Origin of the sequence: Delftia sp. WSY_10 (assembly GCF_043104705.1) — a bacterium.
GTDB classification, from domain to species: Bacteria; Pseudomonadota; Gammaproteobacteria; order Burkholderiales; family Burkholderiaceae_C; genus Comamonas; species Comamonas tsuruhatensis.
This window is the reverse complement of record NZ_JBICKY010000057.1, coordinates 110,374-333,651: the sequence shown is the minus strand read 5'-3', so window position 1 is coordinate 333,651 and position 223,278 is coordinate 110,374. Positions and strand designations below refer to the sequence as shown.

At 66.4% G+C, this 223,278-nt stretch carries 201 protein-coding genes and 1 riboswitch (2 of these 202 cut by a window edge); of the genes, 97 read left to right on the top strand and 104 right to left on the bottom strand.

The genetic code is table 11. The annotated features are described in order from the left end of the window. The 3 genes from ACF8ML_RS27380 to ACF8ML_RS27370 form a co-directional block, all read left to right on the top strand. Nucleotides 1-1,691, top strand: the 3' portion of a protein-coding gene (locus ACF8ML_RS27380; protein WP_392408514.1) for an MdtB/MuxB family multidrug efflux RND transporter permease subunit. 1,441 nt of this gene lie to the left of the window's left edge; 1,691 of the gene's 3,132 nt are visible here — the last part of the coding sequence; the start codon falls outside the window, past its left edge; its stop codon occupies nt 1,689-1,691. Nucleotides 1,692-2,039: 348 nt separating this feature from the next. Beyond that, nucleotides 2,040-5,201, top strand: coding sequence for a multidrug efflux RND transporter permease subunit (locus tag ACF8ML_RS27375; protein ID WP_392408513.1), 3,162 nt, complete (start codon nt 2,040-2,042; stop codon nt 5,199-5,201). 23 nt (nt 5,202-5,224) lie between these two features. After that, nucleotides 5,225-6,724: an efflux transporter outer membrane subunit gene (locus tag ACF8ML_RS27370; RefSeq protein WP_279495492.1), complete on the top strand. Its 1,500-nt coding sequence runs from the start codon at nt 5,225-5,227 to the stop codon at nt 6,722-6,724. A 3-nt stretch (nt 6,725-6,727) separates the two neighbouring features. Here ACF8ML_RS27370 and ACF8ML_RS27365 read toward each other — a convergent pair whose 3' ends face one another. Further along, the gene (locus tag ACF8ML_RS27365) at nt 6,728-7,093 is read right to left on the bottom strand and encodes a hypothetical protein (RefSeq protein ID WP_016454686.1); all 366 of its coding nucleotides are present in this window, start codon (nt 7,091-7,093) and stop codon (nt 6,728-6,730) included. A 13-nt stretch (nt 7,094-7,106) separates the two neighbouring features. Here ACF8ML_RS27365 and ACF8ML_RS27360 point away from each other — a divergent pair, with 13 nt between their 5' ends. Further along, nucleotides 7,107-7,880, top strand: a complete 774-nt coding sequence (locus ACF8ML_RS27360; protein ID WP_392408512.1) for an ATP-binding cassette domain-containing protein — start codon at nt 7,107-7,109, stop codon at nt 7,878-7,880. Between the two features lie 24 nt (nt 7,881-7,904). Here the strand turns inward: ACF8ML_RS27360 and ACF8ML_RS27355 are convergent, their stop codons facing one another. The 4 genes from ACF8ML_RS27355 to ACF8ML_RS27340 all read right to left on the bottom strand — a co-directional run bounded on the left by ACF8ML_RS27355 (nt 7,905) and on the right by ACF8ML_RS27340 (nt 10,769). Further along, the gene (locus tag ACF8ML_RS27355; RefSeq protein ID WP_392408511.1) at nt 7,905-8,711 is read right to left on the bottom strand and encodes a LytR/AlgR family response regulator transcription factor; all 807 of its coding nucleotides are present in this window, start codon (nt 8,709-8,711) and stop codon (nt 7,905-7,907) included. 159 nt (nt 8,712-8,870) lie between these two features. Beyond that, complete coding sequence (locus ACF8ML_RS27350) at nt 8,871-9,959, bottom strand: sensor histidine kinase (protein WP_043792493.1); 1,089 nt, start codon at nt 9,957-9,959, stop codon at nt 8,871-8,873. A 29-nt stretch (nt 9,960-9,988) separates the two neighbouring features. Continuing rightward, a complete protein-coding gene (locus tag ACF8ML_RS27345) occupies nt 9,989-10,324 on the bottom strand; it encodes a 2TM domain-containing protein (RefSeq protein ID WP_392408510.1) in 336 nt (111 codons plus the stop codon). Between the two features lie 34 nt (nt 10,325-10,358). After that, nucleotides 10,359-10,769 (bottom strand): DUF2306 domain-containing protein, encoded by a 411-nt coding sequence (locus ACF8ML_RS27340; protein WP_016454691.1) that lies wholly within the window; start codon nt 10,767-10,769, stop codon nt 10,359-10,361. 336 nt (nt 10,770-11,105) lie between these two features. Between ACF8ML_RS27340 and ACF8ML_RS27335 the strand changes: the two genes are divergently transcribed. Continuing rightward, a complete protein-coding gene (locus ACF8ML_RS27335) occupies nt 11,106-13,271 on the top strand; it encodes a TonB-dependent receptor (RefSeq protein ID WP_392408509.1) in 2,166 nt (721 codons plus the stop codon). Nucleotides 13,272-13,289: 18 nt separating this feature from the next. Continuing rightward, complete coding sequence (locus tag ACF8ML_RS27330; protein ID WP_203399813.1) at nt 13,290-14,519, top strand: PepSY domain-containing protein; 1,230 nt, start codon at nt 13,290-13,292, stop codon at nt 14,517-14,519. Between the two features lie 364 nt (nt 14,520-14,883). Here the strand turns inward: ACF8ML_RS27330 and ACF8ML_RS27325 are convergent, their stop codons facing one another. After that, nucleotides 14,884-15,162: a PsiF family protein gene (locus ACF8ML_RS27325; RefSeq protein WP_016454694.1), complete on the bottom strand. Its 279-nt coding sequence runs from the start codon at nt 15,160-15,162 to the stop codon at nt 14,884-14,886. 193 nt (nt 15,163-15,355) lie between these two features. On the opposite strand from ACF8ML_RS27325, the gene ACF8ML_RS27320 reads away from it, so the two are divergent. From ACF8ML_RS27320 to ACF8ML_RS27310, 3 genes are all read left to right on the top strand, one after another. Then, the gene (locus tag ACF8ML_RS27320; protein WP_034368307.1) at nt 15,356-16,183 is read left to right on the top strand and encodes an undecaprenyl-diphosphate phosphatase; all 828 of its coding nucleotides are present in this window, start codon (nt 15,356-15,358) and stop codon (nt 16,181-16,183) included. Between the two features lie 182 nt (nt 16,184-16,365). Next, a complete protein-coding gene (locus ACF8ML_RS27315) occupies nt 16,366-18,354 on the top strand; it encodes an acetoacetate--CoA ligase (RefSeq protein ID WP_392408508.1) in 1,989 nt (662 codons plus the stop codon). A 128-nt stretch (nt 18,355-18,482) separates the two neighbouring features. Then, nucleotides 18,483-18,923 carry a MarR family winged helix-turn-helix transcriptional regulator gene (locus ACF8ML_RS27310; protein WP_012204194.1) on the top strand — a complete coding sequence of 147 codons (441 nt, stop codon included), beginning with the start codon at nt 18,483-18,485 and terminating at the stop codon, nt 18,921-18,923. Nucleotides 18,924-19,063: 140 nt separating this feature from the next. Here ACF8ML_RS27310 and ACF8ML_RS27305 read toward each other — a convergent pair whose 3' ends face one another. Genes ACF8ML_RS27305 through mutS form a run of 3 tightly spaced genes read right to left on the bottom strand, consistent with a single transcriptional unit; the run spans nt 19,064 to nt 23,668 of the window. Next, nucleotides 19,064-19,951 (bottom strand): alpha/beta hydrolase, encoded by an 888-nt coding sequence (locus ACF8ML_RS27305; protein ID WP_392408507.1) that lies wholly within the window; start codon nt 19,949-19,951, stop codon nt 19,064-19,066. After that, entirely contained in the window at nt 19,948-21,024 is a 1,077-nt protein-coding gene (locus ACF8ML_RS27300; RefSeq protein ID WP_392408506.1) for a proteasome-type protease, read from the bottom strand. Before ACF8ML_RS27300 ends, ACF8ML_RS27305 begins: the two co-directional genes overlap by 4 nt. A gap of 55 nt (nt 21,025-21,079) precedes the next feature. Beyond that, nucleotides 21,080-23,668, bottom strand: coding sequence for a DNA mismatch repair protein MutS (gene mutS / locus ACF8ML_RS27295; protein WP_034391340.1), 2,589 nt, complete (start codon nt 23,666-23,668; stop codon nt 21,080-21,082). A gap of 241 nt (nt 23,669-23,909) precedes the next feature. Here mutS and ACF8ML_RS27290 point away from each other — a divergent pair, with 241 nt between their 5' ends. Further along, nucleotides 23,910-25,214, top strand: a complete 1,305-nt coding sequence (locus ACF8ML_RS27290) for a tyrosine-type recombinase/integrase (protein ID WP_392408505.1) — start codon at nt 23,910-23,912, stop codon at nt 25,212-25,214. Here the strand turns inward: ACF8ML_RS27290 and ACF8ML_RS27285 are convergent. The 11 genes from ACF8ML_RS27285 to ACF8ML_RS27235 all read right to left on the bottom strand — a co-directional run bounded on the left by ACF8ML_RS27285 (nt 25,156) and on the right by ACF8ML_RS27235 (nt 30,702). Further along, nucleotides 25,156-25,473, bottom strand: coding sequence for a helix-turn-helix transcriptional regulator (locus tag ACF8ML_RS27285; protein WP_392408504.1), 318 nt, complete (start codon nt 25,471-25,473; stop codon nt 25,156-25,158). The two genes, ACF8ML_RS27290 and ACF8ML_RS27285, sit on opposite strands and share 59 nt — an antisense overlap. After that, nucleotides 25,470-25,706 (bottom strand): hypothetical protein, encoded by a 237-nt coding sequence (locus tag ACF8ML_RS27280; RefSeq protein WP_392408503.1) that lies wholly within the window; start codon nt 25,704-25,706, stop codon nt 25,470-25,472. The genes ACF8ML_RS27285 and ACF8ML_RS27280 overlap by 4 nt, the downstream gene beginning before the upstream one ends. A 3-nt stretch (nt 25,707-25,709) precedes the next feature. Beyond that, nucleotides 25,710-25,916 (bottom strand): hypothetical protein, encoded by a 207-nt coding sequence (locus tag ACF8ML_RS27275; protein ID WP_392408502.1) that lies wholly within the window; start codon nt 25,914-25,916, stop codon nt 25,710-25,712. Nucleotides 25,917-25,946: 30 nt separating this feature from the next. Continuing rightward, nucleotides 25,947-26,177 carry a hypothetical protein gene (locus ACF8ML_RS27270; RefSeq protein WP_392408501.1) on the bottom strand — a complete coding sequence of 77 codons (231 nt, stop codon included), beginning with the start codon at nt 26,175-26,177 and terminating at the stop codon, nt 25,947-25,949. Nucleotides 26,178-26,192: 15 nt separating this feature from the next. Beyond that, a complete protein-coding gene (locus ACF8ML_RS27265) occupies nt 26,193-28,235 on the bottom strand; it encodes a replication endonuclease (protein WP_392408500.1) in 2,043 nt (680 codons plus the stop codon). A 6-nt stretch (nt 28,236-28,241) separates the two neighbouring features. Beyond that, nucleotides 28,242-28,751 carry a hypothetical protein gene (locus ACF8ML_RS27260; RefSeq protein ID WP_392408499.1) on the bottom strand — a complete coding sequence of 170 codons (510 nt, stop codon included), beginning with the start codon at nt 28,749-28,751 and terminating at the stop codon, nt 28,242-28,244. Nucleotides 28,752-28,758: 7 nt separating this feature from the next. Further along, nucleotides 28,759-28,902, bottom strand: coding sequence for a hypothetical protein (locus tag ACF8ML_RS27255; RefSeq protein ID WP_392408498.1), 144 nt, complete (start codon nt 28,900-28,902; stop codon nt 28,759-28,761). Beyond that, nucleotides 28,899-29,294, bottom strand: coding sequence for a hypothetical protein (locus tag ACF8ML_RS27250; protein ID WP_392408497.1), 396 nt, complete (start codon nt 29,292-29,294; stop codon nt 28,899-28,901). Before ACF8ML_RS27250 ends, ACF8ML_RS27255 begins: the two co-directional genes overlap by 4 nt. A gap of 103 nt (nt 29,295-29,397) precedes the next feature. Continuing rightward, complete coding sequence (locus tag ACF8ML_RS27245) at nt 29,398-29,808, bottom strand: ogr/Delta-like zinc finger family protein (RefSeq protein WP_392408496.1); 411 nt, start codon at nt 29,806-29,808, stop codon at nt 29,398-29,400. A gap of 14 nt (nt 29,809-29,822) precedes the next feature. Further along, complete coding sequence (locus ACF8ML_RS27240) at nt 29,823-30,125, bottom strand: hypothetical protein (protein ID WP_013803579.1); 303 nt, start codon at nt 30,123-30,125, stop codon at nt 29,823-29,825. Nucleotides 30,126-30,234: 109 nt separating this feature from the next. Next, complete coding sequence (locus ACF8ML_RS27235) at nt 30,235-30,702, bottom strand: hypothetical protein (RefSeq protein ID WP_392408495.1); 468 nt, start codon at nt 30,700-30,702, stop codon at nt 30,235-30,237. A gap of 61 nt (nt 30,703-30,763) precedes the next feature. Between ACF8ML_RS27235 and ACF8ML_RS27230 the strand changes: the two genes are divergently transcribed. From ACF8ML_RS27230 to ACF8ML_RS27210, 5 genes are all read left to right on the top strand, one after another. Continuing rightward, the gene (locus ACF8ML_RS27230; protein ID WP_392408494.1) at nt 30,764-30,967 is read left to right on the top strand and encodes a hypothetical protein; all 204 of its coding nucleotides are present in this window, start codon (nt 30,764-30,766) and stop codon (nt 30,965-30,967) included. Between the two features lie 91 nt (nt 30,968-31,058). Then, nucleotides 31,059-31,778: an XRE family transcriptional regulator gene (locus ACF8ML_RS27225; protein WP_392408493.1), complete on the top strand. Its 720-nt coding sequence runs from the start codon at nt 31,059-31,061 to the stop codon at nt 31,776-31,778. A gap of 36 nt (nt 31,779-31,814) precedes the next feature. After that, nucleotides 31,815-32,750: a hypothetical protein gene (locus ACF8ML_RS27220; protein WP_392408492.1), complete on the top strand. Its 936-nt coding sequence runs from the start codon at nt 31,815-31,817 to the stop codon at nt 32,748-32,750. 18 nt (nt 32,751-32,768) lie between these two features. After that, complete coding sequence (locus tag ACF8ML_RS27215) at nt 32,769-33,155, top strand: hypothetical protein (protein WP_392408491.1); 387 nt, start codon at nt 32,769-32,771, stop codon at nt 33,153-33,155. Between the two features lie 5 nt (nt 33,156-33,160). Continuing rightward, nucleotides 33,161-34,243 carry a hypothetical protein gene (locus ACF8ML_RS27210; RefSeq protein WP_392408490.1) on the top strand — a complete coding sequence of 361 codons (1,083 nt, stop codon included), beginning with the start codon at nt 33,161-33,163 and terminating at the stop codon, nt 34,241-34,243. Between the two features lie 3 nt (nt 34,244-34,246). Here ACF8ML_RS27210 and ACF8ML_RS27205 read toward each other — a convergent pair whose 3' ends face one another. The 28 genes from ACF8ML_RS27205 to ACF8ML_RS27070 form a co-directional block, all read right to left on the bottom strand. Continuing rightward, on the bottom strand, nt 34,247-34,903 hold the full coding sequence (locus tag ACF8ML_RS27205) for a sce7726 family protein (protein WP_392408489.1): 657 nt from the start codon (nt 34,901-34,903) through the stop codon (nt 34,247-34,249). A gap of 505 nt (nt 34,904-35,408) precedes the next feature. Then, on the bottom strand, nt 35,409-36,461 hold the full coding sequence (locus ACF8ML_RS27200; protein ID WP_392408488.1) for a contractile injection system protein, VgrG/Pvc8 family: 1,053 nt from the start codon (nt 36,459-36,461) through the stop codon (nt 35,409-35,411). Nucleotides 36,462-36,470: 9 nt separating this feature from the next. Beyond that, a complete protein-coding gene (locus tag ACF8ML_RS27195) occupies nt 36,471-36,929 on the bottom strand; it encodes a phage tail protein (RefSeq protein ID WP_392408487.1) in 459 nt (152 codons plus the stop codon). Nucleotides 36,930-36,940: 11 nt separating this feature from the next. Next, a complete protein-coding gene (locus ACF8ML_RS27190) occupies nt 36,941-39,610 on the bottom strand; it encodes a hypothetical protein (RefSeq protein WP_392408486.1) in 2,670 nt (889 codons plus the stop codon). Between the two features lie 15 nt (nt 39,611-39,625). Further along, entirely contained in the window at nt 39,626-39,757 is a 132-nt protein-coding gene (locus ACF8ML_RS27185) for a GpE family phage tail protein (protein ID WP_133073189.1), read from the bottom strand. Between the two features lie 8 nt (nt 39,758-39,765). Beyond that, nucleotides 39,766-40,116 (bottom strand): phage tail assembly protein, encoded by a 351-nt coding sequence (locus ACF8ML_RS27180; protein WP_392408484.1) that lies wholly within the window; start codon nt 40,114-40,116, stop codon nt 39,766-39,768. Nucleotides 40,117-40,201: 85 nt separating this feature from the next. After that, complete coding sequence (locus ACF8ML_RS27175) at nt 40,202-40,711, bottom strand: phage major tail tube protein (RefSeq protein ID WP_392408483.1); 510 nt, start codon at nt 40,709-40,711, stop codon at nt 40,202-40,204. Nucleotides 40,712-40,734: 23 nt separating this feature from the next. Then, a complete protein-coding gene (locus ACF8ML_RS27170) occupies nt 40,735-41,931 on the bottom strand; it encodes a phage tail sheath protein (protein ID WP_392408482.1) in 1,197 nt (398 codons plus the stop codon). 170 nt (nt 41,932-42,101) lie between these two features. After that, nucleotides 42,102-42,527, bottom strand: coding sequence for a hypothetical protein (locus ACF8ML_RS27165; RefSeq protein WP_392408481.1), 426 nt, complete (start codon nt 42,525-42,527; stop codon nt 42,102-42,104). Further along, the gene (locus ACF8ML_RS27160) at nt 42,527-43,405 is read right to left on the bottom strand and encodes a hypothetical protein (protein WP_392408480.1); all 879 of its coding nucleotides are present in this window, start codon (nt 43,403-43,405) and stop codon (nt 42,527-42,529) included. Before ACF8ML_RS27160 ends, ACF8ML_RS27165 begins: the two co-directional genes overlap by 1 nt. A 41-nt stretch (nt 43,406-43,446) precedes the next feature. Continuing rightward, a complete protein-coding gene (locus tag ACF8ML_RS27155; protein ID WP_392408479.1) occupies nt 43,447-44,151 on the bottom strand; it encodes a hypothetical protein in 705 nt (234 codons plus the stop codon). An 8-nt stretch (nt 44,152-44,159) separates the two neighbouring features. Then, nucleotides 44,160-45,197 carry a virulence-associated protein gene (locus tag ACF8ML_RS27150; protein WP_392408478.1) on the bottom strand — a complete coding sequence of 346 codons (1,038 nt, stop codon included), beginning with the start codon at nt 45,195-45,197 and terminating at the stop codon, nt 44,160-44,162. Continuing rightward, entirely contained in the window at nt 45,187-47,346 is a 2,160-nt protein-coding gene (locus ACF8ML_RS27145; protein WP_392408477.1) for a DUF4815 domain-containing protein, read from the bottom strand. The genes ACF8ML_RS27150 and ACF8ML_RS27145 overlap by 11 nt, the downstream gene beginning before the upstream one ends. A 7-nt stretch (nt 47,347-47,353) precedes the next feature. Continuing rightward, a complete protein-coding gene (locus ACF8ML_RS27140) occupies nt 47,354-47,842 on the bottom strand; it encodes a hypothetical protein (RefSeq protein WP_392408476.1) in 489 nt (162 codons plus the stop codon). A gap of 3 nt (nt 47,843-47,845) precedes the next feature. Further along, the gene (locus ACF8ML_RS27135; protein ID WP_392408475.1) at nt 47,846-48,793 is read right to left on the bottom strand and encodes a phage tail protein; all 948 of its coding nucleotides are present in this window, start codon (nt 48,791-48,793) and stop codon (nt 47,846-47,848) included. Beyond that, complete coding sequence (locus tag ACF8ML_RS27130; RefSeq protein WP_392408474.1) at nt 48,793-49,632, bottom strand: baseplate J/gp47 family protein; 840 nt, start codon at nt 49,630-49,632, stop codon at nt 48,793-48,795. Before ACF8ML_RS27130 ends, ACF8ML_RS27135 begins: the two co-directional genes overlap by 1 nt. After that, nucleotides 49,629-49,988: a GPW/gp25 family protein gene (locus tag ACF8ML_RS27125; RefSeq protein WP_392408473.1), complete on the bottom strand. Its 360-nt coding sequence runs from the start codon at nt 49,986-49,988 to the stop codon at nt 49,629-49,631. Before ACF8ML_RS27125 ends, ACF8ML_RS27130 begins: the two co-directional genes overlap by 4 nt. Further along, nucleotides 49,988-50,542 (bottom strand): phage baseplate assembly protein V, encoded by a 555-nt coding sequence (locus ACF8ML_RS27120; RefSeq protein WP_392408472.1) that lies wholly within the window; start codon nt 50,540-50,542, stop codon nt 49,988-49,990. The genes ACF8ML_RS27125 and ACF8ML_RS27120 overlap by 1 nt, the downstream gene beginning before the upstream one ends. A 69-nt stretch (nt 50,543-50,611) precedes the next feature. After that, nucleotides 50,612-51,085: a phage virion morphogenesis protein gene (locus tag ACF8ML_RS27115; RefSeq protein ID WP_392408471.1), complete on the bottom strand. Its 474-nt coding sequence runs from the start codon at nt 51,083-51,085 to the stop codon at nt 50,612-50,614. A 2-nt stretch (nt 51,086-51,087) separates the two neighbouring features. Continuing rightward, complete coding sequence (locus ACF8ML_RS27110; RefSeq protein ID WP_392408470.1) at nt 51,088-51,603, bottom strand: phage tail protein; 516 nt, start codon at nt 51,601-51,603, stop codon at nt 51,088-51,090. Further along, nucleotides 51,587-52,168 (bottom strand): DUF2514 family protein, encoded by a 582-nt coding sequence (locus tag ACF8ML_RS27105; RefSeq protein ID WP_392408469.1) that lies wholly within the window; start codon nt 52,166-52,168, stop codon nt 51,587-51,589. Before ACF8ML_RS27105 ends, ACF8ML_RS27110 begins: the two co-directional genes overlap by 17 nt. Next, complete coding sequence (locus tag ACF8ML_RS27100; protein WP_392408467.1) at nt 52,165-52,695, bottom strand: lysozyme; 531 nt, start codon at nt 52,693-52,695, stop codon at nt 52,165-52,167. Before ACF8ML_RS27100 ends, ACF8ML_RS27105 begins: the two co-directional genes overlap by 4 nt. Next, complete coding sequence (locus tag ACF8ML_RS27095) at nt 52,692-52,931, bottom strand: hypothetical protein (RefSeq protein ID WP_392408465.1); 240 nt, start codon at nt 52,929-52,931, stop codon at nt 52,692-52,694. Before ACF8ML_RS27095 ends, ACF8ML_RS27100 begins: the two co-directional genes overlap by 4 nt. 15 nt (nt 52,932-52,946) lie before the next feature. After that, nucleotides 52,947-53,177, bottom strand: a complete 231-nt coding sequence (locus tag ACF8ML_RS27090; RefSeq protein WP_392408464.1) for a tail protein X — start codon at nt 53,175-53,177, stop codon at nt 52,947-52,949. Between the two features lies 1 nt (nt 53,178). After that, entirely contained in the window at nt 53,179-53,658 is a 480-nt protein-coding gene (locus ACF8ML_RS27085; RefSeq protein ID WP_392408463.1) for a head completion/stabilization protein, read from the bottom strand. Between the two features lie 116 nt (nt 53,659-53,774). Continuing rightward, nucleotides 53,775-54,479: a phage terminase small subunit gene (gpM, locus tag ACF8ML_RS27080; RefSeq protein WP_392408462.1), complete on the bottom strand. Its 705-nt coding sequence runs from the start codon at nt 54,477-54,479 to the stop codon at nt 53,775-53,777. 54 nt (nt 54,480-54,533) lie between these two features. Beyond that, nucleotides 54,534-55,556, bottom strand: a complete 1,023-nt coding sequence (locus ACF8ML_RS27075; RefSeq protein ID WP_392408461.1) for a phage major capsid protein, P2 family — start codon at nt 55,554-55,556, stop codon at nt 54,534-54,536. A gap of 40 nt (nt 55,557-55,596) precedes the next feature. Next, complete coding sequence (locus tag ACF8ML_RS27070; protein ID WP_392408460.1) at nt 55,597-56,382, bottom strand: GPO family capsid scaffolding protein; 786 nt, start codon at nt 56,380-56,382, stop codon at nt 55,597-55,599. 142 nt (nt 56,383-56,524) lie between these two features. Between ACF8ML_RS27070 and ACF8ML_RS27065 the strand changes: the two genes are divergently transcribed. Both ACF8ML_RS27065 and ACF8ML_RS27060 read left to right on the top strand, forming a co-directional pair. Beyond that, entirely contained in the window at nt 56,525-58,453 is a 1,929-nt protein-coding gene (locus ACF8ML_RS27065) for a terminase large subunit domain-containing protein (protein WP_392408459.1), read from the top strand. Next, nucleotides 58,450-59,508, top strand: a complete 1,059-nt coding sequence (locus ACF8ML_RS27060; protein WP_392408458.1) for a phage portal protein — start codon at nt 58,450-58,452, stop codon at nt 59,506-59,508. Before ACF8ML_RS27065 ends, ACF8ML_RS27060 begins: the two co-directional genes overlap by 4 nt. Before the next feature lie 107 nt (nt 59,509-59,615). Here ACF8ML_RS27060 and ACF8ML_RS27055 read toward each other — a convergent pair whose 3' ends face one another. Then, complete coding sequence (locus tag ACF8ML_RS27055) at nt 59,616-60,782, bottom strand: hypothetical protein (RefSeq protein WP_392408457.1); 1,167 nt, start codon at nt 60,780-60,782, stop codon at nt 59,616-59,618. Between the two features lie 648 nt (nt 60,783-61,430). Continuing rightward, nucleotides 61,431-62,252 (bottom strand): hypothetical protein, encoded by an 822-nt coding sequence (locus tag ACF8ML_RS27050; RefSeq protein WP_392408455.1) that lies wholly within the window; start codon nt 62,250-62,252, stop codon nt 61,431-61,433. A 170-nt stretch (nt 62,253-62,422) separates the two neighbouring features. Between ACF8ML_RS27050 and ACF8ML_RS27045 the strand changes: the two genes are divergently transcribed. The 4 genes from ACF8ML_RS27045 to ACF8ML_RS27030 all read left to right on the top strand — a co-directional run bounded on the left by ACF8ML_RS27045 (nt 62,423) and on the right by ACF8ML_RS27030 (nt 66,791). Beyond that, nucleotides 62,423-62,899 carry a toxin-antitoxin system HicB family antitoxin gene (locus ACF8ML_RS27045; protein WP_197942778.1) on the top strand — a complete coding sequence of 159 codons (477 nt, stop codon included), beginning with the start codon at nt 62,423-62,425 and terminating at the stop codon, nt 62,897-62,899. A gap of 179 nt (nt 62,900-63,078) precedes the next feature. Beyond that, nucleotides 63,079-65,070: an ATP-binding protein gene (locus tag ACF8ML_RS27040; RefSeq protein ID WP_392408453.1), complete on the top strand. Its 1,992-nt coding sequence runs from the start codon at nt 63,079-63,081 to the stop codon at nt 65,068-65,070. A 157-nt stretch (nt 65,071-65,227) separates the two neighbouring features. Further along, on the top strand, nt 65,228-65,854 hold the full coding sequence (locus ACF8ML_RS27035; protein ID WP_392408452.1) for a hypothetical protein: 627 nt from the start codon (nt 65,228-65,230) through the stop codon (nt 65,852-65,854). Continuing rightward, nucleotides 65,847-66,791 carry a nucleotidyl transferase AbiEii/AbiGii toxin family protein gene (locus ACF8ML_RS27030; RefSeq protein WP_016454701.1) on the top strand — a complete coding sequence of 315 codons (945 nt, stop codon included), beginning with the start codon at nt 65,847-65,849 and terminating at the stop codon, nt 66,789-66,791. Before ACF8ML_RS27035 ends, ACF8ML_RS27030 begins: the two co-directional genes overlap by 8 nt. A gap of 95 nt (nt 66,792-66,886) precedes the next feature. On the opposite strand, the gene ACF8ML_RS27025 is transcribed toward ACF8ML_RS27030, so the two are convergent. Next, nucleotides 66,887-67,600 carry a GntR family transcriptional regulator gene (locus ACF8ML_RS27025; protein WP_392408451.1) on the bottom strand — a complete coding sequence of 238 codons (714 nt, stop codon included), beginning with the start codon at nt 67,598-67,600 and terminating at the stop codon, nt 66,887-66,889. A gap of 147 nt (nt 67,601-67,747) precedes the next feature. Here ACF8ML_RS27025 and ACF8ML_RS27020 point away from each other — a divergent pair, with 147 nt between their 5' ends. The 4 genes from ACF8ML_RS27020 to ACF8ML_RS27005 all read left to right on the top strand — a co-directional run bounded on the left by ACF8ML_RS27020 (nt 67,748) and on the right by ACF8ML_RS27005 (nt 72,482). Next, nucleotides 67,748-68,704: an SMP-30/gluconolactonase/LRE family protein gene (locus ACF8ML_RS27020; RefSeq protein WP_392408450.1), complete on the top strand. Its 957-nt coding sequence runs from the start codon at nt 67,748-67,750 to the stop codon at nt 68,702-68,704. A gap of 90 nt (nt 68,705-68,794) precedes the next feature. Beyond that, the gene (locus ACF8ML_RS27015) at nt 68,795-70,522 is read left to right on the top strand and encodes an acetolactate synthase catalytic subunit (protein ID WP_392408448.1); all 1,728 of its coding nucleotides are present in this window, start codon (nt 68,795-68,797) and stop codon (nt 70,520-70,522) included. After that, nucleotides 70,522-71,289 carry an SDR family oxidoreductase gene (locus tag ACF8ML_RS27010; protein ID WP_312840175.1) on the top strand — a complete coding sequence of 256 codons (768 nt, stop codon included), beginning with the start codon at nt 70,522-70,524 and terminating at the stop codon, nt 71,287-71,289. The genes ACF8ML_RS27015 and ACF8ML_RS27010 overlap by 1 nt, the downstream gene beginning before the upstream one ends. A gap of 200 nt (nt 71,290-71,489) precedes the next feature. Then, nucleotides 71,490-72,482: a tripartite tricarboxylate transporter substrate binding protein gene (locus tag ACF8ML_RS27005; RefSeq protein ID WP_047325824.1), complete on the top strand. Its 993-nt coding sequence runs from the start codon at nt 71,490-71,492 to the stop codon at nt 72,480-72,482. A gap of 256 nt (nt 72,483-72,738) precedes the next feature. Here the strand turns inward: ACF8ML_RS27005 and ACF8ML_RS27000 are convergent, their stop codons facing one another. The 3 genes from ACF8ML_RS27000 to ACF8ML_RS26990 form a co-directional block, all read right to left on the bottom strand. Continuing rightward, nucleotides 72,739-73,836 carry a DNA glycosylase AlkZ-like family protein gene (locus ACF8ML_RS27000; RefSeq protein WP_392408447.1) on the bottom strand — a complete coding sequence of 366 codons (1,098 nt, stop codon included), beginning with the start codon at nt 73,834-73,836 and terminating at the stop codon, nt 72,739-72,741. A gap of 77 nt (nt 73,837-73,913) precedes the next feature. Then, complete coding sequence (locus ACF8ML_RS26995; RefSeq protein ID WP_392408446.1) at nt 73,914-74,810, bottom strand: DUF4349 domain-containing protein; 897 nt, start codon at nt 74,808-74,810, stop codon at nt 73,914-73,916. Nucleotides 74,811-74,897: 87 nt separating this feature from the next. After that, nucleotides 74,898-75,725, bottom strand: coding sequence for a hypothetical protein (locus ACF8ML_RS26990; RefSeq protein ID WP_392408445.1), 828 nt, complete (start codon nt 75,723-75,725; stop codon nt 74,898-74,900). 357 nt (nt 75,726-76,082) lie between these two features. Between ACF8ML_RS26990 and ACF8ML_RS26985 the strand changes: the two genes are divergently transcribed. The 3 genes from ACF8ML_RS26985 to ACF8ML_RS26975 all read left to right on the top strand — a co-directional run bounded on the left by ACF8ML_RS26985 (nt 76,083) and on the right by ACF8ML_RS26975 (nt 79,538). Continuing rightward, nucleotides 76,083-77,327 carry a class I SAM-dependent methyltransferase gene (locus ACF8ML_RS26985; protein WP_392408444.1) on the top strand — a complete coding sequence of 415 codons (1,245 nt, stop codon included), beginning with the start codon at nt 76,083-76,085 and terminating at the stop codon, nt 77,325-77,327. Between the two features lie 473 nt (nt 77,328-77,800). Further along, a complete protein-coding gene (locus ACF8ML_RS26980; RefSeq protein ID WP_012204216.1) occupies nt 77,801-78,574 on the top strand; it encodes an SDR family oxidoreductase in 774 nt (257 codons plus the stop codon). A 31-nt stretch (nt 78,575-78,605) separates the two neighbouring features. Continuing rightward, nucleotides 78,606-79,538 carry a LysR substrate-binding domain-containing protein gene (locus ACF8ML_RS26975; RefSeq protein WP_392408443.1) on the top strand — a complete coding sequence of 311 codons (933 nt, stop codon included), beginning with the start codon at nt 78,606-78,608 and terminating at the stop codon, nt 79,536-79,538. On the opposite strand, the gene ACF8ML_RS26970 is transcribed toward ACF8ML_RS26975, so the two are convergent. Further along, on the bottom strand, nt 79,492-80,616 hold the full coding sequence (locus tag ACF8ML_RS26970) for a sterol desaturase family protein (RefSeq protein WP_392408442.1): 1,125 nt from the start codon (nt 80,614-80,616) through the stop codon (nt 79,492-79,494). The genes ACF8ML_RS26975 and ACF8ML_RS26970 overlap by 47 nt on opposite strands. Nucleotides 80,617-80,990: 374 nt before the next feature. On the opposite strand from ACF8ML_RS26970, the gene ACF8ML_RS26965 reads away from it, so the two are divergent. The 3 genes from ACF8ML_RS26965 to ACF8ML_RS26955 are packed head-to-tail and all read left to right on the top strand — an operon-like array spanning nt 80,991 to nt 87,964. Beyond that, nucleotides 80,991-83,315, top strand: coding sequence for an N-6 DNA methylase (locus tag ACF8ML_RS26965; RefSeq protein ID WP_392408441.1), 2,325 nt, complete (start codon nt 80,991-80,993; stop codon nt 83,313-83,315). A gap of 56 nt (nt 83,316-83,371) precedes the next feature. Continuing rightward, nucleotides 83,372-84,643, top strand: a complete 1,272-nt coding sequence (locus ACF8ML_RS26960; RefSeq protein ID WP_392408440.1) for a restriction endonuclease subunit S — start codon at nt 83,372-83,374, stop codon at nt 84,641-84,643. A 36-nt stretch (nt 84,644-84,679) separates the two neighbouring features. After that, nucleotides 84,680-87,964, top strand: coding sequence for a type I restriction endonuclease subunit R (locus tag ACF8ML_RS26955; RefSeq protein ID WP_392408439.1), 3,285 nt, complete (start codon nt 84,680-84,682; stop codon nt 87,962-87,964). Between the two features lie 622 nt (nt 87,965-88,586). Here ACF8ML_RS26955 and ACF8ML_RS26950 read toward each other — a convergent pair. Further along, entirely contained in the window at nt 88,587-88,898 is a 312-nt protein-coding gene (locus ACF8ML_RS26950) for a helix-turn-helix domain-containing protein (RefSeq protein ID WP_392408438.1), read from the bottom strand. Between the two features lie 141 nt (nt 88,899-89,039). Here ACF8ML_RS26950 and ACF8ML_RS26945 point away from each other — a divergent pair, with 141 nt between their 5' ends. Next, on the top strand, nt 89,040-89,423 hold the full coding sequence (locus ACF8ML_RS26945) for a hypothetical protein (RefSeq protein ID WP_392408437.1): 384 nt from the start codon (nt 89,040-89,042) through the stop codon (nt 89,421-89,423). Between the two features lie 37 nt (nt 89,424-89,460). Here the strand turns inward: ACF8ML_RS26945 and ACF8ML_RS26940 are convergent, their stop codons facing one another. Continuing rightward, on the bottom strand, nt 89,461-89,811 hold the full coding sequence (locus ACF8ML_RS26940) for a helix-turn-helix transcriptional regulator (protein ID WP_012204227.1): 351 nt from the start codon (nt 89,809-89,811) through the stop codon (nt 89,461-89,463). A gap of 345 nt (nt 89,812-90,156) precedes the next feature. Between ACF8ML_RS26940 and fusA the strand changes: the two genes are divergently transcribed. Beyond that, nucleotides 90,157-92,259 (top strand): elongation factor G, encoded by a 2,103-nt coding sequence (fusA, locus tag ACF8ML_RS26935; protein ID WP_392408436.1) that lies wholly within the window; start codon nt 90,157-90,159, stop codon nt 92,257-92,259. A gap of 422 nt (nt 92,260-92,681) precedes the next feature. Here fusA and ACF8ML_RS26930 read toward each other — a convergent pair whose 3' ends face one another. After that, entirely contained in the window at nt 92,682-93,596 is a 915-nt protein-coding gene (locus tag ACF8ML_RS26930; RefSeq protein WP_016453855.1) for an inositol monophosphatase family protein, read from the bottom strand. 216 nt (nt 93,597-93,812) lie between these two features. On the opposite strand from ACF8ML_RS26930, the gene ACF8ML_RS26925 reads away from it, so the two are divergent. The 4 genes from ACF8ML_RS26925 (at nt 93,813) to thiC (ending at nt 98,623) form a co-directional block, all read left to right on the top strand. Beyond that, nucleotides 93,813-94,640: an RNA methyltransferase gene (locus tag ACF8ML_RS26925; RefSeq protein ID WP_088166809.1), complete on the top strand. Its 828-nt coding sequence runs from the start codon at nt 93,813-93,815 to the stop codon at nt 94,638-94,640. 35 nt (nt 94,641-94,675) lie between these two features. After that, nucleotides 94,676-95,500, top strand: coding sequence for a serine O-acetyltransferase (gene cysE / locus ACF8ML_RS26920; RefSeq protein WP_016449662.1), 825 nt, complete (start codon nt 94,676-94,678; stop codon nt 95,498-95,500). Between the two features lie 63 nt (nt 95,501-95,563). Next, nucleotides 95,564-96,226, top strand: coding sequence for a nitroreductase (locus tag ACF8ML_RS26915; RefSeq protein WP_160855142.1), 663 nt, complete (start codon nt 95,564-95,566; stop codon nt 96,224-96,226). A gap of 62 nt (nt 96,227-96,288) precedes the next feature. Continuing rightward, nucleotides 96,289-96,414: riboswitch (TPP riboswitch) on the top strand. Nucleotides 96,415-96,679: 265 nt separating this feature from the next. Then, nucleotides 96,680-98,623, top strand: coding sequence for a phosphomethylpyrimidine synthase ThiC (thiC, locus tag ACF8ML_RS26910; RefSeq protein WP_012204233.1), 1,944 nt, complete (start codon nt 96,680-96,682; stop codon nt 98,621-98,623). Between the two features lie 25 nt (nt 98,624-98,648). On the opposite strand, the gene ACF8ML_RS26905 is transcribed toward thiC, so the two are convergent. Further along, complete coding sequence (locus ACF8ML_RS26905; RefSeq protein WP_392408435.1) at nt 98,649-99,449, bottom strand: IclR family transcriptional regulator; 801 nt, start codon at nt 99,447-99,449, stop codon at nt 98,649-98,651. Between the two features lie 271 nt (nt 99,450-99,720). Here ACF8ML_RS26905 and ACF8ML_RS26900 point away from each other — a divergent pair, with 271 nt between their 5' ends. The 10 genes from ACF8ML_RS26900 (at nt 99,721) to ACF8ML_RS26855 (ending at nt 109,749) form a co-directional block, all read left to right on the top strand. Next, nucleotides 99,721-100,743 (top strand): sugar ABC transporter substrate-binding protein, encoded by a 1,023-nt coding sequence (locus ACF8ML_RS26900; protein ID WP_392408573.1) that lies wholly within the window; start codon nt 99,721-99,723, stop codon nt 100,741-100,743. Between the two features lie 17 nt (nt 100,744-100,760). Continuing rightward, nucleotides 100,761-102,290 carry a sugar ABC transporter ATP-binding protein gene (locus ACF8ML_RS26895; RefSeq protein ID WP_392408434.1) on the top strand — a complete coding sequence of 510 codons (1,530 nt, stop codon included), beginning with the start codon at nt 100,761-100,763 and terminating at the stop codon, nt 102,288-102,290. Continuing rightward, nucleotides 102,280-103,296, top strand: a complete 1,017-nt coding sequence (locus ACF8ML_RS26890) for an ABC transporter permease (RefSeq protein ID WP_392408433.1) — start codon at nt 102,280-102,282, stop codon at nt 103,294-103,296. Before ACF8ML_RS26895 ends, ACF8ML_RS26890 begins: the two co-directional genes overlap by 11 nt. A gap of 58 nt (nt 103,297-103,354) precedes the next feature. After that, the gene (locus ACF8ML_RS26885; protein WP_392408432.1) at nt 103,355-104,104 is read left to right on the top strand and encodes an SDR family oxidoreductase; all 750 of its coding nucleotides are present in this window, start codon (nt 103,355-103,357) and stop codon (nt 104,102-104,104) included. Nucleotides 104,105-104,122: 18 nt separating this feature from the next. After that, complete coding sequence (locus ACF8ML_RS26880) at nt 104,123-105,013, top strand: fumarylacetoacetate hydrolase family protein (protein WP_392408431.1); 891 nt, start codon at nt 104,123-104,125, stop codon at nt 105,011-105,013. 7 nt (nt 105,014-105,020) lie between these two features. Continuing rightward, on the top strand, nt 105,021-106,298 hold the full coding sequence (locus ACF8ML_RS26875; RefSeq protein ID WP_313283645.1) for an L-fuconate dehydratase: 1,278 nt from the start codon (nt 105,021-105,023) through the stop codon (nt 106,296-106,298). Nucleotides 106,299-106,301: 3 nt separating this feature from the next. Further along, the gene (locus ACF8ML_RS26870) at nt 106,302-107,213 is read left to right on the top strand and encodes an amidohydrolase family protein (RefSeq protein ID WP_392408430.1); all 912 of its coding nucleotides are present in this window, start codon (nt 106,302-106,304) and stop codon (nt 107,211-107,213) included. A gap of 16 nt (nt 107,214-107,229) precedes the next feature. Then, nucleotides 107,230-108,006 carry an SDR family oxidoreductase gene (locus ACF8ML_RS26865; protein WP_046986695.1) on the top strand — a complete coding sequence of 259 codons (777 nt, stop codon included), beginning with the start codon at nt 107,230-107,232 and terminating at the stop codon, nt 108,004-108,006. Nucleotides 108,007-108,022: 16 nt separating this feature from the next. Continuing rightward, entirely contained in the window at nt 108,023-108,370 is a 348-nt protein-coding gene (locus ACF8ML_RS26860; protein ID WP_017405715.1) for an L-rhamnose mutarotase, read from the top strand. Between the two features lie 323 nt (nt 108,371-108,693). After that, nucleotides 108,694-109,749: a porin gene (locus ACF8ML_RS26855; protein ID WP_209670698.1), complete on the top strand. Its 1,056-nt coding sequence runs from the start codon at nt 108,694-108,696 to the stop codon at nt 109,747-109,749. A gap of 39 nt (nt 109,750-109,788) precedes the next feature. Here ACF8ML_RS26855 and ACF8ML_RS26850 read toward each other — a convergent pair whose 3' ends face one another. From ACF8ML_RS26850 to ACF8ML_RS26835, 4 genes are all read right to left on the bottom strand, one after another. Beyond that, complete coding sequence (locus tag ACF8ML_RS26850) at nt 109,789-111,162, bottom strand: efflux transporter outer membrane subunit (RefSeq protein WP_392408428.1); 1,374 nt, start codon at nt 111,160-111,162, stop codon at nt 109,789-109,791. A gap of 1 nt (nt 111,163) precedes the next feature. Next, entirely contained in the window at nt 111,164-113,110 is a 1,947-nt protein-coding gene (locus tag ACF8ML_RS26845; protein ID WP_392408427.1) for a MacB family efflux pump subunit, read from the bottom strand. Nucleotides 113,111-113,112: 2 nt separating this feature from the next. Then, entirely contained in the window at nt 113,113-114,246 is a 1,134-nt protein-coding gene (locus tag ACF8ML_RS26840) for an efflux RND transporter periplasmic adaptor subunit (protein ID WP_392408425.1), read from the bottom strand. A gap of 238 nt (nt 114,247-114,484) precedes the next feature. Further along, entirely contained in the window at nt 114,485-115,696 is a 1,212-nt protein-coding gene (locus tag ACF8ML_RS26835; RefSeq protein WP_016449656.1) for an ABC transporter substrate-binding protein, read from the bottom strand. A gap of 321 nt (nt 115,697-116,017) precedes the next feature. Between ACF8ML_RS26835 and ACF8ML_RS26830 the strand changes: the two genes are divergently transcribed. Both ACF8ML_RS26830 and ACF8ML_RS26825 read left to right on the top strand, forming a co-directional pair. Beyond that, nucleotides 116,018-116,704 (top strand): helix-turn-helix transcriptional regulator, encoded by a 687-nt coding sequence (locus ACF8ML_RS26830; RefSeq protein ID WP_392408424.1) that lies wholly within the window; start codon nt 116,018-116,020, stop codon nt 116,702-116,704. Beyond that, a complete protein-coding gene (locus ACF8ML_RS26825) occupies nt 116,685-117,221 on the top strand; it encodes a DUF6036 family nucleotidyltransferase (RefSeq protein WP_012204240.1) in 537 nt (178 codons plus the stop codon). Before ACF8ML_RS26830 ends, ACF8ML_RS26825 begins: the two co-directional genes overlap by 20 nt. Nucleotides 117,222-117,264: 43 nt before the next feature. Here ACF8ML_RS26825 and mog read toward each other — a convergent pair whose 3' ends face one another. Both mog and yjgA read right to left on the bottom strand, forming a co-directional pair. Beyond that, nucleotides 117,265-117,870, bottom strand: a complete 606-nt coding sequence (gene mog / locus ACF8ML_RS26820; protein WP_016449653.1) for a molybdopterin adenylyltransferase — start codon at nt 117,868-117,870, stop codon at nt 117,265-117,267. Continuing rightward, nucleotides 117,863-118,540 (bottom strand): ribosome biogenesis factor YjgA, encoded by a 678-nt coding sequence (gene yjgA / locus ACF8ML_RS26815; protein WP_123692395.1) that lies wholly within the window; start codon nt 118,538-118,540, stop codon nt 117,863-117,865. Before yjgA ends, mog begins: the two co-directional genes overlap by 8 nt. A gap of 66 nt (nt 118,541-118,606) precedes the next feature. Here yjgA and pmbA point away from each other — a divergent pair, with 66 nt between their 5' ends. Continuing rightward, nucleotides 118,607-120,016 carry a metalloprotease PmbA gene (gene pmbA, locus ACF8ML_RS26810; protein ID WP_016453829.1) on the top strand — a complete coding sequence of 470 codons (1,410 nt, stop codon included), beginning with the start codon at nt 118,607-118,609 and terminating at the stop codon, nt 120,014-120,016. 53 nt (nt 120,017-120,069) lie between these two features. On the opposite strand, the gene ACF8ML_RS26805 is transcribed toward pmbA, so the two are convergent. Further along, nucleotides 120,070-120,909: a fumarylacetoacetate hydrolase family protein gene (locus ACF8ML_RS26805; RefSeq protein ID WP_099751635.1), complete on the bottom strand. Its 840-nt coding sequence runs from the start codon at nt 120,907-120,909 to the stop codon at nt 120,070-120,072. Between the two features lie 358 nt (nt 120,910-121,267). Here ACF8ML_RS26805 and ACF8ML_RS26800 point away from each other — a divergent pair, with 358 nt between their 5' ends. Then, a complete protein-coding gene (locus tag ACF8ML_RS26800) occupies nt 121,268-123,016 on the top strand; it encodes a methyl-accepting chemotaxis protein (RefSeq protein WP_392408422.1) in 1,749 nt (582 codons plus the stop codon). Nucleotides 123,017-123,024: 8 nt separating this feature from the next. Here the strand turns inward: ACF8ML_RS26800 and ACF8ML_RS26795 are convergent, their stop codons facing one another. From ACF8ML_RS26795 to ACF8ML_RS26785, 3 genes are all read right to left on the bottom strand, one after another. Beyond that, nucleotides 123,025-123,570, bottom strand: coding sequence for a hypothetical protein (locus ACF8ML_RS26795; RefSeq protein ID WP_016453827.1), 546 nt, complete (start codon nt 123,568-123,570; stop codon nt 123,025-123,027). Next, nucleotides 123,533-124,114, bottom strand: a complete 582-nt coding sequence (locus ACF8ML_RS26790; protein WP_392408420.1) for a hypothetical protein — start codon at nt 124,112-124,114, stop codon at nt 123,533-123,535. Before ACF8ML_RS26790 ends, ACF8ML_RS26795 begins: the two co-directional genes overlap by 38 nt. A 208-nt stretch (nt 124,115-124,322) precedes the next feature. Beyond that, on the bottom strand, nt 124,323-127,664 hold the full coding sequence (locus tag ACF8ML_RS26785; protein ID WP_392408419.1) for a mechanosensitive ion channel domain-containing protein: 3,342 nt from the start codon (nt 127,662-127,664) through the stop codon (nt 124,323-124,325). Between the two features lie 372 nt (nt 127,665-128,036). Between ACF8ML_RS26785 and ACF8ML_RS26780 the strand changes: the two genes are divergently transcribed. The 3 genes from ACF8ML_RS26780 to ACF8ML_RS26770 are packed head-to-tail and all read left to right on the top strand — an operon-like array spanning nt 128,037 to nt 132,899. Continuing rightward, the gene (locus tag ACF8ML_RS26780; RefSeq protein WP_016449756.1) at nt 128,037-129,959 is read left to right on the top strand and encodes a PrkA family serine protein kinase; all 1,923 of its coding nucleotides are present in this window, start codon (nt 128,037-128,039) and stop codon (nt 129,957-129,959) included. A 46-nt stretch (nt 129,960-130,005) separates the two neighbouring features. After that, nucleotides 130,006-131,274 carry a YeaH/YhbH family protein gene (locus tag ACF8ML_RS26775; RefSeq protein ID WP_016449755.1) on the top strand — a complete coding sequence of 423 codons (1,269 nt, stop codon included), beginning with the start codon at nt 130,006-130,008 and terminating at the stop codon, nt 131,272-131,274. Further along, nucleotides 131,271-132,899, top strand: a complete 1,629-nt coding sequence (locus ACF8ML_RS26770) for a SpoVR family protein (protein WP_016449754.1) — start codon at nt 131,271-131,273, stop codon at nt 132,897-132,899. Before ACF8ML_RS26775 ends, ACF8ML_RS26770 begins: the two co-directional genes overlap by 4 nt. A 25-nt stretch (nt 132,900-132,924) precedes the next feature. Here ACF8ML_RS26770 and ACF8ML_RS26765 read toward each other — a convergent pair whose 3' ends face one another. Continuing rightward, on the bottom strand, nt 132,925-133,233 hold the full coding sequence (locus ACF8ML_RS26765) for a hypothetical protein (protein WP_016449753.1): 309 nt from the start codon (nt 133,231-133,233) through the stop codon (nt 132,925-132,927). Nucleotides 133,234-133,302: 69 nt separating this feature from the next. Further along, nucleotides 133,303-134,643: an ammonium transporter gene (locus ACF8ML_RS26760; protein WP_392408418.1), complete on the bottom strand. Its 1,341-nt coding sequence runs from the start codon at nt 134,641-134,643 to the stop codon at nt 133,303-133,305. A gap of 229 nt (nt 134,644-134,872) precedes the next feature. On the opposite strand from ACF8ML_RS26760, the gene blaOXA reads away from it, so the two are divergent. Continuing rightward, a complete protein-coding gene (blaOXA, locus tag ACF8ML_RS26755) occupies nt 134,873-135,673 on the top strand; it encodes a class D beta-lactamase (protein WP_392408417.1) in 801 nt (266 codons plus the stop codon). A 46-nt stretch (nt 135,674-135,719) separates the two neighbouring features. Here the strand turns inward: blaOXA and ACF8ML_RS26750 are convergent, their stop codons facing one another. Then, nucleotides 135,720-136,460 carry an SOS response-associated peptidase gene (locus tag ACF8ML_RS26750; RefSeq protein ID WP_034391396.1) on the bottom strand — a complete coding sequence of 247 codons (741 nt, stop codon included), beginning with the start codon at nt 136,458-136,460 and terminating at the stop codon, nt 135,720-135,722. A 204-nt stretch (nt 136,461-136,664) separates the two neighbouring features. On the opposite strand from ACF8ML_RS26750, the gene ACF8ML_RS26745 reads away from it, so the two are divergent. Continuing rightward, a complete protein-coding gene (locus tag ACF8ML_RS26745; protein WP_392408416.1) occupies nt 136,665-137,000 on the top strand; it encodes a hypothetical protein in 336 nt (111 codons plus the stop codon). A gap of 39 nt (nt 137,001-137,039) precedes the next feature. Here the strand turns inward: ACF8ML_RS26745 and ACF8ML_RS26740 are convergent, their stop codons facing one another. Then, complete coding sequence (locus ACF8ML_RS26740) at nt 137,040-137,843, bottom strand: PhzF family phenazine biosynthesis protein (RefSeq protein WP_392408415.1); 804 nt, start codon at nt 137,841-137,843, stop codon at nt 137,040-137,042. 201 nt (nt 137,844-138,044) lie between these two features. Beyond that, nucleotides 138,045-139,709 (bottom strand): hypothetical protein, encoded by a 1,665-nt coding sequence (locus tag ACF8ML_RS26735; protein WP_026062782.1) that lies wholly within the window; start codon nt 139,707-139,709, stop codon nt 138,045-138,047. A 176-nt stretch (nt 139,710-139,885) separates the two neighbouring features. On the opposite strand from ACF8ML_RS26735, the gene ACF8ML_RS26730 reads away from it, so the two are divergent. The 8 genes from ACF8ML_RS26730 to ACF8ML_RS26695 all read left to right on the top strand — a co-directional run bounded on the left by ACF8ML_RS26730 (nt 139,886) and on the right by ACF8ML_RS26695 (nt 146,930). Beyond that, complete coding sequence (locus tag ACF8ML_RS26730; protein ID WP_016449747.1) at nt 139,886-140,854, top strand: LuxR C-terminal-related transcriptional regulator; 969 nt, start codon at nt 139,886-139,888, stop codon at nt 140,852-140,854. A gap of 82 nt (nt 140,855-140,936) precedes the next feature. Next, entirely contained in the window at nt 140,937-141,536 is a 600-nt protein-coding gene (locus ACF8ML_RS26725; RefSeq protein ID WP_012204257.1) for a TetR/AcrR family transcriptional regulator, read from the top strand. A gap of 78 nt (nt 141,537-141,614) precedes the next feature. After that, entirely contained in the window at nt 141,615-142,805 is a 1,191-nt protein-coding gene (locus ACF8ML_RS26720; protein WP_392408413.1) for an FAD/NAD(P)-binding oxidoreductase, read from the top strand. Nucleotides 142,806-142,856: 51 nt separating this feature from the next. Next, nucleotides 142,857-143,285: a DUF1641 domain-containing protein gene (locus tag ACF8ML_RS26715; protein WP_012204259.1), complete on the top strand. Its 429-nt coding sequence runs from the start codon at nt 142,857-142,859 to the stop codon at nt 143,283-143,285. Nucleotides 143,286-143,469: 184 nt separating this feature from the next. Continuing rightward, nucleotides 143,470-144,381: an O-acetylserine/cysteine exporter gene (locus ACF8ML_RS26710; RefSeq protein ID WP_012204260.1), complete on the top strand. Its 912-nt coding sequence runs from the start codon at nt 143,470-143,472 to the stop codon at nt 144,379-144,381. A 244-nt stretch (nt 144,382-144,625) separates the two neighbouring features. After that, a complete protein-coding gene (locus tag ACF8ML_RS26705) occupies nt 144,626-144,952 on the top strand; it encodes a DUF3649 domain-containing protein (protein WP_012204261.1) in 327 nt (108 codons plus the stop codon). Further along, the gene (locus ACF8ML_RS26700) at nt 144,949-146,601 is read left to right on the top strand and encodes a PepSY-associated TM helix domain-containing protein (RefSeq protein WP_392408411.1); all 1,653 of its coding nucleotides are present in this window, start codon (nt 144,949-144,951) and stop codon (nt 146,599-146,601) included. Before ACF8ML_RS26705 ends, ACF8ML_RS26700 begins: the two co-directional genes overlap by 4 nt. Beyond that, nucleotides 146,598-146,930, top strand: coding sequence for a DUF3325 domain-containing protein (locus tag ACF8ML_RS26695; RefSeq protein WP_026062781.1), 333 nt, complete (start codon nt 146,598-146,600; stop codon nt 146,928-146,930). The genes ACF8ML_RS26700 and ACF8ML_RS26695 overlap by 4 nt, the downstream gene beginning before the upstream one ends. 1 nt (nt 146,931) lies before the next feature. On the opposite strand, the gene hpaI is transcribed toward ACF8ML_RS26695, so the two are convergent. From hpaI to ACF8ML_RS26675, 4 genes are read right to left on the bottom strand one after another with little or no spacing between them, the layout of a single operon-like run. Further along, the gene (gene hpaI, locus ACF8ML_RS26690) at nt 146,932-147,738 is read right to left on the bottom strand and encodes a 4-hydroxy-2-oxoheptanedioate aldolase (RefSeq protein WP_392408410.1); all 807 of its coding nucleotides are present in this window, start codon (nt 147,736-147,738) and stop codon (nt 146,932-146,934) included. Between the two features lie 30 nt (nt 147,739-147,768). Then, nucleotides 147,769-149,268, bottom strand: a complete 1,500-nt coding sequence (locus ACF8ML_RS26685) for an NAD-dependent succinate-semialdehyde dehydrogenase (protein WP_392408409.1) — start codon at nt 149,266-149,268, stop codon at nt 147,769-147,771. 34 nt (nt 149,269-149,302) lie between these two features. Then, the gene (locus tag ACF8ML_RS26680; protein ID WP_016453813.1) at nt 149,303-150,832 is read right to left on the bottom strand and encodes a UxaA family hydrolase; all 1,530 of its coding nucleotides are present in this window, start codon (nt 150,830-150,832) and stop codon (nt 149,303-149,305) included. Between the two features lie 42 nt (nt 150,833-150,874). Continuing rightward, the gene (locus ACF8ML_RS26675; protein ID WP_392408408.1) at nt 150,875-151,870 is read right to left on the bottom strand and encodes a Bug family tripartite tricarboxylate transporter substrate binding protein; all 996 of its coding nucleotides are present in this window, start codon (nt 151,868-151,870) and stop codon (nt 150,875-150,877) included. 137 nt (nt 151,871-152,007) lie between these two features. Between ACF8ML_RS26675 and ACF8ML_RS26670 the strand changes: the two genes are divergently transcribed. Next, complete coding sequence (locus ACF8ML_RS26670) at nt 152,008-152,946, top strand: LysR substrate-binding domain-containing protein (RefSeq protein WP_392408407.1); 939 nt, start codon at nt 152,008-152,010, stop codon at nt 152,944-152,946. A 123-nt stretch (nt 152,947-153,069) separates the two neighbouring features. Here the strand turns inward: ACF8ML_RS26670 and ACF8ML_RS26665 are convergent, their stop codons facing one another. The 4 genes from ACF8ML_RS26665 to gorA form a co-directional block, all read right to left on the bottom strand. Then, nucleotides 153,070-154,305 (bottom strand): NAD(P)/FAD-dependent oxidoreductase, encoded by a 1,236-nt coding sequence (locus ACF8ML_RS26665; protein ID WP_392408406.1) that lies wholly within the window; start codon nt 154,303-154,305, stop codon nt 153,070-153,072. Continuing rightward, nucleotides 154,302-155,354 (bottom strand): xylose isomerase, encoded by a 1,053-nt coding sequence (locus ACF8ML_RS26660; RefSeq protein WP_392408405.1) that lies wholly within the window; start codon nt 155,352-155,354, stop codon nt 154,302-154,304. Before ACF8ML_RS26660 ends, ACF8ML_RS26665 begins: the two co-directional genes overlap by 4 nt. Before the next feature lie 114 nt (nt 155,355-155,468). Beyond that, on the bottom strand, nt 155,469-155,723 hold the full coding sequence (locus tag ACF8ML_RS26655; protein ID WP_392408404.1) for a hypothetical protein: 255 nt from the start codon (nt 155,721-155,723) through the stop codon (nt 155,469-155,471). Between the two features lie 622 nt (nt 155,724-156,345). Then, complete coding sequence (gene gorA / locus ACF8ML_RS26650) at nt 156,346-157,695, bottom strand: glutathione-disulfide reductase (RefSeq protein ID WP_016449732.1); 1,350 nt, start codon at nt 157,693-157,695, stop codon at nt 156,346-156,348. A 391-nt stretch (nt 157,696-158,086) separates the two neighbouring features. Here gorA and ACF8ML_RS26645 point away from each other — a divergent pair, with 391 nt between their 5' ends. Beyond that, nucleotides 158,087-160,120, top strand: a complete 2,034-nt coding sequence (locus tag ACF8ML_RS26645; protein WP_392408572.1) for an Ig-like domain-containing protein — start codon at nt 158,087-158,089, stop codon at nt 160,118-160,120. A gap of 38 nt (nt 160,121-160,158) precedes the next feature. On the opposite strand, the gene ACF8ML_RS26640 is transcribed toward ACF8ML_RS26645, so the two are convergent. Next, the gene (locus ACF8ML_RS26640; RefSeq protein WP_392408403.1) at nt 160,159-161,247 is read right to left on the bottom strand and encodes a tartrate dehydrogenase; all 1,089 of its coding nucleotides are present in this window, start codon (nt 161,245-161,247) and stop codon (nt 160,159-160,161) included. A gap of 130 nt (nt 161,248-161,377) precedes the next feature. On the opposite strand from ACF8ML_RS26640, the gene ACF8ML_RS26635 reads away from it, so the two are divergent. After that, nucleotides 161,378-162,292 (top strand): LysR substrate-binding domain-containing protein, encoded by a 915-nt coding sequence (locus ACF8ML_RS26635; protein ID WP_017406911.1) that lies wholly within the window; start codon nt 161,378-161,380, stop codon nt 162,290-162,292. A 33-nt stretch (nt 162,293-162,325) separates the two neighbouring features. Here the strand turns inward: ACF8ML_RS26635 and ACF8ML_RS26630 are convergent, their stop codons facing one another. The 3 genes from ACF8ML_RS26630 to ACF8ML_RS26620 form a co-directional block, all read right to left on the bottom strand. Beyond that, nucleotides 162,326-162,772: a GatB/YqeY domain-containing protein gene (locus ACF8ML_RS26630; protein WP_016449728.1), complete on the bottom strand. Its 447-nt coding sequence runs from the start codon at nt 162,770-162,772 to the stop codon at nt 162,326-162,328. Nucleotides 162,773-162,889: 117 nt separating this feature from the next. Beyond that, on the bottom strand, nt 162,890-163,102 hold the full coding sequence (gene rpsU, locus ACF8ML_RS26625) for a 30S ribosomal protein S21 (RefSeq protein ID WP_003052999.1): 213 nt from the start codon (nt 163,100-163,102) through the stop codon (nt 162,890-162,892). 165 nt (nt 163,103-163,267) lie between these two features. Continuing rightward, nucleotides 163,268-164,488 (bottom strand): NAD(P)/FAD-dependent oxidoreductase, encoded by a 1,221-nt coding sequence (locus tag ACF8ML_RS26620; protein ID WP_392408402.1) that lies wholly within the window; start codon nt 164,486-164,488, stop codon nt 163,268-163,270. A 186-nt stretch (nt 164,489-164,674) separates the two neighbouring features. On the opposite strand from ACF8ML_RS26620, the gene ACF8ML_RS26615 reads away from it, so the two are divergent. Then, on the top strand, nt 164,675-165,178 hold the full coding sequence (locus tag ACF8ML_RS26615) for an acyl-CoA thioesterase (RefSeq protein ID WP_017406259.1): 504 nt from the start codon (nt 164,675-164,677) through the stop codon (nt 165,176-165,178). Here the strand turns inward: ACF8ML_RS26615 and ACF8ML_RS26610 are convergent. The 5 genes from ACF8ML_RS26610 to ACF8ML_RS26590 form a co-directional block, all read right to left on the bottom strand. Next, nucleotides 165,165-168,122, bottom strand: a complete 2,958-nt coding sequence (locus tag ACF8ML_RS26610) for an ATP-binding protein (RefSeq protein ID WP_392408401.1) — start codon at nt 168,120-168,122, stop codon at nt 165,165-165,167. The two genes, ACF8ML_RS26615 and ACF8ML_RS26610, sit on opposite strands and share 14 nt — an antisense overlap. A gap of 252 nt (nt 168,123-168,374) precedes the next feature. Then, entirely contained in the window at nt 168,375-169,187 is an 813-nt protein-coding gene (cobA, locus tag ACF8ML_RS26605) for a uroporphyrinogen-III C-methyltransferase (protein WP_016453800.1), read from the bottom strand. 26 nt (nt 169,188-169,213) lie between these two features. Then, nucleotides 169,214-170,128: a DNA-binding protein YbiB gene (gene ybiB / locus ACF8ML_RS26600; protein ID WP_034367674.1), complete on the bottom strand. Its 915-nt coding sequence runs from the start codon at nt 170,126-170,128 to the stop codon at nt 169,214-169,216. 98 nt (nt 170,129-170,226) lie between these two features. Next, on the bottom strand, nt 170,227-173,064 hold the full coding sequence (locus tag ACF8ML_RS26595; protein ID WP_392408399.1) for a molybdopterin-dependent oxidoreductase: 2,838 nt from the start codon (nt 173,062-173,064) through the stop codon (nt 170,227-170,229). 50 nt (nt 173,065-173,114) lie between these two features. Further along, complete coding sequence (locus ACF8ML_RS26590) at nt 173,115-174,386, bottom strand: NAD(P)/FAD-dependent oxidoreductase (protein WP_392408398.1); 1,272 nt, start codon at nt 174,384-174,386, stop codon at nt 173,115-173,117. 414 nt (nt 174,387-174,800) lie between these two features. Between ACF8ML_RS26590 and ACF8ML_RS26585 the strand changes: the two genes are divergently transcribed. From ACF8ML_RS26585 to ACF8ML_RS26575, 3 genes are all read left to right on the top strand, one after another. Then, a complete protein-coding gene (locus ACF8ML_RS26585; RefSeq protein ID WP_016449720.1) occupies nt 174,801-176,489 on the top strand; it encodes a PAS domain-containing methyl-accepting chemotaxis protein in 1,689 nt (562 codons plus the stop codon). A gap of 122 nt (nt 176,490-176,611) precedes the next feature. Further along, nucleotides 176,612-177,262, top strand: a complete 651-nt coding sequence (locus ACF8ML_RS26580; RefSeq protein ID WP_016449719.1) for a DUF937 domain-containing protein — start codon at nt 176,612-176,614, stop codon at nt 177,260-177,262. 122 nt (nt 177,263-177,384) lie between these two features. Beyond that, a complete protein-coding gene (locus ACF8ML_RS26575; protein WP_016449718.1) occupies nt 177,385-177,825 on the top strand; it encodes a CBS domain-containing protein in 441 nt (146 codons plus the stop codon). A 60-nt stretch (nt 177,826-177,885) separates the two neighbouring features. Here the strand turns inward: ACF8ML_RS26575 and ACF8ML_RS26570 are convergent, their stop codons facing one another. From ACF8ML_RS26570 to ACF8ML_RS26555, 4 genes are all read right to left on the bottom strand, one after another. Then, nucleotides 177,886-178,692, bottom strand: coding sequence for an ABC transporter ATP-binding protein (locus ACF8ML_RS26570; protein WP_017407363.1), 807 nt, complete (start codon nt 178,690-178,692; stop codon nt 177,886-177,888). Beyond that, a complete protein-coding gene (ntrB, locus tag ACF8ML_RS26565) occupies nt 178,689-179,624 on the bottom strand; it encodes a nitrate ABC transporter permease (RefSeq protein WP_151020788.1) in 936 nt (311 codons plus the stop codon). The genes ACF8ML_RS26570 and ntrB overlap by 4 nt, the downstream gene beginning before the upstream one ends. 40 nt (nt 179,625-179,664) lie before the next feature. After that, nucleotides 179,665-180,945, bottom strand: coding sequence for a CmpA/NrtA family ABC transporter substrate-binding protein (locus tag ACF8ML_RS26560; RefSeq protein WP_392408397.1), 1,281 nt, complete (start codon nt 180,943-180,945; stop codon nt 179,665-179,667). Between the two features lie 317 nt (nt 180,946-181,262). Next, nucleotides 181,263-182,528: a nitrate regulatory protein gene (locus tag ACF8ML_RS26555; protein WP_017407366.1), complete on the bottom strand. Its 1,266-nt coding sequence runs from the start codon at nt 182,526-182,528 to the stop codon at nt 181,263-181,265. Between the two features lie 295 nt (nt 182,529-182,823). On the opposite strand from ACF8ML_RS26555, the gene ACF8ML_RS26550 reads away from it, so the two are divergent. Both ACF8ML_RS26550 and tsaD read left to right on the top strand, forming a co-directional pair. Next, entirely contained in the window at nt 182,824-184,518 is a 1,695-nt protein-coding gene (locus tag ACF8ML_RS26550; RefSeq protein WP_374005725.1) for a putative bifunctional diguanylate cyclase/phosphodiesterase, read from the top strand. A 90-nt stretch (nt 184,519-184,608) separates the two neighbouring features. Continuing rightward, complete coding sequence (gene tsaD, locus ACF8ML_RS26545) at nt 184,609-185,649, top strand: tRNA (adenosine(37)-N6)-threonylcarbamoyltransferase complex transferase subunit TsaD (RefSeq protein WP_016449712.1); 1,041 nt, start codon at nt 184,609-184,611, stop codon at nt 185,647-185,649. A gap of 151 nt (nt 185,650-185,800) precedes the next feature. Here the strand turns inward: tsaD and ACF8ML_RS26540 are convergent, their stop codons facing one another. Further along, the gene (locus ACF8ML_RS26540) at nt 185,801-186,181 is read right to left on the bottom strand and encodes an Hsp20/alpha crystallin family protein (RefSeq protein WP_016449711.1); all 381 of its coding nucleotides are present in this window, start codon (nt 186,179-186,181) and stop codon (nt 185,801-185,803) included. Nucleotides 186,182-186,278: 97 nt separating this feature from the next. On the opposite strand from ACF8ML_RS26540, the gene ACF8ML_RS26535 reads away from it, so the two are divergent. Beyond that, on the top strand, nt 186,279-187,589 hold the full coding sequence (locus ACF8ML_RS26535) for a branched-chain amino acid ABC transporter substrate-binding protein (RefSeq protein ID WP_392408396.1): 1,311 nt from the start codon (nt 186,279-186,281) through the stop codon (nt 187,587-187,589). Between the two features lie 27 nt (nt 187,590-187,616). Here ACF8ML_RS26535 and mltB read toward each other — a convergent pair whose 3' ends face one another. The 4 genes from mltB to ACF8ML_RS26515 are packed head-to-tail and all read right to left on the bottom strand — an operon-like array spanning nt 187,617 to nt 192,911. Further along, nucleotides 187,617-188,813: a lytic murein transglycosylase B gene (gene mltB / locus ACF8ML_RS26530; protein ID WP_392408395.1), complete on the bottom strand. Its 1,197-nt coding sequence runs from the start codon at nt 188,811-188,813 to the stop codon at nt 187,617-187,619. After that, nucleotides 188,810-190,960 carry a transglutaminaseTgpA domain-containing protein gene (locus ACF8ML_RS26525; protein WP_392408394.1) on the bottom strand — a complete coding sequence of 717 codons (2,151 nt, stop codon included), beginning with the start codon at nt 190,958-190,960 and terminating at the stop codon, nt 188,810-188,812. The genes mltB and ACF8ML_RS26525 overlap by 4 nt, the downstream gene beginning before the upstream one ends. Next, on the bottom strand, nt 190,957-191,991 hold the full coding sequence (locus ACF8ML_RS26520) for a DUF58 domain-containing protein (RefSeq protein ID WP_392408393.1): 1,035 nt from the start codon (nt 191,989-191,991) through the stop codon (nt 190,957-190,959). The genes ACF8ML_RS26525 and ACF8ML_RS26520 overlap by 4 nt, the downstream gene beginning before the upstream one ends. Then, nucleotides 191,991-192,911: a MoxR family ATPase gene (locus ACF8ML_RS26515; RefSeq protein ID WP_016449706.1), complete on the bottom strand. Its 921-nt coding sequence runs from the start codon at nt 192,909-192,911 to the stop codon at nt 191,991-191,993. Before ACF8ML_RS26515 ends, ACF8ML_RS26520 begins: the two co-directional genes overlap by 1 nt. 90 nt (nt 192,912-193,001) lie before the next feature. On the opposite strand from ACF8ML_RS26515, the gene ACF8ML_RS26510 reads away from it, so the two are divergent. From ACF8ML_RS26510 to cydX, 13 genes are all read left to right on the top strand, one after another. Next, nucleotides 193,002-193,907, top strand: a complete 906-nt coding sequence (locus ACF8ML_RS26510; protein ID WP_017406772.1) for a histone deacetylase family protein — start codon at nt 193,002-193,004, stop codon at nt 193,905-193,907. Between the two features lie 17 nt (nt 193,908-193,924). Continuing rightward, nucleotides 193,925-194,734 carry an enoyl-CoA hydratase gene (locus tag ACF8ML_RS26505; protein ID WP_392408392.1) on the top strand — a complete coding sequence of 270 codons (810 nt, stop codon included), beginning with the start codon at nt 193,925-193,927 and terminating at the stop codon, nt 194,732-194,734. Nucleotides 194,735-194,826: 92 nt separating this feature from the next. Beyond that, a complete protein-coding gene (locus ACF8ML_RS26500) occupies nt 194,827-196,116 on the top strand; it encodes a mechanosensitive ion channel family protein (protein ID WP_016449703.1) in 1,290 nt (429 codons plus the stop codon). A gap of 209 nt (nt 196,117-196,325) precedes the next feature. Then, a complete protein-coding gene (locus tag ACF8ML_RS26495; RefSeq protein ID WP_046239651.1) occupies nt 196,326-197,075 on the top strand; it encodes an electron transfer flavoprotein subunit beta/FixA family protein in 750 nt (249 codons plus the stop codon). Between the two features lie 14 nt (nt 197,076-197,089). Then, complete coding sequence (locus ACF8ML_RS26490) at nt 197,090-198,022, top strand: electron transfer flavoprotein subunit alpha/FixB family protein (protein ID WP_070080554.1); 933 nt, start codon at nt 197,090-197,092, stop codon at nt 198,020-198,022. Between the two features lie 155 nt (nt 198,023-198,177). After that, nucleotides 198,178-199,320: an ABC transporter substrate-binding protein gene (locus tag ACF8ML_RS26485; RefSeq protein WP_016450177.1), complete on the top strand. Its 1,143-nt coding sequence runs from the start codon at nt 198,178-198,180 to the stop codon at nt 199,318-199,320. 97 nt (nt 199,321-199,417) lie between these two features. Then, a complete protein-coding gene (locus ACF8ML_RS26480) occupies nt 199,418-201,208 on the top strand; it encodes an acyl-CoA dehydrogenase (protein ID WP_047325760.1) in 1,791 nt (596 codons plus the stop codon). A gap of 60 nt (nt 201,209-201,268) precedes the next feature. Beyond that, the gene (locus ACF8ML_RS26475; RefSeq protein ID WP_012204314.1) at nt 201,269-202,228 is read left to right on the top strand and encodes a nitronate monooxygenase family protein; all 960 of its coding nucleotides are present in this window, start codon (nt 201,269-201,271) and stop codon (nt 202,226-202,228) included. 292 nt (nt 202,229-202,520) lie between these two features. Next, nucleotides 202,521-204,161 carry a thiol reductant ABC exporter subunit CydD gene (gene cydD, locus ACF8ML_RS26470; protein ID WP_392408571.1) on the top strand — a complete coding sequence of 547 codons (1,641 nt, stop codon included), beginning with the start codon at nt 202,521-202,523 and terminating at the stop codon, nt 204,159-204,161. Continuing rightward, the gene (locus tag ACF8ML_RS26465) at nt 204,158-205,843 is read left to right on the top strand and encodes an amino acid ABC transporter ATP-binding/permease protein (protein WP_154834933.1); all 1,686 of its coding nucleotides are present in this window, start codon (nt 204,158-204,160) and stop codon (nt 205,841-205,843) included. The genes cydD and ACF8ML_RS26465 overlap by 4 nt, the downstream gene beginning before the upstream one ends. A gap of 41 nt (nt 205,844-205,884) precedes the next feature. Then, a complete protein-coding gene (locus ACF8ML_RS26460; protein WP_016450181.1) occupies nt 205,885-207,471 on the top strand; it encodes a cytochrome ubiquinol oxidase subunit I in 1,587 nt (528 codons plus the stop codon). Nucleotides 207,472-207,489: 18 nt separating this feature from the next. Continuing rightward, complete coding sequence (gene cydB, locus ACF8ML_RS26455; RefSeq protein WP_017406272.1) at nt 207,490-208,641, top strand: cytochrome d ubiquinol oxidase subunit II; 1,152 nt, start codon at nt 207,490-207,492, stop codon at nt 208,639-208,641. 49 nt (nt 208,642-208,690) lie between these two features. Next, nucleotides 208,691-208,816, top strand: coding sequence for a cytochrome bd-I oxidase subunit CydX (gene cydX / locus ACF8ML_RS26450; RefSeq protein WP_012204319.1), 126 nt, complete (start codon nt 208,691-208,693; stop codon nt 208,814-208,816). 199 nt (nt 208,817-209,015) lie between these two features. Here cydX and ACF8ML_RS26445 read toward each other — a convergent pair whose 3' ends face one another. After that, the gene (locus ACF8ML_RS26445) at nt 209,016-209,612 is read right to left on the bottom strand and encodes a GbsR/MarR family transcriptional regulator (protein WP_026062606.1); all 597 of its coding nucleotides are present in this window, start codon (nt 209,610-209,612) and stop codon (nt 209,016-209,018) included. Nucleotides 209,613-209,787: 175 nt separating this feature from the next. Between ACF8ML_RS26445 and ACF8ML_RS26440 the strand changes: the two genes are divergently transcribed. Continuing rightward, nucleotides 209,788-210,945: an acyltransferase family protein gene (locus ACF8ML_RS26440; protein WP_392408391.1), complete on the top strand. Its 1,158-nt coding sequence runs from the start codon at nt 209,788-209,790 to the stop codon at nt 210,943-210,945. Nucleotides 210,946-211,018: 73 nt separating this feature from the next. Here the strand turns inward: ACF8ML_RS26440 and rnk are convergent, their stop codons facing one another. Next, on the bottom strand, nt 211,019-211,423 hold the full coding sequence (gene rnk / locus ACF8ML_RS26435; protein WP_026062607.1) for a nucleoside diphosphate kinase regulator: 405 nt from the start codon (nt 211,421-211,423) through the stop codon (nt 211,019-211,021). Between the two features lie 294 nt (nt 211,424-211,717). On the opposite strand from rnk, the gene ACF8ML_RS26430 reads away from it, so the two are divergent. Further along, nucleotides 211,718-212,860 (top strand): PA0069 family radical SAM protein, encoded by a 1,143-nt coding sequence (locus ACF8ML_RS26430; RefSeq protein WP_392408390.1) that lies wholly within the window; start codon nt 211,718-211,720, stop codon nt 212,858-212,860. Between the two features lie 60 nt (nt 212,861-212,920). On the opposite strand, the gene ACF8ML_RS26425 is transcribed toward ACF8ML_RS26430, so the two are convergent. Further along, nucleotides 212,921-213,853 (bottom strand): LysR family transcriptional regulator, encoded by a 933-nt coding sequence (locus ACF8ML_RS26425; RefSeq protein ID WP_047325755.1) that lies wholly within the window; start codon nt 213,851-213,853, stop codon nt 212,921-212,923. 301 nt (nt 213,854-214,154) lie between these two features. Here ACF8ML_RS26425 and ACF8ML_RS26420 point away from each other — a divergent pair, with 301 nt between their 5' ends. From ACF8ML_RS26420 to ACF8ML_RS26390, 7 genes are read left to right on the top strand one after another with little or no spacing between them, the layout of a single operon-like run. Then, a complete protein-coding gene (locus ACF8ML_RS26420; protein WP_392408570.1) occupies nt 214,155-215,201 on the top strand; it encodes a porin in 1,047 nt (348 codons plus the stop codon). 43 nt (nt 215,202-215,244) lie between these two features. Next, on the top strand, nt 215,245-216,759 hold the full coding sequence (locus ACF8ML_RS26415) for an FAD-dependent monooxygenase (RefSeq protein WP_074923093.1): 1,515 nt from the start codon (nt 215,245-215,247) through the stop codon (nt 216,757-216,759). After that, nucleotides 216,756-218,102 (top strand): amidohydrolase family protein, encoded by a 1,347-nt coding sequence (locus tag ACF8ML_RS26410; protein WP_047325752.1) that lies wholly within the window; start codon nt 216,756-216,758, stop codon nt 218,100-218,102. The genes ACF8ML_RS26415 and ACF8ML_RS26410 overlap by 4 nt, the downstream gene beginning before the upstream one ends. 10 nt (nt 218,103-218,112) lie before the next feature. After that, complete coding sequence (locus ACF8ML_RS26405; protein WP_143044620.1) at nt 218,113-219,120, top strand: alpha/beta hydrolase; 1,008 nt, start codon at nt 218,113-218,115, stop codon at nt 219,118-219,120. A 17-nt stretch (nt 219,121-219,137) separates the two neighbouring features. Continuing rightward, on the top strand, nt 219,138-220,142 hold the full coding sequence (locus tag ACF8ML_RS26400) for a tripartite tricarboxylate transporter substrate binding protein (RefSeq protein WP_047325751.1): 1,005 nt from the start codon (nt 219,138-219,140) through the stop codon (nt 220,140-220,142). Nucleotides 220,143-220,168: 26 nt separating this feature from the next. Continuing rightward, nucleotides 220,169-221,104 (top strand): VOC family protein, encoded by a 936-nt coding sequence (locus tag ACF8ML_RS26395; RefSeq protein WP_392408389.1) that lies wholly within the window; start codon nt 220,169-220,171, stop codon nt 221,102-221,104. A 21-nt stretch (nt 221,105-221,125) separates the two neighbouring features. Then, nucleotides 221,126-221,992, top strand: coding sequence for a fumarylacetoacetate hydrolase family protein (locus ACF8ML_RS26390; RefSeq protein WP_392408388.1), 867 nt, complete (start codon nt 221,126-221,128; stop codon nt 221,990-221,992). A gap of 48 nt (nt 221,993-222,040) precedes the next feature. On the opposite strand, the gene ACF8ML_RS26385 is transcribed toward ACF8ML_RS26390, so the two are convergent. Then, nucleotides 222,041-222,895: a LysR substrate-binding domain-containing protein gene (locus tag ACF8ML_RS26385; protein WP_047325748.1), complete on the bottom strand. Its 855-nt coding sequence runs from the start codon at nt 222,893-222,895 to the stop codon at nt 222,041-222,043. A 181-nt stretch (nt 222,896-223,076) separates the two neighbouring features. Here ACF8ML_RS26385 and phnD point away from each other — a divergent pair, with 181 nt between their 5' ends. After that, on the top strand, nt 223,077-223,278 hold the start of the coding sequence (gene phnD / locus ACF8ML_RS26380) for a phosphonate ABC transporter substrate-binding protein (protein ID WP_392408386.1). It continues 695 nt past the right edge of the window; 202 of the gene's 897 nt are visible here — the first part of the coding sequence; it begins with the start codon at nt 223,077-223,079; its stop codon lies off the right edge, out of view.

The window sequence follows — 223,278 nt, the reverse complement described above, 5'->3', positions numbered from 1 at the left end:
TGGTCTCGCTGACGCTCACGCCCATGCTGTGCGCGCGGCTGCTGCGCCACCAGCCCGAAGGGGCCCAGGAAGAACGGCATGGCCGCCTGTACCACGCCACGGGCCGTTTCTTCGACCGCACCATCGCCGGCTACGGCCGCATCCTCACCTGGGTGCTGGACCGCCGGGGCCTGACATGGATCGTCTTCCTGGCCACGCTGGCCGTGACCGTGCTGCTGTACTTTGCCGTGCCCAAGGGCTTCTTCCCGGACCAGGACACGGGCACCATCCAGGCCACGACCGAGGCCGACCAGTCCATCTCGTTTGCCGCCATGGCCGAGCGCCAGCAGGCCCTGGCCGAGCTGCTGCTCAAGGACCCGGCCGTGCAGAGCATCTCGTCCTTCATCGGCGTCGATGGCAGCAACACCACGCTGAACACGGGCCGGCTGCTGATCGACCTCAAGCCCCATGGCCAGCGCGATGGCGTGCCCGCCGTGCTGCGCCGCCTGTCCGACGATGCGCTGCAGATCCCGGGCATACGCCTGTACGCCCAGCCCGTGCAGGACCTGACCATCGAGGACCGCGTGGCGCGCACCCAGTACCAGCTGCTGATGTCCTCGCCCGACATGGCGCAGCTGACCACCAGCACCCAGGCCCTGGTCGAGCGCATGCACGACCTGCCCGAGCTGGTGGACGTGGGCAGCGACCTGCAGAACCAGGGCCTGCAGGCCTTCGTGCAGATCGACCGGGCCCAGGCCAGCCGGCTGGGCGTGACGGTCGCGGCCATCGACACGGCGCTGTACAACGCCTTCGGCCAGCGGCTGATCTCCACCATCTTCACGCAGTCCAACCAGTACCGCGTGGTGCTGGAGGTGGCGCCGCAGTTCAAGATCGGGCCCGAGTCGCTGCAGGCCATCTATGTGGCCTCCAGCGCGGGCGCGCCCGTGCCGCTGTCCTCGGTGGCCACGGTCAGCGAGCGGCCCATGGCCCTGGCCGTGAACCATGTGGGCCAGCTGCCGGCCGCCACCATCTCGTTCAACACTGCGCCCGGCGTGTCGCTGGGCCATGCCGTCAAGGCCGTGCAGGACCTGATGGCCCAGCTGCGCACGGAGGGCCATATGCCGCTGTCGGTGGACGCTGCCTTCCAGGGCGCGGCCCTGGCCTTCCAGGCCTCGCTGTCCAACACGCTGCTGCTGGTGCTGGCGGCGGTGATCACCATGTACATCGTGCTGGGCGTGCTCTATGAGAGCACCATCCACCCGGTGACCATCCTGTCCACGCTGCCCTCGGCCGGCGTGGGCGCGCTGCTGGCCCTGCTGCTGGCGGGGCTGGACCTGGACATCATCGCCATCATCGGCATCGTGCTGCTGATCGGCATCGTCAAGAAGAACGCGATCATGATGATCGACTTCGCGCTGGAGGCGCAGCGCGAGGAGGGGCATACGCCGCGCGAGGCCATCTACCAGGCCTGCCTGCTGCGGTTCCGGCCTATCCTGATGACGACCTTGGCGGCTTTGCTGGGGGCCTTGCCGTTGATGCTGGGGACGGGGGTGGGCAGTGAGTTGCGGCATCCGTTGGGGGTGACGTTGGTGGGGGGCTTGCTGGTGAGTCAGTTGTTGACTCTGTTCACTACGCCTGTGATTTATTTGACGTTTGAGGGGTGGGCGCAGAGGTGGCGGGATCGTTCCTCTCGGGAGAGCGTTCATGCCTGAGCTTGTGCTCTTGTCTTGGCTGGCGCCGCTGGCCGGGTCTCGGCCCGGCGGCCGACCTACTTTCTTGCCTCGCAGCAAGAAAGTAGGCAAAGAAATGCGCCCCCACTGCCCACGACCCTTCGCTTCGCTGCGGGCAACCTGCGTTGGGCACGATGCGGGGTGTGCCGCAGAACTCGCTTTGCGCTTCGCGCGCCGCTCAGACAACTGCGGCAAGTCAGATGACGAAGCAAGCCTGTCCTTCGGCAGGCTTGCCACCCCGCATCGCGCCCAACGCAGGCGTGGGCAGAGGGGGGGAGGCGGGGGGATGGGCCATCGCTTCGCTCGGCCTGGGGTTTTTGGGGCTGGATCATGAGCCAGCTGTCCAATCTCTCGGCGCCGTTCATCTTCCGGCCCATTGCCACCATGCTGATGACCATCGGCCTGGCGCTGGCGGGGGCGGTGTCGTATTTCCTGCTGCCGGTGGCGCCGCTGCCGCAGGTGGACTATCCGACGATTTCGGTGTCGGCCAGCCTGCCGGGTGCAAGCCCCGACACGATGGCGGCGACGGTGGCGACGCCGCTGGAGCGGGCGCTGGGGGCGATTGCGGGGGTCAATGAGATCACGTCCAGCTCCAGCCTGGGCAGTACGCGCATCACGCTGCAGTTCGATCTGTCGCGCACGGTGGACAGCGCGGCGCGCGATGTGCAGGCCGCCATCAATGCAGCGCGCACGCTGCTGCCTTCGGGCATGCCGGGCAATCCTACGTATCGCAAGGTGAATCCGGCCGATGCGCCGATCATGATCCTGGCGCTGACGTCCAGCGCGCTGACGCGCGGGCAGATGTATGACGCGGCGTCCACCGTGCTGGCGCAGAAGCTCTCGCAGGTGGAGGGCGTGGGCCAGGCGTCCATCAGCGGCGGGGCGCTGCCGGCCGTGCGCGTGGAGCTGGACCCGGTGAAGCTGGCGGCCAATGGCGTGTCGCTGGACCAGGTGCGTACCGCCATTTCGGCCACGAATGCCAACCGCCCGCTGGGCGCGGTGGAGCGCGAGGACCATTACTGGCAGGTGACCGCCAATGACCAGGCCCGCGTGGCGGCCGACTATGCGCCGCTGGTGCTGCGCTGGAGCAATGGCAATGCGATCCGGCTGCAGGACGTGGCCGATGTCACGGATTCGGTGCAGGACGTGCGCAACTACGGCGTGGCCAATGGCAAGCCCGCCATCCTGCTGCAGATCTTCAAGCAGCCCGATGCCAACATCCTGGAGGCCGTGGCGCGCGTACGTTCTTTGCTGCCGCAGCTCAAGGCGTCCATTCCCGAGGCCATCGATCTGACCATCGTGTCCGACCGCACGCCTACGCTGCGTGCCTCGGTGGTGGAGGTGGAACGGGCGCTGTTGATCGCCGTGGCGCTGGTGATCCTGGTGGTGTTCCTGTTCCTGCGCAATGGCCGGGCCACGCTGATTCCGGCCGTGGCCGTGCCGGTGTCGCTGGCGGGCACGTTCGGCGTGATGTACCTGGCCGGCTATACGCTGGACAACCTGTCGCTGATGGCGCTGACCGTGGCCACAGGCTTTGTGGTGGACGATGCCATCGTGGTGCTGGAGAACGTGATGCGCCACATGGAGCGCGGCAAGACCGCGCTGCGCGCGGCGCTGGACGGGGCGCGCGAGATCGGGTTCACCGTGGTGTCCATGAGCCTGTCGCTGATCGCGGTATTCGTGCCCATCCTGTTCATGGGCGGCATCGTGGGGCGGTTCTTCCGCGAGTTCGCGGTGGTGATGTCGGCGGCGATTCTGATCTCGATGGTGGTATCGCTGACCACCACGCCCATGATGTGCGCGGCGCTGCTGCGGCCGCAGCGGCCTGCTGCACAGGCGCGTCCGCGCGGGCCAATGGGCCGCGCCTGGGACCGCTTCGGCGCCTGGGTGGGCCGGGCCGAGCGGCGTGCCATGTCCGGCTACCGCGCAAGCCTGGCCTGGTGCCTGCGCCACCAGCCGCTGGTGCTGCTGGTGCTGGCCGGCGTGGTGGCGCTGAACGTGCACCTGTACATGGCCATCGACAAGGGCTTCATGCCCAGCCAGGACACGGGCCGCGTGATGGGCTTCATCCGGGCCGACCAGTCCACCTCCTACCAGGCCATGGAGCAGCGGCTCAAGCGCTTCCTGTCCATCGTGCAGGAAGACCCGGCCGTGGAGTACGTGACGGGCTTCACGGGCGGGGGCCAGCGCAATGCGGCCAACATGTTCATGTCGCTCAAGCCGCTGGCCGAGCGCAAGGTATCGTCCGACGAGGTGATCAACCGCCTGCGCGACAAGCTCAAGAACGAGCCCGGCGCGCGGCTGTTCATGGTCACGCAAAGCGATATCCGCATCGGCGGGCGGCAAAGCTCGGGCTCGTACGACTACACGCTGCAGGCCGACGACATCCAGGACCTGCGCACCTGGGAGCCGCGCATCCGCCAGGTGCTGTCGCAGCTGCCCCAGCTCACGGACGTCAACAGCGATGTCTCCGACTTCGGCCTGCAGACCTCGCTGGTGATCGACCGCGACGCGGCCACGCGCCTGGGGCTGACGGTGGCGCAGATCGACGGCACGCTCAACAACGCCTTCGGCCAGCGCCAGGTGGGCGTGATCTACAACCCGCTCAACCAGTACCGCGTGGTGATGGAGGCCGCGCCGCGCTACCTGCAAAGCCCCGAGACGCTGCGCGGCTTCTTCTTCGTGAACAACCAGGGCGAGCAGGTGCCGCTGACCTCGTTTGCGCGCATCACCACCACCAACACGCCGCTGGCCGTGAACCACGACCGGGGCACGCCGGCCAGCACCATCAGCTTCAGCCTGGCCGAAGGCGTGGCGCTGTCGGATGCCAGCGACGCCATCCGCGCGGCCGTGGCCGAGCTGGGCGTGCCCGTGTCGGTGCGCGGCAGCTTCAGCGGCACGGCCGGGGCCTTCCAGCAGGCGCTGTCGGGGCAGCCGCTGCTGATCCTGGCGGCCATCATCACCATCTACCTGGTGCTGGGCGTGCTCTATGAGAGCCTGGTGCATCCGCTGACCATCCTGTCCACGCTGCCTTCGGCCGGCGTGGGCGCGCTGATGGCGCTGATGCTGTTCAAGACGGAGTTCTCGCTGATCGCGCTGATCGGGGTGATATTGCTGATCGGCATCGTCAAGAAGAACGCCATCATGATGATCGACTTCGCGCTGGAGCGGCAGCGCGGCGGCCATGCGACGGCCGCCCAGGCCATCTACCGCGCCTGCGAGCTGCGGCTGCGCCCCATCCTCATGACCAGCCTGGCGGCCATCTGCGGCGCGCTGCCGCTGGCCCTGGGCCGGGGCGATGGCGCCGAGCTGCGCCAGCCGCTGGGCATTGCCATCGTGGGCGGCCTGATGCTGAGCCAGCTGCTCACGCTCTACACCACGCCCGTGGTCTATGTGCTGCTGGACAGGCTGCGCCAGCGTGCCTTGGGCCTGCGTGGCCGCGTGCAGGGCAAGGACCGCGGCACCCCTGTGCCCGCCGCATCACCCCAGTGAACCGAATCCGAAAGCCCAAGGCCATGCAGCTGAAGACACTCCAAACCCCGGCGATCTGGCTGGCCGCCGCGCTGCTGGCCGGCTGCTCCACGCAGAGCGCCTACCAGCGCCCCGCACTCGAGGTGCCGGCCCAGTTCAAGGAAGCCACGCCCGAGGCGGCCGAGGCCGGCATCTGGCGGCCCGCGGACCCGTCGCGTGCGCAAGTGCCCGACAACTGGTGGGAGCTGTTCGGCGACGAGCAGCTCAACCGCCTGCAGCAGCAGGCCGCCACCGGCAACCAGAGCATTGCCCAGGCCGCCGCGCGCCTGCGTGCCGCGCAGGCGGCCGTGGCCAGCAGCCAGGCCGGGCTGTTCCCCACGCTGGGCAGCACGGCCGGCGCCACGCGCTCGCGCAGCGGCGGGGCATCGGGTGCATCGGGTGCATCAGGCACGGGCGGCAACACCGGCAGTAGCGGCAACATCTCGACCAACTACTCGCTGGGCCTGAACGCCAGCTGGGAGCTGGACCTGTGGGGCCGCGTGTCGGGCACGGTCAGCGCCAGCCAGGCCAGCGCCCAGGCCAGCAGCGACGACCTGGCCGCCGCGCGCCTGTCGGCCCAGGCATCGATCACGCAGACCTATTTCTCGCTGCGCGCGGCCGATGCCAGCGTGCGGCTGCTGCAGGAAACGCTGCAGAGCTACGAGCAGAGCCTGAAGCTCACCAACAACCGCTACCGCGCGGGCGTGGCCTCGTCGGCCGACGTGGCCCAGGCCGAGGCGCAGTACAAAAGCACCCAGGCCCAGCTCATCGAGGCGCAGACCAGCCGCGCCCAGCTGGAGCACGCCCTGGCCGCGCTGCTGGGCCTGCCGCCGGCCGCCTTCAGCCTGGAGGCCGGCGCCGAGCTGCCGCCGCCGCCCGAGGTGCCGGCCATGCTCTCGTCCCAACTGCTGGAGCAGCGCCCCGACATTGCTGCGGCCGAGCGCCGCGTGGCCGCCGCCAATGCCCAGGTGGGCGTGGCGCGCGCGGCCTTCTTCCCGGCGCTCACGCTGTCGGCCACGGCCGGCTACCGGGGTGCATCGCTGTCCAACCTGGTGAGTGCGCCCAACCTGTTCTGGTCGCTGGGCCCGTCGCTGGCGCTGGCGCTGTTCGACGGCGGCGCGCGCACGGCGGCCGTGGAGTCGGCGCGTGCCTCGCTGGACCTGGCCGCCGCCACTTACCGCCAGACCGTGCTGACGGCGTTGCAGGAAGTGGAGGACAACCTGGTCACCGCATCCGCCCTGGCGCGCGAGCAGCAAGTGCAGATCGAGGCCGTGGCCGCCGCGCAGAAGGCGCTGGATGTCGTCAACAACCAGTACCGCGCGGGTACGGTGGCCTATCTGAATGTGCTCAGCGCTCAGACCACGGTGCTGTCGGCGCGGCGCAGCCTGATCGATGTGCGCAACCGGCGCCTTGCCGCCGTCAACACCTTGCTCAAGAACGTGGCCGGGCGCTGGGAGCCGCTGGGGCCGGTGTCCGCGCAGGGGCCGCAGGCTGTCGCGCGCTGATGTTCAGTCCTGCAGCTCGAAGGCCTGGCGCAATGCTTCGCCGAAGGCCGCGCTGCCGCTGATCGACAGGTTCACCGTGGTGCGGCCATCCCCGGCCGCCACGGACTGCAGGCGCGCCGTGGCTGCGTCAAAGCGCCAGTCCAGCGGCTGGCCGCCGTCGTCCTGGGCCTGCAGCTCGTAGTCCCAGTCGCCGCCTTCCTCGATGGGGCCGCGCCGGCCCTTGAAGCGGCGGTGCGCCCAGGCCAGCAATTGCTCCACCTCGGCCGCCAGGGCCGGCACGCGCGTGGCGGGCACGCTGGCCATGGCGTCCCAGCAGCCCGTGCCTTCGTCGTCTTCGCTGTAGTCGAAATCCAGGTAGTCGAGGGTCATGGTGGCGGTCCGCATGCGTAGTGCGTGGTTGGAAAAGGGAAAGCCCGGCATTGTGCCGCGTGCACAATCGCCCGCATCGCAGAACCGGAAAGACATTCAGATGGACACCGCACAGCAATCGATGGCGCCGCCGATGGTGAGCGCGCAGGCCCTGCGCTTCGGGCAGCCGGGCCTGCTGCTGTGGGATGGCGCCTCGCACGACTGGCCCGTGGGCCTGTGCCTGGTGCGCGGCGGCGAGGGCTGCGGCAAGACCAGCCTGCTGCAGGCGCTGGCCGGCCATTTGCCCTTGCAGGGCGGGCGCCTGGTATATCCGCAGCAGCCGGACCCGTCGCAGCGCCCTGCATTGTTCTGGCGCGACCCGCGCGCCGAGCTGTCCAATGCCGAGCGCGCCCGGCCCGCGCAGGAATGGGTGCAGGACCAGCGGCAATTGCATCCGGCGTGGAGCGAGGCGGCATGGCAGGCCCATGCCGACGGCCTGGGCCTGGAGCCCCATCTGCACAAGCCCCTGCTGGCCCTGTCCACGGGCAGCCTGCGCAAGCTGTGGATGGCGGCGGGCTGGTCCAGCGGCGTGCCGCTGCTGCTGATCGACGAGCCGCTGGCCGCGCTGGACCGGGGATCGATCGACCATGTGCAGCGCACGCTGGCAGGGCTCAACCGTGCTGGCCAGCAATCGGCCCCCGTGGCCGGGCATGGCCCCCGCTGCGTGATCGTCGCCCACTGGGACGAGATGCAGGGCGTGGCCTGGGACGACGTGCTGGACCTGCCCGATCAGCCGCCGCTGCGCTGACGGAGCCGGCGTCTACATCGCCACCTACATCGCCTTGAACCGCTGCGCGTAGAGGCGGCTGACGGCCAGTTTCTCCGCTCGCTCGCGCAGCTGCAGCCACAGCCGGCCGGCCTCGTCGCGCTGGGCGCTGGCAATGGCGGCTGCGCGCACCACGGTGCCACGGTGCACCTGCCAGAATTCCTCGGCGTCCAGCCGGGGCAGCAGTTCCTTGAGCGGCGTGCGCACCAGGTACTCATGTGATGCCGTGAGCACGCGCACGTACTTGTCGGCGGCCTCGAAGTAGACGACGTCGTGCACGGGCACCATCTGGATCTGCGTGCCCACGCCGGCCTGGATCATCTGCAGCGGCGGCTCGGTGGCGGCGGGGGCCGTGGCACCGGCCAGGTGCCGCAATTGCTCCAGCGCCTGCGCCAGCGCAGCGCCGGCCGGGGCCGCCGTGCGCTGGGCCAGCAGCTCGCGCAGGCGCTGCACGCTGCGCGCCAGCCGCTCGGGCTGCACGGGCTTGAGCAGGTAGTCCACGGCCTGGGCCTCGAAGGCGTCCATGGCGTACTGGTCATAGGCGGTCACGAAGACCAGGATGGGAAACGGCTGCGCCTCTGGCCAGGCGTCGGCCAGTTCGGCAGCGGCCTCCAGGCCGCTCTGGCCCGGCATGCGGATGTCGAAGAACAGCACATCGGGCTGCAGCGCCAGCGCCTGCCGGCTGGCGCTCAGGCCGTCGCCCACCATGGCGGCAATCTGCAGCTCGGGCCAGGCGCGGGCCAGGGCCTGGCGCAGGTCCTCGGCCAGCAGGGGTTCGTCTTCGGCGATCAGGGCGCGGGGGGAGTGGGTCATTTCAGTCTTCTATTTCACTTGCGCATTGCCGACAGCGTATGAAACTGGCGCGGCCCAACTCAGGGGCACCGAGGAAGGGCCGCCCCGCACCGAGGGTGTCGTTCCCCTCCCGCGAAGCGAGAGAGGGCGCCGTGCACACGGGGGAAGGCGCGAAGCGACTCAGGGGGTGCATTTGAGGGTGATTCTGGCCAGAGTGCCGCCTTCGGGCAGGGCGGCCAGTTCGAAGTGCGCGGCGTCGCCATAGCGGCTGGCCAGGCGCTCGCGCAGCTGGGCCGTGCCGAAGCGGCTGCCGGGCAGGGCGGGCGCACCGGTGTCCAGGCCCATGCCGTTGTCGGCCACGGTCAACTCCAACGGGCCGCCGTCCATGCGGCGCGCGCGCACGGCGATATGCCCGCCTTCCAGCTTGGGCTCCAGTCCGTGGCGTATGCAGTTTTCCACCAGGGGCTGCAGCAGCAGCGGCGGCACGGGCACCTGGCCCAGGTCCTCGGGCAGGTCCAGCGTGTATTGCAGGCGCGGGCCCATGCGGATGGACATCAGCGCCAGGTAGTCGCGCAGGCGCGCGAATTCCTCGGCCAGCGCATGCTCGGTGCTGCGCGAGCCGCCCAGCGTGGCGCGCAGGTAGGCGATCAGATGGTCCAGCATGGCCTGGGCGCGCTGCGGGTCGCTGGCCACCAGCACGCGCAGGTTGGCCAGGGTGTTGAACAGCATGTGCGGCTCCAGCTGGGCCTGCAGCAGGGTCAGTCGCGCCTCGGCCGCCTGGCGGCGGGCCTGCTCGGCCTGCATCTGCAGGTGGCGCGAGTAGCCCAGCAGGAAGAAGGCCAGCGACATCACCGTGCTGGCGACGATGGTGACGGCCAGCGGTATCCACAGCCGGTGCATCAGGGCCGTGCTGGCATCGGGATCGGCCCACTGCCTGTAGGCCGTGCCGATCAGCGACCCGATCACGAACCCCGTCACGATGCCAGCCACCACCAGCGCGGCGCCGCGCCAGCCGCCGGGCCAGGGAATGTCCTGGCCCCGCGTCAGGCGCCAGCGGCCCAGTTCGATGGTGAGCCAGCTGGTCAGGCCGATCGACAGCGAGTAGATGAGGTTCACGTCCCAGCGGCCATGGTTGCTCAGGCTGAATGCGGCGGCAATCAGGGCGCAGGCCGAGGTCGTCGCGATGCCGTGGCGCAGCAGCGTGGTCCGTTCCACGATGTGGCCAGGGGCGGCCGGCTGGCGTGTGGCGTTGGATGCGGGGTCGGGCATGGAGGGCAATGGTAGTCCCATGGCGTGTTTCAGCGGGCGCGGCCCTGGCGTGACTGCAGCGCCTGCCGCTCGCGCTCCACCATGCGCCCGTGCCAGCCGTTGCCCGGCAGGGCCAGCCAGACCACGGCCCCGTGGATGGCCAGTCCCAGGCCCCAGCCCAGGGCCGGGAAGATGGCCCAGTGCCTGCCCTGGGACAGCGACAGCGCCGCCAGCCCGAGGTTGACCAGCACATAGACGCTGGCGTGGATCATCCAGCCCATCTTGGCGCCTGCGCGGCGGCGCGCCATGCGCTCCAGGGCATCGTCGTCGTGGCGGGCAGAGGGATCGCGGGGATGAAGGGAATCAAGGGGATCGAGGGTGCGCATGGGAAGTTCTCCATCAGGGGGAAGGAAAGCGGCGTCAGGCCAGGCCCAGCTGCTGCCACAGCAGGTCGCCCAGATAGCGACCGGGCAGCAGGGTGAACAGGCCCGCCACGACGCAGGCGCCGATGTAGACGCTGCGCATGATCTTGCGGTGGCCGGCGATGTTGCCGTGGTACAGGTGCCAGAACGAGCGGCCCAGGCCGGCAAAGGTCAGCGGCACCAGCAGGTGGACGGGCGTGTAGCCGCCCCAGTTGGGCAGGCGGTAGTCGCGGATGAAGCAGGCGGACACCGCCGCGCAGACCATGAGCGTGACGAAGGCATGGCCGGCCGCGCGGTGCAGGCGGGGATGGGCGGCGGCCTGGCGGCGTGCCAGCAGGGCGATGGCACCCGTGGCCGTGGCCCCGAGGGCGGCACTCATGTGGATGGCGATCAGCGGTGTCATTTGCATGGCGGTGTCCTGGCGTGCGGCCCGGGTTGGCGGGCCTGTATGGGACAGGACTGTCGCTGCCGGGCGCCGCCGGGGCCAGCGCCATGCGACGGACGGACGAGGGCAGGGTGCCAGCTGCATCCTGGCGCCGCGAACGGCAGGCACGTCCACGGCATCTGGAGGACGCAGTCCGCAGGGTTGAGGCCAGGGTGAGTGCGCACGGACTATCGATCACGGCCTTTGAAACCAATCACCCCCAGGATTGCTTCGATGCAACAGATTGAGAAAACTCATAGTTGCGTGCCCAGGTGGTTGGTAAGCTAACGGGTTCTGCAAATCATTCTCAATCCCATCCCCATGCCTTCCATTCGCCCCATATCCCTGGCCGTTCTTTGCCTGTGCAGCCATCAGGCGCTGATTGCCCAGACCCGGGGCGGTGACACCGTGCTGGAGGCCGTGACGGTGGAGGCCAGCGCCGACGCATCGGCCCAGGGCCTGTCCAAGCCCTTCGCAGGCGGCCAGGTGGCCACGGGGGCGCGCAACGGCGTGCTGGGCACGCTGGACTGGAAGAACTCCTCGTTCTCCACTACCAGCTACACCCAGCAACTGATCGAGGACACCCAGTCCAAGAGCGTGGGCGACGTGCTGCTCAACGACCCGGGCGTGCGCCAGGCGCGCGGCTTCGGCAACTTCCAGGAGCTGTATGTGCTTCGCGGCTTCCCGGTCTATTCGGACGACATCGCCTACAACGGCCTGTACGGCCTGCTGCCGCGCCAGTACATCGCCTCGGAATTCTTCGAGCGCGTGGAGGTGCTGCGCGGCGCCAATGCCTTCCTCAATGGCGCAGCACCCGGCGGCAGCGGCATTGGCGGCACCATCAGCCTGCTGCCCAAGCGCGCCGGCAAGGATGCACTGACGCGCGTGGGCGCCGGCATACAGACGGGCGGCCAGGCCTTTGTCTCCACCGACATCTCGCGCCGCTTCGGCCCTGACCGGAGCACCGGCATCCGCCTGAACGCCGTGCGCCGCGATGGCGGCACGGGCGTGGATGGCGAAGACCGCTCGCTCACCGCCCTGGGCCTGGGCCTGGACTGGCGCAGCCGCAACGTGCGCCTGTCGGGCGACGTGGGCTACCAGCGCAACAGCTACAACGGCGGCCGCCCCAGCGTGACGCCCGGCAACTTCATCCCGGCCGTGCCCGACAACAAGACCAACTACGGCCAGAACTGGTCGTACTCCACCGAGCGCGACCTGTTCGCCACGCTGCGCGCCGAATGGGACATCAACGACACCACCACGGCCTGGGCCGCAGGCGGCCTGCGCCGCGGCAAGGAAGACAACTCCCTGAGCGGCGTGACCGTCACGAATGCGGCCGGCGACACCACGGGCACGCGCTTCGACAACAAGCGCAAGGACAGCGTGGGCACGGGCGAGGTCGGCATCCGCACGCGCCTGGCCACGGGCAGCGTGGGCCATGAGCTGGTGGCCACGGCCAGCACCTACTCGGCCACCGAGCGCAATGCCTGGGGCATGGGCTTTGGCGTGGTCAACAACATCTACAACCCCTGGAGCAGCGCGCGCCCGGAGATGACGCTGTTCGGCGGCAACCTGGCCGATCCCACGCGCGTGGGTGAAACCCGGCTCAACAGCTTTGCCATCGGCGACACGCTGACGATGCTGGACGAGCGCCTGCGCCTGACCGTGGGCGTGCGCCGCCAGAGCATCGAGCAAAGCAGCTACGACTACAACACGGGAGCGCAGACCGACCACTACAAGAAGTCGGCCACCACGCCCATGCTGGGCCTGGTGTTCAAGACCAGCGAGAACACCTCGGTCTACGCCAACTACATCGAAGGCCTGACCAAGGGCGCCGTGGCGCCGCAGACGGCCAACGACCTGCCCGTGTCCAACGGTGGCCAGGTGTTCGCGCCCTACAAGTCGCGCCAGAAGGAAATCGGCTTCAAGTGGCAGGGCCGGCAGCTGGGCGCCACGGTGGCGCTGTACACCACGGACATGCCTTCGGCCTATGTGGCCAACCAGGTCTTCGGCCAGTACGGCAAGCAGCGCAACAGCGGCCTGGAGGCCACGGTCTTCGGCGAGCCCGTCAAGGGCCTGCGCGTGCTGGGCGGCGTGACCTTCAGCGAGGCCAAGATCCGCGAGGCCGCCGATGCCGCCACCATCGGCAACTACGCCATCGGCGTGCCCAAGCGCCTGCTCAACCTGGGCGTGGACTGGGATGTGCCCGGCGTCTCGGGCCTGGCCCTCAATGCGCGCGTGATGCACACCTCCAGCCAGTACGCCAACGGCGCCAACACGCTGAAGGTGGCCTCGTGGACGCGCACCGACATCGGCGCGCGTTATCTCATGGACATCGGCAACAACCGCCTGCTGACCCTGCGCGCGCGCATCGACAACCTGTTCGACAAGGGCTACTGGTCGTCCGTGGGCGGCTACCCGGGCGCCAACTACCTGGTGCAGTCCATGCCGCGCACCTTCTCGCTGAGCGCATCGGTGGACTTCTGAGCCGGAGCGATCTGAAGCATGCGCGCGTTGTGGACGGTGGTGCACCGCTGGATCGGCCTGCTGCTGGCCGGCTTCCTCACCATGGCCGGCCTCACGGGGGCCGTGCTGTCCTGGGACCATGAAATCGACGAATGGCTCAACGCCGACATGCTGGAGACCCCGGCACGCGGCCCGCTGAAGACCCCGCTGGAGCTGGCCGCCGTGGTGCAGGCCAGCGAGCCGCGCGCCGAGATCAGCTACATGACCCTGGGCCTGGTCGAGGGCGAGGCCGCCATGTTCATGGTGCGCCCCCGGCCCGACCCGGCCACGGGCCAGGCGCCTGCGCTGGGATATGACACGGTCTTCGTCGACCCGGTCAGCGGCCACATCACGGGCCAGCGCAACGGGCGCAGCTTCGCGCTCAGCCAGCGCAACCTCATGCCCTGGCTGCGCCACCTGCACGAAAGCCTGCTGGCCCCGCGCTTTTGGGGCACGGACCGCTGGGGCTACTGGTTCATGGGCAGCCTGGCCCTGCTGTGGGTGGCCGACAGCTTTGTCGCGCTGCTGCTGACCTTTCCCGTCAAGCTCAGGAAAAGCGCCCCGCGCCTGACGGCGGCCATGGGATCGTGGTGGCGGCGCTGGCTGCCCTCATGGCGCGTGCGCTGGGGCGGCGGCGCCTACAAGCTCAATTTCGACCTGCACCGCGCGGGCGGCCTGTGGGTCTGGGCCGTCATCGTCATCGTGGCCTTCACCTCGTTCTCGCTGAACCTGTACCGCGAAGTCTTCTACCCGGTGATGAGCACCGTCTCCACCACCACGCCCGGCCCCTACGAAACCCTCAAGCCTGCGCCCCAGGGCACGCTCCTCGTGCCCAAGGTCTCGTTCGCCCAGGCCATCGCCATCGCCCAGAGCGAGGCCAAGCGCCTGGGCTTCGCCCAGCCCGCCGGCGGCATCTGGTGGGGCGGCGACTTCCCGTTCTACAACATCTCCTTCTTCGACCCGCACGACGAAACCGGCGCCATGGGCATGGGCCTGTCCAACATCTACGTCAGCTCGGACAACGGCGAAGTCCTGGGCACCTACCGCCCCTGGCACGGCACGGCCGCCGACGTCTTCGTCCAGCTGCAGCTGCCCCTGCACAGCGGCCGCATCCTCGGCACCCCCGGCCGCGTGCTCATGTCCTTCGTCGGCGTGCTCGTCGCCGTCCTGTCGATCACCGGCGTCATCATCTGGTGGCGCAAGCGCAGAGCCAGGAAGATGACCCCCTGAGCGGCTGCGCCGCTTCCCCCTTCTCGCTTCGCGGAGGGGGACGCAGCCCTCACTGCGGGGCGGCGCGGCCGGCGTAGGCCCTTGCTCGGCTGCCCGCGCTTGAGCCCTGCGAGTTTGAACGGCTGTCGGTAGTGCACGGCTCCATTGATAGCCAAATCAGAAAACTATCCGCCCAAACAGCAAAGCCACCGAAAACGGTGGCTTCAATGAAGGCTTGCTGCAGAAATAGGGCGCAGCCTCCAAATCTGGCGCGGCCCGACACCAGAGACGCCGAGCAAGAGCCGCCTCGCGGCGAGGGCGTCGTCCCCCTCCCCCGCGAAGCGGGTAGAGAGGGGGAAGCGGCGTCAGCCGCTCAGGGGGAGCTTCAATCCTTCTTCAAGCATTCACTCATGAACGCCTTGCGCTCGTCGCCCTTCTTGCCGGTGGCGTCGGCATTGCAGGTCTTCATGCGTTCCTGCTGGCGCTTCTTGCCGTCGGACAGGCAGGACTTCATGAACTCCTTGCGCTCGTCGCCCTTCTTGCCGGCGGCTTCGGTGTTGCAGGTGCCCATCAGCTTTTGCTGGGCCGTGGGGGCCTTGTCTCCGGCGGCCATGCCGATGCTGCAGGCCAGGGAGACAACTGCCAGAACAACGATTTTTTTCATGATGGAATGGTTTTGAAGGCGCGCCGAAATCCAGCGCCCCCACATTGCAGCACAGCGCCGGGCGCACAGCAACGTCGCGCGCCGGCCGTTGTAAAAGTTTGCGATTGCCGCCGGCGGGCCGGCAGGCGTCCATCGTCAGGCCATGGCCAGCGCAGATAATGGCGCACTTTTGCATTGCGACAGGACGCTTGCCGTGGACATTCTTTTGCTGGTCAAGGCCGCCATCATGGGCATCGTGGAAGGGCTGACGGAGTTCCTTCCCATCTCCTCCACCGGCCACCTCATCCTGGCCGGTTCGCTGCTGGGCTTCGACGATGCCAAGGCCAAGGTCTTCGACATCGCCATCCAGACCGGCGCCATCTTCGCCGTGGTGCTGGTGTACTGGCAGAAGATCCGCTCCACCGTGGTCGACCTGCCCACCAGCCGCCACGCGCAGCGGCTCACGCTGAACGTCATCATCGGCTTCCTGCCGGCCGTGGTGCTGGCGCTGATCTTCGGCAAGTTCATCAAGGCGCACCTGTTCACGCCCACCGTGGTGGCCACCACCTTCATCCTGGGCGGCTTCGTCATCCTGTGGGCCGAGCGCCGGCCCGCCTCGGCCATGCGCGTGCAGACCGTGGACGAGATGACGCCGCTCGATGCCCTCAAGGTCGGCCTGGTGCAGTGCCTGGCCATGATCCCCGGCACCAGCCGCAGCGGCGCCACCATCATCGGCGGCATGCTCATGGGCCTGTCGCGCAAGGCGGCGACCGACTTTTCGTTCTTCCTGGCCATTCCCACGCTGATCGGCGCCGGCGTCTACAGCCTCTACAAGGAGCGCGCCCTGCTGTCGGTGGACGACATCCCCATGTTCGCCGTGGGCCTGGTGTTCTCCTTCATCAGCGCCTGGCTGTGCGTGCGCTGGCTGCTGCGCTACATCTCCACCAACAGCTTCGTGCCGTTTGCCTGGTACCGCATCGCCTTCGGCATCATCGTGCTGGTCACGGCCTTCACGGGCCTGGTCAACTGGAGCGGCGGCTGACCAGGGCCGGGCCATCGATGGGACAAGCCACCTTCGGGTGGCTTTTTTGCGTCATGTGCCCGGGGGAGCAACCGCATGAAGAGCGCGTGGTTGCCCCATGAAAACCCCTGTACTCCTGAAAATGATGATGTTCTATGGTTATAAAAAATATGTTTTTTTTATAACTTTTTCCGAGGGTTGCCATGGCCATCGAACAAGGGCAGTTGATGTGGCGTCCCAGCCCGCAGCAGGTCGCGCAAAGCGGCCTGGCGCGCTACATGGATTGGCTGGCTGCGGCAAGGGATAGGCGCTTCGATGGCTACCAGGCGCTGTGGCAGTGGTCGGTCACGGATCTCGATGGCTTCTGGCGCTCGATCTGGGACTACTTCCAGGTCATGGCCGACGGTGACCCGACGCGCGTGCTCGGTGAGCGCGGCATGCCGGGCGCGCAGTGGTTTCCCGACACGCACCTGAACTATGCCGAGCATGTGTTCCGCAGCGCCAGCGCCGAGCACCCGGCCATCATCGCGCGCTGCGAAGGCGCCGAGCCGGTGGAGCTGTCATGGCGGCAGCTGGAGCGTGACGTGGCGGCGCTCGCGGCCCGGATGCGCGAGCTCGGCCTGGGCCGCGGCGATCGCGTCGTGGCCTACCTGCCCAATGTGCCCCAGGCGGTCGTGGCCTTCCTGGCCTGCGCCAGCATAGGCGCCATCTGGTCCAGCTGCGCGCCCGAGATGGGTGTTTCCGTGGTGCTGGACCGCTTCCAGCAGATCGGTCCCAAGCTGATTTTCGCCACCGATAGCTATGTCTACGGGGGACGGTGTTTCGATCGCCGCGCCGTACTCGGCGAGGTGCTGCGGGGATTGCCCGAGATAGGCCATGTGATCCACGTGCCCGGCCCCCTGTTCAGGCCCGGGGACCCCGCGTGCGAGCTGCCCTGGCGCGATGTCATGGCCTGGGCCGACGCGCTGGCCAGGCCCGCAGAGCCGGTCTTCGAGCGCTTGCCGTTCTCGCACCCGCTGTGGGTGGTCTATTCCTCGGGCACCACGGGACTGCCCAAGGCCATGGTGCACAGCCATGGCGGCATCGTGCTCACCCACCTCAAGACCCATGGGCTGCAGCACGACGTGCGGCCTGGCGACCGCTTCATGTTCCTGGGCAGCACGGGCTGGATCGTCTGGAATCTCATGGTGGGCAGCCTGCTGGCTGGCGCCACCGTGGTGCTGTCCGATGGCAACCCGACCTCGCCCGACGATTGCGCATTGTGGGACTTCATCGATCGCCAGCAGGTCACCCTGTTCGGTTGCGGCGCGGCCTTTCTGGCCAAGACCATGAAGGATGGCGTGGTGCCCGCCCGGGGCCGCCGCTTCGAGAAACTGCGCGCCATCAATTCCACGGGGTCGGCGCTGCCGCTGGAGGCCTACGGCTGGGTCTACGAAAACATCAAGCGCGATCTGTGGCTGGCCTCGGTCAGCGGTGGAACGGATATCGCCTCGGGCTTCGTGGCCTGCGCGCCCCTGCTGCCCGTGCGTGCGGGCGAGATCCAGTGCCGTGAGCTGGGCGTCGCCGCGCACGCCTTTGACGAGCAAGGGCGCAGCGTGACCGGCGAGGTGGGCGAACTGGTGATCACCGAACCCATGCCTTCCATGCCCTTGTATTTCTGGAACGACGCCGATGGCCTGCGCTACCGTGAAAGCTACTTCGACGTCTTTCCCGGCTACTGGCGCCATGGCGACTGGATCTCGTTCAGCGAGCATGGGTCGGCCGTGATCTACGGCCGCTCGGACACCACGATCAACCGTTTCGGCATCCGCATGGGAACGGCCGAGATCTACCATGTCGTCGAGGAAGTTGACGAGGTCTTGGACAGCCTCGTCGTGGACCTGGAGTTCCTGGGGCGCCCCTCTTTCATGCCCTTGTTCGTGGTGCTGGCCCCGGGCCTGGTGCTGACGGATGCGCTGGTGGCCCGGATCAAGGATGCCATCAGGGCCCAGGCCTCTGCGCGCCACGTGCCCGATGCGGTCATCCAGGTCGCCGAGATTCCGCGCACCCTCACGGGCAAGAAGATGGAACTGCCCGTGCGCAAGCTGCTGCTGGGTGCAGAGCCCGCCAAGGTGGCCAGCCCCGACGCCATGGCCAATCCGCGCAGCATCGATTTCTTCGTGCAATACCGGGCACGGGTCCCGCTGGCCTGAGGTGCGGCGACCCTGGCCGATTTCATCCATGACGCAGGAGACAAACCCATGACCGTCTCTATCGAAAGGTCCGCCAGGCCCCGTTTGATGCGCCTGGCCCCACCTTGGACCGAGCCACCCCATCGCCCATGAAGTCAGCACTCCAGCAGAATTTTCTGATGCAGCAGTTGGGCCACTGCACGCGCCTGGCCCATGCCACCGTAAGGCCTCACTATGCGAAGCACATGCTGGCGCTGGATCTCAAGCCGTCGGAGTTTGCCGTGCTGTCGCTGATCTCGGCCAATCCCGGCGCGTCCCAGCGCCAGATCGCCGAGACCGTGATGATTTCCCAGCCCAACATGGCGGCGCTGATGGAAAGACTGCAGGTGCGCGGCCTGCTCAGGCGCGAGGCCGATCCTGCGGACAGGCGCCTGTCGCTGCTGTATCTGACGGCCGAGGGCGAACGCCTGCACGAGGAGGCGGCGGCGCAGGTGGAAATTCTGGAGCAAGAGGCCAGCCGCATGCTGAGCGCTGAGGACAAGCAGCAGCTGCTGCGCCTGCTTCACAAGATGATCGATTGCGCCGGGTAGCCGGCCCGCCATCGCCAAGACCCTCGCCCGCTGCCGTGAACGCCGATGGGGCCCGATCCTTGAGGAAGGCGCCAAGGGGTTCACGCTCCATCCCATGGTCCAGGGTTGCCATCCGGATCTCGGCCTGAGCCGGACGCCGCTCAGGTTTGCATGTTCAGCAGCGCGGCCTCGATGGCGGCGGCCGTGGCGTGGGGCCGCTCCATGGGGAACAGGTGGCTGCCGTCCAGCATCATCACGCGCCCGCGCGTGATGCGGTGCGTCAGGTCCATGCCCACCTGGCGCATCTCCACCGAGGCACGCCCGCCGATGAAGGCCGCCGGGCAGCGCAGCGGATGGTGGTGCAGCAGCGAGGCCAGGTTGTGCGGCAAGGTGTTGTAGATGGCGGTCTCCACCTCGCGCGTGAAGTGCAGCGTGCGCCGGCCGTCCAGGTCGGCCAGGCCGCCCTGCACATAGTCCTGGAGCACCTGCGGATGCCATTGCGCAAACACCTTCTTGGCGCGGAAATAGGCCAGCGCCTCGTCATCGCTGTCCCAGGCATTGCGGCGGCGCGCGCTGATCTTGCCTGGCGAGACCGAGCCCACCAGCTGCGTGCGCTTGGCCACCCCCACGGCATTGGCACGCCAGCCGCTGAGCAATGGCGAGTCGATCAGCAGCACGCCGCGCGCCAGCTCGGGATGGCGCGCGGCCGTCATCACGCTCAGGAAACCGCCCAGCGAATGCCCGACCAGGAAGACCGGACCGCCCACGCGCTCGACCTCGGCGCGCGTGAACTCGGCCAGTTGCTCGACCAGGTGCGGCCAGTTGTTGGTGACGGGAAAGCGCGGGTCATGGCCGAAGCGCTCCACGCCCTGCGCCGCGATGCCGCGCTCGGCCAGCAGCGAGAGCAGCAGCCGGTAGGTGGGCAGCGGAAAACTGTTGGCATGCGAGAACACCACGGGCAGCGGCGCCGATGCAGTGCCCGCGCCCGTACCCGTGCCGGCAACCGCCGCATCGCTCTCGGCCCGCTGTGCGGACCGGGCCGCGTTCACGGCCGAGGCTCCTGGCCGGCCTGTGCGGCGCCATCGGGCACGCCTTGCTGGTGGCCCGAGGGCTGGCCTGCATCGGGCCGCACGGGCGATGCCGGGCCCGGCTGCTGGGGCGTCATGGGCGTCATGGGCGTCATGGGGGATATCGCAAGACCGTCTGCCGTGGAGGTGCCCAGGCCCGCGCCCGTGCCGCTGTGATAGGGCTGGCGCAGCGCCGCAGGCGGCAGCCGGCCCATGCTGCGCGCCGACGAGCGCAGGGCGCCTGCCGGCGCGTTGACCTTGGTCAGCGGCTGGGCCTGGCGGCTGTGCACGCGGATGGGCACCTCGGAGGCGCCGCCGTCCCAGGCCGGGTCCTCGATGCTGTCGAAGACATGGCGCAGGCGCTCGCCCCAGCTGTCGTGCAGCATGCGGAAATACGGATTGCTCTCGTCGATGCTGACGATCTTGTCGGAGGCGAAGCGGTCCTTCTCGTACACGATCAGGTCCAGCGGCAGGCCCACCGACAGGTTGGATTTGAGCGTGCTGTCCATGGACACCAGGGCGCACTTGGCGGCCTCGTCCAGCGGCGTGCGCGGCGTGATCACGCGGTCCAGCACGGGCTTGCCGTACTTGGATTCGCCGATCTGGAAGTAGGGCGTCTCGCTCGTGGCCTCGATGAAGTTGCCGGCCGAATACACCTGGAATAGCCGCATGGTCTCGCCCTGGATCTGGCCGCCCAGCACCAGCGAGATATTGAAATCCACGCCCGACCGGGACAGCGCCACGCCGTCGCGCTCGTACACATGGCGCACGGCCGCGCCCAGCACGCGGGCCGCATCGAACATGCTGCGCACGTTCCAGATGGTCAGCATGTCGCCCGTGGCCTCGTCGCGCAGCTGCTGGCTCTCCAGCAGCTCGCGAACGGACTGGGTGATGGACAGGTTGCCGGCCGACAGCAGCACCATGAAGCGGTCGCCGGGGTTCTCGTAGACCATGAGCTTGCGGAAAGAGCTGATCTGGTCCAGGCCGGCATTGGTGCGCGAGTCGGCCAGGAAAACCAGGCCGGCGTTGAGCTTGATGGCAACGCAATAAGTCATGGAAGCGTCCGAATCTGCGGAAATGGCAAGTTTAGTGCGAGGCGATTGACCGCGTTCAGGCGGCGATCTTCTTGAGCTGGTAGAGGGCCTCCAGCGCCTCGCGCGGGCTCAGCGCGTCGGGATTGATGGCGGCCAGCGCCTGGGCCAGCGGGTCGTGGCGGCTTTCGGGCTCGGGCATGTCGGGCGCATCGAACAGGTCCACCTGCAGGCGGCCCTCGTCGGCATGGGCCTCCAGTGCCTCCAGCGCATGGCGCGCGTGGTGCAGCACGCCGGCCGGCATGCCCGCCAGCTTGGCCACCTGGATACCGTAGCTGCGGCTGGCCGGGCCGGGCTGGATCTCGTGCAGGAAGACGATGTCCTGGCCCGACTCCGCCGCACTCACATGCATGTTCACGGCCGCGCGTGCCTTGGCCGGCAGCTCGGTCAGCTCGAAGTAGTGCGTGGCAAACAGCGTGAAGGCGCGCGTCCTGTCGTGCAGCTGGGTGGCGATGCCGCTGGCCAGCGCCAGGCCGTCGAAGGTGCTGGTGCCCCGGCCGATCTCGTCCATCAGCACCAGGCTGTGCGGCGTGGCCGAATGCAGGATCTGCGCGGCCTCGGTCATCTCCATCATGAAGGTGGACTGGGCATTGGCCAGGTCGTCGGCCGCGCCGATGCGCGTGTGGATGGCGTCGATGGGCCCCAGCCGGCAGCTGGACGCCGGCACATGCGAGCCCATGCTGGCCAGCAGCACGATCAGCGCCACCTGGCGCATATAGGTCGATTTGCCGCCCATGTTGGGGCCGGTGATGATCTGCATGCGCGTGTTGGCGTTCATGCGCGTGTGGTTGGCGATGAAGCTGCCGCTGGAGGTCTCGGCCATGCGGGCTTCCACCACCGGGTGGCGGCCGGCCTCGATCTCGATGCAGGGATGGTTCACGAACTCGGGCGCGCACCAGTTCAGCGTCAGCGAGCGCTCGGCCAGCGTGCACAGCACGTCGATGGCGGCAATGGCACCGGCCACGCGCGTGAGCGCCGGCACATGGGGCTGCAGTTGGTCCAGCAACTGCTCGTAGAGGAACTTTTCGCGCTGCAGCGCGCGCTCCTGCGCGGACAGGGCCTTGTCCTCGAAGGCCTTGAGCTCGGGCGTGATGTAGCGCTCGGCGTTCTTCAGCGTCTGGCGGCGGCGGTAGCGCTCGGGCACCGCGTCCTTGTAGCTGTTGGTGATCTCTATATAGAAGCCGTGCACCTTGTTGAACTGCACGCGCAGGTTGGGAATGCCGGTGAGCAGCTTTTCCTTGGCCTCCAGCTCCAGCAGGAAGTCGTCGCAGTTGTTCTGGATGGCGCGCAGCTCGTCCAGCTCGGCGTCGTAGCCCGTGGCAAACACGCCGCCGTCGCGCACCAGGGCGGCCGGCTCTTCCATGATGGCGCGCACCAGCAGCTCGGCGCAGCCCTCGGGCGGCTGCAGGTCGGCAAACAGCTGGGTCAGGTGGGCCGAAGGTGTCTGCCCGGCCTGGGCCAGCACGGCGGCCTTGTGCAGCGTGCGGCCCAGCCCCACCAGCTCGCGCGGGCGCACCTGGCGCAGCGCCGTGCGCGCGGTGATGCGCTCCACATCGCTCACGCCCTTGAGCTGCTCGCGCAACTGCTGCCAGGGCGCGGCCATGCCGCCTGCGCTGGCGCCCTGCAGCGCCCGCGTGGCCTCCAGCCGCGCCATGGCCTGCGTGCGGTCGCGGCGCGGCTCCAGCAGCCAGGCCTTGAGCAGGCGGCTGCCCATGCCCGTCATGCAGGTGTCCAGCAGAGAGAACAATGTGGGCGAATCCTCGCCGCGCAGCGTCTTGACCAGCTCCAGGTTGCGGCGCGTGGCCAGCGGCAGCGCAATCAGCTCATCGTCGCGCTGCACCTGCAGAGCATGGATGTGCGACAGGCTGCGGCCCTGCGTGTGCTCGGCATACGACAGCAGCGCGGCGCTGGCGCCATGGGCCAGCGGCAGGTCCTCGGCCTCCCAGGCCTTGAGGCTGGCGGCGCCCAGCAGCTCCAGCAGCTTGCGCTCGCCCAGGCCGCCGTCGAACTGCCAGTCAGGGCGCGGCGACAGCGGGCAGGCAATGGAGCCGCCATGGCGCAGCGCGAACAGGCTCTGCTCGAAGCGCTCGGTCACGCCCGCGCTGTAGATCAGCTCGCTGGGCGCAATGCGCGAAATCCAGGCGCCCAGCTCATCGTGGGAACACTCGGCCAGATGGATGCGCCCCTGCGTCACCGCCATCCAGGCCAGGCCGCAGCGCTGGCGCCCGGCCGTGTGCAGGGACAGCAAGATCGCCTCGCTCTTGTCCGACAGCAGTTCGCTGTCGGTCAGCGTGCCCGGCGTTACCACGCGCACCACCTTGCGCTCCACCGGGCCCTTGGCGGCGCCCACTTCGCCCACCTGCTCGCAGATCGCCACCGACTCGCCCAGCTTGATCAACCGGCCCAGGTAGTTCTCCAGCGCATGGAAGGGCACGCCCGCCATCGGAATCGGCTGCCCCGCCGTCTGCCCGCGCGTGGTCAGCGTAATATCCAGCAGCCGCGCCACCTTCTCCGCATCCCCGAAGAACAGCTCGTAGAAATCCCCCATGCGGTAGAAAACCAGCGTGTCGGGGTAGTTGATCTTGATGCCCAGGTACTGCTGCATCATTGGCGTATGTGACGCCAAAGGTATTTCGCTAAGTGCCTGATTCACTTCAATATCTTTGCTCATTACTTTTGAAATCAATCACTTAGGTTTGTTGACTGTTTTTATATACAGTCCAACTGTGTCCCGCTCAAACCCATCTACACTGCGCACCTTGGCGTAGGTTTTTCGGCGTACTTTTGAGGAAGTTACGCCGAACGGGTTGGGGCCGATTTGGGAAACCTGCGCCGCATACGGAGGCGCCATGAGTTTCAACGCACGCCGGGCCAAGTCGCTGGAGCCGGGGGAGCACATTATTGTCGATCACGCCCCGGGCCTTCGCCTGGTGGCCACCGCCACGAGGCGCACATGGACATATCGGTACAAGAGCCCCGTGGACGGCGGCATGCGCCAGATTGCCATGGGCCAATGGCCCGAGATGAGCTACCCCAGCGCGCTCGCTGTGTGGGAGCAGCTCAAGCGAAGACGAGATGCTGGTGAGGATCTGGCCAGGGAGAAGCGGCGTGCAGCTGCTGTCGCCCAGGCCCGGTCTGATGTTCGGGGCCGCGACGGAATCTATACCGTTCGGCAGCTGATTGAGGACTACCTGCAGGGGCACGTTGAGCGGCACCGCAAGCCCAAGGGCAGCGCCGAAGCGCGGCGCCTGTTGGTCAACTACACCACCAAGATTCACGCGCTGGAGCCGGCAGACGTTGGGCGCAGCATGGCGTTCTCGCTGCTGGAAGGCGTGGCTGTCAAAACGCCCGTGCTGGCCAACAGCCTGCGCTCAGAGCTTGGCGCGGCCTGGGACTATGCGCTTGACGCGGGCAGGGTGCCCGAAGAGACGCCGAACTGGTGGCGCCAGGTGCTGCGCGGCAAGTTGCGCAGCCGGGGGAAGATCGTGGACGGCAAGCACCAGGGCGTGAAGCTCAGAACGCTGCAGGGCCGTGAGGTCGCGCAGCTGATCGCCCATCTGCCCAGGTTCTCGGCCATGGTGGCGGACCTGCTCACGCTGTATCTGTGGACGGGCGCCCGTGGCGCCGAAATCATCGCCATGACCGGCGATGAGGTGGGGCAGGAGGCAGATGGTTGGTGGTGGACCGTGCCGCGCGAAAAGCAAAAGATGGCGCGCAATGAGAATTTGACCGACCTGCGTGTGCCGCTGGTGGGCCGCGCTTTGGACGTTGTCAGGCGCCGGCGCAGTGCTTATGGAGCCGGGTATCTATTCCCGTCCCGGCCCGGCTCCAAGATGATGCATGTGGAGCAGAAGCTGATTGGGGTGGCGGTCTGGACCAGCCGGCCCGATGTGGTGAAACGCTACAACTACGCGCCCGAGCGGGTTCTGGATATGGACCCCTGGGCGCCCCACGATTTGCGGCGCACGGTACGCACGCAACTGGCGGCTCTGGGCTGCCAGGATGGCGTGGCCGAGGCAGTGCTCGGCCACTTGCCCGCCGGCATCGTGGGCACCTACAACCGGCACTCCTACGACGCGGAGCGGCGCGCCTGGCTCACAAGGCTTTCCGAACACTGGGAGCAACTTGCTCGGCAATCACCTGGGCCTTTGTGAGGCGCGAGCGCCTCACGCCGCAGTTCTCTGGTGGCAGCTGCGTGGAGATTGGCAGGCCCTGCAGCCAGGCGTCCAGATCCGACCGCAGCCAAACGACTCGGCGCCGGCCCGGGATCTGGCGTGGCTTCGGCGCGATGCCCTTTTGTACGCAGTCTTCAAAGGTGGTGAGGCCAAGCGACACGTACTCGGCGGCCAGTTCGCGGCTCAGGCCAGCGGGTGGGTAGTTGAGGATCATCTGATTGGATTCGTTCCTGGTCACTTCGGTTCTCCTGTCTCTGGCGTGGAAGCAAATGCGCCTTGGTCGCTGGCCAGGTCGCGCAGCACCATCAGCGCAGTGAGCAATTCCTGTTCGTGGTTGCGCAGTTCACGGACGGGTTGCGCTCCCCACTCGCGCGCGGGCGTGTTCTCCAATTCGCGGGTCATGCGCTGGCGCACGGCCTTGATGCGCTCCATCACCTGGCTCAGAGTCAGTTCGGGCAGTGGCTGTGCCATGGTTCAGGCCTCCACGCGCTCGACGCGCAGCACTGGCCGGCCGCTGGCGGCGCAGGCGCTGGTGGTGGCGTGGGATGCGCTGGCAGCTTTCAGCTGCAGCACAGGTAGCAGCATGGCGTCGGCCAGCTGCTCCAGTTCTTCGGGGCAAGCGTCCTGGGGGATCAGGATTGCGCGGTACCTGTGCGCGGTGGTGATGTTGTGCAAATGCATGGCGGTCCTCGGTAGTGGCGGTGGTGGTGATCAGGCGACCAGCGACAGCTGGGCGGGGTGGGGGATTGGCGGTGCTGGGCGGACAGCGCGCCGGCGGCGCGGTTTGGCCAGGGCGGCAAGGCGCTCGCGCTCGGCGGCGAACACGCGTGCCAGGTGCTCGGGCGTCGTGCCTACGGCGTTGACGTAGCCGCCGTGCAGCGGCCGGGCCCAGCAGTGCACGGTGGGGTCCGTTCGGCGGGCGTGGGGGATGAATGCGGACACGGGTAGACCTCCTTTTCAGGAACAACGAGAAGAAGCGGGGGATGCGGTGGCGGTAGCTGGCCTGTAGAGCACTGAATCCGGGCTCGAAGGGCTGTTCCAGTCCTCGGCCTCATGGCGTCCACGGCCAAAAAGGTCTCGGACGCTCTGGCTTTGAAGCCTGGCCGTGAAGTTATTGAAACCAGTCCAAGCGGCGCCCAAAGGGCGCCGTGTCTGCGCCTCTTGGCCCACGCTGTGGATGACTCCATCGGCGTCAGCGGCCACGCCTGCGGCGTGGACTGCCGGCGTTGCATCGGTGCAGTGCGCCCAGGCAATGCGGCGGCTAACGAGCCAGTGGCCGCGCCCGCGGCCACGCTGCACTTGCACGCCGCGCACGGGGCCTGCCGTGATGGGGTCGCCATACATGTTGGTGGCGCCTTCCTTGGGTGCGCGGCGGGCGGGGCACAGCAGCCAGTCCTGGCGCTTGCAGCCGTGGCCGCCCATGGATTCCATGAAGGTGCGCCAATCCGCGCGGAGGTCGCCGTGGCGGTGGCAGGCCTGATAGGCGCGTTGGATGTTGCGCTTGGCCTCACGGTCGAACAGTTCGACCTGCTCGGGCTGGTCTTTGCTGACGCGGCGCAGCTCGCGCCAGACCGTGACGCTGGGCATGCCGAAGGCCTGAAACTGGCGGATGTTCCACGTCGCGGCCCACGCGTCCACGCGGCGCTGGGCGGCCAGGCCATTGGACTCCAGGGCTTCGGGGCTGGCTGGCTGGTTGGGACTGTCCAGCCCCAGAACCATCTGGATTTCCTGGCCCTGCACCACATCCTGGTGCTCGGCCAGTGCGTGGTGGCCCACGTTTTTGGCGATGTACTTCGCCACGTAGCCGGCTGCGCCACCGGCGTTCATGCGCTTGACATCTACGCGGTTTTCTTTGGCGCCGCGTTCGTTGCCGTCTTCGCTGAGCCAGTATTTGCGGATGGTGTCCACCAGGGTGCGCGCCTGGGCTTCGCCTTCGACCCAGACCAGCATGTGCCAGTGCGGTGTGCCGTCATGGTGCGGCTCAACCACGCGCAGGCCGTAGCGTTTGACTTGCTGGCGGTCCAGCTTGGCCAGCACGCGCTTCCACTGCGCGAGCATCCATTGCTGTCCGTCGCGCGGCGTCGCGCCGTTGTGCTTGGGGTTTCGCGCGGCCCAGCGGTTTGCGCCGCTGCCCATCAGGCGCATGGCGTGGTATTTGCTGGGCAAAGTCAGCGTGAGGAACAGGCCCAGATGCCCATGCGCATCGGCATATTCCTCGGCGCCGCGAATGCGTGTCATCAGCTCGCCGCCGCGCACGCTGGGGTTGGAGGTGCTCAGCGCGGCCAGCTCGGCCAGGCTGTAGACCTGCCCGGCCTCGTTCTTGTAGAGCGTGCGGCCCAGGGCATCTGCATTGCGCGCCAGCTGGCCCTTGCGGCGCTTGAGGCCGCTGTGGCTGACGTAGCCGCCGCTGTTCAGGTGGACCAGGCCCATGCTGATGGCCCCTGCCTCCACTACGCGGGCGATATGGCGGCGCAGGCGGCGGCGCCACCAGCGCGCGCACTTGGCGCGGGCGATGGCCGGTTCGCCATCCAGCGGCTTGCCCTCATCCACGCCAATCAGGTGGACGATGCCGCGCACCAGCGCCAGGCGCTCGGGCAGGCCGCCACCCAGGGCAATGCAGCGGTTTTCCAACTCTTCCACATCGTCGGCCAGCTTGGCCGCCCAGGCGCAGATTTCGCCGTCGCCCATGTTCAAGCGCAGTGCGTCGCCGTAGCGGTCCTCATAGTCGGCCAGTTCCTGCAGATCCATCCACGCCTGTTCGCTTTCGCTGGGCAGGCCCAGATACCAGCGTGCATAGGCGTCGGAGTCCAAAGCTACGCCGGCAGGCGGCAGGGGGGCCGATTTCAGGAAGCGGGAGCGGATAGCTCCCTGCCACTCGCGCGGCGCGGATTCGACGATGCGCTGCAGGTGGTACTGCACATGCCCCGGCTTCGGGCGGCTGTTGAGCCACGCCGAAAAGCTGGACGTGACACGCTTGCGGGGGATGGGAGATACAGCCATGGCGAATCACCACAGGCTGGCGAGCGCCACCAGGCGCCCGGCGTGCCGCTTCACAGAGCGGGCCACGGTTTTGATGGCTGCGCGTTCAGGCGGTGGCGTCTCGCGCCAATCCCGGTCTGCCAGCGCTCGAAGGTCGCCGCCCACGTTGGCCAGCAGCAGGATGGCCATGCGTAGGTCTTGCGGCAGGCCGAACCATTCCTGGTTTTCGGCGTCGATGTAGCCCGCGCCCGATTGCCTGCGGTACTGCTCGCGCAACGCGGCCAGCTGCTTGCGCACGTCTGCCGGCATGGGCACAGCATCGTGCTGGTGCAGCGGCGTCCAGGCGTCCGTGGTGATGCGCAGCAGCTGCAGCGCCGCGCTGGGCAGCACATCGGCTTGCACGGGCGCCAGCGTTGCAGCCGGCTCGGGCATGTGCACCAGGCCGCACAGCGGGCACATGTCCGGCTCATCGGCAGAGGGCATGGGCGTGCGGTGCTGGGGCAGCATCACCAGGCCATTGCGCAAAGGGGCGTTCATCGGAGGCTCAGGCCCTCTTGCAGGACATGAACCACGCCGAGCCATACAGGCGTTCGGCGCACTCCCAGGCCATGGCGCGATTGGCTGCCCCGATCACCAGGTGGCGGCGCACGCGCTGGGCGTCAACATGGGTGATTGCGTAGCGGCTCATGCTTGCGAGCCCTCCGCATCACCGTCCCAGCTCAGGCGCGGCACGGGGTCAAGGTGCTCTTTCTTGCAGCGGCCTTTGAGCTTCCATGCATGGGCCATGTGCTCAAAGCGCATGCCGAAGTCCGTGCGGCCATACATCTGGTTCAGCCACTGGTGCACCTCCATTTGGGGGCGCGCATCGAACTGCAGCAGCGTCAGCGCGAGCTGCAGGTTCTCGGCGTCGAGGCAGCGCAGGTCCGTTAGATCGAATGGGAAGCGCGTGCCGTTGTAAAGGCCCAGCAGCAGGTGCGCCGCCACGCGGGCGCCGCTGTGGCTATGGCAGGTGGCCAGAATGAAAAACTCTGTCAGCGCGCGCAACGCGTCGTTGCCTTTGCTCTGTTGGATGGCGTCCATGGGGCTTCCTTTCAAATTTCAGGCGTGAGAAGGGCCGCAGCGCCCGGAAATCGGGCTCTGTCAGCAGGTGGAGGAAGAGGGGCGGCGCTATGCGCCTATGGCGTCAATCGGGCTCTGGCGGCGGCCCAGCGAACAGATCGCCCGTGGTGGGCAGGGTGTAGCGCGGCTTGTGCTCGGACTCTGCGGCGTTGTCCAGCACCACGCGCATGCCGTCGCGGCGCACATGGCTGGACAGGGGCAGTTGCACGCTGGGGTCCGGCGTGGCGCTGGGGCTGAGCGTGCGCACTATCTCGGTCATGGCCACAAAGGTGTGACCACATTCAGGGTTGGTGCATGCGTAGGTGAGCTCGCGCATCAGGCGGGACATGAGCCAACTGGTTCGGATCGTGCATTGCGCGCTGCAATGGGGGCAGGCCATGCGTGTGCCCTCGCTGCGCACCTTGCGCCCGCTCTTTCGGCCCTCTTGGGCCTGCGCCGCGAGCATGGCGCCCTGGTTGATCGCTGCCGCTTGCATGCTGGGCTCCCTGTTCATTCGCCGCGGATGCGCCCGCATTCACCGCCGCCGGCCCTGGCGCAGTGGCAGTACATGCCGACCTCGCCCAGCGTGCCGATGGCGTCCAGGTACTTGCGGCTGACCAGCACATAGCCAGCTGCGCTGACCACGGCGTCAATCTTGCCGATGGGCACACCTTGCTGCCCGGAGAGGAAGCGGCTGACGGCCGGGCTGTCCCAGCCTGCTGCCTCCTGCACTTCGCCGCCGGGCTGGCTCAGGCTGTGGCGCAGCACGCGCTCGATGGTGCCGGTGCCGTGCGATATGCGAGTGGTGTTCATTTTTTGTGCTTTTGCTCAGGGGTGGAGGGCGGTACCGAACCGCGCAGCGCCGCACAACATGAATTGCGTGTGCTTGTGCGGCTGCGTGGGCAACATGCAAGGCATGGACTCAAGCACTCGCAGCAACCCGCGCCAGGTCGGCCTTGTAGGCCTCCAGCCCGCGCAGGTACATCAGGCGCTGGAAGCTGGCGAAGGAGCGGCATTCCCTCTCAGCGAACCTCTTGCCCTCTTCAACGGATGCCTTGGGCATGCGCGTGTAGCAGATGACATCGGCCTTGTCGGCTTTGGCGGGGGTGGGTTGCGTTGCGGTGTTCATGTACGATCCATAACGTTTGTTAACGAGGGAGGTGATATGGAAATCAATTGGCAGGTTTTTCAGGCGGCTGCTGCTTTGGTGGGATCCAAAACGCGCGCCGAAGGCATCGCAATGGATCAAGTCATCAACTCTGATTTCCTTGATACCTACCTGGCACTTCTTCGGGTTGCTAAACAGATTGAGAAGACGCCGCCGTTTGGCCTTGAGCCGGGTGATCCCCGTTTGAAAAGCCGCATTGAGATGGGCTGACTGCTGCGCCAAGCTTGTCCATCTCGCTACTCAGTGCGCTCATGAATAAGGCAGCTGTCCAGGTATGTGATGCGTGACGCTGGTCCAGGTCGTCCCTGGTTTCAATGCGCAGCCTGGCTTCCGGGAATTGTTCTCTCATGGCGCATCGCACCGCGAGGGCGACAAGGGCAGCGCGGCGGGCCAGTTCGCCGTGGCCGAGATCGGCGACATGTGCGGCCGTCAGGCCGATGCTGAAGTCGAGGACGCCGACGATTTCGGGAGCAGATGGCGGGCCTAACGGCTTGAGTGACATGGTCGTTCGTCGGTTTTGTTAAGGGTTGGCTGTATTTTTATGGTCATTTGTACGTTTGTCAACTGATTCTGTACGTATGTCAGTTTTTTCGGATCGCTTGCGTGAAGAGCGCAAACGCCTGGGCATGACCCAGACAGAGTTCGCTGCGCTCGGCAACGTCACGGTGGATTCCCAAGGCAACTACGAGCGAGGGGCGCGAAAGCCCGATTCCGACTACCTTGCAGCGGTCCTCGCTGAAGGCATTGATGTCGGGTACTTGTTCACCGGGGTTCGTTCTGGTGAGGGTTCCGCACTCTCCACTGACGTGGCGCAGCCACGTACTCCAAAGCGCCAGCTCTCTGGCCCAGCACCTGCGCCTGCCGATGAAGCGGACGTGGTGCTGGTGCCGCTGATTGCCGCTGCCGGCAGCATGGGGCCGGGCAACGATCTGCAGACCGGGGATGTGATCCTGGGCAATGTGCCTGTGTCTCGGAACTGGGTAGCACTCAACCTGCCGCGTTCACGGCCAGAGGCGCTGCGCCTGGTGCATGCCTACGGCGATTCGATGGGCGAAACGCTGCATTCCGGCGACTTCGCGCTGGTCGATACGGATTGCACGGCGGCGGATGTGGATGGTGTCTATGTGCTGGTTGCCAATGAGCAGCTTTTCATCAAGCGCGTGACGCGGCGCATTGATGGGCAGTTGGAGGTGACGAGCGACAACCCGAATGTGCGCACTGTGGAGGTGCTCAACGGATCGCATCAGGTGCGGATCTGTGGGCGGGTTGTTTATGGGTGGAATGGGCGGCGGTTTTAAATCTCATTCTACGGTCTTTTATATAAATCGTGAGTTATGGACACCAAAAAAGATACACCCATAAATGCGACTGTTGAGAATTCTGATGACGAATGGGGTGATGATGACCATGCCATTGGAGAGCAGTATTTAAAACAAGAGTTGGAAAGAATAAAAGGCCAGCGAAAGCAGCGGTGGGTAGGCTCGTTCACGATGTTTGCCGGTTTCTTTATGGCTACTGCCGGCTTGTTGAACAGTACTAATAATCTGGAAGCATTTAGAGATTTTTTCCTTAATAATCTATTTTTGATTTTAGGTGCTATTTTTGCCGGTTTTGGAGCTGTATTTTATTTGGGCGGTTTGAATAGAATCGCTGATGTGGATTTTTTACGTCGTGCATCACGTAGGCGTGCGAGGTTAGCTCCTCAGGCTGCTTGGCCGTTTCCTACTCAAGTAAAAGAAAAACACCAGAATGATTTCAAGTCCACGATCAAGGGTATGACGGAACTGCTACGGCAACAAGCTGAAACTTATGATGTGAAGGCCTCAAAGTTGCTTGATAAAGGCGTTGTGTATGCTGGAGTAGGTTTGCTTTTCTTTTTTATATCTATAGTTGCTTGGCAGTTGATTTTTCATTTTTTCGGTTTTAGTACTGCTCATATTTACGGAATCGCCTCTTGTGCATCTTTGTTTGTTGCAATTGAAGTAATTAGCGCATGGTTTCTGCGGCAGTATCGTAATTTTATAGATAGTTCAACCGAGTTATTGAAAATAAAGGCGATTTTCGACAAAATAATTTTGTTAAAGCTTGCAAGTGATGAGTCTCTTTCTTCTGAATCCTTGGAAGCTCAGTTAGGCGAGGCTTTAGCCCGAGATTTCACTTGGCCAGAGCGTCCAGTTGTTCCGAATAAGGGGGGTGTAGATGTTAAAAACTTAAATGAAATTCTTTCTTTGGCCCAAAAGCTTCTCAAAGACTCAAAAAGCAGCTCTTGATTTTAATAGGAGGACGGTTTGACTGATCGAACTATGGCGCACCTGTATGGTGGAGCCTCTATTGTTCTCGCTGTTGTAAGTATTATTCTCGGGTGGCAAGCTGCCGCAGACTGGAGGGAAATCGGTCTGTATACCTCTGGATGGCTATCCGCGTTCCTGTCTGCCTTTTTACTAGCAAGGGTGTTGCGTTCTGGAGAATCTCAATCATTAGAATTAAATGAGGTTAAGCAAGATATTGGGGTGCTAAAGGGATTGTTGGAGATTAAGAATGAAAAAATATTTTCTTTAAAGAAAGAGCTTGCGCATAGAAATAGTACTCTCGATCTTATTGCAGCCTTCCATAGTCTGCAACCCGCTAAGGTCAGAGAGGTAGTTGATGCCAATGCACCTCGTGCTACGGAGTGAATGTAATGTCTATCAAATTCTCGGAATACGGCTATTATCCTGCACTAAGAATTCGAGCTGCTGAGCTTGAGGGGCTTGAGAATATAGATTCTGTGCGTCGTGACAAGATTGTTCCTCTCCTGACTCTGGGGCAATGGCGCGGTAGTAGTGATCTATCGACCGGGATGGATAAGTGCGTTGCCGCTAATCGGAATAAGCCTTTTCTTTTGGACTTGACGACCGATTCTAGAAAAATAGAAGATCAGTGGAACAGTCTGCGCAGTCCGACAGATAATTTTAAGAACTGGCTTGATTTTTCTCGTACATACAAGAGTAAAGGGGCAATTCCTGTTGTTTTATTGCCGCCAGGTGCGAGGGTGCGTGAAGTAGTTCAGCAGGCTTGTGCGATAGAGGAAGAATATGGCTCTGTGGCGTTTAGAGTTCAGGATTTTGCGGGTCAGACGCCTTTAGTTATCAGTGCCATTAGCTCTTTGAAAGATCCAAATTCCGCTATCGTTTTTATTGACTGCCAGTATATTAGAGATGCCATGGCAGCTTATGTGGCGGCAGCAATATCCACAATTAATAGATTGCGTACTGAATTTCCCAGGCTGTTGATTAGCGTATTGTCAACAAGTTTTCCTAGTAGTACGTTGCAGTTTGCTGATGCACTGAGAATGCGTGGGACGATTGGTATGTTGGAGCGTGATTTCCATAGCCGTATAGGTGGAGATCGTGTAGCCATCTACGGCGATCACGGGTCGATTCATGCTGTTGTTTATGATGACGTGCCGGCAGTCATGAAATGGAGTCCGCGAATCGACTTTCCAGAATACACGTCTTGGTATTTTGAGAGAAGACAATCAACGTCTAACGCTCAGGCCTACTCTGAGTGTGCCCGGGCAATTCTTGGAATTTATGGCGTAGCTTACGACATGGAGAATTCGAATATATGGGGTGAGCAGAAGATTGTTGAGGCTGCGCATGGAGACCCATATGGTAAGAGTCCCGCAAAATGGATATCTGTTCGCGTTAATATCCATATTTCACGCCAAATCGACTACAAATCAAGAATTGATCTTCAGATGGATGAAGAGTATGAAGAGTGACGACTAGTTGATCTGCCGAGGAATTGCTTTGATATCTATGGATGGCTCATAAAGATCACTGGAAAAGAAAGCATCAATTTTTCCAACTGAATTGACTTGCTTTCTTTTGTTCACTCTCTGCTCAATGCGCGATTCACGTTTGTATTTCAGGAAATTCAATGTGAATTCGCGCACATCTTTTGTTGATATTAATTTTGCTCTTTCCAGCAGCAAATCTTTTGTTCCATATTTTGGCATGTTATGGATGGAGAGCAAAATTCTGATCTCATCAACCGGCAGAAAACTTAACCAAATGCTTTGAATTTTCTGTCGAACGTACTTGGCGTGACGAATTATTTTAAAACTGTTGGTTTGAGTGAGCGTCCATATGCCTACTTCTTCTGGCACTTTATCCTGAACACCTGAGATATGTTTAGGGGCGCACACAACCGTGACTTGTTCAAAAAGTCTTACATAGCTTTTTATTTGGCCGTCGAGTCGATCCAAACTATCGAATTCACTTTTTATCTCAAACGCCGCCAACTTCCCGTTCGCCATAACCAGGTCAGCCCGCCTTGAGAAATCATCGATGAACATTTCAGAGATGAACGCAGCCTCCTTGCCATGCGGCGATGCTGCCAGCTTGGCTTGCAAAAGTGTCTTGATCGCTTGTTCGTTCATGTTGTTGGAGGCCCTGGTGCTCGGTCGCGGAATCTCGAAGGCGTTGAGCGACTGCGCAAATTTTAGGGTGGTTAGGCAGCGCCCGCTCGTTACACGCTGGGCTGCGGGATTTGTTTCAGCCTATCTGAGGTGCCTGCAACGCACCCATTTTCCCGGGGTCTGTGCCCCCTGGGCAGCAGTGCGCTAGGCCCGTGTATGCCCATCCTGCGCGCTTGAGGGGTGCCTCTGTGGCTAGGCACAGGGCGTGTATGCGGCCATGCCCTCCATGTTCCCCCTCGGCGCGCGGTTGAGTCCCCGCCGCACCTGCGCGCTAAACATGTGGCTTTCGTCGGGGGTGTCGGCACGCTGGCGCGCAAGGCGTGGTGGCGCTTTGAGGCCGAATCGCTGGACCGTTTCGGCGTCGAGAATCGTCGGAAAAAGCGCGGTTTTGTCATATGGCGAAATGTGGGCGCGGCAGACAAGAAAAATCCCGCGCTGGGCGGGATCGGTGGCGGGTCGCTGGCGTTCATCGGCTCCAGCGTTTGCCTGGTTGCCGCGTCTTTTCGCCGCCGGCACGCTCCATCTCCAGGCGTGTGGTCAGGCCGTTGTCATCCAGGGTGTGTTCCACGGTTTTGCACAGCCACTGCTCGCCGTCGATGTCTTCCTTGAAGCCGCTGACGGTAACGGGCGATTGCACCATTACCGATGGATCGCCGATGGCCAGGGTGATCTCCAGCGTAGCGGCACCACGCTGCAGGCGCCCGCGTTCGGCCCGCGCCGCAGCCATAGCGTCATCTTCTGTGGCGTAGCTGTCCTTGAGGGTCTTGAGGTTTTCTTCCTCGCCATCGATGGCGGCCTGGCGGGATGCGCGGCCGTTGTCGTGCCAGTAGGCCCGCACGCCCGTGTATGCATCACGCGCGGCGGTGTGATAGCGGTGGCGGTCGCCATCCTGGCGGCGGATCTGCACGGCGGCCAGCTGCTTGCCGCTGGCATTGCGCGTGCTGCCGATGGGCAAAAACACCAGGCGCCCCTTCTTGACCGTGGCCACGGCGTCGTGCTGTCGGCCGAGGCGTGTTAGGAAGTGCATATCGCTTTCGTTGGTCTGGTCGATGTGCTGCACGGGCAGGCCGGCCAGGGCGTCGTCCACATTGGCCTGCATGCCGTTGCGCTTGGCGATGTCCCGCACCACGTTGCCCAGCGTGGCGCCGTGCCAGCTGTTGCTGGCCCGCTGCCGCAAGGTCTGGCGCATCTCTGCACTGCGGGCGCGCAGCATGATGGTGTCGGGGGCGCCGCTGTGCTCGATCTCATCAATGATGAATTCGCCTTTGTCCCACCAGCCGCCGCCGCGCGTATAGCCGAGCTGCAGCGCCAGGCGGGCACCCACAGGCGGGAGCGCCAGGCTGTCGCGGGAATCGTCCAGCTCGATGTCCAGCTGGTCGGCTTTTTCGCCGCGGCTTTCGCGCAATGACAGGCGGATGAGCCGGCCGCGCAGGTTCTGGGTGATGTTGCGGCCGTCCAGCAGCAGCTGGTAATCGGGCTTTTGGTAGACGCCATCAGGTTCTTGCAGGTCAATCTCCATGGCTATACCTCATTCCATCCACCAATCCCAATCGTCCCATTCCTCGTCTGGCGCGCCATCGCCGCCTGCGCCGCCTGATGGATCAGCCTGGCGGTCATCGACGCGCGCCAGCTGCAGCGTGAATTCGATGCGGCGCGGCAGGCCCTCGCGGATAAACAGGGTGCCGGTTTCCTCCACGGATTCAATGACCCACGCGCCGAACACTTCGCCCGCGCCATTGACCAGGGCATAGGCGGCGCCGGTATTGCCCATCTGCCGCAGCTTGTCGATGGTGCGGCGATTGCCGAAGTGCTCGGGCGCCTGCAGGCCTGAGAGGGTGATGGTCTCGTCACCGGGGCCGAGGAATTGCCGCGCTGGCCTGGCGCCCACGCGGCTATTGCTGGGGTGGCGCCAGGCTGTGCTGCGGCGCAGTTCCTGGTACGCGAGTGTGTCGAGGGCAAAAACGAATTGCCCCAGGGCGGCCATCATGGGCGGTTCTCCTAGTCGATGTCGGCCAGCTGGCTGTAGCGGCTCGATGCGCGGTCACGCTCGCGCCTGTCCAGTTCTGCGGACACGGCGCGGGCGATGACCTGCGCGTCCTGGCCCGGGGCGGCGTTGATGGTGATGCTGATGGGGCCGCCGGCCGCAGCCTGCGCGGCACCGCTGGCCATGGCCATGGGGGTGGATGCCGCAGCTCCCATGGGCGCCATGGTGATGCCAGCCAGGCCCACGGCCGCCACGCGCGCCAGCGCCTGGCCACGCTCGATGCCCAGGGCCGCGCCCTCGCTGATGTGCTCGCCGTAGCGCATGAACACGCGCGACGGAGATTGGATCTGCATGGGCTCGGTGAACCAGAGCTTCACGCTCTCGGCCATGCCGCCCATCACTTCCTTGACCATGGCCACCTTGGCGCGCACTCCGTCCACCAGCCCGTCTACCAGGTTGCCGCCAGCGGTGAAGAGGTGGTCCTTCCATCCGCCAATTTTTTGGACGAGCGCTTCATACCCCTCTTCAATTCCTCGCCACCACTGCCTGCCCGCGTCGGCCAGCACGTCGCAAATGGCCAGGAAATTGGTTTTCAGCCAGTCCCAATTGCGCCAGATGAGATAGGCCGCGCCGGCAATCAGCGATATTGCGATACCCAGTGGTGATGTCAGCAAGAACCGGCCCACGATCAAGGCCGCCTGTCCAATCCACAGCAACGCACGGCCGGCCGCTCCAGCGGCCCAGACCAATGCCGTGCGGATGATGCCGGCGACCCATGCCAGACCACGCCCCACCGCAGAAACCCAGGGCGCCATCCTGGCAATGGCGCCGGTCATCATTGACCAGATCCGAGCCAGCAGCCTGCCACCGACTGCAGCGGCCGTAGCTCCGCCGAACATGCGGGCAAACAGAAAGCGCACCAGGGCGCCTTTGGCCAGCAGCAGGCCCAGGGGGATGAGCAGGGCCGTCAGGACAGCACCCATGCCCAGAAATGCGGCGCCCGTGTACATCACTGCCTTGGTCAGGCCCGGGTGCGCCTGGGCGAAGTTGGATACCGCCTCGGTTACAGCCGTGACCTTTTCCAGCAGCTGAACGTACAGGGGAAGGGCGGCCTCGCCCATTCGCAGGTAGAGGTCGTCGCGGCGTTTTTCGAGGTCGATTTCCTTGCCGCGCGGCCCTTCCTTGACCATGCCGTGCAGCGTGTCCACGTTGGCCGCGCGCTCGTTCAGCGCATAGCTCTTGTTGATCATGGACCGCTGCTGGAACATCGTGGCGAACAGGCCGGCCGCATTGCGGTTGGAAAAGATGCCGCCGATGGCGTCCAGCACTTCTTTCTCGCTCTTGATGCCCTTGGCATTGAGCGCAGGCACCAGCACGGTTTCCAGCCACTCGAATTGACTGCGCTGGAACACATCGGAGCCCTTGAGCGCCCCAACGCCGAGCTGGGCAATCTGGCCCACCTTGTCGTGCTTGACCTTGGACGGGTCGGCGATCAATCCCAGCGTATCCAGCATGTTGGCCGCCCGCTTGGTGGTGCGGCCCTGGTACAGATTCTGGTAGGCAGACATCATGCCCGTGCCTACGCGGTCGCCGCCCATTTCCTGCACCAGCGGCTCCAGGCGGTAGAAGAATTCCTTCTCGCTGATGCCCTTGGCGGCCACGCCGCCAGTCTTGATGAGGTTGAGCCAGTCTTCGGCGCCCACCCGGCCGCCTGTGGCTGTCAGCACCTGCTGCACCAGGTTGCCGTTGCGCTCGAAGTCCTCGCGGTTGTTTGCGCCGTTGCGCATTTCGATGACTTTGAGCATGTCCATGAACTTGCGCTCGTTGTCAGCGGCATGCTCCCCCCCGAAGGCGGCCTCGTTCGCAAACTTCATCTTGGCCAGGAAGGGAAGCGCATCCTTGGCGTGGTCGAAGTCGTTGAAGACGGTCACGGCATCGCGCATCAGGGCCATGTTGTCCGTGGTGCTGGTGCCGTAGCTCTTGAAGTTGCGCGCGTAGTCGATGGCCTTGCCGGCGTCTTCGCCTTCCAGGCCGAGGGCGCGGATGCGGATGGCCTCGCCGGCTGCTGTGCGGCTTTGCCCCATCAGGCCGGTGGCTGCATGGGCTGCGCGGCTGGTGGCGTAGTAGCTGCCCATGCCGGCCGCCGTCATGCCGGCGCCCCGGGCGGCCATGCGGCCAGCGCGTTGCCGGGCATCGGTCAGCGCCTGCAGGCGCGTCTTCTGCGCAGCCATGGCGGCCGTGGTGCGCTCCATGTCCGCGCGCAGGCTGCGTTCCTTGGCGGCCAGGCCCGTGGTGGACATTCCTGCCTGGCCCATCCGGTCGCGCAGCCCCTGCAATGCAGCCTGCTGCTGGGCGAATCGGTCTTTCAGTTCGCGCGCCTTGGCCTGGGCCTGGGCCATCTGGCGCGACATCGCCGCCGTCACGTTGCCGGCCGCCGCATGCTCTGCCGCGAGTGCCCGAACCTTGGCGCGCTGCGCGGCCAGTTCGCCGGTCAGAGTGGCGGATGCCTTGTGTGCGTTGCGAAAATTCTTGATGAGGCCCTGCTGGGCTTCCAGCTGCTTGTAGTTGTCGCGCAGGGTCTTGAGCGCGCGCGACGTGGCCGAGCTGCCAGATACCACGCGCCGCAGCGGCCCGGTCACGCGGTCCACCGCGCTCATGATGACTTCGAGGCGGAGCCTGTCCACGGCGTTCTCCTGCTGCTATTTCTTTGGGGGCGCGTGCACTTCGTTCCAACGCTTGACGGCGCGCTCTCGCCAGTCGATCAGTTCATCCATCTCCATGGCGTACATGGCAGACGGCGGCCAGTGGAACACCATGGCCAGGTCGGTCATGTAGTCCTCTACACGCCCGCTTGATCCCTGGCCGATGCAGGCAGCAAAAAATTCACCAGCTCCGTTCCGACCTGCAGGACATCGGAAATGTCCATGTCCGTGATTTCATGGGGAACGATGCTGGGATGCGTCACGCGGGGCAGCACCTTGACGATGGCATCGGTGTTCATCTGCATGAGTTCCACCAGAGAGACGCCGCGCAGGTCGCCGGTCTGCGGCTTAATGATCTGGATTTTTGCCAGGTCGCCGCCCTCGCGCTTGATGGGGGTTTCCAGCGTCACGGTGACGCAAGGGCGTCCGCCCACGGTGTTTTGTGTCGCAGCTTGCGGCTTGTCGGTAGCTTCGGTCTTGCCTGTCATGTTGTGTTCCCCGCGTGAATTTCAAAAAGGAGCGGGCGGGCCGGGTTGGGCGGCGCCGCCCGCAGGTGGTTTCCTGGTTGTGTGTTCAGATGCCCAGGTCGGCGCGCACGTTGGCCAGGATGTCCTCGCCGTCAACGATGCAGATCATGTTCACCAAGTCGATCTCGAAGTGCACGCGGCCGCCGACGCTCAGCTTGTAGTAGCTCAGTGCATAGGTGTAGTTCTGCTCGGTCATGTCGCCGGCCTTCTGGCTGCCGGCGTCCAGCTTGGCCAGCCGGCCGCGCATGATGGCCTCGCAGGCCTGCGAGCCGCTTTCATCGTCACGCGCAAGCGAGCCGGCAAAGCGCAGCATCACCGCATCGTGGCGGCGCGAACCCCATTTGGCGGACAGGCCATCGAGGTAGCCGGCGCCCTTGATCTCGGCTTCCATCTTTTCCTGGCCCATGTCCAGGGCGATCTCGCCGTCCATGCCGCCGGCTCGGTAGTCCTCCAGCTTGCGGGACAGCTCGGGCAGCTTCACTTCGGGGACTTCGCCGCGATAGCTCACGCCGTCCACGAACAGCGCGAAGTTGATCAGTTTGCGTGGCAGTGCCATGTGTTGCTCCTGTGCTTACGTGCTTACAACCCGCTGGAAACGCGGTTGGCAAAGTCGAGAAAGAAACGGTCGGTGATGCGCTGGCGGAAACCCAGGTCTTCCAGCGGCGGGACGGGTGTGTAGTCGTAGTCGATGAGCAGCTTGCCGGTCTTGAGCGTTTCCGTGCTGTTGACGGTTTCGTCGTACCAGCATTCGCCGCCCAGGATGTAGCCCTGGGAGCGCAGTGTGCGAAAGCGCGAATTGATGCCCTCGATGATGTCCTTCACGATGGACGGATGCAGGGGCTTGTCCACGAATTCGAAGTGCCCCTCCACCATGGTGTCGGCCAGGATGTGGGCCGTGCGCGTGGCGGTTTCAAACGCAAAGTTCTGCTCGGTGCTGCAGGTTCGGTTGCCCCAGAAGCGGAAGCCCTGGTGATTGATGAGCGTCGTGACCTTGCCCTCATTGAGCAGATCGGCGTCGGAGTCCGTGCCCTGCAGATCCCAGTACACGCTGCGGCTGATGCCGGTAGGGCCGTTCAGGGGCACATTGGACAGGCTCTTGTGCCATCCCTGCTCCGCGTCGATGCGAGCGCGCAGGCCCAGGGCGTAGGCTGTTGCCGGTGCGACGATGCTCTTGTTCTGCACCGTGCTCCAGCGCGTGAACTCTGGCCAGATCAGCATGGTTTCGCGCTTGCCGAAATCGTTCTGGTACAGCAGGGCCGCGCTCACGTCCTCGCACTCCCAGGCAGAGGCATAGACCATCCCGCGCAGCTTTTCGCCAATGGCTGTCAGCGCATCGGCCACGGGCTTGGCGTCCAGACCGGGCGCGCCCAGGATTCGCGGCTTCACGCCCAGGGTGGCCTGTGCATCCAGCAGGGCCTGCGCGCCGGTTCGTTTGCCGTTGCGGTAGTCGCCCACGGCCTTGCTGATCTGGTCCGCCTTGCGCTCCTCTTCCGTGGCGCCTTCGCCATCAGCAACACGCACGATGACCAGGGCGGGGCGGCATTGCTGTTCGATGGCTTCCAGCGATGGGGCCAGCGTTCCCAGGGTGCCGGCCTTCTCCAGCGCGCGGCGAATGTCTGTGACGAGCACGGGAGTATCCAGCGGGAAGAACGCGGCGTCCGCATCGCTTGCCGTGGCCACCATGCCGATTATTGCGGTGGAGACGATGCGCAGCGCGGTGGTGCCTGCGTTGAGTTCCGTGACGCGCACGCCATGGTGAAAGCTTGCTGTGGCCATTGTTTGAGCCCCTGGGTTTGTTGCTGGTGCGCGGCTCGCGCGAGATGAGCCTATGGTGCTCGGCACCAGCCGCAATAGCCAGAAATGGCCGCTGTCGCTGGACGTGCGACACAAAGACAAAGCCCGCCGAGTGGCGGGCTAGAGTTGGTGGTGCGGGTGGCGCGGCCAGGTCAGGCCGGCAGTTCGTCCGGGCGCGGCGGCGTGTCCGTGATCTGCAGCGCGCGGCCCTCGGCGATGAGGCCGAAGGCCTCCAGCAGCTGCACGCCGGCCGCGACGTCGGGGTCATCGAGGTCGATGAAGCTGGCCAGCTCCTGGTCCTTCAGGTTGCTGCGCAGCTGCGCGGCCTGCTGGCGTTCGCCGCTGGTGGCGTCGGCGCGGTCCACTGCGGCCCATTCGATGGCGGCGCGCTCGGCGCCGGTGAAGCGGCGGCGAAATGCCAGCGGGGTGATGTGGCGGTGCTGCTCGTGCGGCGGCGCGGGCTGCTCCTGCTGCTCGGCCAGGCGCCAGCGGCCGGGGTAGTGCTGCTGGGCGAATTCTGGCGTGGCCAGGATGGTGTCCACCACGGCGCTGCCCTGCGTGATTTCGATTACTTGCATCAGATTCCCTTGTCCACGAAGAATTTCAGGTAGGCATAGCCTGCGCCGCCTGTTCCGCCACTGCGGCCGGCGCCGCCGCCGCCGCCCAGGCCACCATCCCCACCTGTTCCGGTGCTGCCCGCACCACCACCGCCGCCGCCGCCATTGCCACCACCGCCTGCGGCCCCCGAATTCCCCCCACCGCCGCCGCCGCCATTGCCACCACGGAATCCGTTCGTCCCATTGGTGTTGCCGCCGCCGCCGCCGTAAAAACTGATGCCCCACTCTCCATCTGATGCATCAATGATGTTGCCGTTGGTGGAGCCGATGACTCCCGCAATGTCGGCGCCGCCAGGGGCCGCTCCACCGCCTATTGCGCCAGGTCCCGGGCCGGCCGTCCCCGCGCCGCCGCCGCCGTTGACGGCTGCCGAGGCCGTGGCATCGTTGCCTTTGGCCATGATGTCCACGCCAGCGCCCCCCGAGGCGCCACCGACGACGCGCCCTGGCCGCGCACTTGTTGCGCCCATGTCCCATCCGGCGCTCGGTGCGGGGCCTTCCGGCAGCGTGATGGCGCCCGCGCTGGCCAGTGCCCAGCGTCCGCCGAACCCGCCTGGCGCGACATAGCTGGTGCCCCCCACGGTGATGGTGGTGTTGCCTCCTGCGCCGCCGTTTTGTCCGGCTGCTGCAACTGCTCCCGGCGCGCCCACGGCCACGCTGACCACATCCCCGGCACGCACGCGCAGGCGCTTTGCGCCCCAGCTGCCGCTGTAGCCGCCCGTCACGGTGTCCGTGGTGTTGTTGCGGGCAGCCCCTGCGCCGCCGCCGCCCATGGCGCGCAGCTCCAGGATGCCGTTTGCCGGTACGGTCCACGTCGTGGACACCAGACAGACTACCGACACGGATGGCCCCAGGCCCCGTGTCCCCGCCAGTGCACTTGCCCTCATGGATTGCCCCCTGTGTCTTGCCCCATGGACAGCAGCCACAGGTTTTCGCCGGCATACACGAGCCTGATGTGCCAGCAGTTGTAATCAAGGATCAGGTCTTCCTTGCGGCGGTTGATTTCGTGCAGCGCGTTGGCGCGCGTGATGGTGATCAACCCCAGGCGCCACAGGCCCCAGGGGTCCAGCAGCACGATGGTGTCACCCCGCTCGGGGGCGGCTGGCAGCGCGCGGCTATAGGCGGCGTCGGCCTTGAGCAGGTAGGCCACGCCGGCCTGCAAGGCCTGGCCATTGGTCGCGCTGTCCACGTAGGTGTGGCGCAGCCGCTCCAGCAGCGTTTGCCCGGCCCGCGCCTGCTCCGCGTTGGTGGCCTGCATGACGGATTGCAGGTCCACGGACTTGTCGTCGATCTCCTGGGCCAGCTGGTCCAGCCGTTGGCCCTGTTGCTCCAGGGCCAGTTCCGTTTGCTGCTGCAGCTGGTCGATGGCTTGCCCGGTGGCCTGCGCCAGGGAGTGCAGAGCCTCCTGGCTTGCGCTGGCCTCGATGGCCTGGCCCATGTCGTGGGCCACCTGGTCAAGCATGCCCAGCGCCTCGCGCAGCCGGGGGTTGTCCACTTCCAGCGTGTTGTCGGGATGGGGCAGGGGCAGGCCCAGGTGGGGCGTGTCCTCGAAGACGGGGGGGCGGTCTTGCACGGTGTCGTCAGCCATGAGCCCTCCTACAGCACGACGGCGCGCAGGTTGTCCACGAAGGGCCGCGCGTTGGTGTTGCCCGTGAGCGTGAGCCGCAGTCGCACGCTGGGCGCGGTGATGGCTTGCAGCCGGTGGGTGATCTCGATGGTCCCGGCCGTCTGCGGGCTGCTGCTCAGATAGGGCACCTCCACCCATGCCGGGTCTGTGCCCAGCTGGGTGTGCACGGCCACGGCCGCGCCGGCCGGTATCGTGCCCTCGAAGATCACGCGCAGCTCGCTGCCGCCAGCGGTGGCGATGCTGGGCGTGATGTAGGTGCCCGATGCCAGCAGACTGCCCACGGCCAGCAGGCTGGCAGGCTCCAGCACGGCGCCCAGGCCCGACTCGCCCACGCGCAGCATGGCCTTGACGCGCACGGCGCCCGTGTGGGGGGCGTCCAGCCGCACGGCCTGGCCGGCGTCGGCCTCGATGCTGCGCAGCAGGTTGCCGCCCTGTGCCAGCAGGTCCATGGTGTAGGTGATGCGCGCCGTGGGGTCGGGTTGCACGGCGCCGGTGGTCAGCAGCAGGGCGGTGGCGTTCTGCACGTCCTGCGTGCCCAGTTCCACGGTTTTGCTGTTGCTGGTGTATTTCACGCCCAGCAACTCGAAGCGCAGCATGCGGTCGCTGTAGCGCGTGACGATGCCCGAGGCGTTGATTTCTTGCAGCTGCCCGACCTCGGCCTGGGCGGCCGTGACCCAGCCGCCGCCCACGGCCTGGCTGGCCTCGCCCACCTTGGCCACCTGCACGGCGGTGGCTGTGTCCGCGGCCGACACGCACAGCGCATAGCCGCCCTTGGACTTGAGCAGTACGGGCGCGGGCCAGGTCGCGCGCGTGGCCGTGCCGTCGGTGGCGATCTGCTGCATCTCCAGCCGCTGGCCGGCCATCTCATCGCCGGGCAGGCCCGCATCGTCCAGCGGCGCCAGGGACACGATGACGGGGCCGCCGCATGCCACGAAGTACAGATCCACGCCCGCGCATTGCTGCGCCTCGGCCGGCGTGAGGTTTTGGATGATGGTGCTATACGACATAAGTGATGGTGGTTTGGCCGGCGCCGCGTCCGCCCCAGGCCAGGTTGGAGACAACGGAAACGGTCAGCTTCAGCGATGCGCCGCCCACGAATGGCGCCCGGCCCGCGCTGCCGTGCTCGCCCGTGAACTCCACGGCCTTGGAGCCGATCGGCAGGCCTTCGGGTACCGTGAAACTGCCCTTGAGCACGCCCTGCGCATTGGCCACCAGACTGGCGCCCGGCAACGGGTGGGCTGTCACGATCTGGCCGTCGAAGCGCAGCTGCTGCAGCGGCTCCAGCGGCAGAAAGCCGGCCAGCTCGAAGCCCACGTCGATGGCGCGCAGCTTCAGCTCGCCCAGCACGGATTGCAGGCGGGCCGGGTCGATGGCTTCGGTGACCATTTGTTCCGTGGATTTTTCAGGGGGGCGGTATCCGAAATTGAGCGTGACGGTGCGCGGGTATTTGACTTCCACGGGGTACTCCCAGCGGTCCACGGGGGGCGCCAGGGTCACGGATGCGGGCAGCGCGCCGGGCGTGGGCGTGGCGTTGATCTGCATGGCCCGGCTGACATTGGCTTGGCGGATGGTGGGCACCAGGGTGTAGTCGATGCCGTGGGCCGTCTTGCCGTCGCCGAGCATGTGGGCGCTGTCGGCCTCGTACAGCTGGAGCGCGCCGGCCGCGATCATGGCGGACTGCTCCAGGCCCTGGTCGCGCATGCTGTCATCGATCATGGGATCCGCGAAATAGCCTTTTTTCAGGCCGCTGTACCGGCCTGCGGTGTCGGTGGCCAGGCGCAGTTCGGCCAGGTCCATCTCCATTTCATCCATGCGCCGGCTGTAGGCCACCAGGGTCTGCATGGTCACGACGCGCACGCTGTCGGGCTCGGTGCGGCGCGTGCCGGGCTCCCAGGTCTGGTGGATGCTGCCCAGGGCCAGCATGTTGCCCGGCACGTCGGGCGCCACGGGTTGCCAGGTGGCCGGCACGCCCTTGACGACATTGATGCGGCCTTCGCCGTCCATGACGATGCGGTCGATGCGGCGCAGCGCGTAGCGGTAGTCCACGAGGATCAGGGTTCCGGGCAGCGCGCCCTCGACGTCGAAGCCGCGCGGGGTCTGGTTTTGCACGCCCTCGGTGCTGATGTACTCATAGACGGCGGTATAGGTGCTGCCCGGCGTGGGCTCGTCGCCGGCAGGGCTCCAATCGATTTGCCCGGCCACCAGGTTGTAGTCGGCGCCCGGGGCAAAGGTCTTGGCGCCCTGCGTGACGCTGACGAGCTGCACGACGCTGTTGTCGGGCAGCGGGTCGGCCGCGCCCACGAAGCTGCCGTGCACGACCTGGGCGGTCTTGCGCCGCGTGATACGCACGGTGGCCGGCTCCAGCACGGGCCAGCGGTCAAAACTCACATGCTGCAAGGCTTCGGTGCTGCTGCTGTGGGGCTCGCTGCTGATGGCGGCCATGTTGGCCGTGGCCGCGTAGACCAGGCGCCGGTCGGCGGGCAGCTCGATGGCCGCGCCGCCCACGCGCGCCGCGCCGGCCGTGATGGCGTAGACCTGGGCCCCCTGCTCATCGTCTGGCAGCTGGAGCGTGAGCAGGCCACGGGTGACGTAGAGCCCGCCCGTGCTCTGCTCGTCGTACAGCTCGATGGCCCTGGTGACGGCGTTGAGCTGGGGCGCGGGCTCGCGCGGCTTGACGATGCCGTCTTCGACGGTCCACACGGGGTAGAAATCCCCCTCGCCCTGGTCTTGCAGGCCCCAGGTCACGGACACCTGCAGGCGGTCGGCGCCGGGCTCGCCGTAGCCGCTGGTGCCCACGGCGGGGTTGCAGAGGCTGGGGTCTTGCTCGGCCGTGACGATGCGCGTGGCGTAGTGCACGCCGATGTAGACGGTGCCCTGCACGGGGATCTGCAGGGCGGCGGCGGGCACGTCATGCACGGCGCCGTTCAGGTAGAGGCTGCCGGCCTCCAGCTGGCAGGCGCCGGTTTCGGCGTTGACGGTGCAGCGCGCGCCGGCCGTGATATCGCCGTCAGCGAAAAGCACATCGGCCACGCGGCGCAGGGCGTAGCGGGCCTGGGCCTGGGTCTCGTTTTGCTCGGCAGATTGCGCCACGCGGTCGGCGTGGAAGATGTGCTGCGTGTAGCCCTTGGCGGGGTCGTGTCGGTTGTAGCTGGTCATGGGCGGCTCACAGGGGGATCACGATTTCTTCGGTGGCCTTGGTGGTGCCGCTGCGCAGCACGGGCGGGCGCAGCTCCATGCAGTAGACGGTGCCGGGGTTCTCGACCTCGGCCGGCGTGAGGTAGCGTTGGCCGGCCGGCACGCCCGCCTTGGCCACGGTGCCGAAAAACACGCCGCATTCGCGCACGGTTTCGCCCTGGGCATCGGCAAAGGCGAACGTGGTGCGCAGCAGCAGGAAGGGCGTTGGCACCGGGCTGGTCTTGTAATAGACCTGGCCGGGCATCTCGATATCGTGGTCCTGGGCGGTGCCGGGCAGGGCATAGCCCACGTCCACCACGGCGCGACGGCCGATTTCGTCCTGCAGCGCGGTGCGGTTGGATGGGGTGGCCGGGGGCGCGGTCCATGCGCCGTCGCCACGGCCCCATGCGATGTGCACGGGCATGGCGGCCAGGGATTTGGCCAGCGCAATGCGGCCGGCGTCTTGCAGTGTTTGCATGGGCTACTCCTCGGATTCGGTGGTCTTGCTGTGGATGTTGGATTGCTGCCAGCGGTCGCCGTCCCAGCGGCCGGTCCAGCCCCGGGCCGGCGCCATGCGTGGCTGGCAGGCGGTGGCCGTCCAGGCGTTGGCGGCGCCAGGCCACAGGCCCGGGCGCGTGCCCGCGCTGGCGGCCCAGGCCTCGCCGTGGGTGCTCCATGGCGGGTGCAGGGCGCGCGGCGGCGCATCGCTGGGCGTGCGCTGCAACTGCCCGCCCGTGGCCAGGCGCTGCATGCGCCCGTCCCAGCGCCACACATCGAGGCGCAACTGGTCAGCGCGGCGCATGCGGCCACTGGTGTGCTGGTGGTCGGCGCTGCGCAGCGGCGTGAGCCGGGGCGCCTGGGCCTGGGACTGGTTGATGCGGCCCTGGCTGCCGATGACGGGCGGCTCGCCCTCGCCCACGTCGACGGGCGTGCCGCTGTCGTTGTCCCACAAGGCGCCGTCCAGCCTGGGCGCGCGGTCCCAGCGCAGGGCGCGCAGATCGAAGCGATAGAAGACCCGATAGAAATGGACGTGCAGCGGGATGCTGGCCCGCACGACGTGGGCCATGCGCGCGATGTCGGCGTTGCTGACTTCGCGGCCCGGGTTGATGTGCAGGCGGGCGCCGTCCTCTTCCAGCGTCACGGCCAGATAGCCCTGCCAGGCCAGGGCGCGGCGCACGGCGGCGGCGCTGCCACGCTCGCGCAGCCAGGGCAGGCCCTGGGCCAGCAGCTCGCGCGGGTCCGGGAAATACCGCTCGAATTGCCCCAGCTGCCACTGCTGGGCCAGCCAGGGCAGCAGGGCCGGGTGCTGGGCGGTGCTTGCGGGCTCGGCCGCGTCGGCCATGGCGCCCCAATCGCGCGGCAGCGTGGTGTCTATCACGCGCTCCAGGCTGGTGGATGCGGGCGGCAGGATGCTGCGGCGCGCGTCCATCAGGCCACCCCCGCGTCGATCAGGTCCACGGCGCCCAGGGCCGGGAATTCTCCGGCCGCAATCGGCGTGATGGGCGCGGGCCGGGCGTTGTCCGGGTAGTCCACGGCGTGCACGCCGTCGACGTGCAGCAGGGTGGTGATGTAGCTGCGCGCCACGCTGCCCTCCAGGCTGCCCATGCCCGCGAAGGCGGCGGCCAGGCGTTCGCGCAGCTGCACCAGCAGGCCGGCCGGCGCGTTGCGCGTGCGGGTGATGCGGGCCGTGATATCGATGGCGCGCGGCACGGCCACGGCCACGTTGACGGGCACGCCCAGCATGCGGGCGTGGTCGGCGTTGAGGGCCTCGGACACCAGCTGCCGCACGGCCTGGGCCTGCGCCTGGTCGCTCACCCACAGCATCACCAGCACGCTGCCCGGGGTCTGCTGACTGGCGCGCACGGCGCGCACCAGGGGCGAGGCAGTGAGCGCGTGGAATTCGTAGTGCTCGCGCGTGCCCTGGGCGGCCAGGGCCGCGATGCGCAGCTGCAAGCGGGTGCGCAGGCGGTCATCGGTTTCGCCGGCCTGGCGCTCCACGCCGAACAGGGCCGCCAGCTGGTCCAAGTCGCCGCCCGTGGCAAACGCCAGCAGGTGGGCGCGCGCCGCATCGTTGACGCGGGCGCGGAACAGCAGCTCACGATAGGCGCAGACCTGCAGCAGCTTGACGAGGGGATCGGATTCGAGCTGCAAGACGTCAGCCAGCTCGGGGGCGCGCGCAAGGATATCGGCCTTGAGGTCGGCAAAGATCTGCTCGAAGTCCAGCGGCTCGATGATCTGGGGGGCGGGGAGGGTGGCCAGGTCGATCATTCGGCCCCCGTTTTCCCGATGTCCACGGTCAGCCTCAGCGGCTTGGCGCGTCGCGCATAGTGCGTGAGCAGGGCGCCATCAATCACCAGCTGGGCGCGGCCCGGTTGCTTTGCGTCTCGCACGATGTACAGGCGGTCGATAGACAGGCGGGGCTCCCATCGCATCAACGCGGAGGCAATGGCCGAGTACATCCGGGCCTCGGTTTGCTTGTTGTCCGGCTGGTCGATGAGCAGAGGGACCAACGAGCCATAGGTGCGCCGCGCCACGCGCGAACCCATGGGCGTGCTCAGGATATCGCCGATGGATTGCACCAGGTGCTCCACAAGCCCGATGCGCCGGCCGGTGGTGCGGCTCATCATCGCGGCACCCCCGTGTTGCTGTCGCCGCTGCGCACGCCGCCGTGGACGTGGTGCACCAGGCTGATGGCTTCGGCCACGACGTCGGGTGCAGCCCGCACCAGCTGCCCAACGCTCAACGATGCATCCGCAGTGCGCAGGGTGATGTCATCGCGCGAGATGGTGATGGATGCCTCCTCGATGCGCAGGGTCAGCACGCCGTTTTCATACCGGATGAAATGGGTGTTGTCCTTGTTCAGCTTGATGTGTGGCGCGCCATCGCTGGGCTGGTCCATCTGTTCGCTGTACAGGCCCAGCAGAGCCACTCCCTGGCCCATATCGCCGCCCACACTCAGCACCAGGCCCTGTTCGCCGACTTCCGGCGCCCAGTACGTGGAGCCCACGGCGCCCGCGCGCAGGCACTGCACCTGCAGCCAGTCGGTGGTGTTGTCTCCGCAGCGCATGCGCACGGCCAGCGGCTTGGCGCGGACCTCGGCCACGGTGCCGCGGCGCGCCAGGTTCTCCAGGCGCCGGGTCAGCTCGTAGGGGCTCTCTTGCTGCGGTGTTTCAGTCATGCGGCCATCGTGCCGCCGCGCACGCGCGAAGCCCAGCAGCGCGTGCTGTGGCTGCCGGGATGACAGAAATCAGGGGTGCAGATGTCGCAGGATGACGTCCCGCAGCAAGTCGGCGTCCTCGGCAGGGATGCCCAGCAGCTGCCGCTCCGGGTAGTCGTACATGGGACCGTTCTTGGCCACGCGGTCCTGCTCGCCGTAGTGATGCACGCGGGCGATGCGGTCTGCACGGCCCGCGAATTGCACCACGGCCGCATCGCCCTGCGCCTTGGCCTTCAGCCAACGCTGCATGCGCAGCTTGGCGAACAGGGGGCGGCGGGCCTTGGCGCGGGCGCGGATCTGGGCGCGCCTGTTGCGCAGGCCGTCGCCCTGGGCCTTGCGTGGCTCCCATTTCGCGCCGTCTGGCGTCTGCTGGCCAGCCATGCGCTGGCTGTTGCGGGCGCGCAGCTGGCGCGCCAGGTCCAGCAGGAGGCGGCGGCGCGCGGCCGGCGCAAGCTTGGCCAGCAGCGACTCGGCCCACAGTTCAAGCGCGCGCATGTCCGCCATGGCTACATCTCAAACCGCGTGCGCTCTGGCGGGGCGTCGATGTCCCACTCGCACAGCTTCTGGTCCTTGAGGTACAGCTCCCAGTGCTCGGCCACGCAGTTGCCGCCTGGGTGGCATGGTTCCTTGGGGTGCGTCGCGCTGTAGCGCGTGGGGTGGTTCGGGTCTGGCTTGACGATGACGGCTTCGCGTAGCGGCACACGGATGCCAACATCTGCGGCGGTGTCGTTGAGCTGCTCGACGTCGAATTGCAGGGCCTTCTGGCGCTTCTCCGCGTTGTCCAGGGCGTCGGACTGGTTGACGCGCAGCCAGGCCACCAGGGGGACGAACAGGGCGTCTGCGTGCCCGGCATAGTCCAGCACGGTGATTTCTGCCGTGTACAGATATTCATAGGACAGGCTGTCCGCCCCCGTGGCCAGCACCTGGCCGCCGGCCGCCCGCACGATCAGGTTTTCGGGGTTGTCGGCCAGCGTGGGCACTGCTTGCAGGATCAGGCGGCGCAGGCTATCGAGCTTCCACATGCTGCGCCTCCTGTGCGGCGGCCTGCGGGCCGGCGTTGATGCGATCCGCTACGGTGTCGTAGGCGCGTTCGCACGCGGCACCTCGGGCGCGGGCCTGGTCAGCTGCTGCCGCCAGGATTCCCGCTCGCTCGTCAGCGCGGCCGAGCACGTCGGCAAGCACTCCGATGGCGTCGGCTGTTGCCTCGCGCTCTGCGGCAGTTGCGGCACTTCTGGCCAGGCTTTGGAAATCGCGGGTGCGTTGGGCAAGGAGCTTGTCGCTGCGCAGCCGGCCAGCGCGTTCAGCATCAGCAGCGCGGCCCAGGGCCTCATTTTCTTCACGGGCTTTCCTTTCCTGCTCTTCCAGCGTCTTCCGGGTCTTCCTGTCATATCGGCCCACGTCCTCGATGTATCGTGCGATTTCGGTCTGGGCCTTCACGGTCTTTTCGGCGATCCCCTGCAAGGTCTGCGCATGCTGGGCCTTCAGGTGGCTGATGCGCAGCTGCTGCACACTCAGGGCAGCCGCCACAGCAACCAGTGCAGCAGCCCACAGCACGGCGGATTGCATTGCTCCGCGTTGACGGTTCATAGGGCCTCTAGGCACATGGCCATCTCCCGCCCACGGCGCAGCTCCAGGCCGCGCAGGCGTATTCCGGCAGCAGTGACCCAGGCGGGCAATTGTTCGCAGGCGGCGCGCACATCTCCGGCCTGCAGGCGCAGCAGCATGGTGGAATGCCGGCCGCTCTTGAGCCAGACGAAGCCGTCTTTTCCGCCCGCCTGCCCTGGTCCCACGTTGTAGATAAAGCTCAGAAATGCGGCCACGGTCTTGTCGGGAAGACCTGCGCGCACATGCGCCGGCACCCAACGCTCGAAGACTTCCCATGCTTCCTGTATGCCCTGGCGGGTCAGCAGGTCGCAGTCATCGGGCGTGGCGCGGTCGCCCATCTGTACGCCACGGGTCCAGCCTTCGCAGATTGTGGGAATGCCGATGGGGTCACGGTAGGCCACCAGCCGGCGGCCTTCCTCCACGGGCAGGAACTGAGCCAGCAGGCCCGCAACCCCCACTGCCACTGCGGATGCGCCCGCAGCGATCTTGATGTTGGTGGGCCGCTTCACAGGACCGTCTCCCCAGCGGCCTCGTTTTCCAGCCAGGCGGTGAGCGCGCGTTCTTCGCGCCGGTCCTTGCGCCATTGCCAATACTGGCCCAGCAGCAGACCCACCACGCCGACGATGATGCCCACGATGACGCCAATCTCCGAGATGGTCAGCCCGCTCACCACGGCCCAGGTGGCGCCACCGTAGGTGGCCGTCTTGCCGCCAATGATGGCGACTTTCTCGATGCTGTCTGCCACTGTTTTCTCCCTCTCTCAGTCCCACAGGTAAACGCGCTGGCGGGTCGGTGCCGGCGCGGTGACGAGGCGCACCAGGTGCCCCTCTGGCAAGTCGTCTGCAATCCGTCCCAGGCCCGGATTGGCCGCCAGGGTGGCCTCCACGTTTCCGCCTGTTGTGCCCAAGTGGCGCCACACAAGGCCGTCCAGCGTGTCATGCGCGTGCGCACGCACTGCGAGGCCCTGCTGTTGGTCTGCGGGTGTCGCCATCTCAGATCAGCTCCACGATGGTTCGCCGCCGGCCGCGCAGATCCGCGATGGCGTTGCGCAGGTTCCGCTGGAACGTGTCCACTCGGATCTCCAGGCGGGACAGCACGCGCCCTTCCTTTCCCTCGCCGTTTGGCAGGGTGTCCAGATCGCGGTAGGCCTCGGCCAGCTCGGCCTGTACGTGGCTTTGCACGGCGCGCAAGAATTGCGCGGGCTTCACGCTCTTTCCGTCCACCTGGCGCGCGGGAACCGCGTCCAGGGAGCCATGGCCGGCGGCCTCCTGCTCGGCCCGCCAGGCCTCCAACTGCCCGGTGATATCGGCCACTGCCAGCACCACGGCCTGGCGCAGTCGCTCGGGGGTCACGGTTGCGTCAAAGCGGCATTCCTTGAGCATGCGGTCTGCGTCCACGTCGGGCCACCAGCCATCGCCGGCAACGGTGCCCGTTGGCCGTTGGTTCGGTGGGTTGACGTTGGATACAAACATGCAGGCTCCGGTGTTGAGGTGTGGCGGTGGCCCAGGGCGTTGGACGGTGCTGTGTCAGCTGTCCTTGCCCTGGGGCCGCCACGGGCGCGGGGTACGCTCGGTTTCGGCGGTTGGAGCTATGCCTCTTTCTTGAGGCGGCGCTCCAGCCGCTCGATGTCTTTTTTCACGCCGGTACGGGTGTCCAGCTCGAAGGCACGCTTGAGCAGCGGCATGGCCTTGCGGCATGCGGTGATGGCACGGGACTCCATGTCCACATCGCTGCTCGATGTCTTGCCCAGCAGCGCCCAGCCGGCGGCCTTGTAGAGCTTGGCGCGGGCCTGGTCGTGTGCATCCAGGCCATCGGTCATGGCAATGACCTCGCCAGTGATGCGCACGGCATCCTTGCCGGCCAGCCTGCCCGCCATGACGGCCTCGCCCACTTCATCGATCACGATGGTCTGCACGGGCCGCTCGAATTTGTCGGGCATCTTCAAGCCGTGGTCCAGTGCATAGCGTGCAAGCGCCAGGCCTCGGTCATATACACCTGCGTCCAGGCTCCACAGCAGGACCGTGACCAGCACGTCATCCTGCACGCCCGGCGCGGCCTGCAGCACCGCGTCGATGTAGTCGTCAAACTCGGGCAGCATGGTGCGCTTCATCTCGGCGCGCCGCTCCAAGCTTTGCACGTCCTTCAGGCGCAGGCGGAACTGATGCAGCTGCGTCAGCTGCATTTCGTAGGCCGAGCCAGTGGCCCCGCCATGCGCGCCGGCATCGGCTGCCTGCTGGGCTTGCTTGGCCGCCAGCACGCGCAAGCGGTGCCGCTGGGCTGGTGATTGGTTCATGGGTTCCCCGCTGGTGTGGCGCCGGCCCGTTCAGAGCCGGCGCGCTGGCTGCTATCAGGCTTCGGGCTCGATCTCGATGTTCTCGATCAGCACGGCCTTGCCCAGGTCTTCGATGACGAAAGCATCGTTGGAGCTTTCGTAGGTCTCCACGCGGTCGCGCTTCGGGTTGTCCAGAATCGACCTGCGGCGCCCGCCTTCCTGGTAGTAGATGGACAGGTTCGACCAGCTGGTGATCAGGATGGCATTGGGGCGGAAGAATGGCACGGCGTTGGCCGCCAGACGCCCCAGCCGGGCCTGGCTCGCAACGATGCTGGCGGCCAGGATCTCGGTGGGCGCCTTCTGGCCATCGACCAGCGGGAACAGCTTGTCGTGCATCAGGTCGCGGCCCGTGATCGCCACCAGATCCGCGGCCTCGGCATGCCAGGGGTCCAGCAGCGTTTTGTAGGCGTCGTACACCAGACCATCCAGGGTCTTGAAGTCATTGCCCGCGCTGTGGCCGACCTTGACCTTGCCGCTGCCTTGAACGACTTCATGCAGCACACGTTCGGGCGCTGTATTGCGCAGCTGCTGCAGCCAGCCGATGTTCACATCCTGCAGCAGCGGGTTGGCCGCCAGGTCGGTGTCTGCAGCCACGCTGACGCCGTTCCAGCCCACCATGATGCGATCCAGGGCGCAGCGTTCGTAGATGCTGCGGGACAGGCGCGGCTGGAAGTCCTTGAACTTCGCCCACATGTCCAGGGTCTGGTAGCGCGTGTGGGTGTCGTAGTTGGTCTTTTCGCAGCGGTATTTCGTGCCGTCGATGGCCTTCACGTCGCGGGTCTGGCGGTCCTTGGTCTGCGTGTTGGTGCGGCTGGCAATCGGCCCGGTCACGCCCAGGTAGAGCTTTTCGCCTTCCATTTCCGTGACCGGCACGATGTTGATGCGCTTGAGCAGTTCGCTGGACTCTTGGATCTTTGTTTCCAGGCGCTGCTGCACGCTGGGCTCGATGGCGAATTTCTCGGCGGCGCTTTCAACGCCGTTGAGCTGGGCCTGATCTTTCAGGAACTGGTTGTATTGCTGGCGGGTGAGCTTTTGCATGTCGGTTTTCCTTGTGCTGGTGTAGGGGGCTGGCCAGGGCTCAGCAGTCGGCCTTCTCGTAGCCGGCGCCACCCGTGCTCAGCGGTCGCTTGTTGGGGTTGCCGTCGGTTTTCTCGACCTTCTCGCGGAACTCGGCGAAGGCCTCCAGGTGTTCCTCCAGCTTCTTGCGCAGGTCTTGCTGCTCGGTGCCGAACTTGGACACCTTGCCGTCCAGCGCTTCCATGGCGTTGCCGGCCTCCTGCATGGCCTCGGTCATTTCCGCCGCGAATTTCTCGCCGGTTTCCTGGCGGCCGGACAGGCGCTTGAACTTGGCCAGCAGCTTGGAAACCACGCCATCGCGGGCCGGGCCTGCCTCGGGCTCGTCTTCGCTGAATTCCAGCTCCGTCTCGATAAACTCCGAGAAGACCTGCTTGCCGCCCTTGGCCGAGAACGAAAGTGCTTCACAGCCGATGCTGGCCGGGCTGTCGGTCACGGCCAGGCCCATCAGATAGGCCTCGCCCTTGCCTTGGAAGTTGGGCTCCACCTCAATGGAGCTGTAAATCTTCTTGCCCTGGCGGTTCATGGCCACCAGCGATTCCAGGGGCTTGATGCTGGCGAACAGGGCCAGCAGGCCGTCCTCGACCTCGCGGGCCTCGACTTCCAGCACGTCGCCCTGGGCGCTGAATGGGCTGTCATGCCACACGCTGCGCTGGTGTTCAACCCAGACCCGCGCGCCGTACTTGGCGCGGCTGTAGGTGTTGGCAATCTGTTCGATCCATTCGCGCTTGATTTCGCGCCCATCCACCGTCTTGCCTTCGGTGGCGACCCGGAAAAGTTTCTTGCTCATAGCGTGCAGCCAGTGGTGAGAGTTGATCTGGTGCCTATGTTCTTTCGGTGCAAGTTTTGTAGCAATCGGCGCACTCTGTGGCTGGACGAGTGACAGTTTTTGCATGCTGCTTTTCGCGCGCGCGCGGGACAAACTCCCAGTCATGCCCAGCACTGCAAACCGCGCCAGGCCGGCGCCGCATCGCGCAGCGGCATCGGCCAAGAAAGCGCCCGCCAAGACCGCCGCGAAGAAGCCCACCAAGCAGGCCGACAACCCTCTGCCCTTCGGCCTCGATGGCCTGCCCACAGCGGCGGGCTCAGGTTTGCCGGCTGGCCCGTCCAGTCCCGTGGACGGCGGCGCCGGGGTGCGCCGCGAAGCGAGGGCGCTGTTCTGGATGGGCTGGAAGTTCACGCACATCGCCGAACGGTTGGGCGTGCCGCGCACCACGTTAATCGGCTGGTCGCGCGCTGATGGCTGGGAAGAGGCCAAGCCCGTTGACCGTGTGGCTGGCACGCTGGAGTCCCGCCTGGTCTCGCTCATCGCCAAGGACCAGAAGACCGGCGGCGACTTCAAGGAAATCGACCTGCTCACGCGGCAGATGGAGCGCCTGGCGCGTATCGACAAGTACGGGGAGACAGGCCGCGAACGGGATCTGAATCCCAACATCGAGCTGCGCAATGCCGGGCCGAAAAAGAAGCCGGAAAAGAACGCCATCACGCCCGAGCAGGTGGACGTGCTGTGCAAAGCCTTCCTTGATTCGCTGTTCGACTACCAGCGCACCTGGTGGGGCGCAGCCATGGAGCGCACCCGGCAGATCCTCAAGAGCCGGCAGATCGGCGCCACCTGGTACTTTGCGCGCGAGGCGCTGATTGATGCGCTCCAGACAGGGCGCAATCAGATCTTCCTGTCGGCCAGTAAGAACCAAGCCCATGTGTTCCGCAACTACATCATCGCCTTCGTCAAGAAAGAGATTGGTGTCACGCTCACAGGCGATCCCATCATCTTGCCCAATGGGGCCGAGCTGATTTTCCTGGGCACGAACTCGCGCACGGCCCAGAGCTACCACGGCAATCTGTACTTCGATGAATATTTCTGGACCACGAATTTCACCGAGCTGAACAACGTGGCCAGCGGCATGTCGTCGCACAAGCAATGGCGCCTGACGTATTTCAGCACGCCCTCCAGCCTGCAGCATGAGGCCTACGCGCTGTGGAACGGCTCGCACATCACCGACCGCAAGTTGGACATCGACCTGCGCCATGAGCACCTGGCCAATGGCTTTCGAGGCGCGGACGGCATCTGGCGCCACATCGTCACGGTCGAGGATGCCGAGCGCGGCGGCTGCACCTTGTTCGACATCGAGAACCTGCGCTCCACCAAGGCCGCCACTGTCTTCGCCAATCTGTACCTGTGCCAGTTCATGGATGACGCGCTGGCCGTGTTTCCGCTGTCGCTGCTCCAGCGCGGCATGGTGGACCCCTGGGAGGCATGGAAGGACTTCAAGGCCTTCACACAGCGGCCCTTTGGGCACAAAGGCGTCTGGGTTGGATATGACCCCAGTCATACCGGCGACAAGGCCGCGCTGGTGGTCCTGGCGCCGCCTGAAAAGCCCGGCGGCAAGTTCCGCGTCCTGTACCGCAAGCAGATGCACAAGATGGAGTACGAGGACCAGGCGGCGGAAATCCAGCGCATCTGCAAGCAGTTCAACGTCGAGAAGATGACCATCGACACAACCGGCATGGGGCAGGGCGTCTACCAGCTGGTGCGCAAGTTCTTTCCTGCCGTGCGCGGCCTGCGCTACAGCCTCGAAGCCAAGATCCTGCTGGTGCTCAAGGCCCAGACCGTGCTGCGCGCCGGCCGGCTGGAGTTCGACCAGGACGACAAGGAAATGGCCGCCAGCTTCATGTCGGTCAAGCAGGAGATGACGCCCACGGGCCGCTCCATCACCTACAGCAGCGGCCGTTCTGAGCAGACCGGCCACGGCGACCTGGCGTGGGCAACCATGAATGCGCTTTCCAACGAACCACTGGAGCAGGGGACCGATTTCGCCGGCTCCACGCTCTCGCAATCCTTTGTGGAGATATCCGAATGACAGAAGCCACCCAGGCCAGCGCAGCGCCCGGCAATACTGCTGCCGCCGAATCCGCGCCTGCAGGCCCCGCGCGCTCTGTGATGTTCACCTTTGGCGATCCTGAGCCAGTGGTGGGCGGGCGCGCTTCCATCCTCGAATACATCGAGTGCATGGATAACGGCCGCTGGTATGAGCCGCCTGTCAGCTTTGCTGATCTGGCGCGCATGCTGCGTGTCGGTGCCCATCATGAGTCCGCCATTCGCTTCAAGGTCAACGTGTTGACCAGCACGCTGATGCCGTCGCCCTACCTGTCGCCCGGCGCCTTCCAGGCCTTCGCTCTGGACTACCTCACGCTGGGCAATGGCTATCTGGAAAGTCGGCGCAATCTGGTGGGGGGCCTGCTGCGGCTGGAGCACACGCTTGGCAAGTACATGCGGCGCGGCAAAGAAGCTGGGCAATATTTCCAGATCAGCGATTTTCAGAACGAGCATGAATTCCCGCCTGGCCAGGTCTTCCACCTGCGTGAGCCCGACATTCATCAGGAGGTATATGGCCTGCCGCAGTACCTGGGCGCCGTGCAGTCGGCCCTGCTCAACGAGGCGGCCACGCTGTTCCGCAGGCGGTACTACGCCAACGGCTCGCACGCTGGCTTCATCCTCTATGTGACCGACCCCGCCCAGCATGAAGAAGACATCGAGGCAATGCGCGATCAGCTCATTAAGTCCAAGGGCGTGGGCAATTTCAAGAACCTTTTCTACTACGCGCCCAACGGCAAGGCCGATGGCATCAAGCTGATTCCCATCAGCGAGGTGGCCGCCAAAGACGAGTTCGTGAACATCAAGGCCAGCAGCAGGGATGACGTGCTGGCCGCGCACCGGGTGCCGCCCCAGCTGATGGGGATGGCCCCGAACAACGTGGGCGGCTTCGGGGATGTCGAGAAGGCTGCGAAGGTGTTCGCTCGCAATGAGATCCGCCCACTACAGTCGCGCATCAAGGACGAGCTCAACTCATGGGCAGGCAAGCCTGTGTGCGGCTTTCTGCCGTACTCGCTTGACGAACATGAGAGGACTCAATGAAATTCAGCGCTCTTTTGGCACTGAGGTGTATCTTTAGCAGATCAAAAAATAGATGATCCCTACAATACTTTGATTTGCATCTCGCCAGCGATCTAAGTTTATGAATTTCAGAAAACTATAAGCTGTTCGAAGCGGAACTTTCCTTGATAACGAAAATTTATCTTGAGTTCTCTTTTTACATAATCATTCATGTCCTTACTGCGGTTTAAGAAGATGATATCCTCTTCTGACGCATTTATCAAAATCTTTAGAATTTCCTTTTCATTGTCATATCGCAAAGACACATCATCTATCTCTATTGAGTTAAGGGTTTCTTTGTGCGCAAGGTAACTAAAGACGGAACCGAAAGATTTTTTGAGTATTGCTAAACTTATTTTTTGTTTGTTTTCTTCGAATATGGTTTTGTAAAATTCATCAGTCTCCTTTGTGAACCATGTTATATTGGCATCGTGTAATTTGTTGTAATTCACTATTTGGTCTTCTAAAGAGTCACTTGCTATGAAGTGGATTCTTGAGAATGTTTCTTTTCTGTTTATTATGTACCTGCCAATGTAGTGTTCGTTGTTTGTTTGATGGCACGAAATTTTTTCTTCATCAAATTTCAGGCGCAACAACTCTGTATCTGCAACGGTGACTAAATTGAATTGATAGACGTATGGCAATGTTTTTCTGGCAGTTAGTGCTCCAATTTCATATGCTTGAGCCTTCATTAATGAGGTAATGGAGTTGAATATTGCTGTGTCGTTTTTTGGGCTACTTGTGAAGTTTGTAGTCCCGCCAGTTTTTGGTTTTGTAGCTTTTGACAATTCTTGGAAGGCAAAAACATCTACCTCAGGCATTCTTAAGATTTCATCAACACCAGCTTTGTTCATGTAGTTGTGATAATCTTTTGCACTTCTTTTTAGATTTTTCTGATAATCAATTATCTTGTCGTTTGTCCAGATGTGCAATGGCCACCAATCTACATTTGGATCATTTTCATTGATTTCTCTGCACATAAAAGCCCAAGCATTCTCATCACTTTTTTTGCAGCTAATTATGATTGCTGTGCAGACGGAGAAGCTATGAGTATCTCGAATTTTATAAGCTATTAAATCAACTTCTCGAACGGTCGTTGAGTGATCATCTTCGTAGTATTTGTTGCTTATTGTTGTCCAGCCATGTTTTTTTAGAATATTTGCTACTGAATTTTCTAACACAAATCCAGTCTTCTTTACTGCATTTATATATGCTTCGGCAATATCGTTGCTTATAGTGCTCTGAGGTTGTTCCATTGCGCTGCTCCTAAATTTATTTGTGGCTGGAGATGATTTTATGAATGCTCTTGCTTAAAAATACATTCTCTTTTCAATACTTCTGTACAGTACTCTAACTCTGTAGTTGCTGTGGTCTCTTTATAAAATTGGCTTGTGGTTTGGAAAACAACAATGGCTGAGAGGACTTTTTTGGTCCCTGCTGCCCTGTAGGCGAGGCAGAAGGGGGGCGCCTTTTTCGGTCTTTCTACGAAAATCTACAATAGAGATAAGTGGCGGCAGCGTAACTTCTAGCGTAGCTTTTAGTAGAACCTGAAGATTTTCAGAGTGACGATAGGCCATTGCATCATGGGCGTGTGCGCCGACAGATCAGGGGCCGGAGAGGGCTGTGTGCTTTGCGAAAGGTCGCTCATTGGCTTGGGAATCAACAGGTTGCGGCGGCGCGAAGGCGCCGGGCAAGGCTTGCCTGGGAGGCGCGGGGCCGCAGGAAGGCGCAAATGTTCTTGTGTCGTGCTGCCCGCCTCGGGCCGTATCCATCGTGTGGGGCATGGTGGCGGGCAAAGGTCACATTATTGACTACCCGAGGTTGGACGCCGCGCCAAGGGGGCGTAGATCGCGGCACACAAATGCGCTGCGCTCAATCCACGGGACCATTTCCGCCGTACGTCGTCACAGGGCTCCTTCTGGCAACTGCTTGGCTCCTTGGTACAAGGCGTGCTGCGCATCCGCCAGGGTGATCACTTCGTCCCCGGTGAGATAGCTCATCAGAACACTGTTGAGTTTCGCGATGCGTGCGCCATAGCAGCGAATCAGTGAGGCGATCTGAATCTGCTCCGGTTCCGTGATCTGATCGCCCAGCGCTGTCACGGCGTGGGCTGCTGCCTCGATGTCGAACGAGCAACGAATGAGCAACTCACTGGCCCGGTGGCCGATTCCAAGCAATGGCGATGCCGCTGTGACTGGTGATGCTGTATCTGCCTGGCTGCCGAATGTATTGACACCGTTGCCAGCCTCCTTGGTTGCAGCAAAGCTGGCCAGGAAACGCAGGTCGTCCAAGGAGTGGGGAAGCTCGTTGTAGGCCCCGAACAGCCGGTCTGCGAATCCAAAGGCGTGTTCCAGCAGTCCATGAACAAAGGCAGCTTCACCTGCTGCACTGAGCCGGTTCTCTCGGAATGTGTCGCGAGCGAACTCCAGTTCCGAGCTGATGAGGGCGAGCAGTGAAAGCAGATCCACCCGCACCGGCTCATGTGGACTGCTTGCCGGGCAGCAACCGGGAGCAGGAAGTTGGTTGAGCGCTGCAAATGCCCGGCTGACGTGAGGGCAGGTGTGGCGCTCCTGTGCTCCGTCGTACAGGATGCTTTTCACCGTGTGCTTGAGCACTGCCGCAGCGCACAGGACTGCTTGGTGGGCATCGACAAGAGAATTTCGGGCCATGTTGTTTCTGGCTGGGGTGGGCTTGCTTGCAGAGGCTGATGGGTCATTCCTTGCCATGGTTCTCCTCCATTGCCGGGTGCTGTGTGAAGGGGGCTGCACGGATTGCGCGAAGCCCTATACCTGCTCACTGCTTGATGTTTGGCTTCAAAATGAAGTCAATTTTGAATGTATTTTGACTTCATTTTGGTGTCAATACTATTTTGAAGCCGACCCATAGAATTTGTGCCATGGCACAAGACGACTACATCCGCACCGCACTGCGCGTGCCACCTGAGCTGCATCAGGCCCTACACGAGGCGGCGGACAGGACCAGCAAGAGCTTCAATGCCGAAATCAACGAGCGCCTGCAGAGGACCTTCGATGACGAGCGCTTGGCCGCCCAGCGCTTGGCGGCTGAAGCCGGTCTCATGGGCCTCCAAGCCATGCTGGCGATTCATTTGAAGGAGTTCTTCGAACTCCTGCCCGTGGAGGAGCAAGGTAAGCCCGTCAACAAGGCCGTACGGGATGTGGCACAGGCGATCAGCCAGAGCTCTGCGAAGGAGATCGAAGATGCTCTGGGTCACTATGTCCGCATGGAGGATGAGGAAACCATCAGCCGCATGGCGAGCGCGATTGCGCGTCATCGGGTGGGTTCGCGGGAGCAGGGCGAGCCTATGGTGGACGGGTCTGGCGTAAAGCGGGTGAAGCGCAACACCAGATCCTGAGGGGGAGCCCGCTGGCCGGAGTTTGCAGGCAGAAGTTAGGCAGCTGTGCCGCTTAGGTGAGCCTGACATCCAACAGGAGATGGACGGTTTGCCTCAATACGGGGGGGCCGTGCAGTCAGCCATCCTCAACGAGGCGGCCACCCTGCTTCCCAGGCGCTATTACAAAAGGGAGATTTTCCATGGCCCAGCAACAGTATCCGGTCGAAGTTCAATCGGATTTCTTGGAGAAGATCACTCGCGCGAAGCCGGTGCAGGCTTTGGCGGAACTCATTTGGAATGGCTTGGACGCCGATGCCGGCCGAGTTTCCGTCTCGTTTGAGCACAACGAGATGGGCACCTTGTCGGAAGTCATCATTCGCGACGATGGCAATGGCATTCCGAGGGCGAGCGCTCCTGAGTTTTTTCGACGCCTCGGCGGCTCATGGAAGAAGCCGGGAGGCTCCACCGAGACCGGAAGGTTCTTGCACGGCCAAGAGGGCAGGGGCCGCTTCAAGGCGTTCGCCATTGGGACCCGAGCCGAATGGGCCGTCGCATACAAGCGCGACGGGAAGCTCTGGAAGTATTCGATCACGATGTCGGCCAACGACATCCGCCATGTGAACATCTCCGACGAGATCGAAGTCGCCAAGCCGACCGATGCCGGCGTCACGCTGACGATCTCCGATCCGCACAAGGACTTCCGCTCCTTTGTGAGCGACTCGGGCATCCATGTCTTGGCCGAAGTCTTCGCCCTCTATCTGGCCGACTATCCCGATGTCAACGTGACCATCGGCGGCAGGCGCATCGACCCGGCCCAGATGATCGCCAGCAGGAAGGCCTTCAACCTCGCCGACATCGAATCAGGCGGCAAGGCGCATCCCGTCCGGCTTGAGATCGTCGAATGGAAGGGGCTGTCCAACCGGGCTCTGTTCCTCTGCAACGAGAAACGCTTTCCTCTCGTGCAGGTCGATCGCCGATTCCACATTGGCGACTTCCAATTCACCGCGTATCTTGAATCCACCTATCTGACGGTGGCGCAGAAAGATGGGACCGTGGACCTCGCGGAGATGCAGACGCCGGTCGTGGCTGCGATCGACGAGGCCCAGAAGACGATCAAGGACTACTTCCGGCAGCGCTCCGCGATAGAGGCCCGCAGCTACGTCGAGGAATGGAAGACCGAGAAGGTGTATCCCTTCGATGGCGATCCGGCCACGCGCGTGGAGGAGGTCGAGCGGCAAGTGTTCGAGATCGTGGCCGTCAGCGTCGCCAAGAACCTGCCCGAGTTCGCCAGCTCCGCCCAGCAAAACAAGTCTTTCCAGCTTCGCATGCTCAGGCAGGCGATCGAAAAAAGCCCCGAGGAGCTGCAGGTCATCTTGAACGAAGTCCTGCGGCTGCCCAAGCGCCAGCAGGAGGAGCTCGCCGAGCTGCTGCGCGACGTGTCGCTGTCTTCGATCATCAGTTCCGCCAAGATTGTGGCGGATCGTTTGAAGTTCCTGACCGGCATCGAGGCGGTGCTGTTCGATCCCGCGCCTAAGAAGAGGCTGCGCGAGCGAACCCAATTGCACCGCATCGTCGCCCAAAACTGCTGGATGTTCGGCGAGGACTTCATGCTGTCTGTCGATGACCAGTCGCTGACGGAAGTCCTGCGGTCGCACAAGAAAATCCTCGGGGAGGATATCGTCATCGACGCCCCGGTCAAGCATGTCTCGCAGGAGCGTGGCATCGTGGATTTGATGCTGTCCCGATCCACGCGGCGGCACAACTCGGACTCGATCACCCACTTGGTGGTCGAGCTCAAGGCGCCCAAGGTCAAGGTCAACACCGATGAGATATCGCAGATCGAGGGCTACGCCGCATCGGTCATGGATGACCAGCGGTTCCGCAACGTCAAGGTGTCATGGGTGTTCTGGGTCATCAGCGACGATGTCGGCCCGCACGCGAAATTCCGCATGACCGACGAGTCCGGCCTGATTCACAAGAAGGACAACGTCTGCATCTACGTGAAGACTTGGGGCCAGGTCTTGGCGGAGAACCGGAGCCGCATGAAATTCTTCCAAGAGCGGCTCGAATACCAAGCCGACAAGGGTGCCTCCCTCAAGCATCTGCAGGAGCATTACGCCAAATACTTGGAAGGCGTCTTCGATGCCGAGCCGGTTCCGGCCAGTGGAGAGGAAGTCGCGGCGGCCAAATGAGCAGGCCGCTTCCTTGCGGTCACCTGCAAGCGTCGATTCGCTGGCGGTTATTGGGCAAAGTTTGGGGATGGTGTTCGTGGCGGCGCTGCTCCAGAGCAACGCGTGGAACTGGGAATGTTTCCCATCTCCTGCAGATGCTAGGATGCATGAAATTTCAATGAAGAATCCAGTCATCATGGGTGTCGTCCGTACTTCTGCTGAACCCTTGCGGGGAGGCGCTGCACTCCTGGCGGAAGAGCTGCGTCCTGGCGGCGTGTACCGACGCGAAGACCTGGCACCGCTTTCCACGGCGGTAGACCGGCATCTGAGTGAGCTGGTGGCTGGCGGAAGATTGAAGAAGTTGGCGCAAGGGCTGTATCACGCACCCAAGCAGTCCGATTTCGGGCCGCTGCCACCTGCTGACGATCAAGTGGTCCAGAGCTTTCTGCGGGACAGCGATTTCCTGTTGTTTTCGCCTTCCGCCTTCAATGCGGTGGGTGTCGGTACCACGCAGCTGTACAACAGCACCTGGGTCTACAACCGCAAGCGGCACGGCATCTTTCGGTTAGGCAATCGTGATTTCGACTTTCGGGTAAAGCCCCGTTTTCCAAAGAAACTCAGCCCCGAGTTCCTGTTCGTGGACTTGCTCAACAACCTGGATGAGCTGGCTGAAGATGGGGAACTGGTTCTTGGGCAGGCGCGCAAAAAGATGCCGTCCTTTGATGCCGAGCGCCTGCGCCGGGCGATTGAGCGCTATGCCAACGCGGCTACCCGAAAAATCTTGAGGGAGTGGAGCGGTGGCTGATTTTCTTCACGAGCGCAGGGATTTCGACCAACTCCTCGCGTTGGTGGCCGACGAGCGTGGTTTGGCTCCTGTGCTGGTGGAAAAAGACTACTGGATCATGCATTGCCTCTGGGGTCTTCAGGCCCAGGGGCTGCGGTTCGAGCTGAAGGGCGGCACATCGCTGTCCAAGGGCTTCGGTGTCATCCATCGTTTTTCCGAAGACATCGATATCCGCATCGACCCGCCGCAAGGAATGGACGTCAAGACAGGCCGCAATCACGACAAGCCCGCTCACGTCGAATCACGGCGAGCCTATTACGACGCGCTCGCGCAAACCATCTGCATTCCCGGTGTGGTCGAAGTTCAGCGGGATCGCCTGTTTGACGATGACAAGATGCGCAGCGCCGGGATCCGGTTGTTCTACACGCCAAGAACGGCGGCGCTTGCGGGGATCAAGGACGGCATCCTGTTGGAATTGGGATTCGATGACACGGCACCCAATCGCGCAGTGACCATCTCTTCGTGGGCCTTGGAGGCTGCCATGGGGCGCGATATCCCGCTGCGGGACAACCGTGCGGTGAATGTGCCTTGCTATGCACCGACGCACACTTTCGTCGAAAAATTGCAGACCATCTCCACCAAGTACCGCAGGCTGGATGCAAGCCGGGCATTTCCTGCCAACTTCCTGCGGCATTACTACGATGTGTATTGCCTCCTGGGCATGGAGGAAGTGCAGGGCTTCATCGGAACACCGGCCTATCAGCAACGCAAGATCGAGCGGTTCCGTTCCGGAGATGAGCTGGCCATCTCCCTCAACCCGGCATTTGTGCTGGCCGATGCTGCTCAATGCGACCGTTTTGCGCAGGAGTACCGCAAGACACGGGCCTTGTACTACCAAGGACAGCCGGATTTCGACCTTCTTCTGGCCCGCATCCGCGAGCACATCCATGTGCTGTGATGGGCACAGGAATCCTTGATGAAAAAGGACTCAATAGTCCTCATGGTCTTGCATAGGGATGGCCCGCCTGCCTGACTGGCAAGTCTCCGTGATCCCTAAGCCCGCAGCCCCGCCACTTCCCACTCCTGCGGAAACTCCATCCCATCATCCTTGGCAATCTTCCTGAGGATATGCAGGCAGGCGCTTTGCAGGTCCTGCACCACGGCCTGCCGGGCGGCGGGGCCGTCCCTTTGCTCCAGCGCATGGATCAGCCGGATGTGCGGATGTTCGGCCGCGCGGGCGTAGGTGCCCCGGTAGAGGTAGCGCACGGAGGGGCCGCACTTGAGCCATAGCAGGCCGATGAGGCTGGCCAGCACGGGCTGCTGCGCGGCTTCGATGATGGAGAAGTGGAAGCGCTCGTTGGCGATCAGCGTGGCGTCGTCGTCCACGGCGATGGATTTTTCCAGGTCCTGGTGCAGCTGGGTGAGGGTGTCGATGAAGCCCTGGCCCGGATGGCGGCTGGCGGCGGCTGCGGCGGCGCGGCCTTCCAGTTCGATGCGCAGGGCGATGATTTCCACGTACTGCTCCACGCTGAGCACTGGCACGGTGGCCACGCCGCGGTCGTCCAGGTCCAGGGCGCCTTCGGAGGCCAGGCGCTGTATGGCATCGCGCACGGGCGTGGGGCTGATGCCGAACTCTTCGGCCAGGCTGCGGTAGACGAGGCGCTGCGCGGGTTGCAGCTGGCCTCTCACGATGGCGTCACGGATCTGCAGGTAGGTTTTTTCGGCAAGGGTCTGATTGGTTCGGATCTGTGAAAAAACGCTGGACATCGGGCCTCCGCAACTGCTTGGGCGCAATGGTACCTCCCGAGGAAGGACGGTTTGCCCATGGCCACGGAGTGCGGCTGTGCCAAGGGCTAACCCTGTAATTGGTGTTTGATGCATCAAGTACCATGCATCATATCTAAGGGAGGGTGCATGCGGACATACACGTTGGAAAAAGCAGAACCAAGGATTCGTGAGCTGGCCGACGGCCTGGAGTTTCCCGAAGGCCCGGTGGCCCTGCCCGATGGATCGGTCGTGCTGGTGGAGATCGCCAATGGCTGGCTGACCCGGGTGACGGCCGATGGCACAAGGCGGCAGCTCGTCCACCTGGGCGCAGGCCCGAACGGCGCCGCCATAGGCCCCGGCGGCAAGCTGTTCATCTGCAACAACGGTGGCTTCCAGTGGCACCGCAGTGCGGAGCATGGACTGCGGCCCATAGGCCAGGCCAACGACTATTCAGGCGGGCGCATAGAGGCCGTGGATCTGGCCTCGGGCCAGGTCGAATGCCTGTACACGCAAAGCGGCAGCGGACCCTTGAAGGGGCCCAACGACCTGGTCTTCGACCGGCATGGCGGGTTCTGGTTCACCGACCACGGCAAGGTGCGCCCGCGCGAGGTGGACCGGGGCGGCGTCTGCTACGCGCTGGCCGATGGCAGCGCCATCCGCGAGGCCGTCTTCCCGCTGTGGTCGCCCAACGGAATCGGTCTTTCTCCCGATGAGAAGACGCTCTACGTGGCGGAGACCTTCACGGGGCGGCTGTGGGCCTTCGATATCGGCGAGCCCGGGCACATCCTGGCCCGGCCCTGGCCCGATTCGCCCAATGGCGGACGGCTGGTCTGCCGCCTGCCGGGCATGCAGAACATCGACTCCCTGGCCGTGGATGCCGAAGGGAACATCTGCCTTGCCACGCTGGGCGAGGGCGGCATCACCATGGTCTCGCCGGCCGGGCAGGTGGTGCACCGGGTCGAGCTGCCCGACCCCATGACGACCAACATCTGCTTTGGCGGCAAGGACCTGAAGACGGCTTTTGTCACCCTGTCTTCCACGGGGCGGCTGGTGGCGCTGGACTGGCCGTGTCCTGGATTGCCTTTGAATTTCCTGAATAGATAAGTTCCCCCTGGCTTCCCTTTCCATATCGCTGGCGATTGCCATGGCGAGGGAGCCGCTACGCCTTTTTTTGTTGAACGGAAACCGCAACCCATGTCGAAACCCCTGAGCAACCCTGGATTGAACAAGCAGGACACCGTAGGCCACCTGGTGGCCCGGGTCCTGAAGCGGCACGGCATCACGCAGTTCTTCGGGCAGAGCCTGCCCAGCATGTTCGTGCTGGCCGCCGAGGAACTGGGCCTGCGCCAGATCGCCTACCGCACCGAGAACGCGGGCGGCTACATGGCCGATGCCCATGCCCGCATGAGCGGCAGGCCGGCCGTGATCACCGCGCAGAACGGGCCGGCCGCCGCGCTGCTGGTGGCTCCGCTGGCCGAGGCGCTGAAGGTCTCCATCCCCATCATCGCGCTCGTGCAGGACGTGGCGCGCGACCAGACCGACAAGAACGCCTTCCAGGACCTGGACCACATGGGCCTGTTCAAGCCCGTGACCAAGTGGGTGCGACGCGTGGACCAGGCATCGCGCGTGGAGGACTATGTGGAGCAGGCCATCATCGCCGCCTGCAGCGGCCGGCCTGGCCCCGTGGCGCTGATGCTGCCGGCCGACCTGCTCACCGAGCCTGCCCAGCCCTCCAGCGTGCCCCGGCCCGCTGCACTGGCCCGCTTTCCGCTGGACCGCGCCGTGCCCGAGCGGCAATTGCTGGAACAGGCAGTAGGCGCGCTGCTCCAGGCCCGTGCGCCGGTCATCGTTGCCGGTGGCGGCGTGCACATCTCGGGTGCCAGCGAGGCACTGAGCGCCTTTGCCGATGCGCTGAGCCTGCCCGTGGCCACCACCAACATGGGCAAGGGTGCCGTGGCCGAAACGCATGAGCTGTCGCTGGGCGTGGTCGCCAACTGCCTGGGCCCCAACGGCTCGGGCCGCTACCTGAAGGATTTCGTGGCCGGGGCCGACGTGGTGTTCCTGATCGGCAACCGCACCAACCAGAACGGCACGGACAGCTGGACGCTGTACCCGCGCGATGCGCAATTCATCCATCTCGATATCGACGGCCAGGAGATAGGGCGCAACTACGACGCCATGCGCCTGGTGGGCGATGCGCGGCTGGCGCTGCAGGCCATGCTGGACATCGCCGGGTCGCAGGATCTGTCGGCCCGTACCGGCCAGCGCGCTGCACTGGCCGCACGCATTGCCAAGGGCAGGGAAAGGCACCGGCAGGAATCAGCCGAAGTGCGCCTGTCCAGCGCCGCCCCCATACGGCCCGAACGCATCATGCATGAGCTCGACGCCCTGCTGACCGCCGAGGACACCGTGGTGGCCGACGCCAGCTACTCCACGCTGTGGATCACCAACTACCTGACCGCGCGCCGGGCCGGCCAGCGCTTCATCACGCCGCGCGGCCTGGCGGGCCTGGGCTGGGGCATGCCCATGGCCATGGGCGCGCGCCTGGCGCAGGACGGCGGCCAGGTGTTCTGCCTGGTGGGCGACGGCGGCTTCGGCCATGTGTGGTCGGAGATGGAGACCTGCAGGCGCATGGGCATCAAGGTCATCACCGTCCTCATCAACAACGGCATCCTGGGCTACCAGAAGCATGCCGAGCATGTGAAGTTCGGCGAGCACACCTCGGCCGTGAACTTCAGCGGCGTGGACCATGCGGCCATCGCACGGGCCTGCGGCATCCACGGCGTGCGCGTGGAATCGGCCGATGCCATCGCCCCCGCGCTGCGCGCCGCCATGGCCGCCGAAGAGGCCACGCTGATCGAGGTCATGTGCACCGAAGACGCCTTTCCCCCCATCACCTTCTACACGCCGGAGAGCCACTGATGAGCGCGCCTGAGAACTTCCCCATCCGCACGGCCCTGGTGACCGGCGCCGCACGCGGCATCGGCCTGGCCACCGCCATCGAATTGCTGCGCGACGGCCGCCAGGTGGTGCTGGCCGACCTGGCCGCGCCCGACCTGGAACTGGTGCCGCAGGAGCTGCGTGCCAGGGCCAGCGCCGTGGTGCTCGATGTCTGCGACGAGGCAGCCCGCCAGCGCGTGGTCGCGGACATGGTGCAGCGCCACGGCGGCGTGGACATCCTGGTCAACAACGCCGGCATCAGCCTCAAGAACGCCAGCGGACAGTCCAACGGCATCCTCGAAGTGGGGCTGGGCGAGGTGCAGCAGATCCTGGACGTCAACCTGCTGTCCATGCTGCGCCTGTGCCAGCTGGCGCTGCCGGGCATGAAGCAGCGGGGCTGGGGGCGCATCGTCAACGTGTCCTCGCTGGCCGGGCGCGGCAAGTCCATCGTGGCCGGCCCTGCCTACATGCTGAGCAAGTCCGCCGTGCTGGGCCTGAGCCGCTCCATCGCCTCGGAGATGGGCCAGTACGGCATCACCACCAACTGCGTGGCGCCGGGCCGCATTCTGACGCCGATGGCGCAGCAGGCCGGCGACGAGGTCAATCGCCGCTATGCCGAGCAGATCCCCGTGCGGCGCCTGGGCGAGGCTGCCGAGGTCGGCGCCGCCATCCGCTACCTGTGCAGCGAGTCCGCAGGCTTCACCAATGGCGCCGTGATCGACGTCAACGGCGGCTTCTTCATGAATTGAGGAAGGACGACCCCCTGAGCGGCTACGCCGCTTCCCCCTCTCGCTTCGCGGGGGGGACGGCATCCTCGGTGCAGGGCGGCCCTTCCTCGGTGCCCCCACTTCCAGGGCGTGCCTGTTTCCCGGTCAGTGGGTAGTGCGCTGCACCGTGAAAGCACGACTTCCAAAGACGACAGAACCCAAGATCGCAACGAGAGACAACCATGCATGCATATCCATCACCCGCATCTCGAAGATGCCTGCTTTCGGCCTTCTGCGCGGCAGCGCTGGCGGCCGCAGCCGGCGCCCCGGCGCTGGCCCAGGGCACGGACGCGTTTCCCGAGCGGGAACTGACCCTGATCATCAACTACGGCGCAGGCGGCAATACCGACGTGGCCTCGCGCGCCATCGGCAATGCCATGGAGGGCCTGCTCAAGAAGCCCGTGGTGCCCAACAACCGCGCGGGAGCGCAGGGCACGCTGGGCGTCTCGTCGCTGGCCCGGCAAAAGCCCGACGGCTATACGCTGGGCGTGGTGACGTTTTCGACCATCGCCATCACGCCCCACCTCATGAAGGTGGACTACAAGGTCGATGACTTCGACTTCATCGCAGGCGTGGCCCGCTACCGCTATGGCGTGGCTGTGCGCGCGGACTCGCCCTATAAAACCATGGCCGACCTGGTGGCCGCGTCCCGCCAGGGCAAGGGCATCTTCTTTGGCGCGCCGTCCGCGCCCAACAACCTGGCCATGTACGAGCTGGGGCGCAAGACCGGCGGCAAGTTCGAGGAGATCAACTACAAGTCCGGCGCGGAGACCGTGGCCGGCCTGATCGGCGGGCAGGTCGATGTCATCGTGCAGAACCCCTCGGACATCGTCCAGCACGTCAAGGCCGGAAAAATGCGCCTGCTGGCCAGCGCCAGCCCCATGCGCTGGAAGGAGTTGCCCGAGGTGCCCACGCTCAGGGAGCAGGGCTACGACGTGGAGATCGACTCCTGGATCGGCCTGGCCTACCCCAAGGGCGTGCCCCCGGCCCTGCGCGACAGGCTGGAGCGCGTTGCCATGGCAGCCGCCGAGGGGCCCCAGGTGGCGCGCATCTTCGAGTCGGCCGGCGTGGACCCGGCGCCGCTCACCGGCGCCGAATACCGCAGGAAGCTGGTCCAGGGCCATGAGTCCATGGGCGCGGCCATCAAGGCGGCGAATCTGCCGCGCATGAACTGAGGGTGGTCCGGCTGCCTGCCGGCCTTGATGCACGGGTGCTGCTGCAGCATGTGCCGAAAGACCATGAAAGGCAGCTCGTCGGCGGGGGAGCGCTCGCGCCCGCTCCCTGCGTTCGCTGTATCGGTCCACCAGGTAGCCTGTGCAGTCAAGCCGGTGCAGTCCGGTGCAGTCCGGTGCAGTCTCGCGCGTCAGCTGGGTGAACTTGACCAGTTCCCCCAATCACGTACACCGCGCGCAGGGGGCGAGTGCCTGCATCTCAGCGCGGCGCCAGGAACAGCTCCATGCGCTGCAGCTCCTCATCCAGCGCGCTGCGAAAGGCGGCATCGCCGGGCGCCGCGCCGGCCACATAGCCGAATGACGGCTCCAGCCGGCCGTCGCGCGCCTGCAGGTTGGCCCAGCCGATCACATGGCCGCGCCAGAGCATGGGCAGGGCGTAGTAGCCGAGCTGACGCTGAGCTGGTGGCGTATAGGCTTCGAACTTGTAGGTCCAGCCCCAGAGCAGCGTGAAGCGGCGCCGGTCCCAGACCACGGGATCGAAGGGCGCGAGCAGGCGCAGCCGCTCGTCGAAGGCATGGCGGCGCGAGCGCGGGTTCTCGTCGGCGGGCCAGTACCAAGTGGTTCCGTCGATGCGGCAGCTGGCCAGTTGCTCGCGCGCCAGCCGCAGCGCCGCCTGGGTCTGTTGCGCCAGGTGGGGCGCGCCATAGCCCAGCAGGCGCACCAGGTAGGTGAGGCTGGGGGCTGGCAGCGGTGCGTATTTGCGCACCACCAGGTCGATCAGCGCGGCGGCGCGCCGGGCGCTGGCGTCGGGGCTGTCGTCGGCCGGCGGATGGGCGATGGCCTCGTAGACGCGCGTGCCGCTGTCACGGCGCTTGACGCGCAGCAGGCCGCGGTAGTGCATGCCGTCGAGCAACTGCGTGCTGGCGCTGCCCGAGCCGCCCCAGTAGTTCTTCACGCTTCCGTGCGAGAAGTGCTGCTCCACCTCGCGCGGATGCGCGGCGCCGCGCTCGCGCACAAACGCCAGCACCTCGGCGGCCTTGCGCTGCGTCTCGGCATCCCAGGCCTTGCGGGCCTGGCGCGGGTGCATCAGCGCCAGGTGCTCACTGGGCAGAAAGCCGTAGTTGACCAGGCAGTCCTCGTCGATCGCCAGGCGCGCGTAGCGGCGTTCCAGGTCGCCGGCGCGGTAGTCCTTGACGCGGTGGCGCAGCGTCAGGTCCTGTGCCCGGGCGGGCGCGCGGATCGGGTCTGCCTGCACAAAACCCAGGCGCTGTATGGCTGCAGGCAGGGTGGTCGGCGTGAACAGGGTGCGCGCCACGGCATGGCGGCGCAGGTCGTCAAGGCTCGGTTCGGTGGGCATGGATTGATTGGAGCACGGCAGGGCCGCCGGGTGGGCCGGTCTCCGTGCTGCCGTACTTCCTGATCCTGCCGTGCCGCTCAGGCCTTCCTGGCACGCCTGCGCCGCCACAGCGCGCGCAGCACCCAGCCCAGCGGCAGCACCACCAGCACCAGCCAAGGCAGCACGGCCGCCACGAAGGTGATCAGGGCGGCCATGCTCTCGCCCAGCACATGGCCGGCATCGCGCAGCGCGCGGCCTATGGGGCTGTAGCTGGTGCCGCCCTGCACCAGGGCGCGGGTGGGCGTGAACTGGATCTGTATGTGCTGCTTGCTGGTCTGCTGCTCCAGCACCTTGCGCTGGGCGGCCATGGCGTCCAGCTCGGCCTGCGTGTCTGATAGCGTGCGCTGTATCTCCAGCAGGTTGGACATGGTGCGCTTGGTCGTGGTGTCGCGCAGCATCAGGCGCAGGCTGTCGCGGAATTCGGTACGGTTCCTGATGCGCGCCTCCACGTCGATCACCTCGGCCGTCTTGTCCTCGCTGATGGTGTTCTGCGACACGATGGTGGCCACGCCGGCCAGCGTGCCCAGCAGCCGCTGCACATCGGCCGGCGCCACGCGCATCTCCAGCATGGCGTTGCCGGGCTGCTGGGGCGTCTCGCGCAGAAGGGATGCCGACAGCAGCTCGCAGCGCAGCGTGGCACACAGGTCGCGCACCTGGCCCCAGGCATCGGCCAGCTGCGCCTGCGGCACTTCCACGTTCAGCTCCTGGCGCACGGCCAGGAAACGCTGGGCCATCTCGTCCTGCGCCGATGTCTCTGGTGCGGCTGCTGCCGCATCCTCGGCCTGCGCGGTGGCGGCGCGGCCTTGCTTCATGCCGGCGCCGCCCGCCATGGGCGCGGGGGCGGGCGCAGATTCCATGGCTGCTGTGTCATGCCGCTGGTTGCAGCCCGCAAGGGTCAGCGTGGCAGCCAGTGCCAGCACTGCCGGCAATGCCATGCGGGAGGGCAGAGTGGAAGGCCGGGGATGCGTCATGAGTTTCCTCTTGAAAACAGGCAAGAACAGGGCGCTGCCAGGGCTCAGGGCTCAGGGCCTGCCGCCGGGGCCGAACATGGTGTCCACCTCGGACTGCAGCTCGAAGATGTCGGACACCGTGTAGAGCCAGTCGCCCTTTTGCAGATGGCCCGGGTCCGGCGGCGTCTCCACGCAGGCCTTGACCAGGGTGAACTGGCCGGCCGGGTCGGGCAGGAACTTCAGGCCCGATATGGAAAACCGCGCCACCCGCCCCACGCCATCGTTGTAGCGCCGGCCCCGGGCGCGCACGTCGGCCAGCTCCGCCATCTGCGGCAGGTGGTCGAACACCGCGTCGTAGAACTCGACGATGGGGCTCTGGTTGGTCCGGGCGCAGCCGTGCACGTACAGCGCGTGGAAGCGCCCGTCCAGCTCCATGGCCACCACGTCGGCCGCGCGGTAGAAGGTCAGGCTGTCGGGCAGGCCCGGCGAGCGTTTGGGCGGTGCGGGCGGCGTGTCCAGGAAGTCCTGGCGGATCTGCGCCGACTTGCGAAAGAAATCATCGCTGAGCGCCACCTCGGCATTGAGCACATCGATGGCCGTGCGCGCAGCCGCGTTCAGGCCCGCGTCGGCCAGGCCGTTCCTGTGCAGCACGATCGCCAGGGCCAGCGCCGTCTTGTGCCGGTACAGCGCCGTTGCCTTGGCGTCACCGGCCTGCAGCACGCAGCTCCAGCGCCGCAGCAGGGGCGGCAGGGCATGGCCACCGTAGTTGGCCGCGATGGCGGCATCGTGCCGGCCCAGCGCAAACGTGCGCGCCATCACGCGCGCCACGTCTTCCTCCAGGGTCTGCACCAGGGTATCGGCTGCCAGCTTGGACAGCGCCTGGGTATGGGTCATGGCCATGGCGTCACTGGCTCCAGTTCGATGGCAGGTTCCGGAAATCCGGCAGGCCATAGCCGCCGGTACTGCGTTGTTCGTTGCGGTGCTCGATGCAGTGTTCGATGCTCAGGTCATGGGCTTGCATGGGTCTGTCGCAGGCGCCTTCGCGCCGGGGCCGTTGGAACGCCGGTCAGTGTGCCCCAAGCCGGGCCGCTGGCGGGGTGTGGGCGCCATCGGGTCTGTATCGATCCGCTACCGGCGCGGGCTGCCGTGCTGACGTCTTGCCGTCACATGAACCGGCAAGACTCGTCATTTGCTTTGCATGCGGTTCATGCGAGTCATGTCAAAAGGGGGGCGCCGCCAGCCCCGGGGAGATGCACGATGTTCTGGGACAAGAAGCTCAGGCGCTGGGCCGAGGCCGTGCGTGCGCGGGCCGATCTGCCGGCGCGGCTGGTGCTGTGGAATGGCGAGCAGTTCGACTTCGGCTGCTTCGAGCAGCCGCGCGTCACGCTCACGGTGCGCAGCGCCTCGGCCCTGCCGCTGCTGCTGGACCCCAGCCTGGACCACCTGGGCCAGGCCTATGTGAAGGGCCAGATCGACATCGACGGCCGGCTGCCCGACATCATCGACTTCGGCTATGCGCTGGCTCGCCGCATGTCCAAGACCCAGGGCGCGGGCAAGGGGCCGGGGCGGCTGGCGCTTGCGGCGCGCGCGGCAAGGCGCTTTCGGCACAGCCGCAGCACGGACCGCGAATCCATCCAGTACCACTACGACGTGTCCGATGACTTCTACCGGCTCTGGCTGGACGAGGGCATGGTCTATTCCTGCGCCTACTTCGAGAACGGCGACGAGGACCTGGCCACCGCCCAGCGCAAGAAGCTGGACCACATCCTCACCAAGATCCGCCTGCAGCCGGGCCAGCGGCTGCTGGACATCGGCTGCGGCTGGGGCGCCCTGGTGCTGCGCGCGGCCCAGCACTTTGGCGCGCATTGCGTGGGCGTGACCCTGTCGCGCAACCAGTTCGAAGCGGCCACCGAGCGCGTGCGCGCCGCAGGACTGGCCGACCGCATCGAGATCCGCCTGCAGGACTACCGCGACGTGCAGGGGCGCTTTGACCGCATCACCAGCGTCGGCATGTTCGAGCATGTGGGCCGCCGCAACCTGCCCATGTACTTTGCGCACATGCGCGAGCTGCTGGCCGACGACGGCCTGGCGCTGAACCACGGCATCACCTCCACCGATGCCGACGTGGGCGCCACGGCGTTGGGCGGCGGTGCGTTCATCGACCGCTATGTGTTTCCTGATGGCGAGCTGCCCCACCTGAGCCTGGCGCTGGAGGCCATGCAGCGTGGGGGGCTGGAGGTGCTGGATGTGGAGGGGTTGCGGCGGCATTACGTGCGCACGTTGCAGTTGTGGCTGGAGCGGTTTGAGGCTTGTGTGCCGGAGATTCGGGCGTTGGTGGAGGAGGAGAGGTTTCGGATTTGGAGGGTGTATCTGGCGGGGTGTGCTTATGCGTTTGAGCATGATGATGTGTCTATTTTTCAGGTTGTTTGTCGAAGGGCTGGGCAGGGGGCTGCTTCGTTGGCTTGGTCGCGGAGGTATATGTACGAGCGGGAGCTGTCCTGATGTCTTGGGGCGCGGGCGGTGTGTAGCTTGTTCTTGACCCTGCCGGGGGGTGTTTTTTCGAGGCCGGGTCTCGGCCCGGCGGCCGACTGCCCTTTCTTGATTCGCCAAGAAAGGTCAGGCCAAAGAAGGCGACCCGAATGCCCGCGACCCTTCGCTTCGCTGCGGGCAACCTGCGTCGTGGCGCTTGCGGGGTTTGCCGCAGAACTCTCTGCGCGCTTCGCGCTCCGCTCAGACAACTGCGGCAAGTCAGATCACGAAGCAAGCCTGTCCTTCGGCAGGCTTGCAACCCCGCAAGCGCCACGACGCAGGCGCGGGCATACGGGAGGGGGAGCGGAGCGGGCTGCCGGGGGCAGGGGTCGCTGGCGCGGCTGATTGTTCTGGTTTTCTGGATGATCCATCCCGGCTGCGCCGGTTTATCGCGGGGGGCGGGCTGCCTAAGCTGGGTGCTTCATCCAAGCACAAGGAGCGTTTCCATGGCAGACCATTCCATTCGCGGCAAGGTGGCGCTGATTGCAGGCGGCGCCAAGAATCTGGGCGGGCTGATTGCCCGTGATCTGGCGGGGCACGGCGCGCGGGCCGTGGTGGTGCACTACAACAGCGAGTCTTCCCGGGCCGAGGCAGAGACCACGGTGGCCGCAGTGCGTGCGCTGGGCGCAGAGGCCGTGGCGCTGCAGGGTGACCTGACGCGTGCTGGCGCTGTCGAGCGGCTTTTTGCAGAGGCCGTGGACGCCGTGGGCCGGCCGGACATTGCCATCAACACCGTGGGCAAGGTGCTCAAGAAGCCGCTGATGGAGATCAGCGAGGCGGAGTACGACGAGATGGCGGCCGTCAACGGCAAGTCGGCGTTTTTCTTCCTCAAGGAGGCGGGGCGCCATGTCAACGACCACGGCAAGATCGTGACCCTGGTGACCTCGCTGCTGGGCGCGTTCACGCCGTTCTATTCCTCCTACGCGGGCACCAAGGCGCCGGTGGAGCATTTCACGCGGGCGGCGGCCAAGGAGTTCGGGGCGCGGGGCATTTCGGTCACGGCCGTGGGGCCTGGGCCCATGGACACGCCGTTCTTCTACGGCCAGGAAGGCGCGGACGCCGTGGCCTATCACAAGAGCGCGGCGGCGCTGTCGCCGTTCTCGCCTTCGGGGCTGACGCATATCGAGGACGTGGTGCCCTTCATCCGCCACCTGGTCAGCGACGGCTGGTGGATCACCGGGCAGACCATCCTGATCAACGGCGGCTACACCACCAAGTAGGCCGGTCCCGGCCGGGACTATGCTGCACGCCATGGACCGACTCGACCGATACCGGATCTTCATGCAGGTGGCCGAGATGGGCAGCTTCATCAAGGCCGCCCATGCGCTGGACCTGCCGCGCGCCACGGTGTCTGCCGCCGTGCAGCAGCTGGAGGAGCAGGTGGGCGCAAGACTCCTGCACCGCACCACGCGCCAGGTCAGCCTGACGGCCGATGGTGCCCAGTTGCTGGAGCGTGTGCGCCCGCTGCTGTCAGAGGCCGAGGACGTGGAGCAGATGTTCCAGGCCCGCACGCGCCAGGCCACGGGCCGGCTGCATGTGGACGTGCCCAGCCGCATCGCGCGCCGCCTGCTGGCGCCCGCGCTGCCGGGGCTCATGCGCCGCCACCCGGGGCTGCAGCTGGTGCTGGGCTCGTCAGACCGCGCCATCGACCTGGTGCAGGAAGGCGTGGACTGCGCCGTGCGCGTGGGCACCTTGCATGACAGCAGCCTGGTCGTGCGCCCGCTGGGCTGCATTGCCCTCATCAACTGCGCCAGCCCCGCCTACCTGCGCGAGCACGGCCTGCCCGAGCAGCCGCAGGACCTGCTGCACGGCCACTGGAGCGTGGGCTATGCCTCGCCGCGCACGGGGCGGGAACTGCCCTGGGAATGGAGTGGGGCGAGCAATGTGGATGGGGTGGATGGAGTGGATGGGCTGCAGACCCTGGCCGTGCCCAGCCGCGTGGTGACCAACAATGCAGAAAGCTACATCGCCTGCTGCCGCGCCGGCCTGGGGCTGATCCAGATCCCGCGCTATGACGTGCAGCACCTGCTGGACACGGGCGAACTGGTGGAAGTGCTGCCCGCCCACCGCGCAGCGCCCATGCCCGTGGCGCTGCTGTACCCGCACCGCCGCCAGCGCTCGCGCCGGCTGGCGGTTTTCATCGACTGGTTCGAGGCGCTGATGCGGCCGAACCTGGAGCCGTAGGCGCAACCCCGGCCGCCCCAGTCACCGCAGCCGCCCCGGCCGCAGGATGGGGCTGGGCCCCATCGTCGTCATGAATGGGCCGGTAGCCGGGCCCGAAGGACACATCGCCCAGCCGCCAGCCCTCGCGCCGGCGAAACGCTCCCCAGAAGCGCTTCAGCGTATGCCACTGCATGGCCACCAGCCCGCGCTCGTTGTCGGCATCCACCTCGGGGTCGCTCACGCCCGTGGGGCGCACGGGCTCATCGGTGTAGAGAGCCGTGCCAAACAGCATGTCCCACCAGGGCAGCACCTGCCCAAAATTGCAGTTGTGGCGCGTGGGCCGCTCGGGGTCGCGCAGCATATGGTGGTGGCGGTGGAACAGCGGGCCCACCAGCACGCGCTCACCCACGCGGCCCAGCCAGCCCAGGCGCAGCCGCACATTGGCGTGCGAGAAGTTCTGCACCAGCTCGCTCAGCAGCCCCAGCAGCGCAAACTCCGAAGGCTCCACCCCCATCGCCAGCCCCACCGTGGCCAGGATGAAGGACTGCAGCATGCCGTCCAGGTAATGGCTGCGGTCATTGCTCCAGCAGCTCATCTGGCGCTGGCTGTGGTGCATGCTGTGCATGGCCCACCACCAGGGAATCACATGCTGGGCGCGGTGCATCCAGTAATACACCAGATCGTAGACCACGCAGTACACCAGGAACAGCGCCACCGGATGGTCCGCAAACCATGGCACCCAGTGCTTGAGCCCCGTGGCCTCATCGGCCGCAGGCCCGCCGCCCAGCATGCTGGCAAACGGCATCAGCACCAGAAAACTGAACAGCGGAAACAGCCCCAGCAGCATCAGCAGCGTGTAGTTGCGGTCTACCGTGGTCAGCCGCCGGTCGCTCCAGCGCTCGGCCGGAAACAGGCTCTCCAGCGGCCGCATCACCCCCGCGATCAGGAACAACTGCAGCCCGGCAATCAGCACCGCCTCGGCAATCTCACGCGGATCGCCGGCCGCCTGGGCGATGTCCAGCCAGTGGACGGTGGGGGTTACGGCGTGGGTGGCGAGCCAGGTGATGGCTGCCTGCCACAGCTCGGTCAGTGAAGTCATGTCTTGTGCCTGCAAGAAGGGCCGGGGGAGGGCTGGGGGTTGCGGGCGGGATTATGGGGTGGGGGTGTGGAGGGAGTGTGTGGGAGCGCAGAGGAGGCTGCAATCGACCTGGTGGTGCTGCTGATCTGCGACATGCGGCCGGCGGCTATCTGCCGCTGCGCACAGCCAGGTGCGATTCATACAGATCCCGCATTGGGTGGTCGGGTTCGGACGGCAATGCAGACTTCCTCCCACAGATTTTTGAGCCCGGTATCTGGCAACAGTTCGGGCTTTTTTTTGTTGGCCAGCGCCTGTGCATAGGTTCGGAAATCCCCCGAAGCCCGTGCAATACTCGCCCTCGTAGGGTTGAAACCCCAAGCCCTAGTTCGTAACACATGACCCAAGAAACCAACAACCTCGCCGCCGACCTGTGGGCGCTGGCCGACCTGCTGCGCGGCGATTTCAAGCAGAGCCAATATGGCCGCGTCATCCTGCCTTTTGCGCTGCTGCGCCGCCTGGAGTGCGTGCTGGAGGGCAGCAAGCCCGCTGTGCTGGCTGAAAGCACCAAGGTCGAGAAAATGGCCATTGCCGAAGAGGCCAAAGAAAAGCTGATCCTGCGCGCAGCCGGTGGCCTGAGCTTCTTCAACACCTCGCCCATGGACCTCAGCACCCTGGGCGAGTCGGGCATCAAGGCCAATCTGGAGCGCTACATCCAGTGCTTCTCCAAAGACGCCCGCGAGATTTTTGACCACTTCAAGTTCGCTGAATTCATTGGTTTGCTCAACGATGCCAACCTGCTCTACAAGGTCGTGCAAAAAGTCCGCACCATGGACCTGCACCCCAAGGTCGTTTCCAACCACGACATGGGTCTGGTGTTTGAAGAGCTGATCCGCAAGTTTGCCGAAAGCTCCAACGAGACGGCAGGCGAGCACTTCACCCCGCGTGACATCGTGCGCCTCACCACCTCGCTGGTATTCATGGAAGACGATGAAGCCCTCACCAAGCCCGGCATCATCCGCACCATTTACGACCCCACGGCGGGCACGGGCGGCTTTCTCTCGGCGGGCATGGAATATGTGCACGAGCTGAACCCCCAGGCCGTGATGCGCGCCTTTGGCCAGGAGCTCAACCCAGAGAGCTACGCCATCTGCAAGGCCGACATGCTCATCAAGGGGCAAGAGGTCGGCAACATCAAGCTCGGCAACACGCTGTCCAACGACCACCTCTACGCCAGCAAGTTTGACTACATGCTCTCCAACCCACCCTTTGGCGTGGACTGGAAAAAGATCGAAGGCGACATTACTGACGAACACACCCTCAAAGGCTTTGACGGCCGCTTTGGCCCCGGCCTGCCGCGTGTGTCAGATGGCTCACTGCTGTTTTTGCTGCATCTCATCAGCAAGCTGCGCGATGTGAAAGACGGCGGCTCACGCATCGGCATCATCCTCAATGGCTCGCCGCTGTTCACCGGCGGCGCAGGTACCGGCGAATCCGAAATCCGCCGCCATATTCTGGAAAGCGACCTGCTCGAAGCTATCGTCGCCCTGCCCACCGACATGTTCTACAACACCGGCATCGCCACCTATGTGTGGGTGCTGTCGAACAAAAAGCCTGCCGAGCGCAAAGGCAAGGTGCAGCTCATCAATGGCGTCAACCTCTGCGGCAAGATGCGCAAATCGCTGGGCAGCAAACGCAATGTGATGGACGAGTCTGATATTGCCACCATCACCCGCTGTTTTGGCAATTTTGAGGTGGTCGATGCCCAAGCGCTGGACAAGCCCGCAGAGCCCAAAAGCAACCGTGGTCGCCAAGCCGCTAACCCCAAGCCCGAAGCCGTCAAAACCTTCGCCAGCAAAATTTTCGCTGCGCACGAGTTTGGTTACCGCCGTATCACCATCGAACGGCCGCTGCGCCTGTCCTGGCAGTTCAGCGATGAACGCATCGCCAGCCTGCGTTTTGAGTCTGGTGCACTGAATGCAGCCATGCAGTGGGTCTACGCCGAGTACGGCCAGCCATACTGGCAAGACGCTGCCGATTGCGACCTCTACGGCCAGCTGGACGACTACACCGACGAAATACGCGCCCACCTCAAGCGCCACTTTGCCGACCTTAAGGAAAAGCAGATCAAAGACCTGCTCGACGCCCGTACTTGGCTGGCGCAAAAGGCTGTGCTGCTCAAAGCACGCGCCTTGCAAGCCGAGATTGGCAGCGCCCAGTTTGATGACTTTAATAGCTATGACGAAACCATCAAGGCCGCCAGCAAAAAGGCAGGCATCACGCTGGATGCCAAAGAGAAAAAGCAGATGGCCGATGCCGTGAGCTGGAAGAACCCCGCCGCTGAAAAGGTGGTCAAGAAGGCTCACAAAGGCAAGGCCAATCCTCTTTATGGCCTGTTCGCTGTGAACCAGGAAGTCATCGAATACCAGGCCGATGGCGAGCTGCGCGATTTTGAAAACGTGGCTCTAGACCCCAGCCGCACGGTGAGCGCCAGCGTAGAGACCTACTTCATCGCCGAAGTGCAGCCCCATGTGCCCGATGCGTGGATAGACGCCAGCAAGCGTGACGCCAGGGATGGCGAGATTGGTATCGTTGGTTTTGAGATCCCCTTCAACCGCCACTTCTACCAGTACCAGCCGCCACGGCCATTGGAGGAAATTGATGCCGATCTGGATGCCGTGAGCGCCGAGATCATGGCGCTGCTGCGTGAGGTGCATTCGTGAGTCGGTATAAGGCTTATCCGGCGTATCAGGATTCGGAGGTGGAGTGGCTGGGGGACATGCCTTCTCATTGGGCGTGCATCTCCGTTGGGCGGCTGTATCGGCGCACAAAGAGAACCAATTTCCCTGAGAAGGAGCTTCTATCGGTCTACAGGGATCATGGTGTTGTTCCGACTTCGAGCAGAGACGATAACAACAACAAGCCCTCTGAGGATATGGCTGCTTATCAGCTAGTCGAGCCAGACAATTTGGTCATGAACAAAATGAAGGCGTGGCAGGGATCAATAGCGATTTCGGAATATGAGGGAATCGTCAGTCCTGCGTATTTTGTTTATGAACCGAATGCCAAGATGTTCGATCTGGCAATTCCAAAATACATTCACTATCTTTTGCGTCACCCAATCTATGTCGCCCAATACCTGCGTCAGTCGAAGGGCATTCGAGTGAATCAGTGGGACTTGGACCCCGATGAGTTCAAGAAAATTGAGCTACTGCTTCCGGCTAAAGAGGAGCAGAAAAAGATCATTAACTTCCTCGACCATGAAACGGCGAAGATTGATACTCTGATCGAAAAGCAGCAGCGGCTGATTGAGTTGCTCAAAGAAAAGCGCCAAGCCGTCATCAGCCACGCCGTCACCAAAGGCCTCAACCCCAACGCCCGAATGAAAGACTCCGGCGTGGAGTGGCTAGGTGAAGTGCCCGCGCATTGGGATGTACTTGCAATCAAGCACATTGTTTCAACTCCCATAACGGACGGACCGCACGAAACGCCCGAATTCTTGGATGTCGGTATTCCCTTTGTGTCAGCAGAAGCGGTTTCTTCGGGGAGAATTGATTTTGAAAAAATACGCGCACACATTTCCGATGCAGACCATAAACGTTTTTCGAAGAAGTACTCGCCCAAAAAACTCGACATTTACATGGTCAAGTCTGGCGCAACAACAGGTGTAACTGCAATCGTCGAAACTGACGATGTATTCAACATTTGGTCACCACTCGCTGCCATTAGATGCAATGAGTTGAACTATCCGTATTTTGTTTTGAACTATATGCGTTCGAGAAATTTTGCTGATGCAATAGCAATCAGCTGGAGCTTCGGAACACAGCAGAATATTGGAATGAAGGTTATCGAAAATCTATCAATAACCAGGCCTCCGTTATCGGAGGCAATAGAAATCGCTAATTTTTTGCAAGATCAAGACGCTAAGTTCGACAAAATCATTCTGCAAGCTCAGGCTCAAATCGAGCTCATGCAAGAACGCCGCACCGCTTTAATCTCCGCCGCCGTCACCGGCAAGATCGACGTACGCGATTGGCAAGCCGCCGCCTGACAGCCTTCACCCACACCGCCGCATCTCCACCCGATCATGAGCGACCAAGCCACTGAACGCATCTTTCAAGACGACATCATTCGCCAGTTGCTGGCCAATGGCTGGTTGCTGGGCTCGCCGGACAAGTACAACCGCGAATTGGCCTTGTACCCCGAGGATGCGCTGGGCTTTGTGCAGGAAACGCAAAGCGCGCAGTGGCAAAGGTTTTGCGCCAACCATCCCAAGGATGCGGAGCAGAAATTTTTGCAACTGATTGCCGCGCAGCTAGGCAAGGCCGACCCCAATGCTACGCACAAAGACAGCCGCACTTTTGGCACGCTGGGCGTGCTACGCCACGAGCTGCGCGACCGCAATGCGCGTTTGTCACTGTGCCAGTTCAAGCCCGAACACGACCTGAACCCCGACACGCTGGCCCGCTACGCCAAAAACCGCCTGCGCGTGGTGCCGGAGCTGGTGTACAGCCCGTGGTGTACCGATGCCTGTTTAGCGGAGACAGGCGCCAAGGCCAAGGCTTGGCGCATTGACCTGGTGCTGTTTGTGAATGGTGTGCCAGTGGCCACGCTGGAGCTGAAGAGTGAGTTCAAGCAGGCGGTGGACCGGGCAGTGCGGCAGTACAAAACCACACGCCTGCCGGTGGACCCGGTGGCCAAGAAGCCGGAGCCGCTGCTGACCTTTAAGCGCGGCGCGCTGGTGCACTTTGCGGTGAGCCAGTACGAGGTGCACATGGCCACGCGGTTGGAGGGCGAGGAAACGTACTTTTTGCCCTTTAACAAAGGCACGTCAGACGGCGGCGCGGGCAACGATGTGCCAGACGACATCCACCGTTATGCCACCGATTACCTGTGGAACGAGGTGCTGCTGCCGGACAACCTGCTCAACATCCTGGCCCGCTTTGTGCACTTGCAAATTGAGGACAAGGAAGACTGGGAAGGCCGCAAGTACAAGAAGGAAAGCCTGATCTTCCCCCGCTACCACCAGTGGGACGTGGTTGGCAAGCTGCTGGCGGCGGCGCACAGCGAGGGGCCGGGGCAGAAATACCTGATTCAGCACAGCGCTGGCTCGGGCAAGTCCAACTCCATCGCCTGGGTGGCGCATCAGCTTTCGTCGCTGTACAAGGCCGACGGCAAAAAGCAGTTTGACTCGGTGATTGTGGTGACCGACCGCACGGTGCTTGACGCGCAGTTGCAAGACACGATCTACCAGTTTGAGCACACCGATGGCGTGGTGGGGCGTATCAACAACAAAGAGGGCGATGGTTCCAAGTCCGAGAAGCTGGCCGCTGCCCTGGAGTCTGCCCAGCCCATCATCATCGTCACCATCCAGACCTTTCCGTTTGTATTGAAGGCGATTGAAAACAGCGTGAGCCTGAAGGAGCGCTGCTACGCCATCATTGCGGACGAGGCGCATTCGTCGCAGAGCGGCTCGACGGCGCGGCAGCTCAAAGAGGTGCTGATGAAGGAAGCCGGTGAAGCGGGAGATGAGGCTGCCGAACTGGATAGCGACGACATCATTGCCGCCACGGTGGCGTCGCGCCCCGCATCGGGCAACCTGAGCTACTTTGCTTTTACCGCCACGCCCAAGGCCAAGACGCTGGAGCTGTTTGGCCGCGTGCCGCGCCTGGACGAGGTGCCTTCCGCCACCAACAAGCCAGCGGCGTTCCACGTGTACAGCATGCGCCAAGCGATTGAGGAGGGCTTCATCCTCGACGTGCTGAAGAACTACACCAACTACAAGGTGGCTTACAAGCTGGCCCTGAAGGTGCAGGACGCCGATGCAGAGGTGGAAAGCAAGCGCGCCAAGGTGAAGCTGAACCAATGGGTGCGCCTGCATGACCACAACATTGCCCAGAAGGTGATGGTGATCGTGGAGCACTTCAAAGACCACGTGATGGGCTTGCTGGGCGGGCAGGCCAAGGCCATGGTGGTGACCAGCTCGCGCAAGGAGGCGGTGCGCTACAAGCAGTGTTTCGATAAGTACATAACGGAGAAGGGCTACCAGAAAATTCACGCCATGGTGGCGTTTTCGGGTGAGGTGGAGTTCACCGCCAAAGACCCGGCTGCGGCGGGCCAGATCGGCGAGAAGTTCACCGAGACGAATATGAACCCGAACCTCAAGGGCCGCGACATGCGCAAGGCTTTCGATTCGGACGACTACCAGGTGATGATCGTCGCCAACAAGTTCCAGACCGGGTTTGACCAGCCCAAGCTGTGCGCCATGTATGTGGACAAGAAGCTGGTCGGGGTGGAGTGCGTGCAGACGCTGTCGCGCCTGAACCGCACCTACCCCAACAAGGCCGAGACGGGCACCTATGTGTTGGACTTCTTCAATGAGTCGGATGAGATTCTGGAGGCGTTTCAGCCGTACTACCAGACGGCGGAGCTGCTGGATGTGTCGGACCCGAACCTGATCTTTGCGCTGCAGGACAAGCTGCGGGCAGGGGGCATTTTTACGTGGCAGGAGGTGGAGCAGTTCTGCGCGGCGTTTTATGTGAAGAACAAGAGCAACGCGGCCATTGCCAACATTTGCAAGCCGGCGGTGCAACGCTGGCAGCTGCGCTACAAATCAGCGGTGGAGGCGTTCAAGATTGCCAAGGACATGTTTGAGCGCACCCAGAAGACGGGCGATGCCGTGCTGATTGCCAACGCCGAGAAAAGCCTGAAGGACTGCCAGAAGGAAAAGGATGCGCTCGAAATCTTCAAGAAAGACCTGGGCACCTTTGTGCGGTTTTACGAGTTCATGTCGCAGATCGTGGATTACGACGATACCGACTTGGAAAAGCTGAGCCTGTACGCGCGCAGCCTGCGGCCCATGCTGCGCGAAACCTTGCTGGACGAAGACGATATTGACCTGGGCAACGTGGTGCTCAGCCACTACCGCGTGGCCAAGATACGCCAGCAGGATCTGGTACTCAAAGAAAACAGCGCGGACTACAAGCTGGTGCCCGGCGAAGGCCTGGGCACGGCTAAGCCGCAGGACAAGAAGGAAGAGTTCCTGTCGCAGATCATCGACCGCCTGAACGAGGTGTTTGTGACCGACCAGCTCACCGACAAGGACATGGTGAACTACGCCTATACGATCCGCGACAAGGTGGGCGAGAACATTAAGGTGATGAAGCAGATCGAGAACAACTCGCCCGAACAGGCCATGCTAGGCGACTTCTCCAAGGCGATAGACGATGCCATCATGGACAGCAGTGAAGCCCATCAGAACCAGATGATGCAGTTGCTGGCCGATCCAGGCAAAGCGGCCAACTTTGCGCGGGTTGTGTTTGATCTGCTGGTGCAGGGTAATCCCCCCAATTTCCACCGTTACGAGAAGTAGAGCGGTTACGCGTGCAGGTCCAATCGCTGATTTTGGGTAGTGCCGCCCAAGGTTATGTGGGGGCGGTCGTGATGTGTTTTCACATTGATCTAGCACGCCCGCTGCATAGCAACGACATTCGTCACGCTGCCATCAGCCATACCTTGCTGTAGCGCCAAGCGGGTGGCCGCCTAGAGCCACTCAATAGATCGAGCCCCCACCTCGGCTGGAAACGCAGAGAAATGCCCACATCCTCCGAGCTTTTCATCAGGACCAAGCAAAGTGCCGAGTACCGTGACTCGCTTCCCGTGCCATCGCTGAAGCTGCACATCGTTGAACTGAAGGTCGCCTGGACCGGCGCTCAGCCACACACTTGACGGTTCGCGTGGGCCCCCATCTTTCGCTACGCGGCGTTCCGACAGTGGGAAGTGGTCGAGAGCCGTCCCCTCGAACTCGAATCGCAAGATGCCCACCAAGGAGATGTCTTTGCCGACCAAGGTCTCCAGTTGATCAAGCGCAGCATTTACGGAAAGCACATTTTTCATACGAGTTGGAAGCCGGGTTTGAGGTCTGGTGGTCACTTGTTGGACTCCGGCATCAACGCTGCATTGATGAGTGGAAGTGACTTCTAGCTTCGGGCAAATCACTGAATTTCTGATTTCGCAGGCTCGGCCTCCGCCCCTAACTCTTCCTCAGCCCTCCCCATTACCTCAGCCGCACCGCACCCCAGCCCCCGCGCAATCTTGAACACGATGACCAGCGTGGGCATGTGCTCCCCACGCTCCACCTTGCCCATGTGAGAACGCTCGATATCGGCGAGGTTGGCCAGTGATTCCTGGGAGATGCCGCGCTCGTTGCGAAGGGAGCGCACCGCCGCGCCGAAAGCCCGGGCAATGTCTGCATCAAATGAAGTGGCGCCGACTGGACGGCCGCGTTTGACAGGACGCTTTTGCATGGGCAAGAGCGTCAGTTTTTGATGCAATTTAAACCACGTTATATTTAACTCTTTTGTTGATCTTGGGCTGCTGCTCCCTTGCATCCGGCACAGCTCGGTACGAGGCCGAGACGCAGGCTTCAATCATCAGAGGAGGCTTCGATGGATCAAGACATCCGCACCGTTCCCCTACCCAAACTCGACGACCTGGCCATCGACGCCGTCCTGCACCTGGGCGCTGCCCTCGAAGTGCTGGAGCTGCACGCCAGCCACAAGGTCACAGCCATCAACTGCGTGTGCCGCGACCTGCTGCGCATCTACTACGCCAAGGCCGATCAGGCGCAGTCGCTGGAGCCGCAGGACAAGGAGCTGCTGGGCCTGCTGCACGACACGGCGGTGGACCTGGGCTATGCCGTCGAGGTGGTGGACCATCTGAATGGCGACGAGGCCGACGACCCCATCCTCTATGCCGTGAGCTATCTGCTCAAGGCGGCCAAGCGGTTTGCGGATGAGGGCGTTGCTGCGGCGCTTGCCGGGAAGGGGTAGGGCGCAGGGCTGCCGCCTGCGTTGCAGGGGCCGGGCTTCAGGGGCAGGGTTTGAGGTGCGCTGCCGTGGCCTGCTCGGTCAGCGGGTCTTCGGCCAGGGCCTGCAGCAGCGCGTCCAGCAGGCCGGGAAAGCGCGCATCCAGGTCTTCGCGGCGCAGGGAGAGCAGGTTTTCCCGGCCGTCGGGGCGCTGCCAGATCACGCCGCTGTCGCGCAGCACGCGCCAGTGGTGGGTCATGGTGGATTTGGACTGGCCCTGCAAGAGCGAGCCGCAGGCGCGCTCATGGCCTGCGGCCAGCGCGCGCACCACGGCCAGGCGCAGGGGGTTGCCCAGGGCGTTGAGCAGGTTTTCCAGGCGTATCTGTTCGCGGTCGGGGTGGTTGGCAAGCATGAATCGTCCTCAGGACTTACGCAAACAGGTTGCAGCAACGCGCTGCGTCCTGTGGAAGAACGCTGGTGGCGTTCCTTCTTGCGCAAGTCGCAATCCTGTCGATGGGGCGCCACTGTGCCATGGAAGCAATGCCGCACGTCGCTGATGCGGCGTGGCGCGGGCAGTTATCTGGCAGACAGGGGCATGGCGTGGTGAAAACATGGATCGCTCTGCAAGAAGTTGCGGAAGATAGTACGATTGTCTTCGTACATTCCAATTGTCATCAACCCTCATTCAACCCCCGCGAGAATCCGAGCCCACGGCAGATCCACGCATCAACGCTTATCAGCACCCAGGAGTCCTTTCATGGCCCGCCATACCCCCATAGAACGCTATCGCAACATTGGTATCTCCGCGCACATCGATGCCGGCAAGACCACCACGACCGAGCGCATCCTGTTCTACACCGGGGTGAGCCACAAGCTGGGCGAGGTGCACGAGGGCGCCGCCATCATGGACTGGATGGAGCAGGAGCAGGAGCGCGGCATCACCATCACCTCGGCGGCCACCACCTGCTTCTGGAAGGGCATGGACGGCCGCTTTGACCAGCACCGCATCAACATCATCGACACCCCGGGCCACGTGGACTTCACCATCGAGGTGGAGCGTTCCATGCGCGTGCTCGACGGCGCCGTCATGGTCTATGACGCCGTGGGCGGCGTGCAGCCGCAGTCCGAGACGGTCTGGCGCCAGGCCAACAAGTACAAGGTGCCGCGCCTGGCCTTCGTCAACAAGATGGACCGCACGGGCGCGGATTTTCTGCGCGTGCGGCAGATGATGATCGACCGCCTCAAGGCCAACCCCGTGCCCATCGTGCTGCCCATTGGCGCAGAGCAGCAGTTCACCGGCGTGGTGGACCTGCTCAAGATGAAGGCCATCATCTGGGACGAAGCCACGCAGGGCATGAAGTTCGAGTACCAGGACATTCCCGCAGCCATGGTGGCAGACGCCAAGAAGTGGCGCGAGTCCATGGTGGAGGCGGCTGCCGAGGCCAGCGAAGACCTGATGAACCGCTACCTGGAAGAGGGCGACCTGCCCGAGGCCGACATCCTGCGCGGCCTGCGCCTGCGCACCATTGCGGGCGAGATCCAGCCCATGCTGTGCGGCTCGGCCTTCAAGAACAAGGGTGTGCAGCGCCTGCTGGACGCCGTGGTCGAGCTCATGCCTTCCCCGCTGGAAGTGCCGCCCGTGGAGGGCCATGCCGAAGACGGCTCCATCATCGTGCGCCACGCCGATGACAGCGAGAAGTTCTCTGCCCTGGCCTTCAAGCTGATGACCGACCCCTTCGTGGGCCAGCTCACCTTTGTGCGCGTCTACTCGGGCGTGCTCAACAAGGGCGACAGCGTGCTCAACTCCGTCAAGGACAAGAAGGAGCGCATCGGCCGCATCGTGCAGATGCATGCCAACGAACGCCTGGAGGTCGATGAAATCCACGCAGGCGACATTGCCGCCTGCGTGGGCCTGAAGGACGTGACCACGGGCGAGACCCTGTGCGACCCGTCCGCGCCCATCGTGCTGGAGAAGATGGTCTTCCCCGAGCCCGTGATCGCCCAGGCCGTGGAGCCCAAGTCCAAGGCCGACCAGGAAAAGATGGGCATTGCCCTGTCGCGCCTGGCGGCCGAAGATCCGTCGTTCCGCGTGCGCACCGATGAGGAATCGGGCCAGACCATCATTGCCGGCATGGGCGAGCTGCACCTGGAAATCATCGTGGACCGCATGAAGCGCGAGTTCAACGTGGAAGCCAACGTGGGCAAGCCCCAAGTGGCCTACCGCGAGACCATCCGCAAGAAAGTCACCGATGTGGACGGCAAGTTCGTGCGCCAGTCCGGCGGCAAGGGCCAGTACGGCCACGTGGTCTTCACCGTGGAGCCGCAGGAACCCGGCAAGGGCTTCGAGTTTGTGGACGCCATCAAGGGCGGCGTGGTGCCGCGCGAGTACATCCCTGCGGTGGAAAAAGGCGTGGTCGAGGCCCTGACCAGCGGCGTGCTGGCCGGCTACCCCGTGGTGGACGTGAAGGTCACGCTGACCTTCGGCTCGTACCACGACGTGGACTCCAACGAAATGGCCTTCAAGATGGCGGCCATCTTCGGCTTCAAGGAAGCTGCCAAGAAGGCCAGCCCCGTCATCCTGGAGCCCATGATGGCCGTGGAAGTCGAGACGCCCGAAGACTACGCCGGCACCGTCATGGGCGACCTGTCCTCGCGTCGCGGCATGGTGCAGGGCATGGACGACATGGCCGGCGGCGGCAAGTCCATCAAGGCCGAAGTACCCCTGTCCGAAATGTTCGGCTACGCCACCTCCCTGCGCTCGCAAACGCAAGGCCGTGCCACCTACTCCATGGAGTTCAAGCACTACGCCGAAGCACCGCGCAACGTGGCCGAGGCGGTGATCAACGCACGGGTCAAGTAAAAGAGCTCCGCGCCACAGGCCAGGCCGTGAGGCCATGGCCGTGGCCCTCACCCCTCCCGTATGCCCACGCCTGCGTCGGGCCGCCTGCGGGGTTGCAGTCCTGCCGAAGGACAGGACTGCCTCGTCATCTGACTCGCCGTGATGTTTGAGTGAAGCGCGCAGCGCGCAACGAGTTTCACGGCGAACCCCGCAGGCGGCCCGGCGCAGGTTGCCCGCAGCGAAGCGAAGGGACGTGGACATTCGGGTCGCCTTCTTTGATCTGACCTTTCTTGGCGAATCAAGAAAGGGCAGTCGGCCGCCGGGCCGAGACCCGGCCCCGAAAAGCAACCACCCGGCAGGGGCAAAAAGCGCACCGCACCCACGCCCAACGAAAAACAGCCCCTAGAAGGAGCTGTTTTAAAGAGAGACAGGAGAAGCCGAAATCAGGCCTCAGGCTGCTGCTCAGATTCAGCAGCCTCAGCCTCAGCAGCCGGAGCCGCCTCACCCGAATCCGCCAAAGCCTGCCGCACACCCGCCTTCTCCCCAGCCGAAGCAAACTTGCTGTACTTGCCAACGATGCCGACCAGCGCACCATAGATGCGCGGATTGCCCGCCAGGCATTCCTTCTGCTCCAGGAAATCCGCCTCACCCGTGAAGTTGCCGACCAGGCCACCAGCCTCGGTCACCAGCAGGCTGCCGGCGGCCACGTCCCAGATCTGCAGGCCGCTTTCAAAGAAGCCATCGGCAAAGCCGGCTGCCACGTAGGCCAGGTCCAGCGCGGCGGCGCCGGGGCGGCGCACGCCTGCGGTTTCCTGCATCACGTCGCCCAGCATGTTCATGTACTGCTTGAAGTTGTCGCCACGGCGGAAGGGGAAGCCGGTGGAGATCAGGCTGTCCTTGAGCTGGATGCGCTTGGACACGCGGATGCGGCGGTCATTCAGGTAGGCGCCGCGGCCGCGCGTGGCCGTGAACAGGTCGTTGCGCGAGGGGTCGTACACCACGGCGTGCTCCACCTTGCCCTTGAAGGACAGGGCAATGCTCACGCAGTACACGGGGAAGCCGTGGATGAAGTTGGTGGTGCCGTCCAGCGGATCGATGATCCAGACGTAGTCGGAGTTCTTGGCGCCGAACTCGTTGCCCGATTCCTCGGCCAGGATGCCGTGGCCCGGGTAGGCGCCCAGCAAGGTTTCGATGATGGCCTGCTCGGCCGCCTTGTCCACCTCGGTCACAAAGTCGTTGACCTGCTTTTGTGCGACACGCACGGATTCCACGTCAAGAGCCGCGCGGTTGATGATGGCGCCGGCGGCGCGTGCGGCCTTGATGGCCACGTTGAGCATGGGATGCAGGTTGGTCGACATAGATTGTGAGGCGTTGGCGGAGCAGCGGCTGTGCAAGGAGAGGACGGTCCTCTCTGGCAAAAGCAGGCTGTTTGACGCGGGTAAGAACGGAAAAAGCCGCGTCCGGCGATGCGGGGCGGCGACAATAGCGCGCAATTTTACCCGCCTTGTCCGTTTTGTGCTGCGCAACCTGTCCCGTCTTGGGGGCTCTGCCGGCGCCGGCAGGCCAGCGACGCCATGAAAACCCGATTCGTACTGATAGAAACCAGCCACGCCGGCAATGTGGGTGCCGCCGCCCGCGCCTTGAAGACCATGGGCTTTGACGACCTGGTGCTGGTGCGCCCGCGCTGGCCCAACGTGCTGCGCAAGGAAGAGACCATCCAGCGGGCCAGCGGCGCGCTGGACGTGCTGGGCAATGCGCGCGTGGTCGAGACGCTGGAGGAGGCGCTGGACGGCATCAGCCACCTGTGCGCCACGGCCATGACGCCGCGCGACTTCGGCCCGCCCACGCGCACGCCGCGCCAGCATTTCGAGCTGCTGCTCAGCGGGGCGCTGGATGTGCTGGCTGCGCCCGATGAGGCCGATGCGCCCGATGAAGCGGCGCCGCCCACCGATGCATCCGTGTCCGCACCGGCTCCCGCGCCGCGCTGCAACCAGTCCGGCGTGGCCTTCCTGTTCGGCTGCGAGCGCTTCGGCATGAGCAACGACGATGTCTACCGCAGCGATGTGGCGCTGTCGATTCCGTCCAATCCGCAGTTTGGCTCGCTGAACCTGGGGGCGGCCATCCAGGTGGTGGCCTACGAGTGGCGCCAGGCGCTGGGCGGCTTTCCCGTGGTGGAGCACACACCTGCGCCGCAGCGTGCCGACGCAGCCCAGGTGGCCGGCATGCTGGGCCATTGGGAGCAGGCGCTGGCGCATATTGGCTTTCTGGATCCGGCCGCGCCCAAGAAGCTGATGCCGCGCCTCAACCAGCTTTTCAACCGCTCGCAACTGACCGCCGAGGAAATCCACATCCTGCGCGGTGTTGCGAAGGCCATGCTGCAGAGCACCCCACCGAAACGCTAGACTGAGCGGTCTTGTCAACAATAACCAGCCCCTAGATGCTTGACCGCCTGCGCTCCGATATCCAGTGCATCCTCGACCGCGACCCTGCGGCACGCAGCACCTGGGAGGTCATCACCTGTTATCCGGGTCTGCATGCGATCTGGCTGCAGCGCCCGGCGCACTGGTGCTGGAACCATGGCCTCAAGTGGCTGGGGCGCTTCATCTCGCACATTGGCCGCTGGCTCACGGGCATCGAGATCCACCCCGGCGCCGTCATCGGTGAGCGCGTCTTCATCGACCACGGCATGGGCGTCGTTATCGGCGAGACGGCCGTGGTCGGCGACGGCTGCACCATCTACCACGGCGTGACCCTGGGTGGCACCTCGCTGTACAAGGGCGCCAAGCGCCATCCCACGCTGGGCCGCGATGTGGTGGTCAGCGCGGGCGCCAAGGTGCTGGGCGGCTTCGAGGTGGGCGACGGTGCCAAGATCGGCAGCAATGCCGTGGTCATCAAGCCCGTGCCCGCAGGCGCCACGGCGGTGGGCATTCCGGCGCGCATCATCGCCAGCAAGAACGGCCACAGCGCCGACGTGACCGAGCACGACCCGGCATCGGCCAAGGCCGAGTCCATCAAGGTCCCGGCCTCTGCCGCGCCCCAGCCGTTCACGGCCTACGGCATCACCCAGGAAATGGACCCCGTGGCCCAGGCCATGCGCGGCCTGAGCGACGGCGCGGCCGCGCATGAGCAGCAGATCGCGCTGCTGTGGGAGGCCATTGCCAAGCTCTCGGCCGGCAGCAAGGTGGGCGACTGCGTGCCGTGCGAATCCGAGCGCCCGCAGGCCTTCCAGAAGGACAAGATCGACCAGATCATGGGCAAGTAGGCCTGCACAAGATCACCAAAGATCCCCCAAGATCCCCTAAGAAGACCGGAGACTCCGACCAGCATGAACGTTGAACAGGCCTTGCATGCGCGCCGCTCCGTGCGCGCCTTCCTGCCCCAGTCGCCCGATGCGGCGCTGGTGCGCACCCTGATGGAACAGTCGGCCAATGCGGCCTCGGGCGGCAACCTGCAGCCCTGGCGCGTGCTGGCGCTGACGGGCGAGCCGCTGCAGCAGCTGCTGACCGCCGTTGCCGAAGCCGAGCCCCAGGACGCCCAGCCCGGCCTGTCCTACCCGCCCAATCTCTGGGAGCCCTACCGCAGCCGGCGATTTGCCAATGGCGAAGAGCTGTACCAGTCGCTGGGCATTCCGCGCGACGACAAGCCCGCGCGGCTGGAGCAGCTGGCGCGCAACGGCCAGTTCTTCGGCGCGCCCGTGGGCCTGATCGTGGCCGTGGACGAGCGCATGGGCCTGCCGCAATGGGTGGACCTGGGCATCTACCTGCAGTCCTTCATGCTGCTGGCCTGCGCCAATGGCCTGGCCACCTGCGCCCAGGGCTTCTGGCGCCGCTACAACGACGCCGTGACCCAGGCGCTGGCGCTGCCCGAGGGCTACCACGTGGCCTTCGGCATTGCGCTGGGCTACGAGGACAAGAGCGCCCCCATCAACGGCTGGCGCGCCACGCGCGCTCCGCTGGCCGAATGGGGTGCGCTGCGCGGCTTTGACTGACGGCGGCGCATGGCCCCTGGGCAAACCCGCAGGCGATGGGCCGCCAACCATCCCCTATACTTGCCGCTGCTCCGGGGTGTGCTGATGCACTGAGATGCCAACCGGTCCATGCGCTGCATGGGCCAGGCGGCGAACCCGACGAACTTGATCCGGTTGATACCGGCGGAAGAAGAGCGGGACCCTGAAGCGGGGCCGAAGTCAGAGGATGGAAGTCCGCCACGGCGGATACACGCAGGGCCGCAACGGCCAGGCAGGCCACCATCCGATGCGCATCGACCCTTGCCAACCAAGGCTGCTCGTGCGCCTTGGCGTGCGTGGCAACCAGGGGCCAAGGCCATACGGCCCTGGCAGGCCCACACTGGCATAGCCCGGTGCGCGGCCTTTGGCACAGCCCAAGGAGTGTCCGGTTCCCGGAGCGTTGTTGATCGACGCTTTGAACGCAAGGAACCCGACATGAACGCTCCCGATTCCATCTTCACCCCCGCAGCCGGCGAAGCTCCCGACGCACAGCGTTTTTCCGACCTGCTGGCGCAGTCGCGCAAGCCGTTCCCGGCCTCCACCAAGAGCTATCTGCAAGGCAGCTTGCATAGCGGCCTCAACGTGCCCGTGCGCGATATCCAGCTGACCAATGGCGAGCAGGTCAGCGTCTATGACACCTCGGGCCCCTACACCGATCCGGCCGTGGCCATCGACGTGCGCAGCGGCCTGCCGGGCGTGCGCAATGCCTGGATCGAGTCGCGCGGCGACAGCGAGTACTACGCCGGCCGCCTGCGCCAGGCCCTGGACGACGGCGGCAAGCGCGGCGAGGAAGACGAGCGCGTGGCCCGCCTGCGGGCCGAGGCCGCATCGCTGCAGCGCCAGCCGCGCCGCGCCAAGAGCGGTGGCAACGTCACCCAGATGCACTACGCGCGCAAGGGCATCATCACGCCCGAGATGGAATACGTGGCCCTGCGCGAGAACGGCCGACGCGAATGGATGGCCGAGTACCAGCAGGACGCCGCGCGCGAGGCGCGCCTGGCCGGCAACGGCCTGGGCGCCGCCATCCCCAAGATCATCACGCCCGAATTCGTGCGCGACGAAGTGGCGCGCGGCCGCGCCATCATCCCGGCCAACATCAACCACCCCGAGATCGAGCCCATGGCCATCGGGCGCAACTTCAAGGTCAAGATCAACGCCAACATCGGCAACTCGGCCGTCACCTCCAGCATCGAGGAAGAGGTCGAGAAGCTGGTCTGGGCCATCCGCTGGGGCGCGGACAACGTGATGGACCTGTCCACCGGCAAGAACATCCACACCACGCGCGACTGGATCATCCGCAACTCGCCCGTGCCCATCGGCACCGTGCCCATCTACCAGGCGCTGGAGAAAGTGGGCGGCATCGCCGAGGACCTGACCTGGCCCATCTTCCGCGACACCCTGATCGAGCAGGCCGAGCAGGGCGTGGACTACTTCACCATCCACGCCGGCGTGCGTCTGGCGTACATCCACCTCACGGCCCAGCGCCGCACGGGCATCGTCTCGCGCGGCGGCTCCATCATGGCCAAGTGGTGCATGGCCCACCACCGCGAGAGCTTCCTGTACGAGCACTTCGAGGACATCTGCGACATCATGAAGCAGTACGACGTCAGCTTCTCGCTGGGCGACGGCCTGCGCCCCGGCAGCGCCTCGGACGCCAATGACGAAGCCCAGTTCGCCGAACTCAAAACCCTGGGCGAGCTGACCCAGCTGGCCTGGAAGCACGACGTGCAGACCATGATCGAAGGCCCCGGCCACGTGCCCATGCACATGATCCAGGCCAACATGACCGAGCAGCTCAAGCACTGCCACGAGGCGCCGTTCTACACCCTGGGCCCGCTGACCATCGACATCGCCCCCGGCTACGACCACATCGCCAGCGCCATCGGCGCGGCCATGATCGGCTGGTTCGGCACCGCCATGCTGTGCTACGTCACGCCCAAGGAACACCTGGGCCTGCCCGACCGCGACGACGTCAAGCAGGGCATCATCGCGTACAAGATCGCAGCCCACGCGGCCGACGTCGCCAAGGGCCACCCCGGCGCCCGCGCCCGCGACGACGCGCTGAGCCAGGCCCGCTTCGACTTCCGCTGGCAGGACCAGTTCAACCTGGGCCTGGACCCCGACACCGCCCAGGCCTACCACGACGAAACCCTGCCCAAGGACAGCGCCAAGGTGGCGCACTTCTGCTCCATGTGCGGCCCCAAGTTCTGCTCCATGAAGATCACCCAGGAAGTGCGCGAATTCGCCGCTGCCAAGGGAGTGGCCGAGCAGGAAGGCATTGCCGCCGGAATGCAGGCCAAGGCCGAGGAATTCAACCGCGCGGGCGGGGAGTTCTATATCCCCATCGTGGCGGCCAGCAGCGATACGACGGCGCGTTGACGCCAGCCGGCAGGCTGCGCGCGGCTCACTGGCCGTCGCGCGGCTGCCGGTTCAACGACAACTCCTGTGCCGCCTGCAACAGGCATTCGCGCGCTTCATCCAGCGAAGGGCCCGCATGTCCATCGATGCGGCGGATATAGGGAGATGTCAGCACGGCCAGGGCCTGACCGTCAGGTCCCAGGATGGGGCAGGAGATGTCCACCACGCCATAGGACTGCAGGCTTTCGCTCTGCCTGTAGCCCGTGCTGCGTATCTGTTCCAGCATGTCGTGCAGCTGTGCCTCGGGCAGATGTACCTCGCCTTCCAAAGGCGCGTGCTCGGCCAGCATCTGCGTGCGGCGTTCGGTTGTCTGGCAGGCCAGCAGCACATGGCCTGACCCGGTGTCCAGCAGCCCGACGCGTGCGCCCAGCCTGATCGACAGGCCCCAGTTCCCGGGGCCGGGGACCTGGGCCACGATCAGGACATTGCCACGGTCGTAGAGGCCCAGGTGGCAGGACTGCTCGGCCTGGCGCGCATAGGCATCCATGACGGGCAGCGCCTGGGTCACGAGGCGGTTGACGGGCGGGTGGCGGTGCGCCAGCGCGAACATCTTGAGGCTGAGCGCATGGCGGTCGCCGCCGGCTGAGCGCATCACATATTGCCGGGCCACCAGCCGCTCGAGCATGCGGTAGATCTCACTGGGGCCCCGGCCCAGTTCCTTGACGATCTCGGCCCGCGTCAGTCCATCGGGGTGCTCGGCCAGCAGCTCCAGGATGTCCAGCCCCTTGTCCAGTGCCGGCGCGCGGTAGCGCTCGCTGTCTTCTGCGTTGTCCAGTGCTTTGCTCATGCGTGCAGATCTTACGTTCGGGATAGGACAAGTCCTGTTTTTGCTGCGGACCTGCGCAAGCGGTGCGTGGGCTGGGTAAACCATAGCTGCCGAAGTGAGGTTTATTTATAAATAATTAATTCATGGATGAATGAATTGCCCCAGCGATGTGCCACGCGCCATCGGCAAAAAGGCGATCCAGCGGCACCGCCGGAGTCCCGGCACACATGAGGAGGCACTTTCCATGGCTGCACTGCACGGCGTTTTCCAGGTTCCGGCCGGATGTTCCGCAATGGTTTGCCGGCTCATGTCTGCTGTAGCCGCGCTGGCTTCAGTGGCGGCGCTGGCAGGCGCGGGGCCGGCGCTGGCGGCGGAACCCGGCCCGGAGCAAGGCAGGATCGGGGTCAACCTGCCGCTGCTGACCTCGCCGTTCTGGCAGGCCTACAACGGCTACCTCCCGCAAATGGCGAAGGCCATCGGGGTCGACATCCTGGCGCCGGTGAACTCCAACCAGGACCCGGCCCAGCAGATCACCGACGTGGCCAATCTGATCAACCTCGGCGCCAAGGGGTTGGTGGTGGCGCCATTGGATTCGGCGGCCATTGGTCGCGCGCTCGCCTTGGCCGAGCAGGGGAAGATTCCTGTGGTGGCGGTGGACGTGGCGCCTACCCGGGGCAAGGTGGCGATGGTGGTGCGTGCCGACAACCGCGCCTATGGCACGCGGTCCTGCCAGTACCTGGGCGCGCAGGTGAAGGCGGGCAAGGTGGTGCAGATCATGGGCGACCTGGCATCGGTCAACGGCCGTGATCGGGCCGAGGCTTTCCGCAGCTGCATGAAGGATTTCCCGGCGCTGCAGGTGCTGGAGATTCCCGCGGCCTGGAAGTCCGATGCCGCCGCCGCCGCGCTCGATGGCCTGCTGTCCGCGCATCCGGACCTGAAGGGCATCTACATGCACGCAGGCGGTGTCTATCTGGCGCCCACGCTGCAGACGCTGCGGCGCAGGGGGCTGCTGCATCCGGCCGGCGATCCGAGGCACATCGTGGTGATCAGCAACGACGGCATCGCGCAGGAGCTGGATGCCATCCGCAGGGGCGAGATCGACGCCACCATCTCGCAGCCCGCCGATCTTTACGCAAAGTACGGCCTGTACTACATCAAGGCAGCGCTGGCAGGGCAGTCGTTCAAGCCCGGACCCACCCCGCATGGCAGCCGCATCGTGGAGGTGGCGCCCGGCATTCTGGAGGACCAGTTGCCCGCACCCGTGGTGACCCGCGAGAACGTGGACGACAAGTCGCTGTGGGCCAACCAGCCATGACGATACTCCCCGGATTCATGGCTGACAGACCGGGCACGCCGGTGATGGAGGCGCGTGGGCTCGGCTTGCGTTTCGGCTCCACGACGGCCTTGCACGATGTGAGCCTGGCGGTCATGCCGGGCGAGTCGCATGCACTGGCTGGCCGCAACGGCGCAGGCAAGTCCACCTTGGTCGCCTTGCTGACCGGCCTGCACCAGCCCGGCACGGGAAGCATCCGCTTCAACGGCCAGCCCGCGCCTGCGGTGACCGACCGCATGGCCTGGCGCCAGCATGTGGCCTGTGTCTACCAGCATTCGGCCATCATCGGCGAGCTGTCGGTGGCCGAGAACCTGTTCATCAACCGGCAGCCGCTGCGCCATGGCTGGATTTCCTGGCGCGTGCTGCGGCGCGAGGCAAGGGCCTTGCTGGATGCCTGGCAGATCGATGTGCACGAGGATGCGCTGGCCCGGGATCTGACGGTGGAAGCCCGCCAACTGGTGGAGATCGCGCGGGCGCTGTCGCTGGGCGCGCGCTTCATCATCCTGGACGAACCCACGGCACAGCTTGACCACGACGAGACGCGGCGGCTGCTCAGGCGCGTGCACGATCTGCAGCAAGGCGGCGTCACGTTTCTCTTCATCTCGCACCACTTGCAGGAGATCTATGAGATTTGCCAGACGGTCACCGTGCTGCGCGATGCTCGCCATGTGGTGACGGCGCCGGTGGCGCAGTTGCCCCGGCAGGCACTGATCGAGGCCATGACCGGCGAGCGGGACAGCCTGGCCGGCGCGTCTTGCGCCGCCCACGCACCCCCGGCAGGCGGGGGCACGGGCGTTGCCCCCGTGGTGCTGGCGCTGCAGCAGGTGTGCGGCAAGGGTTTCGGGGCTGTCAGCCTGCAGGTGCGGCGTGGCGAGATCGTGGGGCTGACAGGCTCCACCAGCAGCGGGCGCACGGCCGTGGGCGAGGCGGTGGCGGGCCTGCGGCGCACCACGGCGGGCCGGATCCTGGTGTCGGGCCGCGTGCTGCCGCCCGGCGATGTAGGCGCCGCGCTGGCGCACGGCGTGGGTTGCGTGCCGCAGGACAGGCACCGCCAGGGCCTGGTGCCGGGGCAGTCCATCGCCGAGAACGCGACCATGACCATCATGGACAGGCTGGGCCGGTTCGGGTTCATCGCGCCATCGCGCAGGCAGGCCGCGGCGTTGTCGGCCATGCGTGCACTCGATGTGGCGGCCAGCGGGCCGCAGCAGGCCGTGTCCGGCCTGTCGGGCGGCAATCAGCAGAAGGTGGTGATGGCGCGCGCCCTGGCCAGCGAGCCCGATGTGCTGGTGCTCATCGATCCCACTGCGGGTGTGGATGTGAAGTCCCGGCAGGCATTGCTGGCCGTGGTGGAGGGTGAGCGACGGCAGGGCCGGGCCGTGCTGCTGGCGAGCAGCGAGCTGGACGACCTGCGCATCTGCGACCGTGTGCTGGTGATGTCCCATGGCCATGTGGTGGCCGAACTCGCCAGAGGCTGGGACGACGGTGAACTGATTGCCTCCATGGAAGGAGTGAGCCTGCATGCGCACTGAAACCTTCGTCTCGCCGAACACGGCTGTGCCCGTGCCGGCCGCCGGGCGGCTCGCCCTGCACCGGCTGCGCGACTATGCACTGGTGCCTGCGCTGGCCCTGCTGTTCGTGCTGGGAGCCTTGACCAGCCCCAGCTTTCTGACACCGGCCAACCTGGTCAGCATCCTGGGGGCCTCCGCAGCCCTGGCGCTGGTGGTGCTGGCGGAGTCGCTGATCATCATCACGGGCAAGTTCGATCTGTCGGTGGAGTCCACGGTGGGCATTGCGCCGGCGGTGGGCGCCATGCTGGTGATTCCTGCAGCCTCGGGAGGCTTTGGCACGGCATGGCCGGTGGCGGCGGGGCTGCTGGCCATCGCGGCCGTAGGCGCATGCACGGGTTTTCTCAATGGCCTGTTGGTCGTCAGGCTGCGGCTCAATGCCTTCATCGTCACGCTGGCGATGCTGATCGTGCTGCGCGGCGTGCTGGTGGGCGCGACCAGGGGCGGCACCCTGTTCGACATGCCGCAGCCTTTCTTCGCCCTGGCCACGGCCACGCTGCTGGGGCTGCCGCTGTCGGTCTGGCTGGCGGCGCTGGCGTTCGGCACGGCCGCCGTGGTGCTGCGCCACCACCGGCTGGGCCGCGCGCTGTATGCGATTGGCGGCAACCCCCATGCGGCGCGCGCGGCGGGCATCAATGTTGACCGTATTACCTGGGGCGTCTTCGTGCTGGCCGGTGTGCTGGCCGCAGTGGGCGGGCTGGTGGTCACGGGCTATGTGGGCGCGATCAATGCCAACCAGGGCAGCTCGATGATTTTCACGGTGTTCGCGGCGGCCGTCATCGGCGGGATTTCGCTCGATGGCGGCAAGGGCTCCATGTCGGGTGCGCTGTGCGGCGTGCTGCTGCTGGGCGTGGTGCAGAACCTGCTGACGCTGGCCCAGGTGCCATCGTTCTGGATACAGGCGATCTACGGCGCCATCATCCTCGGCGCCCTGATGCTGGCCCGGCTCGCAGGTGAGCAGCAGCAATAGGCGCGGTCCGCGAATCGCCCGTGCAGAACCCTTTTCAAGCAAGGGAAGGAATGGCTCCATGAGACTCGCCGGAAAACACATTCTCGTCACCGCAGCCGGGCAGGGCATAGGGCGAGCCTGCGCGCTGATGTTTGCCCGCGAGGGGGCCAGCGTGCTGGCCACCGACATCGACATGCAGGCGCTGGCAGAACTGGAGGGACGGGACGGCCTGCGTACGCGGCGGCTGGATGTGACCGATGCGCAAGACATCCTGGCACTGGCCGGGCAGGAGTGGGCTTTCGATGCAGTGCTCAACTGCGCGGGCTTCGTGCACCACGGCAGCATCCTGGACTGCAGCGACGAGGACTGGGCCTTTGCGTGGCAGCTCAACGTCACCTCCATGCACCGCATCATCCGCGCCCTGCTGCCTGCCATGCTGGCCCAGGGCGGCGGATCGATCATCAACATGTCGTCCGCGGCCTCCAGCGTGAAGGGCGTGCCCCTTCGCCATGCCTATGGCGCTACCAAGGCCGCCGTGGTCGGGCTGACCAAGGCCGTGGCGGCCGACTTCGTCACGCAGGGCATACGCTGCAACGCCATCTGCCCTGGCACGGTGGAGTCCCCGTCGCTGCAGGCGCGCATCGCCAGCCAGGCCCGGCAGCAGGGCGTGCCGCTGCAGCAGGTGCGCGCGGCCTTCGTGGCGCGCCAGCCCATGGGGCGGGTAGGCAAGCCCGAGGAGATCGCCGCGCTGGCCACCTACCTCGCCAGCGATGAATCCCGCTTCGTCACCGGCACGCTGAGCGTGATCGACGGTGGCTGGTCCAACTGAACTGCACAGGACTGCTCCATGAAATTGCTGCGATACGGCCCCAGGGGCCATGAAAGACCGGGCCTGCTTGACGCGCAAGGGCGTGTGCGCGACCTCTCGGGCGTGGTGGACGACATTGCCGGTCCTGTGCTGCTGCCGGACAGCCTGGCGCAACTGGGCGCCCTGGACCCCTTGCAGCTGCCCCTGGTGGAAGGCGTGCCGCAGCACACGCTGCGTCTGGGCCCCTGCGTGGGGCAGGTGGGCAAGTTCGTGTGCATAGGCCTCAACTACTCGGACCATGCGGCCGAGGCCGGCATGCAGGTGCCGCCCGAGCCCGTGGTGTTTGGCAAGTGGACCAGTGCCATCTGCGGCCCGGACGACGCCATCGAGATTCCGCCCGGCTCCGTGAAGACGGATTGGGAGGTGGAGCTTGGCGTGGTCATAGGCCAGGGCGGGCGCCATATCGACGAGGCCCGGGCCATGGAGCACGTGGCAGGCTATTGCGTGGTCAACGACATCTCCGAGCGCGAGTACCAGCTCGAGCGCGGCGGCACCTGGGACAAGGGCAAGGGCTGCGACGGCTTCGGCCCGCTGGGGCCCTGGCTGGTCACGGCCGACGAGGTGCCCGATCCGCAGGCGCTGCGCATGTGGCTGGATGTGGACGGCCGGCGCATGCAGGACGGCAGCACGGCCACCATGGTGTTCGGCGTGGCCTTCCTCATCAGCTATCTGAGCCGCTTCATGAGCCTGCAACCGGGCGATGTGATCTCCACCGGCACGCCGCCGGGCGTGGGCATGGGCCAGAAGCCGCCCATGTATCTGCGTGCCGGGCAGGCCATGCGGCTGGGCATCGCCGGCCTGGGCGAGCAGCGCCAGACCATGGTGGCGGCTCGCGTGCAACCGCATCCCTCGACAACCGGCAAGGCCTGAGAAGACCATGACGCGAATACTGTCCCTGCGCGTGCTCGATGTGCGCTTTCCGACCTCCAGTCACCTGGATGGGTCTGACGCCATGAACCCGGACCCGGACTACTCCGCCGCCTATGTGATCCTGGAGACGGATACGCCCGGCCTTGAGGGGCACGGGCTGACCTTCACCATCGGTCGCGGCAACGAGGTCTGCTGCGCCGCCATCGCGGCCATGCGCCATCTGGTGGAGGGCATGGAGCTCGACTGGATCCGGGAGGACATGGGGCGCTTTTGGCGCCACATCACCTCCGACAGCCAGTTGCGCTGGATCGGCCCGGACAAGGGGGCGATGCACCTGGCCACCGGCGCCGTGGTCAATGCCGTGTGGGACCTGTGGGCCAAGGCCGAGGGCAAGCCGCTGTGGCGCCTGGTCGCCGATTTCACGCCCGAGGAGTTCGTCCGCGCGCTGGACTTCCGCTACATGACGGATGCCCTGACCGAAGCCCAGGCGCTGGAGCTGCTGCATCGCCAGTCGCCGCGCAAGGCCGAGCGCATCGGCGTGCTGGAGCGCGAGGGCTATCCCTGCTACACGACCTCGGCCGGCTGGCTGGGCTATGACGACGACAAGCTGCGCCGCCTGTGCCGCGAGGCGGTGGCCGGTGGCTTCAACCACGTCAAGCTCAAGGTGGGGCGCAGCCTGCAGGACGATATCCGGCGCGTGTCCATCGCGCGCGAGGTGCTGGGGCCGGACCGCCAGCTGATGATCGACGCCAACCAGGCCTGGGAGGTGGGGCAGGCCATCGGCTGGGTGCGGCAGTTGGCCTTTGCCAGGCCCTGGTTCATCGAGGAGCCGACCAGCCCTGACGATGTGGAGGGCCACCGCGCGGTGCGCGAAGCCGTCGCCCCGGTCCAGGTCGCCTCTGGAGAGATGTGCCAGAACCGCATTCTCTTCAAGCAGTTCATCCTGCGTGGCGCCATCGACGTGGTGCAGATCGACGCCTGCCGGCTGGGAGGGGTCAACGAGGTGCTGCTGGTACTCCTGCTGGCCGCAAAGTACGGTCTGCCCGTGTGTCCGCATGCCGGGGGCGTGGGCCTTTGCGAGTATGTGCAGCATCTGTCCATGATCGATTTCGTCTGCGTGTCCGGCACGCGTGACGGGCGCGTGATCGAGTACGTGGACCATCTGCACGAGCACTTCGTCGATCCCTGCGTGGTGCGCAATGCGGCCTATATGCCTCCCGGTGCGCCCGGCTTTTCCATCACGATGAAGCCGGAATCTCTGGCCAGGTATCGCTTCCAGGCCTGAGCCATGGCCCTGTCCCATTCCCATTCACTTTTGCATCCGCGCATCGATGCACACCTGCATTTCTGGCGCTACAGCGCCGGGGACTATCCATGGATAGGCGCGGACATGCGGGCCCTGGCGGTGGACCGCACACCCGGCCATCTCCTGCCCCAGCTGTCTGCCTGCGGCTTCACGGGCGCCATCGCCGTGCAGGCGCGCGCCACGGTCGATGAGACGCGGTTCCTGCTGGAGCTGGCGCGGCGCAATGACTGGATACGCGGCGTGGTGGGGTGGGAAGACCTGACCTGCGAGGGCCTGGGCGAGCGCCTGCAGGACTGGCGTGCCGAGCCGATGCTGTGCGGCTGGCGCCATCAGGTGCAGGATGAGCCCGATGCCGCAGCCTTTCTGGGCTGCGCCGCATTCGGGCGCGGCATGGCCTTGTTGCAGCGCCAGGGCTGGGCGTATGACCTGCTCGTCTTCCATCACCAGATGGAGGCGGCTGCCGCCTTCTGCGCACGGCACGACGCGCACTGGCTGGTGCTGGACCATCTGGGCAAGCCCCCGCTGGCCGTGCTGGTCCGGGAACAGGCCGCATTCGGCCACTGGCAGGCGCGGCTGGGGCGTTTTGCCGCGCTGCCGCATGTGGCCTGCAAGCTCTCGGGCCTAGTGACCGAGGCCGACTGGCGCGCCGGGCTGGACGGGGCAGGCAGGGCTTGCCTGCTGCGCTGTCTAGATATGGCGCTGCAGGTGTTCGGTCCGCAGCGGCTGATGTTTGGCTCCGACTGGCCGGTCTGCCTGCTGGCCGCGCCATACGCCACGGTCTTTGAGTTGGTGAATGGCTGGGCGTCGTCGCGGTTGTCGGTGTCCGAGCGCGAGGCGCTGTGGGGCGGCACCGCCGCGCGCTGCTACGGCCTGCAGCCGCAAGGCATGACCTGACCCCATGGGAGGCAGCATGGACCTGAACCTGAAAGACAAGACCTTCATCGTCACGGGCGGTGCCAGCGGCATCGGGGCGGCCATCTCGCTGCGGCTGGCCGGTGAAGGTGCGATTCCGCTGATCTGCGGCAAGGACACCATGTCCGCGCGGTTCGAGGCGCAGCTCATGGAGCTGCAGCCCCGGGCCCGCCACTTCCGCTTCGACCTGGTCGATGAACAGGCATGCGGGGAGATGGTGGCCCGCGCTGCGGCGGACTGCGGCCACATCGACGGCCTGGTGAACAACGCGGGCATCAATGACGGCGTGGGCCTGGAGGCAGGGCGCGACGCCTTCGTGCGCTCGCTGCAGGCCAACCTGGTGCACTACTACGTCATGGCCCACCATTGCCTGCCGCACCTCAAGGCCAGCCGTGGCGCCATCGTCAACATCTCGTCCAAGACCGCGCTGACCGGGCAGGGCCAGGCCAGCGGCTACTGCGCGGCCAAGGGGGCCCAGCTCTCGCTGACGCGCGAATGGGCTGCCGCGCTGGCAGCCGATGGCGTGCGCGTCAATGCCGTGGTGCCCGCCGAGGTGATGACGCCGATGTACCTGCACTGGCTGGGCCGCTTCGACGACCCCGGGCGCCAGCTGGAACAGATCAGCGCCCGGATTCCGCTGGGCCGGCGCATGACGGCGGCCGAGGAGATTGCGGACACGGTCGTCTTTCTTCTGTCCGAGCGGGCATCGCACACCACGGGGCAATGGCTGTTCGTCGATGGCGGCTACACCCACCTGGACCGCGCGCTGACCTGACCACCATGGAGACACCATGCGCCAATGCCTTGCACTCGACCTCAGGGATGACCCGGCGCTGATCGCCCGCTATGAAGCCCTGCATCGCAGGATCTGGCCCGAGGTGGAAGCGCATCTGCGCGGCCATGGCGTGGTCGGCATGGAAATCCACCGCCTTGGCACGCGCATGGTGATGGTCATGGACACCGATGACGCAGTGCATGACGCCCGGGCCATGGCCCTTGCCTCCGCCACCGATCCGAAGTTGTGCGAATGGGAAGACCTGATGTGGGCCTTTCAGGCCCCCACGCCGTGGACACCACCTGGAGACAAGTGGACGCCCATGGCCTGCATTTTTCGGCTGGAGGATTCTGCGCAGGAGTGAGCGACTGAGCATCCGTCGGCCATGCCCCATCCCCGAACGTCGCTCAACCCCCTTCCAGGGGAAAACCCCCGGGCGCCCGCGCCGCAAATGCATAGATCTGCGCATGAATCGTTCAGGCCCGACGCCATCCCTGCGGAGAATTCATGAAAGCAGCCTGCAGGGCATCGCAACCACGGGGCTGCATGCACCCGCAAGAACAAGAAGCACAAGAACAAGAAGCACAAGAAAAGGGGCTGGCGACCGGTTTCAAGCTGCTCCCCATGGCAGCCGTGCTGCGGCCATGGGGATTTTCGCCAATCGGCAATGTCAAGGAGGAGAGGGAGATGAATAAACGCATGATCCGCAGCGCTGGCCTGGCCGCGCTGGTGCTGGGCACGGCCCTGGCGGCCCAGGCCCAGAGTTCGGTCACGCTCTATGGGCGTGTGGTCGCGGGGGTGGACTACCAGAACAATGTGTACGACCCGGCCACGGGCGGCTCTGGCAATCTGTGGCGGGCCGTGGGCAACCAGTGGGGCACGAGCATGCTGGGTTTCAAGGGGGAGGAGGACCTGGGCGGCGGGCTGCACGCGCTGTTCACGCTGGAGTCGGGCTTCAGCATCGACGATGCCAGGTTCAACGGCGCAGGTTTCTTCAACCGCCGCACCTTCGTGGGCCTGCGCAGCGGCTGGGGCACGCTGAAGCTGGGCAAGGACCTGTCGATCTCGGATGCGCACTGGGCGCTGGACCCCACGGGCCAGCAGTTCATCGGCTCGGCCACGCTGGTGCGGGGGCGCAACTGGGGCGGGCATGACAACATGGTCTCGTACGAAACGCCCAGCTGGGGCGGCCTGCGCGTGCTGGCGCTGACCGGCCTGGGCGAGCAGCCGCAGGGCGCATCGCGGCTGCGCAAGGATGCGCTGTCGGTGTCCTATACCGCGCCCACGTTCGAGTTGCGCGCCATCTACGATGTGGCCCGCGATGCCAATGGCCGTTTCAGCGATCTCTACACCACCTCCCGCAACCTGACGCTGGGCGGCACGGTGACGCTGTCCGCGCTCAAGCTGTTCGCGGGCTATGAGCAGCTGTCTGCGCCCGACAGCGCGGCCGGCGTGCCCAACAAGGCGCGGCAGTACTGGATGGGCGCGCGCTACAAGGTGTCAGGCCCGCTGACGCTGATCGGGGCGGGCTACCGCACCACGGTCAACAACGGCGGCGGCAGCGCCAACCTGTTCATGGCGGGCGCCGACTACGCGCTGTCCAGGCGCACGCTGCTGTACGCCAGCGTGGGCAATGTGCGCAATGGCGGCAATGCGAACTTCTCGGTGGAGACCACCAGCAACAACCCGGCGCCGGGCGGCAGCCAGACCGGCCTGTACCTGGGCATGGCGCATTCGTTCTGACAGGGGCGGGGCACTTTGGCGGAGGTTGCCGGCCCTTGCTCAAGGGGCTTGCCATCCGCCGCCCAGCACCTTGTTGATCGTCACCTGGTTTTGCAGTTGCGCCAGGTGCAGGGCCGACAGGGCCAGCTGTGCGTTGCGGCTGCGCTCCTGCGCATCCAGCCAGGTGCGCAGGGGTACCTGGCCTGCGCGGTAGCGTGCCTCGTACAGGCGGGTGATTTCTGCCGATTCCTGCATGACGCGCTGCTGTGCCTGCTCCTGGCTGGCCAGCTCGGTGCGGGCGGACAGGGCTTTTTCCGTTTCCGCCAGCGCGGCGTACAGCGACTTGCGGAAGTTGACCACGGCCTCTTCATGCTGGTTGCGCGCAATGGCGGTGTTCAGCCGCATCTCGCCCACGTTCAGAAAGGGCAGGGTCATGCTGGCGCCCAGGGCCGCCACGGGGTTGGCCAGCAGGTCGAGCAGCGAGTTGCTGGAGCCTCCCAGGCTGCCGGTCAGCGACAGCGTGGGGTAGTAGCGCGCGGTGGCCGCATCGCTGCTGGCCAGGGAGGCGCGCAGCCGCAGTTCGGCGGCGCGCAGGTCGGGGCGGCGGCCCAGCAGTTCGGCGGGCAGTCCTGCGGCAATGGCAGGCAGCGCGCTCGTGGGCAGGGCCTGCGGCTCGCCACCGGGTGCCTCGGCGCCCAGGAGCAGCTCGTTGAGCGCCTGCCGCAGTTCGGCGCGGGCCTGCGTGTACTGGCTGAGCAGCGCCTGCTGCTCGGCCAGCGCCTGCCGGGCCTCGCGCCGTTCCAGGCTGGATACGGCGCCGCTGCGGTACTGCGCCTCCACCAGCTCGCCGGTGCGGCGTGTGTACTCCAGGCTTTGCCGCGCAAATTCCAGGCGCTCGTTGGCCAGGGCCAGTTGCCAGTACAGGCTGGCGGTGGTGGCCGCCAGGGACAGGGCCACGGCCTGCCTGTCCTGCTCACTGGCCTGGGCCTCGAAGACGGCCGCATCGCGCTGGGCACCCAGGCGGTCGAACAGGTCCAGCTCCCAGCCCACGCTCAGCGTGGCGCTGGACGTCTCCAGCGTGCTGCGCGGGTTGCCGGACAGCGGCCGGCTGGCCCCGGTGCTGAGCGTGCCGCCGGGTTGCGGCAGCAGGGCGCGGCCCGCCAGCTGCGCCTGCAGCGCGGCGCGGCGCACGCGGATGCCTGCCGTTGCCAGGTCGGGGTTGCGCGCAAGGGCCATGTCGATCCATGCATCCAGGCGCGGATCGCCGAAGGCGCGCCACCATGCCTCGGGCGCAGGCGCGGCCGCCGAGGGCTGCGCATGCTTGAACTGTGCGGGCAGCGCCACCTGCGGCGCCTCGTAGGTTGTGCGCGTGATGGCGCCGCAGCCGGCCAGGGCCACTGCGCATGCCAGCACGCCGGTCTTCAGCATATGCATGTCAATCTCTCGATAGAGCCTGTACGGGGTCGAGGCGCGCAGCACTGCGCGCCGGCAGGAAGCCGAAACCGATCCCGATGAGGGAGGAGCAGGCCACGGCCAGCACGATGGAGGCGGCCGAGAACGACAGCTGGAAGCTGGAGCCCGACAGGCTCACTGCCAGGCCCAGGCTCAGCGCCAGCGACACACCCAGGATGCCGCCCACGATGCAGACCAGCACGGCCTCGATCAGGAACTGCTGAAGGATGTCCGACTGGCGCGCGCCGATGGCCATGCGCACGCCGATCTCGCGCGTGCGCTCGGTCACCGACACCAGCATGATGTTCATCACGCCGATGCCGCCCACCAGCAGCGCGATCATGGCGATGGCCGAGACCAGCAGCGTCAGCGTGGTGCTGGTGCGCGTGATGGCCTGGCGGATCTGGTCGGAGTTCCAGATGAAGAAGTCCTTGGTGCCATGGCGCTCGGTCAGCAGGCTGGTGGCGGCCTTTTGCGCGATCTCGGCCGGCACCGCGTCCTTGATGCGCAGCGTGATGCTGTCCAGGTGGTACTTGCCGACCAGGCGCGTGGCGGCTGCGGTGTAGGGCACGAAGAAGGTGGGCGTGGAGCCGCCGAAGCTGTTTTGCGCAGGCCGGAGCACGCCGACGATTTCCACGGGCATCTGGCCCAGCAGCACGACCTCGCCCAGCGGGCTGGGGTTGGTGGGGAACAGGGCGGTGGCGGTCTTCTGGTCGATCACCGCCACCTGGGCGTGCAGGTCCACGTCGCGCTGGTCGAAGAAGCGGCCCGATGCCAGGCGCAGGCCGCGCACGCGAAAGTGCTCGAAGCCCACGCCCGTCACCTGGGCCGTGGCCGCGTTCTCGCGGTACAGCGCCGTGACGCCGACCGACACATTGGGCGTGGCGCTGTCCACGTAGGGCTGCTCGGCCAGGGCCTGGGCGTCGGCGGCGACCAGGGTCTCGATGGCGGCCGCGCGCGTGTCGCCGAAGTCCTTGCCGGGAAAGATGTCCAGCGTGTTCGTGCCCAGCTCGCTGATCTGGTTCATCACCTGCTGCTGCGCACCGCGCCCCAGCGCCACCACCGAGACCACGGCCGAGATGCCGATGATGATGCCCAGCATGGTCAGGAAGGTGCGCAGGCGGTGGGCGTTCATGGCGCGCAGGGCCATGCGCAGGGCCTCGCCAAAGCGGTCCGACAGTCCGCGCCAGGAGGCCCGGCGCGCGCCGGATGCCGGCTCCACGGGCGGCCTGGCTTCGTGCGGGGTGCTGCGCCGGTCGGCAATGATGGCACCGTCGCTGATCTCGATCACGCGCGTGGCGTGGGCGGCGACGGCCATGTCGTGCGTGACCAGGATGATGGTGTGGCCGTCGGCATGCAGCTCCTGCAGGATGCGCATGACCTGCTCGCCGCTGGCCTTGTCCAGCGCGCCCGTGGGCTCGTCGGCCAGGATGACGGCGCCGCCGTTCATCAGCGCACGCGCAATGGACACGCGCTGCTGCTGCCCGCCCGACAGCTGGCCCGGCCGGTGCTGCATGCGGTCGGCCAGGCCCAGGCGTTCGAGCAGGGCGGCCGAGCGCGCATGGCGGTCCGTGGGCGCCGTGCCGGCGTAGACCGATGGCAGCTCCACATTGCCCTGGGCCGTGAGGTCGGCCAGCAGGTGGTAGCGCTGGAAGATGAAGCCGAAATGCTCGCGCCGCAGCGCGGCCAGCGCATCGGGGCCCAGCTCGCCGGTCTCGCGGCCGGCGATGCGGTAGCTGCCCGAGGTCGGATGGTCCAGGCAGCCGAGGATGTTCATCAGCGTGGACTTGCCCGAGCCCGAGGCGCCGACGATGGCCACCATCTCGCCGGCCTCGATGGTCAGGTCGATGTCCTTGAGCACGGCGACCGTGGTGTCACCGGCGGGGAACTCCCTGCGCAGTCCCCGCATCTGCAGCAATGGCTGGTCCATGCTCACATTCCCATGGGGTCGGCGGCGGGGGCGTTGTTCGGGCCCGCCTCGCCGATCACCACCTGCTCGCCGGCCTCCAGGCCCGACAGCACCTGGGCCTGGGCATTGGTGCGCAGGCCGATGCGCACCTTGCGCTCGGCAACCTTGCCTTCGCCGTCGCGCACGCGCACGGTGTAGCTGTCGTCCTCTGCCCGGCTGCCCAGTGCGGCGGCCGGCACCAGCACGGCCTTGTCGGCCTGGGCCACGCGCACGGTGACCTGGGCGGTCATGGAGGGGCGCAGCTTGCCTTCCGGGTTGGGTACGTCGAACTGGGCGTTGTAGTAGATGGCCTTGGCGGCCTGGGCGCCGGTGGCGGTCGCTGCGCCAGCGGTGGCGTCCGTGGCGATGGAGGCGGGCGCAGGCTCTATGCGCTCGATCGTGGCGGTGTGGCGCTGGCGGCCACTGCCCAGCGTGGTGAACCAAACCGTCTGGCCCAACTGGATCTTGTCCACGTCGGCCTCGGCAATCTCGGCGCGCACAGTCATCACGTCGAGCTTGGCCAGCATGACGATGGTGGGCGTGGTCTGGAAGGAGTTCAGGGTCTGGCCCTGCTTGGTGACCACCGCCACGATCACGCCGTCCATGGGCGCGACGATGCGGGTGTAGCCCAGGTTGATGCGCTCGGTCTCCACCTGGGTGCGTGCCTGCTCGATCTGTGCCTGCAGGGCGCCGACATCGGCCAGCGCGGTGTCCAGCGCAGCCTTGGCGGCTTCATGGTCGGCTCGCGAGGTGGCGTCGGCCTGCAGCAGCTCCTGCTGGCGCTGGAAGGTCAGCCGGGCCTGCACCAGCGCCGCGCGCCGCGCGGCCAGCTGGGCCTGCAAGGCGGTGACGGATGCCTCGGCATTGCGCAGCTTGATGCGCTGCGGCTGGGCGTCGACTTCGGCGATCAGGTCGCCGGCCTTGACCTTCTGGCCCAGCTCCACGTGCAGGCGCCGGACCTGGCCCGAGACCTGGGCGCCCACGGCCACCAGTTCCTTGGGGTGCAGCCGGCCCACGGCCAGCACGGTCTGCTCCAGGTCGCCGACGGTGACGGGTGCGGTTGCGAATTGGGTGGAGGGCTTGGCACTGGCCTTCCACCACACCAGGCCTGCGACCATGCATGCGCCTGCGACGGCGACTATGGCCCATTTGCGATTGAACTTCATTCTTCCCCTGCCGCGCGGTCGGCCGCAGGGGAGACAGTCCCTGCCCGGCGCCGCGCCAGATGCTCGAACTTACCAGTCTGGCGCGGTTCGATGTCCCGGCATTGACCAAGGCATGGAGATTCAGTGGAGAAAAGCGAGGAGAGGGAGCGGCCGGGCTGCCCCCTCGGCTCACCGCAAGTTCAGCGCAAGTTCAGCGCCAATATTGGCACTTGCTCTCGGCCTTGGTGGTCCAGACCTGCTCGGCCGGCAGCTTCTTGACCAGCTTGTAGTAGTCCCAGGTGCCCTTGGATTCGGCCGGGGATTTCACTTCCATCAGGTACATGTCGTGCACGTAGCGGCCGTCCTCGCGCAGGTAGCCGCTGCCGAAGAAGTCATCCATCTTCATGCCGCGCCAGGTGGCCATGACCTTGTCGGCATCCAGCGTGCCGGCCTTTTCCACGGCCTTGAGCCAGTTCATGGTGGCCGAGTAGTCGGCCGCATGGATTTCGCTGGGGCGGCGCTGGGTCTTGGCCATGAAGGCGTCGGCGAACTTGCGCGAGGCATCGTTCATGTCCCAGTACCAGCTGGTGGTGAACTGCATGCCCTGCGTGTTCTTCAGGCCCAGGCTGTGCACGTCGGTGAAGAACACCAGCAGGCCGGCCAGCTTCATGTCCTTGGTCACGCCGAATTCGCGCGCTGCCTTGATGGAGTTGATGGTGTCGCCACCGGCATTGGCCAGGCCCAGGATCTGGGCCTTGGAGTTCTGCGCCTGCAGCATGAAGCTGGAGAAATCGCTGGCGTTCAGCGGCGTCTTGACCGAGCCCAGCACCTTGCCGCCGCGCGCCTCGATGATCTTGGTGGTATCGGCCTCCAGCGCATGGCCGAAGGCATAGTCGGCGGTCACGAAGTACCAGCTCTTGCCTCCGGCCTCCACCACGGCCGCGCCCGTACCCTTGGCCAGGGCCACTGTGTCGAAGGCGTAGTGCACGGTGTAGGGACTGCACTGCTCGTTGGTCAGCGCCGAGCTGCCCGCGCCGTTGTCGATGAAGACCCGCTTTTTCTCCTGCGCCACCTTGGCCATGGACAGGGCCGTGGCCGAGTTCGTGCCGCCAAACACCAGGCTGATGCCCTGCGTGTCTATCCACTCGCGCGCCTTGCTGGCGGCGATATCGGCCTTGTTCTGGTGGTCGGCCGTCAGCAGCTCGATGGGCTTGCCCAGCAGCTTGCCGCCGTAGTCGTCGATGGCCATCTGTATCGCCACGGCGCCGTTCTTGCCCTCGACATCGGCATAGAGACTGGACATGTCGGTGATGAAGCCGATCCGAACCTTGTCCTGCTGCGCCAGGGCCGGCGTTGCCAGTGCGGCGGCGCACAGTGCCAGGGCCAGCGGTGTCATCAGCGATGTCTTGGGGCGTTGCTGCATGAAGTCTCCTTGCTTTGGATGGAAAAAGCCCGCTGCTGTTGCGCAGGGGCCGGGTGATTCCATGCTGGCAGGGACAGGGGCCTGCCGCATTGGGGCAAGCACGGGCTTGGTGGCCCCGGTGCGACAGTACAGCCGCTCATCCTTGCAACGTGGCCGGCCCGTTGATTGATCGCCATGCGCTGCGCATCCCGGCCGTGGCTTGTGCGCGCGTCAGGACCTGCTTTTCCGTTCCTTGACCTGGGGATGCGAAAGCACTGGACTTGAATTAATTTGTCTAGAAAAACAATCAAAAATTCAGGTTTTGCTTAGAATAATGGACAAATGAAAACGCCAGAAAAGTCCATCCTTCTTCAGCGCCAACTGCTTTTGCAGTTCGGTGACCGGCTCAAGCGCCTGCGCAAGGAGCAGGGGCTGGGCACGGTCGAGATGGCCTCGCGCGTAGGCATATCCCGCAGCACGCTCGCTGCAGTCGAGTCCGGCGATCCCGGGCCATCCATGGGCACGTACCTGCGGGTCATGTCGGAACTGGGCATAGGGGGAGAATTGGCATTGCTGGCGGGCGACGCCCTGCAGCCCGCGCCCGCAGGAACTGCCGCAGCCCGTTCGCGCCATGCCAGGCCCGTCGTACAGGTTCTGGTGCGTGCGCAGGATGCGCGCCATGAAGTGCAGGATCTGCAAAGCCTCGCATTGCATGAAGAAGCCGTGCGCCTTGTGCGATCTGACCCGGCATTGCTGCAGCAGGCACAGGACACGTTGGAGAGGTGGTTGAGCCAGGGGGATTCGCATTCCGCCAGCCTGTGGAGGCAGTGGCAGGATGTCTTGCAAAATGGCCGCTGGCGCAGCATCCTGGCCCGCACGCGAAGGGCCCAGGAACTGCGCCAGGCCTCGCCCCTGACATCGGTGCTGCCCGAACAGCTGCGCCAGCAGATACTGGCGCAGGTGGGGGATCTCAAGCGGGGCGTTGCATTGGGAGATACAGGGCGGGCCTATGAACCGAGAGGATCTTGAGCACATCATTCGTGCGAGCGGGGATGTGACGAATGAGTATGAATTCGTCATCGTGGGAAGTCAGGCAATCCTGGGCTCCATCCCGTATCCCGAGCCGGTTTTCAAGATGTCCGCAGAGGCGGACATCTATCCGCTCAACGCTCCGGATCTGGCGGACCGGATCGACGGATCCATTGGCGAAGGCTCTCGCTTCCACGAGTCCAATGGCTACTACGCGCAGGGCGTGGGCCCGGACACGGCAGTGCTTGCCTCAGGCTGGCAAAACCGGCTGCACCGTATCCAGAACGGCAATACCAACGATCGCGTCGGCTATTGCCTTGATGTGCTGGATCTCTTTCTCTCCAAGGCCCAGGCGGGGCGCGACAAGGACCGGGTGTTTTGCATGGCACTGATGGAGCATGGCCATGTACAGGTCGATGCGGCACTGAAACTGGCAAGCAGCATGCCGTTGGGTGATGACGGCAAACGGCAATTGCGGGCCCGGATTCAGCGCTGGTTCAAGGGGCTGAAAAAATAAAAAGCAGCCCGCAGGCTGCTTGTCGATTGCCGTGTGCGCGCGATCAGGCCGCAGGTCGCGCGGTGCGCACTGCGCTCTTGGGGCGGAACGCCTTGCACACGCTGTCATCCGTTTCCAGATAAGGCCCGCCGATCAGGTCCACGCAATAGGGCACGGCCGCAAAGATGCCGTTGACCTTTTGCGTGCCATCGGGGTTCTTCAGACCTTCCAGGGTTTCGGCAATGGCCTTGGGCTGGCCCGGCAGGTTGATGATCAGGCTCTTGCCACGGATCACCGCCACCTGGCGCGACAGGATCGCCGTGGGCACAAAGGCCAGGCTGATCTGGCGCATCTGCTCGCCAAAGCCCGGCATTTCCTTGTCGGCCACGGCCAGCGTGGCTTCGGGCGTGACATCGCGCGGGGCGGGGCCGGTGCCGCCCGTGGTCAGCACCAGGCAGCAGCCTGCATCGACCAGTTCGATCAGCGTGGCGCTGATGCCGGCCTGCTCGTCGGGGATCAGGCGCGGCTCGAACGTGATGGGGTTCCTGAGCGCGCGGGTGAGCCAGTCCTGCAGGGCCGGCAGGCCCTTGTCCTCATAGACGCCGCTGCTGGCACGGTCGCTGATCGAAACGATGCCGATGCGCACGGCGTCATGGACGGGCTCACTCATCGTCGGCTTCCTCGCCAGCGCCGTCACCGTCCTCGGCTGTCTCGCGGCCCGTGCCGCCCAACTGCTGGCGCACCAGCTGGAACAGATCGCGGTAGGCGCGGCCCTTGCGCTGGGCCAGGCCGGTGGATTCCTGCACATTGGCCTCATGGGCGCCCGGCATGTCCTTGCGGGCCTGGCGGATCAGGGCGCGCAGCTGCTGGGTGTCTGTGTCGGGGAAATGGTCCAGCCAGATGGACAGGGCCGATTCCTCGGCAATCAGGCGGTCGCGCCATTGCTCGGCGGCGTGCAGGGCCATCTTCTCGGCGGCCGATCCGTTGTGCTGCTCGTCCAGTGCGGCGCGCACGGCGGCTATCTCGGTCTCGTCCAGCTTGCGCATGAGCTTGCCGACGAATTGCATCTGGCGGCGCTTGCCTTCGAAATTGGTGATGCGCTTGGCCTCGGCCAGGGCATCGGCCAGTTGGTCGGGCAATTGCAGGCGCTTGAACAGGTCGGAGCGCAGCGTCAGCAAATCCTTGCCGAGGTCCTGCAAGGCGTCGGACTCGCGCTTGAGATCCGTCTTGCTGGAGTCGGGGGTGCCTTTGAGTTCGGCCTTGAGCTGCAGGTCGAGTTCGCTGCCTTCGGCAACGAAGTGACCTTTGACGTAGTAGCCTTTTTTGGGTTTGCGTGACATGGGGTAGGGGACAAATACAGTGGCGGCGCGGAGGGCGCTGCAGTGGCGGCTATCATAGCCGCCGCTATGAAAAAACCCCGTCCCCGCGCGGCAAGCACCGCCAAACCGCAGGCTGATTCCGGCTTCAGCTACAGCCAACCGTTTTTTGAAGACCTGGTGGACCGTGCCCTGGTCCACGCCAAGAAGCTCGGCGCCACCGACGCCGGAGCCGAGGCTTCCGAGGGCTGCGGCCTGAGCGTGAGTGTGCGCAAGGGGGCGCTGGAGACCGTGGAGCGCAACCGCGACAAGTCGCTGGGCGTGACCGTCTACCTGGGCAACCGCCGAGGCAACGCCAGCACCTCGGACTTCTCGGATGCCGCCATCCAGCAGACCGTGCAGGCCGCCTACGACATCGCACGCTTCACCGCCGAGGACCCCATGGCCGGCCTGCCCGATGCGGCCGACATCGCCCCGCCCGGCACCCACCGCGACCTGCAGCTGTTCCACCCCTGGGAGCTGACCAGCGAGGCTGCGGCGCAGCTGGCGCTGCAGTGCGAAGAAGCTGCCCTGGGCACGCACAAGCGCATCACCAACAGCGAAGGCGCTGGTGTCTCGGCCCAGCAAAGCCATTTCTTCAGCGCCCATACCAATGGTTTCCGTGGCGGCTACGCCAGCTCGCGCCACAGCCTGTCGGTGGCGCCCATCGCATCGCTGCCCGGCCGCAATGGCGAGATGCAGCGCGATGCTTGGTACAGCTCCATGCGCAACGCGGCCGACCTGGCCTCGCCCGAAGCCGTGGGCCGCTACGCCGCCCAGCGCGCCCTGAGCCGCCTGGGCAGCCGCAAGATCCCGACCACCGAGTGCCCGGTGCTGTTCGAGTCCACGCTGGCCGCCGGCCTGCTGGGCAGCTTCGTGCAGGCCGTCAGCGGCGGCGCGCTGTACCGCCGCAGCACCTTCCTGCTCGACTCGCTGGGCAAGCCCGTCTTCCCCAAGCACATCGACATCACGGAAGACCCTTTCATCCTCGGCGGCAAGGGCAGCTCGCCCTTCGACGAGGAAGGCGTGCGCGTGCAGGCCCGCAAGGTGGTGGATGCCGGCCGCGTCGAGGGCTACTTCCTGTCCAGCTACTCGGCACGCAAGCTGGGCATGAAGACCACCGGCAATGCCGGCGGATCGCACAACCTGGTCATGACCTCGCGCCGCACCAAGGCCGGCGACGACCTGCCCGCCATGCTCAAGAAGCTGGGCACGGGCCTGTTCGTGATCGAACTCATGGGCCAGGGCGTGAACTACGTGACCGGCGACTACTCGCGCGGCGTCAGCGGCTTCTGGGTGGAAAACGGCGAAATCGCCTTCCCCGTGCATGAGATCACCATCGCCGGCAACCTCAAGGACATGCTCAAGGGCATCGAGGCCGTGGGCGCGGATGCCTACAACTACGGCGCCAAGACCGTGGGCTCGATCCTGATCAACCGGATGAAGGTGGCGGGCAGCTGAGCGCGGGTTCAGCTCAAAAATAAAGCGGCTTTTTGAAGCCGCTTTTTTTGGATCTACACCACTCGCTGCCTCTGCACGCCCAGCCCCTCGATCCCCAGCTCCATCACATCGCCAGCCTTCAGATAGCGCGGCGGCTTCATGCCCATCCCGACTCCCGGGGGCGTGCCGGTGATGATGAGGTCGCCGGGCTCCAGCGTCATCACGCGGCTGCAGTGGCTGATGAGTTCGGCGCAGCCAAAGATCATGGTGCGCGTGCTGCCGCTCTGGCGGCGCTCCCCGTTCACATCCAGCCATAGCTGCAGGGCCTGCGGATCGGGCACTTCGTCGCGCGTGACCAGCCAGGGGCCGATGGGGCCGAAGCGGTCGAAACCCTTGCCCTTGCTCCACTGGCCACCGCTGCGGTCAATCTGGTATTCGCGCTCGGACACATCGTTGGCAAGGCAGTAGCCGGCCACATGCTCCAGCGCATCGGCCACGGACACATTGCGCGCGCGCTCGCCGATGACGATGCCCAGTTCCACCTCCCAGTCCATGCGCGTGCTGCCCTCGGGCAGGGGGATGTCGTCGTCGGGGCCGCAGGCGCAGCTGGGCCATTTGGCGAAGAGGATGGGCTCCTTGGGGATGGGCATGCCGGCTTCCTCGGCATGGTCGCGGTAGTTCAGGCCGATGGCGACGAACTTGGACATGCCGCTCCACGGCATGCCGATGCGTACCGGGCCTTGCACCAGGGGCAGCCTGGCGGGGTCGATGGCGGCCAGGGCCCGCAGCGCCTCGCGGCCGAGCAGGCGGGGCGTGTAGTCGTCCAACAGGGCGGACAGGTCGCGGATCTGGCCTTCGGCATCCAGCAGGCCGGGCTTTTCCTGGCCCTCGGGGCCGAATCTCAGCAGTTTCATGATGTTTCCTCTGGAGTTCCTGGAGTGGGTCGCTCTGCCGGCTGCAGGTGCTGTTGAGCAGCTGCAGGTGCGCAGATGCCGGCACCCATTGTGAGGAATGTCTCGCGAAGTCTGGGAATGACGGGGCCTTGTCGGTGCACGGGATATCCATGCGCCCACTGCCTCCGATCACGACGGCTGGCAGCCCGATGCCTGCATGCCGGCAAGGCGCTGTCCTACCGGATGAACAGGGTTTGGGAAGGCGATGCGACTGATTCAAATTGTCAAATTTGTTCCTGAATGTGTTTCTTCCGTGCCAGCAGTCTGGCCGGTTTGCTTAGGTGGTTCGAGGGAGAGCGACGTGGGTTTTCTGAGGCGTATGAAGTTGGGAACCATGCTGGGCATGGGTTTCCTTGCGGTGATCGTGGTCTGCGTGTGCGTGGCCGGCTTCGGCTGGATGAAGCTGCACGATCAGGGGGAGCAGTTGCGTGTTTTGGCCGAGGACCGCATGGGCAATCTGGCCCGGCTGCAATCGCTCAAGGACAACGCCAATGTGTCGGCGCGGGTGGTGCGCAATCTGGCGCTGATCACCGATCCGGCGCAGATGGCCGAGGAGAGCCGCCGGCTGGATGAGGTGGTCGCCAGGAACGGCCTGGTCATGAAGGAGCTGGACCAGCGCCTGCAGACCGAGCACGCGCGCCGGCTCTTTGCCGACATACGGCAGGCGCGCCAGCCTTTCGTGGAGACCATGCGCCAGGCCGGTGACCTGGGCCTGGCCAACCAGGGCGATGCCGCCAGGGATCTGATCATGGGCCGCCTGCGCTCCTTGCAGACGACCTATTTCGATGCGGTCGAGGCACTGGTCGATTACCAGAAGGCACAGACGCAGGCCACGGTGGACGGCTCCCTGCGCCGCGTGGCCGAAGACGGCGTGGCCATGCTGGTGCTGACGCTGCTGGCCGCCGCGCTGGGCTCTCTGGTGGCCTGGATGATCACCAGGACGGTCAAGCAGCAGCTGGGCGGAGAGCCCTCCTATGCCGCCGGGGTGGCGCGCCAGATCGCGCAGGGCGATTTGTCCGTGCGGGTGCAACTGGCGCCCGGCGACACCTCCAGCCTGCTGCGCGCCATGGAGGACATGCGGGCCGGTCTGGCGCGTGTGGTCGCCGATGTGCGGCAAAGCAGCGAATCCATTGCGACCGGCGCCAGCCAGATTGCCTCGGGCAATGCGGACCTGAGCCAGCGCACGGAAGAGCAGGCCAGCAATCTGGAGCAGACCGCCGCCTCCATGGAGGAGATGAACGCCACCGTCAAGCTCAATGCCGATACGGTGCGTACCGCCACCCAGCTGGCCGCATCGTCGAGCCAGGCCGCCACCGGCGGCGGCAAGATCGTGGACCGCGTGGTGGCCACCATGGAGCAGATCACCGCGAGTTCTCGGAAGATCGAGGACATCATCGGCGTGATCGACTCCATTGCCTTCCAGACCAACATCCTGGCGCTCAATGCCGCCGTGGAGGCAGCACGGGCGGGCGAGCAGGGGCGAGGCTTTGCCGTGGTGGCTTCCGAAGTGCGCAGTCTGGCCCAGCGCAGTGCAGGGGCGGCCAAGGAGATCAAGGCTTTGATTGGCGAGAGCGTGTCCAAGGTGGATGAAGGCTCCGGTCTGGTGGGCGAGGCAGGTTCCGCGATGCAGGACATCGTCCGCCAGGCGCAGCAGGTGGCCGACCTGATCGGCGAGATAGGCGCAGCCACGGCCGAGCAGGCCGATGGTGTGGCGCAGGTGGGCGACGCCGTCGTACAGCTGGACCAGGTCACGCAGCAGAACGCCGCCCTGGTCGAAGAGTCGGCGGCGGCTGCTGCCAGCCTGAACGCGCAGGCTGCCAGGTTGGTCGATCTGGTTAGTCTGTTCAAGCTGGATGGGCTGTCCTCACCTGCCGATCAGGCTCCTGTCGCGAAGCCCGCCGTGGCCTCCGGCATGCGTGGTCTGCCTTCAGGTGCCGACAGCTTGCCTCGCCAGTCCGGGGCGCAGGCCGCCATGCGGGGCGACAGCAGATCCACATCCACGGCAATGCGGGTGCCTGGCCCCCGCACTGCAGCCGAGCGCGCTGGTGAGAACTGGGAAGTGTTCTGACCCTGTGTTCATCGGGCCGCGTTGTAGTACCAGTGCAGCGGCTCGCAGTCCATGTCGGGACGGCCAGCCGCTGCATAGGCCTGCAGGCAACTCACATGGTTTTCAATGCGCGTCTTTTCCTCTTCGGACAATGTTCCCAATACCATGTTGGCCGAAAGCGCAGAACGGTAGAGCTTGAGCGCGTAGTTCATGTCCAGTGGAAGCTTTTCCTGAATATCGCCCTCTCGCTTTCTGACCATGGCGAGCATTTGCAGTTTGACGTCCACATATCTATACAAGGCTTCGGGGGAAGGATAGAGTCGCATACTCGTTCCAAAGGATTTGGCGGCGGGAGACCATGCTTTACGTTGAAAGTCTTTCATGCCGTGCTGGTAGAAGTTCTGCGCCGCGGTTTGGTCTGCATGCCGATTTGTTTGAAGCCAGTTGCGTACAAAGTCAGCATCGCCCACCTCTTCCGATGCCAGGAGATCTTCTGGACTTTTTTCTTGTGCATAGCATCCAGCGAGAAGCAGGGCGCTAGCGAACCACGGAAACCATGCCAACAGTTTTGCCATCACCACTCCTGCAGAGAATTAGATATTGATAAAGTGAATTCCATTGCGCCGGATCCACGGTGATGCATCCGGCACTCTCGTGCCCTGGGTGCAGGTATCTATCGTTGCGAAAAGGAGTTGCACTTCCATTGTTGAGGAAAAACCAATTTTTGGCATAGGGTGTTTTATGTAAATATGCAGACCCTATTGAGTGTGGGAAATCTGGGATTTGAACAGGGTGCGTTCCTGTTTTAATAGGATTTTCGTCGTCTGTAAAAGCTCGGACACGATCCCCTGGATAGATCAGGGTCTTGCGGCTCAAAATGAATTGAATGATTGCAGCAGGCCGATATGCGGGAGCCTGTTTTCGGAGGTATCCCTGTTTCACAGAAAACCTGTTGCCACTTTCGACGCCCTCCTTGACGATGAAATGGTCGCGCCCATTCGAGCTGGATTCGATCTCGGTGGCAATATGCTCCGGCAGCGCAACAATAGCGCCCGAAGGCTCGCGCCTGACATTGAGCCAGCCATCCGTTCCTGCACTGGTATATCTTCTTTCCGCCATTGCCCCTCCCAGGATTTGAAGCGTCCGCAGACATCGTTGTGAGATGCCGATTGTGTGCGGATTGCCATTCAGTTGGAGGAGGAAATGAAGGGGGATGAAAATTTTCAGAATGATCCTAGGATATATGAGTCACGGTGATTTGAGGGTGGAATGCCGTGGTGCCCATGGCCCGCCACTCCATGGGTCGAGAGTGGCGGGTTTCAATGTCTCATGCAGCCGGCTGGGGCGGTGTCTGCTGCGCCGGCTGCCCCGCAGGATTTGCCGGCATGTTGCGCACATGCAGGTCCAGCTGCGGGAAGGCCACGGCAATGCCAGCGTCCTTGAGCCGGTCGTTGACGCGGCGGTTGAGGTCGTGGCGCACGGGCAGGCGGTCTTCGACCTTGCCCACGTAGGCGCGCAGCTCGAAGCGCTGGCCGTTGCCTTCCAGCGCCATGAACCAGCAGTTGGGCTCGGGCTCGCGCAGCACCTGGGGGTGCTCCCTGGCAATGTCCAGCAGCATGTTGCGCACCTGCTCGGGGTCGTTGCCGTGGGCCACGGGCACGTCGATCACCAGGCGGGTCACGTCGTCGCTCAAGGTCCAGTTCGTCACCTGGCCGGTGATGAAGGTCTTGTTGGGGATGACGATTTCCTTGTTGTCGAAGTCCAGCACCGTGGTGGCCCGCGTGCGGATGCGCGTGACGGTGCCGGTGAGGGTGTCGATGGTGATGACATCGCCCACGCGGAAGGGCCGCTCCACCAGCAGGATCAGGCCCGAGACGAAGTTGGCGAAGATCTCCTGCAGGCCGAAGCCCAGGCCCACGGTGAGCGCCGCCACCATCCACTGCAACTGGCCCCAGCGCAGGCCCAGCAGTGTGAAGGCGCTGACCGTGCCCGCGATGGTGATGGCGTAGCGCGCCAGCGTGGCCAGGGTGTAGCGCGCGGAGCTGCTGATGCGGTTGGAGGCCGACAGCGTCACTTCCAGCAGGCCCGGCAGGTTGCGTGCAAAGCTGAAGGTGAGCAGCAGGATCATCACGCCCAGCAGCGCATCCATCAGGCTCACGGGGGCGGCATGCGCGATGCCGTCGGCGCCGGTGTTGGTGGTGTACCAGAGCACCACGCCTTCGGAGCGCAGCAGCGCAGGCAGCACGGGCAGCCAGGCGTAGACTAGGGTCAGCACGACCAGCACCTGCTGCAGCAGGCCCAGCAGCCGGTGCGCCTGGGCGCCCACGGTGACCAGGGCCATCTGGGTGGCTTCGTCGGTGGGGGCCTTGCCGGTGTCCACTCCCGAGCCGCTCTGGGCCAGCCTGGCGGCTTCGCGCAGCCGGTTCAGCGCCAGGCGCCGCTCGCCCAGCAGCAGCCAGCGCCGCAGCAGGTTGACCACGACCTCGACCGCACCCAGGAACACGAAGCTGGCCATCAGGGCCTGGATGACTTCGGTGGCCGTGTAGACATAGCCGAGCACGATGCCCACGGCCAGCGCGCTGAGCATGAGCATCAGCACCACGCTGACGATCTGGCCCCAGTGGATGCCGGGCCGCTTTTGCTGCATGACACGGCGAAAGTACAGCCAGGCCATCCAGGCCAGGCCCAGCGACAGCATGAGGATGGAGATGCGCCCCCAGGTGCTGATGGCGTGGTTGTCATGGCTGTAGAAGGCCAGGCCGCCCAGCAGTTCGGCAGGCACGATCAGCCAGGCGGCGCGGCGCACCATCTGGCGCAGCATCTGCACGCGAGCAGCCGGCCAGCCGAAGTGGGCCAGTGCCAGCCCGCCCGGGCAGAACAGGGCGTTGAGCAAGGTGGCCACGAAGATGAAATCGCTGAGCTGGACCAGGGTGGCGCCCAGCGGCTCCAGCGCCGTGCCCACGGTTTCGGGGCCTTGCAGCAGGCTGCCCAGCGCCGCGGCCGCAAAGCTCCAGGGCAAGGTGTAGAGCAGGCTCCAGCCCAGCGCCAGCAGGCTCAGCCCGAAGTGGTCGCGCATGAAGTCGCCCACGCGCACGGCGATGGACTGCAGCTGGCGCAGCGCGTAGCGGCGCAGGCCCAGCAGCAGGGCCACGATCAGGCCGACGGCGCCAAAGGCCCAGGGATCGTTCCAGATGCTGGCGGCCAGGGCGCGCGCGGTTTTCCAGGGCGAGCTGCTGCCTTCGATGTCCTGCTCCAGCGCCTGCCACTCGCTGAGCCAGGTACGGTCCATGGGGCGGTGGCTGGGGAACCACAGCAGCTCCTTGTCCAGCACCTGGCGCAACTCATTGCCGCTGCGCAGGGCCGCGCGCAGCGCGTCGTCGGTCTGCTCCAGCACGGCGATGCGGCGCAGCAACACCGGTTGCAGCTGATCGGTGAGCGCCACCTGCCGGGCCAGCAAAGCGGTCTGCTGGGCCGATACCGTGGCGTTGGCGGCCGGCTCCGGTGCCGCCACGCCGCCTGCATCCGCAGCGTCGGCCGGGGCCTGCGCCGCCGTGTCCGCGCCGGGGTTCTGGCGCCATTTGCTGGAGTTGAACAGTGTCAGGCGCAGCTCGGCCAGCTGGCGCTGCACGGCCCGGTGCCTGGCCTGCAGGGTGCTGCCGGAGGACAGCTCCACGCGCTGCTGCCACAGCCACTGGCCCACGGCCGCGCTGCCACCGCCCAGCCGCAGGCGTGCCTGGGTGTCGCGCAGCGTGGCGCTCAACTGGTCACGCACATATTCGTCATTGGCCAGGGTCTTGCGCTCCTGCGCCAGTTCATTGGAGTTCTTGAGGATCTGCGCGGCCAGCGCAGCATTGCGCTGGGCCAGGTCGCGTATGGCGGGATCGGCGGCGGAAGCGTGCTGGGCGGCCAGCTCCATCTCCTGCACCTGCTGCTCCAGTTGCTGGCGGCTGCGCTCGGCAATGCGCTGGGTCAGCCAGGCGGCGCGCGGCATACGCTCCAGCAGCTCGCGGCGCTGGGCCTGCAGCTGGGCGGCCAGCAGGCGCTGGCGGGCTTCGATGGTGGACTGCTCTTCCTGGCGCAGCGCCAGCTCCAGCAGGGCGCGGCGGCGCTCTGCGCTGCGCCTTGCCTGGCGGGCCTGGGTGAGGTCGGGGGCTTCGCCGGGCTCGGCCGTCACGGGCTCGGCGTTTTCCTGGGCGCGCTGCTGCAGGATGGACAGATCGATGCGCCCCGGGCCGGGCTGCGAGACCAGGTTGGCCTGGTCGGCCGCGGATTTCTCGATGCCGGCCTTGAGGGCGGCAATGGCATCGCGCTCATCGGCCAGCAGGCGTTCCAGCACTTCCTGGCTGGCGTTGGCGGGAACGCGTTCCTTCCAGCGATCGAACAGGCTGCCCAGCTGCTCGTCGCTCAGCGGCGCGGGCAGGGCCGGCACGGGCGTGCGTGCCCTGGCGCGCATGCGGTCCAGTTCCTGGGCCAGCGCATCGGCTTCCTTTGTGGCCGAGGCGGCGGCATCGAGCTGGGTCTGAATGGCGTTGCTTCGTTCCTTGTCGGACGCGGAGCCACCGCCCAGGGTGCCCTGCAAGGCACCCAAAGGGCCTGCTGCCGGTGCGGCCTTGGCCAGGCCCGGTGCCAGCAGGGCGAGCAGCAGGCACAGGGCCCACAGCAGGTGCATCGGCGTGACGGCAGCCAGTTTGCGCGATGGGCGACCGGCGCCAAGTAGGGGGTTGTCGGCAGGAGACATCGGTTCTGAATTCGGGCCTGTGCCGCTGTGTGAGTGCGGACTATCATTTGTCAAAAGTGGGAGCGTGAGGCGCTGTATTCACGGGCCTTGCTGCAGGCCCGGCTGGCTCAAGCCCCTGTCCCGGCGCCGCAAAAAGCGGGGTAGTCCAGGAACCTGACATTGTGACCTCGCGCGCAATGCAGACATGTGGGACGTATGAGCTATTCAAAGCGGATGCAAGGTGCTACAACAGTTCCACACGGTAGCGAATGCCTTGCAACTTCGCGGCACTGTTCGCCCTCGGGTGCCGCCGGGAGAGGTCGTATGGATGTCATCAGCAACTCGGCTGCACGTTACGTTCGCCTTCGCGAAGAAGAGATGTCGCTGGACGAATTTCTCGCCCTGTGCCAGCGCGATCCCATGGCCTACGAGGGCGCCGCCCAGCGCATGCTGGCGGCCATAGGCGAACCCGAAATGGTGGACACGCGCAATGATCCGCGCCTGTCGCGGCTGTTTGCCAACAAGGTCATCCGGCGCTATCCGGCCTTCGCCGAGTTCTACGGCATGGAAGACTCCATCGAGCAGGTGGTGAGCTTCTTCCGCCATGCGGCCCAGGGCCTGGAAGAGCGCAAGCAGATCCTGTATCTGCTGGGCCCCGTGGGCGGTGGCAAGAGCTCCATCGCCGAGCGCCTCAAATACCTGATGCAGAAGGTGCCGTTCTATGCGCTCAAGGGCTCGCCCGTGAACGAGTCGCCGCTGGGCCTGTTCGATCCGGTGGAGGACGGGCCGCTGCTGGAGGAGCAGTTCGGCATTCCCCGGCGCTGCCTCAACCATGTGCTGTCGCCCTGGGCCGTCAAGCGCCTGGAGGAGCTGGGCGGCGACATCCGCCAGTTCCGCGTGGTCAAGCGCTATCCCAGCATCTCCAGGCAGGTGGGCATTGCCAAGACCGAGCCGGGCGACGAGAACAACCAGGACATCTCCAGCCTGGTGGGCAAGGTGGACATCCGCAAGCTGGAGAACTTTGCCCAGGACGATACCGATGCCTACAGCTACTCGGGCGGCCTGTGCCTGGCCAACCAGGGCCTGCTGGAGTTCGTGGAAATGTTCAAGGCGCCCATCAAGGTGCTGCACCCGCTGTTGACGGCCACGCAGGAGAGCAACTACAAGGGAACGGAGGGCTTTGGCGCCATTCCCTTCGACGGCATGGTGCTGGCCCACAGCAACGAGAGCGAGTGGAAGGCCTTCCGCAACAACCGCAACAACGAGGCCTTCCTGGACCGCGTCTACATCGTCAAGGTGCCGTACTGCCTGCGCGTGTCGGAGGAGGTGCGCATCTACGAGAAGCTGATCCGCGAGTCGTCCCTGGCCAGCGCCGTGTGCGCGCCCGGCACGCTCAAGATGATGGCCCAGTTCGCCGTGCTCACGCGGCTGAAGGAGCCCGAGAACTCCAGCATCTTCAGCAAGATGCAGGTCTATGACGGCGAGAGCCTCAAGGACACGGACCCGCGCGCCAAGAGCTTCCAGGAGTACCGCGACTATGCGGGCGTGGACGAGGGCATGTCGGGCATCTCCACGCGCTTCGCGTTCAAGATCCTGTCCAAGGTCTTCAACTACGACAGTACCGAGGTGGCGGCCAACCCGGTGCACCTGATGTATGTGCTGGAGCAGCAGATCGAGCGCGAGCAGTTCCCTGCCGAGCTGGAGACCAAGTACACCAGCTACATCAAGGAATACCTGTCGCCGCACTATGCCGAGTTCATCGGCAAGGAAATCCAGACGGCCTATCTGGAGAGCTACAGCGAGTACGGCCAGAACATCTTCGACCGCTACGTCACCTACGCCGACTACTGGATACAGGACAGCGAGTACCGCGACAACGATACCGGCGAGGCCTTCGACCGCAACGCGCTCAACGCCGAGATGGAGAAGGTCGAGAAGCCCGCGGGCATCGCCAATGCCAAGGACTTCCGCAACGAGATCGTCAACTTCGTGCTGCGCGCGCGGGCCAACAACCAGGGCAAGAACCCCAGCTGGACCAGCTACGAGAAGCTGCGCGTGGTGATCGAGAAGAAGATGTTCTCCAATACCGAGGAGCTGCTGCCCGTGATCAGCTTCAACGCCAAGGCCAGTGCCGAGGATGCCCGCAAGCACGAGGACTTTGTCACCCGCATGGAGGCCAAGGGCTATACGTCCAAGCAGGTGCGCCTGCTGTGCGAGTGGTATCTGCGCGTTCGCAAGAGCAACTGACGGGTAGGTGCGCCGCCCTTCGGCGCGCCCGGGCTGGGGGGAACAGATGGCATTGCAAATCATCGATCGCAGGCTGGCCGGCAAGAACAAGTCGGTGGGCAACCGCGAGCGCTTCGTGCGCCGCTACAAGGCGCAGATCGCCGAGGCGGTGCGCCGCGCGGTGGACAAGCGCGGCATTCGCCACATGGAGGAGTCCGAGAGCGTCTCCATCCCGCGCAAGGACATCCGCGAGCCCGTGTTCCACCATGGGCAGGGCGGCGTCCATGACACGGTGCACCCGGGCAACACCGAGCATGTGCGCGGCGACCGCATTGCCCGGCCGCAGGGCGGCGCAGGCGGCGGCGGCTCCCAGGCCAGCGACAGCGGCGAGGGCGAGGACGACTTCACCTTCACCCTGACCAAGGAAGAGTTCATGGAACTGTTCTTTGAAGACCTGGCCCTGCCGCGGCTGCTGCGCACCCACATCGGCAACACCATGCAGTACAAGACGCGCCGCGCCGGCTACAGCCACGACGGCACGCCGCACAACCTGGCGCTGCTGCGCACCATGCGCGGCGCCCTGGGCCGGCGCATTGCGCTGACCAAGGCGCCGCACCGTGAACTCAAGGCACTGGAAGAGCAGCTGCAAGCGCTGCTGGCGCAGGACGATGGCACCAGCGAGGCGGCGGCCGAGCTGCAGCAGCGCATCGATGCGCTGAAGCTGCGCATGGGCACGGTGGCCTTTCTCGACCCCATCGACCTGCGGTTTCGCAACCGCACGCGCGTGCCTGCGCCCATCAGCCAGGCCGTGATGTTCTGCGTGATGGATGTGTCCGGCTCCATGGACCAGGACCGCAAGGACCTGGCCAAGCGCTTCTTCATCCTGCTGTACCTGTTCCTGACGCGGCACTACGAGAAGATCGACATCGTCTTCATCCGCCACCACACGCAGGCGGCCGAGGTCAGCGAGGACGAGTTCTTCCACTCCCAGGAAAGCGGCGGCACGGTGGTCAGCAGTGCGCTGGTGCTGCTGGACCAGATCATCCGCGCGCGCTACCCGTCCGGGGACTGGAACATCTACGTGGCCCAGGCCAGCGATGGCGACAACTTCGGCGACGACGGCTCCAACTGCCGCAACCTGCTGGTCGACAAGATCCTGCCGCTGGTGCGCTACTTCGCCTATGTGCAGGTGGTGCAGGAAGAGCAGAGCCTGTGGCAGGAGTACAGCCAGGTGCTGCCGCTGTTCTCGCATTTCGCCATGCGCAAGGTGTCGGACGCCAGCGAGATCTACCCCGTGTTCCGCGACCTGTTCAAGAAAGAGGGGGTATCGGTATGAACCTCTCTCACTATCCCGTGCTGGCGCCCCGCCATGCCACGCCGCAGTGGAAATCCCATCTGGCCAGCGAACGGGCCCAGCGCATCGTGCCCTCCGCGCCGCTGCCGGCGGGGGAGCGGCCGGCCGAGCCTCTGCCCGATCCCAGCGACTGGACCTTCGAGCTCATCGAACGCTATCACGCAGCGATTGCGGCCGCCGCCGAACGCTACGGCCTGGACACCTATCCCAACCAGCTGGAAGTGATCTCGGCCGAGCAGATGATGGACGCCTACGCCAGCGTGGGCATGCCCGTGGGCTACCGCCACTGGAGCTACGGCAAGGAATACATGGCGACCGAGCGGCGCTACCGGCGCGGCCACATGGGCCTGGCCTACGAGATCGTCATCAACTCCAATCCCTGCATCAGCTATCTGATGGAGGAGAACACCACGGCCATGCAGGCCCTGGTGATCGCCCATGCGGCGTACGGCCACAACAGCTTCTTCAAGAACAACTACCTGTTCGGCATGTGGACGGATGCCGGCAGCATCATCGACTACCTGGTCTATGCGCGCGACTTCATCACCCAGTGCGAGGAGCGCCACGGCCTGACGACGGTGGAGCAATGGCTGGACTCCTGCCATGCCCTGTCCAATCTGGGCGTGGACCGCTACCGCCGCCCCTCCAAGAAAAGCCTGGCGCGCGAGCGGGCCGAGCGCGAGCAGCGCGAGGCCTATGCCCAGCAGCAGGTCAACGAGCTGTGGCGCACCCTGCCGGCCCGCCCGGGCAAGGACAGCGCGGCGCAGCACAGCGAGCGCTTTCCCAAGGAGCCCGAGGAAAACCTGCTGTACTTCATCGAGAAGAACGCCCCGCTGCTGGAGCCCTGGCAGCGCGAGATCGTGCGCATCGTGCGCAAGATCGCCCAGTACTTCTACCCGCAGCGCCAGACCCAGGTGATGAACGAGGGCTGGGCCACGTTCTGGCACTACACCCTGCTCAACACCCTGTACGACGAAGGCTGGCTGACCGACGGCGTGATGATCGAATGGCTGTCCTCCCACACCAATGTCATCTACCAGCCCCCGGCCGGTCACCGCGCCTACAGCGGCATCAATCCCTATGCGCTGGGCTTTGCCATGTACCGCGACATCCGCCGCATCTGCCAGGACCCCACCGAGGAAGACCGCCGCTGGTTCCCCGACCTGGCCGGCACGCCCTGGCTGCCGGCGCTGCACCATGCCATGCAGAACTTCAAGGACGAGAGCTTTGTCGGCCAGTACCTGAGCCCACAGCTGATGCGCGACATGCGGCTGTTCGCCATCCATGACGACGCCAGCGAACGCGAACTGCTGGTCAGCGCCATCCATGACGACGACGGCTACCGCACCCTGCGCCAGACGCTGTCGCAGCAATACGACCTGGGCGCGCGCGAGCCCAATATCCAGGTCTGGAACGTCAATCTGCGCGGCGACCGCTGCCTCACCCTGCGCCACACCCGCTACCAGGGCCGGCCGCTGTCCGACGATGCGCTGGAAGTGCTCAAGCACGCAGCGCGCCTGTGGGGCTTTGGCGTGCAGCTGGAAAGCGTCAACGGCGATGGCGACGCGCCCGTGCTGCTGCACTCGGTGCCCGCTCCACCGGCCTGATCCTCCTGCCTGAGCCAGCCAGGCCCTAGCGCAGCGTTCCCACGTACTTGCGGTTTTCCGCACGCTGGCGCATCAGCTCGCCTGCGCGCTGCATGAGCGGCGAGCGCTCGGCGGGGCCGGCCAGCGCGGCATTCCAGGCCGCTTCGAAGCGATGGGTCCATTCCACCAGCTCGGGCGTGCTGCGGGCCCCTTCCTGCTCCCGGGCGAAGCGGATGATTTCGGCGGCGTACTCGGCATTGGCCGCCAGCCATTCGGTATCGGTCACGCGGCCGCAGCTTCTGCGCAGCAGCACATGCAGGTGCGCGGCGATGGCCAGGAGTTCGCTTTCGGGCATGTAGTGGCACTCCTTCGGTTTGACGATCATCGGGCGATCGGGTGCCGGGCCGCTTCGCGGCCCGGCCGTTCATCCACTCAGGCGTTCGCGGTGCAGCGCCAGGTCCAGGCCCTGCAGTTCGCTTTCCTCATCCACGCGCAGGCCGATCAGCATGTCCAGCAGCCACAGCAGCACCGCCGTGGCCACCAGCGTGAACAAGGCCACGGCCAGCACGCTCACCGCCTGGGTGAGCACGCTGGCCTGCACGCCGCCGATCTGCGGGCTGGCAAACACGCCGGTCAGCAGCGATCCCACGATGCCGCCCACGCCATGCACGCCAAACACATCCAGCGAATCGTCCGCGCCCAGCAGCCGCTTGAGCCCCGTTGCGCCCCAATAGCAGGCGACACCGGCGATCAGGCCGATGCACAGCGCCGACAGCGGCGTCACGAAACCGGCTGCCGGCGTGATCGCCACCAGGCCGCCGACCAGCCCCGAGCACAGGCCCAGCAGCGTGGCCTTGCCGCGCACCACATACTCGGCCAGCGACCAAGCCAGGGCGCCCGCGCTGGCGGCAATGTGGGTGACGGCCAGCGCCAGCGCCGCGCGGCTGTCCCCGGCCAGCGATGAGCCGGCGTTGAAGCCGAACCAGCCCATCCACAGCAGGGCCGCGCCCATCATGGTCAGGGCCAGGTTGTAGGGCTCGAAGGGCTCGTGCCCGTAGCCGCGGCGCGGCCGCAGGAACCAGGCGCAGACCAGCCCGGCCACGCCCGCGTTCACATGCACCACGGTGCCCCCGGCAAAGTCCAGCGCGCCCATGCGCGCCAGCCAGCCGCCCGGCTCCCACACCCAGTGCGCCACCGGTGCATAGACCAGCAGGCTCCACGGGCCCACGAAGATCAGCATGGCACCGAAGCGCATGCGCTCCACCCAGGCGCCCACCAGCAAGGCGGCGGTGATCACGGCAAAGGCCAGCTGGAACATCGCATAGGCTGCTTCGGGCACGTGCGGCGCCAGGTGGCTCACGGCCACCAGGCCCTTGGCGGCGTTGAAATCCAGCCCCGCGAACCAGGCGCGCGAATCACCGCCTATCCATGCATTGCCGGGCGTGAAGGCCAGTGAATAGCCCAGTGCGAACCACAGAATGCTCACCAGGCAGGCAATCGCCACCACGCTGGCCATGGTGTTGAGCACGTTCTTTCGGCGCACCATGCCTGCATAGAACAGCGCAATGCCGGGCAGCGTCATCAGCAGCACCAGCACCGTGGCCGTCATCAGCCAGACCGTGTCCACGGCGCTGAGGGATTCCACTGCCACCAGCGACGGCCGCGTGATCGCCTGCTCGGCCGCCTGCGCCGTCTGCGCCGCACCCAGGACGGCGACCCATCCTCCCGCCACCAATGTTCTCAATGCCCGTGCGCACCTGTGCATGCAATGACTCCCTTGTTTGTTGTGGTCATGGGGCCGTCTGCCGTTGCCGCCATGGCTGCATTGGCCGGCCTGCAGCGGCCTTGCACAAGTCGTGCCAGCGCAGACGGGGCCCTTGGGGGCCGTGCGATGCAGCCGGAACACCAAAACGGGAAAACCGCGAGTCAAAACAGGGCAGCCGGGCGGGCGGTGCACCATCGGCGTGCGGTGGTGCAGCTCTTAAACTGCCGGCATGAATCGAAGAAATCTGATGTGCGCCGCGCTGCTCGCCTGTCTGTCACAGGCGGCGCTGGCGGCTGCCGAACTGCAGGACAGGCCCGAGTGGGCCCGCTTTTTTGCCGATGCCAAGGTCGATGGCAGCATCGTCGTGGTCGATGCCAGAGGCCCGGCCGAAGCCGTCTACGTCCACAACCGTGAACGCGCGGCGCGGCGCTACTCGCCCGCTTCCACCTTCAAGATCCCGCACAGCCTGTTCGCGCTGGACGCCGGCCTGGTGCGGGATGAATTCCAGCGCATTGCCTGGGATGGCGTGAAGCGCCAGTTGCCGGCCTGGAATGCCGCTCAGGACCTGCGCTCGGCCATGCGCAACTCCACCGTCTGGGTGTACGAAGGCTTTGCCAGGGAGCTTGGCAGTGCGCGTGAGGCTGCCTACATGCGCAAGATCGACTACGGCAATGCGCTGGCCACGGGCGAGCAGCCGTTCTGGGTGGAAGGCGATCTGGCCATCTCGGCGCTGGAACAGGTTGCCTTCCTGCAGCGGCTGTACCGCAATCGGCTGCCATTGCCGGTGGAGCACCAGCGGCTGGTGAAGGACGTGATGGTCAACGAGGCCGGCGCCGACTGGATACTGCGCGCCAAAACCGGCTGGACGGGCCGTATCGGCTGGTGGGTGGGCTGGGTGGAATGGCCTGCCGGCCCCGTGTTCTTCGCCATGAACATGGACACGCCCCACCGGCTGGCCGACCTGCCCAAGCGCCAGGCCATCACGCGCGACATCCTGCGCTCCATCAACGCGTTGCCCAAGGCGCCGTAGCGCGCGGGACAAGGCCCATGCGTCAGCCCATCAGCCCATCAGCCCATCAGCCCATCAGGCCTGGAGGCCGCTTGTCGGCCTTGCGCTCCACGGGGTTGGCGGTGAGCCAGTTGGAGGGGTACTGGCGCATGAACTCGCGCGCCTTTTCCACGCGCGCGTTGAGCCAGGCGTCGTAGGCGCCTTCGTTGAGAATCGCCGGCATGCGCTTTTCCGCGCCGGGCTGCTGGTAGCGGTGCAGCAGCGCATGGCTGTTGGCGTTGACCGTGAGCAGGGCGTAGCTCAGCAGCACCTCGCCGTCCGGGCCCGTCCACTGCGCCCACACGCCGGCCACGCCCATGGGCTTGCCGTCGATGCGCGAGATGCGCGTGGGCAGGGCCTTGCCATTGCGGTAGTCATCCTCGAAAAAGGCGGCCATGGGCACGATGCAGCGCTGGCCATTGAGCCAGGCATCGCGGAAGGCCTGGGCCGTGGACACCGTTTCGGAGCGCGCATTCACCAGCTTGAGCGCGCGCAGCCGGCCGTCCGAAGCTGACTTCACCCAGTGCGGCACCAGGCCCCATTGGGCGGCAACCAGCTCGCGTGCGGCAGTGGTGGGTGCTGCAGGCGGTGTGTCGGGAGCTGCAGGTTCTGCCTGTTCAGCGGCTGCCTCTGCAGCCACGGCGACGCTGCGGATGAAAAAGCCGGACTTGCGCGGCGTCATGTTGCGCTCGCTGGCCGCGGGCGCTTCCACGTCGAAGGCGTCGCGGTAGGCGTCGGCTTGCGACAGGGATTCGTAGTGGGTACTCATGCGCGGATGGTACCTGCGTGTCTCGGGGGTATCGGCAAGGCGAGAGACTATTCCCTGCGCATTGCGAGCCCGGCGCCGCGGCCGGGTCGATACACTGCCGCGGATTCCATGGCCTCTGGAAAGGAAGCGTGAATGCGGATATGGGTACTGGGCCTTGCAGGCCTGTTGAGCGGCTGCGCAATCTCTGCAGGCATGTGCGATGCCTTGGGCCCAGGCACAACCGCGTCGCTGGTCCTGCCCCAAGGCGCCTCGGTCGAGCAGGCCTTTGCCTGCCTTGACGAAGCCGTGGCCGGCGAAGAGGGCGCCTACCACCTTGGTAACGGCCATGCCATCCGCGACAGCCGGGCGGGCGTGCTGGAGACGGCCGACTACGGCGTGCCCAATGTGGCAGGCTTTCGGCTGAGGGCCGAAGTTTCCTGGAGCGAGCCTGCCACTCTGGATCTGTCACTGCGCGGGGCTGGCGCCTATTGCGCCGACCTGGGCGTGGACAGGGAAATGGCCCGCCTGATCGATGGCGCCGGCCGCTGCCTGCGGCGCTGATGCGCCCTCCGCGTCGACTCCATCGGGACGGGCCCGCAGTCAGACGGTGATCGTTCCGGTCAGGTAACGCGCGCAGTGGCCTGCCACCTCGACGCTGGCATCGGTCACTTCGCAAAACAGCGTGCCCGTGCGGTGAGATGCCTGGTGGCCGATCAGACGGTTCTTGCCCAGCCTGCCCGCCCAGTAAGGCGCAAGCGCCGCATGGATGGAGCCCGTGACGGGATCTTCCTCGCCGCCATTGGCGGGCCAGAAGTAGCGGCTGACGAAGTCATACGAGGCGCCCGCATCCGCAGGCGCCGTCACCACCACATCCAGCGGCCCCAGCGATTTCAGGCGCTCCAGATCCGGCTTGACGGCCAGCACATCGGCCTCGGCGGCGTAGACCGCCACGTAGGCCTGCTGGTTCACAAGATAGGCCGTGGGCGCGGGCGTCAGGCCTTCGCGCAGCGCGGCCGGCACCTCATCCAGCGGCTTGGCATCGCGGCGCGGGAAGGTCATGACGATGCGTCCGCCATCCTCCTGCGTGGCGGTGACCTTGCCCACGGCAGCGGCCCAGAACGTGATGCTGCGCAGCGCGGGGTCGGCCTCGAACAGCACGAAGGCGCTTGCCAGCGTGGCATGGCCGCAGAACGCGATCTCCGTGAGCGGGGAGAACCAGCGGATCTCGAAGGCGTCGCGATCGGCACTCCAGACCAGGAACGAGGTTTCCGAGAGATTGTTCTCTGCGGCAATGGCCTGCAGCGTGGAATCGGCAAGCCATGCATCCAGGGGAACGACGGCGGCCTGATTGCCCTTGAATCGTTCCGATGTGAATGCGTCGATGACGTGGATGGGGAGTTGCATTTGCAAAAAGCCTTTGGGTCGGATTCGTGTGCAGCCCGTCATTGTTGTCTCTGTCTCCAATGGCTGCGCGCGGATTCTACGGTCCCGCAGGACAGAGCTGAGGCACGCATGCCCGGCATGCCGTCCCGCGCGGCTGCGGGGCGCCGCGTGGGATGCCTCGCCCCATCCCTTGCTTGAAATGCCCGCTCCCGGCTGCAAGGCTCACTCAATGCCCAGAACCGTTTTCATGGCAGCCCAGGCCACGCCGTTCAGCCGGGTGGAATAGCTGAGCGCCTGGTCTTCGCTGGCAATGGCGGCAGGCAGGCGATAGCCGAATACGCTGCCGTCGAATTCCGTATAGCCCCGCGTCACGCCTTGCATGAAGGTCTTGCCAGGGAAGTCGGCAAAGCTCAGCAGGCGCACGCCCTGGGAGGTGGAGAGGGTGTACGCGCTTTGCGAATGCACGGTGCAGGCGCCCAGATCGCTGTAGGCCGGAGGGGTGGACTCACAGCTGTAGAACTGGGCGTTGGCCGCATCGATGAAGGCCACGCGCAACACATGGTTGGCATCGACCGGCCCCGCCGCCCCGACTGTCGAGGCGCGCACGGTGGCTGGAGTCGACAGGTTCACCGCGCTGGCCGGGCGGCCGGCAATCATGGCTTCCAGCGTGGCGAAGCCGAAGCGGTCCGTGGCCGTGTTGTTGATGAAGGCCGGCGACCGGTTCAACTGCACCGACAGTGCAGTGCGCATCTGTGCGCCCTGCGGGAAGACGGCCGAGCCCAGCGTGGCAGGGTCCATTTCGATGGAGCGGTCATGGCGGATGCCCTCGGCCTGCAGCGTTGTGTCTCCGGCACGCAATTGCGTGATGACTTCGGCCATGGGCTTGCCGCTGACGTCCTGCGAAGCGGTGGTAAAGCCCAGGTAGGCGGTGGACTGGTTGCACAGCAGCGTGCGCGAGGGAACCCCCTGTGTCGTCAGGCGCGCAACGGAATTGTCGCAGCGCGTCCATCCGGTGCTGGTGAGCGTGACGGACGGGAACAGCGCTTCCTGCGTACTGGGTGCACCGTTGGTTTTTCCGCTGCGTGTCTCGAACTGGTGGGCAAAGCCGTCTGCCTGGACGACGCCGTCGGACCTGCGTTCACGCACGGAGTAGTTCTGCGCGTTGCCATAGTTCAGGAACGCCAGTTGGTTCGATGCCACGGCCGCTGCGCCAGGTGCCGTCACCTGGATAGGCACGCCCAACTCAAGCGCGTAGGCGGTGACCTTGGCGGCTGTGCGCGCGGTATCCGCAAGCACGGCGGCACTGGAGGCCGCGTCGCTCTGGTAGTCGTAGATCCTGGCGGCGTCGATGCCGAGCTGGCGGGCCACTGCAGCCTCGGCCACTTCCCTGGCCGTGCCGGCCGCGATGGCCTTTTGCACCAGGCTGGTCAGTGGATTGATCTGCGCGGATTTGCCAGCCGGTGCAGACAGCACGAACGCCTTGGCTGTGGCGGTGCTGGTGGGGTCCGCAGCGTCCACGGATTCGGGTGTGATGCGAGCCAGCACGGGAGCCTGGTTGAAGGCAGCGGTGGCTGCCGCATCGCCGGGTTGATAGGTCAGGCTGAACGTGCCGTCGCTGCCGGTGGCCGCTGCGCTGGGCTCGCCCGTGTCGCAGGCTGCATTGGCGTTCAGATCCACGCAGACTGCAGCGTTGCGCACGGCCTGGTCGATGGCGACGGTGCCTGACAGCGTGATGGCCGGCTGTGTCACGGTGCCGCCGCCGGTGCCCCCGCCGCTGTCGGTGCCGCCGCTGCCTCCTCCACAGGCATAGAGGCTTGCAACAAGGCCGCACAGCAGCAAAGGGCGCACGGCGGGAAAGGAAGTGGATGCACTGGGGTGGATTTGCATGGTGTCGGTGCAGGAATGTGGGTGGCAAGCCAACTCTATGTGTGACACGCAACAAACAAAATGATGCAATTGCACTATCCTGAAGCGCTGCCGGGGTGGGGCAAGAGGGCACGGCTCGCGCAACACCCGCCCGTGCAGTCGATCTCAACGTATCGAAGAGAGGCAGGCAAGCCGCCATGGACGCTGCATACAACCACCTGCTGCTGAACCTCTACCGGCTATCGCACGAGCAGCCTGTCGAACATTTCCAGGACCAGGCGCTGGACCTGCTCAAACCCGTGCTGCCCTTCGACTCGGCCATGTGGGGCTCGGCCACCATGACGGCGGCCGGCATCGATATCCACACCATCCACCTTCACCGGCAGCCGCCCGAAATGCTGCAGGCCTATGAAGAGGTCAAGCACCTGGACACGGCGGCGCAGGCCGTCACCATGCATCCCAGCGAGACGCTGGCCTTCGAAGCGAGGACCTGGTTCAGTGGCCGGCATCAGGGGGCGCTGCGCGACTACGGCAGGCGCTTCGAGCAGTCGCACTTCTTCATCGGCGGGATGCTGAACCCGAGCACTCTTTACACGCGCTGGCTCACGCTGTTTCGCGCCCGCACGGATGCGCATTGCACCGAGGGCGAGCGCCAACTGCTGGCCGCGCTGCTGCCCCATGTGCAGCAGGCGCTGGAACTCAACCGCCTCACGCATCTGGGGCAGCTTCGGCAGGGCCTGGCCCGTGATCGGTTGGGCTCGGCACTGGCAGACCCGCGCGGCATCATCCACCACATGGACGTCGTCTTCGAGCACGCCTTGCGCGCCGAATGGCCGGGCTGGCAAGGTCCTCGCCTGCCTGCGGCCGTGCAGACTGCGGCACAGGGCGGCGCCCATCGTCTGGTGGCCCACACCCTGGTCATCACGCTGTTCACGCAGCACGGTCTGCTGTGGTTGCGAGCGCGCCCCCGGTGCGCAGCCGACGGGCTGTCCCCCCGCGAAGCCACGGTTGCCCGGCTTGTGGTCCGGGGCCTGACCCACAAGCAGATTGCAGTCCAACTCCAGCGTGCTCCTGCCACGGTGCGCAATCAGATCCGCTCCATCTACGAAAAGCTGGGCATTGCCAACGTGGCATCGCTTGCCGAGGCACTCCGGCTGATGGATTGAGGCCAAGGTCCAGGAAAACCCTGGTGTAGTTTGCAAGTGCTTGTGAAAAATAGAATGAAGATTCGTTCTACGATCATTTCCCATGCAAGACGAGGCCTGGACCTTCTTTCCGCATGCGGGTTCGCGCCATGTGCAGACGCTGCGCGTGGCGCTCAGGCTGTTCGTGGAGCGGGGCTTCTTCAATACCTCGATACAGGACCTGTGCGCCGAGGCCGGCGTGTCCATCGGTTTCTTCTACAACCACTTTGCCGACAAGGAAGGCATTGCGCGCGAGCTGTACCGGCATTTGCTGGCGCGCATGAATGTGCTGCTCGACGATATCGAGGAGCGGCACGCGGGCAGCGCCCAGCGCTGCCGCGAGGTGCTGCGCATGCTGTTCGGGCTGGCCGAGGCCGAGCCCGAGGCCATGGGCTTCGTGGTCAATGCGCGCCACCGCGAGTTTCTGCCCGACGAGCAGGCCATCTGCTCGGCCTCGGCCTTCGTGCGCATGCGCGGCTTCGTGTTCGCCGGCATGACCGATGGCGAGATCCGCCAGATGGAGCCCATGGTGGCGGCCAGCCTGATGTACGGCAGCGCGATCCGCATGATCTGCCTGCGGCTGGACGGCATCATCGACACGCCCATAGAGCCCCTGTTCGACGCGCTCTGGGACGGGGTGTGGCGATCGCTCAAGCCTGACTGAGCGGCGCATTTTCCGGCGCGGGCGCCGTGCGGCGCCAGCGGTTGTTCCACTGAGGCGACAGCACAAGGAGTAGCAGGGATGGCGCATCACATCTTGATCATCGGAGGGGGCATTGGCGGCACCATGACCGCCAACCACCTGGTCAGCAAGCTGTATCCGGAGGTGGTCACGGGCAAGGTGCGCATCACCATGCTGTCGAACTCGCCCTGGCACTACTACAAGCCGGCCTTCATGTACGTGGCCTTCAATGCCTTCTTTCGCGACGAGCTGCGGCGCAGGCAGCGCGGCCTGCTGCGGCCCGAGATCGACTTCCAGGTGGAAGAGGTGGAGCGCTTCGACTTCGCGCTGCACGCCGTGCACTGCAGGAGCGGCAAGCGCTTCGGCTACGACCATCTGGTGATCTCCACGGGCTGCGTGCCCTCGCCCGAGCGCATCGAAGGCCTGGCCGAGGCCGGCGACCACTTCTACCAGCACGCGCCCGCGCGGCAGCTGGCCGACAAGCTGGCGCGCATAGAAAAGGGCCGCATCTTCGTCACCGTCACCTTTCCCAAGACGCCCAATGTGCCGCACCAGTGCGGCATCGCGCCCATAGAGACCACGCTGATGCTGGACGACCTGCTGCGCCGGCGCGGCGTGCGCGACAAGGTGGAGATCGTCTACACCTATCCCACGGTCTCGCAGCTGCTGCGCAACTGCCTGTTCCTGCAGAAGGACACCTGCGAGATCCTGCCCACGGTGTTCGAGCAGCGCGGCATTCGCCACCAGCGCGGATTCACGCTGGCGCGCGTGGACCCCGAGGCCAAGGTGGCCCACTCGGAAGAGGGCCAGGCCGAGGACTTCGACATCCTCATGGCCACGCCGCCGATACGCGCCGTGCAGGCCGTGCGCGACTGCGGCCTGTCGCAGGCGCAGGACGGCGAGGGCTGGCTGCCCACCGACCACGAGACCATGCAGGTGCTGGGCCAGAGCCATGTCTATGTGCTGGGCGATACGGTGGACCTGCCGGTGAGCAAGGCCGGCGGCGCCTGCCACAACCAGTCGCCTGTGGTGGTGAACAACATCGCCTCGCAGATCCGCTTCGGCCGCACCAGCGATGCCTACGACGGGCGCGTGGTGGCCATCGCCCAGATGGGCCTGGACGGCGGCATGCCGCTTTGGTACGACTACCAGGTCGACGTCAAGCCCACGCCGCCGACCAAGGTCGGCTCGATGATGCGCAAGGGCTTCAACCGCGGCATGTACTGGGCCGTGGCCCGCGCCCTGGTCTGAGGCCAGGGCCTTTGCATTGTCATTCCAAGCACGAAGACAAGGAGCACCGAGATGAACATCGCTTCCGACATTCCCGTGGCGCAGCCCGCCGCCGGCGGCCTGCTGCAGGACGACGCCGCGCTGCAGGGGCTGGCCGAACTGATGGGCAAGCTGGAGCCGCTGCTGGCGGGCCGGCGCCTGAACCGCGTGGTCGATCTGCTGTCGGCCACGGCGGACCTGGTGGACATGGCAGACGACTACATGGTCGAGAAGGTCGCCAAGGCCTTCGAGGATGGCGTGGGCGGGGCCTGGGCCGCGGGCAATGCCGCACGCATGGCGGCGGCCCAGGTGCAGGCCATGGAGGAAACGCCCACCCTGATCGGCCTGATGCGCATGGCACGCGAGCCCGATGTGCGGCGCGGCCTGGCCTTCATGCTGGCCATGGCCGGCGCGCTGGGGCGCCAGCATGCCCACGACCCCATCGACTACGCGGCGGACTGAAACGCAGGGCCGAGCCACGGCCGCCCGGCAGCGCACGGGCTGCGGTGGTACAAACGCCGGGGGCGGATGTGATCCGCCCCTTTTCTTTTTGCCCATTGCCCGCCATGCCTTCTTCCTGTTCCTTGCCGGTGCTGCCGGCCGCTGTCCCTGACCATTGCAGGCCCCGCTGCACCGAGGGCAGGGCATGACGGCGCAGCACCTGAGCCGTGGCGACTGGGCGCGTGCGCTGCTGGTCATCCTGATCTGGGGCACCAACTTCGTGGCCATGAAGTTCGGTCTGCTGACGCTGTCGCCCATGCTGCTGAGCGCGCTGCGCTTCGTGGTGGCGTCGCTGCCCTTTTTGCTGTTCGTGCGCCCGCCCAAGTCGGTGGGCTGGCGCTATCTGGCCGCCTATGGGCTGGTGCAGGGCGTGGGCCAGTTCGGCATGCTGTTCCTGGGCCTGAAGCTGGGCATGCCGGCCGGCATGGCCTCGGTGGTGCTGCAGACGCAGGCCTTCGTCACGCTGCTGCTGGCCGCCTTCCTGCTGGGCGAGCCCGCGCGCCTGTGGCATTGGCTGGGCCTGGTGGTGTCGCTGGGCGGGCTGGTTGCCATTGGCAGCGCCCATGGCGAGGGCGACAACGCCATGACGCTGGCCGGCTTTTTGCTGACCGTGGGCGCAGCCTGCATGTGGGCCGTGTCCAACATGATCACGCGCTATGCGGCGCGCAGCGGCCCCTACGAGCCTTTCCCCTTCATCGTCTGGAGCAGCATCTTCCCCATCGCGCCGCTGATGGCCCTGGCCGTCTGGACCGATGGCGCGGATACGGTCGTGCAGCAACTGGCGGGGATCGACCTGACCGCCGTGGCCTCCATCCTGTACCTGGCGCTGCTGGCCACGCTGCTGGGCTATGGCCTGTGGACGCGCCTGCTGCAGCGCTATGCGGCCGGCACGGTGGCGCCGCTGTCTCTGATGGTGCCGGTGGTGGGCCTGGTCTCGGCCATGCTGCTGCTGGGCGAGCGGCCCACCCTGATGCAGTGGATGGGCACGCTGGCCGTGCTGGCGGGCATGGTGATCAACCAGTTCGGCGGGCGCTGGCTGGCGGGGCGGGCGCGATAGGGGAACAGGCGCCTGGGAGATGGCTGGGGCCGGTGGCAGGAGGCCGGCTTTGCATTTCTTTAAATGACTCGGGTAATAAAAATCATTATCATTCCCGCTCTTTGAAGGGCGGCGTGCTTCAGGCGCGCGGCCAACGCCCGGCGCCGCACAGACCTTGAACTGTTGTGGCGCCTTTGTCCGTCCGGGCCTGCGCTGCGGCCGCGGCGTCCATGACGGGCAACGATCCGCAAGAAAGGTCATCCCCATGCAAGCCTCGACCCCGGGAGGGTCCTCTCCATCCTTGCTGCGCTACCGCGTGGCCGTGGCCTCGCGCGCCTTGGCGGCGATCGGCGGCGGCTATCTGCTGTCGGCCGCCTGCGCCGCCACGGGCGCGCGCGCCATGGTCTGGCTGGGCGTGGAACGGGCCGATGCGGCGCTGGGCTCGACCCTGCTGGCGTTCATCATCTACGCCGTGGCGGCCATGTGGGCCTTTGGCTGCGCCAGCGCCTGGCGCGCCTGGGCCGTGATCGGCCTGCCGGGCGCGGGCCTGGGACTTCTGGCCTGGATGCTGTCGAACGGAGCCGCCGCATGAGGGCAGACGGCAAACCCGAGGGACTGCGCCAGTCCATGTCCTGGCTGCACACCTGGAGCGGCCTGCTGCTGGGCTGGCTGCTCTACGCGGTGTTCTTCACGGGCACCCTGAGCTATTTCCGCGACGAGATCAACGACTGGATGCGGCCGGAGCTGCACGGCTCGGTGCAGGACGCCGACACCGCGCAGCGCGCACTGGAGGCCATGCAGCGCATCGCGCCGGAGGCCACGACCTGGACGCTGAGCCTGCCCGGCCCGCGCCAGGCGGCGGTGGCCGCATCCTGGCGAGAGCCCGGCGCCGCCACGGGCCGCGCAGGCACCAAGCGCGCCGAGATCGACGCCGCCACGGGCGAGAAGCTGGAGCCGCGCGAGACACGCGCCGGCAACTTCTTCTACCGCTTCCACTTCGAGCTGCACGCCATGCCGCGCATCTGGGGCCGCTGGATCGTGGGCTTCGCCACCATGCTGATGTTCGTGGCCATCATCACGGGCGTGATCACGCACAAGAAGATCTTCACGGACTTCTTCACCTTCCGCCCGCGCAAGGGCCAGCGCTCCTGGCTGGATGCGCACAACGCCACGGCCGTGCTGGCATTGCCGTTTCACATCGTCATCACCTTCAGCGGCCTGGTGCTGCTGATGTTCATGCTCATGCCCTGGGGCATACAGGCGGCCTACAACGGCGACACCAATGCCTACTTCGCCGATGTGCGGGGTGCGCGCGGTCAGGCGGCCAACCAGGGCCCGGGCGCGCGCGGTGGCAAACAAGAGCGCCAGGCCGCCGCGCTGGCCGATATCGCGCCCATGATGGCCGAGGGCGCACGCCGCTGGCCCGAGCACGGCGTGGGCAGCATTACCGTCAACGCGCCCGGCACCTCGCGCGCGGTGGTCGAGCTGCGCGAAGGCGGCGGCATGAGCCTCATCAACCGCGGCCAGTCCGAGACCCTGCGCTTCGACGGCGTGACCGGCCAGTTGCAGGCCAGCCCCGAGGCGCCCGCCATCTCATGGGTGCGCGCCACCGGCAACGTGATCACCGGCGTGCACCTGGGCCGCTTTGCCGAGCCGGCCATGCGCTGGCTGCTGCTGCTCAGCGGCGTGGTCGGCACCTTCATGGCCGCGTCGGGCATGGTGCTGTGGGTGGTCAAGCGCATGCCCGAGCGCCGCAAGCTGGGCCGCACGCCCTTCGGCCACCGGCTGGTGGAGGTGCTCAACGTGGGCTCCATCGCGGGCCTGTCGGTGGCCGTGGCCGGCTTCTTCTGGCTCAACCGCCTGCTGCCCGTGCCCATGCAGGCGCGCAGTGATTGGGAGATCAACGGCTTCTTCCTGATCTGGCTGCTGTGCCTGCTGCATCCGCTGCGGGTCTCGCACCGCAATGCCTGGCTGCAGCAGATGGCGCTGGCCGCCGTGCTGTATGCGCTGCTGCCCCTGCTCAACCTGCTGACGGGCGGCGCATCGCTGGTGCAAACCATGGCCAACGGGCAGTGGAGCATCGCCAGCTTCGAGTTGCTGATGCTGGGCCTGGCCGCCGTCCACGGCGTGGTGGCCTGGTGGCTGCTGCGCGGCAAGCCGGCAGCGGCTGCAGCGCCTGCAGCCCCCCGCACGCAAGCCCGCGCCGCCAGCCATGCCTCCACGCTGGAGCGCCCGTCATGATGATTCTTGCCACCCTTTGCCTGGCCTTTGCAGGCTTTGCCGTCATTGCCGCTTCCATGGACCGGCACCAGGACCAACTGGGCACCGAAGGCCTGGCACCCGCGCGCCTGAAGGCCTGGCGGCTGGCCGGCTACGCGCTGTTGGCCCTATCGCTGGCGCCCTGCCTGCTGCGCTGGAATGCCTCGGTGGCCGTGGCCGCCTGGCTGGGCCTGCTCACCTTTGCGGCCCTGGCCTTGGGCCTGCTGCTGACCTATGCGCCGCAGTTCGCGCGGCGTGTGGCGGCCGCTGCAGCGGCGGTGGGGCTGCTGGCCTGGCTGGTGGCTGGCTGATTCAATAGGCGGTAGCTGCCTGCTGTGCAGGCGTGGCCACCGGCGAATCATCGAACTGCCCCCGCAGCCTGCGCGCCGCATTCGCAAACAGCAGCACATCCACGCCCACGGCCACGAAGCTGCAGCCCAGGTCCAGGTAGCGGCGGGCCAGGGTGGGGTCCGAGGTCAGGGTGCCGGCCGCCTTGCCGCTGGCGATGATGGTCTTCATGGCGCCCTCGATGGCGGCCTGCACTTCGGGGTGGCCCGGGTTGCCGCGGTGGCCCATGGAGGCGGCCAGGTCGGCGGGGCCGATGAAGACGCCGTGCACGCCGTCCACCGCGCAGATGGCTTCAAGGTTGTGCAGCGCGGCCACGGTCTCGGCCTGCACCAGCAGGCATACCTCGTCGTCGGCCACCTGCAGGTAGTCGGCGCGTGCGCTCCACTGCGATGCGCGGCCCACGGCGCTGCCCACGCCGCGCACGCCCAGCGGCGGGTAGCGCGTGGCGGCCACCACGGCGCGCGCCTGTTCGGCCGTGTCCACCATGGGCACGAGCAAGGTGGTGGCGCCTATGTCCAGCATTTGCTTGATCAGGGCCGTGCTGCCTTCGACCACGCGCACCACGGCCTGGGCCGGGTGCGGGGCCACGGCCTGCAGCGCGGCCAGGGTGCTGCGCACGTCGTTGGGGGCGTGCTCGCCGTCGATCAGCAGCCAGTCATAGCCGCAGGTGGCGGCCGCCTCGGCCAGGTAGGGGTCGGCCATGGACAGCCACAGGCCGATGCGGGGCTGGCCTGCGGCCAGGGCGGTCTTGAAGGGGTTATGGGCTGGCATGGTGTCCGGTGATTTCGTTGAGGGAAAGATTCAGTCCAGCAGGCCCTGGCAGACGTACTTGGTGTGCAGGTAGTCGTCCAGGCCGTGGGTGGAGCCCTCGCGGCCGTAGCCCGATTCCTTGACGCCGCCGAAGGGCGCTGCCTCGGCGGCCAGCGCGCCTTCGTTGATGCCGACGATGCCGGTCTCCAACGCATCGGCCATGCGCCAGATGCGGCGTGCGTCGTTGCTGTAGAAGTAGGCGGCCAGGCCGAAGGGTGTGTCGTTGGCGGCAGCGATGACCTCGTCCTCGCTGTCGAAGACGGTGAGCGGCGCCACGGGGCCGAAGGTTTCCTCGCAGGCGCAGGCCATGGAGGCATCGGCGCCCGTGAGCACGGTGGGCGCGTAGTAGTTGGCGCCCAGGGCGTCCAGGCGCCTGCCACCCGTGAGCACACTGGCGCCGCGCGCCACGGCGTCCTGCACATGGCGCTCGATCTTTTCCACGGCGCGCGCATTGATCATGGGGCCGATCTGCGAGGCCGGGTCGCTGGCCGGGCCCACGTGCAGCGCGGCCACGCGCGCGGCCAGCTTCTGTGCGAACACGTCGTGCACGCTGCGGTGCACGAAGACGCGGTTGGGGCACACGCAGGTCTGGCCGCCATTGCGGAACTTGGCGGCCATGAAGCCGTCGACGGCGGCATCGATGTCGGCGTCCTCGAAGACGATGAAGGGCGCATTGCCGCCCAGCTCCAGCGAGAGCTTCTTGAGCGTGTCGGCGCTGCGCCGCGCCAGGTGCTTGCCCACGGGCGTGGAGCCCGTGAAGGTGATCTTGCGCACGCGCGCGTCGTCCAGCCAGACATCCACCACCTCGGGCGTCTTCTCGCGCGAGGCCGTGACGATGTTGAGCACGCCGGCCGGCACGCCCGCCTCCTGGGCCAGCAGCACCAGGGCCAGCGAGGTCAGCGGCGTGTCTTCCGCGGGCTTGCAGACCACGGTGCAGCCGGCGGCCAGCGCGGGCGCGATCTTGCGGGCGATCATGGCGGCCGGAAAGTTCCAGGGCGTGATGGCGGCCACCACGCCCACGGGCTCGCGCAGCGCAAACATGCGCCGGCCCGGCACGGGCGCGGGAATGATCTCGCCGTTCATGCGCGTGGCCTCTTCGGCAAACCATTCGATGTAGCTGGCCGCATAGGCGACCTCGCCCTTGCCCTCGGCCAGGGGCTTGCCCTGCTCGCGGCTGATGAGGCGGCCCAGGTCATCCTGGTGGGCCAGCACCAGGCCGTTCCAGCGCTTGATGATGGCGGCGCGCTGTTTGGCGGGCGTCCTGCGCCAGGCGGGGAAGGCGGCATGCGCGGCGTCCAGCGCAGCGCGGGCCTCGGCGGCGCCGGAGTCGGGCACCTCGGTGATCGGTGCGCCCGTGGCGGGGTCGGTCACGGCCAGGCGCGGGGCGGGAGCGGCGGGCGTGGCAGTCGCAGTGGTAGTCGCGGTCGCCCATTGGCCGGCGATGAAGTTGGCGCTGCGCAGCAGCTCGGGGCGGGTCAGGGTCAGTGGCATGGAATCGGTGGATGCAGGTGTTGTAAGGGGCGGCTCAGCTCACGATGCCCAGGTGCCAGGGCACGAACTCATGGTCGCCCAGGCCCAGGGCCTCGCTCTTGGTGGGCTCGCCGCTGGCGTGGCGCAGGATCTGCGCGAAGATGCGCTGCCCCATCTCGGGCACGCCGCATTCGCCGTCCACGATCAGGCCGCAGTTGATGTCCATGTCCTCTTCCAGACGGCGGTACATGGGCGTGTTGCTGGCCAGCTTGATGGTGGGCGCGGGCTTGCTGCCGAACATGGAGCCGCGCCCCGTGGTGAAGCAGATCAGGTGCGCGCCGCTGGCAATCTGGCCCGTGGAGGCTACGGGGTCGTAGCCCGGCGAGTCCATGAACACAAAGCCCGGCTCGGTGATGGGCTCGGCATATTCGTAGACGGCGCGCAGCGGCGTGGTGCCGCCCTTCATGGCCGAGCCTAGCGATTTCTCGAAGATGTTGGCCAGGCCGCCGGCCTGGTTGCCGTGGCCGACCACGCCGTTGAACTGCGCGTTCTGGCCGGCCGCGTAGCGCTCCCACCAGGCCAGGCGGTCCAGCAGCTTCTGCCCCACGGCAGGCGTGATGGCGCGGCGCGTGAGCATGAATTCCACGCCATGGATCTCGGGCGTTTCCGACAGGATGGCCGTGCCGCCGTGGCGCACCAGGATGTCCATTGCCGCGCCCAGTGCCGGGTTGGCCGTGATGCCCGAAAAGCCGTCCGAGCCGCCGCACTCCAGCCCGATCTTCAGGTGGCTGGCACTGACCGTGCTGCGCCGCGCGGCATCGGCTTCGGGCAGCATCTCTTCGATGGCGCGGATGCCTGCCTCTATGGTCACGCGCGTGCCGCCCACTTCCTGCATCACCAGGGTGCGCATGAGCCGGCCTTCGCACAGGCCCTGCGACTCCACGAGGGCATCGACCTGGTTGCGCTCGCAGCCCAGGCCCACGATGAGCACGCCGGCCAGGTTCGGGTGGCGCGCATAGCCGGCCAGCGTGCGGCGCAGCACATCGAAATGCTCGCTGGGCGAAGACATGCCGCAGCCGCTGGTCTGTGCGAAGGCCACCACGCCGTCCACGTTGGGAAATGCCGCCATGCGCTCGGCCGTGAAGTGCGCGGCAATGCGCTTGATCACCGTGGCCGAGCAGTTCACCGACGACAGGATGCCGATGAAGTTGCGCGTGCCCACGCCGCCGCCGGCGCGCACAAAGCCCTGGAAGCTGGCGCGCTGCGCCTCCGGCACATAGTCCACGGGCCGCACATCGGCGCCGAAGGCCGGGTCGCGGTAGTAGTCCACGATGCGCAGGTTGTGGCTGTGCACATAGTCGCCGGCCTCCAGCTCACGCGTGGCCACGCCGATCACGGTGTCGTACTTCTTCACCTGCTCGCCCTCTGCGATGCGGCGCGCGGCGATCTTGTGGCCTGCAGGCACCTGGGCGCGGGCGCGCACGCCCAGTTCGGGAATCTCCTGGCCCAGCGACAGAGCGGTCCTGGCGACCAGCACGTTGTCGTTGGGATGCAGGTGCAGCAGGGGGCTATCGGTGCGGGACATGCGGGACATGCGTGGCTTTCATCGGTGTGGGTTCGCGGGCGGTCAGCCCTTCATCAATTCGCGCAGCTTGAGCTTGTCGATCAAAACGGTCTCTTTTTGATAGACCGTGTTGACGTATTTCTCGTAGTCCGGGCCATCCAGGTACAGCAGCGGCGCGTCCAGCTTCTCGGCCACGGACTTGAACTCGGGGCTGGCCACGGCGGCGCGGAAGGCCTCGCGCAGCCTGGCCGCCACGGCCGGGTCCAGGCCACGCGGCGCGCCGATGCCGTTGGGCGCATCGACCACCACGTCGTAGCCGCATTCGCGCAGGGTGGGCACGTCCTTGAAGCGCGCCGTGCGCTGCTCGCCCCAGGTGGCCAGCAGGCGCAGCTTGCCGGCCTCCACATGGGGAGCCCAGGAGCTGGAGTCGGCCAGCGCATCCACATGGCCGCCCAGCACGCCCTGCAGTGCCTCGGCGCCGCCCTTGTAGGGCACATGGTTGAGCTGTATGCCGGCCACGCCCGCAAATTCCTCCATGCCCACATGCGTGGCACCGCCCACGCCTGCATGGGCATAGGTCACCTGGCCGGGCTTCGCCTTGGCGGCGGCCACGAAGTCCTTGAGCGTATTGAACGGCGAATGGGCGGGCACGGCAATGCCGAAGGTCTGGCCCGAGGTGCGCGCGATGTAGGTGTAGTCCTTGCGCGGATCGGCCTGCAGGCTGCCCAGTTGCGAAAAGCGCGTGACCGAGATGGGAATCTGGCCGATGGTGTAGCCGTCCGCCCTGGCCGAGGCCAGCGCCTTGGCGCCGATCATTCCCGAGGCGCCCGCGCGGTTCTCCACCGCGATCGGCTGGCCCAGCAGCTTGCCGGCCACGGTGCACAGTGCGCGCATGGACTGGTCGGCCGTGCCGCCCGCCGGCCAGGGGCAGATGAAGGTGATGGGGCGTTCGGGCCAGTTCTGGGCGAAAAGAGGTCCGGTGGTGGCCAGTGCGCTGGCGCCGAGCGTGGCGAGCACGAATTCGCGCCGGCTTGCATGGCGTGTGCGTGGGGTGTTCATCGCTTGTCTCCTGTATTGGCTTTTTGCAGCCCTGTGATCCGGGCCTTGGGCTGACTGGCGCGATTGTTCAGCGCCTGATCATGACAATCCAATGAAAAGATAGACTGGCTTCATAACCTCAAAGCTATGAAGACCCCATGAGCAAGATTGACCGCGTGCTGCGCTCCAACCTCAAGCTGCGCCATCTGCAGCTGCTGGTGGCGCTGGACCAGTTCCGCCACCTGGGCCGCGCCGCCGAGTTCCTGGCCGTGACCCAGCCCGCCGTCTCCAAGACCCTGGCCGAGATCGAGCGCATGCTGGACATGACGCTGTTCGAGCGCTCCACGCGCGGCACCGAGCCCACGGCCGCCGGCGTCAGCATGGTGCGCTTTGCGCGCTCGGTGCTGGCGGGCTTCGAACGCACGCGCGATGAAATGGCGGCCGAGGCCAGCGGCACACGCGGGCGCACCAGCGTGGGCGCCATGGTCGTGGCCACGCCCGTGCTGCTGGCCCGGGCCGTCGAGCAGTTGAAGGTGCGATCGGCCCAGACCACGGTGCTGGTCGAGGAGGGCGATCTCACGCGGCTGCTGCCCAAGCTGCGCATGGGCGAGCTGGACCTGTTCGTGGGCCGGCTCGAACCCGGCTATGCCTCGCCCGACCTGGAGACCGAAGCCCTGTACGACGAGCCCATGGTCGCCGTCGTGCGCCCCGGCCATGCGTTGCTGGCGCAGCCTGCGAGCTGGCAGGCGCTGGCCGACATGCCCTGCGTCATGCCCCCGCCCTGGGCATCGCTGCGCGTGAAGCTGGAGCAGCAGTTCTTCGCCCACGGCCTGCATCCTCCGGCCGATCTGGTGGAGTCCGCCTCATTCCTGTCGCAGATCAGCTTCCTGCACCAGCGCGGCGCCGTGGCCTTCATGGCGCGCGGCGTGGCCGGGCATTTCGCGCAGCAGGGGCTGGTCGCCGTGCTGGACCTGCCCGTGCCCGTCGACCTGCCGCCCGTGGGCCTGATCACCCTGCGCGGCCAGCCGATGACGGCGACGACGCGGTTGCTGGTGGAGTGTTTGCGGGCGGTGGGGCGCAGCCTGGCAACGCGCTGATACTGCGGCTGCGGCTGCATTGGCGCTGCGCCACCGGCGCCGCCGCATTCGGCATGAGGCTCTGTCCCTCCGCGGCCTGCACCGCATGCTCGCTGCCGCCGTGCTCCATGAAGGCAATGGAGATCATGACGTGAGTGGGGCTTTGGAGGGGAGCGTTGGGAAACCGGGGTCGGCGCAGTGCGTGGCGGCGATGGCCTTGCGCGCAGCCATGAATTCGCCCGGCGAATTCACGCATTCGGCGGCGCACAGCTGGCCGCCGCGCAGGTGCAGGACGGCGAACCTGCCGCTGGCCGGGTTGCCGCGCAGCACGGTCTGGTCGCCCTGGCCGGGCAGGCCGGCGATCTGCAGCCTGGTGTCGTACTGATCGGACCAGAACCAGGGCGTTTCATGGGCGGGCAGTTCGCTGCCCGTGATGGCGCAGGCCGCGCGCCGGGCCTGTTCGAGCGCGCTGGGCACGCTTTCGAGCCGGTGCAGCCCGGGGTAGCCGGCCAGCGGGCGGCGCGTGGCATCGCCTATGGCGTAGATGCCGCTCATGGCGGTGCGGCCTTCGCCATCCACGGCAATGCCGTCGGCGCAGTCCAGGCCGAGGGATTGCGCCAGTTCCATGCAGGGCGCCGCGCCCACGCCGATGAGCACGGCATCGCACTCCAGTCGGGAGCCATCGGCCATCCACAGGGCCGTGATGCGGGTGGGGCTGTCTCCCTGGATGGCGGCGACCGCTGCATTGAAATGCACCTCCACGCCCTGGCCTGCATGCAGCTGCAGCAGATGCGCAGCCATCTGCGGCGAGGCGCTGCGCGTCAGCAGCCTGCCTTCGCGCTCGATGATCCGGACCTGCACGCCCAGCTTGCGGGCCGTGGAAGCGATTTCGAGGCCCGCATAGCCGCCGCCGATGATGGCCAGGCAGCGTGCGGTCTGCAGATGGCTCCGCAGCGCCTGCGCGTCTTCCATGGTGCGCAGGTAGGTGATGCCAGGCCGCTCATCCCCGGGCAGGACCAGCCAGCGCGGCGCGGAGCCTGTGGCAATGACCAGGTGTTCGTAGTGCAGCACCGATCCGTCGTTCAGCGCCACCTGCCGCGAGCCCGGCTCTATGGCCATGGCGCGCATGCCCGGGCGCAGGGCGATGGCCTGGTCCGCGGAGGCGCCGGCGGGCCGCGGCAACAGCTCGTCCGGGCCCATGGCCTGCTGCAGCCATGCCCTGGACAGCGGCGGGCGCAGGTAGGGCGGCAGGTCCTCGCCGCCGACCACAGTGATCGGACCCGGGTGGCCGTACTGGCGCAGCAGGGCGGCCAGGGTGCCACCGGCGTGTCCGGCGCCGATGATGACGGCATGGCCTTGGGGGTGTTGTGCGGGGTTCATGCTGCACCTTCGCAGGAGGCCCGGAGTACGGGGCGGGCGCAGATCTCGTCCCAGGCTTGCCGCATGAAGCGCGCGGCCGCCACGTTCTGCTCCAGCAGGTCATAGCCTGCGCCCAGGCCGTAGTCGGGGAGATTGATGAATTCGGTGGTGAGGTAGCGCAGCGGGCTGTGCGGCTGCGCATGGTGGCAGGCCAGCACCTTGCGGATGGCCTCTTTGGAGGGCTCCAGCAGGTAGGCATGCCAGGGCGAATGCCATTCGCCGGGTCCGGGCCGCAGCATGGGGTACTGGATGCCCCGTCCCGGGCTGCCGTCCTCGTCGCGGTGCCACAGGTTCAGGGGCTGGTTGGTGCCGGCCGCGCGCAGCTGGGCCCAGCGCACGATGCCCATGTCCAGCCATTGTTCGCACAGCGAGCCGGGCTCGAACGGGTCCAGCACCAGTTCGCCGCGCTCGAGCAGCCCGCGCACGCCCGACCGGTCCAGCTCGGCCGGGTTGCCGATCTTGAAGTTCACATGGCTGTAGTCCAGCGTGAAGTGAAAGGGCACGCCGCGTGCCTGCACGCGCCCGGCCACGCTGCGCACGCGCAGGAAGTCTTCGGTCCACGTGTTCACATGCAGCGCGAAGCTGGGCTCCACGCCCAGGCCCATGGCGTCGTCATAGACCCGCAGATAGTGTTCGGCGATTTCCACATCGGACAGCACATGGCCGTCGCGGTGGTGCTTGAAGGTCATGATGTTGTGGCAGCGCACGCCGATCTCGCGGCAGATGCGCAGGTTGCCGGCCAGCAGGACCTCGTCCTCGCCCAGGCGGTAGAACCAGCTGGCGGTGTGCACGGGCAGCTTGAATTCGGCGATGGCCGACTCGTAGTCGGCCAGCTGGTGGCGCAGCGGCAGGCGGTCGAAGCAGTCGAACACGCCGGTCTCGCTGACGAGGCGGAACTGCTCGCGTATGGGCAGCTCCTGCAGGCCGATGGGCTGGTGGCGCGAGGAGCGCTGCACGCCACGGCCGTTGCAGCCGATGGGCGGGAGGGTGGGGCGGGGGGCTTCGTGCATGACCTGCTCCTCAGCCGCCCGTGGGCGCGCCCACGATCATGCGGTCCGCCGGCAGAGGGTGGCCAGCGTTGCGCGACCCGGTCAACGGGGACCGGGCATCGAGTACATCGGTTGTCATGGATCTGTCTCCTTGTTGAGTGTGGTGTTGCGCCCCGGCCGCTGCTCAGCCCCATAGGCGCTGCGGGCCAAGAAGGCGTCATCGGCCAAGCGGCTCCCGGCGCCGCTGCCCGCACGGTGGAAGGCCTCCAGCGCGAACACTGCTTTCAGCCTGCTGCCCAGCGCGTGCGTTTGCCGCAGGGGCCAGAAGCTGGCCTGCATGCCGCCTGGCGCGGGCTCGCCATGCCCTGTCTTCGAATGCAGTCTGGGCATGGGATGTCTCCTGGGCTCCGATCGCGGCTGTCGACCCATGGCTGCTGGGTTGATGCGGAAAATCAAGGTGTATACACTCTAATTAAGTCGGATTGCCTACAAAGAAACACCAAGGCTTTCCATGGAGCAATGCCTCTTTTTCCCCGCGTACAAGGATTGTGAATTTTTCGATTTGACTTGACTATCGGGAAAATACTTTATTTGTTTTTGACTATTGAATTGGGTGTTTGAGCGTAGGCGCTTGAAATTCCCGCGGTGGACGGATGTTTCCACCGGGGCCAGCGTGGCGACGCAGGACCCTGGACGGTGGCAATGCACCGCAAGCAGCTGAAATGTCAGCGCACAGCCATGCCGGCAGCGCCGGCATGCAGGAGCAGGAGGTCCATGTCGGGGGAAGGAAAAGGGGAAGGAAAAGGAGAAGGAGAAGCGGAGCCGGCTGCGGATCGCGCGCAGCTTGCGGCTGCCACCAGCGTCCGCGAGGCTGGCGTCAGGAGCACGGCGCAGATCGGCCTGCTCACGGCCATTCCCGATGCCTCCGCCGACCTGGGCGGCTTCGCGCTCGCCCGGCGCGTGTCCTGCCCAGGGCGGTGGTCAACCGCCGAAGGCAGGTGGTGCGCGCCGTTCAGCGCATGGTCACGAACTCTTCTGCCGCCGTGGGGTGGATGGCCACGGTGTCGTCGAAGTCGCGCTTGGTGGCGCCCATCTTGAGCGCCACGGCAAAGCCCTGCAGCATCTCGTCCATCCCCAGGCCGATGCCGTGTATGCCCACGATGCGTTCCTCGGGGCCCACGCAGACCAGCTTCATGCGCGCGGGCTGGCGGTGGCGCGTGACCGCCGTGTACATGGCGGTGAAGGCCGACTGGTAGATCTTGACCTGATCGTCGCCAAATCGCTCGCGCGCCTGCGGCTCGGTCAGGCCCACGGTGCCGATGGGCGGGTGGCTGAAGACCACGGTGGGCACGTTGTCGTAGTCCAGGTGCTCGCCGGTCTTGCCGTTGAACAGGCGCTCGGACAGGCGCCGGCCTGCGGCCACGGCCACGGGCGTGAGTTCGATGCGGCCCGTGATGTCGCCCACGGCGTGGATGCCGGGCACATTGGTGTCCTGGAACTTGTCCACCGCGATGTGGCCGCTGTCCTGCAGCGCCACGCCTGCGGCCTCCAGGTTCAGGCCCGAGGTGTCGGGCCTGCGGCCCACGGCCCAGACCACGCAGTCCACGGTGTGGCTGCTGCCGTCCTGCAGTTGCAGGTCCAGGCTGCCGTCGGCATTGCGGACCACGGCCTTCGGGGTGGCCTGGCGGTGCACGGCGGGGCCTTCGGCCTCCATGATCTCCATCAGGGTCTGGCTCAGCAGCGGATCGAATCCGCGCAGTGCCGAGTTCTGGCGCAGGAACAGATGGGTCTGCGAGCCCAGCGCGTGCAGCACGCCGGCAATCTCCACGGCGATATAGCCGGCACCCACCACGGCCGTGCGCGCAGGCAGGGCCTTGAGGGCGAAGAAGCCGTCGGAGTCGATGCCCAGCTCGGCGCCAGGTATGTCGGGCCGTGCCGGGCGCGTGCCCGTGGCGATGAGGATGTGGTCGGCACTGAGCCGCTGGCCGCCCACCTCCACGGTGCGCGCATCCACGAAGCGGCCAAAGCCCTGGATCAGCTCGACCTTGTTGCGTGCCAGGCCGCTTTCATACGAGGCATGGATGCGGTCGATGTAGGCGCTGCGGCTGTCCAGCAGGCGCTGCCAGTCCAGGCCCTCGACGGTGGCATCCCAGCCGTAGTCGGGGCCGTAGCGGTGCATGGCCTCGCCGATCTGGGCCGCATGCCACATGACCTTCTTGGGCACGCAGCCCACGTTGACGCAGGTGCCGCCGATCTCGCCGGCTTCGATCAGCGCGCAGTGGCGCCCGTGCATGGCGGCGCGGTTGGCCGATGCAATGCCGCCGCTGCCGCCGCCGATGACGATGTAGTCGTAGTGCTTCATGGAGATTCCGTGCTGTGTCTGAGCGGCCCGAATGCCGCAGCCGGCCATCTTGCCCTGTTCGCCGGCCAGGGGCCTGCGGCGGGGGCAATGCCGCCATCTCCGCGCCCAGACGACGGCCCGGTTGGACGGCGTATCGCCGCTTTGCAGGGCCGGGGGCAGCAGGCGTTTGGTGGCAAATGAACGGACGGTGGCGCGGCAGCCCGCGTTGCGCAGGGGGCGGGACGCACTGTCAAGAAAAGCGCAACGCGCAGTCAAGGCGCGGGCAGGTGCGGCCGCTAGGCTCCTGCATTGCCGGTACCCCCGGCACGGACCAGAAGAACAGCAAGTTGAAACGGGAGTGCATGTGAGAGAACGAGGCAGTCGCCTTCAGGCGGAATTTTCCAGGGCCATGATGCCGTGGGTGGTGGTATTCAGAGCCGGCCTGCATTGCGTCGCGGCCGTGGCCGCGCCGGCGCAGGGGCTGGTCATGACGGGCTACCAGACGCAGTCCAACGCTTGGTATACGTCCATGGTGACCGAATACACGTTCAGCGTGGGCGGCGTGGTGCAGCAAGGCGGCTCGCCGCCCTCCACTGCGGATTGGGTCACCCCTTCCAACTACTGGGATGACGGCTGGGGTCTCAACAGTTGGAACGAGGACTACACATACAGCTACCAGGGCCAGGTCCTGCGGACGACCGATCCCATGGGAATTCCCGCAGCGGCAGCCTGGGCCACGATCAGCTCCTTTCAGATCGAGGGGTCCTCCCTCCCGCGCCCCATCGACAGCACTGTTTTCCACTATTCGCTCGATGGCATCCAGACCCTGCTCGCCATGGACGCATCGTCCATCCCCGCCAATGCGGTCTGGGCGGGTCTGTCATCCCTGTCCGATGGGTGGCATGCAGCGCAAAACCCTGGGTTTGCCGGCTATGTGCTGGGCCGCCCGGTCTTCAGTCTGGCTCCCGTCGTCGACCCGCAGGCGGGCGGCGTGACGGCCAAGGCCCGCGTGGCGCTGGACCGGGACGGCACGGGCTACTGGCAGGTGCTTGCTGCGGCCGCCGCGGCGCCGGATGCCGCCACGCTGCAGGCCGGCGGCTCCCCGGTCGGCATGACGGCAGGCGTGGTCCACGATATCGATATCGGGGGGCTGGCGGTGAATACGGCCTACAGGCTGCACTTCATCGCCAGGGATGGCGCAGGCCGCGTGCAGCCGGATGTGGCCAGCGTGCCCTTCACCACGCTCAGGCTGGAGCAGAGCATCGACTTTGCGCAGCCGTCGGCGCAAACCTTCGGCACGACATTCACGCCCGTTGCAACGGCTACCTCCGGCCTGGCCGTGACGTTTTCCGCATCTGCGCCAGAGGTTTGCACCGTCGATGCCGCAGGGGTGTTCAGCTTCCATTCCGCAGGCACTTGCACGATGACGGCCCGGCAGGGCGGCGACGCGACCTATGGTCCCGCCCCCGAGGTGGCTTACCCGGTGACGGTGCAGCCTGCTGCGCAGAACATCGTCTGGAGCATGCCGGCGCCCCTGGTCGTGGATGCACGGGTGGCTCTGAGCGCCGCCGGCGGTGGCTCGTCCCAGGCCGTGCAGTTCAGCTCCCTGACGCCGGCGGCGTGCTCCGTCAGCGGTGCCGAGGTGTCCGGCAGGCTGGCGGGTACGGACAACTGCCTGCTGGCCGCCGATCAGCAGGGGGATGTCAACCATCTGCCTGCGGCCCGGCAAGTCCTGTCCCTGAGCATCGGCAAGGGCCCGCAGGCCATTGCCTTCACTTCCGTGGCGCCAGCGGCCGCCAAGGTGGGCGATACCTATGCCGTGGCAGCAACGGGCGGGGCTTCCGGCAAGGCGGTGGTGTTCTCCGTGGATGCGGCGACGGCTGCCCATTGCACCATCGCGGGCGGTTCTGTCTCCTTCATTGCGCCGGGACCCTGCCGCATCCTGGCAGACCAGGCCGGCGATGCGAACTACGAGGCGGCGGCAAGGCAGCAGCAAAGCGTGCAGATCGCCCAGGCCACAACCACCCTGGCGATCACCTCGACCCCCAACCCTTCCCGGCCCGGCGACGATGTGACCATCAGCGTGTCGGCCGTGACCGGGGCGCAGGACCGACGGGGGGCGCTGCGGGCGATGGCGGCGGCGCTCCCCTCGGGCAGCATCACGGTCTCGTACAACGGGGCGCAGCTGGGGTCGGCGCCCCTGGTTGGCGGCGCCGCCAGCATCACGGTCCGGCTGCCCGTGGCGGCCGGATCCCACGGCCTTGTGGTCGACTACAGCGGGGATGCAGTCCACGCCCCGATGAGCCAGGGCTTCACACAGGCCGTGGTGGCGGCGCCGGTGCCCACGCCTGTGCCGGCCCTGCACACCGTGGCGCTGGTCATGCTGAGCCTGCTGGCGGCCGGGATGGGGGCCGGCAGGCTGCGCAGGGGCCGCATGGGCGGGTAGGCCGGGCTGCCGGGCGGCATGAACCCCGGCGCGGCGCCTCAGGCGGCAGCGATGCGCCGGGCGATGGTCTGGCCCACCTCGGTGGTGCTGGCCGTGCCGCCCAGGTCGGGCGTGCGCGGGCCGCTCCTGATGACTTCCTCGATGGCCGAGACGATGGCGTCGTGCGCCGCGCGGCCTGCGCCCTGGCCGTGGGTCAGGAAGTCCAGCATCAGCGCCGCCGACCAGACCATGGCGATGGGGTTGGCGATGTTCTTGCCGTAGATGTCGGGCGCCGAGCCGTGCACGGGCTCGAACAGGCTGGGGAAGCTGCGGTCGGGGTTGAGGTTGGCCGAGGGGGCCAGGCCGATGGTGCCCGTGGTGGCCGGGCCCAGGTCGCTGAGGATGTCGCCGAACAGGTTGGTGGCGGCCACCACGTCGAAGCGGCCCGGCTGCAGCACGAAGCGCGCGGTCAGGATGTCGATGTGCTGCTTGTCCAGCGTGACTTCCGGGTAGGCCTTGGCCACGTCCTCGGCGCGCTGGTCCCACCAGGGCATGCTGATGGCGATGCCGTTGCTCTTGGTGGCCAGGGTGACGTGCTTGCGCTCGCGGCTTTGGGCCAGGTCGAAGGCGTACTTGAGCAGGCGCTCGGCACCCTTGCGCGAGTAGACCGATTCCTGGATCACGATCTCGCGGTCCGTGCCCTCGTACATGATGCCGCCCAGCGAGGTGTACTCGCCTTCGGTGTTCTCGCGCACCACGTAGTAGTCGATGTCGCCGGGCTTGCGGCCGGCCAGCGGGCAGGGCACGCCTTCGAACAGGCGAACGGGGCGCAGGTTGATGTACTGGTCGAACTCGCGGCGGAACTTGAGCAGCGAGCCCCACAGCGAGACATGGTCGGGCACGGTGGCGGGCCAGCCCACGGCGCCGAAGAAGATGGCATCCATGCCGGACAGCTGCGCCTTCCAGTCGTCGGGCATCATTTTTCCGTGGGCCAGGTAGTAGTCGCAGTGGGCCCAGTCGAAATGGTGGAATTCGAGCTTGATCGCAAAGCGGCTGGCGGCAGCTTCCAGGGCGCGCAGGCCTTCGGGCATGACTTCCTTGCCAATGCCGTCACCGGCGATGACGGCGATCTTGAATGTGTCTTGCATGGTGTCTGTCCTTGGATCGAATGGATGGATATGAAGCGGCGCCGCTGACAGCCTGGCCGCATGCATGGCATTGTTGGCTGCGCCAGGGCTAAATACAATCGGCCAACTGTGGTTCCATTATTTACAGATCGTGAATAAACAGCCGTCTCCCGAAGACCTGCGCGTCTTCACCGTGGTGGCCCGCAAATCCGGCTTTGCCGCTGCGGCCGAGGAATTGGGGGCTTCGCCCGCCTATGTGAGCAAGCGCATCCGCCTGCTGGAGGAAGAGCTGGGCGTGAAGCTGCTGCACCGCACCACGCGCCGCGTGGCCGTGACCGAGGAGGGCGAGCGCGTCTTCCACTGGGCGCAGCGCATCCTCGACGACATGGACCAGCTGATGCAGGAGGTGGCCATCACGCGCAGCGAGCCGCGCGGCCTGCTGCGCGTGAGCAGCAGCTTCGGTTTCGGGCGGCATGTGATCGCGCCCGCGCTTTCCAGGCTGGTGGAGCGCCATCCGGGGCTGCAGGTGCGGCTGGACGTGTTCGACCGGCTGGTGGATGTGGCGGGCGAGGGCTTCGATCTGGATGTGCGCGTGGGCGACGAGATCGCGCCCCACCTGATTGCGCGGCGCCTGGCCGACAACCACCGCGTGCTGTGCGCCGCGCCTGCCTACCTGGCGCGCCGTGGCACGCCGCGCACGCCGGCCGAACTGTCGGCCCATGACTGCCTGGCCATCAAGGAGCGCGACCAGGCCTTTGGCGTGTGGCGGCTGCGCGCGGGCGCGGCCGAGCAGGCGGTGAAGGTCACGGGGCCGCTGTCGGCCAACAACGGCGAGATGGTGGTGCAGTGGGCCGTGGACGGTCGCGGCATTGCGCTGCGCTCGCTATGGGATGTGGGCGCCCATCTGCAGGCCGGGCGCCTGGTGCAGGTGTTGCCCGAATGGCGGCAGGAGGCCAATGTCTGGGCTGTGTATCCGACGCGGCTGCAGCTGTCGGCCAAGGTGCGGGTGTGCGTGGAGTTCCTGCAGGAACACTTCAAGAAGGAGTGGATGGCAGCCGCTCCCTGAGCGGGGCGGCTGCTGCAGCGGACTGGCCGGGGATCAGCCTGCCAGGGCAGCCTTCACTGCGGCGGAGACCTGGCCCATGTCGGCCTTGCCTGCCAGTTGCGCCTTGACCGCGCCCATGACCTTGCCCATGTCGCCGGGGCCGGATGCGCCCAGTTCGGCCACGATGGCCTTGACGGCGGTGGCCACTTCCTCGGCCGACATGCGCTCGGGCAGGTAGGCGGTCAGCACGGCCATCTCGGCCTTTTCCTTGTCGGCCAGGTCCTGGCGGCCCGCGCCCTCGAAGGCGGCGATGCTGTCCTTGCGCTGCTTGATCAGCTTGTCCACGATGGCGATGACGGCGGCGTCGTCCAGCTCGATGCGCTCATCGACTTCCTTTTGCTTCATCGCTGCCTGCAGCAGGCGGATGGTGCCCAGGCGCTCGCTGTCCTTGGCGCGCATGGCGGTCTTCATGTCTTCGGTGATCTGGGCCTTGAGGCTCATGGCTTTTCTCCTGAGGTGATGGCGTCGGAAAACACGGAACAAAAAAACAAAAAACCCGCGCCTGGCGTCCCGAGCGCGGGTTTTGCGGCTGACGAGAGCCGGCTGGTCAAGGGCTGATCAGTACAGCTTCTTGGGCAGCTGCATGCTGCGAACGCGCTTGTAGTGACGCTTGACGGCGGCAGCCTTCTTGCGCTTGCGTTCGGCAGTGGGCTTCTCGTAGAACTCGCGAGCGCGCAGGTCGGTCAGCAGGCCGAGCTTTTCGATGGTGCGCTTGAAGCGGCGCAGGGCAACTTCATAGGGCTCGTTTTCTTTTACGCGGATGGTGGTCATTAGCTAGATTTCCAGATATCTGTGCTGACAGCGGGTTCCCGGGAAGATCGGGCCTGAGAGCCATGTTCAGCGGTTGGTCCCCGTCCAAAGTTAACTAGTATTGGCCGACGGGGCGATTGCCAGCAAAGCGGGCGATTATACGCGAGACGAAAGCGGTCTGACAAATCAGGCAGAAGGCAAGGCCTGCGCACAGGCGTACCCACTGGCCCAGGCCCATTGGAAGTTGTATCCGCCGAGCCAGCCGGTGATATCCACCACTTCGCCAATGCAGTACAGGCCCGGCTGGGTCTTGCATTCCATGGTCTGCTGCGAGAGCGCCCGCGTGTCCACGCCGCCCAGCGTCACTTCCGCCTTCTTGTAGCCTTCCGTGCCCGTGGGCACGATCTCCCAGCGTGACAGGCGCTCGGCCAGCTGGTTCAGGGCCTTGTCGGAGGCTTCGGCGATGGGGCGCTGCCAGGCAGCATCCTGCTGCACCCAGGCATCGGCCAGTCGCGAGGGCAGCCACTGCGCCAGTTCATTGGCGATGAGCTTGCGCGAGCGCGACTTGGCCCTGAGCAGCTCGCCCTGCAGGTCCACCTCGGGCGCGAGGTTGATGCTCAGGGGCGTGCCGGGCTTCCAGTAGCTCGATATCTGCAGCACGGCCGGGCCCGACAGGCCCCGGTGCGTGAACAGCAGGTCTTCCATGAAGGCCATGCGCTCTTTCTTGCTACCGGTGCTGATCTCCACGGGCAGGGCCAGGCCCGCGAGCTGGGCGTAGGGGGCCCAGGCGTCGCCATCGAAGGTCAGCGGCACCAGGCCCGGCGTGCGTTCGACCAGGGGCAGGCCGAATTGCTGGGCCAGGCGGTAGCCGAAGTCGGTGGCGCCGATCTTGGGGATGGACAGGCCGCCCGTGGCGATGACCAGGCTGGGCGCCTGCACGGCGCCCCGGCTGGTCTGCAGGCGGTATTGGCCGTCCGAGTGCGCCACGGAATCGACCTTGCAGAGCTGCCAGCGCTGCACGCCGCCGGCCTGGCATTCGGCCAGCAGCATGGCGATGATGTCCTCGGCCGAGCGGTCGGCAAACAGCTGGCCCTTGTGCTTTTCATGGTGGGCGATGCCGTGCCTGTCCATGAGCGCAATGAAGTCGGCCGGCGTGTAGCGCGACAGGGCCGAGCGGCAGAACTGCGGGTTGCCGCCCACGAAGTGCTTGTGCGGCGCACGCACGTCCAAGTCGCGGTTGGTGAAGTTGCAACGGCCGCCGCCCGAGATGCGGATCTTCTCGGCCACCTTCTCCGCGTGGTCCAGGAGCAGCACCGACAGGCCCCGCTGTCCGGCCTGGGCCGCACAGAACAGACCGGCCGCGCCGGCGCCGATGACGATGGCGTCGAAAGAGAGGGAAGAGGTCACAAAAGCGTCACTCGGGGGGCAAAAGGGGCGCCCATTCTCGCGCACTTGAGCCAGCCCTTCGCGTGCCCTGTGAAACTGGCGTGTCCTGAAGCCAGGGACACCGAGGAAGGGCCGCCCCGCACCGAGGGTGTCGTCCCCCTCTGGGGGAAGGCGCGCAGCGACTCAGGGGGGACCTAAAATCCAGCGATGAATTTCCCATCGCACCAGCTGAGCATGACCGTGCTCATGTCGCCCGACATGGCGAACTTTTCGGGCAACGTCCATGGCGGCGCCGTTCTCAAGCAGCTCGACCAGGTGGCCTATGCCTGCGCCAGCCGCTACGCGGGCCGCTATGTGGTCACGCTGAGCGTGGACCAGGTGATGTTCCTGCAGCCCATCCACGTGGGCGAGCTGGTGACGTTCCTGGCCAGCGTCAACCACACGGGCAAGTCGTCGATGGAGATCGGCATCAAGGTGGTGGCCGAGGACATCCGCACCCAGGTGGTGCGCCATGTGAACAGCTGCTTTTTCACCATGGTGGCCGTGGACGAGAACAAGCAGCCGGCCGCCGTGCCGACGCTGGTGCCGTCCAACGACGAGGAAAGGCGCCGCTGGCAGGCTGCGCTGATCCGCAAGGACCTGCGCCGCGAGCTGGCCCAGCGCTTCGAGCAAAGCCGCGTGACGGCCAGCAGCACGGTCAGGCCGGGCTGAGCGTGGAGGGCGCGGCGGGCGGCAGATGCCAGGTGCCGGGCGTGCCGCCCTGCAGCTCGTTCCGCACCTGTTCGATGACGCGCCTGAGGTCTTCCATGGCAGCCGGCTTGGACAGCACCTCGTCGGCGCCGGCCTGCAGGTAGCGCAGCGCTTCGGAGGCTTCGGGGCTGGCGGTCAGTGCGATCACGCGGCAGCGGCGCAGCTGGTTTTCGGCCTCGCGCTGGCGCAGGCGCCGGATGAACTCGAAGCCGTCCATGAGCGGCATGCGTCCATCGGTGATGATGAGATCGAAGGACTCGACCAGGCAGCGTGCCCAGGCTTCCTGTCCATCGCCGGCCAGGCAGATGCCGTGGCCCAGCGCGGCCAGCTGGCTCTTGAGCAGCTCGCGGTTGAACAGATAGTCTTCCACGGCCAGGATTCTGAGGTCGGACCCGGGCTGTGATGCGGGCAGGGGCTCGGCACTGGCCTGGGGCTTTCCTTGCAGCGCCACCGAGGCGGGCAGGACCAGGGGCAATATTCCCTCTGACGCGGGCGTGACGTCGGCCTGCATGCGATGGTCCGGCTCCACCAGTGGCAGGCTCAGCCTGACCGTGAAGCGCGAGCCTCGGCCCGGTGCGCTGTCCACCGTGATGGTTCCCCCCATGTGCTCCAGCAGGCGCCGCGTGATGCTCAGGCCCAGGCCGCTGCCAAAGGCCCTGTCCTGGTGGGCGCCTTCCACCTGCGAGAAGGGCTGGAACAGCCGGGCCTGGTCCTGCGGCGCAATGCCGATGCCCGTGTCCTCGACCTCCATCTGCAGCAGCAGGCGGTCATGCCGGCTGGCGCCATGCGCGCGCAGGGTGACGCTGCCGCGCTCGGTGAACTTGATGGCATTGCTGAGCAGGTTGAACAGCACCTGCTTGAGATGCAGCGGGTCGGCCGTCACGCTGTGGTCCACGCCGCTGCCCACTTCGGTGCGCAGCGACAGCCGCTTGCCGTGGGCCAGGCCTTGCAGCAGCGGGGCCATGTCTTCGATCAGCGGGCGCAGTGCCACGGGCTGGAGCGTGGAGTCGATATGGCCCGACTCGATGCGGTGCAGATCCAGCACATTGCCCAGCAACAGCAGCATGCCCTGGGCGGCCTTGTGGGCGGAGGCCAGCATATCGCGGTGGGGCAGGCCGAGCTTTTCCCGGTCCTGCGCCAGTTCCAGCAGGCCGATGACGGCGCTCAGCGGCGTGCGTATCTCGTGGCTGGTGGTGGACAGAAACAGGCTCTTGGCCTGGTTGGCGGCCTCGGCGCGCCGCTCGGCCCGGCGTGTCCTGCGCATCTGGCGGCTCAGGTAAAAGCCCCAGACCAGTGAGATGAACGTGACCAGGGCCAGCGCCCCGGCCAGCAGCAGCAGGCGCTGGCGGTGCTCGCGCCAGAAGCTCGCGCCGTTGCCGTTATGGTGCGGCGCCCAGTGGTGGACGATTTCGGCCACCTCTTCGGGTGCGATGGACAGCTGGGCCTTTTCCAGGATGCCCAGCAGTTCAGGTTCGGCGGCGTGCACGGCCAGGCTGATGGGGCGGGTGTAGTCGTCCAGGATGCCGGTGAGCTGCAGCCGGCTGCCCAATTGCTGGGCGTTGGCATAGCGCGCCGCGTAGTCGTTGCCCACGAAGGCATCGCTGTCATTGGCCGCCACGCTGGCCAGGGCCTGGGTCAGGTCGGCATACAGCTGCAGCCGTATGCTCGGATGTTCCCTGCGCACCGTGCTTTCGAGAAAGAAGCCCGCCACCATGGCCACGCGCTTGCCCTCCAGTCGCTGGAGGTGGTGTATGGGCTTGTCGCGCGGGGTGCCTGCGTTGGCCTCGGGCCGGGCCATCACCACGACCGTGCTGCGCAGATAGGGCGGCAGCAGCCTGATATCGGGCGAGGCCGTGGGCGGCGAGGTGTACGCCGGGGTGAGCAGGGCCTTGCCGGAGCCCAGCATGGTTTCGAGTTCGGAATAGTTGCGCGCGGCGATGTACTCGAACTGCAGGCCGGCGCGGCGGCTGATCAGGTCCAGGTAGTCGGGGCCGATGCCCTGGGCCTGGCGGTCGGCATCGAGCTGTCCCAGCGGACCCAGCGAGCCGTTGAGGACCACGGGAATGCGCGGATGGGCATCCAGCCACTGCTTTTCCGAGGGCGTCAGCGCCACGCGGTCGCCGCCCAGCAGCGGGCGGCGGCTTCCACTCCAGCTGCGCAGGATGTCGTCGCCGTGCTGCACGGTGATGCTGGGCAGGGCCTGGTCCAGGTAGGCCTTCAGCTGTGCATCGCCATGCCTCACCAGCATGCCGAAGCCACGGCTTTCTATGGGCGCAAAGCCCTGCACGCGCAGGTTGAGCAGGTAGTTGGCCTGGATCAGGTAGTGCACCGTGACCGTGTCGCCGACGAAGCCGTCGATCTCGCCCAGGCTCAGCGCCTCCAGCGCGCGGCGGGGTGTTTCATAGGTCAGCAGCTCGCTGAGGGGGTAGGCGGCAGCCACCTGGGAGCGCAGCAGCTGGTCGGGCGTCATGGCCAGCCGCGCACCCCGGCGCCGGGCGTCGAAGGGAGCATTCGACGGGGAGACCAGCACGGGCTGGCTGGGCAGGTAGGGCACGCTCAGGGCCAGGTCGGCGCGCTCGGCTTCCAGCTCGGTGCCGCCGCAGGCCAGGTCGATCTCGCCGCGGCGCAGCGCATCGAGCACGGCCGCACGCGATCCATAGGACTTGAAGCGCACGGGCGTGGGAAAAAGCAGGCCCAGGTGGTCGGCCGTGATGCCCTGGAAGCGATCGCCATCGATCATGCCCAGCGGCGGATGGTCCGGCGTGGAAATGCCCAGCGTCAGCGGCCCGCGCGCCTGCAGCCATTGGCGGTGCGCAGGCGTGAGCCAGGGCTTGGCGCCTGCCGTGACGCGCGTGGCCAGCACCATGTCGGAGCCGCTGGCCAGGCCGGGCATGGGCATGGCCATGCCAAGTGCGCAGCCGGCCAGCAGTTGGGCCGCCAGGTGTCGGCATGCCGGCCACCATGCCTGCGTCGCTGTGGAAGTGAGAGTACGGCTTGATGTTTTCATTGAATCCCCCGGTGGCGCTGCCGCCGTCCGGCGCAGCTGACGGCCTGCGAAAACGGTCTAGACGCTGTTTTCGGCAACCAACAGGAGATTTTTAATTAAAACTAATGATTTTATCTATCGATAGATTTTTTCTTTGTTGCAGCTAGGCACTCAGGCGGCAGCAACCGCAGGGTTGGGCTGCTCCTGGGGTTCGGCCATTGCCCGAATGCCATGGACCACATCTCCAACGACGATGACGCTGGGGCTGCCCAGGCCGGTGTCGGCAATGCATTGCACAAGCGTGTCCAGCGTGGCCAGTGCATGGCGCTGCTGCGGCAGGCTGGCGTGCTGGATCACGGCCACGGGCGTGGCGGCGGGCAGGCCGTGCAGCAGCTCGGCGCGGATGTGTTCCACGCTGCTCACGCCCATGTAGATCACCAGGGTGAGCCGGGCATCGCGCGCGGTGGCGGCCAGCTGGCGCCAGTCCGTGCCGCTGTCGCCGGGCTTGGCGTGGCCGGTGATGAAGACCACGCCGTGCGCCCGGTCGCGGTGCGTGAGCGGCGCGCCCAGGCTGGTGAGCCCGGCCAGGCCGGCCGTGATGCCGTTGACGACCTGGACCTCGATGCCGGCCTCGCGCAGATGCTCCACCTCTTCGCCGCCGCGCCCGAAGATGAAGGGGTCGCCGCCTTTGAGGCGCACCACCGTCTCGCCATCCTGCACGGCGGACAGCATGAGCTTTTCGATGAAGGCCTGGGGCGTGCTCTTGCAGCCGCCGCGCTTGCCCACGTAGACGATGCGCGCCGTGGGCGAGGCATGGGCCACGATGGCATCGCTGACCAGGTCATCGACCAGCAGCACGGTGGCCGCCTGTATGGCCTTGAGGGCCTTGATGGTCAGCAGCTCCGGGTCGCCGGGGCCGGCGCCGACCAGGGTGCAGCTGCCGCGCCGGGCGGTGTTTGCGGGGGTGTGGGACGGGGTCGTCATGGCGGGGCTCCGTTTTTCTGGGGTGTTCAGCGAATCTGATCGGCAAGGTGGACGATGTGTTCCACCTGGCGCGTGAGCGCCGGCGGCACGGGCAGGCGGCCCGCAAGCACGTCCTCGGTGTAGCGCGCCGTGGTGTCCACGTCGATCTCGGCGGGCAGGCCCGGGATTTCGGAGGCCGTGCCGCTTTGCTGCTCGGCCAGCAGCTGGTGGGCGCCTGCGACGAATCCGTCGTAGCGCGGCAGCCGGCGCGGGTCGGCCGCGACCTCGCCTTCCAGCCCGCGCGAGAGCAGCACATTCATGCCCAGCGTCCCGAAGGTGCCGTGCAGCATGGGCAGGTACTCGGGATGGGTGTAGGCCGTCACCAGCAAGGACGGGCCGTCGCAGGGCGCCAGCAGCTTGACCACGCTGTGGCCCGGATTGCGCAGGCCGATGACCTCGCGTACGGACAGCAGCCGGGCCAGCGCCGGATGCAGGTGTTCGGTATGCAGATGGGCCACCTGGCCGCCATCGAGTGCCTGGGGTGCCTGCAGCGGCGCAATGCCCAGCGCCTGCAGCACATCGCTGGCCAGGATGCGCCGCGCCTCGGTGCGCATGCCGTGCAGCAGCACGGGCAGGCCTTCGCGCGCCAGCAGCAGGGCCAGCAGGGGCGTGAGCACGGGCAGGCGGCGCGCGCCGTTGTAGCTGGGCAGCACGATCACGGGGCGGCCATGGGCCGAGGCGGGAAAGCGCGCGGCGCGCGCATGCACGGCATCCAGGAAGCCGCTCATCTCCTCGACCGTCTCGCCCTTGATGCGCATGGCGATGCAGAAGGCGCCGATCTCCAGATCGGTGACGCCCCCGTCCAGCACCTGGCCGAACAGGTCGGCGGCCTGCGCGCGCTCCAGCGCCTTGGCTCCGCGTGCGCCGCGGCCTATTTCCTTGATGTATTGGCTGATGCCCATGGCGTGGTGATCGTGGGTGGAATCCTGTGGGCGCATATTTTCCCGCAGGTTTCATTACTTTTCGCTATATATGCAAACCTGTCGTTCCATGGCCTCTTTCATGCCGCCTGCGGGCTGGGCGCAACGGGGATGTGGCGCACCAGGCGCTTGAGTTCAGGCAGGCAGGAGCCGCAGTTGGTGCCGCAGCGCAATTGGCCTTGCAAAGCGGCCAGGCGGGCATCGTCGCTGCCCTCGCAGCGCGCAAGCACGCCTTCGATGGCGGCCTCGTCCACGTCGAAGCACGCGCAGACCTGGCGCGTGCGCTGCGCCAGGGGCAGCGGTGCCGAGGCCGAGGACATGAGCAGCAGGCGCCCATAGTCCTGGGCCGGCAACTGGTCCTTCAGCAGGGTGCCCAGCCAGCTGCCGGCGCGCGTGTCTCCGGCCAGCAGCAAGGCTTCGACCGTGGTGGACAGGCTGGTGCGGTCCAGCCGCAGCGCACGGCTGTGCTGGCGGCGGCGGTCGCTGTAGCGCAGGGTGTCGGCGGCATCCAGGCCCAGCAGGGACTCGATCTGCGCGATGAGGGCGTCGTCGGGCGCCTCATGCGCGGCGGCGCGCAGCAGCACGCCGTGGCGGGCGCGGGCGGCGTCCTGCAGCGGCACGGCATTGCCGAAAGGCACGCAGCTGGCGAAACCGAAGCGCGGCATGAGGGCAGACAGCTGCTCGCGCACGGCCAGCACGCGGTCCTCGGGCAGCCAGGCCATGGCCAGCAGGGTCCAGGGCAGAGCGGCCTTTTGCAGCTTGACGGCCGTGTGCTTGAGTTCAGGCTGCTTGGATGCGGGGCAGAAGGCCGGCGTGGTCAGTGCGTTGAGGCCCCCCGTGGCCGTGCCGCCCAGGTACTCGCCGCCCCAGTGCATGGCCATGAAGAGCTGGGAGGGCGCGAGCGTGGCATCGGGCTGCACCGGCACCAGCAGGGCACCGCGGCGGCTGCTCACCTGCACCAGGTCGCCCGCGCGCAGGCCGCGCTCGGCCATGTCCTGCGGATGCATCTGCACACTGGGCTCGGCAGCCTGGCCGAACAGTCGTCCCAGCTGGCCCGTGCGGCTCATGCCGTGCCACTGGTCGCGCAGCCGGCCCGTGGTCAGGCTGAAGGGGTAGCTCGCATCGGGCGACTCGGCCAGCGGCTGCCAGGGCAGCAGGGCAAAGCGGGCGCGTCCATCGGGCGTGGGAAAGCGGCCGTCTTCGTAGAGCCGTGCGCGGCCCAGGGCTGCGCCTTCGGGCAGCGGCCATTGCTGGGGGCCTTGCGCGTCCAGCAGATCCCAGGACAGGCCGGTGATGTCCAGGTCACGCCCGCGCGTGCTTTCGCGGTGCTCGTTCCAGATGGCTTCGGCGCCTGCGGCGGCGTCCTCGGTGTCGTAGGGGAAGAGGCTGGGCCGGCCCGGGCGCAGCCGCGTTTCCATGCGCCGCGCGCAGTCCACGGCGATGCGCCAGTCATGGCGCGCGGCGCCCGGTGCGGCCACGGCGGGGCGCACGCGCGAAATGCGCCTTTCGCTGTTGGTCACCGTGCCGATCTTCTCGCCCCAGGTGGTGGCGGGCAGCAGCAGGTCGGCGTAGGCGCAGGTGGCGGTGGTGGCAAAGGCCTCCTGCACGATGACGAATTCGGCCCGCTGCAGTGCGCGCCGCACCAGGGCCTGGTCGGGCATGCTTTGCGCGGGGTTGGTGCAGGCTATCCACAGCGCGCGGATCTCGCCCTCGGCGGCGGCCTCGAACATCTCCACGGCGGTCTTGCCAGGGCGGGGCGGCACGGCGTCCACGCCCCACAGGGCGGCCACTTCGGCGCGGTGGGCGGGGTTGGCCAGGTCGCGGTGGGCCGACAGCAGATTGGCCAGCCCGCCCACCTCGCGCCCGCCCATGGCATTGGGCTGGCCCGTGAGCGAGAACGGTCCCGCGCCTGCGCGCCCGATCTGGCCCGTGGCCAGGTGCAGGCCGATCAGCGCGGCGTTCTTGGCCGTGCCGTTGCTGCTCTGGTTCAGGCCCTGGCAGTACAGGCTGAGCGTTGCGCCACGGGCGGCGCCGTCCCGCGCATCTCCTCCCAGCGCGAACCACTGCGCGGCCTGGAAAAGGTCGTGGCGGGGCAGGCCGCAGACCTCGCTCACGCGCTCGGGCGTGGCCTGTCCGAGCAGGGCCTGCAGGTCGGCAAAGCCGCTGGTGTGGCGCGCGATGTAGGCCCGGTCCAGCCAGCCTTCCAGCTCCATGATGTGCAGCATGCCGTGGAACAGCAGGGTGTCGCTGCCGGGGCGCAGCGGCAGGAAGAGGTCGGCCATGCCGGCCGTGTCGGTGCGGCGTGGGTCGGCCACGATGATCTTCATCTGCGGCCGCGCGGCACGCGCCTGCTCGATGCGCCGCGTGAGCACGGGATGGGCCCATGCCGCGTTGCTGCCCACGATGAACAGGCAGTCCGCATGGTCCACGTCCTCGTAGCAGGCCGGCGGCGCGTCGGCGCCCAGCGTGGCCTTGTAGCCCGCCACGGCGCTGCTCATGCACAGGCGCGAGTTGGTGTCGATGTTGTTGGTGCCGATCAGGCCCTTGGCCAGCTTGTTGAAGACGTAGTAGTCCTCGGTCAGCAACTGGCCGCTCACATACAGGCCCACGGCATCGGGGCCGTGCTCCTGCACGATGGAGGCCAGCCTGCCGGCTGCCAGGTCCAGCGCGGCATCCCAGCTGATGTCCCGGGGCGCTGCCCCGCGCGTGGTGCGCAGGGCGGGCTGCAGCAGCCGGGTCTGCCGCGCCAGGGCGGGCGAGGCCGTCAGATGCAGCGTGCTGCCCTTGGTGCACAGGCGCCCGTGATTGGCCGGATGCGCCGGGTCGCCACGCACGCCCGTGATGCGCGCACCATCGCTTTCGATGATGACGCCGCAGCCTGTGCCGCAATAGGGGCAGGTGGATCGGGTTTCTTGCATGGTGGGCCTGGGGTGGATGAGGGAAGGGCAGGGCACGGGGGCGGGCGCCGTCACGGGCCGCTGGCCGGGTCGGCCTGGCTGGCCTGGCTGGCCTGGCTGGCTTGACTTTCGCCGAACATGAGGCGGTCGCGCAGTTCCTGCACTGCCACGCCATCGCGCAACAGGCGGAAGTACCAGCCACCGTCCTCGGTGTCGCCATACAGGCAGGCGCCGACCAGCCTGTCACCGCGCAGCACCAGCTTGCGGTACACGCCCGCGCCGGGGTCGCTGAGCACGATTTCCTCCGTGCCGTCGTCGCCGCGAAAGTCGCCTGCGCTGAACAGATGAATGCCCGTGACCTTGAGCTTGGCCGAGGTCTGCGAGCCCGGGTAGCGGCCGATGCCGATTTCGGCCAGGTGGTTGGCCAGCACCTTGCCCTGCTCGAACAGCGGCGCCACCAGCCCGTAGGCCACGCCCCGGTGCGCCGCGCATTCGCCCACGGCATAGATGCGCGGGTCGGTCACGGTCTGCAGCGTGTCGCTGACCACGATGCCGCGCTGCACGTGCAGGTGCATCTGCTCGGCCAGCGTGGTCTCGGGCCGGATGCCCACGGCCATGACCACGAGCGAGGCCGGCGCATCGCGCCCGTCCTGCAGGTGCACGCAGGCCACGCGGCCCCGGCCATCGCCCGTCAGCGCGCGGGTCTGGGCCTGCATCAGAAAGCGCATGCCGCGCTCGGCCAGCGAGGCCTGCAGCAAGGCGGCGGCGGTCTCGTCCAGCTGGCGGTCCAGCAGGCGCTCGCCCGCATGCACCACGGTAACCTCCATGCCGCGCTTCATGAGGCCGTTGGCGGCCTCCAGGCCCAGCAGGCCGCCGCCGATGACCACCGCCTGGCGGTGGCTGGCGGCCGCCGCGATCATGGCCTGGGTGTCGGCAATGTCGCGGTAGCCGAGCACGCCTTCCAGCTCGCGCCCGGGCACGGGCAGCATGAAGGGGCGCGATCCCGTGGCCAGGATCAGGCGGTCGTACCCGGCGCTCACCGGCTGTCCGGCCGCGTCCACGGCGTGCACCACGCGGCGCGCCCGGTCCACCGCATGCACGCGGCAGCCTGCATGCAAGGTGATGCCGTGCCGGGCATACCAGGACCAGTCGTTGAGGATGATTTCGTCCAGCTGCTGCTCGCCCGCCAGCACCGGCGACAGCATGATGCGGTTGTAGTTGGGGTGCGGCTCGGCGCCGAACACGGTGATCTCGTAGAGGTCGGGCGCGATCCTGAGCAGCTCTTCCAGCGTGCGCACGCCGGCCATGCCGTTGCCCACCATCACCAGCCTGGATTTCTTCATTGCGCCCCCGCATCGGTTCGAAAAGCAAAAAGGCGTCATCCCCACTGCGCGGCTGCTGCCTGCGCGCGGGTTGACGCCTTTGTCCCTGGGGCAGTGGCACCTCGTTGCGCCTTGCCCCCATGGCCTGCAATGGCCACGCACGGGATGAAGCAAGCGGCATGCCAGGGCGCGCAGCCCTGCGCGGGCGCTGTCCTCGGGGCTGCCGCCCGGCGGCCGAGCCATGGTGGTGCGTCGCATGCCTCAAGGCGGTGCGCCCGCTATCGAGAGCGCGCAATCAGATGTCTGAATCGAATGGAGGTTTTGTGGCGATTTGTTTCAAATGCGACGAATCGGGGTACAACAAGCCACCGGGTCCTGCAGTAAGCCAGGGCCGCAATGACGTGAAGGATTTTTCTTCTTCAAGGGACCACGCCTATGAGAGTGAATCTGCCAGTCAGCACGCGTGAATACGCATTTCCCAAGGGCCAGACCCTGGTGTCCACCACGGACCTGAAGGGGCGCATCCTCTACTGCAACCCGATGTTCATCGAGGTCAGCGGCTACGAGCGCGAAGAACTGCTGGGCCAGCCCCACAACATGATCCGCCACCCCGACATGCCCGAGGAAGCCTTCCGCGACATGTGGGCCACCATCTCGGCCGGACTGCCCTGGTCGGCGCCCGTGAAGAACCGGCGCAAGAACGGCGACTTCTACTGGGTCATGGCCAATGTCACGCCGCTGATGGAAGGCGACCGGCCCTCGGGCTACATGTCGGTGCGCACCGAGGCCACGCGCGAGCAGACGGATGCGGCCGAGCGCCTCTACGCCACCATGCGCGCCGAAAAGGACGCAGGGCGCAAGGTCCACGTGCTGCGCGCCGGCCATCTGGTGCGCAACAACCTGCGCGGACGCCTTGCCAGCGCGCTGAGCCTGGGCCTGGCAGGCAAGCTGGTGCTGATCTTCTTCCTGGTGGTGGCGGCGGCCTTTGGCGCGGCGATGGCGGGAGGGCACACGCTGGATGCATGGTCCGCGCTGGCCTGGCTGGCGGTCTGCATCTTCACGGGGCTGGCCGGGGCCTGGGCGTACCGGCTGACCGTGGCGCCGCTGGCGCAGATGGTGCTGCAGGCCAACCGCCTGGCGGCCGGCGACCTGACGCAGACCATACGCATCACGCGCAAGGACGTGGTGGGCGATCTGCAGAAGGCGCTGAGCCAGCTCAATGTGAACCTGCTGTCCATCGTGCGCGATGCGCGCGAGGAAAGCGACAAGATGCAGATCTCCACGCGGGAAATCGCGCAGGGCAACCAGGACCTGTCCGCGCGCACGGAAACCCAGGCCGGCAACCTGCAGCAGACGGCGGCGTCGATGGAGGAGATCACGGGCACGGTCAAGCACACGGCCGAGTCGGCGCGCCAGGCCACGGACCTGGCCACCCAGGCCAGCGAGGTGGCCGAGCGCAGCAGCGGCGCCGTCGACGGCGTGGCGGCCACCATGAAGCAGATCCAGGCCGCGTCGGGGCGCATCGGCGAGATCACGCAGCTCATCGACTCCATCGCCTTCCAGACCAACATCCTGGCGCTGAACGCCGCCGTGGAGGCCGCGCGCGCGGGCGACCAGGGCCGGGGCTTTGCGGTGGTGGCGGCCGAAGTGCGCAGCCTCTCGCAGCGCACGCAGGCAGCGGCCAAGGAGATCCGCGAACTCATAGACGACTCCGCCGCCAAGGTGCTGGATGGCAATCAGCGCACCGAGGTCGCGCAGAAAACCATGACCGAATCGCTGGACCTGGTGCGGCGCGTGAACCTGCTGATCGGCGAAATCCACAGCGCCTCCAACGAGCAGCTCAGCGGCATCTCGCAGGTCAACGCGGCCGTGGCGCATCTGGACAACATCACGCAGCAGAACGCGGCGCTGGTGGAGCAGAACGCGGCATCGGCCATGGCCTTGCAGGCCCAGGCGCAGACCGTGTCGGAGACCGTGCAGGTCTTCCGGCTGGACGCCACGGCCCGGGCACCGGCGGCCGTGGCCGACGCAGTGGCGCTGCGCCGGTCCATGAAGGCGCAGGCGCCGCTGCCGCCGCTGCGGCCGCCGCGCACCCAGCCGCAGCCGGCGCTGACCACGGGCTGAGCGCGATCCGGGCGCTGGAAAACATCGTTGACACTTGGGGCGCTGCGCCGTCATGCCCGCTGCACCGGCCGGCGCTACCATGTGACTTTGTGTTGACCGGGCGACCGGATGAAGGAACGACCATGAACTCCAGCTCTTCCCTGGCCGCCGAACTGATGGCCCAACTGCAGGGCGCGCCCATGCAGCAGATGGCAGACCAGATCGGCGCCAGCCCCGCTCAGACCGAAAGTGCCGTGGGCGCGGCCCTTCCCGTGCTGCTGGGCTCGCTGGGCCGCAATGCGGCCGATCCGCAGGGCGCGGCCAATCTCTTCGGCGCGCTGCAGCGCGACCACGGCGCGGCCAGCGGTGGCGCCGGCGGGCTGGATCTGGGAGGCCTGCTGGGCTCGCTGCTGGGCGGCGGCGCAGGCGCAGGCGGCAATGCGGGCGGCGGGCTCGACGGCGCAGCCATCCTGGGCCATATCCTGGGCGGCAACCAGCAGCGCGCGCAGGACGGACTGGGCCAGGCCACGGGCCTGGGCAGCGGCGGCGCGGCCCAGCTGCTGCAGCTGCTGGCCCCCATCGTCATGTCCTTTCTTGCACAGCGCGTGAGCGCAGGCGGCATGGATGCCGGCGGCCTGGGCCAGGTGCTGGGCCGCGAGCATGCGCAGGCGCAGCAGCAGGGCGGCCTGGGTGGTGGTTTGCTGGGAAGCCTGCTCGATCAGGATGGCGACGGCCAGGTAGGTCTCAGCGATCTGATGAAGATTGGTGGCAGCCTGCTGGGCGGCCGCCGCTAAAGGGCCGCATTCACTGAATCGGGCAGGGCCGGTGCGTGTGCATACACGCGCTGGCCCTGTTGCTTTTTGGGCGCAGTTCGGATGACACTAGAACCGAATTGGCGAACGACTGAAAGGCACCCATGACAGCAGTTGCAGACATTCTCAAGTCCAAGGCCACCAGCGCGGTGTACAGCATCGCGCCTACCGATTCCGTGCTCGACGCGCTGCGGCTCATGGCCGACAAGGGCATTGGCGCCCTGCTCGTGATGGAGGGCAGCGAGATCGCCGGCATCGTCACCGAGCGCGACTACGCGCGCAAGATCGCGCTGCTGGGGCGCACCTCCGGCGCCACCCTGGTGCGCGACGTGATGACGCGCGACGTGCTGTTCGTCGGCCCCACCCAGACCACGCAGGAGTGCATGGCGGTGATGACCGAGAACCGGCTGCGCCACCTGCCCGTGGTGGACGAAGGCGGCAAGCTGCTGGGCCTGATCTCCATCGGAGACCTGGTCAAGGACATCATCTCCGAGCAGAAGTTCATCATCGAGCAGCTGGAGCACTACATCTCGGGCCGGCACTGAGCCGGGGCTCGGCCTGCCCGCCATGGGCAGGGTCTCGAAGGCGGCAGGACCTGCGAAGGTTCAGGCCGCCTTTTCCACATGCCCCTGGCGGGTGTAGAGGAAATCGATCACGGCCTTGCGGCACTGGCGGTAGAGGTCGTCCTCGGCCAGCGCCACGCGGTTGCGCGGGCGGGCCAGGCCGACCTGCAGCACCTCGCCGATGGTGGCGGCCGGGCCGTTGGTCATCATCACGATCTTGTCGGACAGCAGCACGGCCTCGTCCACATCGTGCGTGACCATGACCACGGTGCTTTGCGTGCGCGCCACGATCTCCAGCAGCTCGTCCTGCAGCTTGGCGCGCGTGAGCGCATCGAGCGCACCGAAGGGCTCGTCCATCAGCAGCACCTGCGGCTCCATCGACAGCGCGCGCGCAATGCCCACGCGCTGCTTCATGCCGCCCGATATCTCGCCGGGCCGCTTGTGCGCGGCATGGGCCAGGCCCACCAGTTCCAGCGCGGCCAGGGTGCGGGCCTTGAGCTGGGCGCGGCTTTCCGTGCGGCCATAGACGCGCTCCACGGCCAGGTGGATGTTGCCCTCGCAGGTCAGCCAGGGCAGCAGCGAGTGGTTCTGGAAGACCACGGCGCGCTCGGGTCCCGGGCCCTTGATCTCCTTGTTGGCGCACAGCAGCACGCCCGTGGTGGGCGTGGTCAGGCCCGCGATCAGGTTCAGCAGGGTGGACTTGCCGCAGCCCGAGTGGCCGATCAGCGAGACGAACTCGCCCCGCGCAATGGTCAGGTCGATATTGCGCAGCGCCGGAAACAGGCCCTTGGCGGTCTTGAAGCTCTGCTCCACGCCCTGGATCTCGATGAACTTGGACGATGCATTCATGCCTTCACCTCTTCGAACGTAAATGCCGTTGCCAGCTTGACCAGGGCCATCTCCAGCAGCAGGCCCACGATGCCGATCACGAAGATCGCGATGATGATGTTCTTGACGTTGAGGTTGTTCCACTCGTCCCAGACCCAGAAGCCGATGCCCACGCCGCCGGTGAGCATCTCGGCCGCGACGATGACCAGCCAGGCCGTGCCCACGGCCAGGCGCACGCCGGTCAGCATGTAGGGCAGCACGGCCGGGAACAGGATGGTGGTGGCGATCTTCCACTCGCTGAGGTTGAGCACGCGCGCCACGTTCATGTAGTCCTGGGGCACGCGCTGCACGCCCACGGCGGTGTTGATGAGCATGGGCCAGATCGAGCAGATGAAGATGGTCCAGATGGCCGCCGGGTTGGCGCCCTTGAAGACCAGCAGGCCTATGGGCAGCCAGGCCAGCGGCGACACCGGGCGCAGCAGGCTGATCAGCGGGTTGAACATGCGCGACAGGAAGTTGAAGCGCCCGATCACGAAGCCGGCCGGAATGCCGACCAGGGCCGCCAGGCCGAAGCCCACGGCCACGCGCTGCAGCGAAGCGAGCACGTTCCAGCCCACGCCCTGGTCATTGGGGCCGTTGCGGTAGAACGGGTCGCTGAAAATCTCCACCGCCTGCTGCCAGGTCGCCAGGGGCCCCGGAATGCTCTGGCCCGAGCCTGCGGCCACCAGGGACCACACGCCCACGAGCAGGCCGAGGCCGCACAGCGGCGGCAGCACGGCCAGCCAGAAGGCGCGCGACAGCGCCGCCCAGTCGCGCGCAGGGGTGGGAGTCCTGGGCGTTGCCGGTGCAGCCTGCATGGCCGGGACCGGGGATGCAGCGGTGGGGGAAGCCGGCGCAGGCGGGGCGGCGGCGGTGGAGGACTCTGCCGGGAAGTGGAAGACGGCGCTGACCATGGTGTGTTCCTCGGTGGGATGGGTCGTCAAAGGGGATCTCTCAGGCCTTGATGGCGAAGCTGTCCGCGTACTTGCGCGGGTCCTTGCCGTCCCAGACCGTGCCGTCCATCAGCTTGCTGCTGCGCATCTCGCCCTTGGGCAGCGGGGCCTTGGCGGCGGTGGCGGCCTGCTGGTAGATGTCCAGGCGGTTGATGGAGCGGGCCACGCCCAGGTAGTCGGGGTGCTCCTTGAGCAGGCCCCAGCGCTTGTGCTGGGTGAGGAACCACATGCCGTCGGACAGATAGGGATAGCCCACGCTGCCGTCGCCATAGAACTTCATGTGGTGGGGGTCGTCCCAGGTCTTGCCCATGCCGTCCTGGTAGCGGCCCAGGATGCGCTGGTTGATGGCGTCCACGCCGGTGTTCACATAGGCCTTGCCGGCAATGGTGTCGGCCATGCGGGTCTTGTTGGCCAGGCTCTCGTCGATCCAGCGGCCGGCCTCGATGATGGCGGCCGTCACGGCGCGTGCCGTATTGGGGTTCTGGCGGGCAAATTCGGCCGTGGTGCCCAGCACCTTCTCGGGATGGTCCTGCCAGATGGCCTGGGAGGTGGTGGCCGTGACGCCGATGCCGTCCATGATGGCGCGGTGGTTCCAGGGCTCGCCCACGCAAAAGCCGTCCATGTTGCCCACGCGCATGTTGGCCACCATCTGCGGCGGCGGCACGGTGATGACCTTGGCATCCTTGAGCGGGTGGATGCCGTTGGCCGCCAGCCAGTAGTACAGCCACATGGCATGCGTGCCCGTGGGAAAGGTCTGGGCAAAGGTGTATTCGCGCTTTTCGCTGGCCATCAGCTTGGCCAGGCCTGCGCCGTTGACGGCGCCCTTGTCGGCCAGCTTCTTGGACAGCGTGATGGCTTGGCCGTTGTGGTTGAGCGTCATCAGCACGGCCATGTCTTTCCTGGCGCCGCCCACGCCCAGGTGCATGCCGTAGACCAGGCCGTACAGCACATGGGCAAAGTCCAGTTCGCCATTGGCCAGCTTGTCGCGCACGCTGGCCCAGCTCGCTTCCTTGGAGGGAATGATCCTGACACCGTACTTCTGGTCGATCCCCAGCACCGAGGCCATGACCACGCTGGCGCAATCGGTCAGCGGAATGAAGCCGATGCGCACTTCCTTTTTCTCGGGCGCATCCGAGCCGGCCGCCCAGGCGCCGTGGTGGCCCAGCTGGGTGTAGAGCACCGCGCCGCCTGCCAGCGTGCCGGCCTGGCGCAGAAAATCGCGCCGGGGCAGTGCCGGGCCGGAGGTGAGAGGGCCTGTGGTGGGCTGGGGCGTGGACGCCATGGCGGAACTCCTTCGATCGTCGGGAATGGAACACTTGCAAACCGGCATGTCCCAAGCAAAACGGCGTCCTCTCCGGCCGCGCTGCGCGGGGAGAGTGACGCCGTTGTCCTGGGGCCCTGAATCAAGACCGGGTTCCCGGCCGCCTTTGGCCGGGATTTGCCAGAGTCAATGCAGAAACCGTGCCAGGCGGCGCTCAAGGGGGACCATGCACTCCACCTGCCTTGCCGTCCGCGCCGGGCCACCTTCTGGTGCGCGACTTGCCGCAGCACTGCACCAAGTCGGTGCTGCGCTGCAACATGGCGCGCAGCGGCACGGGTTCATGGGGCGGGCGGCAGCAGATCGGCCATGGAAAGGACGGCCTGCGCCACTTCGGCCAGGCGGCGGTTCTGGTTCATGGCGGTCTGGCGCAGCAGCTTGTGGGCCTCGCCTTCGCTGAGCTGGCGCCGTGTCATCAACAGGCCCTTGGCGCGCTCCAGCAGCTTGCGTTCCGTCAGCGTGGCGCGCACGGTCTCCAGCTCGGCCTGCATGGCCTGCAGCCGCTGGGACTGGTCCTGCACCAGGTCCATCACGGATCGGTCCAGCTGCGGGCCCAGACGCGCGGCCGGGGGCTGCAGCCCGCCCAGCGCCAGCGTGGCGGAGACGGGCGTGATCTCCATTGCCTGCGGCGCCTGCAGCAGCGTCTGCAGGGCGGCGCGCGCATCGACAATGCAGCGCTGGCACTGCTGCTGCAGCTCGGCCGTCAGGCGGGCCTCGACGGTGTGCAGCGCATCCATGCGCCGCGAGCAGCTGTCGAACCAGGGCTCGGCCATCTCCGGCGCCAGGGGAGTGCCCGGCGCGGCCGTGCAGCCCACGCGGCGCAGGCGTTCGATCACGGCCAGCGTGGCATCGGCCGCGCTGCTTTCTTGCCACAGGGCCAGGGAATGGGGCGGCGCGAACTCCGCAAAGACCTGAAAGCAGCGCTCCTGCGAGGCGATCAGGTGCAGCCAGTGCTGCTGGCGCGGCGCATCGCTGACGCCCGCACCAAAGGCGGCCACGCCCGTGGCACGCTCCTGGCCCGCGAATTCCTTGCCCTGCATGAAGTTGAACAAGGCCACCAGCAGGCGCGAGATGCCGGGCTCGGGTGCGCTGTCGGCCGCCTCGAACACCACCGCCAGCAGGCCTGCCACCAGCTCGATGTAGATGGCGGTGGCCGCCTCCGGCGACAGGTCGTGGCTGGCGACGCGCTCGCGCAGCGCAGGCAGGGCGTCCAGGCACTGCAGCACATGGGCGATGCGGCTGAACAGCCGCGCGCCATGGCCGGGGTGCCCCGTGGAGTCTGTTTGGCCGGGCTGCATGTCCAGCCGGTCGAAGCCGTCAAGCGCCGCCGCGGCAATCCGGTCGCACTCGGCCATCTGCGCCAGCCGTGCCTCGCCGCCATGCGCGCCCGCGCTGGCCAGAAAGACGTTGGACAGGCCGCGCTCCTTTTGCAGCGCATGGATGAGGCGGCTGAGCAGATCCACCAGTGCGCTGGTGCGCTGCAGTTGCTCCAGCTCGCCGATTTCGCACTGGCGCGCGGCCACAAGAAAGTTGAGAGCGGTTTTCATGGGGGACGGGTCCTGTCTGCCTGCGTTGATGCAATTCCCATGCCGGGCCTGCCGTGGCGCAAAAGTAGAAGTAGAAGCAAGGCGCAGGGTTTGATAGAATTTTTCTAACGTTTTGAAATCGTCGATACAAATTTGGACGCGTGAATGTGTCGAATATTTGCCGGGCGCCCTGCAGGAAAAAGCCCGGCTTTCCGGCACACACGACACCCATGGCATAGCCATCCACAAGATCGGGCTGCGCAATGCGGCAGCGAGGCTGAATCAGCATGAGCTTGCAATATCACGAGAAGATCGGATGTCCCCCGTGCGCTGGCGGTTCATGACCCAGGCGGTGTTGGGGCGGACTGCTGTGCGCCGGCGTGGCCCGTCCCTGGCTGCGCTGCTGCTGGGTCTGGCGCAGTGCCGGGCACTGGCGGGGGGCGAGGTTCTGGCCGCATCGGCGCCATCCGATGGCCAGGGAAGCTGGGCCGCGGGGTGGAGCGCTTTCGGCCTGTGGGGCGCCATTCCCGTTCTGATATTCCTGCTGGTTTCGCTGGTGGTCCATGTGCGCCTGCGCGAGAAGGCTCAGCGCCTGACGCAATCGCTGCAGCAGACCAATGAAAAGCTGCTGCGCGCCAATGTGAAGCTCAAGCGCATCGCCTTCAGGGACCCGCTGACCGGCACGGCCAACCGGGCGCTGCTCGAGTACCGGCTTGGCCGGGCGATTGCGCGCGCCGACAGCTCGGTGGAGCAGCCAGGGCCCGGCGGGCCGGTGCGCGTGGGCCTGCTGTACATCGATCTGGACGGATTCAAGCCCATCAACGACGTGGAGGGCCATGCCGCAGGTGACGCGCTGCTGTGCCAGGTGGCCGTGCGCCTGAACCGTATGACGCGCAAGTCGGACACGCTGGCGCGCGTGGGGGGCGATGAGTTCGTGCTGCTGCTGGGCTGCCTGGCATCGGAGGACGATGCCGTGGCCATGGCCGGCCGGGTGCAGAAGGTTTTGGGTCAGCCCTTCGATCTGCCGGGAAAGTCCATCTCCATCGGCAGCTCCGTCGGCGTGGCCATCTATCCCGATCATGGCCAGAAGGAAAAGCTCATGGCGGCGGCCGACCTCGCCATGTACACGGCCAAGCGCGCCGGCGGGAATTCCTGCGCCATCTTCAAGGAAAGCATGCGCAAGGATGTGGCCGTGCAGTTCGACCTGCAGCAAGCCCTGCGCCGCGCCGTCGCAAGCCAGCAGCTGGTGCTGTTCTACCAGCCCAAGATCGATGCCCGCACGGGCCGCATCCGCAGCGTGGAGGCGCTGGTTCGATGGAACCATCCCCGATTCGGCCTCATCAGCCCCCGCGTGTTCATTCCGCTGGCCGAGCGCTTCGGCCTGATCAGCGAGATCGGCGACTGGGTCATCGACGAGGCCTGCCGCCAGACTGCCCAGTGGACGCGCCAGCGGCGCTTCATGCGCGTCTCCATCAATATCTCGGGCTATCAGCTCTTTCAGACGCGGCTGGCGCAGTACATCGGCGAAGCGATCGAGCGGCACCGCATTCGGCCCGAGCAGTTGGTCTTCGAGATCACCGAGTCCGTGGCCATGGAGGACGACAAGACCACCATGGCCGTGATTGCCGAGTTGACGGGCATGGGCGTGCAGATTTCCATCGACGACTTCGGCACCGGCTACTCCAGCCTGGCCCTGCTGCGCCAGCTGGGCGCCGACGAGGTCAAGATCGACCGCAGCTTCGTGCGGGACGTGGCCATCAAGAGCGACGCGCGGGCCGTGGTCGATGCCATCGTGCGCCTGGCCCATGCGCTGGAGCTGCGCGTGGTGGCCGAAGGCGTGACCGACCAGCAGCAGCGCGAAGTGCTTCAGACGCTGGGCTGCGACGAGCTGCAGGGCTTTTACTTCGCTCGCCCCATGAACGCCCAGGCGTTGATCGCCAGCGAAATCTGGACCTCCGACGGCATCGAGCCCGTGCAGTTCTCGCGCTCGTCATACCTGGACAACCTTTAGCGGCCCGCCGGCCCCGCAACTGCCCGCCGGCCAGGGGCCATTGACGCGGGCGGCCGTGCGCCGCGCCCGCAGGTTCTACACTTCAGTCCCATGAGTTTGCTGATTCTGGGGATCGAATCCTCCTGCGATGAAACCGGCGTGGCCCTGGTCGAGGCCCCCGATGGCACGGGCGTGCCCAGGCTGCTGTCCCATGCGCTGCACAGCCAGATCGACATGCACCGCGCCTATGGCGGCGTGGTGCCGGAGCTGGCCAGCCGCGACCACATCCGCCGCGTGCTGCCGCTGACCGAAAGCGTGCTGGGCGAGTCCGGCCGCACGCTGGACCAGGTCGATGTGATCGCCTTCACGCGCGGCCCCGGCCTGGCCGGCGCGCTGCTGGTGGGCGCGGGCGTGGCCTGCGCCATGGCTGCGGCGCTGGACAAGCCCGTGCTGGGCGTGCACCACCTGGAAGGCCATCTGCTGTCGCCCTTCCTGAGCGCCGATCCCCCCGAATTCCCCTTCGTGGCCCTGCTGGTCTCGGGCGGCCACACGCAGCTGATGCGCGTGGACGGCGTGGGCAGCTACGCCATCCTGGGCGAGACCATCGACGACGCGGCCGGCGAGGCCTTCGACAAATCGGCCAAGCTCATGGGCCTGCCCTATCCGGGCGGCCCCGTGCTCTCGCGCCTGGCCGAGGGCGGGGACGCGCAGGCCTTCAAGCTGCCCCGGCCGCTGCTGCATTCGGGCGACCTGGACTTCTCGTTCGCCGGCCTGAAGACGGCCGTGCTGACCCAGGCGAAGAAGCTGGGCGATGACCTTGAGGCGCGCAAGGCCGACCTGGCCGCCAGCACGCAGGCGGCCATCGTCGAGGTGCTGGTCAAGAAGACGCTGGCGGCGCTGCAGCAGACCGGCATGAAGCGCGTGGTCGTGGCCGGCGGCGTGGGCGCCAACCGTCTGCTGCGCGCCCAGCTGGATGCGGCCTGCGCCAAGCGCAAGCTGCGCGTGCACTACCCCGAGCTGCACCTGTGCACCGACAACGGCGCCATGATCGCCATGGCCGCCGCCATGCGCCTGCAGGCAGGCCGCGAAATGGCGAACAGGCACTACGCGTTCGACGTCAAGCCGCGCTGGCCGCTCGATTCGCTGGCCTGATGGTCCGGGGCCGCGTGCCCGGCCTGCACGGCGGGCGCAAAAAAAGCCCGGCGCGGGCCGGGCTCTGGAAACGGGCTGCCACCTTGCCAAGAGGATGGAAGAAAGGATGGTTGACAGCCCGGGTGCACAAACGCGCTGACCGTGACCGGACTTACTGGATGCTCAGCATGGTGGCCTTGCTCTGGGGTTCCAGGCGGGCCAGGGACAGCGTGAGCACGCCGTTTTCCAGCTTGGCGCTGCTGGCGGCCGTGTCGATTTCATGGTCCAGCTCCCAGGCACGCTGCACCTGGCGGGGCGCGCCCTCGACGCTGGACAGACGGACCACGGCGCCTTCGATGCTCAGCTGCAGCTGCTCGCGGGACAGGCCGGGCACATCCAGCTGCAAGGTCGTGGCCTTTTCATCGCGCTGAACCTGCACCGACGAGAGCGAAGGGGCCGCGTTGCCCAGGGTGCCTTGCAAGAAGCGCTGCAGGGCCAGATCGGCGGCTTGGGGAGCGAAGGCGTTGCGGCGGAGAACAGGCGTGAAGATCATGGTGGGTTGGCTCCTATAAACTGCGCGGCTTCATCGAAGTTGTCGCCGCATGGAGCCTAGTTAAGCGGTGTTGAACGCATTTCAAGAGGAAAAAGCCATGAATAAATTGCGCCGCAAGGTCTTGAAAAGCGGCGCCATGGCGCTATTTGCGGCGCCCGCGCTGCTGGCCCGGGCGTCAAGCGGACACGACCGGCCCGTGTCGCCGCCGCGCGGCGAGCCGATACGGCTGGCGCTGATCGAAAGCCTGTCCGGCCCCTTTGCCAACACGGGCGAGGCCGTGTTCCGCAACCTGCTGTGGGCCGCCGAGCGCGTGAACGCGCGCGGCGGTGTGCTGCTGCCGGCCGCGCAGGGCGGCGCCCGGCCCCTGGCCATCGAACGCCATGACAGCAAGGGCCAGAACGAGGAGGCGCTGTCTGCGCTGCGCGCAGCCATCGACGGCGGCGCGCGCGTGGTCATGCAGGGCAATTCATCGGCCGTGGCCGCCGTGCTGGTCGACGCCATTGCCAAGCACAACGAGCGCGATCCGGCCCGGCGCGTGCTGTACCTGAACTACTCGGCCGTCGATCCCGCGCTCACCAACGAGCGCTGCAGCTTCTGGCACTTTCGCTTCGACGCCCATGCCGACATGCGCATGGCCGCGCTGATGCAGGTGCTGCGCGAGGACGGGGCCGTGCGCAACGCCTACCTGATCGGGCAGGACTACAGCTTTGGCCAGGCCGTGCTGCGCGAGGCAAGGCGCCAGCTGGCCGCGCAGCGGCCCGATGTGGCCATCGTGGGCGACGAGCTGCATCCCGTGGGGCGCGTCAAGGACTTTGCGCCCTATGCGGCCAAGATCAAGGCCAGCGGCGCCCAGGCCGTGATCACGGGCAACTGGGGCAACGATCTGATGCTGCTGGTCAAGGCCGCGCGGGAGGCGGGTTTTGACGGCCGCTTCTACACCTTCTATGGCAATGCGCTGGGCGCGCCCGCTGCCCTGGGCGAGGCCGGCGTGGGCAAGGTGCTGGCCGTGGCCGACTGGCTGCCCAACGTGCCGGGCCCCGACAGCCAGGCTTTCTACAAGTCATTCCGCGAGCGCTTTCCCAGGCCTGCCGATGACTATGTGCACATGCGCATGCAGCTGATGATCGAGGCCCTGGCCCAGTCCATGGCGCGCGCGGGCAGCACGGACACCGTTGCCGTGGCGCAGGCGCTGGAAAGCGCGGACGTGACCCTGGCCGGACGCAGGGGCCGCATGCGCGCGGCCGACCACCAGTTCCAGCAGGCGCTGGTGGTCGGCGTCATGGACAGGCAGGGCGCGCCCGGCGTGCCCTTCGATGTGGAGGGCTCGGGCTACGGCTTCCGCGTGGTGCGAGAGATCGAGGCCGCGCGTGCCGAGCAGCCTGCGATGTGCCGCATGCGCCGGCCCTGACCACCTCGACGGTTTGGATGGACTGGATCAGCGGCCCATGGCTGCCGCGACTTCCTGGCCCAGCTCGATCACGGACAGCGCGTAGTAGCTGGACCAGTTGTAGCGCGTGATGGCATAGAAGTTCTCCGTGCCCGCGATGTACAGCGGCTGGCCCTGCGCGCCGTTTTCCAGCTTGACCAGGGCCAGCGGCCCCGGGTGCGCGGCGCCGTCGCCAGGCAACTGCACGCCGCGTGCGGCCATCTCGTCGGCCGTGAACTGGGGAAGGATGTCGGGCGCCAGCAGGGCGGCCAGGTCGGCGCCCTGGGCCTGCATGATCACCGGGTAGTGGGTGGGCATGCCGCTTTTCCAGCCATGCGCGACAAAGTAGTTGGCCACCGAGCCGATGGCATCGGCCGCGCTGCCGAACAGGTCGATGCGGTCGTCGCCGTCAAAGTCCACGGCCCACTTCACCCAGCTGCTGGGCATGAACTGGCCCATGCCCATGGCGCCCGCGTAGCTGCCGCGCAGCGAGAACGGGTCCGTTGTGGCGCGGTGCGTGAAGCGCAGGAACTGCTCCAGCTCGCCGCGGAAGTACTCGGTGCGTGCCTGCGCGCGGGGGTGGGCTGCGGGGAAGTCGAAGCTCAGCGTGGCCAGGGCGTCGATCACGCGGAAATTGCCCATCTGCTGGCCGTAGATGGTCTCCACGCCGATGATGCCGACGATGATTTCGGCCGGCACGCCGTACTGCTTTTCGGCACGCGCCAGCGCGGCGGCATTGGCCTGCCAGAAACGGGTTCCGGCGCGTATGCGCACGGGCTCGACAAAGCGGCTGCGGTAGACGCCCCAGTTCTTGGCCGTGCCCTGGACGGCCGGCGTCATCAGGCGCGGCACCTGGGGCAGAAAGCGGGCCTGGGCGATGGTCTCGCGCACCCAGTCCACCGGCAGGTCGTGGCGCATCGCAATGTCGGCGGCCATCTGCATGGCTTCAGGCCGTTCGCCGTAGGGCGTGCTGCCCTGCACGGTCCTTGCCACGGCGGCGCCGCCAGCGGCCGTGGCGGCGGCAGCAGCGGCCGTGCGCTTTTTCGTGGAAGGTTTGGCCGTGGACTTGGTCGTGGTTTTAGCCGAGGTTTTGGCCGTGGCTTGGGCGGCAGGGCTGGCTGCCGGCTTGCCGGCCAGCGCGCCGCAGGGCACGGCCGCGGCCGCGAGCAGCAGCAGGGCGCAGGGGATCAGTCGTTGCTTGGTCATGGTGTGCTTGTCGTGGGGCCGGCAGCGGCGGCTTGTGGCCGTGGCTGCGGATTGCGTGGCCAGTCCAGCGCCCGCCATTGGCGTCGCAGGGCGGGCAGGCCGGGGGTGTCGGGTGCGGATGAGGATGGGGATGGCCGTGCGTAGCGCTGGCGCTCCATTCCCAGGAGCCAGTCGTGAAGGGCCTGGGCCGCCTTGGCATCGTCCTGGCCCCAGCGGTCCATGACCTGGGCTGCCAGCGCACGAGGGGGCAGGCTGGTGTCGGCGTCCAGGCCGATGCGCCGCAGCCGGGCGCGGGTCCTGTCCATGAGGCGCAGCCATTCGTCGCGGCTGGTGCGCTGGGCGCGGGCCATCCAGGCCAGCCACGCCAGCGCAGCCACGCCGGCCAGCGCGCCCAGCAGGCGCAGCATGTCCACCCACGAGGGCGATTGCACGCCCAGGTTCTTGAGCAGGTCCAGCTGGCGGCTTTGCGTGTAGTTGAGCACCCACTGGTTCCAGCCGTTGTTGACGGCCTCCCACACGGCGCGCATCTGCTGCAGCATGCCCACGCCCACGAAGTTGCCCATGGCTCCGGCGATGGCGCCCTGCGGTGCGCGCAGGCGCTGGAACTCGCCCACGCGCGACGGGGCCACGGCGCCAGTGGGGTCGATGCGAACCCAGCCCTCATCCTCCAGCCACACCTCGGTCCAGGCATGGGCGTCGGCGTTGCGCACGGTCCAGTAGCCGTCGACCGGGTTGCGCTCGCCACCCTGGTAGCCGGTGACGATGCGGGCAGGCACGCCCATGCCGCGCATCAGCACGGCGAAGGCGGAGGCGATGTGCTCGCAAAAGCCCTCTTTGCTGTCGAACCAGAAGTCATCGGCCGTGTGCACGCTATCCACCACGCCGGGCTCCAGTGTGTAGGTGTAGCCGCCCGTGCGCAGGCGCGCCAGCGCGGCCTGCACCCAGGCACGGGGCGCGGCATCGGCCAGTTGCGGGTCGGCGCGCATCTGCCGGGCCAGCTCCAGCGTGCGCGGGTTGCTGCCTTCGGGCAGCTGGGTGTAGCGGCGCAGGCCGCGCGTGGGCTTGAGCGGGCCGTAGCTGAACTGCACATGGCTTTGGGCGCTGATGCGCACCACGTCGGTGATGGGGCGCCAGGTCAGCCATTGCAGCTGGGGCGTCATGCGGGCGGTGCCCATGCCCGGGGGCAGTTCGGGGGGCTGGGGCGTGGCGTCAAGCATGGTCAGCCAGGGGCGGCGGCTGGGCTCTATGGTCATCTGGTAGCGCACGCCTTCGCCCGAGACGCGCAGCTGCGCGTCCTCCAGAACGGCCTCCGTGTCCATCTGCCATTCCTGTCCGTCAAAGCGAGACAGAACGGGTCCCCGGAAATACAGGGTGTTGGCAGGCGGAGGAGCACCATCGGGCGTATCGAAACGCAGGCGCAGGGCCACGTTTTCGTCCAGCACCAGCGAGGCCATGGAGCCCACGCGCATGTTCTCCGACAGGCCGCTGCGGCCGGCCAGGTCGTTGCCCGGCACGCCCCACAGCGGGGCCATGCGCGGAAAGAACAGGAACAGCGCCACCATCACCGGCGTGCCCCACAGCGCCAGCAGGGCCGCCGTGCGCAGCGCCTGGGTCAGCGGCGGCCGGCCGGCGGTCATGTGGGCATTGACCAGGGCCGTGAGCAGGCCCAGCAGGCCCAGCACCATGGCCAGGGCCAGCAGCAGGGACTGCGAGTAGAAGAAGTTGGCCAGCAGCGCGAAGAAGCCCAGGAAGAACACCACCATGGCGTCGCGCCGGGCGCGCAGCTCCAGTGTCTTGAGCGCCAGCAGCAGCACGATCAGCGTCACGCCCGCATCGCGCCCGACAAAGGTGCCGTGCGAGACCCAGGTGGCGCCCAGGGCCAGCAGCAGCAGTCCGCCCAGCAGCCAGCGGCCGGGCAGGGGCTGGCCGCGCCAGGCCAGCAGGGCGCGCCACAGCAGCAGGCCGGCCACGAAGACCATGGTCCACCAGGGCGTGTGGGCGGCCTGGGGCATCAGCACCCAGGCCACCACGGCCAGCAGGAACAGGGTGTCGCGCGCATCGCGGGGCAGGGCGGCCAAGCGCTGGCGCCAGGTGGCCGCGGGCTGCGCAATGGCTTGGAAGGAGGAGGGCATGGACGTGCGATTCATGGGCAGGCCGCCAGGGCTTCCAGGCAGAGCGTGGCATGGGCCGGGCCCTGGTCGGGGGCGATCTCGCGGCCGTCGGGCAGGCGCAGGCCCCAGGTCAGGTCCTGCTGGCGCGCGGCCAGCACCCAGGCGGTCAGGCGGCTGAGGCGGGCCTCGGGGTCGGCCAGGCCGGTGGCTTTGGCATCCAGCCACAGACGGTGCTGCTGGGACAGCGGGCGGTCGCGGCTCACCAGCTGGTTGCTGCCCGTGGCAAAGGCCTGTGCAGCCTTTTTCCAGACCACCAGCTTGAGCGGATCGCCGCGGCGGTAGGCCCGCACACCGTCGAACTCGTCGCCGTGCCGCGTGGCGGCCGCGCTGCGGCCGCCGGCATCGGCGCTGGCCGGTGGCAGGGGTGGCGGATTGTGCTCGGGCGCCGGGTAGATCCAGGCCTGCGTCTGTGCGCGCCACAGCGCCCAGACGCGGAAGGTGCCCAGCGGATAGCGGGTGGCCGCCGTGATCGTGGGCAGTGGCTGCCGTCCCCGGCGCAGCGGTGTGAAGGCCAGCTGTGCCGTGGTGCTGCCCTGTGCCGGTACATCGATCCAGGTCCAGTCGGTGGCCGGGACATCGCCCTGCACGGCCAGGCCTATGCCCCAGCGCGTGCTGCGGCGGCTGTTGTGCAGCACCACGTCGAAGCGGCAGGGCTGGCCGGCAAAGCTGCCGGCCGGCGGCACCAGGTGCATTGCCAGGCCGCGCAGGTTGCCGTGGCCGACCACCATGCCCGCAGCCGCGCTTCCGGCCAGCAAAAAGGTCAGCAGGTAGCCCAGGTTGAGCTGGTAGTTGATGGCTGCCATCAGCAGCACGCACAGCGTCAGCGCCAGGGCCCAGCCTGCGCGCGAGGGCATGATGTAGACATTGCGCTGGGTCAGCCTGAGGCTGTCGGTGCGCGGCAGGCGGGCATGCCACCACTGGCGCACGCGCCGCGCAGGAGACCAGCGCTGGCGCAGCGATGCCCCCGGCTGGGCGGCGCCGGGCGAGGACGCGGGAGCGGCCGGCATCAGCGCAGCGCCACGGCGTCCAGCATGGCGCGCACCTGCTCCACGGCACCCCGGCCGCTGGAGCCTATGGGCACCAGGCGGTGGGCGGCCGTCTGCGGCAGGATGGCCTGCACATCGTCGGGCGCCACGTAGTCACGCCCCTCCATCAGGGCCACCGCCCTGGCCGCGCGCAGCAGCGCAATGCCCGCGCGAGGCGACAGGCCCTGCACGAACCACTGGCCCGAGCGCGTCGCCTCCAGCAGGTCCTGCACATAGTCGAGCAAGGCATCGCTGGCATGGACCTGCAGCACGGCGGCCTGCAACTGCTGCAGCTCGTCCGTGGCCAGCAGCGGGAGCAGTGCATCGGCCTGGGCGCGCCGGCCATTGCCGGACAGCAGGGAGCGCTCGGCCGCGCGGTCGGGATAGCCCAGGCTGATGCGCATCAGAAAGCGGTCCAGCTGGCTTTCGGGCAGCGGGAAGGTGCCCAGCTGTTCCTGCGGGTTCTGCGTGGCGATCACGAAGAAGGGCTCGGGCAGGCGGTGCGTGCGGCCTTCGGACGAGACCTGGCGCTCTTCCATGGCTTCGAGCAGGGCGCTCTGTGTCTTGGGGCTGGCGCGGTTGATCTCGTCGGCCAGCAGTACCTGGGCGAAAACGGGACCTGGATGGAAGACGAAGGACTCGCTGCTGCGCTCATAGATGGACACGCCGGTGAGGTCGCTGGGCATGAGGTCGGCCGTGAACTGCACGCGCGAGAACTGCAGCCCGAAGCTGTGCGCCAGCGCATGGGCCAGCGTGGTCTTGCCCACGCCGGGAACGTCTTCCAGCAGCAGGTGTCCCCCGGCCAGCAGGCAGGCCACGCTGTCGCGGACTTGAGCCGGCTTCCCTACAACCACCGTGTTAAGCTGATCCAGAAGCGCCTTGATCTTGTGTGTAGCTTGCATGGCGCGACGTTATCCTAAAAAAAACATCGCGGAGACATCACTGTGGGCAAGACGGGTTATTTCACCCATAGGGAGTGCTGGCGGCATGAGATGGGGCCGGGGCACCCAGAGTGCCCGGCCCGGCTGGACGCCATCGAGGACCGGCTGCTGGTGACCGGCGTGGCCGATGCGCTGGAGCGGCACGAGGCCCCCCAGGCCTCGCTGGCCGACATCGAACTGGCCCATGACCGCATGCATGTGGCCGCGCTGCAGGGCCTGACCCAGCGCCTCATCGAGGAGCAGCAGGCCGGCGGCCCCGAGTACTCCCAGATCGACACCGATACCTCCATCAACAGCCACACCTTCTCGGCCGCGCTGCATGCGGCCGGTGCCGCGCTGGCGGCCACCGATGCGGTGATGGCCGGCGAGCTGGAGAACGCCTTTTGCGCCGTGCGCCCTCCCGGCCACCATGCCACCCGCCACCAGGCCATGGGCTTTTGCTTCTTCAACAACGTGGCCGTGGGCGTGAAGTACGCGCTCAGCCGCCACCACCTCAAGCGCGTGGCCGTGATCGATTTCGACGTGCACCACGGCAATGGCACGGAGGACATCCTCTCCGGCGACGACCGCGTGCTCATGTGCGGCATCTTCCAGCACCCCTTCTATCCCTTCAGCGGCGACCAGCACCCGGCCGCCAACATGGTCAACGTGCCGGTGGCCGCCTATACCAAGGGCATGGACATCCGCGAGATCGTCGAGATGATGTGGATCCCGCGACTGGAGGCCTTCAAGCCCGAGCTGATCTTCATCAGCGCCGGCTTCGACGCCCACCGCGAGGACGACATGGGCCAGCTGGGCATGACCGAGCAGGACTTCACCTGGATCACCTCGCGCATCAAGGACATTGCGCGGCGCTTTTCCAAGGGGCGCATCGTCTCCTGCTTGGAAGGCGGCTACGTGATGGGGCCGCTTGCGCGCAGCGTGGAAGCGCACGTGCGCGTGCTGGCCGACCTTTGAACCCGATCTGGAGCACCATGAACGCGAGCACCCATCCTTCTGAAGCCAGCCCCCTGCTCGACGTGCAGCGCGACGCGCGCGGCGTCGTGCGGCTCACGCTCAACGATCCGCAGCGCTTCAATGCCCTGGGCGAGCAGATGCTCACGCAGCTGCAGCAGGCGCTGGACGATGTGGCGCGTGACGAGTCGGTGCGCGTGGTCGTGCTGGCTGCAGCCGGCAAGGCCTTTTGCGCCGGACACAATCTCAAGGACATGGCGGCCCATCCGCAGCTGGACTACTACCAGAAGCTGTTCGCGCAGTGCAGCCGCATGATGCTGTCCATCCACCGGCTGCCCGTGCCCGTGATCGCGCGCGTGCACGGCATTGCCACGGCGGCGGGCTGCCAGCTCGTGGCCCAGTGCGATCTGGCCGTTGCTGCGCAGGCGGCACGCTTTGCCACCAGTGGCATCCACTATGGCCTGTTCTGTGCCACGCCCAGCGTGCCCTTGGTGCGCAATGTGCCGGCCAAGCAGGCCATGGAGATGCTGCTCACGGGTGACTTCATCGACGCGCAGCAGGCGCTGGACCAGGGCCTGGTCAACCGCGTGGTGGCCGAGGAGGCGCTGGACGATGCGGTGGAGCACTTCGTGCAGTCCATCGTCAGCAAGCCCCGCGCGGCCGTGGCCATGGGCAAGGCCCTGGTCTACCGCCAGCGCGAGATGGGCATCGAGGCCGCCTACCAGCTGGCCGGCCAGACCATGGCCGCCAACATGATGGATGTCGACGCCCAGGAGGGCGCCCAGGCCTTCGCCGCCAAGCGCGAACCGGCCTGGAAGACGGGCCGCTGACCGACCTGCATGTAGGCCCCGGTCCGGTTGGCCTGTCCTGGATCTGCGCGATGATGGCGGCCTGCGCCCTTGCGGCGGAACGGCCCTGATCCATGGATATCTTCGACAAGCTCATCAACGACTTCCAAAGCTCCAGCGCCTGGCTGGAGTTCTCCGTTCTCATCGGCTGCCTGCTGCTGGCCTATGGCGCCATGCGCGGCCTGCATGCGCGCTACGGCCATCTCAACGATGGCAAGCCCTCCGTATGGATTGGCCGCCATGCGCTCGATGGCGCACTGTTCCCGCTGCTGGCGCTGGTGCTGGTCTTCACCAGCCAGGAGATCCTGGCGCGGTTTTCCACGGTGTTCTGGTTGCGCGTGGCCGTGTCGCTGCTGGTGTCCCTGTCGGTGATCCGCTTCGTGGCGCGGGTGCTCAGCCGGACCTTCCCCCACTCCACCGTGGTGCGCCTGATCGAGCGCATCTTCTCCTGGCTGGCCTGGGGCGCGGCCGTGCTGCACAGCATCGGCCTGCTGCCGCAGGTCATGGAGGAGCTGGAGGCCCTGCAGTTCAACATCGGCAAGACGCCGGTCAGCCTGCTCAACCTGATCGAGGGCACGCTGTCGGCGGGGCTGATGATGGTGGCCGTGCTCTGGCTGTCCACGCTGTTCGAGCAGAAGGTCATCAACCAGTGGGTCAGCGACCTGTCCATGCGCAAGGTGGCCATGAACATCACGCGCAGCGTGCTGATCCTGGTGGGCCTGCTGGTCTCGCTGTCCATGGTGGGCGTGGACCTGACGGCGCTGTCCGTCATGGGTGGCGCCATCGGCGTGGGCCTGGGTTTCGGCATGCAGAAGATCGCCTCCAACTACGTCAGCGGCTTTCTGGTGCTGATCGAGCGTGCGCTGCGCATCGGCGACAACGTGCGCGTGGACGGCTTCGAGGGCCGCATCACCGACATCCGCACGCGCTACACCATCATCCGCGCGCTCAACGGCCGCGAATCCATCGTGCCCAACGAGACGCTGATCACCCAGCGTGTGGAGAACCTCACCGGATTCGACGTCAAGTTCGGCCTGTCCACCAACATCGTCGTGGGCATGGACAGCGATGTGGAGCAGGTGCGCGGCATCCTGCTCGAAGCCGCAGCCGCGCAGCCGCGCGTGCTCAAGACGCCCGCGCCTTCGGTGGCTCTGGTCGACTTTGTGGAGCAGGGCCTGCAGTTCAGTCTCAGCTACTACATCAACGACCCGCAAAATGGCCAGGGAAATGTGCGCTCCGAGGTCAACCTCGCCGTGCTGCGCGGCCTGCGTGCCGCAGGCGTGAGCCTGCCGGTCCCCAGGCAGGTGGTACAGATCACCGAACGCGTGGGCGTGGCGGCCCAGGCAGCAGAGAAAAGCAGCTAGGATTATTCCTAGGTGCATACCCTGAGTTCAGGCTGTTCCCCTGCAGGAAATCTCAAGGGTCGTGCTTAAAATGGCACGATCGTTCTTTTTTGTGAGCGCGCATGCGGCCCTCGGCCGTCAGGGAAACCTGCCTCAGCTGCTGCAGCGCCGCATACAATGATTTCGGTTTACGTAAACGTCAATCTATCAATCAATCAGGAGCCGCTGCAATGAAGGTTTTGGTCCCGGTCAAGCGCGTGGTGGACTACAACGTGAAGGTCCGCGTGAAGTCGGACGGCACGGGCGTGGACATCGCCAACGTCAAGATGAGCATGAACCCCTTTGACGAAATCGCCGTCGAAGAAGCCGTTCGCCTCAAGGAAAAGGGCGTGGTCACCGAAGTCATCGCCGTCTCCTGCGGCGTGGCCCAGTGCCAGGAAACCCTGCGCACGGCCATGGCCATCGGTGCCGACCGCGGCATCCTGGTGGAGACCACCGAGGAACTGCAGCCCCTGGCCGTCGCCAAGCTGCTCAAGGCCCTGGTGGACAAGGAGCAGCCTGGCCTGATCATCCTGGGCAAGCAGGCCATCGACGACGATGCCAACCAGACCGGCCAGATGCTGGCGGCCCTGGCCGACCTGCCCCAGGCCACCTTCGCCTCCAAGGTCGAAGTCGCTGGCGACAAGGTGAATGTCACGCGTGAAGTGGACGGCGGCCTGGAAACCCTGGCCCTGAGCCTGCCGGCCGTCATCACCACCGACCTGCGCCTGAACGAGCCGCGCTACGTCACGCTGCCCAACATCATGAAGGCCAAGAAAAAGCAGCTGGACACGGTCAAGCCTGAAGAGCTGGGCGTGGATGTCGCCCCGCGCCTGAAGACGCTCAAGGTGGCCGAGCCCGCCAAGCGCGGCGCTGGCGTGAAGGTGCCCGATGTGGCGACCCTGGTCAGCAAGCTCAAGAACGAAGCCAAGGTCATCTAAAGGAATTCGCAGACATGACATCCCTCGTTATTGCAGAACACGACAACGCTTCCATCAAGAGCGCCACGCTGAACACCGTCACTGCGGCCCTGGCCTGCGGCGGCGACGTGCATGTGCTGGTGGCGGGCGAGAATGCCGGCGCCGCTGCGCAGGCCGCTGCCCAGATCGCTGGCGTTGCCAAGGTCATCCACGCCGACGGCGCCAGCCTGAAGGACGGCCTGGCAGAGAACATTGCAGCGCAAGTGCTGGCAATTGCTTCGAACTACAGCCACATCCTGTTCCCCGCCACCGCCAGCGGCAAGAACGCCGCGCCGCGCGTGGCCGCCAAGCTGGACGTGGCCCAGATCAGCGACATCACCAAGGTGGACAGCGCCGACACGTTCGAGCGCCCCATCTACGCAGGCAACGCCATTGCCACGGTGCAAAGCAGCGACAAGATCAAGGTCATCACCGTGCGCGGCACGGGCTTTGACGCAGCGGCCACCACGGGCGGCAGCGCCCAGGTGGAGCAGCTGGCCGCCGCTGGCGACAGCGGCAAGAGCAGCTTCGTGGGCCGTGAAGTGACCAAGAGCGACCGCCCCGAGCTGACGGCCGCCAAGATCATCGTCTCCGGCGGCCGCGCGCTGGGCAGCAGCGAGAAGTTCCAGGAAGTCATCACGCCCCTGGCCGACAAGCTGGGCGCGGCCATCGGCGCTTCGCGCGCTGCGGTGGATGCGGGCTATGCGCCCAACGACCTGCAGGTCGGCCAGACCGGCAAGATCGTCGCTCCGCAGCTGTACATCGCCCTGGGCATCTCGGGCGCCATCCAGCACTTGGCCGGCATGAAGGACTCCAAGGTGATCGTGGCGATCAACAAGGATCCCGAGGCACCGATCTTCTCGGTGGCCGACTACGGCCTGGAGGCCGACCTGTTCCAGGCCGTGCCCGAGCTGGTGCAGGCGCTGTAAGCGACCAAAGCTGAAAAATGAGGGGCACAAGGCCCCTCTTTTTCCGTCACGGATGCCGGGATGGCCCGCTGGTCATGGTTCGCGGCAACGACTACAACAACGGCTTTGGCCGCCAGCGGGTGCTGGCAATGGCATGAACCGAGAGGGAGATTGAAATGAAGATGATGCGCTTGCGCCTGGCCCGCACGGCCGTGGCCTTTGTCTGTGGCGCCATGGCGCTGGCCGCCGAGGCCAATGCCTGGGTGGTGGGGCAGGTGGCACCCATGTCGGGAGCCGGCGCGACGCAGGGCCGGGCCTATGCCCAGGGCATGCGCCTGTACTTCGACCAGATCAACAAGGCCGGCGGCGTGCAGGGCCAGCCCGTGCAACTGGTCACGGTGGACGATGTGGGCCACCCCGATGAAACCGTGGACAAGACCCGCAAGCTGCTGGACGAGTCCAAACCCGTGGTGCTGGCCGGCTATTTCGGCAACCGCAACATGGCTTCGCTGCTGGACAGCAAGCTGCTCGACCAGTCCCAGATCTCCCTGGTGGGTTACCAGAGCACGGACACGCGTGTGCTGAGCCATCCCCAGATCTTCAGCACGCGCGCCAACCTGCCCGAGGAAATGGCCAAGATCGCCTCGCACCTGGCCACCGTGGGCATCACGCGCCTGGCCCTGCTGCATGACGAGCGCCCGGATGCCAAGGCCGTGGCTGAACTTGTGGACAAGGCGATTGCGCCTTCCAAGGCCAAGCTGGTGGTCAGCGCCTCGCTGAGCACGGGCAAGGGCGCCATGGACAAGGCCGTGTCCCAGTTGCAAAAGGCCCAGCCTTCGGCGCAGGCCGTGATGGTGGTGGCCTCCAGCCCCGTGACCTCGGCCTTCGTCGAGGCGTACCGCATGGCGGGCGGCACGGCCCAGATCTACGCGACATCGGAAGCCGATATCGAGCAACTGGCCAAGCGCCTGCCCGTGGAGTTCATGAGCGGCCTGTCCATTGCCCAGGTCGTGCCCAGTCCCTACAAGGTGACCATGCGCCTGAACAAGGAGTTCAGGGACGCGGCCACCGCTGCCGGCAAGTCGCTGACCGTGCCGGTCAGCTACGCCATGATGGAAGGCTATGTGAACGCCCGCGTCATCGTGGAGGCCATGCGCCGCACCCAGCCGCTGACGCGCGAGAAGCTGGCCGCTTCGCTGCGCGGCCTGGACGCCTTCGATCTGGGCGGCTACTGGGTTACCTATCGTCCGGGCTCGCAGGCGGGCTCGAAATTCGTGGATTTGTCCATCGTCAACGCATCGGGCCGCGTCACGCAATAACGCAGCAATGCAGTAGTGCCGTGGCGGCGCGCCCGCTGTCCCAGGTCGCCGCGCGCTGCGCGCCGGCGGTCCAGGCTCTGTTCAGGAAGGTTCAACAATGACTTACTCGGCTCCCCTCAAAGACATGCTGTTCGCCATGGAGCATCTGGCCCAGATCGACCAGGTGGCGCAGTTGCCCGGTTTCGAGGAGGCTGGCCTCGAGACCGCCCAGGCCGTGCTGGAGGAATGCGCCAAGCTGTGCGAAGGCGTGGTGGCGCCGCTGAACCTGCCGGGCGACGTGGCGCCTTCCAGCCTCAAGGACGGCGTGGTCACCACCACGGCGGGCTTCAAGCAGGCCTTTCGCCAGTACGCCGAAGGCGGCTGGCAGGGCCTGCAGCATCCGCAGGATTTTGGCGGCCAGGGCCTGCCCAAGACGATTGGCGCGGCCTGCGTGGAAATGCTCAACAGCGCCAACCTGAGCTTTGCGCTGTGCCCGCTCCTGACCGACGGCGCCATCGAGGCCCTGCTGACGGCGGGCAGCGATGAGCTCAAGGCCACCTATCTCGAGAAGCTGGTGACCGGCGAGTGGACCGGCACCATGAACCTGACCGAGCCCCAGGCCGGCTCCGACCTGGCCCTGGTGCGCACCAAGGCCGATCCGCAGCCCGATGGCAGCTACAAGGTCTTCGGCACCAAGATCTTCATCACCTATGGCGAGCACGACATGGCCGAGAACATCGTCCATCTGGTGCTGGCCCGCGTGGCCGGGGCGCCCGAGGGCGTCAAGGGCATCAGCCTGTTCGTGGTGCCCAAGTTCCTGGTCAACAAGGATGGATCGCTGGGCGCGCGCAACGATGTGCACTGCGTGAGCATCGAGCACAAGATGGGGATCAAGGCCTCGCCCACGGCCGTGCTGCAGTACGGCGACAACGGGGGCGCCATCGGTTACCTGGTGGGCGAGGAAAACCGCGGCCTCGAATACATGTTCATCATGATGAACGCGGCCCGCTACGCCGTGGGCGTGCAGGGCATTGCCGTGGCCGAGCGCGCCTACCAGCACGCCGTGGCCTATGCCCGCGAGCGCGTGCAAAGCCGCCCCGTGGACGGCAGTGTGAAGGCCAGCGCCACCATCATCCACCACCCCGATGTGCGCCGCATGCTCATGACCATGCGTGCCTACACCGAGGGCTGCCGCGCCATGGCGGCCACGGCCGCCGCGGCCTACGACGCATCCCATCACCATGCCGACGCCCAGGTGCGCGAGGCCAATGCGGCCTTCTATGAATTCATGGTGCCCCTGGTCAAGGGCTACAGCACCGAGATGAGCCTGGAAGTCACCAGCCTGGGCGTGCAGGTGCACGGCGGCATGGGCTTCATCGAGGAGACGGGCGCCGCCCAGTACTACCGCGACGCCAAGATCCTGACCATCTACGAAGGCACGACCGCCATCCAGGCCAATGACCTGGTGGGCCGCAAGACGGCGCGCGATGGCGGCCAGACCGCGCTGGCCATCGCGGGCCAGATCGAGAAGACCGAGGCCGAGCTGGCCGCCAGCGGCACGCCTGAGGCACTGGCCGTGGCCCGCCAACTGGCCGCTGCGCGCCAGGCCTTCGTGGAGGCGGTGCACTTCGTCTCGGGCCAGGCCAAGGCCGAGCCCAATGCCGTGTACGCCGGCAGCGTTCCCTACCTGATGCTGGCGGGCAACCTCGTCGCAGGCTGGCAGATGGGCCGCGCCCTGCTGGCGGCCGAGCAGCTGTTGCACAAGGGACAGGACGAGGCCTTCATGCGCGCGAAGATTGCGACGGCGCGCTTTTATGCCGAGCACATCCTCGTCAAGGCGGCGGGCCTGCGCGATGCCATCGTGCACGGCGCAGGCAGCGTGATGGCACTGCCCATGGACGCCTTCTGACCCGGCGCTCCCGCAAGGCACAACGCAGACAGAGATACCGAGAACCAACGGAGACAACGCATGTCCAAGCTTCCCCCGGCGCTGAAGAAACTGGCCCTGCCAGTGATCGGCTCGCCGCTGTTCATCATCAGCAACCCCAAGCTCGTGATCGCCCAGTGCCAGGCCGGCATCGTGGGTTCCATGCCCGCGCTCAACGCGCGCCCGGCCGAGCAGCTCGAAGACTGGCTGGCCGAGATCACCGAGACCCTGGCCGCCTGGGACAAGGCCCATCCGGACCGGCCCTCGGCGCCGTTCGCCATCAACCAGATCGTGCACAAGAGCAATGACCGGCTCGAGCACGACATGCAGATGTGCGCCAAGTACAAGGTGCCCATCGTCATCACCAGCCTGGGCGCGCGCGAGGACGTGAACCAGGCCGTGCACAGCTGGGGCGGCGTGGTGCTGCACGACATCATCAACAACAAGTTCGCGCACAAGGCCATCGAAAAGGGGGCCGACGGCCTGATCGCCGTGGCGGCGGGCGCGGGCGGCCATGCGGGTGTCAAGAGCCCGTTCGCGCTGATCCAGGAAATCCGCGAATGGTTCGACGGCCCCGTGGCGCTGTCGGGCTCCATCGCCTCGGGCGGCGCCATCCTCGCGGCCCAGGCCATGGGTGCGGACTTCGCCTATATCGGCTCGGCCTTCATCGCCACGCATGAGGCGCGTGCGCACGACGCCTACAAGCAGGCCATCGTGGACGGCACGTCCGACGACATCGTCTACAGCAACCTGTTCACGGGCGTGCACGGCAACTACCTGGCGCCGTCCATCCGCGCGGCTGGCCTGGACCCCGACAACCTGCCCGAGTCGGACCCCAGCAAGATGAACTTCGGCGGCGACGCCAAGAAGGCCTGGAAGGACATCTGGGGCTGCGGCCAGGGCATTGGCGCCATTCGCGAAGTCACGGGTGCGGGCGAGCTGGTGGAGCGTCTCAAGCGTGAATACAACCAGGCGCGCGACCGCCTGCTGTCCACCCCGTAAGGTCGGCAGAGCCCAGGACGGGCTCTTCTCCTACTCTGCCAGACGGCGCCTTCGGGCGCCGTTTTCTTTGGGTATTACCCACGCTGTGCGGGTCCGGTCCTCGAAGTTGTTTGCGCAAAACCCCTTGCGCACGCTTGACTGCTTCACTCGGCTTCCCCCTACGAGCGACTTGCCTGGAGCAAGTTTGTTTAGAATTCTTTGCGTAATTTCAGTAAATACTGAAATTACAGAATAAATGAACAAACCTTGTACCCCGTCATTGCCTGAGTTCCACCAGCTGGCGCGTCGTCCGATGGCGGGTACGGGGCGCCTGGTGCTGGCCTCGCTGCTGTGGCTGCCCCAGGCGCTGCTGCTGGCGTTGGCCGTGCAGTCCATGGCCGATGGCGCGGGCAGAGAGCCGCTGTGGCCAATGTGGCAGCTCGCGGCCGGCGTGGCACTGCTGGGCGGGTTGCGCGCCTGGTGCGATGCCAGCGGCACACGCCGCGCCAATCTGCAGGCACGCAGCCTGGTGAGCGCGCTGCGCGCGCAGGTGCTGCGCACGCTGGCGGGCACCTCGCCGCTGGACCGCCAGCGCGCGGCCTCGGGCCAGGCGGCCAGCGCCATGGCCGAGCAGGCCGAGGCCATCGTGCCCTGGCTGTCGCGCTACCAGACCGCCATGTGGCGCGTGCGCACCGTGCCGCTGGTGATTGCGCTGGCCGTGGCCAGCCAGAGCTGGGTGGTGGCGCTGATCCTGGTGGTGGCCGCGCCGCTGATCCCGCTGTTCATGGCCATCGTCGGCTGGCGCGCCAAGGCGGCCAGCCAGGCGCAGATGGTGGAGCTGGGCGGCATGAACGCCTTCCTGCTCGACCGCCTGCGCGGCCTGTCCACCCTGCGCTCCCTGGGCGCGGTGGATGCCACGGCGCAGCGGCTGCGCGCCAATGCCGAATCCCTGCGCGAACGCAGCATGCGCGTGCTGCGCATCGCCTTTCTGTCCTCCGCGGTGCTGGAGCTGTTCTCGGCCCTGGGCGTGGCCATGGTGGCCGTCTACGTTGGCTTTCACCTGCTGGGCCATCTGCCCTTTGGCAGCTGGGGCCAGACACTGAGCCTGGGCCAGGCGCTGTTCGTGCTGCTGCTGGCGCCCAGCTTCTTCGATCCCCTGCGTGAGCTGTCTGCCGTCTGGCACGACCGCGCCAGCGGCGAGGCTGCGCTGCAGGCCCTGGGCGAGCTGGGCCGCGATGCGCAGCCGCTGCCCGGCGCACTGGCTGCGCCCGGCAGGGCGGCCGGCCAGGCCTGCGCCCTGCACCTGGAGCAGGTGCGGCCCCAGGCGCCAGGCGGCGCGGTCACGCTGCCGGCGCTCACGGTGGACGTGCGGCCTGGCGAGCATGTGGCGCTGTGGAGCCCCAGCGGCAGCGGCAAGTCGCTGCTGCTGGCGCAGATTGCCGGCCTGCTGCCGGTGGCCGAGCCTGGGCGCATCCATATCGACGGCCAGCTGCTCGACGGCGAATCGGCCGGCCGGCTGCGCGCGCGCATGGCCTGGATGGGACAGAGCCCCCATGTGTTCGCCGGCTCGGTGGCCGAAAACCTCCGGCTGGGCCGCCCGGGATTCACCTTCGGCGAACTGCGCCAGGCCTTGCGGCTGGCCGGTCTGGGCAAGCTGGCCGAGGCCCGTGCCGGCGCCACGCTGGGCGAGGGCGGAGCCGGCCTGTCGGGCGGGGAGATCGTGCGCCTGGCCCTGGCGCGCCTGGCCCTGTCGCGCGAGGCAGGCCTGCTGCTGGTCGATGAACCCACGGCCCACCTGGACCCGGCCACGGCCGCCCAGGTCACCGATGCCCTGCTGCAGCTGGCACGCGGGCGCACGCTGATCGTCGCCACCCACGATGCCGAACTGGCCGCCGCCATGCACCGCGTGGTGGAGCTGGCGGGCCATGCCGCCCCGCAGGAGCTGGCCGCATGAAGCCCCGCTCCACCCTCCGGCCCGTGCTTGCCGCCCTGGCGCGCATGGCGCCCCGCCGCCTGTGGCTGGGCGGCGCGCTGCTGGCCTTGCTCACGGTGCTCATGGGCATGGCGCTGCTGGGCCTGTCGGGCTGGTTCATCACGGCCACGGCGCTGGCCGGGCTGGTGCCGGCCACGGCCATCGTCTTCGACGTCTTCATGCCCTCGGCCGGTATCCGCCTGCTGGCCCTGGGCCGCACGGGCACCCGCTATGCCGAACGGCTGGTCACCCATGACGCCACCCTGGCCGTGCTGGCCGCCCTGCGCGAGCGGCTGCTGCGCAGTTGGGCCACTCCCGCCGCCGCCCTGAGCCTGCGCCTGCGGCCCGCGCGCCTGCTGCAGCGGCTGACGGCCGACGTGGATGCGCTGGACAGCCTGTACCTGCGCCTGTTCGTGCCCTTGCTGGCCGCCACGGGTGCCACGCTGGTGGCCGCCCTTGCGCTGGGACTGATGCGCTGGTGGCTGGGCCTGGCCTTGGCTGCGTGGCTGCTGGCCACGGGCCTGGGCAGCGCCCTGTGGCTGGCCCGCAGTGCGCGCCGGCCCGCCGTGCGCCGCGCGCTGGCGCTGGAGTCCCTGCGCGCCCGCACGGCCGACCTGGTGGCCGGGCAGGCGGAGCTGGCCATGGCCGGCACCCTGGCCGCGCATTGCGAACGCATTGCCGCCCTGGACGCCCGCGTGGCCGAGGCCGACGCCGCACTCCACGGCCTGGAGGCCCGAACTTCCTTCGTGCAAGGCCTGTGCGGCGCCCTGGCCCTGGCCGGTGTGCTGCTGGGCGTAGGCTGGCTGGCCGAGGCCGGCCTGCTGGGCGCCCCCGTGGCTGCGCTGGCCCTGTTGCTGGCGCTGACGGCCATGGAGCCCTTTGCGGCATTGCGCCGTGGCGCGCTGGAGGCCGGCCGCAGCTGGCTGGCCGCGCGCCGGCTGGCGCCCGCCCTGCGCGATGGCGCTGCGCAAGGCGCCTGCGAACCGGCTGTGCCCAGGCAGGGCTTGGCGGTTGAGCTGGAGCAGGTCGTGGCACCCCGTGCCGCCGTGCTGGCCCAGGACATCCGTATCGCCGAGGGCGAGCGTGTCGCCCTGCTGGGCGCCAGCGGCGCGGGCAAGACCACGCTGCTGTCCCTGATGGCCGGCGAGCTCCAGCCGCTGGCCGGCGCCGTGCATGCCCGGCGCTGCACCTGGATGACGCAGCGCACCGAACTGTTCGAGGACAGCCTGCGCGACAACCTTTTGCTGGCCTGCCCCCAGGCCGCCGAGGACACGCTGTGGGCGGCGCTGGAAGTCGCCGGGCTGGCCGGCGATGTGCGCGCCATGGCGCAGGGCCTGGACACGCGGCTGGGCGAGGGCGGGCTGGGCCTGTCCGGCGGCCAGGCACGGCGCCTGGCGCTGGCGCGGCTGCTGCTGAGCCCCGCGCGCTGCTGGCTGCTGGACGAAGTGACCGAAGGCCTGGATGCACGCACGGCCGCCGACCTGCTGGTGCGGCTGGACAGTGCAGCCCGGGGCCGCACCCTGGTGCTGGCCACCCACAAGCTGCGGGAGGCGCAACTGGCCGACCGGCTGCTGTGGGTGGAGCAGGGCCGCGTGGTGTCCGAGGCGCTGCGCGGCACACCGCCGTTCGAGGCGGCCCTGGCGCGCCTGCGGCAGGACGGCTGATCAAGGATTTCACCAAGTACCCCGAGAGAAAGGATCTCACCATGGACCTCGACATCGTCGATCTATCGCGGCTGCAGTTCGCGGTAACGGCGCTCTACCACTTCCTGTTCGTGCCGCTGACCATCGGCCTGGCCGTGATCATCGCCATCATGGAGACCGTCTTCGTGATGACGGGCCGCACCATCTGGCGCGACATGACGAAGTTCTGGGGCACGTTGTTCGGCATCAACTTCGCCATGGGCGTGGCCACGGGCATCGTGATGGAGTTCCAGTTCGGCATGAACTGGAGCTACTACAGCCACTACGTGGGCGACATCTTCGGCGCGCCGCTGGCCATCGAGGGGCTGATGGCCTTCTTCCTCGAAGCCACCTTCGTGGGCCTGTTCTTCTTCGGCTGGGACCGCCTGAGCAAGGTCGGCCACCTGGTGACCACCTGGTGCGTGGCCCTGGGCTCGAACTTCTCGGCGCTGTGGATCCTGATCGCCAACGGCTGGATGCAAAACCCCGTGGGCGCGGCGTTCAACCCGCAGACCATGCGCATGGAGGTCACCGACTTCTTTGCCGTGCTGACCAACCCCGTGGCCCAGGCCAAGTTCGTGCACACGGTCTCGGCCGGCTACGTGACGGCGGCCATCTTCGTGCTGGGCGTCTCGGCCTGGTATCTGCTCAAGGGCCGGCACATCCAGCTGGCGCGCCGCTCCATGACGGTGGCCACCTCGTTCGGCCTGGCCGCCGCGCTGTCGGTGGTGGTGCTGGGCGATGAAAGCGGCTACCTGTCGTCGGAGCACCAGAAGATGAAGCTGGCCGCCATCGAGGCCATGTGGGACACCGAGCCCGCACCGGCCGCCTTCACGGCCTTCGGCTTCCCCGACAAGGCCGCACGCGAGACGCACTATGCCGTGCACATTCCCTGGGTCATGGGCCTGATCGGCACGCGCTCGCTGACCACCGAGATCCCCGGCATCAACGACCTGGTCCAGCGCACCGAGCAGTACATCCGCAACGGCATCGAGGCCTATGGCGCGCTGGAGGCCATCCGCGCCGCCGGCCCCACGGGCCAGGTGCCGGCCGAGGCCAAGGCCGTCTTCGAGGACAAGGGCGGGCAACTGGGCTACGCGCTGCTGCTCAAGCGCTACGTGGACGACCCGCGCCAGGCCACGGACGCGCAGATCGCCCAGGCCGCCTGGGACACCGTGCCGGCCGTGGGGCCGCTGTTCTGGGCCTTCCGCATCATGGTGGGGCTGGGCATGTTCTTCATCGCGCTCACGGCGGCCTTCTTCTGGCTGTCGGTGCGGCGCAGGCTGGACGCCCATCCGTGGATGCTCAAGCTGGCCGTGATCGCCATTCCCCTGCCCTGGATCGCGGCCGAGTGCGGCTGGATCGTGGCCGAGGTGGGCCGCCAGCCCTGGATCATCGAAGGCGTGCTGCCCACGGCGCTGGCCGTCTCCAACCTGGGCGCGGGCACGCTGCTGCTGACGATTGCAGGCTTCATCGCCATCTACTCCGTGCTCTTCGTCATCGAGATGAAGCTCATGGTGAAGGCCATCCGCAAGGGACCGCAGGAGGAAAGCGCACCGCACCTGACCACCTACTTCCCTCTGATGCAAAAACTCGCCCGCGGGCAATGACCAAGGGAGATTGTCACCATGATTCTTCACGAACTGATCAGCTACGACATCCTGCGCCTGCTGTGGTGGGGCCTGCTGGGCGTGCTGCTCATCGCCTTTGCCGTCACCGATGGCTTTGACCTGGGCGCTGCCGCGCTGCTGCCGCTGGCGGCCAGGACCGACGTGGAGCGCCGCGTCGTCATCAACTCTCTGGGCCCGGTCTGGGAAGGCAACCAGGTCTGGCTCATCCTGGGCGGCGGCGCCATCTTTGCGGCCTGGCCGCAGCTGTATGCCGTGTCGTTCTCGGGCTTTTACCTGGCCATGTTCGCGGCCCTGGTGGCGCTGATCCTGCGGCCCGTGGCCTTCAAGTTCCGCAGCAAGCGCGAGGAGCCGGCCTGGCGCGCGCGCTGGGATGCCGTGCTGTGCATGGCCGGCGTGGTGCCCGCGCTGATCTTCGGCGTGGCCCTGGGCAATGTGCTGCAGGGCGTGCCCTTCCGCCTGGCGCCCGACATGCGCATCTACTACGAGGGCACGTTCTTCGGCCTGCTCAACCCGTTTGCGCTGCTGGCCGGCCTGGTCTCGCTGTGCATGCTGCTCATGCATGGTGCGTCCTGGCTGGTGTTCAAGACCGAGGGCGATGTGGCCGCGCGCGCGCGCCGCCTCGGCATGGTGGCGGCCGTCGCCACCACGGTGCTGTTCGCGGCGGCCGGCGTGTGGCTGGCCGCGCTCAACGGCTACCGCATCACCAGCGAGGTCAACACCACCGGACCGTCCAACCCGCTGTTCAAGACGGCTGCGCTGCAGGCGGGCGCCTGGTTTGCCAACTACCAGGCCCGGCCCGTGCTCTGGGCCGTGCCGGCCATCGGCCTGCTGATGCCGCTGCTGGCGGCGCTGGGCCTGTGGCTGCGCCGCGAGTGGCTGGCCCTGCTGTCCAGCGGCCTGGGCATTGCCGGCATCATCGCCAGCGTGGGGGCGTCCATGTTCCCGTTCATCCTGCCCTCGTCGCTGAACCCGCAGCACAGCCTCACGGTCTGGGACTCTTCGTCCAGCCATGTGACGCTGTTCATCATGCTGGTGTGCGCGCTGATCTTCGTGCCCCTCATCGTGGCCTACACCAGCTGGGTCTACAGCGTGCTGCGCGGCAAGGTCGACCCGATGGCCATCATCGAGGGCCGCGGCCACTCGTACTGATCCACCGAATCAAGAAACGACAGTCAACGTCAAGAAAGGACACAACACCATGTGGTACTTCGCCTGGTTGCTCGGCCTGCCGCTGGCGGCCGCCTTCGCGGTGCTCAACGCGATGTGGTACGAACTGATGGACGACGAGGCCACGCGCCGCGAACTCCTGGCCCGGGAGAAATAAAGCTCCCCCTGAGGCGCTTCGCGCCTTCCCCCTCTCTCTTCGGGAGGGGGACGACACCCTCGCTGCGGGGGCGGCCCTTGCTCGGTGTCCCTCGCTTTGGGCTACGCCAGTTTTTGCACGCGCTTACCGCCAATGAAGCATTGCTGTAAACACAATGAGCTCCCTCGGGAGCTCATTTTTGTACGCAGGCTTGCCAGGTTCAATCGTCGGTGTCATCCGCCTTGGCGCGGCCCTTGCCGCCCGTGATGCGGTCCTTCAGATCCAGCAGCCGCGTCACGGCCGTGCCCATGCCCATGAGCTGCATGGCGGTCTCGGGCGACAGGCGCTGCACGTCGTCGAACCAGTTCATGAGCCGGTCGATCAGCTCGTACATGTCGCGCATGCGCTGCTGGGCGTAGCGTTCCTCTTCGGTGGTGACTTCCTCCAGCATGGCGGCGCGCAGCATGGACTGGGTGGGCTCGATCTCGCGGCGGCGGCGTTCCTCTGCCAGGCGGCGGAAGATTTCCCAGACATCCTGCGGCGCCTCGAAATACTCGCGCCGGTCGCCGGGCTGGTGGCGCAATTGCACCAGGCGCCAGGCCTGCAATTCCTTGAGCCCCATGCTCACGTTGGAGCGCGAGAACTCCAGCGTCTCGGCGATCTGGTCGGCATTGAGCGGCTCGGGCGAAAGAAACAGCAGAGCGTAGATCTGGCCTACCGTGCGGTTGATGCCCCAGCGGCTGCCCATCTCGCCGAAGTGCGAGACGAACTGCCGGTTCAACGCCGGAAGAGGTTTGGGTTGCGTCATGGCATGCATTGTGCCTTCGCGTGCCGGCATGTCCTGTGCGGCTTGGAAAGCGGTGCGTCAGCTTTCTGCAAGACGCAGTCAAAAGGCGCACAATGGCGCCTTTGCGGGCTTGTGGCCAGGCGGCCCGGGCCCAGCGCCTCCCGCTTCCCGCTTCCCGACCCGTTCGCAGATTGCAGATTGCCCCATGTCCCACGCTAGCCGCAGTGCGCTGATCGACTGCACCAAGGGCCTGGCCTGTGCCGCCATCGTCTGGCACCACCTGGCCTTCTACGGCCCCATGTCCGATATCGCCCATCCGGCCGCGCCGGACCTCATCGACTGGCTCTATGAATATGCGCGCATGGCCGTGCAGATCTTCCTGGTGCTGGGCGGCTACCTGGCGGCAGCCAGCATGGCGCCGCAAGGCCACGGCCAGCACAGCGATCCGTGGTCGCGCATCGGGCGCCGCTTCGTGCGCCTGGTCGTGCCCTATGCCGTGGCCCTGGTCGTGGCCGTCGTCGTCTCGGCGACCGTGCGGCCCTGGTTCGACCATGCCTCGGTGTCGGGCGAGCCCGATCTCTGGCAGCTGGTGGCGCATGCGCTGCTACTGCAGAACATCGTGGGCGAGGAGTCGCTGTCCGCCGGCGTCTGGTACGTGTCCATCGACTTCCAGCTGTTTGCGCTGACGGCGCTGCTGCTGGCCGGCACGCGCTGGGGCGGCGCCTTGCTGCGCCGACGCTTCGGCGGCCAGGCGCTGTCGCGCTGCTGGCCCTGGACGCCGAGCGTGGCGCAGGCGCTGGTGGTGATCGGCGTGGCGGCCTCGCTGCTGGGCTTCAATCTGGATGCGCAATGGGATGTGTGGGCGCCGTACTTCTTTGGCGCCTACGGCCTGGGCATGCTGGCCTACTGGGCCGCGCATGCGGACAAGTCCTCGACGGCCTGGAGCTGGTCCCTGCTGATCGTGGCCCTGGTCGTGGCGGCGCTGGCACTGGAGTGGCGCGACCGCATCGCGCTGGCCGGTGCCACGGCGCTGGCCCTGGTCGCGGCCATGCGCAGCCCCGCATTCGCCCAGGCACAAGGCTGGGCGCCGCTGCGCCGGCTGGGCAAGATTTCGTACTCGGTGTTTCTCGTGCACTTCTCGGTCTGCCTGCTGGTCAACGCCGTGGAAAGCCATTTCTGGCCGCAGTCCATTCCCGCCGCCCTGCTGGGCATGTGCACGGCCTTTGCGCTGTCGATTGCGGCCGGCCATCTGCTGTACGAGCGCGTGGAGCGCCACGTTCCCAGCTGGCACATGGCGCTGCGCTGGCAGGCGGGCCTGGTGGGCACCGGCCTGATCGCGGCGTTTGTGGCGGGCCTGCGCTGAGGCGCGGTGCGTCAGTCCACAAACAACAAAGGCAGCCGGTGGGCTGCCTTTTTCGCTTCACGCCGGTCGGCGTTCAACGGTGCAGCTCGCCCGCGCTTTCCGGCTGGAACTCGATGGCGTCCACGCGCACGGTGACCTGGCCCGAGGGGCCGGGCATGCGGGACTGGTCGCCCACGCTCAGGCCCAGCAGGGCAATGCCCACGGGCGCGAACACCGACACCTTGTCGGCGCTGCCATCCATCTCCTTGGGATAGACCAGGGTCAGCGTATTGGTCTTGCCCGACTCCAGCAGCGTGAAGCGCACCGTGGAATTCATGGTCACCACGTTGGGCGGCATTTCCTTGGGCTCGAGCACGTCGGCACGGTCCAGCTCGGCCTCGAGCGCCTCGCGGCCGGGAAAGGCGGGCTGCTTGTCCAGCAGGGCCTCGATGCGTTCCAGGTCCAGGGACGAAAGAATGATGTGGGGCTTGCGCTCCATGGTGTTGGCTCCCTTGTGTGCTTGCGCCGTGGCTGCAGTGAAGGGCAGCGGCGCCCAAACGGACAAAAGCCCGGGCAACGCGGTTGTCCGGGCCAAGGCATCTTCAGAAAAGAGAAAAGCACCAAGTTGGTGCGATAAGGCCATTGTGCAGGCCCGTGCGCGTTCTGCCAAGCGAACCCGCACGGTGCGGTGCGGATTGGCGCGGGCACTTGCCAAGCCGGCAAAACCCACTTCGCAACCGCAGGCATGCGGGGAGTGCTTGTTGGTATGACTGTATTTTTATACAGTTGCTTCATGCTTTCCAGTCCTCCCACGCCTCATCACGACACGGCCCGGGTGCCCCTGCACCCCATCAAGGGCCGGGGCGCAGCCAGCCAACTGGCACACCGCTTCACCACCGATCCGCGCGAGGCCTTTGACGACGGCTGGGGCAGCCTTGAGGCGCCTGCCGAAGGCGAGGAAGCCGCGCCCCTGCGCACCGAACTGCGCTGGGAGCAGGCCCGCTCGGCGCTGAGCCGCCACCAGTCGCCCGACCTGCCGTTTCACATGGGGCTCAATCCCTACCGGGGCTGCGAGCATGGCTGCATCTATTGCTATGCCCGGCCCACGCACAGCTACCTGGGCTGGTCGCCAGGGCTGGACTTCGAGACCCGGCTCATCGCCAAGCAGAACCTGCCCGAGCTGTTGCGTGCCGAGCTGTCGCGCGCCAGCCATGTGGCCGCGCCCGTGATGCTGGGCTCGGTCACCGACTGCTACCAGCCCGTGGAGCGCGAGCTGGGGCTGACGCGCCGCCTGATCGAAGTGCTGGCCGAGGCGCGCCACCCGTTTTCCATCGTCACCAAGGGCAGCGGGGTGGAGCGTGACCTGGACCTGCTGGCCCCGCTGGCGCGCCAGGGCCTGGCCTCGGTGCACATCACGCTGACCACGCTGGACGCCGACCTGGCACGCCACCTGGAGCCGCGCGCCGCCGCGCCGCACCGCCGGCTGCGCAGCATCCGCGCGCTGACCGAGGCGGGCGTGCCCTTGGGCGTGAGCCTGGCACCGCAGATTCCCTTCATCAACGAAGACCTGGAGAAGGTGCTGGAGGCGGCCGCCGACGCAGGTGCGCGCCACGCCTTCTATGCCGTGCTGCGCCTGCCCTGGGAAGTGGCGCCGCTGTTCGAGCAATGGCTGCAGGTGCACTACCCCGACCGCGCCCGCCGCGTGATGGAGCGCGTGCGCGACCTGCACGGCATCCAGGGCGAGCAGCGCGAGGCCGGCCACGTGTACAACGCCGAGTTCGGCCAGCGCATGAAAGGTACCGGCCACTGGGCCGAGCTGTTGCGCCAGCGCTTTGCCCTGGCCTGCCGTCGGTACGGGTTCAACCGCGAGCCGCTGCGGCTCGATTGCAGCCTCTACCACCCGTCGCTGCTGCTGCCGCAGCGCAGTCTGTTCTGAAACGGCCCTTTAGAGCGTGCAGGGCGGCCGCCAGTGGCGAGCGCTACAGTCCGCACCGGCTCAATGTCCCACGTCCGGGGCGAGCCGGTCCAGGCTGGCGCCGGCATCGCGGATCAGGGAACGCAGCCAGGCGATGGCCGGATCTCGCTCCTGGTGCTTGTGCCATTGCAACAATTCCGTGAACCGGGGAATCTCCACCGGGCACTGCAGCACCTGCAGCGCAAAGCGCCGCGCCATGTGCTGCGCCAGGCGAGTGGGCAGTGTGGCAATGCGCTGCGTGCCCACGAGCAGCTCCGGCAGCAGGGTGAAGTTGGGTGCGATCACTTCCTGGCGGCGGCTGCGCTTGCCGGTGGACATCAGCCGCGCGTCGAACGTGGTGCGCCTGCCGCCGCCCCATTCCACGCCGATGTGGGCCGCATCGAAATACCGTGCTGGCGTCAGCGGGCCGTCGAGTAGCGGGCTGTCCGCGCAGACGAGGCAGGAGAAGCCATCTTCGAACAAAGGCTCGAAGGGGTGGCCTGCCACTTTCGCGAATTCGGGGGCGATCAGCAGCTCGGCCTCTCCGCTGTCCAGATGTTCGGGCGTCTGCGGGCTGATGGCGCGCAGGTCGAACTGCATCAGCGGCGCCAGGGTGGCGGCCCGTCGCACCACCTGTGTCAGCAGCACGCTGATCACGTAGTCGGAGGACTCTATGGTGAAGCGCCGCTGCGAGGTGGCCGGATCGAAGGAGGGTCGGGCATGCGCGATCGTCTGGATCTGCAGCAGCACATCGCGCACGGGCTTGGCCAGCTCGTTGGCCAGCGGCGTGGGCACCAGGGTCTTGCCCACGGAAACCAGCAGCTCGTCCTTGAAGTAGTCGCGCAGCCGCCCCAGCGCCAGGCTGGTCGCGGGCTGGCTCAGGAAAAGCCGCTCGGCGGACTTGCTCACGCTGCGCGTGGCCAACAGGGCGTCGAGGACAACCAGCAGGTTCAGGTCGAGCTTGTGAAAGCGCATGGCGCGTCTCCGTATTTGCTATGCAAATGGATTGAATTTAAACAATAAATTTTACGTATGTATCAACGGAGCTGATCATCTGCCCCGGACCCGCAAGACCACAAGCGTTCCGATGCAGGGCGCATTCATTTCGGAGACATACATGTTCGGATTGCTTTCACGACGCGAATCGGGCGATGGAGCATGCCCTATTTCCCTCGGCATCCGTGCCCGGGGCTACAGGCGCGGCAGCGGCCTGTGCTGGGTGGCGGGCCTTTGCGGCGCCAGCACGGGGCTGCCGGTAGCTGCCCAGTCCCAGCCGGTGACGCAGGCCCAAACCCAAACCCAAACCCAAACCCAGGGGCAGCCATTGACATCCAGCCTGACCCTGTCGGGCCTGTTGGGCGCCGGCGTGCTCTATACCCGGGATTCGGACGGTGGCGGCAAGTTGCAGCAGACGGGCACCCATGCGGCGCCCTCCATCGCGCTGTCGGGGCGCGAGTCGCTGGGAGGCGGTCTGTCGGCCATCTTCCGCTGGAGCCAGTACGTATTCACCGATACGGGGACCATGGCGCCGCTGGAGAGCTATGTGGGCCTGACTTCGGCCACCTGGGGAAGCTTCACGATGGGGGCGATGTACGACCTGCTGGCCGACGCCGTGCCCTTCACCTCGGAGCGGTTCACCTCGCTGCTGGCCACTCATCCAGGCAATCTGGACCGCACGGTGGGCACGGCACTGAACAACACGCTCAAGTACAAGTCCCCCGTGCGCGGCGGCTGGCAGTTCGGCGCGATGTACGGCGCGGCGGAGCGGGATTCAGCCACCCACACGGGACGGGTGATGGGCGCGCAACTGGGCTACACCGATGGCCCCTTGCAGGCGGTGGCCATCTGGGAATCGGTCAAGGGCGTTCCCTACGCGCCCGGGCTGAGGCTGGGCGTGCCGCGGCTGTACGGCCAGGACTTCAGCCAGGCGCCAGCCACAGCGATCTCCCAGGACCAGGAGACCGGTACGGCGGGCCTGGCCTACACCCGCGATGGCTGGCGCTGGATGGGCAACTACAGCCATACGCGCCTGTCGGCCCTGGGCCGGCGTGAGCGGGCGCAGACCCTGGATCTGGGCTTCTACAAATATGTGACGCCGGCGCTGCGCGTGGGCGGCGGCTATGCGTTCACGCGGCTGGCCTCCTACCGCTGGAGCCAGGCGCACGCCCATGCCGACTACGCGCTGTCGCGGCGAACCAGCCTGTATGTGCTGGGCGTGGTGCAGCAGGCCGGGGAGGGGCAAAAGGCCGTGATGCGCAATCAGGCTCCGGCCTCGGGGCGGCGCCAACTGGCGCTGGAAGTGGGCGTGACGCACGCCTTCTAGGCCGGTGGGTCACAGGTTTTTCGATGTGAATGGGGGCGATGCGATGCAGTGGGATGTGATTGTGGTGGGAGCGGGCCCGTCGGGGCTGACCATGGCGGCCGAACTGGCGGGGGCCGGCGCGCGCACGCTGGTGCTGGAAAGGCGCACGCAGGGCGTGCAGTCGCGTGCGGGCACCCTGTTGCCCCGGGTGCTGGAGTTGTTCGACGCGCGGGGGATTGCGGACCGATTCATCCGCAAGACCCGTGAGATCGTGGACTATCCGTTCCGGCCATCGCACATTTGGGCGGGCTTTCATCCCATCGAATGGCGCCATCTGCACACGCGCTTCGGCTTTACGCTGGGCCTGCCCCAGAACATGACCGAGGATCTTCTTTGGGCGTGGGCGCAAGAGTGCGGGGCGCAGATCCGCCGGGGTGCGGAGGTGACGGCGCTGCGCCAGCATGCCGAGGGCGTGGAGGTGGACGTGCAAGACACGCGGCAAGCGCAGGGCGCCGTCACCACGCTGAGGGCGAAGTATCTGGTCGGGGCCGATGGGGGACGCAGCGTGGTGCGTACCCAGGCGGGGATTGCATTCGAGGGCCGGCCGGGCACGTTCCGGGGCATTGTGATCGATGCGCAACTGACCGCGCCTTGGCCCGGCGGACGGCTCAATGCGGACAACGAACTGGGCTGGGTACGGGGCTATGCGTTTGGCGAGGGCATCACGCGGTTCAACATCGTGCACCGCGAGCGCATGCATGCGCCCAAGGACGAGCCCGTCACGCTGCAGGAGGCGCTGCAGTGCATACGCGACGTGCACGGCACCGACTACGGCATCCAGGGCTTGCGCTGGGCTTCGCGCTTCGACGACCAGATGCGGGCCGTGCCCCAACTGCGGCAGGGGCGGGTGCTGCTGGTCGGCGAGTCCGCGCGTATCCACTATCCATCCAGCGGTGTGGGCATGAATTTCTGCCTGCAGGACGCCTTCAACCTGGGCTGGAAGCTCGCTCTCGTGGTCAGGGGTCTGGCCGGCGATGCCGTTCTCGACACCTATGAGAGCGAGCGGCTGCCGGTGATGCACGCGCTGCTGGAGAGCGTGAAGGCGCAGTGCGCGCTGCAGTTCAGCTTCGGGCCGGAGGCGGTGGCGCTCAAACGGCGCATGGCCCAGCACATCGTTCCCCTGCCCGATGTACAGCGCAAGCTGGTGCTGGAGTTGTGCGGCCTAGAGGCGCCATACCGCAGCGAGCCGGGCAGCCATGCGCTGGCCGGCCACCGCATGCCCGATATCGATCTGCTGCTGCTGGACGGGCGCTCGGCCAGCGTCACGCAACTGCTGCGCGAGCGGCACTTTTTGTTGCTCGATCTGGACGGCACGGGCCGGCAGTTCGCGGATCTCGATGTGCAGGGTCTGCCCGTCACGGTGCTGCAGGCCCGCGCCGCCCATGCGCCGGCGTCCATGGCCCAGGTCAAGGCGCTGCTGGTGCGGCCTGACGCCTATGTGGCCTGGGCCAGTGACGGCCTGGCCAGGCCCGGCGAAGTGCAGGCGCAACTGGCCCGCTGGCTGAAGGTGGCGGCATGAGCGAGGAATGCTTGCTGCTGAGCGGCGGCTGGATCATCAGCATGGACCCGGGCATTGGTGAGCTGCGCAGCGGCGATGTGTTGATCGAGGGCGAGCGCATCGCGGCCGTGGCCCCGCGCATCGATGCACCGCATGCCCAGCGCATCGATGCGCGCAACACCATCGTGCTGCCGGGCTTCGTGGACACGCACCGCCATACCTGGCAAAGCTGCGTGCGCCACTGCTACGCGGACATCGATCCGCAGATTTATTTCGCCGAGATGCTGGGCGCCAGGGGGGCCGGCTACCGCGCCGAGGACGTGCATGTGGGCACGCTGCTGGGCGCCGTGTCGGCTCTGGATGGCGGCATCACGACCATGCTCGACTGGTCGCATGTGCAGAACTCGCCCGAGCATGCCGACGCCGCCATCCTGGGTCTGCGCGAGGCGGGCATCCGTGGTGTGTTCGCCCATGGCTGGCCGCTGGTGGATGGCGCGTCGTGGATGTTTGACAGCCAGCGCGGACATCCGCAGGACATCAGGCGGCTGCGCGCCCGCTATTTCTCCAGCGACGACCAGTTGCTGACGCTGGCCATGGCCGGGCGCGGCCCCGAGATGGCGCGGCGCGAGGTCTGGCTGGACGATCTGCGGCTGGCGCGCGAGCTGGGCCTGCGCTCGACCATCCACATGGGGGCCTATGCGCGCAATGCGCAGGTGCGGGCGATCGCGCAGATGCACGAGGCCGGGGCGCTGGGCGATGACCTGACCTTTGTGCATTGCTGCTTCAGCGGCGCCGACGAGATTGCGATGATGGCCGATGCCGGGGTCAGTGCCTCGCTGGGCGTGCACTGCGAGATGAACGCCCAGGGCATAGGCGACATACCGTTCGACCGCATGCTGGCCGTGGGCATCCGGCCCAGCCTCAGCGGCGACACCGAGACCAAATGCTCGGGCGACATGTTCACGCAGATGCGCCATGCCTTCGCCTACTACCGATCCTGGATGGGTGGTCGGCATTGCCGCGTGGAGCACGCGCCGCCTACTCTTTCGCTGCGCGATGTGCTGGAGTTCGCCACGGTGGCCGGTGCACATGCCACGGGCCTGTCGCACAAGATCGGCTCGCTGACGCCTGGAAAGCAGGCCGATGTCATCATGATCCGCACCGACGATATCAACCTGGCGCCCGTCTGCGACGCCGTGGGCGCGGTGGTGCTGGCTGCCCATCCGGGCAATGTGGACAGCGTCTTCGTCGCGGGCAGGGCGGTCAAGCGCCATGGCCGCATGCTCCATGTCGATCTGGATGCGCTGCGCCAGCGCGCGTTCGTGTCGCAGGCCCATGTGCTGGGACTGCATAACACGCTCTAAGGAGGCCGGCATGGACATGCCCCTGGACCCCGCACTGGCCGCCATCGTCGAGGCGTCGCGCCAGCGCGGCGCCGTGCCACCGTTTTCGGGCACGCCGGCGCAGGCGCGCGAACGCCTGCGCGCGGCCGTCATGGCGATGCGCCAAGCGGCGCCGCCCGTGCCCGTGGCCTGCACGCAGGACCGGCTGGCACGGCATGGCGTCACCACCGTGCCCGTGCGCATCTATCGCCCCGAGGCCGATGCGGTGCCCCGGCCCACCGTGGTGTTCTTCCATGGCGGAGGCTTTGTGCTGGGCGGCATCGAATGCATGGATGACATCGCGCGCAAGCTGTGCCGCGACGTGGGGGCAGTCATCGTCTCGGTGGGCTACCGGCTGGCGCCAGAGCATCCGTTTCCCGCAGCGCACGACGATGCCATCGCCGCCACGCTGTGGGCCATGGACCAGGTCATGGAACTAGGCGGTGATCCGGCCCGCGTGGCCGTGGCCGGAGAAAGCGCCGGAGGCAACCTGGCCGCCTCGACGGCCATCGTGCTGCAGCGCCGTGGACGGGCGCTGGCCGCGCAATTGCTCGTGGTGCCCGGTGTGGACATGGCCCGCGATACCGAGGCACTGCAGGCGCGCCGCAGCGACCACCCCATGCTGACGCCGACCGACCTGCGCGACATCACCCGCCTGTACATGGGCGCGCGCATGGCCGAGGCCGGTGCGTTTCCGCCGTCTCCGCTGCGGGCGGGCAGCCTGGCCGGGCTGCCGCCCGCCGTCATCGCGCTGGCCGGGCATGACCCCTTGTTCGGAGAAGGCAGCGCCTACGCCAGCCGCCTGGCCGAGGCCGGCGTGCCCGTGCAACGGCTGTGCTTTGGCGACATGTTCCATCCGTTCCTGGGCTTTTTCCAGGTCTCGCAAGCGGCGCGAAGGGCCAGCGACAGCATCTGCCAGGCCTTCGCGGATTGCCTGGGCAGCAAGGCGCCACGGGTTTCACCCGATCGGGCCTTGCGTTCCGTTCCGCGCAAGCCATGACAACCAAGGAGACAGAGATGACCCCCGATTTTCACGAGAAACCTTTTCGCCGTGCCCTGCTGGTTGCGAGTGCGCTGCTGTGCGCGGCAGGGCAGGTCCAGGCCCAGTCCCATGTGCCATACCCGTCCAAGCCCATACGCTTTGTCGTGCCCTTTGCCGCGGGCGGCGCGCTGGACTATGTGGCGCGCGTGCTGGGCGCTGAAATCACGCGCCAGAGCCGTGCGCAGGTCATCGTTGACAACCGGCCCGGCGCATCGGGCATTCTTGCGGCCGAGAACGTCAGGGGTTCGGCCCCCGATGGCTATTCGGTGCTGATCACCAACATGGAGTCCCATGTGAACAACCTGGGCCTGTTCAAATCGCTGCCCTACGACCCCGTGCGCGACTTCCAGCCCGTGGGCCTGATCGCCTCGGCAGCGGCCATCCTGGTGGGCAATGCGGCCATGCCGCCGAGCAGCCTCGCACAGTTCGTCGCCTATGCGCGGGCCGACAAGGGCGGTGTCTCCTTCGGAACCTGGGGCAACGGCACCTATTCGCACATCGCCATTGCCACCCTGGGGCGCATCGACCGGTTCGCCGTGGTCACCGTTCCCTACAAGGGCGAGTCGCCTGTGGTGCAGGATCTGCTGGGTGGCAACCTGTCGTTCGCCATGGCCAGCGTGCTCGTGGCCAAGGCCCAGACCGACAAGGGTGCGATGAAGGCCTACGCGGTCAACGGAGACAGGCGCCTGGCCCTGATGCCCACGGTGCCCACCTTCAAGGAGCTGGGCTACACCGATCCGGTGCTGAACATGCGCCCCTGGTTCGCCGCCTATGCGCCGGCCGGCACGCCCAAGGCGGTGGTGGAAAGGATCAATACGCTGCTGCGCGATGCGCTGCGCGATCCGAGCGTGGCCAGCAGCCTGAGCGACAAGGGCTTCGAGCCCATCGGCAGCTCGCCGGCCGAGCACCAGCGCGAGCTGGCCCGGCAGATCCAGACCTTCACCAAGGTGATGCACGACATCGGCATCCGCCCCGAATGACCCACGGCGCCAGGCGCGCAGCAGCCATGACCCTCACACCGCCTTTGGCCGCCGTGCATTCGGTGGACCGCTTCGTCTTCTCCGTGCCCGATCTGGGCGAGGCATTGCATTTCTACCGGCACTTCGGCCTGGACGTGCGGCCGGCCGATGGCCGCCTGGATCTGCATACCTTCGGTTCGCATCACTGCTGGGCGAGCGTATACGCCTCGGGGCGGGCCAAGAAGCTGGAATATGTGCGCTTTGGCATCTTCGACGGTGATGCCGAGGCCATGCGCGAGCGCATCGCTGCGCAGGGCATCGCGGCAGCCCCGCATGCGCTGTCGGACGGCGAGGGGCTGTGGCTGCGCAATCCCGATGGCGTACTGGTGCAGTTCGTGGTTGCCCCCAAGGTGTCGCCCGGCGCCAAGTGCAGGCCGGTGCCCGCCATGGCGCCGCAGCCGGGTCGCGGCGCGGCGCCCGCGCGCAGCCGGGTGGAGCAGGTCCGGCCCCGGCATCTGTCCCATGTGCTGTTCTTCACGCCCGATGTCTCGCGCATGGTCCGGTTTTGCGAGCAGGTGCTGGGCCTGAGGCTGTCGGACCGCTCGGGCGAGGGCATCGCCTTCCTGCACGGGGTCCATGGCAGCGACCACCATCTCGTGGCCTTCGCCCGATCGCATGCGCCAGGCCTGCACCACAGCAGTTGGGACGTGGCCAGCATCGACGAGGTCGGCTGCGGCGCCGAGCAGATGCGCGGGGCCGGCTACGACAAGGGCTGGGGCCTGGGGCGCCATGTGCTGGGCTCCAACTATTTCCACTATGTGCGCGACCCCTGGGGAAGCTATGCCGAATACTCGTTCGACATAGATTTCGTGCCGGCGGGCAGCCTGTGGCCAGCTGCCGACCACTCACCGGAGGATGCGCTGTATGTCTGGGGACCGGCGCTTCCTGAGGATTTCATTACCAACCACGAGCCTTGCGCTTGACGCTTTCAACGGAGTATTTCCATGCGAATCATTGCCTTCAGGAATGCCCAGGGCCGGCCGGCCCTGGGCGTGCGGTCCGGCCAGGAGCTGGTGGACATCACGGCCCTGGGTCTGCCCGCCACACTGGACAAATTGCTTGCGCAGGGGCCGCACGGCCTGCGGGCCGCGCAACAGGCGGTCGCCACGGCCAACGAGCGCCTGCCCCTGCAGGGGCTGGAGATCCTGCCACCCGTGCTCAACCCGTCCAAGGCTTTCGCCATAGGGCTCAACTACGTGGACCATGCCGCCGAGAGCCATTTCGAGCTGCCCCGGCATCCTGTCATCTTCCAGCGCTATGCCTCCTCGTGGGTGGCGCATGGGCAGGCGCTGGAGCGCCCGCCTGTGTCCACCCAGTTCGACTACGAGGCCGAGCTGGTGGCGGTGATCGGCAAGGCCGGGCGCTATATCGACAAGGCCCGGGCGCTGGAGCATGTGGCCGGCTACTCGCTGTTCAACGATGGGTCGGTGCGCGACTACCAGGTTCGCTCCGCCCAGTGGCTGTGGGGTAAGAACTTCGACCGCAGCGGCGGTTTCGGACCCGAGTTCGTCACCGCCGACGAACTGCCGCCGGGCGCGGCCGGCCTGCGCATCCAGTGCCGGCTCAATGGCCAGGTGCTGCAGGACGCGAATACGCGCGACATGATCTTCGATGTGGCCACCCTGGTCGCGGCCTGCTCGCAGGGCATGGCGCTGCAGCCTGGCGACATCATCATCACGGGCACGCCCTCGGGCGTCGGTCTGGCGCGCAGCCCCCAGGTCTGGATGAAGGCGGGCGATGTCTGCGAGGTGGAGGTGGAGCGCATCGGCATTCTCCGCAATCCGATCGTCGATGCGCCGGCCCTGGACTGACGGCGGGTGGCGAGCTGCGAGCTGCGCAGCGTCTGCGGCATCGGCTGATCACTGTGACGCGTCCATGAACGACCTCACCAGCAGGCTGTCGCTGCGCTCGCGCATGCAATAGACATAGGTGGTGGTGCTGGCCGGGTCGCCCGCGATGCGCAGCGGGCGAAAGCGCGGGTCGGGGATGAATTCGGCTTCGGACACGGCGCCCAGTCCCAGGCCGCGCGCCACGGCTTCGCGTATGGCTTCGCGGCTGCCGATCTCCAGTTCGGTGCGCGGCTGCACGCCGGCGGCCTGCAGCACCGATTCCAGCGCGGTGCGCGTGGTCGAGCCGTGCTCGCGCAGCAGCAGAGGCTGGCCCTGCAGTTCGGACAGCGCGATTTCGCTGCGCCGCGCGAAGGGATGGGCGACATGGGCGAACAGGATGATGGCGTGGCGCGCGTACTCGCGCGCCAGCAGCTCCGGGCGGTCGTAGAGGCCGGCGAGCACGGCCACGTCGGTGTCGTAGCGTTCCAGGTCGGCCAGCACCTGCTGCGAGTTGCCCATGCGGATGGACAGCTGCATGCCCGGGTGCCGTGCGCGGTAGGCGGCCACCATCTCGATCACATGGAAGGGCCCCACGGCGCCGATCTTGAGCTCGCCCTGGTGCAACTGCCCCGAGTCGCGCAGGAAGAATTCGGCCTCGGCCTCCAGCGCCATGATTTTCTGCGCCATGGGCAGCAGTCTGGCGCCTGCGCCCGTGAGCGTCATGCGGTAGCCGCGGCGGTGGAACAGCTCGATCTGGCTTTGGCGCTCCAGCGTGGCGATCTGGGTGGAGATGGTGGGCTGGCTCACGCCCAGTGCGCGGGCGGCGGCGCTGAGGCTGCCATGGTGGGCGACGGCGATGAAGGCGCGGTAGCGGGCGTTGCTCACGAAAGTCGGTATCTCAAGGTTTTGTCTATGGATGCTGTCAAAACCGATTCTGAAACTTTCACATGGCAGAAATATGTCGCTCCTAGCATTCAGCCATCCCCACCCGCCTGGCGATTTGGCCGGCGATTCACGGATCCACCGATCCGCCGATGTGCCTGACCTGATGCAAAGGAACGCTCCCATGAAGATGAACCGCAAGACCTGGCTGCGCCATGCCGGCGCCGTGCTGGCCCTGGCCGCCACCGCCGCCACCGCCGCCACCGCTACCACTGCCGCCTTTGCCCAGAGCGCCGAGCTGCGCGTGGGCCTGATCCCCTCGGAGGACGCGCAGGCCATGATCCGCGCCAGCCAGCAGGTCATGGACCAGCTGGCCACCCGCACCG

Excerpts from the sequence above, each read along its gene's own strand:
- ACF8ML_RS27375 (WP_392408513.1), top strand. The coding sequence starts at position 2,040 with ATGAGCCAGCTGTCCAATCTCTCGGCGCCGTTCATCTTCCGGCCCATT.
- ACF8ML_RS27255 (WP_392408498.1), bottom strand. The coding sequence starts at position 28,902 with ATGAGCCGCTACGCAATCACCCATGTTGACGCCCAGCGCGTGCGCCGC.
- rnk (WP_026062607.1), bottom strand. The coding sequence starts at position 211,423 with ATGGAGCGCAAGCCCCACATCATTCTTTCGTCCCTGGACCTGGAACGC.
- ACF8ML_RS26995 (WP_392408446.1), bottom strand. The coding sequence starts at position 74,810 with ATGGCATTGCCGGCAGTGCTGGCACTGGCTGCCACGCTGACCCTTGCG.
- ACF8ML_RS26775 (WP_016449755.1), top strand. The coding sequence starts at position 130,006 with ATGGCATTGCAAATCATCGATCGCAGGCTGGCCGGCAAGAACAAGTCG.
- thiC (WP_012204233.1), top strand. The coding sequence starts at position 96,680 with ATGAACGCTCCCGATTCCATCTTCACCCCCGCAGCCGGCGAAGCTCCC.
- ACF8ML_RS26725 (WP_012204257.1), top strand. The coding sequence starts at position 140,937 with ATGCAAGACGAGGCCTGGACCTTCTTTCCGCATGCGGGTTCGCGCCAT.
- ACF8ML_RS27340 (WP_016454691.1), bottom strand. The coding sequence starts at position 10,769 with ATGCAAATGACACCGCTGATCGCCATCCACATGAGTGCCGCCCTCGGG.
- ACF8ML_RS27060 (WP_392408458.1), top strand. The coding sequence starts at position 58,450 with ATGACAGAAGCCACCCAGGCCAGCGCAGCGCCCGGCAATACTGCTGCC.
- ACF8ML_RS26395 (WP_392408389.1), top strand. The coding sequence starts at position 220,169 with ATGACCCTCACACCGCCTTTGGCCGCCGTGCATTCGGTGGACCGCTTC.
- ACF8ML_RS26870 (WP_392408430.1), top strand. The coding sequence starts at position 106,302 with ATGGCCCTGTCCCATTCCCATTCACTTTTGCATCCGCGCATCGATGCA.
- ACF8ML_RS26660 (WP_392408405.1), bottom strand. The coding sequence starts at position 155,354 with ATGCACGAAGCCCCCCGCCCCACCCTCCCGCCCATCGGCTGCAACGGC.
- ACF8ML_RS26715 (WP_012204259.1), top strand. The coding sequence starts at position 142,857 with ATGAACATCGCTTCCGACATTCCCGTGGCGCAGCCCGCCGCCGGCGGC.
- ACF8ML_RS27110 (WP_392408470.1), bottom strand. The coding sequence starts at position 51,603 with ATGTGGAAGCTCGATAGCCTGCGCCGCCTGATCCTGCAAGCAGTGCCC.
- ACF8ML_RS27135 (WP_392408475.1), bottom strand. The coding sequence starts at position 48,793 with ATGGACGCGCGCCGCAGCATCCTGCCGCCCGCATCCACCAGCCTGGAG.
- ACF8ML_RS26685 (WP_392408409.1), bottom strand. The coding sequence starts at position 149,268 with ATGCCACTGACCCTGACCCGCCCCGAGCTGCTGCGCAGCGCCAACTTC.
- ACF8ML_RS26460 (WP_016450181.1), top strand. The coding sequence starts at position 205,885 with ATGGACCTCGACATCGTCGATCTATCGCGGCTGCAGTTCGCGGTAACG.
- ACF8ML_RS27115 (WP_392408471.1), bottom strand. The coding sequence starts at position 51,085 with ATGGCGGACATGCGCGCGCTTGAACTGTGGGCCGAGTCGCTGCTGGCC.
- ACF8ML_RS26880 (WP_392408431.1), top strand. The coding sequence starts at position 104,123 with ATGAAATTGCTGCGATACGGCCCCAGGGGCCATGAAAGACCGGGCCTG.
- ACF8ML_RS26475 (WP_012204314.1), top strand. The coding sequence starts at position 201,269 with ATGTCCAAGCTTCCCCCGGCGCTGAAGAAACTGGCCCTGCCAGTGATC.
- ACF8ML_RS27085 (WP_392408463.1), bottom strand. The coding sequence starts at position 53,658 with ATGTTTGTATCCAACGTCAACCCACCGAACCAACGGCCAACGGGCACC.
- ACF8ML_RS27035 (WP_392408452.1), top strand. The coding sequence starts at position 65,228 with ATGAAGAATCCAGTCATCATGGGTGTCGTCCGTACTTCTGCTGAACCC.
- ACF8ML_RS26550 (WP_374005725.1), top strand. The coding sequence starts at position 182,824 with ATGTCCCCCGTGCGCTGGCGGTTCATGACCCAGGCGGTGTTGGGGCGG.
- ACF8ML_RS26925 (WP_088166809.1), top strand. The coding sequence starts at position 93,813 with ATGAAAACCCGATTCGTACTGATAGAAACCAGCCACGCCGGCAATGTG.
- fusA (WP_392408436.1), top strand. The coding sequence starts at position 90,157 with ATGGCCCGCCATACCCCCATAGAACGCTATCGCAACATTGGTATCTCC.
- ACF8ML_RS26975 (WP_392408443.1), top strand. The coding sequence starts at position 78,606 with ATGGACCGACTCGACCGATACCGGATCTTCATGCAGGTGGCCGAGATG.
- ACF8ML_RS27055 (WP_392408457.1), bottom strand. The coding sequence starts at position 60,782 with ATGGAACAACCTCAGAGCACTATAAGCAACGATATTGCCGAAGCATAT.
- ACF8ML_RS27140 (WP_392408476.1), bottom strand. The coding sequence starts at position 47,842 with ATGCAAACACTGCAAGACGCCGGCCGCATTGCGCTGGCCAAATCCCTG.
- mutS (WP_034391340.1), bottom strand. The coding sequence starts at position 23,668 with ATGATGCAGCAGTACCTGGGCATCAAGATCAACTACCCCGACACGCTG.
- cydB (WP_017406272.1), top strand. The coding sequence starts at position 207,490 with ATGATTCTTCACGAACTGATCAGCTACGACATCCTGCGCCTGCTGTGG.
- ACF8ML_RS26535 (WP_392408396.1), top strand. The coding sequence starts at position 186,279 with ATGAATAAATTGCGCCGCAAGGTCTTGAAAAGCGGCGCCATGGCGCTA.
- ACF8ML_RS26735 (WP_026062782.1), bottom strand. The coding sequence starts at position 139,709 with ATGCAAATCCACCCCAGTGCATCCACTTCCTTTCCCGCCGTGCGCCCT.
- ACF8ML_RS26445 (WP_026062606.1), bottom strand. The coding sequence starts at position 209,612 with ATGCATGCCATGACGCAACCCAAACCTCTTCCGGCGTTGAACCGGCAG.
- ACF8ML_RS26950 (WP_392408438.1), bottom strand. The coding sequence starts at position 88,898 with ATGCAAAAGCGTCCTGTCAAACGCGGCCGTCCAGTCGGCGCCACTTCA.
- ACF8ML_RS26680 (WP_016453813.1), bottom strand. The coding sequence starts at position 150,832 with ATGTCCCGCACCGATAGCCCCCTGCTGCACCTGCATCCCAACGACAAC.
- gorA (WP_016449732.1), bottom strand. The coding sequence starts at position 157,695 with ATGAAGCACTACGACTACATCGTCATCGGCGGCGGCAGCGGCGGCATT.
- ACF8ML_RS26425 (WP_047325755.1), bottom strand. The coding sequence starts at position 213,853 with ATGCGCTTTCACAAGCTCGACCTGAACCTGCTGGTTGTCCTCGACGCC.
- pmbA (WP_016453829.1), top strand. The coding sequence starts at position 118,607 with ATGAAAAAACCCCGTCCCCGCGCGGCAAGCACCGCCAAACCGCAGGCT.
- ACF8ML_RS26855 (WP_209670698.1), top strand. The coding sequence starts at position 108,694 with ATGAATAAACGCATGATCCGCAGCGCTGGCCTGGCCGCGCTGGTGCTG.
- ACF8ML_RS27050 (WP_392408455.1), bottom strand. The coding sequence starts at position 62,252 with ATGGCAAGGAATGACCCATCAGCCTCTGCAAGCAAGCCCACCCCAGCC.
- ACF8ML_RS26825 (WP_012204240.1), top strand. The coding sequence starts at position 116,685 with ATGAACCGAGAGGATCTTGAGCACATCATTCGTGCGAGCGGGGATGTG.
- ACF8ML_RS26970 (WP_392408442.1), bottom strand. The coding sequence starts at position 80,616 with ATGACTTCACTGACCGAGCTGTGGCAGGCAGCCATCACCTGGCTCGCC.
- ACF8ML_RS27075 (WP_392408461.1), bottom strand. The coding sequence starts at position 55,556 with ATGCAAAAGCTCACCCGCCAGCAATACAACCAGTTCCTGAAAGATCAG.
- ACF8ML_RS27300 (WP_392408506.1), bottom strand. The coding sequence starts at position 21,024 with ATGACTTATTGCGTTGCCATCAAGCTCAACGCCGGCCTGGTTTTCCTG.
- ACF8ML_RS26595 (WP_392408399.1), bottom strand. The coding sequence starts at position 173,064 with ATGCAAGAAACCCGATCCACCTGCCCCTATTGCGGCACAGGCTGCGGC.
- ACF8ML_RS26780 (WP_016449756.1), top strand. The coding sequence starts at position 128,037 with ATGGATGTCATCAGCAACTCGGCTGCACGTTACGTTCGCCTTCGCGAA.
- ACF8ML_RS27090 (WP_392408464.1), bottom strand. The coding sequence starts at position 53,177 with ATGGCGACACCCGCAGACCAACAGCAGGGCCTCGCAGTGCGTGCGCAC.
- ACF8ML_RS26915 (WP_160855142.1), top strand. The coding sequence starts at position 95,564 with ATGAACGTTGAACAGGCCTTGCATGCGCGCCGCTCCGTGCGCGCCTTC.
- ACF8ML_RS27240 (WP_013803579.1), bottom strand. The coding sequence starts at position 30,125 with ATGAACACCACTCGCATATCGCACGGCACCGGCACCATCGAGCGCGTG.
- ACF8ML_RS26985 (WP_392408444.1), top strand. The coding sequence starts at position 76,083 with ATGTTCTGGGACAAGAAGCTCAGGCGCTGGGCCGAGGCCGTGCGTGCG.
- ACF8ML_RS27045 (WP_197942778.1), top strand. The coding sequence starts at position 62,423 with ATGGCACAAGACGACTACATCCGCACCGCACTGCGCGTGCCACCTGAG.
- ACF8ML_RS27290 (WP_392408505.1), top strand. The coding sequence starts at position 23,910 with ATGAGTTTCAACGCACGCCGGGCCAAGTCGCTGGAGCCGGGGGAGCAC.
- ACF8ML_RS27130 (WP_392408474.1), bottom strand. The coding sequence starts at position 49,632 with ATGATCGACCTGGCCACCCTCCCCGCCCCCCAGATCATCGAGCCGCTG.
- ACF8ML_RS26905 (WP_392408435.1), bottom strand. The coding sequence starts at position 99,449 with ATGAGCAAAGCACTGGACAACGCAGAAGACAGCGAGCGCTACCGCGCG.
- ACF8ML_RS26630 (WP_016449728.1), bottom strand. The coding sequence starts at position 162,772 with ATGAGCCTCAAGGCCCAGATCACCGAAGACATGAAGACCGCCATGCGC.
- ACF8ML_RS26835 (WP_016449656.1), bottom strand. The coding sequence starts at position 115,696 with ATGCAGCAACGCCCCAAGACATCGCTGATGACACCGCTGGCCCTGGCA.
- ACF8ML_RS26960 (WP_392408440.1), top strand. The coding sequence starts at position 83,372 with ATGCCTTCTCATTGGGCGTGCATCTCCGTTGGGCGGCTGTATCGGCGC.
- ACF8ML_RS26480 (WP_047325760.1), top strand. The coding sequence starts at position 199,418 with ATGACTTACTCGGCTCCCCTCAAAGACATGCTGTTCGCCATGGAGCAT.
- ACF8ML_RS27225 (WP_392408493.1), top strand. The coding sequence starts at position 31,059 with ATGTCAGTTTTTTCGGATCGCTTGCGTGAAGAGCGCAAACGCCTGGGC.
- ACF8ML_RS26495 (WP_046239651.1), top strand. The coding sequence starts at position 196,326 with ATGAAGGTTTTGGTCCCGGTCAAGCGCGTGGTGGACTACAACGTGAAG.
- ACF8ML_RS26705 (WP_012204261.1), top strand. The coding sequence starts at position 144,626 with ATGCAAGCCTCGACCCCGGGAGGGTCCTCTCCATCCTTGCTGCGCTAC.
- ntrB (WP_151020788.1), bottom strand. The coding sequence starts at position 179,624 with ATGGTCAGCGCCGTCTTCCACTTCCCGGCAGAGTCCTCCACCGCCGCC.
- ybiB (WP_034367674.1), bottom strand. The coding sequence starts at position 170,128 with ATGGGCATCAGCCAATACATCAAGGAAATAGGCCGCGGCGCACGCGGA.
- ACF8ML_RS26760 (WP_392408418.1), bottom strand. The coding sequence starts at position 134,643 with ATGCACAGGTGCGCACGGGCATTGAGAACATTGGTGGCGGGAGGATGG.
- ACF8ML_RS26585 (WP_016449720.1), top strand. The coding sequence starts at position 174,801 with ATGAGAGTGAATCTGCCAGTCAGCACGCGTGAATACGCATTTCCCAAG.
- ACF8ML_RS26990 (WP_392408445.1), bottom strand. The coding sequence starts at position 75,725 with ATGGCCATGACCCATACCCAGGCGCTGTCCAAGCTGGCAGCCGATACC.
- ACF8ML_RS27265 (WP_392408500.1), bottom strand. The coding sequence starts at position 28,235 with ATGGCTGTATCTCCCATCCCCCGCAAGCGTGTCACGTCCAGCTTTTCG.
- ACF8ML_RS26485 (WP_016450177.1), top strand. The coding sequence starts at position 198,178 with ATGAAGATGATGCGCTTGCGCCTGGCCCGCACGGCCGTGGCCTTTGTC.
- ACF8ML_RS27330 (WP_203399813.1), top strand. The coding sequence starts at position 13,290 with ATGCGCGCGTTGTGGACGGTGGTGCACCGCTGGATCGGCCTGCTGCTG.
- ACF8ML_RS26570 (WP_017407363.1), bottom strand. The coding sequence starts at position 178,692 with ATGAATGCATCGTCCAAGTTCATCGAGATCCAGGGCGTGGAGCAGAGC.
- ACF8ML_RS26840 (WP_392408425.1), bottom strand. The coding sequence starts at position 114,246 with ATGGTCGCAGGCCTGGTGTGGTGGAAGGCCAGTGCCAAGCCCTCCACC.
- ACF8ML_RS26845 (WP_392408427.1), bottom strand. The coding sequence starts at position 113,110 with ATGGACCAGCCATTGCTGCAGATGCGGGGACTGCGCAGGGAGTTCCCC.
- ACF8ML_RS27000 (WP_392408447.1), bottom strand. The coding sequence starts at position 73,836 with ATGCCCACCGAACCGAGCCTTGACGACCTGCGCCGCCATGCCGTGGCG.
- ACF8ML_RS26730 (WP_016449747.1), top strand. The coding sequence starts at position 139,886 with ATGGACGCTGCATACAACCACCTGCTGCTGAACCTCTACCGGCTATCG.
- ACF8ML_RS26590 (WP_392408398.1), bottom strand. The coding sequence starts at position 174,386 with ATGAAGAAATCCAGGCTGGTGATGGTGGGCAACGGCATGGCCGGCGTG.
- ACF8ML_RS27125 (WP_392408473.1), bottom strand. The coding sequence starts at position 49,988 with ATGAGCCGCACCACCGGCCGGCGCATCGGGCTTGTGGAGCACCTGGTG.
- ACF8ML_RS27365 (WP_016454686.1), bottom strand. The coding sequence starts at position 7,093 with ATGACCCTCGACTACCTGGATTTCGACTACAGCGAAGACGACGAAGGC.
- ACF8ML_RS26390 (WP_392408388.1), top strand. The coding sequence starts at position 221,126 with ATGCGAATCATTGCCTTCAGGAATGCCCAGGGCCGGCCGGCCCTGGGC.
- ACF8ML_RS26940 (WP_012204227.1), bottom strand. The coding sequence starts at position 89,811 with ATGCTTGCCAACCACCCCGACCGCGAACAGATACGCCTGGAAAACCTG.
- ACF8ML_RS27200 (WP_392408488.1), bottom strand. The coding sequence starts at position 36,461 with ATGGAGATTGACCTGCAAGAACCTGATGGCGTCTACCAAAAGCCCGAT.
- ACF8ML_RS26580 (WP_016449719.1), top strand. The coding sequence starts at position 176,612 with ATGAACTCCAGCTCTTCCCTGGCCGCCGAACTGATGGCCCAACTGCAG.
- ACF8ML_RS27120 (WP_392408472.1), bottom strand. The coding sequence starts at position 50,542 with ATGACTGAAACACCGCAGCAAGAGAGCCCCTACGAGCTGACCCGGCGC.
- ACF8ML_RS27025 (WP_392408451.1), bottom strand. The coding sequence starts at position 67,600 with ATGTCCAGCGTTTTTTCACAGATCCGAACCAATCAGACCCTTGCCGAA.
- tsaD (WP_016449712.1), top strand. The coding sequence starts at position 184,609 with ATGAGTTTGCTGATTCTGGGGATCGAATCCTCCTGCGATGAAACCGGC.
- ACF8ML_RS27170 (WP_392408482.1), bottom strand. The coding sequence starts at position 41,931 with ATGGCCACAGCAAGCTTTCACCATGGCGTGCGCGTCACGGAACTCAAC.
- ACF8ML_RS27275 (WP_392408502.1), bottom strand. The coding sequence starts at position 25,916 with ATGCATTTGCACAACATCACCACCGCGCACAGGTACCGCGCAATCCTG.
- cydD (WP_392408571.1), top strand. The coding sequence starts at position 202,521 with ATGGCGGGTACGGGGCGCCTGGTGCTGGCCTCGCTGCTGTGGCTGCCC.
- ACF8ML_RS27370 (WP_279495492.1), top strand. The coding sequence starts at position 5,225 with ATGCAGCTGAAGACACTCCAAACCCCGGCGATCTGGCTGGCCGCCGCG.
- ACF8ML_RS27105 (WP_392408469.1), bottom strand. The coding sequence starts at position 52,168 with ATGAACCGTCAACGCGGAGCAATGCAATCCGCCGTGCTGTGGGCTGCT.
- ACF8ML_RS26700 (WP_392408411.1), top strand. The coding sequence starts at position 144,949 with ATGAGGGCAGACGGCAAACCCGAGGGACTGCGCCAGTCCATGTCCTGG.
- ACF8ML_RS27210 (WP_392408490.1), top strand. The coding sequence starts at position 33,161 with ATGTCTATCAAATTCTCGGAATACGGCTATTATCCTGCACTAAGAATT.
- ACF8ML_RS26965 (WP_392408441.1), top strand. The coding sequence starts at position 80,991 with ATGACCCAAGAAACCAACAACCTCGCCGCCGACCTGTGGGCGCTGGCC.
- ACF8ML_RS27175 (WP_392408483.1), bottom strand. The coding sequence starts at position 40,711 with ATGGCACTGCCACGCAAACTGATCAACTTCGCGCTGTTCGTGGACGGC.
- ACF8ML_RS26890 (WP_392408433.1), top strand. The coding sequence starts at position 102,280 with ATGCGCACTGAAACCTTCGTCTCGCCGAACACGGCTGTGCCCGTGCCG.
- ACF8ML_RS27325 (WP_016454694.1), bottom strand. The coding sequence starts at position 15,162 with ATGAAAAAAATCGTTGTTCTGGCAGTTGTCTCCCTGGCCTGCAGCATC.
- ACF8ML_RS26885 (WP_392408432.1), top strand. The coding sequence starts at position 103,355 with ATGAGACTCGCCGGAAAACACATTCTCGTCACCGCAGCCGGGCAGGGC.
- ACF8ML_RS26795 (WP_016453827.1), bottom strand. The coding sequence starts at position 123,570 with ATGGCAAAACTGTTGGCATGGTTTCCGTGGTTCGCTAGCGCCCTGCTT.
- ACF8ML_RS26500 (WP_016449703.1), top strand. The coding sequence starts at position 194,827 with ATGGATATCTTCGACAAGCTCATCAACGACTTCCAAAGCTCCAGCGCC.
- ACF8ML_RS26400 (WP_047325751.1), top strand. The coding sequence starts at position 219,138 with ATGACCCCCGATTTTCACGAGAAACCTTTTCGCCGTGCCCTGCTGGTT.
- ACF8ML_RS26675 (WP_392408408.1), bottom strand. The coding sequence starts at position 151,870 with ATGAACACCCCACGCACACGCCATGCAAGCCGGCGCGAATTCGTGCTC.
- ACF8ML_RS27315 (WP_392408508.1), top strand. The coding sequence starts at position 16,366 with ATGGCCATCGAACAAGGGCAGTTGATGTGGCGTCCCAGCCCGCAGCAG.
- ACF8ML_RS26695 (WP_026062781.1), top strand. The coding sequence starts at position 146,598 with ATGATGATTCTTGCCACCCTTTGCCTGGCCTTTGCAGGCTTTGCCGTC.
- ACF8ML_RS26750 (WP_034391396.1), bottom strand. The coding sequence starts at position 136,460 with ATGAGTACCCACTACGAATCCCTGTCGCAAGCCGACGCCTACCGCGAC.
- cydX (WP_012204319.1), top strand. The coding sequence starts at position 208,691 with ATGTGGTACTTCGCCTGGTTGCTCGGCCTGCCGCTGGCGGCCGCCTTC.
- ACF8ML_RS26505 (WP_392408392.1), top strand. The coding sequence starts at position 193,925 with ATGAACGCGAGCACCCATCCTTCTGAAGCCAGCCCCCTGCTCGACGTG.
- mog (WP_016449653.1), bottom strand. The coding sequence starts at position 117,870 with ATGAGTGAGCCCGTCCATGACGCCGTGCGCATCGGCATCGTTTCGATC.
- ACF8ML_RS26410 (WP_047325752.1), top strand. The coding sequence starts at position 216,756 with ATGAGCGAGGAATGCTTGCTGCTGAGCGGCGGCTGGATCATCAGCATG.
- mltB (WP_392408395.1), bottom strand. The coding sequence starts at position 188,813 with ATGACCAAGCAACGACTGATCCCCTGCGCCCTGCTGCTGCTCGCGGCC.
- ACF8ML_RS26980 (WP_012204216.1), top strand. The coding sequence starts at position 77,801 with ATGGCAGACCATTCCATTCGCGGCAAGGTGGCGCTGATTGCAGGCGGC.
- ACF8ML_RS27155 (WP_392408479.1), bottom strand. The coding sequence starts at position 44,151 with ATGGCTGACGACACCGTGCAAGACCGCCCCCCCGTCTTCGAGGACACG.
- ACF8ML_RS26645 (WP_392408572.1), top strand. The coding sequence starts at position 158,087 with ATGCCGTGGGTGGTGGTATTCAGAGCCGGCCTGCATTGCGTCGCGGCC.
- ACF8ML_RS26875 (WP_313283645.1), top strand. The coding sequence starts at position 105,021 with ATGACGCGAATACTGTCCCTGCGCGTGCTCGATGTGCGCTTTCCGACC.
- ACF8ML_RS26945 (WP_392408437.1), top strand. The coding sequence starts at position 89,040 with ATGGATCAAGACATCCGCACCGTTCCCCTACCCAAACTCGACGACCTG.
- ACF8ML_RS27355 (WP_392408511.1), bottom strand. The coding sequence starts at position 8,711 with ATGACCCACTCCCCCCGCGCCCTGATCGCCGAAGACGAACCCCTGCTG.
- yjgA (WP_123692395.1), bottom strand. The coding sequence starts at position 118,540 with ATGTCACGCAAACCCAAAAAAGGCTACTACGTCAAAGGTCACTTCGTT.
- ACF8ML_RS27335 (WP_392408509.1), top strand. The coding sequence starts at position 11,106 with ATGCCTTCCATTCGCCCCATATCCCTGGCCGTTCTTTGCCTGTGCAGC.
- ACF8ML_RS27070 (WP_392408460.1), bottom strand. The coding sequence starts at position 56,382 with ATGAGCAAGAAACTTTTCCGGGTCGCCACCGAAGGCAAGACGGTGGAT.
- ACF8ML_RS26720 (WP_392408413.1), top strand. The coding sequence starts at position 141,615 with ATGGCGCATCACATCTTGATCATCGGAGGGGGCATTGGCGGCACCATG.
- ACF8ML_RS26555 (WP_017407366.1), bottom strand. The coding sequence starts at position 182,528 with ATGAAAACCGCTCTCAACTTTCTTGTGGCCGCGCGCCAGTGCGAAATC.
- hpaI (WP_392408410.1), bottom strand. The coding sequence starts at position 147,738 with ATGCCAGCCCATAACCCCTTCAAGACCGCCCTGGCCGCAGGCCAGCCC.
- ACF8ML_RS26800 (WP_392408422.1), top strand. The coding sequence starts at position 121,268 with ATGAAGTTGGGAACCATGCTGGGCATGGGTTTCCTTGCGGTGATCGTG.
- ACF8ML_RS27180 (WP_392408484.1), bottom strand. The coding sequence starts at position 40,116 with ATGACAGGCAAGACCGAAGCTACCGACAAGCCGCAAGCTGCGACACAA.
- ACF8ML_RS26430 (WP_392408390.1), top strand. The coding sequence starts at position 211,718 with ATGCTTTCCAGTCCTCCCACGCCTCATCACGACACGGCCCGGGTGCCC.
- ACF8ML_RS26640 (WP_392408403.1), bottom strand. The coding sequence starts at position 161,247 with ATGCAAGACACATTCAAGATCGCCGTCATCGCCGGTGACGGCATTGGC.
- ACF8ML_RS26930 (WP_016453855.1), bottom strand. The coding sequence starts at position 93,596 with ATGTCGACCAACCTGCATCCCATGCTCAACGTGGCCATCAAGGCCGCA.
- ACF8ML_RS26895 (WP_392408434.1), top strand. The coding sequence starts at position 100,761 with ATGGCTGACAGACCGGGCACGCCGGTGATGGAGGCGCGTGGGCTCGGC.
- cobA (WP_016453800.1), bottom strand. The coding sequence starts at position 169,187 with ATGACGACCCCGTCCCACACCCCCGCAAACACCGCCCGGCGCGGCAGC.
- rpsU (WP_003052999.1), bottom strand. The coding sequence starts at position 163,102 with ATGACCACCATCCGCGTAAAAGAAAACGAGCCCTATGAAGTTGCCCTG.
- ACF8ML_RS27195 (WP_392408487.1), bottom strand. The coding sequence starts at position 36,929 with ATGATGGCCGCCCTGGGGCAATTCGTTTTTGCCCTCGACACACTCGCG.
- ACF8ML_RS27360 (WP_392408512.1), top strand. The coding sequence starts at position 7,107 with ATGCGTAGTGCGTGGTTGGAAAAGGGAAAGCCCGGCATTGTGCCGCGT.
- ACF8ML_RS27185 (WP_133073189.1), bottom strand. The coding sequence starts at position 39,757 with ATGACCGACCTGGCCATGGTGTTCCACTGGCCGCCGTCTGCCATGTAC.
- cysE (WP_016449662.1), top strand. The coding sequence starts at position 94,676 with ATGCTTGACCGCCTGCGCTCCGATATCCAGTGCATCCTCGACCGCGAC.
- ACF8ML_RS26465 (WP_154834933.1), top strand. The coding sequence starts at position 204,158 with ATGAAGCCCCGCTCCACCCTCCGGCCCGTGCTTGCCGCCCTGGCGCGC.
- ACF8ML_RS26560 (WP_392408397.1), bottom strand. The coding sequence starts at position 180,945 with ATGGCGTCCACGCCCCAGCCCACCACAGGCCCTCTCACCTCCGGCCCG.
- ACF8ML_RS27345 (WP_392408510.1), bottom strand. The coding sequence starts at position 10,324 with ATGCGCACCCTCGATCCCCTTGATTCCCTTCATCCCCGCGATCCCTCT.
- ACF8ML_RS26610 (WP_392408401.1), bottom strand. The coding sequence starts at position 168,122 with ATGGCCATGCCCATGCCCGGCCTGGCCAGCGGCTCCGACATGGTGCTG.
- ACF8ML_RS26415 (WP_074923093.1), top strand. The coding sequence starts at position 215,245 with ATGCAGTGGGATGTGATTGTGGTGGGAGCGGGCCCGTCGGGGCTGACC.
- ACF8ML_RS27145 (WP_392408477.1), bottom strand. The coding sequence starts at position 47,346 with ATGACCAGCTACAACCGACACGACCCCGCCAAGGGCTACACGCAGCAC.
- ACF8ML_RS26955 (WP_392408439.1), top strand. The coding sequence starts at position 84,680 with ATGAGCGACCAAGCCACTGAACGCATCTTTCAAGACGACATCATTCGC.
- ACF8ML_RS27250 (WP_392408497.1), bottom strand. The coding sequence starts at position 29,294 with ATGGACGCCATCCAACAGAGCAAAGGCAACGACGCGTTGCGCGCGCTG.
- ACF8ML_RS27165 (WP_392408481.1), bottom strand. The coding sequence starts at position 42,527 with ATGCAAGTAATCGAAATCACGCAGGGCAGCGCCGTGGTGGACACCATC.
- ACF8ML_RS26850 (WP_392408428.1), bottom strand. The coding sequence starts at position 111,162 with ATGCATATGCTGAAGACCGGCGTGCTGGCATGCGCAGTGGCCCTGGCC.
- ACF8ML_RS26490 (WP_070080554.1), top strand. The coding sequence starts at position 197,090 with ATGACATCCCTCGTTATTGCAGAACACGACAACGCTTCCATCAAGAGC.
- ACF8ML_RS27260 (WP_392408499.1), bottom strand. The coding sequence starts at position 28,751 with ATGAACGCCCCTTTGCGCAATGGCCTGGTGATGCTGCCCCAGCACCGC.
- ACF8ML_RS26830 (WP_392408424.1), top strand. The coding sequence starts at position 116,018 with ATGAAAACGCCAGAAAAGTCCATCCTTCTTCAGCGCCAACTGCTTTTG.
- ACF8ML_RS27205 (WP_392408489.1), bottom strand. The coding sequence starts at position 34,903 with ATGAACGAACAAGCGATCAAGACACTTTTGCAAGCCAAGCTGGCAGCA.
- ACF8ML_RS26790 (WP_392408420.1), bottom strand. The coding sequence starts at position 124,114 with ATGGCGGAAAGAAGATATACCAGTGCAGGAACGGATGGCTGGCTCAAT.
- ACF8ML_RS26525 (WP_392408394.1), bottom strand. The coding sequence starts at position 190,960 with ATGAATCGCACGTCCATGCCCTCCTCCTTCCAAGCCATTGCGCAGCCC.
- ACF8ML_RS26805 (WP_099751635.1), bottom strand. The coding sequence starts at position 120,909 with ATGAAACTGCTGAGATTCGGCCCCGAGGGCCAGGAAAAGCCCGGCCTG.
- ACF8ML_RS27020 (WP_392408450.1), top strand. The coding sequence starts at position 67,748 with ATGCGGACATACACGTTGGAAAAAGCAGAACCAAGGATTCGTGAGCTG.
- ACF8ML_RS27280 (WP_392408503.1), bottom strand. The coding sequence starts at position 25,706 with ATGGCACAGCCACTGCCCGAACTGACTCTGAGCCAGGTGATGGAGCGC.
- ACF8ML_RS26860 (WP_017405715.1), top strand. The coding sequence starts at position 108,023 with ATGCGCCAATGCCTTGCACTCGACCTCAGGGATGACCCGGCGCTGATC.
- ACF8ML_RS26655 (WP_392408404.1), bottom strand. The coding sequence starts at position 155,723 with ATGCCCAGACTGCATTCGAAGACAGGGCATGGCGAGCCCGCGCCAGGC.
- ACF8ML_RS27310 (WP_012204194.1), top strand. The coding sequence starts at position 18,483 with ATGAAGTCAGCACTCCAGCAGAATTTTCTGATGCAGCAGTTGGGCCAC.
- ACF8ML_RS26770 (WP_016449754.1), top strand. The coding sequence starts at position 131,271 with ATGAACCTCTCTCACTATCCCGTGCTGGCGCCCCGCCATGCCACGCCG.
- ACF8ML_RS27350 (WP_043792493.1), bottom strand. The coding sequence starts at position 9,959 with ATGCCCGACCCCGCATCCAACGCCACACGCCAGCCGGCCGCCCCTGGC.
- ACF8ML_RS27015 (WP_392408448.1), top strand. The coding sequence starts at position 68,795 with ATGTCGAAACCCCTGAGCAACCCTGGATTGAACAAGCAGGACACCGTA.
- ACF8ML_RS26765 (WP_016449753.1), bottom strand. The coding sequence starts at position 133,233 with ATGCCCGAAAGCGAACTCCTGGCCATCGCCGCGCACCTGCATGTGCTG.
- ACF8ML_RS26405 (WP_143044620.1), top strand. The coding sequence starts at position 218,113 with ATGGACATGCCCCTGGACCCCGCACTGGCCGCCATCGTCGAGGCGTCG.
- ACF8ML_RS26710 (WP_012204260.1), top strand. The coding sequence starts at position 143,470 with ATGACGGCGCAGCACCTGAGCCGTGGCGACTGGGCGCGTGCGCTGCTG.
- ACF8ML_RS26670 (WP_392408407.1), top strand. The coding sequence starts at position 152,008 with ATGAGCAAGATTGACCGCGTGCTGCGCTCCAACCTCAAGCTGCGCCAT.
- ACF8ML_RS26665 (WP_392408406.1), bottom strand. The coding sequence starts at position 154,305 with ATGAACCCCGCACAACACCCCCAAGGCCATGCCGTCATCATCGGCGCC.
- ACF8ML_RS26540 (WP_016449711.1), bottom strand. The coding sequence starts at position 186,181 with ATGATCTTCACGCCTGTTCTCCGCCGCAACGCCTTCGCTCCCCAAGCC.
- ACF8ML_RS27220 (WP_392408492.1), top strand. The coding sequence starts at position 31,815 with ATGGACACCAAAAAAGATACACCCATAAATGCGACTGTTGAGAATTCT.
- ACF8ML_RS26515 (WP_016449706.1), bottom strand. The coding sequence starts at position 192,911 with ATGCAAGCTACACACAAGATCAAGGCGCTTCTGGATCAGCTTAACACG.
- ACF8ML_RS27150 (WP_392408478.1), bottom strand. The coding sequence starts at position 45,197 with ATGTCGTATAGCACCATCATCCAAAACCTCACGCCGGCCGAGGCGCAG.
- ACF8ML_RS26440 (WP_392408391.1), top strand. The coding sequence starts at position 209,788 with ATGTCCCACGCTAGCCGCAGTGCGCTGATCGACTGCACCAAGGGCCTG.
- ACF8ML_RS27010 (WP_312840175.1), top strand. The coding sequence starts at position 70,522 with ATGAGCGCGCCTGAGAACTTCCCCATCCGCACGGCCCTGGTGACCGGC.
- ACF8ML_RS26575 (WP_016449718.1), top strand. The coding sequence starts at position 177,385 with ATGACAGCAGTTGCAGACATTCTCAAGTCCAAGGCCACCAGCGCGGTG.
- ACF8ML_RS26785 (WP_392408419.1), bottom strand. The coding sequence starts at position 127,664 with ATGCACCTGCTGTGGGCCCTGTGCCTGCTGCTCGCCCTGCTGGCACCG.
- blaOXA (WP_392408417.1), top strand. The coding sequence starts at position 134,873 with ATGAATCGAAGAAATCTGATGTGCGCCGCGCTGCTCGCCTGTCTGTCA.
- ACF8ML_RS26520 (WP_392408393.1), bottom strand. The coding sequence starts at position 191,991 with ATGCCGGCCGCTCCCGCGTCCTCGCCCGGCGCCGCCCAGCCGGGGGCA.
- ACF8ML_RS27005 (WP_047325824.1), top strand. The coding sequence starts at position 71,490 with ATGCATGCATATCCATCACCCGCATCTCGAAGATGCCTGCTTTCGGCC.
- ACF8ML_RS26900 (WP_392408573.1), top strand. The coding sequence starts at position 99,721 with ATGGTTTGCCGGCTCATGTCTGCTGTAGCCGCGCTGGCTTCAGTGGCG.
- ACF8ML_RS27245 (WP_392408496.1), bottom strand. The coding sequence starts at position 29,808 with ATGCAAGCGGCAGCGATCAACCAGGGCGCCATGCTCGCGGCGCAGGCC.
- gpM (WP_392408462.1), bottom strand. The coding sequence starts at position 54,479 with ATGAACCAATCACCAGCCCAGCGGCACCGCTTGCGCGTGCTGGCGGCC.
- ACF8ML_RS27040 (WP_392408453.1), top strand. The coding sequence starts at position 63,079 with ATGGCCCAGCAACAGTATCCGGTCGAAGTTCAATCGGATTTCTTGGAG.
- ACF8ML_RS26865 (WP_046986695.1), top strand. The coding sequence starts at position 107,230 with ATGGACCTGAACCTGAAAGACAAGACCTTCATCGTCACGGGCGGTGCC.
- ACF8ML_RS26740 (WP_392408415.1), bottom strand. The coding sequence starts at position 137,843 with ATGCAACTCCCCATCCACGTCATCGACGCATTCACATCGGAACGATTC.
- ACF8ML_RS26615 (WP_017406259.1), top strand. The coding sequence starts at position 164,675 with ATGAATTTCCCATCGCACCAGCTGAGCATGACCGTGCTCATGTCGCCC.
- ACF8ML_RS26510 (WP_017406772.1), top strand. The coding sequence starts at position 193,002 with ATGGGGCCGGGGCACCCAGAGTGCCCGGCCCGGCTGGACGCCATCGAG.
- ACF8ML_RS27065 (WP_392408459.1), top strand. The coding sequence starts at position 56,525 with ATGCCCAGCACTGCAAACCGCGCCAGGCCGGCGCCGCATCGCGCAGCG.